Here is a 214,400-nt window from a genome sequence, read left to right on the forward strand (position 1 = left end):
CAAGTGGACGGGTTCCCGGCACGATTGGAAGAGCGCCATGACTCAGTTCGCACTGCTTTACCCAGAACGATTCAACATTGGAGTCTGAATCTCAACCCGCCTCACACACTAAATTCCGGATACCTCCACTCAGGCGAAGACGAAGTACTTGCGCACCGTCTCCACCACTTCCCACGTCCCTTTCATGCCGGGTTCGATCACGAACACGTCGCCGGCTTTCAGGTGCACCGGCTCCTCGCCTTCCGGCGTGATGATGCAGTAGCCATCGAGGAAGTGGCAGTACTCCCATTTTTCGTAATTCACCTCGAACTTGCCCGGCGTGCAGATCCAGGTACCCATGATCTTGCCGCCGTCCTTCGAGACATACGCGTTGAGGTTCACGGTGTGCGGATCGCCGCCAATGCGCTTCCACTTGGTCGCGTCAACGACAGGCGTCGGGCAGGTTTTGCGCAGAACGGTGATGAAATCGGACATGTCGGCTCCAGACTGACGATCGTATGAAAGACCTGTCACGTTAGTTCGAAAGCTTTACCCGGGCTTGTATGCTTCCGACGCCGACTCGTCTATTTTCGACATTGGCTGGCGGGCCGCCTCACGTTGCAGTCGACGTGCTCGCATAGCGCCATTCGTTCACTGTCGAGATGCTGGGCTCGTACCCTCTACGCGTATGAACAGAAGCACGGCACATCGAAAACCACACAAACCATCTGCCCTGCTGCGTGGCTTGACGCCCGAGTTAGAGTTGCTGCGGCCAACGACGCAACACCCCTTCGTCGGGGCCGATCGACGTGCTCTTGTTCCAATCGCGATTCAATTGTTCGGCTGAGGGTCCGAGTAATGCCAAATGACCATTCCCCATGCCGTGCGTTGAGGTCCTGGCATAGGCGTTCCGGCCTCGACATAAACCGAATCTTTCACGGCAGGACTTTGCCAATAGCCGGCGCGCGGACAAGGCTCCCCGGGCAGGGCACGTAGCCTTGGTTGCGCAGCAGGCTTGGGGAGGTAGGTCTCCTCCTCTGCCGGGATGCTGCCGTCCCGATAACGCTTGTCTTCCCACAATAGCCGCCAGCGCACCACATGTTCGTCGTTGGTACCTTCCAACAGGTACTTGTGGGCGATACTGCCCTTGAGGAAGTAACTCGGACATCCAACCTTGCCAGCCGGAAACCATGGTTCCCAGATACCCTCGACAGGAATCTCCTGATCGCAGCAAACCTCGCCGCTTGCGGATTCGTTCTTGGGCGGACAGGGAGGAAGCGATGCGGGATAGGTACGACCGGGTGGCCAATATCGCCAAGCAGGAAGGGGCGCATCTTCGAACATGGATTCGTAGGTCCAGTGCTCAAAAACGCGGGTCCCGCCGTCCGCACGTGTTCCATATGCGAGCATCCCGGTAAAACCGAATCCGACCGTGCACTTGAGCGCGTAGCAAATCAATCTCTCGATCCACACTCCCTCCGCGAACCCAGTGGCATATACCGGGTCCGAAAAGTTGGTGTCCTTTAGTCCCAGTGAATGAAAAAACGGATCGTATTTACGACCGATTTCAAGCGCACTCCGCCCAAACAACAGGTCGCCACCTTGCTGGCTTCCTACAATCAGCGCGTCGTATGCTGCTCGCTTGTCAAGGCCTCGGCGCAATGCATCGATGCCCAGATCCATTTGCACCAGTGCCCCCAAGAAGTCATGTATGTAGGCTTCCTCAAGCTCCGCCTGATTGGGGCTCGGTGTATCCAGTTGTTGTGCGTACGCGCCGAGAAAGTCCCGATATAGTCCAACGGTGTATTCCAGAAACGTGAAGCTCGTCCATTTCTTGAGCAGATAAAACGCCTTTGCTCGCGCATCCTGTTCCTGCTCGGGGGTCATGGTCAAAATATTCAACATCATGGAACCTGTTCGTCCGTCGATTGTTTGCCCGCATCGGCTACCGCTCTCCGCGCGTAACCTTCCTGTCTGATCTTGGCCGATCGCTCCCGCTCGGCCAGCATGAGCGCTCGCGCGGTTGCTTGATCGGGTAGCTTAACGTCGGTCCAATGCGTCCGAAGTGCCTTGAGTTGCCCGTTCGCGAGCTGCGCTTCTATCCATTTTTTCACGGGCGCATTGAACGAGTGCTCAAAGTCCACGAAGAATTGAAGATCGCCTCCGACCAGCAAACGCATGGTGGCAACTTCTTTTTCGTTGTCCCATTGCTCGGCAATCCGCCCCTTCCACCCGACACTGCCAGCGACGCCACCGCTCCAGCGTCGAGTGATGCCAGCCGCCAAATCCTTCCGCTTGCCATCCGCCAGCAAACCCCTGTAGAACTTTCCGTTCTGCGGGCGTCGTATAATGGCCAACACCTCAGCTTCCCAAGCCCCGGCGCGTTAATCAGAGTCACTGTCTACGCGCATTCTCACGTCATAATTTCTCCCAGCTCCACGAAGAACCACTGTTCATGCGCGCTTCGCTGCGATGCCAGTTTTCACCCGGCGCCAACTGCAAGAAGCTGACGATATAGCCGCCGCTCCCTGATGACACTCCTCAGTTGAAGCATCGACAAAACTCGCATCGGTGGAGTCTGCGCACGCAAGGAATGCGGTACAGTTAGGTTCCAATCAGGGACCGAGCGATGAGAGAGATTCAGGCGAAAACGCGCAGCGTGCGCGAACTGCTGAGCGATACCAAATACGGCATCGACTATTACCAGCGTGAGTACAAGTGGCAGCCCAAGCAGATCGTCGAACTGGTCTCCGACCTCACCTCAGCATTCCTCGAAGAGTACCAACCACAGCACGAGCGCAAGGACGTAGCCTCTTACGGCCACTACTTCCTGGGCTCCATCGTCATCAGCCAGCCGGACGATAAAAAGCAGATCGTCGATGGTCAGCAGCGGCTGACCAGCCTCACGCTGCTGCTGATCTACCTACACAGCATCCAGAAAGACCGGACGGATGCAGTTTCGGTCGAGAAGATGATCTTCTCCGACGAGTACGGCGAGAAGTCTTTCAATCTCGATATTCCCGAACGCAACGAGTGCATGAACGCGCTGTTCGACGGCGAGCCATATGATTCCATCGATCAGGTCGAATCGATACGGAACCTGATCGGACGCTACAACGACATCGTTGACGCATTTCCCGACGAGATTGCTACCGGTAAGGCACTACCTTACTTCGTCGATTGGCTCCGTAACAAAACGCAATTGGTCGAGATCACGGCATACGCCGATGCTGACGCCTACACGATCTTCGAGACCATGAATGACCGAGGGCTGTCGCTATCGAATACGGACATGCTCAAGGGCTACCTGCTCGCAAGCATCACCGACACAGCAAAGCGCGCTGAGGCCAATAAGGAAATTAAGAACTGGTTGCTCGCCTTTGCCAAGCATGACAGCGACGGGGAAACTAAAGAAAGCGAAGCAGACTTCTTCAAGGCCTGGCTGCGAGCGAAGTATGCACAGGGCATCCGCGAACGAAAGAAAGGCGCAAAACCGGAAGACTTCGACCTGATCGGCACGGAATATCATCGCTGGGTTCGCGACCAGGACGATCTGATCGGCCTCAATACCAGTGACGATTTCAGCCGCTGGGTGCGTCAGGACCTCCGATTCTTCGCTCGCATCTACCTGAATGTGTTGGAAGCATCCACGACCTTGACGCCGGGACTGGAATCCATCCGTTTCAACGCTGACCACGGCTTTACTCAGCAATTTCAAGTCCTGCTTGCCCCACTGCTACCGACCGATGACGAAGTCACGGTGAAGGCAAAGCTCAAACTGACGGCAGACTACCTTGATTGCTGGCTCAATCGCCGGCTTTGGAATTTTAAATCGATTGACTACTCGACCCTGCAATACGCCACCTTCTTGCTGACCAAGGATCTGCGCAATTTGCCGTTAGAGGTGCTGCGCGACAAATTGATCACGAGATTGACCTTGGAAGAACTCGAACTGCCATTGGACGATCAACCTTACCTCAACAATTGGAATGCCAAGAGTCTGCATCGCCAGTTGGCTCGATTCACGCACTGGATAGAAGAGCAAAGCGGGCAGCCGGGGAGATACCATGAATACATCGTTCGCTCGGGCAAGAATGCCCACGAGATCGAACACCTGTGGGCCAACCATTTCGAGCGTCACACCGATGAATTCACCCATGCCCAAGACTTTTCCGCACATCGCAACAAGGTCGGAGGACTCGTGCTGCTGCCGAAGAAGATCAATGCGAGCCTGAATGACAAGCCGTATAGCGACAAGCTAGAGCATTACCGGAGCGAGAACCTACTCGCCAGATCGCTACACCCCTTGTGCTACGTTCACAACCCAGGATTCGTAAGGCTGAAGGCGGAGACCGGTTTGCCGTTCAATCCGTTCAACGAATTCAAGAAGGCAGACTTCGACAAGCGCTTCAGCCTCTACAAGGGGATTGCAGAACGGCTGTGGTCAACCAACCGATTGAAGGAGGGAGCCTGATAACGATCGAGACACCGCTCGATCATCAAGCCATGCCAGTTTCGATGCCAGCGGCCAAAACGCCCCACTTGCCATCCCCACCGAAACCCCTGTAGAATCGCAGGCTCTGCGGGCGTCGTATAATGGCCATTACCTCAGCTTCCCAAGCTGATGACGTGGGTTCGATTCCCATCGCCCGCTCCACTTTCCGGCTGCCCTGCAGCCTGCGCATGAGCCGCCTCTTCCCTCGTCGAAGGCGGCTTTTTTGTACCATGCGCTGAATCGCCCGGCAGCACTGCTGCGCAACGGGCTCTCGCCCGAACCGAGCCTTTCTCTGTACCGATGATGCACGACGATCCGAACGAAGCCGGCCTGCCGCCGCACGACGACGCCATTCCCGACGAAGCCGACCAAGGCGCCGACGAAGCCAACCCGCTGCATCGCCACCGCATCCGCAGCTTCGTGACGCGCGCCGGCCGCGTATCGACCGGCCAGCGCCGCGCGATCGACGAGTTCGGCCCGCGCTTCGTCGTCCCGTATGCGCCGGCGCTGCCCGACTGGAACGCGATCTTCGGCCGCACTGCACCGCGCATCCTCGAGATCGGTTTCGGGATGGGCGCATCGACCGCGGAAATCGCCGCGCACCGCCCGGGCGACGATTTCCTCGGCGTCGAGGTGCACGAGCCGGGCGTCGGTGCGCTGCTGAAGCTGATCGGCGAGCAGGATCTGACGAACATCCGCATCATCCAGCACGACGCGGTCGAGGTGCTCGAGCACATGATCGCGCCGGAAAGCCTCGACGGCGTGCACATCTTCTTCCCCGATCCGTGGCACAAGGCGCGTCACCACAAGCGCCGGCTGATCCAGCCGCCGCTCGTCGCGCATCTCGCGTCGCGCCTGAGGCCCGGCGCGTACCTGCACTGCGCGACCGACTGGCAGAACTACGCGGAGCAGATGCTGGAAGTGCTCGGCGCGGAACCGGCGCTCGAGAACACGGCCGCCGACTACGCACCGCGCCCTGACTACCGCCCGGTGACGAAGTTCGAACGGCGCGGGCTGCGGCTCGGCCACGGCGTGTGGGACCTGGTGTTCCGCAAGCGCGCAGGCTGAACGCCCCGCCCCGCGCAAAATAAAAAAGCCCGACCGGCATCTCGCGCCGGTCGGGCTTTTTTATCGAAGGCGCACCGGCCTTCGCATTCGCCTCACGACCAGTTCAGCCACCCGCTGTAACCGACCAGCAGCACGAACAGCCCGAATGCGATCCGGTACCACGCGAACACCGTGAAATCGTGCGTCGCGACGTAGCGCAGCAGCCAGCGCACGCACACGAACGCGCTGACGAATGCCGACACGAGCCCGAGCGCGAACAGCCCGAGCGAATCGACGGTGAACGCCTGCCAGTCCTTCACGGTTTCATAGAGCGTCGCGCCGAAGATGATCGGAATCGCGAGAAAGAACGAGAATTCGGTGGCCACGCGGCGGTCGAGGCCGAACAGCATCCCGCCGATGATCGTCGAGCCCGAGCGCGACATGCCGGGCACCAGCGCGAAGCACTGCGCGAGTCCGACCTTGAATGCGTCGAGCGGCGTCAGCGCATCGACCGACATCACGCGCGGCGGCTGGCCGCGTTCGCGCTGCCGCGCCTCGGCCCACAGGATGATCGCGCCGCCGACGACGAGCGCGAACGCGACGGGCACCGGCGCGAACAGCACGGCCTTGATCTTCTTCTCGAACAGGAGGCCGAGCGCGATCGCGGGAATCGTCGCGATCACGACGTTCAGCGTGAAGCGCCGCGCGTCGGGCCGGCTCGGCAGTCCGGACACGACGGACACGATCCGCTGCCGGTATTCCCAGCAGACGGCGAGGATCGCGCCGAACTGGATCACGACGTCGAATGTCTTCGCGTGCGAATCGTTGAAATTCAGGAAGCTGCCCGCGACGATCAGGTGACCGGTGCTCGACACCGGCAGGAATTCCGTCAGCCCCTCGACGACGCCGAGGATCAATGCCTTGCAGATCAGGATCCAGTCCATCCGTGGCCCAACTCCGAAATGGTCGAAAGAAAAGGCCACTCTTGCGCGCGCGGCCCGCCCGGCCGTGCGCGCCCCGTCGTCACTTTTCGACGATCGCCACGCGTATGCCGTTTGTAAGGATCGTAATTGTACCGGGTTCGTAGTTCACCCCGGCAAATTGCAATTGTTCCGGCTTGAACGTGTAGATCGGGTAGTTGGTCAGCAACTGCGTCGCGAGCAGCCCGGCGGCCGCGCCAACCTGCTGCGCGTACATCTGCGCGTCGCCGTCGAGCACGAGGCTGTCGACGGCCGGCGCCCTCAGCACCACCGAGCGGCTCGGCGCGTCATACGCGAGCTGGCCCGACACGGTGAACTTGCCGCTGACGGGCGCGCGCAGGAACGGGCTCGCGAAATTCGCGTCGAGCTGCACGGCGATGCGGTTCTGGTCGGGCAGCAGGTTGACGGCCGGGTTCGCGAGCGACACGTCGACGACCTGCGCGACCGTCTTCTGGTAAGGAAACTTGCGCGCGACGGCCTTCTGCACGTCGCCGCGCGAGAACGTGTAGTGATCGGGGATGAACGGGAACGTCGACGCGCACGCGGCAAGCGATACGCACACGCCGACGGCGCCGATGGCGGCAGCGAGAAAACGGCGCCGGCCGGGCGCGCGAGGGACGGTCATGCTGAACTCTCTCCTGGATGCGCCGGCCGCGTCGCGGCCTCGAGGCGCGTAAGCCACGCGAGCGCGTCGTCGCGCGACGCGCCGCACATGTCGGCGGACGGCTGCAGCCCGGAGCAGCACGCGGGGCGCTCGGGCCGGCCGAAGATCATGCAGCGCAGGTCGTCGCCGAGCTGCACGCAGCGCCCGCCGGCCGGCTTGCCGTCGGGCATGCCCGGAATCGGGCTGGAAATCGACGGCGCGATGCAGCACGCGCCGCAGCCCTCGCGGCACGCGTGCGGCGGCGGGACTTCGGCGGGCGCCGGGCGGACAGGCATTTCGACGGACACTCGGCTCTCTCGACGAACAACGAAAAACGAACAACGAAAAACGGTGCGGCAACCGGACGCGGTATCCGGCAGCCCTACCCCGCATTGTGCCATCGCCGGCTGCGACGTTATTACACAATGCAGGCCGCGCGCGCGTTCATATACTCGAAAGCATCTAAAAAGCGCGAGACCGTCATGCATTCTGGTTCTGCCGACACGATGTTCCGTCCCGATTTGCTCACGAAATACGGCGCGAACGGGCCGCGCTATACGTCGTACCCCACCGCGCTGCAATTCCGCGACGACTTCGATCCGGCCGACTACGTGCGCGCGGCCGGCGACCCCGGCGCGTCGTCAAGCGACCTGTCGCTGTACTTCCACATCCCGTTCTGCAACACCGCGTGCTTCTACTGCGGCTGCAACAAGATCGCGACCAACAACCGCCGCCGCGCGCGACCGTATCTCGACCAGCTCAAGCGCGAAATGGCGCTGCAGGCCGCGCTGTTCGATCCGTCCCGCCCCGTCACGCAGCTGCACTGGGGCGGCGGTACGCCGACCTTCCTGTCCGACGACGAAACGGCCGAGCTGATGGCCGCCACGCGCGAGCATTTCGCGCTCGCGGCGGACGCCGACGCCGAGTTCTCGATCGAGATCGATCCGCGCACGGTCACGCCCGCGACGCTCGTCCACCTGCGCACGATCGGCTTCAATCGGCTGAGCCTCGGCGTGCAGGATTTCGACCCGGCCGTGCAGCAGGCGATCAACCGCGTCCAGCCGCGCGCGATGACGGCCGACCTGCTCGCCGCCGCGCGGGCGACGGGCTTCCATTCGGTGAGCGTCGACCTGATCTACGGGCTGCCGCACCAGACGGTCGCGGTGTTCGCACGCACGCTGGAGACGATCATCGAGCTCGCGCCCGATCGCCTGTCGGTGTTCGGCTACGCGCACATGCCGCACCTGTTCAAGATGCAGCGGCAGATCGACGATGCAACGCTGCCGCCGCCGGAGACGCGCATCGCGCTGCTCGGCCTCGCGATCGACATGCTGACGTCGGCCGGCTACGTGTACATCGGGATGGACCACTTCGCGCGGCCGTCAGACGAACTGGTGCGCGCGCAGCGCAACGGCACGCTGCAGCGCAATTTCCAGGGCTACAGCACGCGCGCGGATACCGACCTGATCGGCTTCGGCGTGTCGTCGATCGGCAAGGTCGGCGACGTCTACGCGCAGAACGCGAAGGATCTGCCCGCGTACGGCACCGCGCTCGACGCGGGCCGGCTGCCGATCGCGCGCGGCGTACGGCTCACTCCGGACGACCGGCTGCGCCGCGACGTGATCACGCAGCTGATGTGCAATCTCGAACTGCCGTTCTCGCATGTCGAGGCCGCGCACGGCATCCGCTTCGCCGATCATTTCGCGCGCGAGCTCGACGCGCTGCGCCCGTTCGAGCGCGACGGGCTGCTGACGATCGCGCGCGACCGGCTGACGATCCACCCGGCCGGCCGGATGGTCGTGCGCAACATCGCGATGGCGTTCGACGCGTATCTCGGCCAGACGCCGCGGCAGCGCTACTCGCGCACGGTTTAGGGCCGTTCGCGCGGGCCATGGGGCGGGCGCCGGCCCGGCCAGTTTGATAGAGTGTGAGGCTTACATCCGCTTCGCCAGCCCCCAAGATGCGCACCACCAAAGCGACCCACGCGGTCGAACGCCTGAAGACCCGCTCCGGCAACCCGCAATTCGCGGCCGTCGCGATGGCGGGCGGCCTGTTCTATCTCGTCGACCGCTCGGGCGGCACCGCCGAAAAGCGCTGCGAGCCGCTGCCGCTCGACGAATTCGTCAAGTTCGTCGACGAATTTGGCCCCAAAAAGCCGCGCAAGGCGAGCAAGCTCGACCTCGCATTCGAGGCGCAGATCAAGAAGAGCAAGGGGTAAAGGTCTGTTGCAGGCCGCCTGAAGGCTTCGCGGCCGTGCCGTTTGGTACAATCACGAAGTTTCTCTATCCCCGCTGATGGCCGACCAGGCTGCGTGACCACACCATGAATATCGAAAACGCGCGTTTCAACATGATCGAACAGCAGATCCGTCCGTGGGACGTGCTGGATCTGGATGTCCTGGGCCTGCTGTCGATCGTCAAGCGTGAGAACTACGTTCCGGCCCAATACCGCGATCTCGCGTTCGCCGATCTCGAACTGCCGCTGCCGGGCGGCGCCAGCAAGATGCTGTTCCCGCGCGTCGAAGCGCGCGTGCTGCAGGAGCTGGCGGTCAAGAAGCATGAGAACGTGCTCGTGATCGGCGCGGGCTCGGGTTACCTGGCCGCGCTGTTCGCGCATCGCGCGCAGCACGTGACGGCCGTCGAGATCGATCCGGCGATCGCGAAGTTCGCGGCAGACAACCTGCGCAACGACGGCGTGACCAACGCCGAAGTGGTGCTTGGCGACGGTTCGCGCGGCTGGGCCGCGAAGGCGCCGTACGACGTGATCTGCGTCGCGGGCGGCCTGCCGGTCGTGCCGCAGGACATGCTCGAACAGCTGAAGATCGGCGGCCGCCTGTCGGCGTTCGTCGGCGGCCGTCCGGTGATGAAGGCGCAGATCATCACGCGCATCGACGACAAGCAGTACCGCGTCGCCGACGTGTTCGAAACCTACATCGACCACCTCGTCAACGCGATCGAGCCGTCGCGCTTCAAGTTCTGAGCGGCGGAGCCTCCATGCAGATCCTGACGCCCGCGATGCTCGCGGAATGGCTCGGCGACACGGCGCGCCCCGCGCCGGTCGTGCTCGACGTGCGCGAGCCGTGGGAAATCGCGACCGCGCAGATCGCCGGCAGCGTGTCGATTCCGATGCAGCAGATTCCCGCGCGCAGCGAGGAGCTCGACGACGATGCGGAAATCGTCTGCGTGTGCCATCACGGAATGCGCAGCGCGCAGGTCGCGATGTTCCTCGAATCGCGCGGCTTCACGAAGCTGTACAACCTGCAAGGCGGAATCGACGCGTGGTCGCGCGACGTCGACCCGTCCGTGCCGCGCTACTGACCGATCCTTCCGGCCGCGCATCGCGCGCCGCCGCGCCGCCGCGCCGCCCGGCACCCTGCCGCCGGCCGCACCGATCCGCCGAACGGGCGCGCACCGCGCGCCCGTTTCTCATTCCCCTTCCGTTCCGGCATTTCCCCGCGCCGCGACGCCGCGACACCTTCGTGCACCATTTGCGCCCGCGCGCCTGCACCGCAACGGACCGCGCATGCTGCACGACGCGTCATCCGCACCGCGTCGATGCCCGCCGATGGCCCGCACAGGCACGCCGGGCGTGCATCGGCGCGACTGGCACATGCCTTGCGTTACACGATGGCCGGCGCCGCCACGGCGCACGCGCATCCAACACGACAAAGGGGATCTCGATGAAACGTCGCAGTCTGTTGAAGTTCGGTTCGATGGCCGGCGCGCTCGCGCTGGCGGGCAAGAGCCCGTTCGCGCACGCAGCCGACGCGGGCACCGGTCCGATCAAGGTCGGCATCCTGCATTCGCTGTCGGGCACGATGGCGATCTCGGAGACGTCGCTGAAGGACACCGCGCTGATGACGATCGCCGACATCAACAAGAGCGGCGGCGTGCTGGGCCGCAAGCTCGAACCGGTGGTGGTCGATCCCGCGTCGAACTGGCCGCTGTTCGCGGAGAAGGCGCGCCAGCTGCTGACGCAGGACAAGGTCGCGTGCGTATTCGGCTGCTGGACGTCGGTGTCCCGCAAATCCGTGCTGCCGGTATTTGAAGAGTTGAACGGGCTGCTCTACTACCCGGTGCAGTATGAAGGCGAGGAAATGTCGCGCAACGTGTTCTACACGGGCGCCGCGCCGAACCAGCAGGCCATTCCGGCCGTCGAGTACCTGATGAGCGCGGAAGGCGGCGGCGCGAAGCGCTTCTTCCTGCTCGGCACCGACTACGTGTATCCGCGCACGACCAACAAGATCCTGCGCGCGTTCCTGAAATCGAAAGGCGTGAAGGACGCCGACATTCAGGAGGTCTACACGCCGTTCGGCCACAGCGATTACCAGACCATCGTCGCGAACATCAAGACCTTCTCGCAAGGCGGCAAGACGACCGTGGTCTCGACGATCAACGGCGATTCCAACGTGCCGTTCTACAAGGAACTGGGCAACCAGGGGATCAAGGCGACCGACGTACCGGTCGTCGCATTCTCGGTCGGCGAGGAGGAGCTGCGCGGGATCGACACGAAGCCGCTCGTCGGCCACCTCGCCGCGTGGAACTACTTCATGTCGGTGAAGAACCCGACCAACACGAAGTTCAAGGACCAGTTCGCCGCCTGGGTGAAGGCGAACAACCTGCCGGGCGGCGCGAAGCGCGTGACCAACGATCCGATGGAAGCGACCTACGTCGGCATCCACATGTGGAAGCAGGCCGTCGAGAAGGCGAAGAGCACCGACGTCGACAAGGTGCGCGTCGCGATGATCGGCCAGACGGTCGCCGCGCCGTCGGGCTTCACGCTGGCGATGGACGGCAACCACCACCTGCACAAGCCGGTGATGATCGGCGAGATCCGCGGCGACGGGCAGTTCAACGTCGTGTGGAAGACGAAGACGGCCGTGCGCGCGCAGCCGTGGAGCCCGTTCATCGCGGGCAACCAGAACAAGCCGGACGTCGTCAGCTCGATTCCGGCGTTCCTGCGCCGGCAGCGCGCGGCGCTGGCGTGACGCCGGGCGGCGCGTCGCGCCTCGCGCGCGACGTGCCGCTCGCCTGCCCGCCGTCGATGCGCCGGCCGCGCTTGCCGTGACGAACCGCGCGCGCCGGCGCAGCGCCGCTCCGACTCCCCTCGCCCGACAGGACTTCCCGATGCCTACACGCTTTCGCCGAGCCGCCCGCGCGATCGCGGCATGCGCCGCCCTCGCGGGCCTGCTGCCGCACGCCGCGTTCGCGCTGACGGCGGCCGACACCGCCGCGCTCGCCGGCGACGACTTCGACGCGAAGACGGCCGCGATCGAGCGGCTCGCCACCGATACCGATCCGCGCGCGGTAACGATCCTCAACGCGCTGTCGACCGGCGATGCGCTCGCGACCGGCGACGGCCGGCTGCTGATCCAGTCCGGCGACACCGCGCACGACGCGCTCACGCAGGCCGCGACGCCGGCCGGCGACGCGCAGCCGGTGATGCTGAACAACCTGCTGCGCACGAAGATCGCCGGCGCGCTGTCGGGCCTCGCGCTCGCGTCGCCCGACGTCGCCGCGCGGCGTGATGCGATCGACGCGCTGCTGAAGTCGCCCGACCCCGCGCTCAAGCCGATGATCGACCGCGCCCGCGCGAAGGAAACCGATCCGGCATTGAAACGTCGCCTCGACGCATTGTGGGCGATCGCCGCGCTGCACGACGCCGATCCGGCGAAGCGCCTCGAAGCCGTGCAGGTGGTGGCCGCGCGCCAGGATCTCGACATGATCGAACAACTGCGTCCGCTCGTCGCGAAGAACGCGGACGGCAGCTACGCGGAACCCGACGCGCGCGTGCGCGAGGCCGCGCAGCAAGGGCTCGATACGTTGCACGCGCTGCAGCGCCGCGGCGAAATTGTCGGCACGGTGTTCGCCGGCCTGTCGCTCGGCAGCGTGCTGCTGCTCGCCGCGCTCGGCCTCGCGATCACGTACGGGCTGATCGGCGTGATCAACATGGCGCACGGCGAATTCCTGATGATCGGTGCGTACGCAACCTATGTCGTGCAGACGCTGATCCAGCGCTACGCGCCCGGCGCATTCGACTGGTATCCGCTCGTCGCGGTGCCGGTGTCGTTCGCGGCGGCCGCGCTCGTCGGCATCGTGCTCGAACGGCTGGTGCTGCGGCACCTGTACGGCCGCCCGCTCGAGACGCTGCTCGCGACGTTCGGCGTGAGCCTGATCCTGATCCAGGCGACGCGCATGCTGTTCGGCGCGCAGAACGTCCAGGTCGTGAACCCGTCGTGGATGAGCGGCGGCGTGACCGTGATGCAGAACCTGATCCTGCCGTTCAACCGGCTCGCCATCCTCGCGTTCGCGCTCGCGGTGGTGTTCGTCGCGTGGGCCGTGCTGACGAAGACGCGGCTCGGCCTGTTCGTGCGCGCGGTCACGCAGAACCGGCGGATGGCCGCCTGCGTCGGCGTGAAAACCGCGCGTGTCGACGCGTATGCGTTCGCGTTCGGCGCGGGCATCGCGGGCCTCGGCGGCTGCGCGCTGTCGCAGATCGGCAACGTGGGCCCCGATCTCGGCCAGAACTACATCATCGATTCCTTCATGGCAGTCGTGCTCGGCGGCGTCGGCCAGATCGCCGGCACCGTGCTCGGCGGCTTCGGGCTCGGCCTCGTCAGCAAGGCCATCGAGCCGTTCTGGGGCGCCGTGCTCGCGAAGATCGCGGTGCTCGTGATGATCGTGCTGTTCATCCAGAAACGCCCGCAGGGCATGTTCGCCCCGAAGGGCCGCAGCGCGGAGGCTTGACGTGACTTCATTCACCGATTCGATATCGAACCCGGTCGCCGATACGCCGAAGCCCGCCGCCGGCACGCGCGCGGACGGCTTCGCGCTCGGCCTGCCGCCCCGCCCCGCGCTGCTGTCGCGCCGCGCATGGCTCGCGCTCGTCGCGCTGTGCGTGGCGATCGGCATCGGCGTGCCGCTCGCCGCGCTCGTCGCGCCGGAAGCCAGCGCGTTCCATCTGTCCGCGTACGCGATGACGCTCGCCGGCAAGCTGATGTGCTACGCGATCGCCGCGCTCGCGCTCGATCTCGTATGGGGCTACTGCGGGATCCTGAGCCTCGGCCATGGATTGTTCTTCGCGCTGGGCGGCTATGCGATCGGCATGTACCTGATGCGCGAGATCGGCCGCGACGGCAAGTATGGCAGCGACCTGCCCGACTTCATGGTGTTTCTCGACTGGCATCAGTTGCCGTGGTACTGGAGCGGCACGCAGCATCTGGCGTGGGCGCTCGCGCTGGTCGTGCTCGTGCCGGCCGTGCTCGCATGGGTGTTCGGCTTCTTCACGTTCCGCTCGCGCGTGAAAGGCGTGTACCTGTCGATCATCACGCAGGCGCTGACGTTCGCCGCGATGCTGCTGTTCTTTCGCAACGAGACGGGCTTCGGCGGCAACAACGGCTTCACCGACTTCAAGCGCATCGCCGGCTTCGCGATCACGTCGCCGGGCACGCGCACCGTGCTGTTGCTGCTGACCTTCGCGACGCTCGTGCTCGCGTTCATCGTCGCGCGTGCGGTCGTCACGAGCAAGCTCGGGCGCGTGGTGACCGCGGTGCGCGACGGCGAGACGCGGCTGATGTTCCTCGGCTACAGCCCGCTCGCGTACAAGCTGTTCGTGTGGACGCTGTCGGCCGTGCTGTGCGGCATCGCAGGCGCCTTGTACGTGCCGCAGGTCGGCATCATCAATCCCGGCGAGATGTCGCCCGGCAACTCGATCGAAATGGCGATCTGGGTCGCGGTGGGCGGGCGCGGCACGCTGATCGGGCCGATCGTCGGCGCGTTCGCGGTGAACGGCGCGAAGAGTTTCTTCACCGCGTACTTCGCCGAATACTGGCTGTTCTTTCTCGGCCTGATCTTCGTGCTCGTGCCGCTCTTGCTGCCGCGCGGGATCATGGGCCTCGTCGACACGCTGCTCGCGAAGGGGAAACGCGCATGAACGGCACGGCTCTCTATCAGTTCACGCCGCCGCCCGACGACGAGCTGCTCGCCGTCAGCGGCAGCGCGTCGATGGGGCGCGTCGTGCCGCCCGGCATCGACACGTCGCACGGCACGATCCTCTATCTCGAGGATATCGAGGTGAGCTTCGACGGTTTTCGCGCGCTGAAGAAGTTGTCGCTCGCGATCGACGCGGGCGAGCTGCGCTGCGTGATCGGCCCGAACGGCGCGGGCAAGACGACGATGATGGACGTGATCACCGGCAAGACGCGGCCCGATGCGGGCAAGGTGTTTCTCGGCCAGACGATCGACCTCGCGCGGATGAACGAACCCGAGATCGCGCGTGCGGGCATCGGCCGCAAGTTCCAGAAGCCGACCGTGTTCGAACAGCATCCGGTGTGGGAAAACCTCGAACTCGCGATGCAGACCGACAAGGGCTGGCTCGCGTCGCTGCGCGCGCGGCTCGACCGCACCGCGCAGGCGAAGATCGAGGAGACGCTCGCGCTGATCGGCCTCGAAAGCGATGCGTATCGCGCGGCCGGCGAACTGTCGCACGGGCAGAAGCAGCGGCTCGAAATCGGCATGCTGCTGATGCAGCGTCCCGCGCTGCTGCTGCTCGACGAGCCGGCAGCCGGGATGACCGACCACGAGACGATGGAGCTCGCCGAGCTGCTGAACACGCTGCGCGGCACCTGCTCGATGATGGTCGTCGAGCACGACATGGAATTCGTCGCGGCGCTCGCGGGCGACACGGGGCGCGTGACGGTGATGGCCGAAGGCGCGGTGCTCGCGCACGGCACGCTCGATCAGGTCAAGCGCGACGAAGCGGTGATCGAGTCTTACCTCGGACGATGATGCGATGCTGAAAATCGAAGCGCTGAACCAGTACTACGGCGGCAGCCATATCCTGCGCAACGTGAACCTCGTCGCCGACGACGGCAAGCTTACCGTGCTGCTCGGCCGCAACGGCGTCGGCAAGAGCACGCTGCTGCGCTGCCTGATGGGCGTCGTCGCCGCGAAAAGCGGCAGCGTGTCGTGGCGCGGCGCCGCGCTCGGCGCGTTGCCGCCGTATGCGCGTGTGGCGGCCGGGCTCGCTTACGTGCCGCAGGGCCGCGACATCTTTCCGCGGCTCACCGTCGAGGAAAACCTGCTCGTCGGCGCGGCGAGCCGCAAGGCGCCGTCGAAAGTGCCCGATCGTATCTACGAACTGTTTCCGGTGCTGAAGGACATGCGCGCACGGCGCGGCGGCGACCTGTCGGGCGGCCAGCAGCAGCAGCTCGCGATCGGCCGCGCGCTGATGAGCGAGCCGCAGTTGCTGATCCTCGACGAGCCGACCGAAGGCATCCAGCCGTCGATCATCCAGGACATCGGGCGCACGCTGCGCCAGCTCGTCGACGAATCGAGGATGACCGTGCTGCTCGTCGAACAGTATTACGATTTCGCGCGCTCGATCGCGGACCATTACTGGGTGATGAGCCGCGGCGAGATCGTCGCGGGCGGCGATGCGCGGGACATGGAGACGAATGGCGTGCGCGAACTGATCGCGGTGTAGTGAAGGCTTGGACGAATGCCGAGAGGCGACAAGAATTTCATTAAAATGGTCTTCTTCAACGCTCGCTGAAACCGAGCATTTCAGTGAAAGTCTTAGCCTCTCCACGTCCAATAGATGTCCGCCCCCGACTCCCACGCCCCGCTGTCCCGCCCCGCCGTCGCCAAGTCGTGGCGCGGCCGTCTCGAACTCGGCTTCGAGCGGGACGGTGCGCGCACGACGCTCGCGCACCGCCTGCACGACGGCCCGCTGCGCGTGCAGCGGCCGCTGTACCCGGAAGGCGACGCGATCTGCCATGCGGTGATCGTGCACCCACCAGGCGGCGTCGCGGGCGGCGACCGGCTCGACATCGACATCGCGCTCGGCGACGGCACGCACGCGGTGCTGACGACGCCCGGCGCGACCAAGTGGTACAAGTCGAACGGCCTCGATGCGACGCAGCGCATCGGCATCGCGGTCGGCGCGCACGCGAAGCTCGACTGGCTACCGCAGAACAACCTGTTCTTCGACGCGGCGCACGCCGCGCTCGATTTCACGGTGACGCTCGGCGCAGGCGCGAGCGCGATCGGCTGGGACGCGACGCAGCTCGGCCGGCAGGCGGCCGGCGAAACCTGGTCGGCAGGACGCATCGCGTCGACGTCGGCGCTCGTCGATGCCGACGGCCGGCCGCTGTGGACCGAGCGCGCGCTGCTCGATGCACGCGACCCGCTGCGCGGCGCGCCGCAGGGCCTCGCCGGCTTTCCCGCCTACGGCACGCTGTGGGCGGCCGGCGCCGCGTGCGACGCCGCGCTCGCCGAAACGCTCGCCGCCAGGATGCCGTTCGACGATACGCTGCGCGCAGGCGCCACTTGTGTAACGCCCGGCGTCGTGCTGGTGCGCGCGCTGGCGACGTCGATGGAAGCGCTGCAGCGCCACTTCACCGACTGCTGGCTGCAGTTGCGGCCGATCGTGCACGGCGTCGACGCGCGGCCGCTGCGTCTCTGGCAAACCTGAACGCGCACGCATCGCGCACCGTTTCCGCGCAATGGCGCGACACGCGGCGCACACTCTTCGCGCATCGCGCACCACGAAAGAGCATGACGGCGCGCGGGATGCACATGGCACGCCCCTTGCTGCTTACATAAGCGATACACGACGCACGCCAAACAGCGCGGTGCTACGATGATCCGCGCGCCTGCCCGGTCGCGTGCGCACCGATAAAAATTACGTTTTCCTGAACGCCTGCCTTCATGAAACTGACTCCCCGCGAAAAGGACAAGCTGCTGATCTTCACGGCGGCGCTGCTCGCCGAACGCCGCCGTGCGCGCGGCCTGAAGCTCAACTATCCGGAGGCGGTGGCCTTCATCACCGCGGCGCTGATGGAAGCCGCGCGCGACGGCAAGACGGTCGCCGAAGTCATGCATTACGGCACGACGCTGCTCACGCGCGACGACGTGATGGACGGCGTGCCGGAAATGATTCCCGACATCCAGGTCGAAGCGACCTTCCCCGACGGCACGAAGCTCGTGACCGTCCATCATCCGATTCCGTGACCAAGGTGGTACCGCGCATGATCCCCGGCGAAATCCTCACCGACGACGGCGAACACGAACTGAACGCGGGCCGTGCGACGCTGACGCTCGCTGTCGCGAACACCGGCGACCGCCCGGTGCAGGTCGGCTCGCACTACCACTTCTTCGAAGTCAACGACGCGCTGTCGTTCGATCGCGCGGCCGCGCGCGGCTTCCGGCTCAACATTGCGGCCGGCACGGCCGTGCGCTTCGAGCCGGGCCAGACGCGCACCGTCGAGCTCGTCGCCCTCGCGGGCGAGCGCGCCGTCTACGGTTTTCAGGGCAAGGTGATGGGGCCGCTGTAAGCCGCGCCCCGCTCTTCAGGAACAGCACATGACACTACGCTTGAGCCGCCGCGCGTACGCGGAAATGTTCGGGCCGACGACGGGCGACCGCGTCCGGCTCGCCGATACCGAACTGCTGATCGAGATCGAACGCGACTTCACGACCTACGGCGAGGAAGTGAAATTCGGCGGCGGGAAGGTGATCCGCGACGGCATGGGCCAGTCGCAGCGCGTGGCCGCCGACGTGCCCGATACCGTCATCACGAACGCCGTGATACTCGATCACTGGGGCATCGTGAAGGCCGACATCGCGATCAAGCACGGCCGCATCGCCGCGATCGGCAAGGCCGGCAACCCCGACATCCAGCCGGGCGTGACGATCGCGATCGGCGCGGCCACCGAAGTGATCGCCGGCGAAGGGCTGATCGTGACGGCAGGCGGCATCGACACGCACATTCACTTCATCAGCCCGCAGCAGATCGACGAGGCGCTCGCGTCGGGCGTCACGACGATGCTCGGCGGCGGCACGGGGCCGGCCACCGGCACCAACGCGACGACCTGCACGCCGGGCCCGTGGCACATGGAGCGGATGCTGCAGGCGGCCGACGGCTGGCCGATCAACCTCGGCTTTCTCGGCAAGGGCAACGCGAGCCTGCCGCAGCCGCTCGTCGAGCAGATCGCGGCCGGCGCGATCGGGCTGAAGCTGCATGAAGACTGGGGCACGACACCCGCCGCGATCGACAACTGCCTGTCGGTCGCCGACGACACCGACACGCAGGTCGCTATCCACACCGACACGCTGAACGAAGCCGGCTTCGTCGAATCGACGGTCGCCGCGTTCAAGGGCCGCACGATCCATACGTACCACACCGAAGGCGCGGGCGGCGGCCACGCGCCCGACATCCTGAAGGTGTGCGGCGAGATGAACGTGCTGCCGTCGTCGACCAATCCGACGCGCCCGTACACGATCAACACGCTCGACGAGCATCTCGACATGCTGATGGTGTGCCATCACCTCGATCCGTCGATCGCCGAGGATCTCGCGTTCGCCGAATCGCGCATTCGCCGCGAGACGATCGCGGCCGAGGACATCCTGCACGATCTCGGCGCGCTGTCGATGCTGTCGTCCGATTCGCAGGCGATGGGCCGCGTCGGCGAAGTGATCATCCGCACGTGGCAGACCGCGCACAAGATGAAGGTGCAGCGCGGCGCGCTGCCGGAGGACACCGCGCGCAACGACAACTTCCGCGCGAAGCGCTACGTCGCGAAGTACACGATCAACCCCGCGCTCACGCACGGGATCGCGCACGAAGTCGGCTCGATCGAGCCCGGCAAGTGGGCCGACCTCGTGCTGTGGGAACCGGCGTTCTTCGGGATCAAGCCGTCGATGATCCTGAAGGGCGGGATGATCGCGCTCGCGCAGATGGGCGACCCGAACGCGTCGATCCCGACGCCGCAGCCGGTTCATTACCGCGAAATGTTCGCGACGCGCGGCGGCGCGCTCGCGCGCACGTCGCTGACCTTCGTGTCGCAGATGGCCGCCGACGCCGGCATCGCGGAGCGCTACGGCCTCGCGAAGCGGATCGTGCCGGTGCGCAACTGCCGCAACGTGACGAAGGCCGACATGATCCACAACGCATGGCGCCCGTCGATCAGCGTCGATCCGGAAACCTACGACGTGATCGCCGACGGCCAGTTGCTCACCTGCGAACCGGCGACGGTGCTGCCGATGGCGCAGCGCTATTTCCTGTTCTGATTCGGAATCCCCAGTTTCATGCGCACCCTCGACAAACGCATTGCCCCGAACGTGAAACTCGCCGCGTCGCTCGTCGCGCGCGCGCCGACGCTCACGCTCGCCTATGACGCCCGCTGCAAGAGCCGCCTCGCGGCGACGCTCGACACCGGCGAGGACGTCGCGGTCCTGCTGCCGCGCGGCACCGTGCTGCGCGACGGCGACGTGCTCGTCGCCGACGACGGCGCGCTCGTGCGCATCGCCGCTGCCGCCGAAACCGTGCTGCTCGTACGCGCGGCCGACCCGCTCACGCTGATGCGTGCCGCCTACCATCTCGGCAACCGTCACACGCCGGTCGAGATCGGCGACGGCTACCTGAAGCTCGAGGCCGATCCGGTGCTCGCGGACATGCTGCGCCGGCTCGGCACGCAGGTCGAGGAAACGCACGCACCGTTCCAGCCGGAAGCCGGCGCGTACGGCGGCGGCCACAAGCACGGACACGACGCGACGTTCGCCGAGGACTACGCGCTCGCGCAGCAGGTGTTCGGCGAACACCACGGGCATTCGCACGATCACGATCACGATCACGATCACGGCCATCAGCATGGTCCCGGCTGCACGCATGGCCACCACGGTCATGACCACCACTGAACTCGTCGCGCTGCTGCACCTCGCGTCGCCCGCACTACCGATCGGCGCGTACAGCTATTCGCAGGGCCTTGAAGCCGCGCTCGACGCGAACCTGATCCGCGACGCCGATTCCGCGCGCGACTGGATCGCGAGCGGCCTGACCGACGTGCTCGCGCACGGCGAATTGCCGTTCCTCGCGCACCAGCTCGCCCGCTGGCAGGCGCACGACACGCACGCGCTCGCCGCCGAAAACGCGTGGTTCGTCGCGAGCCGGGAATCGGCCGAACTGCGCCGCGAAACCGAACAGATGGGCTGGTCGCTCGCGCAGCTGTGCGTGTCGCTCGAATGGGGCGACGCCGCACGCCGCGCGACGCTCGCGTCGATCGCGCCGATCGCGCTGCCGACCGCGTTCGCGTACGCGGCCGCCGCACACGACGCGAGCGCCGACGCGACGCTCGCCGCGTATGCATTCGGCTGGGTCGAGAACCAGACGTCCGCCGCGCTGAAGGCCGTGCCGCTCGGCCAGCTCGCCGGGCAACGCATCATCGTCGCGCTGCGCGGCGCGATCGACGCGGCCGTGCGCCGCGCGCTCGCGACGCCGCCCGACGCCGTCAACACGTTCGCGCCGCAGCTCGGCATCCTGTCCGCGCGGCACGAAACCCAGTACTCGCGGTTGTTCCGCTCCTGAACCTCTTCGCCCGACCATGAACGCACCTGCTCCCTCCTCCGCCCGCCGCACGAAGAAACTGCCGCCGCTGCGCGTCGGCATAGGCGGCCCCGTCGGCTCCGGCAAGACCACGCTGCTCGAAATGCTGTGCAAGGCGATGCGCGACAAGTACGACCTCGTCGCGATCACGAACGACATCTATACGAAGGAAGACCAGCGGCTGCTGACGGTGGCCGGCGCGCTGCCCGAGGAACGCATCATGGGTGTCGAGACGGGCGGCTGCCCGCACACGGCGATCCGCGAGGATGCGTCGATCAACCTCGAAGCGGTCGACCGGATGCTCGCGCGCTTTCCCGATGCCGACATCGTGTTCATCGAGTCCGGCGGCGACAATCTCGCGGCGACCTTCAGCCCCGAGCTGTCGGACCTGACGATCTACGTGATCGACGTGGCCGGCGGCGAGAAGATTCCGCGCAAGGGCGGCCCCGGCATCACGAAGTCCGACCTGCTCGTGATCAACAAGACCGACCTCGCGCCGCTGGTCGGCGCGAACCTCGACGTGATGGCGTCCGACACGAAGAAAATGCGCGGCGAGCGGCCTTACGTGATGACGAACCTGAAGGCGCTCGACGGCGTCGCGGACGTGATCGCGTTCATCGAGAAGAAGGGCTTGCTGACGGTGTGAGCGGCATGGCGGCGGCTCGCGTCGCCGCCATGCGTGCGCGGGCGGCCTTGCGCCGCCCTTCGTCTATTCGTCTTCGGAAGCGGCGCCCGGCAGCGCACGCGTGTCGGCCTCGACAGGCGGCAGCAGCGCGGCGAGCACGTCGACCGTGCGCGCGGTCGCACCGCGGTGACGCGCCGCGAACGCCGCGCCGGCCGCGCCCATCGCGATGCGCCGCGCCTTGTCGGCGAACAGCGCGTCGAGCACGTGCGCGAGATCGAGCGGATCCGCGACCTGCATCGCCGCACCGGCCGCGACCGCATCGGCGGTCGCCTGCGTGAAGTTGAACACGTGCGGCCCGATCAGCACCGGCACGCCGACCGCGCACGCCTCGATCAGGTTCTGCCCGCCGAGCGGCAGCAGGCTGCCGCCGATGAACGCGATGTCGGCCGCCGCGTAGTACGCGCCGAGCTCGCCCATCGAATCGCCGAGCAGCACCGTCACGTCGCCGGCCAACGGTTCGGCGGCCGGCCGGCCGGCCGCGAGCGCGGCCGCATCGGCCGCCCAGACGGAGCGCCGCACGCACTTGAGCCCGCTGCGCACGACGAGCGCCTCGACTTCGGCGAAGCGCTGCGGATGACGCGGCACGAGCACCAGCAACGCGCCGGGCGTGCGCATTTCCGCGAACGCCTGCAGCACCAGCGCTTCCTCGTTCTCGCGCGTGCTGGCCGCGACCCACACCGGCCGCGCGCCGATCGCGTCGCGCCACGCATGGCCGCGTGCCGCGAGCTCCGGCGGCGTCGTCATGTCGAACTTCAGGTTGCCGAGCACGGTCACGTTGCGGGCGCCGAGCGACGTGAGCCGCTCCGCATCGGCCGGGCTCTGCGCGAGCACGCGCGAGAAGCCGCCGAACACGTCGCGCGTCGCCGCGCCGAACTTCGCCGCGCGCCGGAACGAACGCGCGGACATCCGCGCATTGGTCAGCACGAGCGGCACGTCCGCGCGGCGGCACTCGTCGATCAGCGTCGGCCACACCTCGGTTTCCATCACGAGGCCGAGCGTCGGCCGCCATGCGCGCAGGAAGCGCCGCACCGCGCCCGGCATGTCGTACGGCAGGTAGCAGCGCAGCACGCGATCGCCGAAGATCTGTTCGCCCGTCGCGCGGCCGCTCGGCGTCATGTGCGTGAGCAGGATGCGCGCATCGGGGCGCGCGCGCATCAGCGCATCGATCAGCGGCTGCGCGGCGCGCGTCTCGCCGACCGACACCGCATGCACCCAGATCAGCGGCGCGCGGTCGTCCGGCGAGCGGCCCGCGACCTGGCCGAAGCGCTCGCCGATATGCTCGCGATAACCGCGCTCCTTGCGCGAACGCACATAAAGCCGGATGACCGCGGCCGGCGCGACGAGCCACCACAGCGCACGATAGATCGCCCTCAGCATGCGGCCGCCCGGGCGTTGCGTCGAAACAGGGGCGCGCTCAAACCAGCGCCCTGCCCGTCAGGCGTTCGAGAATGCCGAGCGGCGCGCACTCGCGGCGCACCATCGCATCGACCGGCAGGAAGAAAGTCTGCTCGAGCATGAACTGGCCGGACATCACAGCGTGCGAAGTCTGATCGGAAAAACATATCCACACGCTGCCCGGCGGAAACGGCATCGTCTGCTGTGGACACTTCTTCTGGTAGTCGAGATCGGCCTTCATCCCGTCGTGCAGGTTCAGCATCAGGTGGTCGTATGCGCTGCGCGGCGATTTCGTCACGTGCAGCAGGTTCAGCAGCCACGCCGAGCCCGGCAACTGCGGCCGGATCTTCGGCAGGAAACGCTTCGCGACGTCCTCGAACGGCTCGCCGACGCGCCACACGCGCGGCGTGCCGGCCGGGTTCACGTTCGTGAACACGCGCAGGATGCGCTCGCCGTAGTTCGGCCGCGACGGGAACGCATCGACGTGCAGCCGGCTGTCGTCCTTGCGCCACGACGTCTGGCGCGTTTCGACCTGCATCAGCCGCAGGCTCGTCGGCGCGACGCGCAGCTTGCCGCGATATTCGGGGAACAGGCCGTCGACGAGCGTGCCGGCCTGCTGCTGGAAGCGCGCGACGAGCGCGCGCACGGCCGACTGCGTGACGCTGTCGCCCAGCACGCCGGCAAGCGCGCCGCCGTTCGGCGCGAGGCTGATGTTCTTGCGTTTCGGATCGGCGAGCGCCGGATCGAGCAACGCTTCCTCGCCACCTTCGATCGCGAAGCGCAGGTGCGGGAAATACAGCACCTTGCCTTCCTCGACCGCCGCCAGCAACTGCTCGCGCGGCGTCGACAGGTTGTGTCCGCTCCAGTCGGCGGACGGGACTTCGATGATCTGGGATTCGCTCATGATCGGTTCGCGTGTGGACAGCATTACAGGAGACCGAAGCCCGCGAGCGCCGACTTCACCTGCGCGATCGACGGGGGCTGCCCCGCCGTGCCGAGATTGACGACGTTCGGCGACCAGTAGCCGCCGGTCCGCCAGGCCGTCGCGAAATTGTACAGTTCGACCGTCGGACGCTTCAGCGCGGCCGCGATGTGAACCAGACCTGTATCAACCCCGACCGTTGCGGCCGCGCCGTCGATCAGCCCGACCACGGCCGGCAGAGACAGCTTCGGCGGCACGATCGCCGCCGCGCCGAATTCCTTCGCGAGCCGCTCGCTGGTCGCGCGTTCCGCGTCGTTGCCCCACGGCAGCACGAGCGACGCGCCGCGCCGCACGAGCGCCTGGCCGAGCTCGATCCACGCGGCGTCCGGCCACTGCTTGTCGGCGCGCGACGTCGCGTGAACGAACACGACGTACGGCACCGGCAGGTTCAGGCCGAGCGCGGCCACCGCGAGCGCCGCCGCGCGCGTGTCGAGGCCGAATTCGACCGGATCGGCCGGCGTCGGCGCCGGATCGTCCAGCGCGGCCGCGACGAGCTGCCGCGAGCGCTCGACCACGTGCGTGCGCGGCGCGATCGGCACGCGCTTGCGGTAGAAGAAGCGCACCGGCCATTCGTAGCCGGCGCCGTCGGTGCGGTTGCCGAGCCCGACGAGCGGGCCGCGCGCCCAGCTCGCGACCCATGCCGTCTTGATGAGGCCCTGGCAGTCGATCACGAGGTCGTACTGCTCGGCCGCGAGGCGCCGGCGGAACGCACGGATCTCGCGCCACGTCGCGCCCGAGAACGGCCTCTTGCGCCAGCGGCGCAGCGAGAACGGCAGCACGTTGCGCACGCCGTCGACGAGCCGCACGAGGTCGACGAAGCTTTCCTCGACGAGCCAGTCGATCTGCGCATCGGGGTGGCGGCGCCGGATATCGGCGATCACCGGCATGTTGTGCACGACGTCGCCCAGCGACGACACGCGCACGATCAGGATCTTTTGCACGCTGAAAAAACGCCGGCTGGCAGCCGGCGACGGACATAAAGGGGGGATTTTATCGCGGCCGGACGACCGGACAGACAAAAAGCGGCCGCGCGCCCGGGGCGCGCGCCGCTTTTCGGGATGAACACGGCCGATGAACGGCCGTCGTACGGGCGGCCCGCCGGCCGCCGGCGCTCAGAACGGCAGCTTGACGTCCGGCTTCGCGGCCGTCAGCACGCGGCGGAAGTCTTCCTGGATACGCTTGAGCCCTTCCTGCGTCTCGGCTTCGAAACGCATCACGACGACCGGCGTCGTGTTCGACGAACGCGCGAGGCCGAAGCCGTCCGGGTATTCGACACGCAGGCCGTCGATCGTCACGACTTCCTCGGCGCCCTCGAACTTCGCTTCTTTCTGCAGCTTGTCGATCAGGCGGAAATTCTCGCCTTCGTCGAGCCAGAGCTGCAGTTCGGGCGTGCTCATCGCGTCCGGCAGGCTGTTGAGCAGCGCGCTCGGATCGGCCGTCTTCGCGAGAATCTCGAGCAGGCGCGCGCCGGTGTACAGGCCGTCGTCGAAGCCGTACCAGCGATCCTTGAAGAACACGTGGCCGCTCATTTCGCCGGCGAGCGGCGCGCCCGTCTCGCGCAGCTTCGCCTTGACCAGCGAGTGGCCCGTCTTCCACATCAGCGGCTCGCCGCCCTTCGACTTCACCCACTGCGCGAGATGGCGCGTGCACTTCACGTCGTAGATGATCTGGGCGCCCGGGTTGCGCGACAGCACTTCTTCGGCGAACAGCATCAGCTGGCGGTCCGGATAGATGATCTGGCCGTCCTTCGTGACGACGCCCAGGCGGTCGCCGTCGCCGTCGAACGCGAAGCCGAGTTCCGCATCGGTGTCCTTCAGCGCCTGGATCACGTCCTGCAGGTTTTCCGGGTGGGCGGGATCGGGGTGGTGGTTCGGGAACGTGCCGTCGATGTCGGTGAAGCGCTCGACGAGTTCGCAGCCGAGCGCCTTGAACAGGCGCGTCGCGAGCGGGCCCGCGACGCCGTTGCCGGCGTCGACGACCAGCTTCAGCGGCCGCGCGAGCTTCACGTCGCCGACGATGCGCGCGATGTATTGATCGGCGACGTCGATTTCCTCATACGTGCCGCTGCCCGTCTCGAACCGCTCGTCGACGATGCGGCGGTACAGCGCCTGAATCTGCTCGCCGTAGATCGCGGCGCCGCGCAGCACCATCTTGAAACCGTTGTAGTCGGGCGGGTTGTGGCTGCCCGTGACGACGATGCACGAATCGACGCGGCGCTCGCCGCCCTTCAGCGCGAGCGGCACGTTCGCCGCGAAATAGCCGACCGGCGTCGGCACCATGCCGACGTCGACGACGTCGACACCCGCAGCACGCAGGCCGTCGGCCAGCGCGCCGACGAGTTCCGGCCCGGACAGGCGGCCGTCGCGCGCGACGACGACCGCATCGCCGCCCTGCGCACGCACTTCGCTGCCGAATGCGCGGCCGATCCCGCGCGCCGTGTCGACGTCGAGCGTCTTGCCGACCACGCCACGGATGTCATATGCCTTGAAGATGGATTGGGAGATCATCGATTCTCTTCTCTCTCAGTTGCGTGCATGGAAAATTGTCTGGCTTGGCTGGCCGCCTCTCGCCGGTGCCGCGCATGATACATGCGGCCCCGCAAAACAAGGAATGGAACGGCTGGCGCGGTCGCGATCCCACTTATAATCGCGGGTTTCGATGACGCGCATATCGCCCATTTTAATGCCTGGCCGTCCCGCCGCCGCCCACCCGCCGCTTCCGGCCGCCCTGCCAGCGCGCCGCCGCTGCCGCGCATGCTGAAGCGCTTCGGCAACCCGGACGTCGCGAAAGCCGTCGCGAACCTCGTCTGGCTGGGGCTCGAACGGCTTACACAGATCGGCGTCGCGATCGCGATCAGCGGCCTGCTGGCCCGTTATTTCGGGCCAGATGTGTTCGGCAAATGGCAGTATGCGAATACGCTGCTCCTGGTACTGGCGCCGCTCACCTGGGTGTGCGGCGCGGAAATCCTCGTCCCGACCATCGTCCAGCGCCCGCCCGCCCAGCTCGGCGCGGTGCTCGGCAGCGCGTTCGTGCTGCGCATCGCCGTGTCGGTCGCCGCGCTCGCCGCGACCTGGATCGCGATCGCCGCGGGCGCCTTCGACCCGCTGGTCGGCGCGATGCTCGCGGGCCTCGCGGTCACGATGGTGTTCCGCGAGCCGTTCGTCGGCGTGATCAACGCGTGGCTGCAGAGCATGACCTACAGCAAGCCGCAGCTCGTCGCCAGCATGGTCACCGCGCTCGCCAAGGCGCTGCTCGTATGGCTGCTGGTGCGCGCGGCCGCCGGCCCCGCCCGCTTCGCGTGGCTGTGGGCGCTGGAAGCCGCCGCGATCGGCTTCGCGCTGCTGCTGTACTACCGGCATCGTAACGGCGGCGCGCTCGGCTGGACGTTCGACAGGCCGCTGTTCCGGCACTTTGCGACGGCCGGCACCGTGTTCTGGCTCGGCCTCATCTGCATGTATCTGTTCCTGAAGCTCGACCGCCTGATGCTCGAGCGCCATGTGTCGTTCGCCGATCTCGGCCGCTACTCGGCCGCGCAGCAGCTCAACGAGAACTGGATCACGCTCGCGCTGATGCTCGCGCAGACCATCGCGCCCGCCTTCGTCTACCGCGTGCAGGACGTCGCGCGGCTGCGCCGCAACATCGTCCGGTTGATCGCGATGACGGCCGGCCTGATGACGGCCGGCGCGCTCGTGCTCGACGCCGCCGCCCCGCTGATCGTCGGCAAGGTGTTCGGCCGCGGCTACGAGGCGTCGGTCGACATCTTCCGCTGGGCCGTGTGGCTGTCCGTGCCGGCCGGCATCGAGGCGATAGGCAATCTTATCGTTCTCAAATATCAAGCAAAATTCGTGTTGCTCACGAAATGGCTGCTCGCGCTGGCGATCGCCGCGCTCGTGAACCTGTTCGCGATCCCGCGGCTCGGCCTGTACGGCGCGCTCGTCGGGCTGGCCGCCGGCTACCTGGCTGCTGCCGCCGTCAACTTTTATTACATCCGTTTCAAGCTGCGAACATGACGCCCTCCGATAGCCCGCCCCCGCTCGACGACGTGGCCGTGCTGATGCCGGCCTACAACGGGCACGACGACGTCGTCCGGACCCTCGCGTCGTTTCGCGAGGATGCGCGCGTGCACGTGCTGATCGTCGACGACGGCAGCACGCCGCCGATCGTCGCGCCCGACCTGCCGGGCCTCGCGATCGACGTGCTGCGCATGCCGCAAAACGGCGGCATCGAACGCGCGCTGGCGGCCGGCATCGACGCGCTCGCCGCGCGCGGCTTCCGCTACGCGGCCCGCATCGACGCGGGCGATCTCGCCGCGCCGCGGCGCCTCGCGAAAGAGCGCGCGTATCTCGGCGCCCACCCGCGCGTCGCCTGCGTCGGCATGTGGACGCAGGTCGTGTCGCGCGCCGGCGAGCCGCGCTTCATGCTCACGCCGCCCGCCGATCCGCGCACGCTGCGCCGCACGCGCTTCCTGCGCTCGCCGCTCGTGCATCCGTCGGTCATGTTGCGCATCGACGCCGTGCGCGAAGTGGGCAACTATCGGGCCAAGTACCGCGCGGCCGAGGATCTCGATCTTTTTTTACGCTTAATGCAACGCTACGATTGCGCGAACCTGCCGGAACTCGGCCTGTACTACGAGCTTAACGAGGGCGGGATCAGCGCGACCAAGCGCCGGCGCCAACTGGTGTCGACGCTCACGCTGCTGCTGCGCCACTTCAACGCGCTGAACCCGTACGACTGGGCCGGCCTCGCCAAGAACCTGCTGCACTTCGTGACGCCGTACCGTACGCTGCAGCGCATCAAGCAGACGCTGTTCGCCGCGCGGCCGTCCGCCTGACGCGCATCCGGCCCGTTCGGCAATTTCGACGCTTTATTTTTTCTTTTTTTCATGTCCGCCACCTCTCCGCTGCGCATCGCGCTCGTCTGCAACACGGCCTGGGCGATCCATACGTATCGCCACGGGCTGATCCGTGCGCTCGTCGCGCGCGGCGCCGAGGTCATCGTGATCGCGCCGCACGACCGCACGGTGCCGTTGCTCGAACAGATGGGCTGCCGCTACGTCGCGCTCGCGGTCGCGTCGAAAGGCACGAGCCCGCGCGAGGATCTCGGCACGCTCGCCGCGCTCGCGCGCCACTACCGCGCGCTGCGGCCCGACCTCGTGTTCCATTACACGATCAAGCCGAACATCTACGGCTCGGTGGCCGCATGGCTCGCGCGCGTGCCGTCGATCGCGGTGACGACGGGCCTCGGCTACGTGTTCATCCAGAAGAGCCGCGCGGCGAGCATCGCGAAGCGCCTGTACCGGTTCGCGTTCCGCTTTCCGCGCGAGGTGTGGTTCCTGAACCGTGACGATCTCGCCACTTTCACCGACGAGCGCTTGCTCGCGCATCCCGAGCGCGCGCGGCTGCTGCACGGCGAAGGCGTCGATCTCGACCAGTTCTCGCCCGTGCCGCTGCCGGGCGGCGACGCGCCCGTCTTCATCCTGATCGGCCGGCTGCTGTGGGACAAGGGCGTGCGTGAATACGTGGAAGCCGCGCGTGTCGTGCGCGAGCGCTTTCCGAACGCGCGCTTCCAGTTGCTCGGGCCGCTCGGCGTCGACAATCCAAGCGCGATCGGTCGCGCGGACGTCGACGCGTGGGTCGGCGAAGGCATCGTCGAGTATCTCGGCGAAGCGCACGACGTGCGCCCGCACATCGCGGCGGCCGACTGTGTCGTGCTGCCGTCGTACCGCGAAGGCGTGCCGCGCACGCTGATGGAGGCATCGGCGATGGGCCGACCGATCGTCGCGACCGACGTGCCGGGCTGCCGCGACGTCGTCGCCGACGGCGAAACGGGGTTCCTGTGCCGCGTGCGCGACAGCGGAAGCCTCGCGGAACAATTGATTCGCATGATCGCGCTCGGGCCGCAAGGCCGCGCGGCGATGGGCGCACGCGGCCGACACAAGGTCGCGGCGGAATTCGACGAACAGCAGGTCGTCGAACGCTACAGGGAGACCATCCATTCGTTGACGGGATTCACACTCTGAAGGAGCGCATCAACAATGTCCGCTAAAGGCACCATCCTCGTTACCGGCGGCGCGGGCTATATCGGCTCGCATACGGCCGTCGAGCTGCTCGACAACGGCTACGACGTCGTGATCGTCGACAACCTCGTGAACAGCAAGGCTGAATCGGTGCGACGCATCGAGCGGATCACGGGCAAGACGCCCGCGTTCCACCAGGTCGACGTGTGCGACGAAGCCGCGCTCGCGAAGGTGTTCGACGCGCACCCGATCACCGGCACGATTCATTTCGCGGCGCTCAAGGCCGTCGGCGAATCGGTCGCGAAGCCGCTCGAGTACTACCAGAACAACATCGGCGGCCTGCTCGCCGTGCTCAAGGTCATGCGCGAGCGCAACGTCCGGCAGTTCGTGTTCAGCTCGTCGGCGACCGTGTACGGCGTGCCCGAGCGCTCGCCGATCGACGAATCGTTCCCGCTGTCCGCGACGAACCCGTACGGCCAGTCGAAGCTGATCGCCGAGCAGATCCTGCGTGATCTCGAGGTGTCCGATCCGTCGTGGCGCATCGCCACGCTGCGCTACTTCAACCCGGTCGGCGCGCACGCGAGCGGGCTGATCGGCGAGGATCCGGCCGGCATCCCGAACAACCTGATGCCGTACGTCGCGCAGGTCGCGGTCGGCAAGCTGGAAAAGCTGCGCGTGTTCGGCTCCGACTACCCGACGCCGGACGGCACCGGTGTGCGCGACTACATCCACGTCGTCGATCTCGCGAAGGGGCACATCGCCGCGCTCGATGCGCTGGCCACGCGCGACGCGAGCTTCGTCGTGAACCTCGGCACCGGTCAGGGCTACAGCGTGCTGGAAGTCGTACGTGCGTTCGAGAAGGCGTCGGGCCGCCCGGTGCCGTACGAACTCGTCGCGCGCCGCCCGGGCGACATCGCCGAGTGCTATGCGAACCCGCAGGCCGCGGCCGACATCATCGGCTGGCGTGCGACGCTCGGCATCGAGGAAATGTGCGCCGACCACTGGCGATGGCAGGAGGGGAACCCGCGCGGTTTTGTATAATCCGCTGTCCATTTTTCGAGCGATCCCATGCTCAGCTTCGCGTCCGGCTTTATCGTCTCCTTGCTCGTCACGCTGTTCATCGTGCGCTACGCGCACCTTCACGAGAAATTCTCGATCGACAGCGACCTGGCCGGCGTGCAGAAATTCCACGTGCGGCCCGTGCCGCGAGTGGGGGGCATCGGGATCCTCGCCGGGGTCGTGATTGCCGCACTTGTCGTGTCGCGACGCTACCCGACGATCGCCGGCAGCATTCTCGGGATCGTCGCCTGCGGGTTGCCGGCGTTCCTGTCCGGCCTCGTCGAGGACCTGACCAAGCGCGTGTCGCCCCGCGCGCGGCTGCTGTGCACGATGGGCGCGGCCGCGCTGGCGTTCTGGCTGCTCGGTATCGCGGTCAAGCGCATCAGCGTGCCGCCGCTCGATTTTCTGCTCGGCTACGTGGCCATCTCGGCGTTCATCACCGTGCTGGCGGTCGCGGCGCTCGCGAACGCGATCAACATCATCGACGGCTTCAACGGGCTCGCGTCGATGGTCAGCTTCATGATGTTCGCGTCGCTCGCGTATGTCGCGTTCCACGTCAACGACCCGGTCGTGATGTCCGCGTCGATCATCATGATGGGCGCCGTGCTCGGCTTCTTCCTGTGGAATTTCCCGGCCGGGCTGATCTTTCTCGGCGACGGCGGCGCGTATTTCATCGGCTTCATGCTCGCGGAGCTCGCGATCATGCTCGTGATGCGCAACCGCGAGGTGTCCGCGTGGTATCCGGTGCTGCTGTTCATGTATCCGATCTTCGAGACCTGCTTCTCGATCTACCGGAAGAAGTTCATCCGCGGGATGTCGCCGGGGATTCCGGACGGCGTGCATCTGCATATGCTCGTGTACAAACGGCTGATGCGGTGGGCCGTGGGGACGAAGCATGCGCACGATCTGACGCGGCGGAATTCGCTTACCTCACCTTATCTGTGGCTGCTGTGCCTCGTCGCGGTGATTCCGGCGACGCTGTTCTGGCGGCATACCGTGCATCTGTTCGTTTTTGTCGTGGTGTTCGCGCTGACTTATGTGTGGCTTTATCTCAGTATCGTCAGGTTCAGGGCGCCGCGGTGGATGGTGGTGAGGAAGACGCGGCAAGGCCGCTGAACGGTCGAACCACCGAGCCGCTCACGGCCAGACATGAAAAAGCGCCTCGCGGGGCGCTTTTCTTTTGGGGGAAACGGCTGCTGCGCCGGCGCGAGCGCAGCTATCAGCGGTTCGACGCGACCCGCACGCTCTTCAGTGCCGGCACGGCGGCTGTCTGGTACTCGGGCACCCAGCGTCGCAGATCGCGCCGCACTTCGTCGTCGGACAGCACGCGGTGCTGCATCAGCCACGGCAGCAGCGCGTCGAGGAAATTGTCGGGCACTTCACGTGCTCGCGCGATCCGCAATTTCGGGTGCGGCGTGCGCGTCGTCGCCTCGTCGTCCGCGAGCAGTTCCTCGTAGAGCTTCTCGCCCGGCCGCAGCCCGGTGAACTCAATGCGGATCTGTTCTTCCGAGAACCCGTACAGGCGAATCAGGTCGCACGCGAGATCGACGATCTTCACCGGTTCGCCCATGTCGAGAATGAAAATCTCGCCGCCACGCCCCATGCTCGACGCCTGCAGCACAAGCTGCGACGCTTCCGGAATCGTCATGAAGAAACGCGTGATCTCCGGGTGCGTGACCGTCACCGGGCCGCCCTTCGCGATCTGCTGCTGGAACTTCGGGATCACACTGCCCGCGCTACCGAGCACGTTGCCGAAGCGTACCGTCTCGAACTGCGTGCGCCCGCTCGTCTGCTGCAACGCCTGGCACGCCATTTCGGCCAGGCGCTTGCTCGCGCCCATCACGTTGGTCGGATTAACGGCCTTGTCGGTCGAGATCAGCACGAAGTGACGCACGTCATGGCGAATCGCCGCGCGCGCCACGCGGTAAGTGCCGAGCACGTTGTTGCGCAGCGCCTGCCACGCGTTGTGCTCCTCCATCAGCGGCACGTGCTTGTAGGCGGCCGCGTGGAACACGATGTGCGGTGCGTGGCGCGACATCACCTGGTCGAGCAGCAGGGAATCCTTGGCATCGCCGATAATCGGCACCACGGGCAGATCGGGGAAGCGCTCGCGCAATTCCTCGGTCAGCCGGTACATCGCGTATTCGGACAGATCGAACGCGACCAGTTGGGCAGGCGCGAAGCGCAGGATCTGCCGGCACAGCTCGGAACCGATCGAGCCGCCCGCGCCCGTCACCATCACGACGCGTCCACGCAGCAGCGCCTCGACGTGCGGCGTATCGATAGTCACGGCGTCGCGACCGAGCAGATCCTCGAGATCGATGTTCCGTACCTGCGACAGGAAGCCCTGCCCCGGCATCAGCGCGGTCAGGGACGGCAGCACCATCGCCTTCACGCCGGCGCGCACGCACAGCGTCGCGACGCGACGCTGGGTCTCGACCGACGCCGACGGAATCGCGATGATCGCGTATTCGACCTTCATCGCCTCGGTCCAGTGCTTGAGGTCGTTGAACGAGCCCAGCACCTTGTAGCCGTAGATTTCGCGGCCCTGCTTCGTGACGTCGTCGTCGAGCAGGCCAACCAGACGCCATTCGCCGGAGCGCGACAGCTCACGTGCGAGGCTCGCGCCGGCCGTGCCGGCGCCGAGCACCAGCACCGGCTTGCCCTTTCCGACGAGTCCGCCGTACAGGTAGTACTCCTTCGTCGCTCGATAGAGCGCACGTGCCCCGCCCATCGCCAGGAACAGCATCAGCGGCGACACAAGCAGCACCGAGCGCGGGATGATCGGCTGCGGCTGGAACATCACGGCGCCGATCATCACGATCACGCCCCCGCCGACCACTGCCTTCGCGATGCGCATCAGATCGGGCAGGCTCGCGAACACCCACAGCCCGCGATACAGGCCGAACCCGCGGAACATCAATGCGTAGACCGGCAACACCCATGTCAGCGCCATCAACGCGCCGCCCATGAAATCGGACGGAACGCTACCGTTGAATCGGACAAGATAGGCGAATAACCATGCGGCAACAACCGCCGTCAGGTCGAACAGGAAAGCACTCAGGGACAGCCAAGATGCTCTGGATCGCAACATCGGCGGGAAACCTCAAGAATTGTTTTCGGCGGCCGCTTGAAACCGGTGCCAGCGCATGTCGATCAACCATCCGAACCATGCCAGGACGCCATACCAAGCGAGGAACGACAGCCATTGCTGCAGTTCGGGGCGGCCCTTTGCCCACACGGCCAGAATTATGCCTGCGAGCATGATGAGGTACCAATAAAGAGCGGTCCGACCATGGCTGACGCCCGACCGAACCATCCTCTGATAATAATGCTCGCGGTGCGCCTGCCAAAACTTTTCTCCGCGTAACAAGCGTCTCAAAAGTGTTACAGATGCGTCGGCAATAAAGGGCGCGAATACCATTGCAGGGAACCAGATCGGCCAGACATCGGTACGCCAACCCCAGTATCCGAGTGCACCGGCCAGAAAGCCGAGCGGAATCGAGCCCGCATCACCGAGGAACAGTCTCGCGGGGTGGAAATTGAGCAGAAGAAAGCCGAGCGCTGCGCCGGCGACCGCTGCGCCGGCGACTATGAGATCTGAAGCCGGAGCATACACATCGCCAAGCCCCGCGACCGCGTATCCGCCAAAGCCGAACAGTGCCATGCCGCCCGCGAGGCCGTCGGCACCATCCATGAAGTTGTACAAGTTCGTCAGCCAGACCATTGCGAAGCCCACGCCGGCGAGCAGCCACCAAGGCACATCGGCCGGGAATACGACGATCAGTGCGACGACCGCCGCCAAGTGTGCCGAGAAGCGGACACGGGCCGGTAGCCCGCGCCGATCGTCGATCTGCGAAATCGCAGCCAGCCCCGCAGCGGCGAGCGCGATCAGCCACAGGCGGGGCGCCAGCGTGAGCAGCGCAATGACGCAGACGGGCACGATGCCCCACCCACCGACGCGCGGTATCGGCAACGTATGGAGCGAACGATCGTTCGGAATGTCTGTGGCAAGACGCCAAGCTAACCCGGTGGCGAGCAGTACGCGGAGAATAGCCGCCGAGGCGAACGCGGCGGCCAGGGCGACTGCGACCGTGGTGAGCCAGGTGGGATTCGCGAGAAGCATGTGACTTTTATTTTCGTGTATCGCGCGAACGATACCATGTGGCGGTCGCTTCGAGGCCTTGACGGGTCGTATAGGGCGGATGCCAACCCAACACGCGCTGAATCCGACCCGTGTCAAGTTGCAGACTTCCGGTCAGACGATCGACGGCCGCGCTGCGGCCGGTCAGTCTGCCCGCCACGCGCAACAGGGTCGGCGGAACCGTCAGCAGCCACGCCGGCTTGCCGAGTGCGTCGCCGACGAGGCGCAGCAGGCCCGCGACCGTGGGCGCGTCGTCATCGGCGACATGAAAGCATTCACCGGCCGCGCGCGGGTCGACTGCGCAACGCAGCAGAGCGTCGGCGAGATTGTCGACGTAGATGATGCTGCGGCGCGCTGAAACCGCGCCGAGCGGCAACGGCATCCCGCGCGCGACCGCGTCCATCATCCGCAGGAAGTTGGCGCGGACGGCCGGGCCATAGACGAGCGGTGGGCGAACGACGACGACATCGAGCCCCGCCGACGCGCCGAACCGCGCGAGTTGCTGCTCCGCTCGGAGCTTCGAGCGGCCGTATGCATCCTGCGGCGCGGGTTCGAATGCTTCCGACAGCGGCACCCCACCGTCGCACTCCCCAACCGCCTTGATGCTGCTCGCGAACACGATGCGACGCACACCATGATGGCGCGCGGCCTCGGCGAGACGCAGCGTGCCGTCCACGTTGGTAGCGTCGAACGCGGCGTCGGGATCGGGCGATTCGTCGCGCATCACGTGTACGCGCGCGGCGAGATGGATGACGCAATCGGCGGCAAGGTCGGTTGGCCAGCCTGCATCGAGGCCGCCGAAATCGGCGGTGTCGCATACCCATTCACGCACACCCTCGATGCAACCACCCGGGCGCCGCACCAGCGCGGTAATCGTATGACCGGCCTCCAACGCGAGGCGACAGACTGCGCGGCCGACGAAGCCGTTCGCGCCCGTAACGACGAGATGAGTCACCAGAGCCTCCAGCCGAAGCGGTTGTAGAACTTGAAGGCCGATACCGCGAACATGCGGATGTGCGCAAAGCCCTTACGGGACGCGCCACCACCGTGATGGACCACGCGCACCGATGGGACATACGCGACGCGGGCGACGTCATGCGTGCGCAGGCTCAAGTCATAGTCCTCGAAGTACAGGAAATAGCGCGGATCGAAGCCGCCGAGCTTCTTCAGAACCTCAGTGCGGAACAGCATGAAGCAGCCGCTGACGATGGGAGGATCCTCGACGATATCGTGATCGTTGATCACATCACGCATCTCGTAGCGCGCGAGACGCTTCACGAACCGAGCCTTCCAACTCGCCGGAAAAAAACCTCTGACCAGCAGATCGAATATTGCCGGAGGGCGTCTGCATAGATACTGGATGCCACCTTTCTCATCAGAAATATTCGGCGTCAACAGCCCGACGTCTGGACGACTACACATAAAGCTCCACGCTTGCACGAGCGAGTCCTCGTCAAGATCGATATCCGGATTCAGAATCAGGTGATGCTCGCTGTTTGCCGTCGCGATCGACAGGTTATGTCCGCGGCCGTAACCGACGTTCCCGTGGCCACTCAACGACGAACACTCGAATCCCACCATATTCAACCTGGCCATGTCCTCCCAGATATCGGCCGTGCCGCCGTTGTCCACCACGCAGATTACGGCGTGAAAGTTCGGATCACGTCGACGCATCGCACACACTGCGTCGCGCAAGCTCTGGAGCGTCTTGAAAAAGCGCTCGACGTCTGGCCGATAGACGACGATCGATACGGTCAGCGGGGCTCTCGAAGTACTCATCTCAAGTCAAATATTATCGAAGTGAACATGACGCCCAGTGTTCGCATCGTAAGGCAAACATTGCGAGGGAGCCATTTACCATGTCACCGTCGATGTGGGCATATAATCTGGCCGACATCGTGGCACGACATGCGACATTGGCAAGAACGTTCTGACATCCACGATGTCGCCCGGGTCGGCTCATACCCGATTGGCGGTGGATGGATCATGCGGGTCCGCGCCACTCATTCGGTGTTGCAGCCAAGCCGCCATCCATTGCATCTCATACTCACAGCATGTTCATTCTTTTCGGCTCACCTCGATCGGGAACGACTCTGTTCAAGGAATCGCTCAATCTGCATAGCGAGATCTTCATCCCGAACCAAACCACGCTCATCAGTCCAATCGCGCACGTCATCGGTTGCATCAGCGACTGGTCCGTGGCCCGTCCTCTGATCAGCAAGATCATCAAGTCGACGGACGACTTCTCCGAGGTTCTCGAGCCCTATATTTCCCCTGCGGAGATCGATGACGCACTGCTTGAAGCCGAACCGACCCTGGCAGGCGTGCTCACAGCAATCTATGGCCGCATTGCATCCAATGCGGGGAAACGGCTGAGTGGAGACAAAACCCCCGACGATCTTCTTTCGATCCGGAAGCTCGAACAGGTCGGACTCCTGGACTCTGACATCAGGTTTCTCCATATCGTCCGCGACGTGCGGGGCACGATGCTGTCCCTCAAAAACGTCACGTGGGCTCCGTCAGGCATCGAGGAATACTTCCCTCGCTTGTGGAATTACACAAATCTGCACCTGCACCATGCCATGCGCGAGCGCGCGAATTACCTGCTCGTGCGCTACGAGGACCTCGTCTCGAACCCACAGGATGTCCTGGCGCGCTCTACCGCATTTCTCGGCCTACCGTTCGAAGAGGCCATGCTGGACAACTCGAAGCGCGCGCCGGTACTGCGCCATGATCAGAGTCACCTCAACTTGTCGCGGCCGTTCCTGAACGACCGTGCAACGGCATGGCAGACGAGCCTGCCACCGGACATCATCGCCCACTGTTGCACTACCGCGGCAGAAGGGCTGAAAGCGTTCGGATACATCTGAGTACGCAGCAGTCCGCTCCAACTCTGGCATGAGAACGGACGAGCAGCCATGCGTGCGCAACTTCGATCGTCCTGCTCTCTTTGGTGTCGCGATAGGTCAGCCTGTCACAGCCGCGCGAAATGCATCGGCATTTCGTGCGTCGACAGCATATTCGTAGAATGCCGACCGAGTCGGAAATGCCGGTAAGACGGTCTGCAGAAAACACAGCATTTCCGTCATCCCCTTGTTCTGCAGGAAGCGCCTGAATGCATCAAGATCGCTCCCGTCCAATCGCGCCGAGAACATTCTCGGCCCCGACATCGCAAGTGCCTGCGCAATGACAGCCGCGATCTCGACCCGAACCTTGCTCAAGTCTTCCTTGATCGTGTTCCTTTCGTGCACGCGATACACGATATGCTTCACGTCCCGGTCGATATACACACTGTCGTAGGCGAACGCGTACATCAAGAAATCGAGATCATGGCAGTAGCGAAGGGGCTGGAATCCGCCTGCGGATTGCCAAAGCGCTCGACTGAATACCATGTTCGACGTAGTCGCGACAAAATTCTCGTTCAACAATGCCAGTTGCGGCAACCCGGTATCGCTCAGAAATCCGTATGCACGCGCCAGCCAGTCGATCGCGACGCCAGTGTGCTGTTCGACGCCGTTGTCGTCCATAATGCCGGCACGCCCCGCGATCAACCCTAGGCCGGGGCGCTCCTGAATCAGTTCGCGGCAACGCGCGAGCTTCCCCAACGCAAACACGTCATCCGAATTGAGCACCGCGACATAGTCGCCGCGAGCGAGACCAATCGCACGATTGATCGTATTATGAGCTCCCGCATTCTCCTGTCGATAGGCACTCGCATACGGAACATTAGCAAGAAGCCGCGACGCAACGTCAAATCCGTCGTCGGACGAACCATCATCGATCAATATGATTTCATCAGCAGGAGAGGACTGCGACAACACACTCTGCAACGCACCTTCGATATACCGCGCATGGTTATATAAAGGGATAACGACGGAAATGGTGGCGTTCGCCCGTGCAACGGACGCAGGCGCAGACGACTTGCGGAATTTAAAGATTGACATATTCAAGACCGGGCGATGATTTCATCCAGAAAACACTCAAACACGAGTTCATTGGATATCGGTATCAAAGAACGGGAAGTAGCGCGACCGATACCGCAGATCCCGCGTCCGCTCCTTGATGAACCGCGCCGGATTTCCGGCAACGATCGTGTATGGCTCGACATCACGTGTCACAACCGACCCCGCTCCCACCACCGCGCCTTCACCGATACGAACGCCGGGGCTGATGATTGCGCGAGCACCGATCCAAACGTGATCCTCAATGACAACCGGCTTGCACAAGCATACGAAATCCGGATTCTGCGGATCGTGCGTCAACGTCTGGATCAACGTATAGTGCGAAATATTCACGTTGTTTCCGATCGTCAACGGAACGCGGCCATCCAGATAGGTATATCGGTTTATGACGGTATTATCCCCAATCGAGATGTGATATCCCGTAACAAAGCACCCCATCGCAATACTTGAATCACGACCGATCTTCACCTGACAAAATCTGCCAAGAAACCAATGCCTTACTCGATAAGGCATGTAATTCATGAACAAGTGATTGCCTAGGTAGAAACAAACCGCAGGTTTGAAGCGCCACCTGACGAAGCGGTAAAACGACTTGAGTGAACTCACCATATCCGCCTCTTCCGTTATCGGTTGTGCGCCCTGACCACATCTTCGATGATCGATTCGTAGCGCGTCACGATATCGGCAAAGTTGTAGCTCGCGTAGATCTTGTCGCGCCCGCGAGCCCCTCTTTCGCGCCACTGTGCAGCGTTCGATGCCATTTGGTCCATCGCATCCGCGAGGACGGATCCAATCTTGTATTCCCTCGGTGCGTAGGCAAGCTCGTCGAGCAACTTCGAGTTCAGATTCGGCGTATCGCCATATTCGTTCGGGATCAGGATCCCGATATCGTCACCGTCGATGACTTCAGCGGATGCACCTGTGTCGGTGAGGATCATCGGCTTGCGATAGAACATGGCCTCGTTCATCGCGATGCTCCAGCCCTCGATGAACGACGGAAGGAGGAACGCGTCCGTAACGCGATGTACGTCTTCGACATCCGGGAAATATCCCGGCATCAGAATATGCTGCTCCAGACCATGCTCGACCAGATAGTGGCGAAGCGCATCGACGTGAGGCGGATAGATCACGTTGCCAACGCAGAGAATCTTGACGTCGCGTCTGCGCGCCAGCAAATGGCGCATCGCATCCGCCATCACGTAGTGCCCCTTGTGCAGATTGTACGAAGCGACATTCGCGAACACGTAGTCGGAATCTGACAAGCCAAGCTGGGCGCGCGTCAGCTTCGGAGGCTGCTTTTCCCTCGCTTCGTGTTCGGACAGGATAAGGCCGTTCGGCACTGTCACTACCTTGCTGTCGGACACGCCGAGATTCGTCACAGCAAAGCGGGTCGCGTTCTTGGAAACCGAAACGTAGCGATCGACATAGCGATCATTGTCGGCGAACGCTCGTGACTGTTCGTCCGAAAAGAACGCATAGACATTGTGGATGAACGTGATATTCGGAATCCCGAGGCGATCAAACAGCGGATAACCGGTATTTGAGAAGTGAGACATCGAAATATCGACGCTCAACTCAGTCAGCAGTTTCTCGTAAGCCGCGAGCGTGTTCGCTGCGGGCAATCCGACCACCCGCAGGCCGGCATTGCGTGCGACGGTACCAAGGTGTCCGACTTTGCCCGGGGTAACGATGGTGACATCGAAACGGGCCCGATCGAACGCAATCGCAGAATCGAGCACGACCTTCTCGAGACCGCCCTTGTCGAACGACGCCAATTCGATTACAACACCGAGCTTCCCGTCGGTACGGGGACGACTTTGCGGCGGTGCTTTACGGAACAATGAGAACAGAGAACGCAGCATGGCGAGGATCAATATGAGTGGAACGGTCAGTGGATGTCGAATGCACCAGGGCGCAAGTCTCTCTCGCCATCGAGCACGTTGATCGATGCGAGCAGAGCAGACATCCTGGCTGCAACGGTCTCCACCGAGTATTCTGCAACCGCAGCCGCGAACCCTGCATCGGCGACGCGCTGCCACAATTGAGGATCTTCGAGCAGTTTGACGATCGCCGCGGCGATATCTTCGGCACTGTCACCTTCCAGCACCTGTTCGCCTGCAACGAGACCCATCCCTTCGCTCGCAATCTTGCTCAGCACGCTCGGCACGCCATGCAACAGACTTGAAACCACCTTGCCCTTGATACCGGCACCGAATCTAAGGGGCGCAACTGATACGCGAGCCACGTCGAGCACGTCGCCCAGATTCTCCACGAATCCGATAACCTTCACACCCGTCGCTGGATTGTCGAGCGAGCGTACGTAATCGGTCACGCCACTGCCGACGATACGCAACTCCGCGCTAGGCTGGCTCCGCCTCACGATCGGCCAAATCTCGTCGACCAGGAATTGCACTGCATCGATATTCGGTCGATGCGCGAATCCGCCAACAAAGACGACGCCGGACCGCTCATCGAACGTACGTCCCGAGCGGGTCGGCATCCGCGGGATCGGAATGCGATGGACGTTTGCTTGTGGGGCCAGCTCTTTCAATACATCGTATTCGAGACGACTCACCACGATGGTCGCATCGGCTTCGCGCACGGTCTGAATTTCCGTGCGCCGCAGCATCAATGCCTCTTCCAGTGCTTCGGGAGAGCGGTCGTGGATCGCTGCGCGCTCTTCACGGAGGTAATGGAGATCCACCGTGCCAAATACCAGCTTGACATGCGGCGCGCCCCGACGAAGTGGTTCGACCAGATGACGAGCAACGATGATGCGTTGTGCGACGACTACGCGCGCGTCGGCAACCTCTTCCATGAACAACTGGTTCAGCGATGCGAGATCGCTCGCACACTGAACGCGCACGCCCCAACGCCGCAGCGCGTCCATATAGGCGACAGGAGGCGACTGTTCGAATGCAGCAATGAAGCTCACGTCATAGCCGAACTCGCGGAAAATCCGCATGTACCAGTAGACGTCAACCGATCCAGAATCCTGATCGGGCTTTGGCACGAATGCGTCGACGATCACGACCTTCGGCCGCTGCGGAGATGCAAGCACATCGCCAAATGGGCGTTCGACACGGAACAGCGTGTCGTGATGCTGCCGCAGGCGCCAACGCTGATACGCATCATCCCAATTGTCATCATTCTTCGGCCGGCTCGCTTGCGCCGCATCCGAGATGACGAAACGGGCGAACGGCTGCAAGTAGGTTTTCTCTCCGCGTGCAAATAGGTCGAGCGCCAATGCAACGAAACCGGTTGTGAGGACCGGCATCTCTTCCTCGAAACGCGATGTACGCTGCCAGGCAACGTTTCGAATAGCGATGAATCCGGGGCTCGCCGCCTTGATCTCAGTCACATTCTGGATATCGACGTTATCGCTGTTGACGCCCGCATGCGCGGCAAGGAGACGCGCACCAGCATCGATTACGCCGCCAGCGGCGTGCACCGTTCCGTTCCTTTCCAAGATGATCGCTGAGACCGCCGATGCGTCTGCGAAGCGTTCGAACGCTTCATCGATCGCCGCCAGCCATCCCGGACGCGCCAGCAATACGTCCGACATCAGGACGACGAATTCACTCGCGGACAAATCACCGACATGCTTGGCCAGTTCGGATATCGACTGGGCCGCATGACGATCGTCGATGACACGGACACCGCTCTCCGTCACCAGCTTTGCATCGATCTCGCCAACCACGTATATCTGGTACGCGACGGATGTCGTATGGTGGCTCAGGGCCGCAAGGCATTCGCGGATCGCCGTGCCGCCTTGCGATTGCAGCACGACGATCGTCGCTCGCGGCGCCGACGCTTGCTCGAATGGCCGGAGCGGCAACGACGACAACCCATCGACCTCGGCGATCGATGTGGGCAGCCCTGCCGTCGCTGCGGGACGCGAAGCCGGCGTCGCGCTCGCACCCTGCTGATTTGCGCGGATACGGCGGGCGGCATAACGAAGCGGTTTCGTCACGCGCCAGGAAGTGGAATTCGTGATCTGCTTCAACTGCCGCCGAAGACTCTCGTTCTCGGTCAACAATGCAACCATCGACGGATCGTTCTCGCGCCTGCCGTCGCTGTCCTGAGCCTGTGTGCCGAGCACGCCCTCCGCATGCTTCAACTGGTCGGTCAACTCGTCGACCCGAGCAGCGAGAACAGTCGACGTGTTGTTCTGCACGTCGAGAGATTCAAGCACCTTGCGCGAAGTCGTCATCGCTTCGTCGCGACGTTCGGCCGCCTCGGTAAGCGCGGAAACCGTCCGAGTCAACCGATCGACTTCGGCTTTCAGGCTGCCAATATCAGCATTGTTCGCGATGATGACGTCGTTCAAGCGCACGGTCTCGACCGTCAACTTGCCGATCTCTTCATCACGCCGGAGAACTTCGTCGGTCAGCCGCACTACCTCGGCCGTCAGACGGCCGATTTCATCGCCGCGTGCCATGGTTTCCGTCGTCAGGCGAACAATTTCGGCCGCCTGGGCACCGATATGCGCGTTGCGTGCCTGATCGTAACGTGTGAACGACACACCACCATCGAGCAGATTGTCGTCCATTTCCGGTATCGGTCCGTCGGACGCAATCGCAATGAAGTACACGGGATCGAGAACTCCCGCCGTCTCGCGATACTCGCCCACCTCGCGTTCGGACCAGCAGGCGACGCGACGTTCACCGCTGCGCCCCTCCTTTTGGAGCAGCGATCCGGCAAGCGGCTTCTGTTCATAAAGGACGAAATTCTGAAACCCGCTCTTGAGCCACTGGACGAACTCCTCACGATCGAGCTCGCGTACGTGGTATTCATTAGGCGGCGACCCGGGCGGCGAATAGATCGGACGGTTCGGCGTCGATATGATCATGATTCCGCCCGGCTTCAGCACCCGACGCGCCTCGCGCATGAACGCCTCATGCTCGCGAAAATGCTCGAGCGTCTCGTAGGAGTTGAGGATGTCGACCGACGCGTCGGCAAGAGGAATCTGCGTGGCGCTACCCCACTCGAACCGGAGATTCGGTACGTCACCATAGCGGCCCTTCGCATTTTCGACTGCTTGCGGATCGACATCGACACCGATCACGGAGCGCGCTGACTGCGCGAGCAAAGCAGAGCCATAGCCTTCCCCCGAGGCGATATCGAGCACGTCCTTGCCTGCACAGATCGCCGTCGAGAAAAGATATCGATGGTAATGCTCGTACTGAATCGGCCCCGCAACGCCCGGAAGATATCGTTCACCCGTGAACGAGTGATCATCTTCCGACGCTTTGAATCGAAAAATTCGCTCTTGCTTGGTCATTTGAGAAATCCCGCTCTGCAAACTTGCAAAAATCTTGTAAGTAATCTCGCCGAACACGTGACGACAACTTCATGCCGGGAGATTTTGCTCATGCCTGTGGATCAAATCCGTTCCGCGCTACATCTCACCGGACAGTCCGGCGTACACCATCGGAACGCCCACGAGCGTGTGTCTCACGCGGGATGCGTGCACGCGAAGGGGTAACGCGTCGTGGATCCAGTGATGCTGAACGTGATCGTATTGCGTGCCCTCCGCAATCGCGACGTTGATCGAGAAAGCGCCCACCGGCAGTACCGGCATGATGAAGGTGAACTCCGCGCATAGCGCGTCGCCGGCGTCGCATGATACGGGGCGTTCAGCGAAGGTTGCGAACGTGTTGTCTCCCGCCAGTTCCTGACCTCGCTCGTTCTTCAGGTAGAAACCGACGATCGGAGAAAGCAACGGCTCGTCGATTTCAATTGTCACGCGCAGCGTAATCGTTTCGCCGCCGACGACCCATTCGAGCCTGCGCGCCTGATCGTCGAAGAATCCAACGTCGACGATTCGTGCGCCCCCTTCACCAAAAGCCTGCGACTGATGGTTGAACGCCAGCACCTGTATGTCGTTGCGAAACGAGGAGGCGTTGAAGCGTTCGCGACGGAAATCGACTCCGCTGTCGTGACGCTCCACCTCCACTGGCACCGACGTAGATGCTGCTTCGGTCGTGCTGTAGCGCGCCTCCAGATACGCCGCGCACACGTCCGCTGGTTTTCCCTGCGCAATAATCCGCCCGCTGTCGATCCAGATGACGCGCGAGCAAAGCTTTCTGATCGTCGACGTATCGTGACTGACGAACAGGATGGTCCCGCGCTGCTTGAATTCGTGCAGGAAACGAAAGCACTTTTGATTGAAGAATGCGTCGCCAACCGCCAGTGCCTCGTCGATGACCAGGATGTCGGCATCGACGTGTGCGATGACCGCGAACGCGAGGCGAACAAACATGCCGCTCGAGTAGGTCTTGACGGGCTGATCGATAAACTCGCCGATATCCGCGAAATTGACGATTGACTCGTAGCGATCGTCGATCTGCTGACGGGATAGCCCGTACAGTTGCGCATTCAGATAGATGTTCTCACGCCCCGTGTACTCGACGTCGAAGCCGGAGCCGAGTTCGAGCAACGCGGCAACCTTGCCACGTACGGCGATATCACCACTGGTCGGGGCCAGCGTGCCACAGACGATCTGAAGCAAGGTGCTCTTGCCCGACCCGTTCCGCCCCACGATGCCGACGGTTTCTCCTGCCGCGACGGAAAAATTCACGTCATGAAGGGCCCAAAATACGTTCGACTGCGCTTCCGCTTGCCGATGCGTCGCTTGTCGCGTCGCGGAGCCTTGCGCAAGTCGCGCAATAGCACCCAGCACTCCTCTCTTCAACCGGTCGCCGGGTCGCTCGTAGGACTCAAAACCCTTGCTGATGCCGTGAGATTCGATCGCGATATTGTCAGACATATGAATTCATTCTTCGCATCCCGTCCGGACACGATGCCAACCTATGGATCACGATCAAAGGATCGGTCCCGTGATACGCCATCAGTCGCGGATGGTAAACGACGAATCGTACCACGACGCGTCATTTCACAATATGGAAAGCGGGCGTCAATGGCTTGGGTAAGGCACTCCTCCAACCCAAAATTCCGTTCAGATTCGGCTCGCGGCCTACAATGCCAACAATCGGCACCGATCCGCGCCGCCGCCCACGCGGCCGGGATTGCTTTCGAGATTTACACTTCGACACACGCCGCAACGGACGCGACGTTGGTCCGCCGATGAACCACTATGCGATAATTCGCATGCACCATAATGGCCTCAGGGCCGAGCAAAGCACTGGATTGAAGGTGCTGCACCGGCCTGACGCCCGCCTGCAGTCATCGAATCGCGGCTGCACGGATCCGCTTTCCCGCCGGCTCCCTGTGCCGTACCACCCCCGCTGACCTTGTCGTCGAACTTATGCAAAGCTTTAGTCTTTCGCCGCGATCTCTCGCCGCTTCACTGGTGAAAAATCGCCGCCTGATGCTCGATCTCGCGCGCCGCGACGCCGTGGGACGTTACAAGGGATCCTTTCTAGGCATCTTCTGGTCGCTGCTCACCCCACTCATGATGCTGAGCGTCTATACGTTCGTCTTCAGCGAAGTGTTCAAGTCACGCTGGAACGACGCGTCGCACGCGGCATCAAAAGGCGAATTCGCCGTGGTGCTGTTCGCCGGAATGATCGTGTTCAATCTGTTTTCCGAATGCGTAAACAGGGCCCCGGGGCAAATTCTCTCCCACTCCAACTTCGTCAAGAAGATTGTCTTTCCGCTCGAGATCCTGCCTTGCGTGACGTTGATATCGGCACTGTTTCACCTTAGCGTGAGCGTCTGCATCCTGCTGGTGGCCGAATGGATCGTCGTCGGTAGCGTGCCGTTGACTGCGTTTCTGTTCCCCATCGTGCTCGCACCGCTCTGCGTATTCATCATGGGCGTGAGTTGGATTCTGTCCGCCACCGGCGTCTATCTCCGCGACATAGGACAAACCGTGGGGATCGTCATCACCGCGATGATGTTCCTTTCCCCCGTGTTCTTTCCCGTGTCTTCGCTCCCAGAACAGTTTCGCGGCTTCGTCTATCTGAATCCGATGACCTACCCCATCGAACAGGGCCGCGACGTTCTCATTTGGGGACACATGATCGACTGGGATAGATGGTCCATCTATTCGATCATGGCCATCGCCGTTGCATGGATCGGCTTCGCATGGTTCCAGAAGACGCGCCGGGGTTTTGCCGATGTCATCTGATGTTGTCATCCGCGCCGAGTCGCTCGCGAAAGGATTCGAGTCCTATCGCAAACCGTCCGACCGCCTGAAACGCAGTGTCCTCAGCTTGCTGAGCGGGCTTGCGCCGATCCCAACCTTGCGCGAATCGCTGCGCCAACGTGCACGGGATTGCGCCCGGATGTTCTGGGCCCTCAAAGATGTTGATTTCGAGATTACGCGCGGAGAAACGGTTGGCATCATTGGCCGAAACGGCTCCGGCAAGAGTACATTACTGCAAATCATCTGCGGGACACTTGCCCCTACGAGCGGCACGGTGGAAACCCGGGGGCGCATTGCAGCGCTGCTCGAACTGGGTTCCGGGTTCGATGCCGAATACTCCGGCCGGGAGAATATCTACATCAATGGTCAGTTGCACGGCCTGACGCGCGAACAAATCGATTCGCGCGTCGACGAGATCATTGCATTCGCCGATATCGGTCATTTCATCGATCAACCCGTCAAGACTTATTCAAGCGGCATGTTCGTCCGCCTCGCGTTCGCGGTCATCGCACACGTCGATGCCGACATCCTGGTCATCGACGAGGCGCTGGCTGTGGGCGACGCATTCTTTACGCAAAAATGCATGCGCTTCCTGCGGCGTTTTCAACAGACCGGGACGGTTTTATTCGTCAGCCACGATTCATCCGCCATCCGTAGCCTGTGCGACCGGGTCATCTGGCTGGATCGAGGTGTGATGCGCGAGTCGGGAAGTGCGAAAACCGTCTGCATGAACTACTTCGAGGCGTTTTATCGGAAACGCGGTGATGACGGCGTGTCGCGCGCTGAATCGGACGCCAAGAAATTCAACGTGACGGCCTCAGGCAACGAGCCGCGAGCAGATCAGCGAAGCGAATTTCCGCGCACCACGATCGAGACGCTGCCGGCACTACCGAGCATCGACCTGGATCCGCATGACCTTCCTGCGCAACGTGACTCGATACTGATTGAATCCACGACCCTCACCAACACGAAAGGCAGCCCCGTTACTTGGGTCACGGGCGGCGAACGTGTTTCGCTTCGAATTCGCGTCCGCCGGACCGAATCCAGCACGCCGCACATTGCATTCTTCGTCAAGGACCGACTCGGGCAACCGCTGTTTGGTGATGACAGCGTATTGGCGGTGCGGGAAGCCGGCTCGCCGTCTCCGGACGGAAACCACGTCGTTGCAGAGTTTCGCTTTGACATGCCGATTCTTCCGCCTGGTGACTATGCGTTCACCGTGCTGGCAGCAGCACCTTTCGACAACCGGATTCGTGTGCTCGACTGCGTTCACGATGCCATCATAGTGAAATCGGAATCCGCCCGTGTCGCTACCGGGCTCGTTGGAGTCCCTATGAATCGTATCGAACTCTTTGTTCGCGAAACCGCGTAACGCGCATCAGTCCGTTTGAGAACGCGATCACCCCACACCGACTGGGCCCCGATTTACTACCTATATGACTTCCGGCCAACACCGCGCCTCACACGATTCGACAGAACACGATGCCCTCTCTCGTGACGACGTCGAGGGCAGCGCATTGGCGCGGCGCATTATCGAACTCGAACGTGAACTCGCGGGCTTGCGCAAGGAAAATATCCTGCGCGCAAATGCGGAAGCCGATCGAATCCGGCTCGAGGATGAACTGCGAAGCATCCGCGCGTCGCTATCATGGCGTTTGACATCGCCACTTCGACAAGTGACCTCTGCGATCCGCATGGCCGGCGTCGTCGCGGCAACGATCCGACGGCAAGCAGTTGTCCGCGGTAGCCTGCCGAGTGCGCTCGTGCACTATGCGACCATGCTCAAGCGAGAAGGTCTCCAGGGAATCCTTGCTCGATCCCGACGCCTCCGGGATGGCGTAGGATTCGCCGATGCCCCCCCGCCCGACGCGGTCTATCACGAATGGATCAACAGGTTCGATCGATTCGGCGACGCGGAACGTGCGGCCGCCGAGAGCGCGCTGCAATCATTCGAACATCGACCGCTCATTTCGATCGTTGTCCCGACGTACAACAGCAATCCGTTGCACCTCGAAGCAATGATCCATTCCGTGCAGGAGCAGGTCTATCCATTCTGGGAACTCTGTATCGCGGACGATGCATCGTCGGACGAGACTACGCGCGAAATCCTGACACGCTATCAGTCGCAGGATTCTCGAATCCGGCTGGTGTTTCGTCCCGAGAATGGCCATATCTCCGAAGCCAGCAATAGCGCCCTTTCGCTGGCTACCGGTGAATTCGTCGCCCTGTTGGATCACGACGACATCCTCCCACCTCACGCGCTGTTTGTCGTTGCGCAATACATCAATCGCTACCCTCGCGCGCGCATGCTCTACAGCGACGAGGACAAGCTGAACGAGCATGGGCAACGGACGGCCCCGTACTTCAAGTGCGACTGGAATCCTGCGTTGTTCCGTACGCAGAATCTGTTCTCGCACCTTGGCGTTATCGAAACCGCGCTAGCAAGGCAAGCGGGTGGCTTTCGGCTCGGGTTCGAAGGAAGCCAAGACTATGATCTCGCGCTTCGGTGCGTAGAGATTGCCGGCGATGACAGCGTCGTTCATATACCACATGTACTCTATCACTGGCGCATCACGGCCAGCAGCACGGCAGGAACGAGTCACGCCAAGCCGTATGCGTCAACGGCAGCACAGCGGGCCATCGAAGGTCATCTCGCGCGCTCCGGCATCGCCGCAACCGTGGAACAACCTTTCGGCGAGTTGCCGGTTTTCCGAGTGAGGTATGCGATACCCTCCCCTGCCCCCAAAGTATCCATCATCATCCCGACGCGAGACGGCATCGCATTGCTCCGCCAGTGCGTTGAGAGCATTGTCGGACGCACGGTATACCCGAACTACGAGATCATCGTCGTCGACAACGGCAGTAGCGAAGAGGCGTCACTCGCCTATTTCGCGGAGATATCGCTTCGCCCGAACGTCAGGATCATCAGGGACGACTCGCCGTTCAATTTTTCTGCGCTGAACAATACAGCCGCAGCAGCAGCGACCGGCAGTTTCCTATGCCTGCTGAACAACGATACCGAAGTCATCTCGCCTGACTGGCTCGATGAAATGGTCGGCATCGCGTCGCAACCCGGCATCGGCGCAGTCGGTGCGGCCCTGTGGTACCCGGATAATTCACTTCAGCATGGCGGTGTGCTGCTGGGACTAGGCGGTATCGCGGGCCATATGCACCACATGCTCAAGCGGGGCAATTTCGGCTACTTCAACCGCGCCGTATCCGTGCAGAACATGTCTGCAGTCACGGCAGCATGCCTACTTGTCAGCAAACGGATATATGACGAAGTGCACGGCCTCGACGAATCATTTGCCGTCGCCTTCAATGATGTGGACTTCTGCTTGCGGGTGCGGGACGCAGGTTACCGAAACGTCTGGACGCCGTTCGCCGAGTTGTACCACTACGAATCGGCAACACGCGGTTCCGACATGGCTGCAGACAAGTACGAGCGCTTCGTAGGTGAGGTGCGTCGAATGGAAGAGCGATGGGGTACCGCACTGAACTGCGACCCGGCATACAACCCGAATCTCTCCCTCGCCGTGGACGTATTACCGTTCACGCTGGCCAATCCTCCACGCATCGGAACGCTTGAGTAAGTCGAAGCCTGCTTGCGTGAAGCGCGTGCGACATGATGGAGCAGGCCGCTGCTGCGCCCTTTCCGCCTCCGGTACAAAAAGCAAACGGCTACCTCGGGAACGACAACATCGACAATGTTGTCGCCGAACACCGTCGATTCAGCCGTTTTAAATTCGATGCTCGATTTTGGTCAGTTTCATATCCATCGACTGACCAACCTTTTCCATGCAGATGCTGGTAGGGATGATACCCCTTGCCGTTGCGACAAGAAGACCCAGTTGTTATAGATTGCGTATGCGCGCTCCATACCAAGATCGCCATGGGCCGCCAACATCTCCGACTTGCCGATGATGCTGCAGTACCGTGCGACAATATCCTGCCCGTAGTCGGTAAAAGCCAATATTCCTTCCGCCCTGGTGGGATCGAGATGAAACTCGGGCTCCTGCAAATGAATAATTGTCCCATTCTCGATTATGGCCCGAGGTTCACTTTTAGCAAGATGCCATTTAACTGGTATAGTCGAAACATGATACCCACCAGGCTTCAAAATGCGTCTAATCTCGGCAAATGCCAATTCTGGGGAGGGGACGTGTTCCAGGACATCTTCAGTGATGACGAGATCAAATGAGCCGTCGTCGAACGATGTCGCCTGGATATCCTCGCACAGCACTCCATTACGATACTCTCCTGAAGCAGCACCATCGATGTATTCACTGGCAACGAGACGCTCTCCAAGGGGCGCCAGAGATTCGGCGACAGCACCTGAAGTGCTTGCTATATAGATCGTTCCGCGGAACTTTCTCGCAAATTTTTTCAACGATGCACGAGAATCATCACTTAACCACAAATCAAGAATCGACTTCGCAAGATGCCGATTTCTTGCGGATGATCCACAGTGTTCGCAGAGGAATGAATTACGCTTGCAGGGAAAATCGACCGGCTCGTACGATTTAAAAATAGCTTGCGATCCGCAGACGTGGCAATATCCGCGGACAATTTGCGTCGGCTCCATACTCATCTCTCTCAGGTAGACGGTTTGGGTAGACTTCTATCGTCATAGCCGTGGCAAATTTGAGGTATCACTGACTGAAGGCCGGCGCCACGATCTTACAATATATTACATATGATTATAATCATGCAAGGAAGTGGGGTTAATACCTATCTCCAGCCACTACCCGATCCATCAATTTGTAATTATCTCGCCTCTAACTGCCCCGCTTTGAAACCGATCTGGCACCCCTCCTAAATTTTCATCGAGCGCTATCGGAATAAGGTCCGAGTCGTCCGCGCAAACCATCTCGGATTCCGCGCCATACCATCGCGAGATGCTCACCACGTCGCTCCGGAAAAAAACAGTAGATCAGGACCCGAAATGGTAACTTCACAAGCTCCGTCGATTTCCATTTCAATGGCATCGATGTACGCTTCATCAATGCGATTACATTTCGAAACTGATAATAGTGGCGGATAGGCCCGTGCATAGGATAACGACGTCCCAATACTTGAACAGGCTCGCCTCCGAGTTCGTGACTCATCCGCAACCACGGAATCCCCCAGACCTGATAGCCGCGCTGCTTGGCGCGAACGCACCATTCGAGATCGACGAAATCGATGAATAGCGACTCGTCCATTGCGCCAACGACCTTCCAGCATTCAAGGTTGATGCAGGATCCGGACGAAATAAGGAAGTCAACGTCGATGGGTACGTCTCCGACCGGTGGTATACGTTGAAGCCTTCCCCATCCAAACCGGACAAAGGGTGCCACACCGCGCAGACGGCGATCCTCATAAGCCGGACCGACCAGCGCAACGCGGCTCCCCGCCTCGCGGGCCCGCACGATTAGTTGCGGCAGATCTGTCAGCAAGGACCGGGGCGGCTCACTGTCCTGATCAAACAGCAACGCGACATCACAGCCTGTCCGAATCAGCGCATCGACACCCTGATTGAACGCCATCGCAATTCCAGCGTTCCACCCGTTGGAAATGTATTCAATCGAGTCGGCCAGCCCGAGAGCGCGGCGATCAAGCACTTCCGGCGTATTGTCGACCACCACGCAATGCATCGACTCGGCCAGCCGGTTGGCGCGCGCAACACACGCAGCGTCTGGATGAAAGAAAACGATAACGGCTCCGGTGTTCGGCGATCGATTTTGTGTATTGCTCATAAGATTGCTACGCCTACGGTACCAGCATCGCGCGACGCGGTCATGTTCTCCATCCTGTGATTGCAATGCACTTTGACATGACCACTTCGCAATCGATGAAGCCGGCCCGCTTCGGCAACACGAAAATCCGCCACGCCCCAGCCGGCCATCGCGTCACGTTCGCCCGTAGTTATCCTCGAAGCGGACGATATCGTCTTCGCCCAAATATTCGCCACTCTGAACTTCGATCATGACCAAGTCGACTACCCCGGGATTCTCCAGCCGGTGCTTGTGGCCGGCTGGGATGTAAGTGGACTCGTTGGTCGACACGAAAAACGCTTCATCACCATTGACGACCTTCGCCATCCCGGACACCACGATCCAGTGCTCGCTACGATGATGATGCATTTGAAGGCTGAGGCTTGCGCCAGACTTCACGACAATGCGCTTGATCTTGAATCGAGGCCCCTCTTCAAGCACTGTGTACGTTCCCCACGGGCGATGCACCGTTCGATGAACCTTGTACGCCTCGTGACCAGTCGCTTTGAGCTCCGCATAGATCTGCTTCACGTCCTGCGCGCGACTGCGCGTTGCAATCAGCAACGCGTCCGGCGTATCGATCACGATCAGGTTCTCGACGCCGACCGCACCAATCAAACGCTCGGAACTCTGAAGATAACTGTTTCTGACATCGATAAGCAGGGCTTCGCCCTCTACGCGATTGCCATACTCATCCGGAGTCGCGAGATCACCCAGTGCCGTCCACGATCCGACGTCACTCCAGCCGATGGAACACGGTACCACCGACCCCTGCCGGCACTTCTCCATCACTGCATAATCCACGGAAACATCAGGAACAGCACCGAAACTATTCGGGTCGAGACGAATCTGCGCCGCGCCACCCGCACTCGTCGACGACGGTGACGCATTGATACATGCTTTCACGGAATCGAGGATGTCGGGGCAATGCTCGGCAAGCTCTCGCAGCATCGTTCCCGCCGTAAAACAAAACATCCCGGAATTCCACAGAAACCGCCCAGACTCGAGATACTGCTGCGCATGGGCCAGATCGGGCTTCTCGATGAAACGCACGATGTCGGTTCCATCTGCCTCGATATATCCATACGCGGTTTCCGGGCTGTCGGGCTGTATCCCGAACGTGACGACCCGCCCGCCCTTGGCCAGCACCGATGCCGTCTCGACTGCGTTCGCAAACGCGGATGTGTCGTTGATCAGATGATCCGCCGCGAGCACGAGCATCACGACCTGCTCACCCTGTGCTGCGGCCGCATACACGGTTGCCGCAGCGATCGCGGCAGCCGTGTTTCGGCCAAAAGGCTCGAGAATGAACGAGGTGGCCAATCCGGTCGCATTGACTTCCCGATACTCATCCTCGGTCTTGAAGAAAAGGTCGCGATTGGTGACCGTGAGCACTTCATCGACGCCCGGCAGCCCGGCCGCCCGCAGGAAGGCCTTTTGCAACAGGCTTTCGCCGTCGGCAAGCCGAATGAACGGTTTGGGATGCGATTCACGAGACACGGGCCACAGTCTTGACCCGGCACCACCGCAAAGAATAATCGGCAACAAGCTCACATGTTCCTCGTATTGCATGACGATCAACGCGCTTCGGTCGACATACGACGCCGCGGATATCAGTCGCATCCGCCCACTTCGACACGAAGCGCACTACACGCGCATGCGACCACTCACATTACAGAAACGATCATGTCTTCTGCATACCAGCCAGGCAAAGCCCCAGAGATTCACGCCAGTGTGGCAGAGTCACACCAAAAACCTGCGCCAGCTTGGCATTGGACAGCCTCGAATTCGATGGCCGCTTCGCCGGCGTCGGATAGTCGGCAGCGGGAATCGGCAATACGATCGGCCGCTTCGGAAGATTTGCCAGTTCGAAAATCGCCGACGCGAATCCATACCAAGACGTGTCGCCGCCAGCTGTCAAATGGTAAGTTCCGGAACGTGCATCCCACCATTCGGACGCATCCGCGGCACCGCGCATCTGGGCAATCACGTGCGACGTCGCCGTCGCGATGGCGTGACTCCAGGTCGGTGCACCCATTTGATCCGCAACGACTTTCAATTCGGGGCGATCGGCGCCCAAACGAAGCATCGTCAGCAGAAAATTATGTCCACGCACACCATATACCCAACTGGTGCGCAAAATGAGATGCCGGCATCCAGACGAGGTGATCGCCACTTCGCCTTCAAGCTTGGTCACCCCGTAGACATTTTGCGGATTCGGGAGGTCGGTCTCGCGGTACTCGCCCGACTTCACGCCGTCGAACACATAATCAGTCGAGTAGTGAATGAGTGCCGCGCCGCTACGCGCAGCCTCTTCGGCCAGTACACGCGGTACATCGGCATTCAGGCGACGCGCCGCATCGACGTCCATCTCGGCCTTGTCGACGGCCGTATAGGCGGCCGGATTCACGATGATCGACGGCTTCAGCTCGCGTACGACGCTGCGCACCCGATCGAGATCGGACAGGTCGAGCATCGAGCGGTCGCATGCCACCACGCGGCCGAGGCCTTGCAGTGAGCGCAGCAGTTCGAACCCGACTTGGCCATTCACACCCGTCACGAGGATCGCCGGTTCAGGAGTCACACCCACCTCACGCATAAACTTCAGCTTCGCTTAAACGCTTGCCGGCCGCATCCTTCGCCGCCAGGAGCGGCTCGAAATCGATCGGCCACTCGATCCCGATCTCCGGGTCGTTCCACACGATGCTGCGCTCGTGTTCCGGGAACCAGTAATCGGTCGTCTTGTAGAGAAACTGAGCGGCTTCCGACAGCACGACGAAACCGTGCGCGAAACCGGGCGGCACCCATAGTTGCCGGTGGTTGTCGTTCGACAGCACCACACCCACCCACTTGCCGAAGTTCGGCGAATCCTTGCGAATATCGACGGCGACATCGAACACTTCGCCCTCGACCACGCGAACGAGTTTGCCCTGCGCGTGCTGGATCTGATAATGCAACCCACGCAGCACGCCCTTCGACGAACGCGAGTGATTGTCCTGCACGAATTCGATGCCGGGTTCGACCTGTTCGGCAAACTCCTTCCCGTTGAAGCTTTCGTAGAAGAATCCGCGTGCGTCGCCGAACACCTTCGGCTCGATGATCTTGACTTCCGGCAGCGCCGTCGCCGTTACTTGGATGGCCATGCGACTTGATCCGTGAGAATGTTCTTGAGGTACTGTCCGTATGCGTTCTTCGCGAGCGGCTGTGCCAGTTTCAGTACTTGCTCCGCGTCGATCCAGTTACGGCGATAGGCGATTTCTTCAGGACAAGCAACCACGAGGCCTTGGCGCCTCTGCAGCGTCGCGATGAAGCTGGCCGCCTCGATCAGCGAATCGTGCGTGCCGGTATCGAGCCACGCATAGCCGCGCCCCATGATTTCGACGTTCAGCGCGCCGCTGGCGAGATACTGCGAATTGACATCAGTAATTTCCAACTCGCCGCGCGGCGACGGCTTGATGTCGGCCGCGATGTCGCACACGCGGTTATCGTAGAAGTACAGGCCCGTCACCGCGTAATTCGAACGCGGCTTCGCGGGCTTCTCCTCGATCGACAACGCCCGGAACGACTTGTCGAATTCGACGACGCCGTAACGTTCCGGATCATGCACGTGATACGCGAACACGGTCGCGCCGGCTTCCTGCGCATGCGCGCGCTCGAGCTGCTTCGCGAGATCGTGGCCGTAGAAGATGTTGTCACCAAGGATCAACGCCGACGGATCATTGCCGACGAACTCCCTGCCGATGATGAATGCCTGCGCCAAGCCATCGGGAGACGGCTGCACCGCGTACTGAATATTCATACCCCACTGGCTACCGTCGCCAAGCATCGACTCGAAGCGCGGCGTGTCCTGCGGCGTCGAGATGATCAACACGTCGCGAATGCCCGCGATCATCAGCGTCGACAAGGGGTAGTAGATCATCGGCTTGTCGTACACCGGCAGCAGCTGCTTCGAGACGACGTGCGTGATCGGGTACAGCCGCGTACCTGAACCGCCAGCAAGGATGATGCCTTTACGTGCCATCGCGTGTCTCCTCAAGCGCGCTTCGCGTAGTTGGTCTCGACCCACTTGCGGTACTCGCCCGACGCGACTTCGTCGGCCCACACCTGGTTATCGAGATACCAGTCGACGGTCTTCGCGAGGCCGGTCTCGAACGTCTCCGCCGGCTTCCAGCCAAGCTCGCGTTCGAGCTTGCGCGCATCGATCGCGTAGCGGCGATCGTGACCGGGCCGGTCGGTCACATAGGTGATCTGGTCACGATACGACCCTGCTGCCTTCGGGCGCGCCTTGTCGAGCAGGTCGCACAGCGTATGCACGACTTCGAGATTCTTCTTCTCGTTCCAGCCGCCGACGTTGTACGTCTCGCCCGGCACGCCGCGCGCGAGCACCTCACGGATCGCGCTGCAGTGGTCGCCGACATACAGCCAGTCGCGCACGTTCTGACCGTCGCCATACACCGGCAGCGGCTTGCCCGCGAGAGCATTCGCGATCATGAGCGGAATCAGCTTTTCGGGGAACTGGTACGGACCGTAGTTGTTCGAACAGTTCGTCGTCAGCGTCGGCAGGCCATACGTATGATGGTACGCACGCACCAGGTGGTCCGAACCGGCCTTCGTCGCGGAATACGGGCTGTTCGGTGCGTACGGCGTCGTCTCGGAGAATTGCGGGTCGGTCGCGGACAGCGAGCCGAACACCTCGTCAGTCGACACGTGCAGGAAGCGGAACGCGGCCTTGTCGGCGTCGTTCAGGCCATTCCAGTATTGGCGGGCCGCCTCCAGCAGCGTGAATGTGCCTACGACGTTGGTCTGCACGAAGTCAGCCGGGCCGTGAATCGAGCGGTCGACATGGCTCTCGGCGGCAAAGTGCAGCACCGCGCGCGGCTTGTGCTCCATGAATAGCGCGTCGAGCGCCGCGCGATCGCAGATGTCGACACGTGCAAAAACATGCTTCGGATTGCCATCCAGCGATTGCAGCGTCCGCAGATTACCCGCATATGTCAACTTGTCGACGTTGAGCACAGCCTCGTCAGAGTCACGGAGCCAGTCGAGTACGAAATTGGCACCGATAAAACCCGCGCCGCCCGTAACCAGAATCATGAGGTTCCCTCGTTGGTGGTGTGTGGCGCACGCTCTAGGCGCCGCCGCATCAAATTCGAAGCAAGTGGCGACGGTCGCCACGTGAAACCGGGAATTTTAACCGGTCGGCATGGTCGCCAAAGTCATGAAATGCTAATTTTGTTCGGGAAGACGACAATTATAGGGAGCCGCGCGCTGCAAAATCCATACCGCTAACAACTTGATACAGCGCTCCGCTCCATGCTAGGCCTGATATTCCATGCCGCAACATGACCTAAATGGAGATGGATTTTCGTGCGGCACCTCATCAGGCAGATTATTTTCCCTCCCTACTCGAAACCCATCCCGTTCATCGTCTCATGACCTCTCCCCCCATCGCCATCGGCGACATCCAAGGCTGCCATTCCGCTTTCCAGTCGCTGCTCGCCAAGCTCTCAGCCCCCGCCGACACCCCGCTCTGGATCGCCGGCGACGTCGTCAACCGCGGCCCGGACTCCCTCGCCGCGCTACGCGCGGTCGTCGACCTCGGCCCGCGCGCGACCGTGGTACTCGGCAACCACGACCTCCACCTGCTCGCGGTTTCCGCCGGCCTGCGCACCGAACGCCCCGGCGACACGATCGGCGAGATCCTCGACGCGCCCGACGCCGAAGCCCTGCTCGACTGGGTCCGCCACCGCCCGTTCGTGCATGTCGAAGACGAAAAGCTGCTCGTCCATGCGGGTGTGCTGCCGCAATGGGACGCCACGCTCGCACTCGAACTCGCCGACGAGCTCCAGCGCGCACTCCGCGCCCCCGACTGGCGCGACACGCTGCAAGGCCTGTACGGCAACGAACCCAACCAATGGAACCCGAACCTGAAAAAACGTGACCGGATGCGCGTCGCATTCAACGCGTTCACGCGCCTACGCTTCTGCACGCCCGATGGCGAGATGGAATTCAAGGCGAACGGCGGTCCCGACAGCGCACCGCCCGGCTACCTGCCGTGGTTCGACGTGCCGGGGCGCCGCACCGCGGACGTGACGGTCGTGTTCGGCCACTGGGCCGCGCTCGGCCTGATGCTGCGCGACAACGTCGTCGCGCTCGATTCGGGCTGCGTATGGGGAAACCAGTTGTCGGCCGTACGGCTGACGGCCGATCCGGCGCAGCGCACGGTCACGCAGGTGCAGTGCGAAGCGTGCCGCTCGCCGGGCGGCGAGTAACCGCACGCTGATTCGCCCGACCCGGCCGGGCCGGGCAGCGCGTCAGCCCTCGCGCCCCGGCACGGGCGCGTCCGCTGCCGCCTCGCCCGCCGCACCGGCGCCGAGCTCGGTCGCCGGATACGCGTGCTTCTGCAGCTCGGCGAGCGACTCGGCCGTCGGCTTGCCGACCTTCTCCTGCATCGCCGCCAGCGCGGCCGCGATCGCATCGCGCGCCGCCGCGGACGTCGCGCGGCGATCGCCGCCCGGCGCGATCGGTTCGCACACGTACAAATGCGCGACGAGCGGGCCGCCGCGCAGCACCATGTCGAGCGACTTGCCGAGTGACAAATCGCCCGTGTAGGCCGGCGCGACTGACTGCCGCCCGTGCGCGTCCTCGTACATCAGGCAGATCGGCTGCACCGCGCAGCCGGCCGACACCGCGGCCTGGAACAGGTTCGCATGGAACGGCAGCAGATCCTGGCCGTCGGACGTCGTCCCTTCCGGAAACACGCACATCACGCCGCCGTTGCGCAGGCGTTCGGCCATCTCGTGCATGATCCGCATCGCCTCGGTGCGCTTCTCGCGCTGCAGGAACACGGTGTCGAGCTTCTCGGCGAGCCAGCCGACGACCGGCCACTGCCGCACCTCGGCCTTCGACACGAACGGCGTCGGCCGCCACGCGTTGATCGCGTAGATGTCGAGCCACGACACGTGGTTGCCCACGACGAGCGCGCTCGCGTCGAGCCGCGCGCCGTCGTTGTGGACGACGAGGCGCATCCCGCAGATGCGCAGCATCTTGAGCGACCAGCGGCGCGTCAACTCGGCGCGGTGCGCGGGCGTGACGTGCGAAAAACGCAGCGCGACGATCACCATGCCGCGCAACAGGTGAAAGACGAGACGCAGCTTGCGAAAGGCGATCATGGCGAAGGTCCGGCGTGGTTCAGTGGCGCTCGAACGCGACCTGCCCGCCCACGAGCGTCGCGCGCACGGTGGCCGGCAGTTCGTAGCCGAGGAACGGCGAGTTGTGGCCCTGGCTCTTCAGCGCACGCGGCTCGACGCGCCAGTGCGCGCGCGGGTCGAACACGCACAGGTCCGCCGCGCCGCCTTCGGCAAGGCGCCCCGCCGGCAGTTGCAGCACGTCGGCCGGCGCGGCCGTGATGCGGCGCAGTGCCTGCGCGAGCGGCGTGCGCGTCTCGTCTGCCCATTTCAGCGTGAGCGACAGCAGCAGCTCGAGCCCCGTCGCGCCCGGCGTCGCTTCGGCGAACGGCAGCAGCTTCTCGTCGTCGTCGACCGGCGTGTGATCGGAGCAGATCGCGTCGATCGTGCCGTCGGCAAGCGCCGCGCGGATCGCTTCGCGGTCGCGCTCGCCGCGCAGCGGCGGATCGAGCCGGAACTGCGAATCGAAGTAGCCGATGTCGACGTCGATCAGGTGGACGTGGTTCACGCCGACGTCGCAGGTCACGGGCAGCCCTTCGGCCTTCGCCGCGCGCACGAGCGCGAGGCCGGCCGCCGACGACAGCCGCGCGAGGTGCACGCGCGCGCCCGTGACACGCATCAGCTCGAAAATGGTGTGCAGCGCGATCGTCTCGGCCGCGACCGGCACGCCGGACAGCCCGAGCCGCGACGCGAGCGCGCCGCTCGCGGCCACGCCGCCGCGGCCGATGAACGCGTCGAGCGGCCGCAGCCACGTCGTGTAGCCATAGGTGCTCGCGTATTGCAGCGCGCGCAGCAGCACCTGCGTGTCGCGCACCGGCACGTTCGCATGCGTGAAGCCGACGCAGCCGGATTCGGTCAGCGCGACCATCTCGGTGATCACTTCGCCCTTGAGGCCGACGGTCAGCGCGCCGAGCGGATGCACGTTCGCCTGCCGCAGGTTGCGCGCGCGGAACTTGAGCATCTCGACGAGGCCCGGCTCGTCGAGCACCGGGTCGGTGTCCGGCGGGCACACGAGCGTCGTGACGCCGCCCGCGACGGCCGCGGCCATCTCGGACGCGAGCGTCGCCTTGTGTTCGTAGCCGGGCTCGCGCAGTCGCGCGCACAGGTCGACGAGGCCGGGCGCGACGATCAGGCCCGATGCGTCGATCGTCTTGTCCGCGTTGAAACCGGCCGGCGCGCCGCCAAGCGCGGCGATCTTGCCGTCCGCGACGAATACGTCGGCCTGCCGTTCGGTGCCGGCGACCGGGTCGATCAGCGTGCCGCCTTTGATATGAATCTTCATGCGCTGTCTGTGAATGCGTTGATTGCGTTGAATGCCTGAATGAGGACGCGCGAAAGCGGGCTCAGTCGCTGTTGCCGGCGACGATGCCCATCACCGCCATCCGCACGGCGATGCCGAACGTGACCTGGTTGAGGATCACCGACTGCGGACCGTCGGCGACCTGCGAATCGATCTCGACGCCGCGGTTCATCGGCCCCGGGTGCATCACGATCGCGTCGGGCGCGGCGAGCGCGAGGCGCTCGGGCGTCAGGCCCCACGTCTTGAAGTACTCCTGCGCGGACGGCAGCAGCGCGCCGCTCATCCGTTCGTTCTGCAGGCGCAGCATGATGATCACGTCGACGCCCTTCAGCCCTTCGTCGAGGTTGTGGAACACCTTCACGCCCATCTGTTCGAGGCCGCCCGGCAGCAGCGTGCGCGGGCCGATCGCGCGCACTTCGGGCACGCCGAGCGTGGTGAGTGCGTGGATGTCGGAGCGCGCGACGCGCGAATGCAGGATGTCGCCGACGATCGCCACGCGCAGCTTCGTGAAGTCGCGCTTGTAGTGGCGGATCGTGTACATGTCGAGCAGGCCTTGCGTCGGATGCGCGTGGCGGCCGTCGCCGGCGTTGATCACGTGCACGTGCGGCGCGCAGTGCTCGGCGATCAGGTACGGCGCGCCGCTCGACGCGTGGCGTACGACGAACAGGTCGGCATGCATCGCCGACAGGTTGTTGATCGTGTCGAGCAGCGATTCGCCCTTGCTCGTGGACGACGCGTTGATGTTCAGGTTCAGCACGTCGGCCGACAGGCGCGTCGCGGCGATCTCGAAGGTCGTGCGGGTGCGCGTCGAGTTCTCGAAGAACAGGTTGAATACGGACTTGCCGCGCAAGAGCGGCACCTTCTTCACTTCACGATCCGTCACGCTGACGAACTGCTCGGCCGTATCGAGGATGTGATTGACGATCGAGCGCGGCAGGCCTTCGATCGACAGCAGATGCTTCAGCTCGCCGTTTTTCGTGAGCTGCGGGTTGCCCTTCAGGAAACCGTAGCGAAACCGGTCGGGGCTCGCGGTCGCCGCGGGATTGCCGGTGCGGCCAGTGGTGTCGGTGGTCATGATGTGCGTGATTCCAACTATGCAAACGGGCCGCGGTGCAAACCAGCGGCCCGGGATACGGTTCGCGTGTGGTTCAGGCGCCGTGCGACTCGACGCGCAGCGTGAACCGCGCGTCGTCGCGCGCGAGCACGAGCGTCGCGCCGGCCGGCACGTCGAGCGTGCCGCCCGCGAAGCGTGCGGCGACCGGCAGCTCGCGGCCGCCGCGATCGGCGAGCACCGCGAGCTCGACCGCGGCCGGACGGCCGTAGTCGAACAGCTCGTTGAGCGCCGCGCGCACGGTGCGCCCGGTGTACAGCACGTCGTCGACGAGCACGATGCGCGCGCCGTCGATCTCGAACGGCAGCGACGTCGGGCTGGCCTGGCTGTGCAGCCCCTTCTTCGCGTAGTCGTCGCGGTGCAGCGCGACGTTGACGACGCCGAACGCCGGTGCGCCGAGATCGCGCGCGAGGCGCTCGGCGAGCCACGCGCCGCCGCTGTGAATGCCGGCGAGCCGCGGGCCGCCCGGTTCGGCGAACGCCGTGCCGTACGCGGCGCGGATCTGGTCGAGCAGGACGCGGTAAAGCGCCTCGGCGTCAATGATGCTCATGGTCGGACAATTGATCGAGATACTGTTGAAGAATGACGCGCGCGGCCTCGGCATCTAGCATGTCGGTGCGGGCGCGGCCGCGCACGTTGCGCTCGCGCATCCCGGCCTCGGCCTCGACCGACGAATAGCGCTCGTCGATCCACGTGACGGGCAGCCCGAAGCGGCCGTTCAACTGGTTGCCGAAGCGCTTCGCCTGCAGCGTCATGTCGTGCGGCGTGCCGTCCGGATGCATCGGCAGGCCCACGACGAGCGCGTCCGGCCGCCATTCGGCCAGCAGGTCGCCGACCGCCTTGAAGCGGTGTTCGCGGTTCAGGTTCTGGATCACGACGAGCGCACGCGCCGAGCGCGTCAGCGCGTTGCCGATCGCGACGCCGATCCGTTTTTCGCCGTAGTCGAACGCCAGGAGCGTCGCATCGCGCGCGCTCGCGCCACTCATGCGTGCCCTGCTTCGCCGGACAGCATCGACGAGCTCACGCCGAGCAGGCCGAGCGCGGCTTCGAAGCGCTCCTCGGCCGGCGTGTCGAACACGATGCGCGGATCGGCGGCGACCGTCAGCCAGCCGTTGCGGGAAATTTCTTCCTCGAGCTGCCCGGCGCCCCAGCCTGCATGGCCGAGCGTCAGCAGGAAGCGTTTCGGGCCGGTGCCCGTTGCGACCGCCTCGAGCACGTCCTTCGACGTCGTCATCTCGAGCCCGCCGTCGACGGACATCGACGAGTTGTAGCTCGCGCCCTCGACCGGCTCGTGCAGCACGAATCCGCGCTCGGTCTGGACCGGGCCGCCGAAATACACGGGAATGTGCAGCAACGGCTCGATGTCGAGCTTCAGGTCGATGCGGTTGAACAGCGACTCGAGGTCGATGTCGGTAGGACGATTGATGACGAGGCCGAGCGCACCGCGCTCGCTGTGATCGCAAAGATAGACCACCGTTCCCGAGAACGTCGGATCGGCCATGTTCGGCATGGCGATCAGGAACTGGTTGGTGAGATTGATGCGATCGGAAGGCTTTGACATGGTTTGAATTTTAGCAAAGACGCCGCGACCTGACCGGGCCGCGATCAACAAGCAACGCCGCGCCGCGCTGGCAACGGCGCGCGCGGATCACACGGCACTCTAACACGCGCGCGGGCGCTGTCGGCAGCGTGTTGCAGGCCCGCCCGGCGAGGCCCGCCGTCGCGTGTCCGTCCCCTTGTTCGTCAGCTCCGGCCGAGCGCCGCGCCGAGCGCTTCGGACGCCGCCGTGAGATCCGGCGGCGCGACGCCGGCCGCGATCTTCAGGAGCGCCGCGCGCAGCATGTCGGACGCATGGCGGTGCGCATCGAGGCCGCCGTCGGCGAGCGGCACGCCGTGCGCCGCACGGCGCCACACCAGGCCGAGCGTATCGGCCAGCAGCGCCGCGTGGCCGAGCCCGAGCGCGCACGCGGCCGTGCCGACCCGATAGGCGGCGCCGGACGCGTGCCATGCGGCGCCGGCGTCGGCCGTGGCCGGATTGGCCGCCAGATCGGCCATCGACGCATCGGCGGTCTGCAGGAAATCCTCGTACGCATGCGCATTGACGGTCACGACGCCGAGCGCACGAGTGGGGGCGGCGGCGACCGCATCGTGCTCGGCCCGCGCGGCATCGGCCTCCCACAGTGCCTCGGATGCGGGCGTGCCGGCGACGTGCCAGTCGACCGTCAACCCGTAGTCGTGCAGCACGTCGACGAGCGCGACATCCTCGGCCGCGGCGCCGAACAGCGCGAAATCGCGCCATAGCAGCGCCACCGTCTCGCGCACCAGGTCGGGCGGCGCGCTGCGCCGGCCCTGCGCGTGTTCGCCGAGCAGCAGGTTGGTCCGCGCGAGAAACCGCTTGAGCTCGGGCGCGCCGCTTGCCCGCAGCGCGCGCATGCACGCGGCCGCGAGCCGCCAGAAGTCGTACGGTGCGTCGTCGGTGAGCGCGGCGAGCAGCGCGTCGAGTTCGTCGAGCGCCGCGCCCGGCGTACCGTGTTCGGCACGCAGCACGCCGAGCAGCGCCTGCTCGTAGCGGGCGCGAATCCGGGGTGCGACGGTATCGGGCAGCGCGCGCAGCGTGGCGGGCGGCACCGCGCGGCCGACCAGCGCCAGTGCATCGAGCGGCACGCTTGCGCGCAGGTCGGCAGCGCTTTGCGCGCGCAACGCCCGGAAATGCTCGAAGAGAACGGGCGAGCACGCAAGTTCGCGCAGATTGTGGCGCCCGACGGCCGCACGAAAATCGCGCAGCGCCGCATGCCAGCCGGCCGACGTCGGCTCGGTGGCAACGAGCGGCACGGCCGCCGACAGTTGGCCGGCGAAGCGCGCGGCCGGCAGCCAGCCGGCTTCCGCCAGTACGGCAGCGGCAGCGGCAAGCGGCGCCGCGGCGGCGTCGCGCCGCTCGAACGCGTCGGCGGCCGCCGCCAGCCACGCGTCGGCCGCGCGCACGGCGCCGCCGCGCGGGTTGGGTAATGCGTCAGGGTGGGGAACGTTCGCCGGATCGGACGTCATGGGCACGCGCGCCTGTCATCGTCAAGTCGCTCGCGCGTGCCCCGGCGCGAGCGCCGGGCCGGTGCGAGGCCTGAGCGGAGTGCTCGTGGGCCAGCGGTCCGGTCAGATCTGGACCATCTCGAAGTCTTCCTTGCGGGCGCCGCATTCAGGGCACGTCCAGTTGATCGGGACGTCTTCCCAGCGCGTGCCCGGGGCAATGCCCTCTTCCGGCAGCCCGGCTTCTTCGTCGTAAATCCAGCCACAAATCAGGCACATCCAGCTCTTGTATTCCATCTTAAGCCGCGTCGGGGAAAAGTCGGTAAATTCGGGAGCCATGATGGTACCGTGTCGGGGCCGGACTGCCTAGCAATCGCGCTGGAGGACGGCAACTACGTTGCGCCGCGCTAAAAAATCCGTCGTACCGGCCGGATTCCACCGCATAATGGCTGAAAAGTGCGGCCTGCCGGGCAACACGGGGCCGAACAAAGCCCATTCGCCTCGCCGTCCGCATGTCCGTCGCTTGTCCGTTTTTCTCTTGCCCCATTTTTACATGTCCAGCAACGCCCCTCCGATCGTCCTCACCTTCGGCCTGTCCGATCCCACCGGCGGCTCCGGCCTCCAAGCCGATCTGATGACCTTGGCGAGCATGGGCTGTCACGGCGTGTCCGTCCTGACCGGCTATACCGTGCGCGACTCGGCCGCCTGCGACGAGGTGACTGGCCTCGACCCCGACGTCGTCGCCGCGCAGGCGCGCATGCTGCTCGAAGACATGCCGGTTGCCGCGTTCAAGATCGGCGCGGCCACGCGCGCGGAAGTCGTCAGTGCGATCGCCGAAGTCGTGGCCGACTACGACGGTGTGCCGCTCGTGCTCGCGCCCGATTTCACGCTGGACGACGAACACGTGCTCGCGGCCGACGACCTGCGCGAATCGATCGCCGATCTGCTGGCGCCGCAAACCACGCTGCTGGTCGCCGACCACGCGACGCTGATCGCGCTCGCGCAGCCGGACGGCGATGCCGAGGCGCCGAATCTCGACGCGGCCGTGTCGCATCTGCTGTCGCAGGGCTGCGAATACATCCTGTCGTCGGAAACGGGTTCGCACCGGCTCGTCAACACGCTGTACGGCGAGGAAGGCCAGCTTCGCGAAGACATGTGGGATCGCTCGCCGCATCGTCTGATGGGCATCACCGATACGCTCGGCGCAGCCATCGCGGCGTTGCTCGCGAACGGCCAGGAGCCGCCCGAAGCGGTGCGCGAGGCGCAGGAATATCTGTACCAGGCCGTGCGCGACGCGTTCCGGCCCGGCATGGGTGCGTACCTGCCCGACCGGTTCTTCTGGGCGCGCAGCAACGACGAGTCGGACACGCCGCCGGCCGTGAAGGCCGATTCGGCGCCGAGGACGTCGCATCGGCATTGAGCGGCGACGCGGCCGGCCGATCCCGCCGCCGCGAACGGCGCGCCGAATTCCACGTGCAAATAAAAAAAGACCCACATCGCTGCGGGTCTTTTCTTTTGGCTGGAACGCGCATCGCTGCGCGCTCCGGACACCGTCGACCGAAGTCGATTACATGTCCATGCCCATGCCGCCCATGCCGCCCGGCATGCCGCCCGGCATCGGTGCGTCTTCCTTCGGCAGTTCCGCGACAGCAGCGTCCGTCGTCAGCAGCAGGCCCGCGACCGAAGCAGCGTTCTGCAGCGCGGTGCGCGTGACCTTGGTCGGGTCGACGACGCCGGCTTCAACCATGTCGACGTACTCGCCCGTTGCTGCGTTGTAGCCGTAGTTGCCCTTGCCTGCAGCAACTGCCGCCACCACGACGCTGGCTTCTTCGCCGCCGTTCGTGACGATCTGGCGCAGCGGCTCTTCCATCGCGCGCAGCACGATCTTGATGCCGGCGTTCTGGTCGGCGTTCGCGCCGGTCAGGCCTGCGATCGCGGTGCGTGCGCGGATCAGCGCAACGCCGCCGCCTGCCACGATGCCTTCTTCCACAGCTGCGCGCGTAGCGTGCAGTGCGTCTTCGACACGTGCCTTCTTTTCCTTCATTTCGACTTCGGTCGCAGCACCGACCTTGATCACTGCCACGCCGCCTGCCAGCTTGGCCACGCGCTCTTGCAGCTTCTCACGGTCGTAGTCCGACGTCGCTTCTTCGATCTGCGCGCGCACTTGCTTCACGCGTGCTTCGATGCTTGCAGCTTCGCCTGCGCCGTCGATGATCGTCGTGTTTTCCTTGCCCACTTCGATGCGCTTCGCCTGGCCCAGTTCTGCCAGCGTTGCCTTCTCGAGCGTCAGGCCGGTTTCTTCCGCGATGACTTGACCGCCGGTCAGGATCGCGATGTCTTCCAGCATCGCCTTGCGACGATCGCCGAAGCCCGGCGCCTTGACCGCAACGGTCTTCAGGATGCCGCGGATGTTGTTGACGACCAGCGTGGCCAGTGCCTCGCCTTCGACGTCTTCTGCGATGATCAGCAGCGGACGGCCAGCCTTCGCGACTTGCTCGAGCACCGGCAGCAGATCACGGATGTTCGACACCTTCTTGTCGTGCAGCAGCACGAACGGGTTGTCGAGGACGGCGACTTGCTTGTCCGGGTTGTTGATGAAGTACGGCGACAGGTAGCCGCGGTCGAATTGCATGCCTTCGACGACGTCCAGCTCGTCGGCGAGCGACTTGCCGTCTTCGACGGTGATGACGCCTTCCTTGCCGACCTTGTCCATCGCTTCAGCGATGCGATCGCCGATCGACGAATCGCTGTTCGCCGAGATCGAGCCGACCTGGGCGATTTCCTTGTTGGTCGTGCACGGCTTGCTGATCTTCTTCAGCTCTTCGACAGCCGCTGCGACTGCCTTGTCGATGCCGCGCTTCAGGTCCATCGGGTTCATGCCCGATGCGACGTACTTCATGCCTTCGCGGACGATCGATTGCGCGAGGACGGTTGCCGTCGTCGTGCCGTCGCCTGCGTTGTCGCTGGTCTTGGAAGCGACTTCCTTGACCATCTGCGCGCCCATGTTCTGGAGCTTGTCCTTCAGCTCGATTTCCTTCGCGACCGACACACCGTCCTTGGTGACCGTCGGGCCGCCGAAGCTGCGCTCGAGCACGACGTTGCGGCCCTTCGGACCCAGCGTGACCTTGACTGCGTTGGCGAGAATGTTCACGCCTTCGACCATCTTCGAACGGGCGGAATCGCCGAATACGACGTCTTTAGCTGCCATCTTCTAACTCCTTGAATTCTTGGGAATATGTACCGTCGGACGACGCTTACTTGGCGTTGACCACGGCCATGATGTCTTCTTCGCGCATGACCAGCAGTTCGTTGCCGTCGACCTTCACGGTCTGGCCTGCGTACTTGCCGAACAGAACACGATCGCCGACCTTCACGTCGAGCGCGATCGGGGCGCCCTTGTCGTCGCGCTTGCCCGGGCCGACGGCCAGGACTTCGCCCTGATCCGGCTTTTCAGCAGCGGCGTCGGGGATCACGATGCCCGAGGCGGTCTTGGTTTCCTGATCCAGGCGCTTGACGATCACGCGATCGTGCAAAGGACGAAGGTTCATATTCACTCCTCTCTTGACTGAGATTGAAGAACGCTTAGGGAACTGCCCGGCTCATCGCCCGGCAGAGAATTGTTAGCACTCTCGTGCAGCGAGTGCTAATTATATGGACGGGTTTTGACAAATTCAAGAAGGGAAACCGGAGGAATTTTCGAGGCGGCGACGCGGCGGGAAAACGGCTGAAAACAATGAAAAACCCTTTCAAAACAAAGCCATGACGATCGAAACCGACCCGAAGGGCGGGCTCGCGAGGCCCGCGAATCCCATCCAGCCCCGTTTGGACACCGGGTAAGCCCGGAGTTCCCGAGGCCGCCGACATCGCATCGAAAAAAACGTGCGGGCGCCCATTTCATCCGCCGCGGCGCGGTCGTTCGCCGGCGTCGCCGGGCCGATCCTCACGCGTCGGCGCAATCCGCGCCCGACAGCGGCCGGAAGGTCCGGCCGTCCGTTTCGACGGTCGCGCCCAGCCGCCGCGCGAGCCCCTTCGCGCCTTCGCGCATCACGACGTCGTGATTCCATCGGAACAGCGGTCGCGCGAGCGGCTCGAGCCAGTTCATCCAGCGCAGGTGCGTACGGATGTGCCAGTCGTAGCGCACGACGGTGCGCGCGCCGTCGGCGGCGAACGACCAGCGGCCGTCGCCCTCGATCGCGCCGCTCGCATGGCCTTCCAGCGCATGCGGCCGCTCGACGCGACGCACCCGCATGTCGAAGGTCAGCCGGTACGGCAGCGCGCCCTTCCACGTATACCGGTGCAGCGCGCCGACGCCGCGCGCGTCGCCCGGTTCGAGCTCGACGGTGCGCACGGCACCCTTCCACCAGTCGGGCCAGCGGTCGACCTGGTAGATCGCGTCCCAGACCGCCGCGAGCGGCGCGTCCACCCGCCAGGTCGTCGAGAACCGGTACTCCGCCATGCAGCCTCCGGCATTGCGCGTCAGGGACGCGGATCGGCGCGCCGTCAGGGCGCGAAGAAACGCTCGGGAAACGCGACGTCGATCTCCACGTCGTCGAGCGTCACGGTTTCGAGCGGCACATCGTCGTCGCCGGCGTAGCTGACCACCTTCAGCGGAAAACCGTCGTCGGTGTCGAGCCACAACCGGTAGCGATGCACGCCGTCGATCGCATGCGCGGGCGCGCCCGTGACCAGCACGCGCAGCGCGCGCCGGCCGCCGATGGTTTCCTCGCCTTCGGTCACCGTCGCGCCGCCCTGCTGCAGCGCATGCACGCTGCGCAGCAGTTCGCCGACGTCCGAACGGTCGACCCGGTGGCCGCTGCGGTCGCGCACGAGCGGATTGGACGGCGACAGCGTCAGCGCGGGCGGCGCGTGCGTGCCGAACGGGCGCAGCCGCACCTTGCCGTCGCCGGGATCGTACGCGAGCACCGCGCCGCGATGCGGCGACACGAAATCCATCCGGACGAAGCCCGGTTTCAGGTACGCGTAACGGATTTCGGTGTGCTCGCCGTCGCGCGCCGACGAGCGGATCGTCGCCCGGTACGAGCGGACGTGGTCGAAATGAGTCTGCGCGACGGTCACGGGATCGGCGGTCATGCTCACTCCTATCAGGCTCGCGGCCAGCAACGCGGCGATCACGGCGCCGCCTCGACGTCGAGCACGCCTTCCATCCCGCGCTCGCGATGGCTGCTGAAAAACAGCAGCCGGTGCGTGCAATAGTAGGCGAATCGACCCGGCTGCTGCGGCGTGAAACGGAACGTCCTCGGCGTCGTGCCGAGTTCGGTATGCACTGCGATGCCCGCCTGCGGCGGCGCGTCGATCTCGAAGCTGTGCGGCACCACGCCGGGCTCGGCCGACACGGTCAGCTCCACCGGCAAGTTCGCGCGGACGATCACGTGATTCGGCCGGAAAAAATAGCTGCCGCCGACGATCGTCACACGCTGTACGCCGTCGGCATCGACCGGTACGCGCACGGGCGCATTTCCCTGCGCTCGCGCAAGCATCGTGCCCGCGAGGCACGCCGCCAGCACGAGCTCCTTCATCATCGCCGTCTTCATCGCCTGCTCCCCGCGGGCGCCGTGCGTCATCCCTTCCACGCATCGGCCGGCCCGCCCAGCGCTGCGCATGCGTCGATCGCCAGCTCGCGCAGACGCCGTTCGTCGCCACGGCCGGACAGCGCATAACCCATGCCGCGATCCGACCAGAAATACGTGTAGCGGCCGTCCGCCGACAGCGCCTGCGGCGCGAGGCGCCCCGCATCGTAGGCGGTCATGTACAGCGTCACGCGCGCGCCGTCCGCGCGCTGGTACATCAGCTGTGCGGCCGGCCCCGCGTCGCCGGGCAGCAACCGGCCGCCCAGCAGCGCGTAACCATATTCGTCGAGCGACGGTGCGCGCACCGGCCGGCCGATGCGCGCCGACAGCCATGCGGCGAGACGCGCGGGATCGGCCGCACCGACTTCCACCGGATGCTCGCGGTCGGCCGCGTACACCGCGTACGCGGCATCGGCGCGCGCGGCGAACGCCGGTTCGCGGCCGAATGCCGCCCAGGCCGCATGCAGCGCGACACCGATCAGCAGCCCGGCCGCCAGCCCCGCGCACGCGTGCGCGGCGGCGCGCCAGCGCGACGCGCGGCGCTGCACGAACAATGCGGGCGCGGCGCCCGGCAACGGAAACAACGCCTTCAGCGCATCGCGCTGCGCACGGTAATGCGCGAATCGTTCGGCTTCCTGTGGATCGGACTGCAGGCGCTCGAGCATCTCGCGCCGCTCGTGCCCGGACAGTTCGCCATCCAGCAACGCGGACAGCAGTTGCGCCGACGCGTCGTCGTCCTGCCGGTTCGAAGGCTTGCGCGGATCGTCCATCATGGCTTCCCGATCACCCGTAACGTGGCCGTGCCGTGCGCCGCCGGCGCGTCGGTCAGCAACGCGCGCATCTGCGCGCGCGCCCGCGCGAGCCGCGACATCACCGTACCCACCGGCACGCCGAGCACCTGCGCGGCATCGCGATAGCTCAGCTCCTCGAGCGCGACCAGCAGCAGCACCTCGCGCTGCTCGACCGGCAGCCGGTACAGCGCGCGCTGCACGTCGCGCAGCTCCAGCCCGCCGACTTCGCCAACGGGCGCGGCCATCGTCTGCCACGGCGCCGTCGCGTCGTCCACGGCGATCTCTTGCCGCGCGCGCAACTGGTCGATGAAGCGGTGCCGCAGCAGCGTCAGCAGCCACGCGCGCAGGTTGCCGCCGTCGCGCGGCGGCCGGTTCAGCGCACGCTCGAGCGTGTCCTGCACGAGATCGTCGGCCCACGCGCGCTCGCCCGTCAGCGCACGCGCATAGCGCGTGAGGTGCGGCAGCCACACCAGCAGGTCCGATTCATAGCTCATCGGGGCGCCTCGCGCGTCGCCGCGCGGTCACGGCCGCGCGACGTGCCACATGCCGCCGATCCCGTCGCCGCCGGCGTCGCCAGCCTTGCGGTCCATCTTCCAGCGATACAGCGGACGGCCGCGGTACGCCCATTGCTTAGTGCCGTCGTCGCGGGCGACGACGCTCAGCGCACCCGACGGCTTGTCGTATGCGTCGGCGAGCGCGGGCGGCCAGTTGGCCGCGCACGCGCCGTCGCACATGCTCTTGCCCGGCGCATCGCGGTCGAACACGTACAGCGTCATGTGCGCTTCGTCGACGAGTTTCCCGTCGCCGGCCTGGGGCGGTTCCGCGGCCGCCGGCCGCACGATCGCCGCCGTCAGCGCGGCAGCGAAGAGCATCCGTTTCATTCCCGTTCTCCTTGGCGTCGTGTCGCGACACGATGCGGCCAGACGGGACGATCGGCTTCGTCGCGATCATTATCCCGCCGGCCGGCGGTGCCGGAACTCGGTATGTAAACGGACGGCGACGGCCTGTTATTCCATACGGCGCCGCGACCGGCAGCCGCGATCGTTCATGTGACGAAAGAACGCGGGAAGCCCGAAATGACAACGCGGCATGACATCGCTGTCATGCCGCGTTGGGCGACCCGTACTGCATCGCCGGTATTGCACGGCCCGTATTGCGCGACCGTCTCGCCCGACGGCCGATGCGGCGCCGTCGGGCGGTTTCGGCCGGTTACCTCGGCAATGCGCCGGTCAGCGACTGGAGCAGCGTCGTCACCGGTGCGAGCGGGTTGTTCGGCGAGCTGTTGCCCGAATGCGGCGTCACCGACAGACTCGGCGCGGAACCGAGCGCCGTACCCACCGACGTGCCGACCGCATTGACGACCGTCGCGGTCGAATTGGCCCCCACCGTCAGCAGCGAACCGACCGCGCCGGCCGTGCCGCCGGCCGCGTTCGCGCCCGAGCCGAGCAGGCTGCCGCCTGCCGCTGCCGTCGAACCGGCCGCGCCCGACAGCGCGCCGGCCGCCTGGCCGAGCGCCGCCGGACCGGACGCGAGTGCGCCCGTCACCGAACCGAGCGCACCGGTCAGGGCGCCCGCCGGGTTGCCGCCGCCCGTCAGGCCGCTCACGAGGCTCGTGATCGGCGCGATCGGGTTGTTGCCGGCAGCGCCGGACAGCGTGCCGACCACCTGGTTCACGACGCCTTGCACCGGCGCGAGCGGGTTGGCGCCGCCGAGGTTGCCGAGGGCGCCCGTCACCGAGTTCAGCGCGCCCGTCAGTGCGCCGGCCGGATTGCCGCTGCCGAGCGCGCCCACGACCTGGTTCACGACACCCTGCACCGGCGCCAGCGGGTTCGTGCCGCCCAGCGCGCCGAGCGCGCCCGCTGCCGAGCCGACCGCGTTGCCGAGTGCGCCGGTGGCCGTCCCGACCGCGTTGCTCAGCGTGCCGGCCGGATTGCTGCCGCCGAGTGTGCCCACGACCTGGTTCACGACGCCTTGCACCGGCGCCAGCGGGTTCGCGCCGCCGAGGTTGCCGAGCGCGCCCGTCACCGAGCCGAGGGCGCCGGTCAGCGCGCCGGCGGGATTGCCACCCGGCAATGCGTTCTGCAGACCGTTGACGAGGTTCGTGATCGGCGTGATCGGGCTGCCGCCGCCTGCACCCGACAGCGTGCCGACGACCTGGTTCACGACGCCCTGCACCGGCGCCAGCGGGTTCGCACCGCTGAGCGCGCCCGTCACGGCGTTCAGCGCGTTCGTCAGCGCACCGGCAGGATCACCGCTGCCGAGCGTGCCGGCGAGTTGCGTGACGGCGCCTTGCACCGGCGCGAGCGGGCTCCCTGCGCCGCCGACGTTGCCGAGCGTGCCGTTGATCGTGTTGACCGCGTTGCTCAATGCGCCGGCCGGGTTGCCGCTGCCTAGCGTGCCGGTGACCTGGTTCACGACGTTCTGGATCGGGGTAATCGGGTTCGCGCCGCCGCCGAGGTTGCCCAGTGTGCCGGTTACGGTGCCGAGGGCGCCGGTCAATGCGCCTGCAGGGTTGCCGCCGCCAACGCCGCCCAGTGCGCCCGTCACCGTGCCCAGGGCGCCGGTCAATGCGCTGGCCGGGTTGCCGCCGCCGATGCCGCCGAGTGCGCCCGTCACCGTACCCACGGCACCGCTCAGCGCACCTGCCGGGTTACCGCCACCGAGCGCGCCCGTCACCTGATTCACCACGCCCTGCACCGGCGCCAGCGGATTCGTGCCGCCGCCGACACCGCCCAGCGCACCCGTTGCCGTGCCGAGCGCGTTGCTCAGCGTGCCGGTTGCCGTGTTCAGCGCGCCGGTCAGTGCGCCGGCCGGGTTGCCGCCACCGATGCCGCCGAGTGCGCCCGTCACCGTACCCACGGCACCGCTCAGCGCACCTGCCGGGTTACCGCCACCGAGCGCGCCCGTCACCTGATTCACCACACCCTGCACCGGCGCCAGCGGATTCGTGCCGCCGCCGACATTACCCAGTGCCCCCGTCACCGCCCCCACGGCGCCCGACAGCACTTGCCCCGGCTCGCCGAGCGACGTCTGGATCGTGCCCGACCCACCCGCCGTCACGGTGACCGAACCGAGCGGCGACGTCCCCGTCGCGCCCAAGCCGACCGACACGCTGTTCGTCGGCGGATTGACGATCACTTGCGGGATCGGCAGCGCATCGAGCGCCGCGGCCATCGCAGACCCCGAAGCCAGCACCCCGACCACCGTCGCGACCGACAACGCCACACCCGTCAATTTAAAATTCTGTCCCATCGTTATTTTCCCCATCTCGGTTGGCACTACGTTGACAAAGCATGGGGACGGATTGCACGAAGCGTGCCAATACAAAAACCGGATGGATTTGTCTGCATATTGACCGGCAATAACGCTTTTTTTAATTGATTTCCGACGAATTCACGCGTCGCGACGCCACAATAGTCTGACGAAAAGCGCCATCGGAGCGGGGATGTAACGTAACGTTTGCGAGCCTCGTGGTGACGTGTACCGGTACATTCCGCCAATGCCGGAACACGCGCCGGCAATGCAGCCCAATACCGTGACGACGGGCCGCCCATTACGCATTTCGGCAATATGAAAATGCATTGATCAATCGCGAATTTGCTGATTTTCTTTTGTCGCGAAATTTTCTTTCTTGTCGATTACGCAGATCATTTCCAATTGCGCGGATTTCGACGAGCCGGACAGCAGAACGAAAAACTGTGAAGCAAGCGCATGCCCGCCGGCGCGTGCCGGCGACCGAAACCGCATCCGCGCGCCGCAGGTTCAGCCGAAGCGGGCGGGCCGATACGGATGAGGATCGATATAGGTCGGCGCGCCCGTCATCATCTCGGCGAGCAGGCGGCCGGTCGCGGGCCCGAGCGTGAGCCCGTGATGGCAATGGCCGAACGCGAACCACAAATGACGGTGACGCGGCGCCGGCCCGATCACCGGACGCATGTCGGGCGTGCATGGCCGCATCCCGAGCCACGGTTCCGGATCGAGCCGCTCGCCGATGCCGAACGCGTCGCGCGCCAGCGGTTCGGCGCGCGCGAGTTGCACGCCGGTCGGCCGCGCATCGCGCGGCGCGATCTCGACGCCTGTCGTGAGCCGCAGGCGGCCACCCTCCATCGGCGCGACGACGAATCCGGCCTCGGTATCGCACACGGGCACGTTCAGCGGCGTGCGCGTCGGCCGGTAATGCATGTGATAGCCGCGCTTGGCGCGCAGCGGAATCCGGTAGCCGAGCGGCGCGAACACATGATCGGACCACGGCCCGAGCGCGACCACGGCAGAGCGTGCCGAGATCGGCCCGTGTTCGGACCGGACCTGCCAGCCGCCATCCATCTGCACGAGCGTCGTCGCGTCGCCGCACACGAACGTGCCGCCGTCGCGCTCGAACAGCCGCGCATACGCCTTGGTCAGCCCGCCCGGGCTCGATACGGTCTTCGGGTCCTGCCAGTGGAACGCGCCGCAGAATGCATCGCCGATGCCGGGCTCGCGCGCCCGCAGCGCATGCGCATCGAGCACGGTCATCCGCAGCCCGTGCTCGGCCGCCACGCGCTGCTGCGCGCGCGCTTGCTCGTCGAACAGCGCGGGTGAACGGAACGCCTCGATCCACCCGCCGTCGCGCACGAGCGGCTGCGCGTCGGTACGCGCGAGGAGCGCCTCGTGCTCGACGACGCTCGCCGCGACAAGCGGCAGCAGGTCGCGCGCGGCGGCCGCGAGCCGCCGCGGCGACGATTCGCGCCAGAAGCGCGCGAGCCAGCCCGCGTACGCCGGCAGTGCGCGGTAGTCCCAATAGAGATCGACCGAGCGGTTGCGCGCATAGCGCAGCAGCGTGCCGAGCTGGCGCGGAAACGCATACGGCACGACCGACGAGCGCTCGATCAGCCCCGCATTGCCGTGGCTGGTTTCCTCGCCGGGCGCGCGCCGGTCGACGAGCGCGACGCGCAGCCCGCGATCCTGCAGATGCAGCGCCGACGACACGCCGACGATGCCGGCCCCCAGAACGATGACGTCGAAATCCATGGTTCCCCGTACTGCGTCGAGATGGGATGCGCGGTGCGCCGGCCCCGCGGCCGGCGCGCGGCGGCGCTTACTTCGCGATGATGTCGCGCTTGAAGTACTTCTGCGACAGCGCGCTCAGCGTGCCGTCCTTTTTCAGCGCATCGAGCGCGCCGACGATCTTCGCCTGCAGCGCCTTGTCGTTCTTGCGCATCCCGAAGCCCGTGCCTTCGCCGAGCGTCGCCGGATCCTTCAGCGGCTCGCCGACGATCTGGTAGTCGCGGCCGGCCGGCTTGTCGAGGAACCCGTCCTGCGCGGTCTGCGCTTCCTGCACGGCCGCGTCGAGACGCCCCGCGACGAGATCGGCATAGATCTGGTCCTGCTCCTGGTAGGACACGACCGCCACGCCCGCATTGGCCCAGTGCGCCTTCAGGAAATCCTCCTGCGACGAGCCCTGCAGCACGCCGACGTGCTTGCCGCGCAGGCTCGCGACGTCGGGCTTCAGCGGCGCACCGCGCTTCGCGACCATCACGATCGGCACCACGTAGATCGCCGGCGTGAAGTCGATGCTTTGCTTGCGCTTCGCGGTGATGTTCATCGCCGAGTTGATCGCGTCGAACTTGCGCGCCTGCAGCGCCGGGATCAGCCCGTCGAACGCATTCTCGACCCATACGCACTTCATGTTCAGCTTCGCGCACACCGCGTTGCCGACGTCGACGTCGAACCCCTGCAGTTGACCGGCCGGCGTCTTGCTCTCGAACGGCGGATAGGCGGCTTCGATCCCGAAGCGCAACGTGGTTTGTTCCGCATGGGCCGTGACGGCCGCGCACGCGAGCGCCGCAGCGGCGCAGAGGGAAAGCTTCCAGTTCATGACGGTCTTCCGTTCCGGATTGAGGCGATGAAGATCGGTCGCCCGACGCCCTCGGTGGGCGGCGGGTCGGCATTCGAGTGCAGGCCGCCGCCGCATGGCGACGTGGCGGGTCCTACATGCGAAATATAGACTCAAAGTCTACTATAGACTATAGGGGATACGAGGATGCAGCCTCGGTCCTCGATGTCAAAATTTCCTTAGATCACCCAAAACACCGTTGTTTTCATGGCATTTTTCGTGACATCGACTCCGACACAACATCTCAAAAATAAAAATCCTCACGGTTTTGTTTGTCTATAATGGACTTTTAGTCCATAAATAACCCCGCCGAACACCGTCTTTCGAGACTTTCTGTCCAGCCCGAACCGGAGATGCCCCATGACGCAAACCGTCCCCACCCTGCCGCTGACCGTCGACGAAGCCGCGGTGCGCGCGGCGCTGCCGTCGCTCGACGTGCTCGGCACGCTGCGCCGGATGTTCGCGTCGCTGGCCGCGGCGCGCGCGGTGCAGCCGCCGCAGACGCTCACGCTGTTTCCCGACCGGGCCGGCGACTTCATCACGTATCTCGGCGCGCTCGCCGACGAGCAGGTGTTCGGCGCGAAGCTGTCGCCGTATGTCGTGACAGGCGGCAAACCTGTCGTCACCGCATGGACCGCGCTGATGTCGATGCAGACCGGCCAGCCGCTGATGTGGTGCGACGCGGGGCTGCTGACCGTCGAGCGCACGGCCGGCACGACGGCGCTCGCGGTCGACTGTCTCGCGCCGCGCGACGCGCGTCATCTGGCGATCGTCGGCGCGGGCGCGGTCGGCCTCGCGCACCTGCGGCACACGGCGGCGCTACGCGACTGGGACACGATCCGCGTGTACTCGCCCGCGCTGGCCGGCGACGCGGCGCTGCAGGCGAGCCTGACCGCGCTCGACGCACGCGCACGCGCGGCGGCGAGCGTCGAGGCCTGCGTGCGCGACGCGGACGTGGTGATGCTGTGCACGTCGTCGGGCACGCCCGTGCTCGGCGACGGCATGCTCACGCGTCCCGCGCTCGTCACGTCGATCAGCACGAACGTCGCGCGCGCGCACGAAATCCCGCCCGCGTGGCTGCCTGACATGGACGTCTACTGCGACTACCGGCACACGACGCCCGCGAGCGCGGGCGAGATGCAGATCGCCGCGGCCGAGCACGGCTGGGATGCCGGCCGGATCGTCGGCGACCTGCCCGCGCTCGTCGCCGGCACCTGCGCGGCGCCGTCGCGCACGCGTCACGCGCTGTTCCGCTCGATCGGCCTGGGCCTCGAGGACATCGCGATCGCGCACGCGCTGTACACGCATCTGACGCACGCATGAGCGGCACGCGCGCACGGGGCCGATACAATGGCGCAACCGCCGCGGCGGCCGCGCGCGGGCGCACGGGCATGCCGGCCGGCGGTGGCCCGGCCCGCCGGCCCGACACGCTGCCCCGCTCCCGCCCACCCGAGATCGCGACACCGATGCGCAAGAAGAAATCTCCCGTCAAAGACCTGCTGCTCACCCGCTATGCGCCGATCGCCGACGGTATCGCCGCGCTGTTCTTCCCGTACGCGGAAGTCGTGATCCACGACCTGCACGACCAGACCGTGCTGTATCTCGCGAACAACCTTTCGAAGCGCGAGGTCGGCGACGATTCCGCGCTCGAGGAAATCGATCATTCGGCGCGCGAGCGCGTGATCGGCCCGTACGAGAAGCTGAACTGGGACGGCCGGCGGATGCGCTGCGTGAGCAACGTGCTGTTCGACGACGAAGGCCGGCCGGCCGGGATGATGTGCATCAACTTCAACATCGCGGTGTTCGACGAGGTGCGCGCGACGCTCGACCTGTTCATCAAGGGCGCGGGCGTCGTCGCGCAGCCCGACGAACTGTTCCGCGACGACTGGCAGGAGCGCATCAACACGTTCCTGCACGGCTGGCTGCGCGAGCGGCAGGTCGGGCTGAACGGGCTCACGCGCGAGCACCGGCGCGAACTCGTCGAGGCGCTGTACGCGGAAGGCGCGTTCCGCGGCAAGAGCGCGGCGAACTACGTCGCGAACGTGCTCGGGATGGGGCGCGCGACGGTCTACAAGCATCTGAAGCACCTGAAGGAAACGCAGGGCGACGCCTGAGCGGGATGCGGCGGGCGCGATGACGCGCAGGCCCCGGTCATCGGTACCGGGCCGCCGATTCTGGCGCCCAGGCTTCGCGATGCGCGGGTGCGGTCTCGGTTCCGCACGGGCCCGCCGCGGAAGCGCGGAAGCATAAAGTGATATAGTCACAGTTACATTTCTTTGCCGCCCCGAACCGCCCATGACGACCGCTCCCGCCCCGACTGCCCGCCCGACCCTGACCGTCGAAATCTGGTCCGATCTGATCTGCCCGTGGTGCTGGATCGGCAAGCGCCGCTTCGACGAGGCGCTGGCCGCGTTCGCGCACGCCGAGCGCGTCGACGTCGTGCCGCGCGCGTACCGGCTGATGCCCGGCCAGCCCGTCGAGCCGGTCGAGGCGATGCTGGCAGGCAAATACCGGATGGCGCCCGCGCAGGTCGACCAGATGCTGCGCCAGGTGACCGATGCGGCCGCGAGCGTCGGGCTGCGCTACGACCTGCCCGGCACGCTGGTCGGCGACACGCTCGACGGCCACCGGCTCGTGAAGCTCGCGCAGGCGTCGGGCCGCGCGCACGCGCTGACCGAGCGGTTCTATCGCGCGTATTTCTGCGAGCACGGCTCGCTGTTCGATCATGCCGCGCTGACCGAATTCGCGGTCGAAGCCGGGCTCGAGCGCCCGGCCGTCGAAGCGGTGCTGCGCAGCGACGCCTACCGCGACGAAGTCGAAGCCGACATCGCGCGCGCCGAACAGATCGGCGGGCGCGGCGTGCCGCTGTTCGTGTTCGGCGGCCGCTACGCGGTGTCCGGCGCGCAGCCGGCCGACGCGTTCGCGCAGGCGCTCGACCAGGCATGGCGCGACGGCGTCGTCGAACTCGGCGGCAGCGACGCGGCCGCCTGCGGCCCCGACGGCTGCGAACTGCCGGCCCGGTCGTAACGCGCAACCCGCGGCACGCGCGCCACTACGCTTCGCTGCTGCCACAAACCGGCAGGAAGCCCGCGCCGATGACGTCTACAATGCCTCCTTTCAAATAACTATCAGAGAGAAGGCTGAGCGCCCATGACCCACGGTATCCACGGCGAGAAGCGCTGGTATGCGCTGATCGTGCTCTGCCTCGGCGTGCTGATGATCGTGCTCGACAGCACGATCGTGAACGTTGCGTTGCCGTCGATCAGCACCGACCTCCACTTCACCGAAACGGCCCTCGTGTGGGTCGTCAACGCGTACCTGCTGACGTTCGGCGGCTGCCTGCTGCTCGGTGGCCGGCTCGGCGACCTGTACGGCCAGCGGCGCATGTTCCTCGCGGGCCTCGTCGTGTTCACGCTCGCGTCGCTCGCCTGCGGCCTCGCGCAATCGCAGGCGATGCTGATCGCCGCGCGCGCGGTGCAGGGGCTCGGCGGCGCGGTCGTGTCGGCCGTCTCGCTGTCGCTGATCATGAATCTCTTCACCGAGCCCGGCGAGCGCGCACGTGCGATGGGCGTCTACGGCTTCGTGTGCGCGGGCGGCGGCAGCATCGGCGTGCTGCTCGGCGGGCTGCTGACGAGCTCGCTGTCGTGGCACTGGATCTTCCTCGTCAACCTGCCGATCGGCGTCGCGGTCTATGCGATGTGCGTCGCGCTGCTGCCGCGCACGCGTGCGCCGGCCGGCACGGCCCGGCTCGACGTCGCCGGCGCGATCACGGTGACCGCGTCGCTGATGCTGGCCGTCTACGGGATCGTCGGCGGCAACGAGGCCGGCTGGCTGTCGACGCAGACCGTCGCGCTGATCGGCGCGGCCGTCGTGCTGCTCGCGCTGTTCATCGCGATCGAGTCGCGCGCCGCGCATCCGCTGATGCCGCTCACGCTGTTCGCCGCGCGCAACGTCGCGCTCGCGAACGCGATCGCCGTGCTGTGGGCGGCCGCGATGTTCGCGTGGTTCTTCCTGTCCGCGCTGTACATGCAGCGCGTGCTCGGCTACGGGCCGCTGCAGGTCGGCCTCGCGTTCCTGCCGGCGAACCTGATCATGGCCGCGTTCTCGCTCGGGCTGTCGGCGCGCATCGTGATGCGCTTCGGGATCCGCGGCCCGATCGCCGCCGGCCTGCTGATCGCGGCATGCGGCCTCGCGCTGTTCTCGCGCGCGCCGGTCGACGGCGGATTCGTGTGGCACGTGCTGCCCGGCATGGCGCTGCTCGGCATCGGTGCAGGCGTCGCGTTCAATCCGGTGCTGCTCGCCGCGATGAACGACGTCGATCCGGCCGATTCCGGGCTCGCGTCGGGCATCGTCAACACCGCGTTCATGATGGGCGGCGCGCTCGGGCTCGCGGTCCTCGCGAGTCTCGCGGAGGCCCGCACCGGCGCACTGGCGGCGGCGCAAGCGGCGCCGCTCGACGCGCTGAACGGCGGCTACCATGCGGCCTTCGCGTTCGGCGCGGCGTTTGCGGCCGTGGCCGCGCTGACCGGCTTCGCGCTGCGCATCCGGCCGCCGCGCGCGGTCGAAGGCGCCGGGCCCGCGATGCACTGACCGTCGACGAACGGGCCGGGAACCGGCATCGGATCGGGGCGCGCATCGTCGCGCCTTTTTCGTGCGTGCCGGCCACGCGGCGTACGCGCCCGGTTCGCCGCCGCTTTCGGGCCAGATCATCGTCGTCGGCCGCGCCCGCCCGAACGCGCGTTTCACGTCCCGCCGGCCGCCTGCCGGGCGGGCCTTCGCGGCCGATTTTTAACGCAGTCGTCCATTGACGCGTCACTTTTGCGACAATGGCGGACTTTGACGCGCACGCCACGGGCCGCGCGCCGCCGCCGAACGCCGCATAACCGCCTGCTTCCGATGTCGCTTCCCCATATCGATCTGCTGTACTCGCTGTCCGGCCTGTTCGTCGGCATTCTCGTCGGCCTGACGGGCGTCGGCGGCGGTTCGTTGATGACGCCGATTCTCGTGCTGCTGTTCGGCGTCCACCCTGCGACGGCGGTCGGCACCGACCTGCTGTACGCGGCCGCGACCAAGGCCACCGGCACGCTCGTCCACGGCCTGAAAGGCTCGGTCGACTGGCGCATCACGGGCCGGCTCGCGGCGGGCAGCGTGCCGGCCGCGGCGCTCACGCTGTGGTGGCTGCACACGCACGGGATGAACACGCCGGGCACCGCGCGGATGATCCAGCTCGTGCTCGGCGTGGCGCTGCTGCTGACGTCGCTCGCGCTGATCTTCCGCCCTCAGCTCACCGCATTCGCCGCGCGCAACCCGCTCGCGCCGAGCCCCGCGCGCACGCTGTGGTCGACCGTGCTGACGGGCGCCGTGCTCGGCGTGCTCGTGTCGATGACGTCGGTCGGCGCCGGCGCGATCGGCGTGACCGTGCTCCTGCTGCTGTATCCGCTGCTCGCGACGACCCGCATCGTCGGTTCCGACATCGCGCACGCGGTGCCGCTCACGCTGGTCGCGGGGATGGGCCACTGGCTGCTCGGCTCGGTCGACTGGTCGATGCTGCTGTCGCTGCTGCTCGGTTCGCTGCCCGGCATCGTGATCGGCAGCCTGCTGTCGGCACGCGCGCCCGAGCGGCTGCTGCGCAACCTGCTCGCGTCGACCCTGGTCGCGGTCGGCGTGCGGCTCGTGCTCGCGTAAGCGGGCGCCGCTCCTGACGAACAACGCCGTCCCGGTGCTGCGTGCGCACCTGCAGCTTCAGCACGCGTTGCAGCGCAGTACGGTTCGCGAGGATGCCGTCGTAGAAGTTGGCGAGATCGCCCTTCAGCGCGGTCCGCGACGCGTCGTTCAGGCAGATCATGTGGCCCGACGGGTCGTTCTCGATCGTCAGGTTCTGCGCGTTGAACGCGGTGCGACCGATTCCAGACGACGCGCAGAAAAAAGCCGGACGGCTGTCCGGCTTGCAGGAGGCGGCGCGTCGGCCGCGGTCAGAGCGGCACGTCGATCGTGCCCACGCCGGTCGTGATCGCGTTCGCGCCCGGCGCGGTCGAGATCGGCGGCAGGTTCGCGCTCGACAGCGCGGGCGCGGCGCCCGGCGTGCCGCCGCGCGGTACCGTGCGCACCACCTGCGACGGCGGCAGCGGCGCGCCGTTCTTCAGATGCTTCCACATCAGGTTCAGCGCCTGCACGTTGTAGTAGTGAACCGGCACGAAACGCGTATCGAAGCCCGGAACCGACAGGAATGCGTCGAAGTGCTGGCCGTTCGTCACTTCGTAGAACACCAGCCGGCTGCGCCCGGCTTCGCTGATCCCGTTCTGCGCGACGTACGCGCGCGACGCGTGGTTCACCGGCACGAGCGCGTCACCGCGGCCCTGCACGATGATCGCCGGCTTGCCGTGCAGGTTCGCGTTCACGCGCACCGCGTCGACGTTCGCGGGCATCCCGAGCATTCCGTTCGTCCATAGCTGGCGCAGGCACAGCGCGCCCGCGAAGCTCGCATCGGGCGTCGCGAGCCGGTGGTCGACGCCCGCGCCGTCGTTGAACACGAGATTGATGCCGGCCGTCGGCGGCACGCCGTTGCCGGCGCCGAACACGGCCGGCATCGGCGATGCGGCGGGCGCCGCGACCGCGCCCGTCGCGTTCGTCGTCGCGAAGCTGAAGTTGCACAGGTTGTCGGTGACGCGCGAGCGCGTGTATGCGTTCGCATAGGTGACCGCGATCGCGGGAATCGCCTGCGAATCCCACATCGACGCCTGCAGCAGGTCGGAATCGGCCAGATAGCCGGCCGCGTGGAGCTGCGCGAGCGCGTCGGCCGCCTGGCTCTGCGTGTCGGCGCCCGACACCAGCCCGGCCGCGGCGAGCGTCGCGCAGCGCTGCGTGCGGATCGACTGCGTGGTCGCGGCCGGCAGCGCGCTCAGGTACGGCGCGCCGGCGAGCGACGCCGATGCGGCCGCGCACGGCTCCAGCAGGTTCGCGAGCGTCGCGTAATCGGCCAGCGGCCGGCCGAACGACGGCACCGGCTGGCCGCCCGCGCGGACCACCGCGTTCGGCGCCATCCGCACGTTGACCTGCGGCTCGCCGACCACGACCGCGGTGATCCAGCCGCGGTTGTCCTGCTCGGCCGCCGCGAGCGACGCGCCGCCGCCGTTGCTGACCGACGCGGCGATCGTCGTGATGTCGCCCGCGCGATAGCGCACGCCGCGACGCGAGCCGTCGATCAGCGGCCCGAACTGCTCGTTGAGCGCCCAGTACGCGAATTCGACCGACTGCAGCGTCACGCGCCCCCAATCCTGCTCGGGATTCTGTTGCGAATGCGCGTGCTTGAACGCATAGCGGTTCGGGAAGCGGTTGTTGAACGCGGCGAGATCGCCGCTCGTCACGTTCGCGGTGAACAGGCTCGCGGTGCCGGCCAGCACCGCGTTGGCGAGCGTGCCGTCGATCAGCGTGACGGTGTCGGAGCCGAGCTCGTGCGCGCCGTTGCCGCCGCCCTTGTCGTTGTAGGCCACCGCGCAGCCGCGCTTGAGCGCCCACTCGCCGGCCGCGGAAATCGCGCCGTACACGCCGCGCGAGCCGGATGACGTCGCGGTGACGATGCACGGCTGCGCGGGATCGAAGCGGGCGGGCACCTGCACGAGCAGCGTGACGTTTTTGGTGCCGCTGCCGTCGTCGGCATACGCAAGGTATTCGGTGCCGGGAATCTTGCCTTCGCCGAGCGTATCGTTGCCGTCGAGGTCGACATTCGGCCCCCAGAAGCGGCCGTAGCCGCCGTTCGCGCTCATGTCGACGAGCGCGCGGTAGTTCGACCAGATGGCGAGGCGCCGTAATTCGGCGCTCGTCGGCCGCGCCGGATTCGCGAAGCCGGGCGCGCTCGCCGCGGCGAGCCCCGTCTTGCCGAGGCCGGCCGTCAGCAGGTCGTCGCTCGCGCCGTCGTAGGCCGTCGTGCGCACGCTGCCGGACACGAAGCCGGGCAACCGGTTGCGCTCGGCCGACTCGTCGCCGTTGCAGGCGCCGAGCATCGCGACCGCGGCAAGCGCCGCTCCCCACACCACCCGCCTGCCCCACCCGAGCTTCGTCATCGCCGCCCCCTCGATATCGTTATCGGTCCGCCGCCGCGCCGCGCGCGGCTTTCGGCCTCTGAAGCGCAAACGGGCCCCGGCATGCCGGGGCCCGCTGGAAACGGGCGCACGCGGCGCTCGCGCGCCGCCGCCCGGCGTTACTGCTGCTGAACCGTCAGCTTGTTCGAGACCGACGTCACACCCTTCACGCTCTTGGCTGCCTCTTCCGCCTTGTCGATCTGTGCCTGGTCGGGCACCGTGCCCTCCAGCGAGATCGCGCCGCCCTTCGAACGCACGACGATGTTCGCCACGTCGATGCCGCCCGCCTTCGTAATGGCCTTGCGCACCGCGTAGCCGAGCTTGCGGTTCGCCTTCTTCGCGGTCTTCGCGGCGGCCTTCGGCGCGCTCGCTGCGGCCGCCGGCGCTTCCGTCGCCGCTGCGTCGCTCGACTGCGCATACACGCTGCCCGACAGACAGGCCGCCACGGCGGCGACACCCAACGCTCTCAACACGATCGACTTCATGCTATCTCCTTATCACTTCGGAACGGCCGTGCACAGTACGGCCGGATACCCCCAAAAACAGCCGGCCCGCGCGCGAACGGGCGGGACAGCCGGTGTTTTCCACGGCGATACGAGAGAGGCGGCACGGGCCGGCGGCCGGCGCACGCGAGAAGCGGGCCAGCCGGGCCGGACAGCCGCCGGCCGGACGCGCCCGGTCTCATGACGTGCCGGGTCGCGCGCGATTCGGGCGCGGCTGCGTCGCACAATGTAATCCAGCGCCCGCCGAAGCGCAAAGCTTTTGACGCGACGGCCGCCGCCGCTGTCGCCGGACAGCCGCGCGGGCCCACCCGACTCGCGCATGCGCGGCGAAACCGGGTACCATCGCCGCGAGCATCCATGTCGTCCGGTGACGACCGTCACCGATGCGTCACGCCAGCGTCATCCACCCACCCCATGAAGCCTGCCAGCCCTCGCCCGCCGCGCCGCATCCTCGCCCGCTTCGTCGCCGTCTCGTGGCGCGACCTAGCGCTGTCGATCGGCCCGACCGTGCTGCTCGCCGGCGCGGCCGTCTGGCTCGCGGTCAAGCTGATCCAGCCGGCGCCGCCGTCCACGCTCGTGATCTCGGCCGGGCCGCCCGGCAGCACGTACTGGAACGCCGCGCAGAAATACAAGACGATCCTCGCGAAAAACGGCGTCACGCTCGACGTCCAATCGTCCGAAGGTTCCGCGCAGAACCTCGCGCGGCTGTCGAACCCGAACGCGCCGGTCGACGTCGGTTTCGTGCAGAGCGGCATCGGCCCGAAGGAGCGCGACGAGCATCTCGTGTCGCTCGGCAGCATCGGCTACGTGCCGCTCGCGATCATGTACCGCGGCCCGATCGTCGCGCGGCTGTCCGACTTCAAGGGCAAGCGGCTCGCGCTCGGCGCGGAAGGCAGCGGCGCGCGAGAGTTGAGCCTCGCGCTGCTGAAGATGAACGGCATCGTGCCGGGCGGCTCGACCGAGCTGCTGCCGACCGCCGGCGAGGACGCCGCGACCGCGCTGCTCGACGGCAAGATCGACGCGGCCTTCCTGTCCGGCGACTCGACGCAGATCCCGGTGATGGCGAAGCTGTTCCGCGCGCCGGGCGTGCACGTGTATTCGTTCACGCAGGCCGAGGCGTATGCGCGGCGCTTTCCGTACCTGACGGCGATCACGCTGCCGATGGGCGTCTACGATCTCGGCCGCAACCTGCCGCCTGCCGACATCCACACCGTCGCGCCGACGATCGAACTCGTCGCGCGCGACTCGCTGCACCCCGCGCTGTCCGACCTGCTGATCGAGGCCGCGCGCGAAGTGCACGGGCACGCGACGATCCTGCAGCACGCAGGCGAATTTCCGTCGTCCGTCACGCGCGGCTTCCCGCTGTCCGACGACGCCGCCCGCTACTACAAGTCGGGCAAGAGCTTCCTGTACCGGCGGCTGCCGTTCTGGGTCGCGAGCCTCGTCGACCGGCTGCTGGTGGTGGTCGTGCCGCTGATCGTCGTGCTGATTCCGGGGCTGCGGCTCGTGCCGTCGCTGTACGGCTGGCGCGTGCGCTCGCGCATCTACCGCTGGTACGGCGCGCTGATCGCGCTCGAGCGCCGCGCGCTCGGCGAACACACGGCCGAGGAGCGCGTCCAGCTGCTCGACGAGCTCGACGACATCGAGGAAGCCGTGAACCGGATGAAGATGCCGCTCGCGTACGCCGGGCAGTTCTACGTGCTGCGCGAGCACATCGGCTTCGTGCGCGAACGGCTCACCGCGCAGGAGCCGGACACGCCGGCGGGCCCGCCCGCCGCCGGCAGCCCGCCGGCACGCACGGCAAGCGCGCCGCAGCCGGCCGGCGACGCCCCCCGGGCGACTCCCGGTTCCGCATGAGCGGACGATCCGCGATCATTGCTGCATGCGCGCGCCGCCGCGTAACATGGAGGCCGCCGTCAGGCGCCGCACGCCCCACCTTCTGGAGAACGACATGACAACCGGCCTCGATACCGCCCAACCCGCCTGGTTCTTCGACTTCGTGTCGCCGTTCTCGTATCTGCTGCTCGAGCAGCACGACAAATGGCCGGACGTGCCGTTCGACCCCGTGGCCGTGTCGCTCGCCGACCTCCAGCGCCACTGGGGCCAGCGTCCGAGCGCCGACGTGCCGGCCAAGCGCGTGTTCACGTACCGTCACGCGCTGTTTCGCGCGGAACAGCTCGGCATCCGCTTCAAGATGCCGCCCGCGCACCCGTTCGATTCGGACAAGGTGCTGCGCCTCGCGATCGCGCTGCGCGCCGATATCGCGACGGTGCTGGAAATGTTCCGCTTCATCTGGCGCGAAGGCAACGATCCGTCGACGCCGGAAGGCTTCGCGGCGCTGTGCGAACGCGTCGGCGTCGGCCACGGCGACGAGCTGATCGAGTTCGAGGAAACCGCCGCGCAACTGACCCGCAACACGGCCGACGCGATCGCGCTCGGCGTGTTCGGCGTGCCGACCTTCTGGATGAACCAGCAACTGTTCTGGGGCGAGGACGCGCTGCCGATGGTGCTGTACTGCGCGCGCACGCCGAACTGGCTCGAATCGGGCGAGGTCAAGCGGATCAGCACGCTGCCGAAGGGCCGCGCGTGATGGCGTGCGTGATGGCCGGTATCACGCACGGCAACGCGCGGCTGCGGTAAGGTAACGGGCTGTTTTCATATGAAAACGGCCCCTTGGCGTCCCCCGCATCCCCCACCAATGGAAGACGACGACCGTACCGCCTCGCTCGACATCTGGCTCGTGCGCGTGTTGCGCACGCTGCTGCTCGAGCGCAGCGTCACGCAGGCCGCGCTGCGGCTGAACCAGACCCAGCCCGCGATCAGCACCGCGCTGCGCAAGCTGCGCGAGACGCTGAACGATCCGATCCTCGTGCGCGGCAAATCCGGCATGGTGCCGACCGAATACGGCGCGTCGCTGCTCGAAGCCGCGTCGCGCGCGCTGCGCGAGGTCGATTTCATCGCGACGCCGCACGGCGAGTTCGATCCGTCGTCCGCGCGGCGCACGTTCCGCGTCGCCGCGCCCGACTACCTGAACGATTTCTTCATGCCGACGCTGATCGAGCGCTTTCGCGACGCGGCGCCGCATGCCCGTCTGGAAATCGATTCGCTGAACCCCGCGCTCGACCACGCGGCCGCGCTCGAGTCGGGCGCGCTCGATCTCGTGATCGGCAACTGGCCGAAGCCCGACCCGCAGTTCGCGCGCCAGGACCTGTTCTCCGACACGATCGTGTGCCTGATGCGCGACGCGCATCCGCTCGCCCGCGAGCCGCTCACGCGCGAAGCGTATGCGTCGGCCGCCCACGTCGCGCCCACCCCGTACACCGGCGACAAGCGCAATGCGATCGAGATCGGCCTGGCACGCGCGCGCCTCGCGCGGCGCGTCGTGACGACGCTGCCGTACTTCGGGATCGTGCCGCAGGTGCTGCTGCAGTCGGACCTGATCTTCACGACGACGCGCCGCTTCGCGACGCACTATGCGCAACTGCTGCCGCTCGTCGTCGTCGCGCCGCCCGTGCCGTTCCCGCGCATCAAGAGCTACCTGCTCACGCACCCGCAGCCCGACCGGCCGACCGACATCGCGTGGCTGTGCGCGCTGATGCAGAGCGTGTCCGACGAGCTGACGGTCGCCCGCACGCGCAAGCGCTGACGCGCGGCCGAAGCGCAGCGCGACGGGTCAGGCAGCGCGGCCGCTCAAGCCGTGCAGAAGGTTTCCTGCAGATGGGTCCAGCGTACGGCGCCCGCCGCGTCGCGCGCGAACACGGCGGTCGCGCGGCGCGCGGGCAACTCGCCCGCCGCCGCGTGCTGCGCTTCGCGATAGGTGAGCACCGCGTGCGACGCGTCCGCCGCGAGCACGCGGATCTCCGACAGCGCGATGCGCAGCCCCGGCTTCGCGCCGGCCAGCTTCGCGAACAGCGCGCGCATGCCGACGTGGTCGACCATGCGGCCGTCGGTCAGGACGATCGTGAAGTCGGCGGAAAACGCGGCGAGCAGCGCATCGAGCGCCGCCGGCGCGGTATCGACGCCGGACAGCCAGCGCTCGATGGCGACGAGGCTCGCATCGAGCGCGTCGAGATAGACGGAATGATCGGACATGGGCGCGTGCACGGTAAAGTGAGCGCGGCCCGCTGCCGCGCGTTGCCGTGCAGTGTAGGCAAAAACGCGCGGCCGTGCGCCGACCGCGCGGCATGACCGTTTTATCGCTGTTTTACCGCTGTCTTACCGCGCGCAGGACACGTCGCCGCGTGCGCGCCCGGCCGCGGCCGCCTTCGCATCGGCCACCGGCATGCCCGAGCGGGCCTGCAGCAGCTCCGCGCAGACGGCCACCGCGATCGCGCCCGGCGCCTTGTCGACGATGCCGGCGACGCCGATCGGGCACACCATCTCGACGAGCCGCGCCGGATCGACGCCGCGCGCGGCGAGCCGGCGCTCGAACCTCACGCGCTTGGTGCGCGAGCCGATCATCCCGAAGTATGCGTAGTCGCGCCGCCGCATGATCCGCGCGGCGAGCGAGAAGTCGAGCGCGTGGTTGTGCGTCATCACGAGGAAATACGCGCCGGGCGGCGCCGCGTCGACGACGGCCTCCGGCGTGTCGGTCGGCTCCGGCTGCACGTTCGGCGGGCACTCGTCCGGGAACAGCTCCTCGCGCGTGTCGACCCACTGCACGACGCACGGCAATGCGCCGAGCAGCGTGACGAGCGCATGGCCGACGTGGCCCGCGCCGAACAGCACGACGTGCATCGGCGGCGGCGCACCGGTCGCGCGGTTGCGCCGGCCGGTGCCCGGCGCGAACGGCTGCAACGGCGAAGGCGCGCTGCCGCACGCGCCTTCGCACCCCACGACGGGCGCATCGGACGCGGCACGCGGCGAACGAGCGGGGCCGTTCATGCCGGCCTCCGACGGGTCGCCCGAACGAAGCCGATCGCCCCGTCGGAGCCGACGCACGAAGCGAGCGGGCAGACGCCGTTCACGTCAGCCTGCCCGCGCGGCGTTCGCCGCCCGCACCGCCTGCACCGCGCGCAGGATCGACTCGCCGGTGGCCGGCGCGTCGAGCGGCGGGTTCACGCGATAGTCGCCGACCGCGGCGATCGCATCGCGCACCGCGAAGAACACCGAGAACGGCAGCAGCAGCGGCGGCTCGCCGACGGCCTTCGAGCGGTGGATGCTGTTCTCGACGTTGCGGTTCTGGAACAGCCGCACGTTGAACTCGGGCGGCGTGTCGTTCACGGTCGGAATCTTGTAGGTGGACGGCGCGTGCGTCATCAGCTTGCCGCCCTTGTTCCACCACAGCTCCTCGGTCGTCAGCCAGCCCATCCCCTGGATGAACGCGCCTTCGACCTGGCCGATGTCGAGCGCCGGGTTCAGCGACGCGCCCACGTCGTGCAGCGCATCGACGCGCAGCGTGCGCATCTCGCCCGTCAGCGTGTCGATCACGACTTCCGACACCGCCGCGCCGTACGAGTAGTAGTAGAACGGCCGGCCCTGCAGCTTCGATTGATCCCAGTGCAGCTTCGGCGTCGCGTAGAAGCCGTCGGACCACAGCTGCACGCGGGCGAGGTATGCCTTCGCGACCACTTCGCCGAACGGCACGCCATGGCCGCCGACCCACACGACGTCGTTGCCGAACGTCACGTCGGCCGCCTCGACCTTGCCGTCGCCGAACTGCTTCGCCGCGAACACCGCGAGCCGCTCGCGCAACTGGCGCGCCGCGTCCTGCGCGGCCTTGCCGTTCAGGTCCGAGCCCGTCGACGCGGCCGTCGCGGACGTGTTCGCGACCTTGCTCGTGTCGGTCGCCGTCACGCGGACCCGGCCGAAGCGGATGCCGAGCTCGTGCGCGACCACCTGCGCGACCTTCGTGTTGAGCCCCTGCCCCATCTCCGTGCCGCCGTGGTTCACGAGCACCGAGCCGTCGGTGTAGATGTGCACGAGCGCGCCGGCCTGGTTGAAGTGCGTGACGTTGAACGCGATGCCGAACTTCACCGGCGTGAGCGCGATGCCCTTCTTCAGCACCGTGTTGCGTGCGTTGAATGCACGCACGCCCGCGCGCCGCGCGCGGTAGTCGCTCGTCGCCTCGAGTTCGCCGAGCAGCTCCTGCAGCACGTTGTCCTCGATCGTCTGCCCGTACGGCGTCACGTTGCGTTCGGTCTTGCCGTACAGGTTCGCGTAGCGCACGTCGAGCGGATCGCGGCCGAGCGAACGCGCGATGTCGTCGAGGATGTATTCGATCGCGAACGCGCCCTGCGGGCCGCCGAAGCCGCGGAACGCGGTGTTCGACTGCGTGTTGGTCCTGCCGCAGTAGCCGGCGATGTCGACGTCGCCGAGCCAGTACGCGTTGTCGAAATGGCACACCGCGCGCGTCATCACCGGGCCGGACAGGTCGGCCGAGAAGCCGCAGCGCGACGTCATGTCGAGCGCCACGCCGTCGATGCGGCCGTCGTCGTCGTAGCCGACGTCGAAGCGGTAATGGAAGTCGTGCCGCTTGCCGGTGATCATCATGTCGTCGTCGCGGTCCGGACGCAGCTTCACCGGGCACAGCAGCTTCCATGCGGCGAGCGCCGCGCAGCATGCGAACAGGCCCGACTGCGATTCCTTGCCGCCGAACCCGCCGCCCATCCGGCGGCATTCGACCAGCACGTTGTGCGACGCGACACCGAGCACGTGCGCGACGAGGTGCTGCATCTCGCTCGGGTGCTGCGTCGAGCAGTACACGTGCATGCCGTCGTCGTCCTTCGGCACCGCGTATGCGATCTGTCCTTCGAGGTAGAACTGCTCCTGCCCGCCGAGCAGCATCTCGCCCGACTCGCGGTGCGGCGCGGCGGCGAGCCGCGCGGCCGCGTCGCCGCGCGCGAGCTTCAGCGGCGGGATCACGTAGGATTCGGCCGCGCGCGCTTCCTGCGCGGTCAGGATCGCGGGCAGCTCCTCGTACTCGACCTGCGCGCGGCGCGCGGCAAGCCGCGCGGTTTCATGCGACGTCGCGACGACGATGAACATCGGCTGGCCGACGAACTGCACGACGCCCTTCGCGAGCACCGGATCGTCGTGGATGATCGGGCCGCAATCGTTGACGCCCGGGATGTCGTCGGCCGTGAATACCGCGACCACGCCCGGCGTCGCACGCACCGCGTCGAAGTTCATCGACACGATCTTCGCGTGCGGCTTCGCCGACAACCCGAGCGCCGCGTGCAGCGTGCCCGCGACGACCGGAATGTCGTCGGTGTAGGTGGCGCGCCCGCTCACGTGCAGGTGGGCCGATTCGTGAGCGCGCGAGACGTGCACCTGCGCGGCGTCGGCCTGCGGGTCGAGGGTGCTCAGGAACGGTTCTGCTTGCTGGTTCATGTTCGGTGTTCTCCGTCGTCAGACGCGCGCCGCGTCGTCGGCCACTTCGGCGCCTACTTCGGCGGCCACTTCGCGCACGTTCAGCGCCTGCGGCGGCAACGGGTCGTGCGCACGCGTCTCCAGCCAGAAGCGATAGATCAGGTTCTTCGCGGTATCGAGGCGATACGCGCTCGTCGCGCGCATGTCGGACAGCGGCTGGTAGTCGCGCTCGAGCGCCTGCATCGCCGCCTGCGCGGTGGCTTCGTGCCACTGCGCGCCGTCGAGCACGGCTTCCGTGTGGGTCGCGCGCTTCGGCGTCGCGGCCATCCCGCCGAACGCGATGCGCGGCTCGCGGATCGTGTCGCCGTCCGCGATGAACGCGAACGCCGCGCACACGGCCGAGATGTCCGAGTCGAAGCGCTTCGACAGTTTGTACGTGCGGAACCGCAGCTTGTCGCGCGCGCCGGTGCGGGTCGGCACCTTCAGGCCGACGACGAATTCGTGCGGCGCCATGTCCTTCTGCTGGTAGCCCGTGTAGAGCGCCTCGAGCGGCAGCTCGCGCACCGTGTCGCCGCCGCGCAGCACGACGCGCGCGCCGAGCGCGATCAGGCCCGGCATCGAATCGCCGATCGGCGAGCCGTTCGCGACGTTGCCGCCCATCGTGCCCGCGTTGCGGATCGGCAGCGACGCGAAGCGCTTCCACATCTCCGTCAGCTCCGGATACGTGCCGGCCAGCGCCGCATAGGCCTTCTCGACCGTCACGCCCGCGCCGATCCCGATCCAGTCGTCGCCGTGAACGATCTGCTGCAGCTCGGCGATCTGGCCGACGTAGATCAGGTCGTCGAGGCGGCGCATCTGCTTGGTCACCCACAGGCCGATGTCGGTGCTGCCGGCGAGAATGCGCGCATCGGGACGCTCGGCCTTCAGCGCGGCCAGCGCGTCGAGCGTGCGCGGCGCCGCGAAGCGCGCGCCGTCGATCGTCGTGTAGTCGAACGTGTCGTCGCGCCTGAGCGACGCGAGCGTGCGGGCCAGCGCGGCCGTGTCGACGGGCGCGGCGGGCGCCGGTGCGCCTTCGCCGGCCGCGCCTTCGCCGGCCGCATCGAACATCCGCACCGCCGCATCGACGATCGGGCGATACCCGGTACAGCGGCACAGGTTGCCGGTCAGCGCATCGGCGATCTCGGTGCGCGTCGGCACGTCCTTCGCCTTCGCGCATGCACTGCCGCAGCCTTCGTGGCCATGCTTCTCGTACAGCGCCCACATCGACATCACGAAGCCCGGCGTGCAGAACCCGCATTGCGAACCGTGGCAATCGACCATCGCCTGCTGCACCGGATGCAGCGTGCCGTCCGGCCGACGCAGGTCCTCGACCGTGAGCAGCGCCTTGCCGTCGAGCGTCGGCAGGAACTGGATGCATGCGTTGACGGCCTTGAACTCGACCGCGCCGGCGTCGGTCAGCTCGCCGACGACGACCGTGCACGCGCCGCAGTCGCCTTCCGCGCAGCCTTCCTTGGTACCGGTGCAATGCGCATCCTCGCGCAGATATTGCAGCACGGTGCGGGTCACGTCCGCGCCGCTGACTTCGCGGATCGCGTGACGATGGTAGAAGCGAATCGGCTCACTCATGTCTCGGCGTTTCTTCAAATTGGGGGCAAGGCGGCCTGCGCGGAGCGCTCGACCGACGTTTTTCCGACAGTTTGCACGCTATCACCGTCAAATTCCGCAACCCATAGCCCATCACGCATGCGGCTCATATAACTGCCGCGATATGCGCGCACGGCGGGCCCGGGCCCTTGCCGCGCGGGGCGCTTCGCCCGCTCCCGGCCGCCGACCATCGCCCTGTTCCTGAATAGGGGCGCAGTTAACTAAACGGTACCTGCGGGAAAACCGGTTCCATGGGAAAATCCCGATTCCCTTTCCCGCCGTTTTCCGTTCGTTTCGTCATTCGTTCCGACCCCATGTCATCCGATTCCGCCACACCGCCGCGCAGCGGGTTCGCGCTCACGCTGCAAATCGTGTCCGTCGTCTGCTTCACGTTCATCTGCTACCTGACCATCGGCCTGCCGCTCGCGGTGCTGCCGGGCTTCGTCCACGACGAGCTCGGCTTTTCCGCGATCGTCGCGGGCGGCGCGATCAGCGTCCAGTACTTCGCGACGCTCGCGTCGCGGCCGCTCGCCGGGCGCCTCGCCGATACGCTCGGGCCGAAGCAGACGGTGCTGCGCGGGCTGGTCGGCTGCGGCGTGTCGGGCGTGCTGCTGCTCGTCGCGCTGCTGCTCGCGCACTGGCCGGTCGCGAGCCTGGTGCTGCTGGTCGCGAGCCGGCTCGTGCTCGGCGTCGGCGAAAGCCTGTGCGGTACCGGCGCGATCCTGTGGGGCATCGGGCGGGTCGGCGTCGCGCACAACGCGAAGGTGATCTCGTGGAACGGCATCGCGACCTACGGCGCGCTCGCGCTCGGCGCGCCGGTCGGCGTCGCGATCGCGCATACGCTGAATCCGGCGCTGATCGGCGTGATCGTGATCGCGCTCGCCGCGCTCGGCTTCTACCTCGCCCGCCTGATCGCGCCGGTGCCGCTCGTGCACGGCGAACGGATGTCGTATGCGAGCGTGTTCACGCGCGTGCTGCCGCACGGCCTCGGCCTCGCGCTCGGCTCGGCCGGCTTCGGCTCGATCGCGACCTTCGTCACGCTGTACTACGCGGCGCGCCACTGGCCGAACGCCGCGCTGTCGCTGACCGTGTTCGGCACGCTGTTCATCGGCGCGCGCCTGCTGTTCGCGAACACGATCAAGACGTACGGCGGCTTCCGCGTCGCGATCGTGTCGTTTGCGTTCGAATGCGCGGGCCTCGTGCTGCTGTGGCTCGCGCCGGTGCCGCACGTCGCGCTGGTCGGCGCGGCGCTGACGGGCTTCGGCTTCGCGCTGATCTTCCCGGCGCTCGGCGTCGAGGCCGTCGCGCTCGTGCCGGCCGCGAGCCGCGGCGCGGCGCTGTCCGCGTATTCGGTGTTCCTCGACCTGTCTCTCGGCATCACCGGCCCGCTCGCCGGCTATGTCGCGGGCGCGTTCGGCTATCCGCAGGTGTTCCTGTTCGCGGCGGTGGCCGCCGCGGCAGGCGTCGCGCTGTCGATGATGCTGTACCAGCGGCAGGCGCGGGTGGCGGGGAGCGGTGCGGCGGCGTGAGCGTGTCGTGCGCGATGCGGTTCAACGCGGCTCAACGCAGCAACACGTTGAAGTCCCGCAATACGTGAACGGCGTGGGGGTGGCGCCGAAACGGAACGGCGTTCTTGAGCGAGAGTTTGGGTCCGGCACGATCGAAGAGCACGAGTGCCTCCGACGTATTGAGATGCCGGGACATGCATAGAAAGCCGTCGACCCGGCGGTGATGTCGGTGGACGGCAAGCGACCGTTGCTGCGGAAATGTCGTACGGCGCGATGGTCGACAACGCACCATCGCCGCCCAGGTTTTTTAACGGCAACCCATGCAGGACGGCCACGGTCAGCGGCGCGCCATCGAACGACAGGACATGGCGGTCAAGTTCGGTCGTCACGAGCGGAAAGCCGCCCAGCACGAGATCGGCGACTTCGTCGTGCAGCACCGTTTCGGCGAACGCGCAATGCAGATCGAAACCGAAGTAGCTGGTGCCGTACCGCCGCCGCTTGCGCGGATCGTCGAAGCGGTTGCGCCCGACTTGCCGAAATACGGCTCGCCCGTAGCGAATCGCGAGATGCGCACGAGCGCCGGCGGCGCCACCTCTCGCGTCACCAGTGTCGCGCTCGCGAAATGTTCCCCCGGCGCCGTCAGCAAACGGGCCGCCTAGCGCTCGGCGAACGCCGTGGCGGCGCGCTCGACTTCGTCCACCTTCCCGCGCGACAGCGCGACGAGCGGCGTAACGTTGCCCAGCGACGCCTTCGCCGTCGTGAAGAACTGCCATTTGCTCCATCCCGGCAAATCGCCCAGACATTGCGTCACCCTGCCCAACGTCTTCCGATCGATATCTCCCGTCAGGTAGAAGGCCGGATAGTACTGTGCGGCGCCGACATCGACCGTGAAGATCCGACCGGACGCCACGGCCTTGCTGAGCGCCTGCCGCGTCATGCCGAGGCCGGCCCATGTCTGCGCGGCAGGCAGCAGCTTGCCGTCGGCGACCAGCATGCGCCGTTCCGCCTGCACTTGCCGCTCCAGATCGGCGGCGACGCCCGCCGCCCGCTTCTTCCCGCCGGTCGGCTTCCTGTCGCGCGTCGCGGCAGCGGCGATGCCGAACGTGATCGTGCCGGCGAGATCGATGACCTGCGCGATGCCGGCCTTGAACAGGTGCCCCAATTGCTCGTCGGACAGGCTGAGCAGCGCCCGCGCGCGATCGGGGCCGAGCATGGTCGCGGCGCCGACAGCGCTGCGCAGCGCTTCCTCCGCCTCGACATCAAGAACGACGGCCGTCCCTTCCAGCGTATGCGCCCGCGCAATCATCATCACCTCCCGTCACGACCGGAATGATCGAACGTAGCCCCGAATCGAAACCAAGTCAACCATGTCAACCAAATCGACCGTTCGCCGGTTTCCGTGAACGCGGGTTCACGCAGCGGCGAACTTCATCAGGCCGTCCGCAGAAACAACCGCCGCGTGAGGTCGAACGCGACGAGATTGCCGGCCACCACGAGCAGCAGCCCGATCACCGCGAGCAGCGACCACTGGTAGCCCTCGAACACCGTCGACACGGCCAGCGCGACGATCGGGAACAGCACCGTGCAGTACGCGGCGCGCTCCGGCCCGATGCGGCCGACGAGCGTGAGGTATGCGGTGAAGCCGATCACCGAGCCCGGCACGGCCAGGTACACGAGGGCGCCGAGATAGCGCGGGCTCATGTCGAGCGTGAACGGCATTCCGGCCGCGGCGCTGCCGACGGTCAGGATCGCCGCGCCGATCAGCATCGCCCAACCGTTGGTCGCGAGCGGGTGCAGCCCCATCGACTGCATCCGGCTCGACAGCAGGTTGCCCGCCGAGAAGCACATCGTGCCGGCGAACGCGATCGCGAGCCCCGCCCAGGTCGCGTGGTCGTCGAGATGGCCGGCCATCTGCTGCCAGAACAGGCACGCGATGCCGGTCAGCCCGAGCAGCGCGCCGGCGATCGCCGACGGCCGCAGCGGGCGGCCCATGAACAGCCGGCCGTTGATCGAGTTCAGCAGCGGCGCGGTCGAGAAGATCACCGCGACGAGCCCGCTCGGCACGACCTGCTCCGCGTAGTAGAAGCACAGGAAATTCAGGCAGAACAGCGCGAAGCCTTGCGCGACGAGAAAGCGCCACGCTTCGCGCGGCGGGCGCACCGGGCGGCGCATCACGCGCAGCAGCGCGAACAGCACGGCGGCCGCGAGCCAGAAGCGCCACGCGATCGACACGGGCGGCGGCACCGAGCCGAGCTGCCATTTGATCGCGATCCAGGTGGTGCCCCAGATCAGCACGGTGACGAAATAAAGCGACAGGTTCATGGCGGCAATCCGGACAATCGGGTGAATCGGGATCCCGACTATGCCGCCGCACGACGCGTGCCGATTGTCCGGAATTGCGGTCTTTTTCGGCGCGCCGCACGCGGCGCCGCGCGCCCGCTTATACTCGGCGCATCATGAGTCTCTCCCTCTGCGCCCCGCCCATCGACCGCGCCGCCGCCCTGGCCGGCGGCGATCTGCCGTTCGGCCTGCAGTCGGTGTGCCGCACGCTCGCCGACGCGAACGCGACGCTCGAGCGCTTCGCGTGGCTCGGCGACCATCTCGCGATCGCCGAATGGACGCGAATCACCGACGAAAGCGAGACGGTCTACGAGCAGCCCGGCCACCACACGCTGTCGTGCTACCTCGACGGCGGCTACCGGACCGAGCGCCAGCGCGTGCCGCGCTACGGCGCGCCGAGCCTGCTGTGTGCGTTGCCGGGCGATCACGAATCACGCTGGTGGGTGCGCGGCGAAATGCATTTCGTCCACTTGTATTTCCTGCCCGAGCACTTCACGCAGCGCGCGATCCGCGAGCTCGATCGCGAGCCACGCGAGCTGAAGCTCGCCGATCGTACCTATTTCGAGGATGCGCGCGTCGCCGCGCTGCTGCGCTCGCTCGCGCTGGACGGCTGGGACGATGCCGACGAGCGGCTGCGCGTGAACGAGACCGCGCACGAAGTACTGAGCCTGCTGCTGCGCGGGCAGAGCACGATGCGCACCGACACGTCGTTCCGCGGCGGGCTCGCGCCGGCCGTGCGCCGCCGCGTGCGCGACTACATCGACACGTACCTGACGCAGCCGCTGACGCTCGGCGAACTCGCGGAGGTCGCCGCGCTGTCCGAATATCACTTCTCGCGGATGTTCCGGCTGTCGTTCGGCCGCGCGCCGCACGCGTGGGTGGCCGAGCAACGGCTCGCCCGGGCCCGCGAGCTGCTGCGCACGACCGCGCTGCCGCTCGCGCAGATCGCGGCCGACTGCGGCTACGCGAACGCCGGCCACTTCAGCCATCGCTTTCGCGACGCGCACGGCACGACGCCGAATACGTACCGGCGCGCGATGCAGCGCCGCTGAGCGCGGCCCGTGCCGCGCCTCCCGGCTTACGCGCCGCGCCGCGACAGTTCCTGTTCGAGCGCCGCGACGCCGGCCGGCAGGTCGACCGGCACCTTCAGGTCGACCATCGTGCGGCCGAACGCATGCAGCGTGCGGAACAGGTTGTGTTCGCGGCACTGCTCGCCCATCTGGCCGATCCGCACGATCGGCAACCCGAACGAACCGGAGATCTCGACCTGGTACTGCTTCGAGATATGGCCGCACACCATCCCGGGCGTGAGCCCTTCCGGCGTCTCGATCCCGACCACCGAATTGAGCCGGCAGTCCTTCGGCGCATACAGCTTGAGCCCCATCGATTCGACGCCCGCCTGCAGCGCCAGCGAGCAGCGCAGGTGGCGCGCGAAGCGGCTCTCGAGCGTCTCCGCGCACACGAGCCGCAGCGCCTCGTGCAGCGCGAGCACGCCCGACACGGGCGCCGTGTAGTGATAGCCGGCGTTGTGCCAGAAGTTCTCCGCGAGCGCCATGTCGAGGCACCAGTGCGCATTCGGCTCGGGACGGTGCTTCATGCGTTCCCACGCGGCGTCGGAGAACGCGATCAGCGACACGCCCGGAATCGACGACAGCCCCTTCTGGCCGCCGGTGATCACCGCGTCGATGCCCCACGCGTCCATCTCGAGCGGCATCGTCGACAGCGTGCATACCGCATCGACGACGACCAGCGCGCCGGCCGCCTTCGCGAGCGCGGCGATGTCGCGCAGGTCGCGATTCCACACGGTGTTCGACGTCTCGCCCTGCACGATCGTGACGATCTCGGGCCGCTCGCGCGCGATCGCGTCGGCGATCTCGTCGAGGCTCGCGACCGCGCGGTCGGCCACTTCGAGCGTCGCGACGTCGGCGCCGACGCGCGTGGCCATCTCGGCCATCCGCGCGCTGAAGAACCCGTTGCGGATCGACAGCACGCGCGTGCCGCGCCACGCGAGGTTCGAGATCGCCATTTCCATCGCGGCCGAGCCGGGGCCCGCGACGCCGAGCACCCATTTCGTGCGGGTCTGGAACACGTAGCGCGCCATCTCCTTCACCTGCTCGATGATCTTCGCCATCGTCGCGCCGAGGTGATTGATCACGATCGTGTTCGCCTTGGCGACGGCGGCCGGGATCGGGACCGGGCCGGCCCCCATCATCAGCAGCGGTTCTTCGGGCAGGATCGCGTCGAGCGGCACGACGACGGGACAGGGAATCGGCGAATGATCGATGGACATGGCTGGAAAAAGTGAGGAAAGGAAGTGCGCGAACGCCCGCGGGACGGCGCCCGTATGCACGGCGCCCGTATGCACGGCGCCCGTAAGCACGGCGCCCGCACGCGCCCGTTGCACGCGCCCGTTGCACGCGCAGCGAACTGAACGATCATTCCGTGTTCCGCCGCCTTGCGCAAGAGGCACCCCCGTTCGGACAGCACGACGGTGGCCCGGTCGCCGGACCGGACCAGCCGGCCGCGCACCGCTCGCGCGACGGCCGTCCGGATTGAAAAGGGGCGTGCGAGCCGGTCGAGAAACGGTTCCATTCGCGTTCCGCGGGCGCGATTTTCTCCGCCAATATCGAGACTATTCGTCGAAACTGACAGTTCAGCCCCCCATTGGTGGACCGTACGAATACACCGGTTACCTGATACAAATCGCGGAGCGAATTCGATACACAAAATCCGAACGTGGAAAAAACATCCATTACGGTTGCATGTATTGGGGAACGACTCCGAAAGGCGCTGCTACGGCGTGCTCACATTTCACACAACCCGTTGATTGAATGGGAAATATTCTCCAAACCGACGAATCCACCAATACCGCGCTGGTTTTACCCCGTACGCCCTTGCTGCACCGCAGCGTTAAACCATTACTCGCGATTTCGATTTTACGCAACCCGCCCGTTTTCGCAGGTTGACGGATATCGGTTCTTTATTGAACAATCGTCTGCGGAATCGAAATTCCATTTTCGATACGAGGGAGCGCTAGGGGCCGCGCGATGCGCTTTCGGCGTTGCGCGGCGATAAATCACAACCAAAATCAATCAACCGGGCCAGAAATACGCAAGCCATGAACCAGATTCAGACCATGCGTGTATTCGTCTGCGTCGCCGAGCAGCAAAGCTTCCGGCGCGCGGCGCACCATCTCGGCGTGTCCAATGCGCTCGTCACGCGTTCCATCGCGATGCTCGAGGGCCACCTGAACACCCGGCTGATCCATCGCACCACGCGCAACCTGTCGCTCACCGAGGCCGGCGTGCGCTACCTCGACGGTTGCCGCGCGCTGCTCGAGGAATTCGATCACCTCGAATCGTCCGTCGCGCATGCCGTGCGCGAACCGGCCGGCACGCTGCGCGTCGTCGCGTCGGGGCTGCTGTCGCCGCTCGCGCTGACGCCGCTCGTCAGCAGCTTCCGGCACCGCTATCCCGAGCTCCGGGTGCAGCTGACCGTCGCCGAAGGGCCGCTCGACGTGCTCGATTCGGGCTACGACGTCGGCATCGTCACGGGCACCCGGCTCGACGGCAACCCGGCGCTGATCGGCCACACCCTTGCGCCGAACCCGTTCGTCGCGTGCGCTGCGCCCGCCTATCTCGACCGCCGCGGCGAGCCGCGCGTGCCCGACGACCTGCCGGGCCACGACTGGGTCACGCTCGCGCCGCACCAGCACGCGCCGACGTGGCAACTGGTCGGCCACGACGGCGTCGTCCATTCGGTCACGGTACGCCCGGCCTGCACGGTCAACCAGCTCGCGCTCGTCCAGGCGGCGGCGGTGGCCGGCGCCGGCATCGCGGTGCTGCCCGAGCCGTGCGTGGCCGACGCGCTCAACCACGGCACGCTCGTGCGGCTGATGGCCGGCTACCGGATCGACGATCCCGACGCGCAGTTGTCGCTCGTCTATCCGAACCGCCAGTACGTGCCGGCCCGCACGCGCAGCTTCGTCGAGCACGCGCTCGAGCACTTCGGCGCGCCGTCCGGCCGCGAGCGGACCGACTACGGCTTCCTGCGGCCGGTGCGTGGCCCCGACCGCTCCGACATCGTCACGGGCCTGCAGTAAACTGCGCGCGTCAGCCCTCGGAGGTGCAGCGTGCGCGTGATCCTGTTCAGCAGCCGGCAGTACGACGACGATTCGTTTACCGCCGCCAACCGGCAGTTCGGCTATCGGCTGCACTTCCAGCCGTCGCACCTCGACGCGGAAACCGCGATCCTCGCGCACGGCTATGACGTCGTCTGCCCGTTCGTCAACGACACCGTCGACGCGGCCGTGCTCGAACGGCTCGCCGACGGCGGCACGCGGCTGATCGCGCTGCGCTCGGCAGGCTTCAACCATGTCGACCTGGCCGCCGCCGAACGGCTCGGCGTCACGGTCGTGCGCGTGCCCGCGTATTCGCCGCACGCGGTCGCCGAGCACGCGGTCGCGCTGATCCTCGCGCTCAACCGCCGCCTGCCGCGCGCCGTCGCCCGCACCCGCGAAGGCGACTTCTCGCTGAACGGGCTGCTCGGCTTCGACCTGCACGGCAAGACCGTCGGCGTGATCGGCACCGGCATCATCGGCAGCGTGTTCGCGAAGATCATGATGGGCTTCGGGATGCACGTGCTCGCCCACTCGGTGCCGCCGTACAACGACGAACTGATCGCGTTCGGCGCGCGCTACGTCGAGCTCGACGAGCTGCTGCATCGCGCCGACATCGTCAGCCTGCATTGCCCGCTGCTGCCGTCGACCCACCACCTGATCAACGAACGGACGCTCGCGCGGATGAAGCATGGCGCGATGCTGATCAACACCGGGCGCGGCGGGCTCGTCGATGCGCAGGCGCTGGTCGACGCGCTCAAGAGCGGCCAGCTCGGTCATCTCGGGCTCGACGTGTACGAGGAGGAAAGCGGGCTCTTCTTCGAGGATCACTCCGACCTGCCGCTGCAGGACGACGTGCTCGCGCGCCTGCTGACGTTCCCGAACGTGATCGTCACGTCGCACCAGGCGTTCTTCACGCGCGAGGCGCTGGCCGAAATCGCGCACACGACGCTGCTGAACATCGAGGCGTGGCATGCGGGCGCGCCGCGGAACGTCGTGACGGCAAACCGCTGAAAAACCACGAAAAACGGCACGTTTGACGGTCGGCAGCGCATTCGCAATCGTTTGCTTGTGCCGGTTGCCGCACACCGCACTCGCCATCATCCACAATTCCGCGCATTGTTTCAGGTGACGTAACGATTCCCGCGCGCGCCGTCTGCTATCGTTGCGTCGACGTCACCCCTGCCTTTGCCGCTCATGCGTTTCGACGATTCCGACATCGCCGCCGTCTACCGTGCCATCTTCGAACGGCGCGACATGCGCCATTTCACGCCGGCGCCCGTCGATCCGGCCGTGCTCGCGCGCCTGCTGCGCGCGGCGCACCACGCACCCAGCGTCGGCTTCATGCAGCCGTGGCGCTTCATCCGCATCACCGATCCCGCATTGCGCACGTCGATCCACGCACTGGTCGAGGCCGAGCGCCGCGCGACCGCCGACGCGCTCGGCGAACGCCAGGACGAATTCATGCGGCTGAAGGTCGAAGGCGTGCGCGAATGCGGCGAGCTGCTGGTCGTCGCGCTCGCCGACGGCCGCGAGCGCCACGTGTTCGGCCGCCGCACGCTGCCGGAGATGGACCTGGCGTCCGCCGCGTGCGCGATCCAGAACATGTGGCTCGCGGCGCGCGCGGAAGGGCTCGGGATGGGCTGGGTGTCGTTGTTCGACGTCGATGCGCTGCGCACGCTGCTGCGGATGCCCGACGGCGCGAAGCCGATCGCCGTGTTGTGCGTCGGGCACGTCGATGCGTTCTATGCGAAGCCGATGCTGGAACAAGAACGCTGGGCCGCGCGGATGCCGATCGAAGCCTGCCTGTTCGAGAACGGCTGGGACGATCCGGCGGCGACCGACGGGGCCGGATCGGCTGCGTCGTCAATAGAGACTGAAATGAAAGAAACGTCGGACACGATGCCCGGTGGATTGTCCGAACCCATCGCCTGATCCACGGTCCGGCAACCGCCGTCGCTCGCGACCGAATCGCCGCAAATCCCACAATATGAACTTCCCGCTTCCCGCCCCGTCGCACGCCGGCAACATCCATTTTGACCCCAAACATAAGGGTTTTCACTGAAGTAGAATCGTGGCTGACGTTCGCGTCACCGACCGCCCGCCCCGCGTCTCCCGCGCTTGGGCTCGAGCGGCCTCTTTTCCCGAGCCTACCGCGATGCCCCTGCCTCTTTTCGCCCTTGCCGTCGCCGCATTTGGAATCGGTACCACCGAATTCGTGATCATGGGGCTGCTGCCCAATGTCGCGCGCGATCTCGGCGTGTCGATCCCGGCCGCCGGGATGCTCGTGTCCGGCTACGCGCTCGGCGTGACGATCGGCGCGCCGATCCTCGCGATCGTCACCGCGAAGATGCCGCGCAAGCGCGCGCTGATGGGCCTGATCGGCCTGTTCATCGCCGGCAACCTGTTTTGCGCGATCGCGCCCGGCTATGCGGTGCTGATGGCCGCGCGCGTCGTCACCGCGTTCTGCCACGGTGCATTCTTCGGCATCGGCTCGGTGGTCGCGAGCAACCTCGTCGCGCCGAACCGCCGCGCGCAGGCGATCGCGCTGATGTTCACCGGCCTCACGCTCGCGAACGTGCTCGGCGTGCCGCTCGGCACCGCGCTCGGCCAGGCGTTCGGCTGGCGCGCGACGTTCTGGGCCGTCACCGGCATCGGCATCGCCGCGGCCGCCGCGCTCGCGGTGTGCCTGCCGAAGCACCTCGCGATGCCCGACACCAGCATCACGCGCGAATTCAGCGTGCTGAAGCACCCGCAGGTGCTGATGGTGCTCGGCATCAGCGTGCTCGCGTCCGCGAGCCTGTTCAGCGTGTTCACGTACATCACGCCGATCCTCGAGGACGTGACGGGCTTCTCGCCGCATCAGGTGACCTACGTGCTGCTGCTGTTCGGCCTCGGCCTGACGGTCGGCGGCACGCTCGGCGGCAAGCTCGCCGACTGGCGCCGGATGCCGTCGCTGATCGCGACGCTCGCGCTGATCGGCATCGTCCTCGCGCTGTTCGCGGGCACGATGCATCTGCCGTTCGCCGCGCTCGCGACGATTTTCGTGTGGGGCATCCTCGCGTTCGCGATCGTGCCGCCGCTGCAGATCATGATCGTCGATCGCGCCAGCGACGCGCCGAACCTCGCGTCGACGCTGAACCAGGGCGCGTTCAACCTCGGCAACGCGACCGGCGCGTGGCTCGGCGGGATGGCGATCGGCTCGGGCGTATCGCTCGTGAACCTGCCGTGGGTCGGCGTCGCGATGGCCGTCGCGGCGCTCGCGCTCACGCTGTGGTCGGCGGCGCTCGAACGCCGGCCCGTGGTCGTGCCGACCGAGTACGTATGACGCAACCCTGCGGTAATCGTTGCGTGCGCAACGCCATTCAAACGTGACAGCCTTCATGGACCTTTGAAGGGCCGCGGTGTAGCATCCCGGCCGATGAAAGCCATTCTCAATCGCGATTTCCTCGCGCTGATCCTGAGCGTCGCGGTCGTCGGCCTCGGCACCGGCGCCACGCTGCCGCTCACCGCGCTCGCGCTGACCGAAGCCGGACACGGCACCAACGTCGTCGGCATGCTGACGGCCGCGCAGGCCCTCGGCGGCCTTGCGATCGTGCCGTTCGTCACCGCGCTCGCGCGGCACATCGGTGCGCGTCGCGCGATCGTCGTGTCGGTCGTGCTGCTCGCGGCCGCCACCGCGCTGATGCAGTTCACGTCGAACCTGATCCTGTGGGGCGTGCTGCGCGTGCTGTGCGGCGCCGCGCTGATGCTGCTGTTCACGATCGGCGAAGCATGGGTCAACCAGCTCGCCGACGATTCGACGCGCGGCCGCGTCGTCGCGATCTATGCGACCAATTTCACGCTGTTCCAGATGGCCGGCCCCGTGCTCGTCAGCCAGATCGCCGGCGCGACGCGCATTCGCTTCGCGCTGTGCGGCGCGCTGTTCCTGCTCGCGCTGCCGACGCTCGCGACGATCCGCCGCGCGCCGCTCGCCGGCGACGACGCGCATCACGAAGCGCACGGCCGCTGGCTCGACGTGCTGCCGCGCATGCCCGCGCTGATCATCGGCACCGGCTTCTTCGCGCTGTTCGACACGCTCGCGCTGTCGCTGCTGCCGCTCTACGCGATGGATCACGGCGTCGCGAGCGCGACCGCCGTGCTGCTCGCGTCGATCATGCTGTTCGGCGATACCGCGATGCAGTTCCCGATCGGCTGGCTCGCGGACAAGCTCGGCCGCGAACGCGTACACCTCGGCGCGGGCTGGATCGTGCTGGGCGGCCTGCCGCTGCTGCCGTTCGTCATCGCCAATCCGTGGCTGTGCTGGCCGCTGCTGTTCGTGCTCGGCGCGGCCGCCGGCAGCATCTATACGCTGTCGCTCGTCGCGTGCGGCGAACGTTTCCGCGGCGCCGCGCTCGTCACCGCGAGCTCGCTCGTGTCGGCGTCGTGGAGCGCCGCGAGCTTCGGCGGGCCGCTGGTTGCCGGCGCGTTGATGGAGCAGTTGGGCAGCCATGCGCTGGTCGGCGTGCTGGTCGCCTGTGTCGCCGCGTTCGTCGGGGCCGCGTTGTGGGAACGACGCGCCGCGGTGCAACGCGCGATCTGATGCAGATTGGCGTTGGCGTTGGCGTTGGCGTTGGCGTTGGCGTTGGCGTTGGCGTTGGCGCGCGGCATCATGCACCGGTACGCATCGGCCCGCTCGCGCCCACTCTCCGGTAAACGGAAACGGCCCGCGCAATGCGGGCCGCCCTGTCCTTCCATACTACGCGTGACCTGCGCGTGACGTTCCGCGCTGCAATCCGTCACGCGCTCCGCGCCGGCAAGATCTTGCCCGCACACGTGCCGAAGCCGACGCGATAGCCGTCGCCCTGGCACCAGCCGGCGAGCGTCAGCTCGTCGCCGTCCTCGATGAACGTACGGCTGCCGCCGCCCGTCAGCGCGAGCGGCTCCTTGCCGTTCCACGTCAGTTCGAGCAGGCTGCCGAACGAATCCTTCGTCGGCCCGCTGATCGTGCCCGAGCCCATCAGGTCGCCCACGCGCGTGTTGCAGCCGGCAACCGTGTGATGCGCGAGCTGCTGCGCCATCGTCCAGTACATGTGCCTGAAGTTCGTCCGGCAGATCGACGTCGCGTCGGTCGCCCCTTCCGCGCGCAGCGTCACTTCGAGCGCGATGTCGAACGCGTGCTTGCCCGCATGCCGCAGATACGCGAGCGGCGGCGGCGACTGCTCGGGCTGCGCGACGCGAAACGGTTCAAGCGCATCGAGCGTGACGATCCACGGCGAGATCGTCGTCGCGAAGCCCTTCGAATTGAACGGGCCGAGCGGCACGTACTCCCACTGCTGGATGTCGCGCGCGCTCCAGTCGTTCAGCAGCACCATCCCGAAGATATGCGCTTCCGCGTCCTCGCACGCGATCGGCTCGCCGAGCGCGTTGCCGCGGCCGACGATGAAGCCCGTCTCCAGTTCGATATCGAGCTTGCGGCACGCGCCGAACACCGGACGCTCCTGGTCGGGCAGCTTCAGCTGCCCGTTCGGGCGCCGCACCGGCGTGCCGCTCACGACCACCGACGACGCGCGGCCGTTGTAGCCGATCGGCATCTCCGACCAGTTCGGCAGCAGCGCATTCTTCGGATCGCGAAACATCGAGCCGACGTTGGTCGCGTGCTCCTTCGACGAATAGAAATCGGTGTAGCCGGGAATCTCGACCGGCAGATGCAGCGTCGCGTCGCGCTGCGGCACCAGCACCTTCGCGCGCAGCGCCGCGTCGTCGCGCAGCCGTGCGTTGTCGCGCGAGAACAGGTCGGACAGTTGCACGCGCACGCTGCGCCATGCATCGCGGCCGAGCGCGATGAAATCGTTCAGCGTCGGCTGCTCGAACGCGCGATCGCGCCTCTCGAAAAAATCCTCGGGGCTCGACAGCGGCAACGTCAGCAGCCCGGCTCGCTTCAGTTCGGCCAGGTCGACGATCTGGTCGCCAAGCGCGACGCCCGCGCGGCGCGCCGTCTGCTTCGCATCGCTGAAGATTCCGAACGGTAGGTTCTGGATCGGGAAATCGCAGGCGGGATCGTTCGCGGTATCGACCCAGCTCTTGCGAGCCGGGTCGAGCGTCGCGCGCCAGTCTTGGGTATCGCTCACTTTTGCTCCGGATTGAAGTGTTTCTTGATGCCTTGCCAGCATTCGAAGTAATCGGCCTGCAGCTGTGCGGTATCGAGCGCGTAGCGCGTCGGCCGGATCAGCGTGCGGGTTTCGAACATGAACGCCATCGTCGCATCGACCTTGTGCGGCTTCGTCGTGTCGCTCGCGGACGCCTTCTCGAACGTGTCCGCGTCGGGCCCGTGGCCCGACATGCAGTTGTGCAGGCTCGCGCCGCCCGGCACGAAGCCTTCGGCCTTCGCGTCGTACGCACCGTGCACGAGCCCCATGAACTCGCTCGCGACGTTGCGGTGGAACCACGGCGGGCGGAACGTATCCTCGGCCGCGAGCCAGCGCGGCGGGAAGATCACGAAGTCGATCGTATCGACGCCCGGCGTGTCGCTCTGCGCCTGCAGCACGAGGAAGATCGACGGATCGGGATGGTCGAAGCTGATCGAGCCGATCGTGTTGAACAGGCGCAGATCGTATTTGTACGGCGCGTAGTTGCCGTGCCACGCGACGACGTCGAGCGGCGAATGGCCGATGTCCGCGCGCCACAGGCGCCCGTTCAGTTTCGCGATCAGCTCGAACGCGCCTTCGCGGTCTTCGTACGCGGCCTGCGGCGTCAGGAAGTCGCGCGGGTTCGCGAGCCCGTTCGAGCCGATCGGGCCGAGATCCGGCAGCCGCAGCAGCGCGCCGAAGTTCTCGCAGATGTAGCCGCGCGCGTCGCCGTCCGGCAGCGCGACCGAAAAACGCACGCCGCGCGGGATCACCGCGATCTCGAACGGCTCGACGTCGAGCCGGCCCAATTCCGTCGCGATGAACAGGCGCCCCTGCTGCGGCACGATCAGCAGTTCACCGTCCGCGCTGTAGAAGAAGCGGTCCTGCATCGACCGGTTCGCCGCATACAGATGGATCGCGCAGCCGTTCATCGCGGCGGCCGAACCGTTGCCGGCCATCGTCACGAGGCCGTCGACGAAATCGGTCGGCTCGACCGGCATCGGCAGCGGATCCCAGCGCAACTGGTTCGGCGGCGTCGGCGGCACGTCGGCCGAATCGCCGAACTCCGACACGAGCCGCTGCGCGCCCGCATACGGCTCGAACGGCCGGTGCACGGCGGCGGGGCGAATCCGGTACAGCCACGAGCGGCGGTTGTGGCCGCGCGGCGCGGTGAACGCGGTGCCCGACAACTGCTCCGCGTACAGCCCGTACGGCGCGCGCTGCGGCGAGTTGCGGCCGTGCGGCAGCGCGCCGGGCAGCGCCTCGGTCGCGAACTCGTTCGCGAAACCGCTCAGGTAGCCGGCGGTCGCCGGTTTCGACAGGTCAAGCGTCATCGTTTCCTTTCTCCATCAATTCAGGGCGGCGTTCGGCGCCTGCGCGCCGCCGCGCCGCGTCACACCGGCCAGGCCCAGCACGAATAGCGCCGAGCACAGCACGGGCACCGCGGCCGCGCGAAACAGCGCGCCGTTGGTCCAGTTCAGCGCAATCAGTTGCCCGCCGACGAGCGGCCCGAGCACCGAGCCGATCCGGCCGATGCCGAGGCTCCAGCCGATGCCCGTCGAGCGCAGCGACGTCGGGTAATACTGGCCCGCGAGCGCGTTCACGGCCGGCTGTCCGCCGACCACGCAGAACCCGCCCGCGAACACGACGACCAGCAGCCACGGCAACGCATGCGCGACCGAACCGATCAGCCCCACCGACACGGCCGCGCACGCGAAGCACGCGAACAGCACGCGCACGAAGCCGTAACGTTCGATGAACCAGCCGAGCGACAGCGTGCCGATCACGCCGCCCGTCTGCAGCACCGTGCCGACGATCACCGCCGTGCCCGGCGAATAACCGGCGTCGCGCATCACGGTCGGCAGCCAGTTCGACAGGAAGTACAGGTCGATCAGGTTCATGAAGCTGATGGCCCACAGCAGCAGCGTGACGGGCAGGCGGCCATGGCGGAACAGCTCGGCGACCGGCGCGCCGCTCGCCGCGCGTTCGCGCACGACGAGCCGCGTGTTCGCATCGATGCCGGCGGCCGGCGCGAAGCGCGCGAGCCAGTCGCGCGCCTGCGCGACGCGCCCTTTCAGCACCAGGAACTGCAGCGACTCCGGCAGCCGCGCGACCATCGCGATCGTCAGCACGAGCGGCACCGCGCCGCCGACGAAGAACACCGAGCGCCAGCCGAGCGCCGGAATCAGCGCCGCGCTGATGAAGCCGCCGAGCGCCGCGCCGAGCGTGAAGCCGCACGACACGATCATCATCCGCTTCACGCGATGCGCGGCCGGGCTGAATTCGCCGACCAGCGCCATCGCGTTCGGCATGATGCAGCCGAGGCCCAGGCCCGTGACGAAGCGCAGCGCCATCAGCACGGGGATCGAGCTCGCGAACGGCGTCGCGAGCATCGTCACCGAGAAGAACAGCGTCGAGCCGATCAGCACCGGACGCCGGCCGATCCGGTCGGCCAGCACCGACAGCCCGAGCGCGCCGAGCAGCATCCCGAACAGGCTCGCGCTGAACACCGGCCCGAGCGCCTGCTTCGGCACGCCCCATTCGGCGATCACGCTCGGCGCGACGTAGCCCATCGCCTGCGCATCGAAACCGTCGATCACGAGGCACAGCCCGCACAGCGCGAGAAGCATCCAGTGAAAACCCGGGCGATGGGTCTCGTCGATCACGCGCTCGACTTCGAGCACGCGCGTATCGGCCGGCGCCGCGCTCATTGCGCCACCTCGGCGGACGGATGCACGGGCGGCGTCACGCCCTGGCGCGCGAGCGCCATCGCTTCGCGCAGCACGTCGGCGTCGCCGACCTGGTTCGCGAGCAGCAGGATCAGCTTCGCGTTGACGAGCTGGCTGTCGGCGTCCGACAGGTCGCGATGCATGTCGATCAGCGCTTCGTAGAACGCGTCGGGGTCGGCCAGGCGCGGGCGGGTATCGAGTGAGGGCATGACGGTGTCTCCGGTGTCTTTATCGTAGTCAGCGTGCGCAGGTCGCGCGCGCCAGTGCGTCGGCGATCGCCTGACGCTCGAGCGTGCGCGTGCGTGCGCACACGTGCTGGTCGGGACGCAGCAGGTAGAACGTGCCGGGCTGCGCGTCGTAGCGCTGCGCGGCGAGGCCGTCGACGTCCTCCACGACGTCGACGCCGGCTGCCGGCCGCGCGTGCCCGGCCGGCACGACGAGCACCGGCCGCACCGTCGGCGCGAGACCGCTGACGGCCTGCGCGAGCGCTGCCGCGTCGCCCGGCAATCCGAACAGCACGCCGGTGAAGCCGCCACGCAGATGCTGCAGCAGCCAGCCCGACGCACCATGCGCACGTACCGGCGCATCGGCCGCCGCCGCGCCTGGGCGCATCGCGCATGCGAATGCGTCGCCGCCGCCGTCCGGCGTGTTCAGCGGCGAATCGGCCAGCACGGCCGGTACCGACAGGCGCCCGCTGTTCACCAGCCTGCGCGCGAATTCGCAGTCGCGCGCGAGCTTCAGCGTCGCATCGCGGAACACGCGCGACACCGCGCTCTTCGGCGTGATGAAATCGGTCGAGCGCGTCGAGTGGCGGATGTTCTCGTCCGCCGCGAACTCGCGCTCGCTCGCATAGGTGTCGAGCAGGCGGTCGTGCGCGTGGCCGTCGAGCACCAGCTTCAGCTTCCACGCGAGATTGTCCGCGTCCTGCACGCCGCTGTTCGCGCCGCGCGCGCCGAACGGCGACACGCCGTGCGCGGAATCGCCGGCGAACAGCACGCGGCCGTGCCGGAACGTGTCCATCCGCTGGCAGCGGAACGTATAGACGCTCACCCACTCGAGCTCGAACTCGACGTCCGGCCCGAGCAGCGCGCGCACGCGCGGGATCACGCGCTCCGGCTGCTTCTCGGCGACGGGATCGGCATCCCAGCCGAGCTGGAAGTCGATGCGCCACACGTTGTCGGGCTGGCGGTGCAGCAGCACCGACTGGTTGCGATGAAACGGCGGATCGAACCAGAACCAGCGCTCGGTCGGAAACTCCGCCTTCATCTTCACATCGGCGATCAGGAAGCGATCCTTGAACGTACGGCCGCGGCTCTCCAGGCCCATCATCGTGCGCATCGAGCTGCGCGAGCCGTCGGCCGCGATCACGTACTGCGCGTGCAGCGTCGCGACGCCGTCCGGCGTCTCGACCGTCAGCACCGCGTGTTCGGCCGACTGCGCGACGCCCGTCACCTTGTGCTTCCAGCGGATGTCGATGTTCGGCAGCTCGAACGCGCGATCGGCCAGATAGCCTTCGACGTAGTACTGCTGCAGGTTGATGAACGCGGGGCGCGCATGCCCTTCCTCGGGCAGCAGGTCGAACGCGTACAGTTGCTCGTCCTGCAGGAACACCTTGCCGACGTGCCAGCTCACGCCCTTGTCGACGAAGCGCTCGCCGCAGCCGAGCCGGTCGAAGATCTCGAGCGTGCGCTTCGCGAAGCAGATCGCGCGCGAGCCGGTCGACAGCGTGTCGTCGTCGTCGAGCAGCACGACCGGCACGCCCTGCTGCGCGAGGTCGATCGCGGCCGCGAGGCCCACCGGCCCCGCGCCGACGACGATCACCGGGTGGACGGCCGCGTCGTGCGCGCGGGCGCGGTACTCGAACTTCAGCGTCTGGTAATCGATGCTCATGGTCGCCATCCGCTCCTCAATCCCGCCGCGCGCGCACCGCCGCGCCCGTCGTCGCGTCCGTCTCCTGCCGGCGCGTGTGCCCGCCTGTCCTGTCAACCGCCACGTCTCGCTCCTTGCTTCCTGTTGATTCGTGAACGGCGCCGTTTCGCGGCGCCTGCCTGCCGCATTTCTTGATCGGCGACAAATCTTTGGATTTACGAATAGTAAAACCAATTACGAATAGTGAAAACAACGTAAACCCTAATCGTTCGCTCGGAGACGGGATAACCATATGAGCGAAACGCCGAGCCGAGCGCGGCGCGCGCTGCTAATATCAAGACAACGAGGCGGCCCTTTCGGCCGCCATTTTTCCTTTTCACGCCGATGATTCCGCCTACCATCCCCGAGCTGGTCGCCCGTGCCGGGCAACTGCCGTATCTGCGGGAACACCTCGCGCTTGCCGAAGGCGGCACCGCGTGCGCGAATCTGCCCGAGCGCACGCTCGCCAGTGCGTACGAGCCGATCTACGACGTGACGATGCCCGGCGCGCCGCAATCGACGTCGTTCGCCGACGCGATCGAGCGCTACGGCGACGAGCTCGGCTTCCAGGCCGTCACGCTGGTCACGGGCGCGCAGCACGATCCGGTCGACGCGGCCGTCGACGACCAGACGCTCGTCGCGATCGACCGCCTGTCGCGCGCGCTGCACGCGATCAATTTCTTCGGTGCGCAGCGTCACGGTCTGCTGTTCCTGCGCGTGCACGAGCGGCTGCTCAAGAGCGTGAAGTACGACCACGGCAAGCATTTCTCGTCGGTGCTGCAGCGCTTCGGGCTGCCGCCCGAGCGGATCGTGATCGAGCTGCCGGCGGTCGCGGTCGCCCACAAGACGTTCCTCGGCTACCTGACGCGCAGCTACCAGCATCACGGCTTCAAGGTCGCGGACAAGCTGCCCGACCCGGGCCGCATCCTCGCGGTCGAATCGGACATGGCGCGCCCCGACTACATCAAGATGGATGCGGGCATCGCGCTGCGCGACGGGATGGTCAAGGCGCTCGTCGCCTATGCGCAGCGCGTGCGGATTCCGCTGATCTTCGACGGTGTGGTCGACGAGACGCAGTGCGAGCTGCTGCGCCAGCACGACGTGCGGTTCATGCAGGGGCCGGTGTTCGCGAAGGTCGTGACGGCCTGAGCGGCGCGGCGGAAGGTGCGCGCCGCGCGCGGGGCGTGGCACACCGAATGACGGCGTGTCGTGCCGCTTCGGGAATCGGGTTTCAGGTCTCAGGTTTCAGGTTTCAGGTTTCAGCACGCGGCGTCGCTCGACGCCGGCCGGTTTCCTGTTCGTTACGCGCAAAGGTCGAACCTGCTTGCGCGCGAAATCCACACCGGCGCGTCGGTGTGAACCGGCCGCCTATTCTTATTCTCTTCCACCGTCGTCGTACTTCGGCAGATCGTCGTCGATCTCGATGCCCGGGAAACGATTTCCGTACCAGACATGCCACGCCGGACGCAGCCGCGACGGCTCGTCGAGCGTCGCGTAATTGATCTCGACCGTCCGCGGCGCCACGGAGCGCCGGTATTCGAGCTGCGCGCCGCAGCGGCCGCAGAAACGCCGCTCGCCCCACGCGCTCGACGCATAGACGGTCGGTTCGCCCTGCAGGTATTCGAATGCGTCGATCGGCACCGATGCCGATGCGACGACCGCCGCGCCCGTCGTACGCTGGCAGAGCCGGCAGTGGCAGAAGCCGGCATCGGCCGGCAGGCCGGCGATCCGGTAGCGAATCGCGCCGCATGCGCATCCGCCTTCCATCGTTTCGGGGTGCGGCATCGCGAACCTCGTGATCGTCAGGACACAGGCGAACGATGATGAGCGCGGTTCGCCCGTCGCACAATACGCAACCGCGCCGCCCCTTCCGCTTCCGCACCCGCGATCAACGAACCCGTTGCCGGGCGACGGCGACCTGCGCGCACGCTCGTTGCTCAGACCGTCTGCCCGAGCCGTTGCGCGAGCGCCTTCAGCTTCGGCCCGACTTGCGTGCGGAACACGCCCTCGTCCATCGACGATGCGGGTCCGCTGCAGCTCAGGATCAGCCAGCGACCCTCGCGCGGCTCGCGAAACGGCACGGCTGCCGCATTCACGTCCGTGTGCCACGCGCGGAACGAATAGCAGCAACCGCTCGCCGAGAACTCGGCCACCGCGTGCTGCGCGGCGGTGACGAGCGCATCGGCATCGGCCGCGCCGCCGGCCGCGCGGTGCAGCTCGGCATAGAGCGCACCGCGCACGTCCTCCGGCTGCACGGCCAGGTACGCGCGCCCCATCGAGCTCGTCAGCATCGACAGCCGCGAACCGGGCGCGAGCCCGAGCGTCAGCGCGGTCTCGCTGCGGATCGTCTCCAGATAGATCATGTCGAGCCCGTCGCGGCAGCCGAGCGACACGGCCGCGCCAATCTCGCGCGCGAGCGCCTGCATGTGCGGCCGCGCGAGATCGATCGTCCCTGAGCCCGACAGCAACGCGTAGCCGAGCGACAGCACGCCGGCGTCCAGCGCATACTTGCCGAGCGTCTCGTCGTAGCGCAGATAGCCGAGCACGGTCAGCGTATAGGCGAGCCGGTTCACCGTCGCCTTCGGCAGGCCGGTGCGTTCAGCGAAATCGCGATTGCCCAGCATCGTCTCGCCGGGCCGAAAGGCGCGCAGCAGGTCGAGCCCGCGTGCGAGCGCGACGACGAACTTGCGCTCGTCGATCGTGGTGTCGTCGATGGTTGAAAGCGTCATCCGGTGCTACACTGAGTTCAATTTGCAAAACATTGTTCCGCACAGCGGAACCATAGTCAAGCGAACTTTGGCATGGGGCCGGCTGGAAGACCGGACCAACAGGAGATGAGACGATGAGTGCTGCAACTTTTCATTGGGACGATCCGCTGCTGCTCGACCAGCAACTGACCGAGGACGAGCGGATGGTGCGCGACGCCGCGCAGGCCTACGCACAGGACAAGCTCGCGCCGCGCGTCACCGAAGCGTTCCGCCACGAACGCACCGACGCGGCCATCTTTCGCGAGATGGGCGAACTCGGCCTGCTCGGCCCGACGATTCCCGAGGAATATGGCGGCCCCGGCCTCAACTACGTGAGCTACGGGCTGATCGCGCGCGAAGTCGAGCGCGTCGATTCGGGCTACCGGTCGATGATGTCTGTGCAGTCGTCGCTCGTGATGGTGCCGATCTTCGAATTCGGCTCCGACGCGCAGAAGCGGAAATACCTGCCGAAGCTCGCGACCGGCGAATGGATCGGCTGCTTCGGGCTGACCGAGCCGAACCACGGCTCCGACCCGGGCAGCATGGTCACGCGCGCGAAGAAGGTGCCGGGCGGCTACGCGCTGTCCGGCGCGAAGATGTGGATCACCAACTCGCCGATCGCCGACGTGTTCGTCGTGTGGGCGAAACTGGAAGAAAACGGCAAGGACGCGATCCGCGGCTTCATCCTCGAGAAGGGCTGGAAGGGCCTGTCGGCGCCGGCGATCCACGGCAAGGTCGGGCTGCGCGCGTCGATCACCGGCGAGATCGTGCTCGACGAGGTGTTCGTGCCCGAAGAGAACCTGATGCCGAACGTGAGCGGCCTGCGCGGCCCGTTCACCTGCCTGAACTCGGCGCGCTACGGGATCGCGTGGGGCGCGCTCGGCGCCGCCGAGTCGTGCTGGCACACCGCACGCCAGTACGTGCTCGACCGCCAGCAGTTCGGCCGGCCGCTCGCCGCGAACCAGTTGATCCAGAAGAAGCTCGCCGACATGCAGACCGAAATCACGCTCGGCCTGCAAGGCGTGCTGCGCCTCGGCCGGATGAAGGACGAAGGCACGGCCGCCGTCGAGATCACGTCGATCATGAAGCGCAACTCGTGCGGCAAGGCGCTCGACATCGCGCGGCTCGCGCGCGACATGCTCGGCGGCAACGGCATCTCCGACGAATTCGGCGTCGCACGCCATCTCGTGAATCTCGAAGTGGTGAACACGTACGAAGGCACGCACGACATCCACGCGCTGATCCTCGGCCGTGCGCAGACGGGCATCCAGGCGTTCTTCTGATGATTCGGCCATGACGCACGCGGCGGCGGCGATGCCGCGCCCGCGAGCGCCGCCACGTAAAAGGCCCGCCCGGCATCGCTGCCGGACGGGCCTTTGTCATCGCAGCCGCGGGCAGGGGCTGCGTCGATGCTTACTTGTTCGGCTGCGGCGTCAGGCGCAGATACGGACGCACCGCGTTGAAGCCCTTCGGGAAGCGCTTCTTCAATTCTTCCGGATCCTGCAGCGACGGCACGATCACGACGTCGTCGCCGTCCTTCCAGTTGCCGGGCGTCGCGACCTTGTAATTGTCGGTCAACTGCAGCGAATCGATCACGCGCAGCACTTCGTCGAAATTGCGCCCCGTGCTGGCCGGATAGGTGATCGTGAGCCGCACCTTCTTGTTCGGGTCGATCACGAACAGCGAACGCACCGTCAGCGTTTCGTTCGCATTCGGGTGAATCATGTCGTACAGCTGCGACACCTTGCGGTCCGCGTCGGCGATGATCGGGAAGCCCACGACCGTCGACTGCGTCTCGTTGATGTCGTTGATCCAGCCCTTGTGCGATTCGACGCCGTCGACCGACAGCGCGATCACCTTCACGTTGCGTTTCTCGAATTCGCCCTTCAGCTTCGAGGTCAGCCCGAGTTCGGTCGTGCACACCGGCGTGTAGTCGGCCGGATGCGAGAACAGGACACCCCAGCTGTTGCCGAGCCACTCGTGAAACTTGATGGTGCCCAGGCTCGATTCCTGCTCGAAATCCGGTGCGATGTCGCCAAGACGCAGACTCATGATGTTCCCTCCTCGAACGATGCTGGTTGAAACCGCGCGCCGGACAGCGCGGGGCAGTCCATCAGCTTACGGGAAGCAATGGGCCGTGCGAACGATTATTCCGTTTGATATTCATACTTTTTTGTCATTTTTGCCCGGCGTCGTGGGAGAACGGACGGCAGCGGGGAAACTTTTCAATCCCTTTGCCGCTCTGTTCATCATTACAAGTCGTTTACCATGCAGTCTTGCGCTGCCGCCGTGCGTCTTCCCGGCTCGCCAGCAGGCACGGGTTTCGCTACGATGTGAACCTGCAGCATGACAGCACGAAGGGAGTTGCAATGTCGGAAATCAACAAGGAGAAACTGATGTCGGATATCAAAACCGTTCTCTCGGACGCCGAAGACCTGCTCAAGCAAGCTGCGAGCAGCACGGGCGACCGTGCGGCCGAGCTGCGCGAGAAAGCCATGTCGCGCCTGAAGCAGGCCAAGGAAAAGGCAGCCGACGTCCAGGTCGTGGTGGTCGAGAAAGGCAAGAAGGCCGCGCGCGCGACCGACGACTACGTGCACGAGCATCCGTGGACGTCGATCGGCGTGGCTGCCGGCGTTGGCGTGCTGATCGGCCTGCTGATCAACCGCAAGTAACGCGCTTTGCGCCGTTTCGTCCCGCGGGCCGCATGATGACGCGGCGCGCGGGCGTCGAAGCCGGCCGGCCTGCGCCGGCGGCTTTGTCCTAGCTGCTCACTGTACGCGCAAGCACCGCATCCATGACGACAGACACCCCCTCGCAGCCGTCCGGTCAAGGACCGCTGCGCCGCCTCGTCGGCTCGGCCATCGGCCTCCTGCAAACGCGCCTCGAACTGGTGGGCATCGAGCTTGCCGAGGAGAAGGAGCGCCTGATGGGCGTGCTGTTCCTCGGCCTCGCCGCGATGATGCTCGCGACGATGGCACTCATCAGCCTGACCGTGCTGATCGCGATCGCGTTCTGGGATACCTACCGCTGGCAGTCGCTCGCCGCGATCACCGCGCTGTATGCCGTTGGCGGCATCGTATGCGGGCTGAAGGCGCGCTCGGGCCTGCGGGGCGCGCCAACCGTGTTCGAGGCGACGCTCGCCGAACTCGAGAAAGACCGCGACCTGTTCCGCGGCAAGCCGTGAACGCCCTCGCGCTCATCCCTTCCACCTACTTCGCCGACGCGCCATGAGCCAGAACATCACGGGCAATCCATCCCGCTCCCATTCGTCGCGATCGAACTGGAGCGCGTCGCAGCACCGCGCGCTGCGCAAGGAACTGCTGATCCTGCGATCCGAAGTCGAGCGGCTCGAACTCGCGGAAGCCGCCGCCGAAATGCGCCAGGCCGTCACGCGCTTCAGCTGGCTCAAGGTGTTCATCCCCGGGCTGTCGACCGGCAAGTTCGGCCAGTCGGCCAGGAACCTGAACGCAAGCCTCGGCCACCTCGTCAACCAGTATCCGATGCTGAGTTCCCTCGCATCGCTCGTGCTCGCGAAACCCGTTCGCTCGCTGCTACGCGCAAGCGCGGGCCCCGCGTTGAAGTGGGGCACGCTCGGCTTCGCCGCATGGGAGGTCTACCGGATCTGGAAGCAGTCCCGCGACGAGCGCGGGCTCGACGCACGCGACGACTGACCGCGGGGCCTCCCGCGCGCACGGCCATGCGCCGCCGCGCGTTCGTTGCGCGCGTTCGTTGCGAACTCAGCGCACACCCCAGCAGGCAGCGCCTGGTTCGTCGGCGCCCCCACTTCCCGCATTGCCTTTCGTCCCGTCCGAGCGCAGCGTGAACATGCCGCATGCATCGTCGCGCATCGGCCCCGTGTCGAGCGGCGTCGCTACCAGTTCATAGCTCACCGGCGACTCGTCGCCGTCCGGCCGCCCGAGCGTCAATCGATACACGGCCGGCCCGTCCGGCGGCGCCTGCGCGAGCGCGTCCGGCAATGCCGCCGGCGGCGCACCGTCGAGCGTTTCGAGATACTGGGCCGCACGGTATAGCGCGGACACCGCCGACGCGCGGTGAACCCGCACGACATGCTCGCGATACGACGGGATACCCCACCCGGCCAGCACCGCGACGATCGCGAGCACGATCATCAGTTCGATCAGCGTGACCCCCGCCGCTCGAACCCTGAACAGGCGGCCGTTCATCGAAGCACCGCCGCGACACGACGCCAGCGCAGCACGACGATATGGCCGTCCCGCATCGCAACCTGGTGCTGCAACCATACGGCACTCGACGCGTGCGCGCCGACACCGCGCGCGGTCACAAGATAAGCGCGGTCGCGTGCCTGCCCTGCCGGACGCCGCCACGCCTCGATCAGGCATCGCGGCGGCTGCTCGGCCATCGGCCATTCGGCGAATGGCGTGAACGCTTCGGCAGCCGCCAGCGGCGGCATGCGTCGCCATGCGTCGGGCTCCGCATGCGATTCGCTTTCGTACACATACGGCGCCGAGCCGCGCAGCAATCGCGCGGTACACGCGGCAAGCGCGGCATCGGCCGCGTGGAATGCAATCAGCCGATCGGACAATGCGCGTGTGCGGCGCGACTCCGTCAGCGCGGCGTCGAACCATGTACCCGTCAGTGCCGCGACCGCTGCGCCGATGGCGATCACCGCAGGCAACGCAAGGCCCGCATCGCGCCGCCACGCACGGCGACCGGGCCGGAAACGCATGTTCGGCTCGCGCGGAGTCGCCGCTGGAACGCGAGCACGTACGGCGTGCTGCCGATCGCCGCCGCTCGCGACGCTGCGCTCGTGCGCGTGGCCAGCCTCGCCGCGTCGCAAGATGCCATCCCGCGCGTATCGCGATGCTCCGCTCATCGCGCCACCTCGCTTGCTCGAATGGCATCATGCGACGCAGCGTCGGCGGCGAGCGCGACGTTGCGCAACGCGACGATGCGATCGAGTGTCAAACGGGCGCGGCCGTCCGACGCCACGGCAACGCGGCCGTCGCAGTCGACCTGACGCGCCGGTTCGCGCATCGGCTCGCCGCGCGCCCTGACGCAGAGATGCACGGCCACGACCTCGCGCCAGTCGTCGGCACGCATCGCGTCGGCGTCGACGAACCGCATGGCGCCGCGACGCAAATAACGGATGCGCAACTGATCGATCCCCGCCACGACGGGCTGCGGCGTGCCCGGACGGCCACTTCCTTCGCAATACAGTTCGGGCTCGCCCGTCGACGGGCTGACATGCGCATCGAAGCGATTCTCCATCGGCGCCGGCTCGCCCGGCTCGCCGACACCCTGCCCGAGGCAATCCGACGCCTGGCCGCTCACCGTCGTCCACGTGGACACGGCATCGCCGACATACCGGACCAGCAACGCGTCCGACGCCGAACGCGCGGGCTCGCAGCGCACCTGTGCGCCGCTACCGCGCACGCGTGCCGTCGAACAGCCGAACACCGGCGGCAACGGCGATGCCGCTTCGGCATCGAGCGGCCGGAAACCCGCCATCTGGATCTGCTGACCGATCAGCATCAGCGCGGCCGCCGCCGCGTCGCGCATCCTGAACCCGTCTTCCGCGCGACGCTGCGCAATGCGCTGCGCGTGGTACAGCGCACCGGCCGCCGCGAGCACGAGCAGCCCGACGGTCATCGCAATCAGCACTTCGAGCAGCGTATGGCCACACGTACGGCGATCAGCGCTCATCGCGTGCCCTCTCCCGAAACGGTATCCGGACACACGATCGCGGCTGCGCTGACGACGCCCCTGCCGCATCGCAGCGCGGCGACGCGCCCCCGTTGCCGCCCCGCCAGCCGACGACCGCGTAGCGGACGCCGCCCGGCCCGCCGTCGAGCGTCATCGCGCCACCGGGCAACGACGTCGCCGCCGACGCCGCGAGGCCGTCGTCGACCGCCGCGGCGGCATGCAGACGCTCGATCCGTGCATCGGCCAGCCACAGCGCGCGCTCGCGCCAGATCGTCGCGCGCTGCGTACGCGCCATCGCGAGCTGGCTGCCGGCGACCGCCAACATTACGGTGGCGAGCAGCGCGATGGCGAGCGTCGCCTCGAGCAACGACGTCCCGCGCATGGCATGGCGCATGGCGATCATGCCGCGTCGCAGCGACCGGCGACCATCCGCGCGCGGCCGCCGGCCGCGATGCGCACGCAACGCGATGCGCGCGCGTCGTCGGCATCGGACACGCCGCGCCTCGGACGCAACTCGAAACGCCGGATCCCGCCGATCGACTGGCCGACCGGCGGTGCGAACGCGAGCTCATGCGCGGCGCCCACGACGGCCACTTCCGCATCGCGCGGATAGCGTCGCAGCACACGCGAGTACCCGTCGACCTGCCCGCTGACGATCCAGTCGCACGACCATTCGGCCGGATCGCACCGCTCTCCGGCACGCAGGCAGGCGCCGTCGCGCCCGGCGCGGCACAGCGTGACGCGCGTACCGAGGCGCGTTGCCTCGGTACGCGCAAACGACAGCGCACCGAGCAGCGCGCGCGAGCGGGCATCCACGCGTTCACGCATGCGCCACTGGTCGAACGTGGGCACCGCATAGAGCGCCAGCCCCGCCGCCAGCGACAGGGCGACCATCAGCTCGACGAGCGTGAATCCGCCCGATCGTTGCACCACATTCTTCAAGGATTGAGCGCCCGGTTCCATCGCAATCGTCCTCCGCCACGGTGATGCGACGACTGTAGCGGCGCGTGCGGACGCACGCCATTGGCCGAACGGCCGACTGGCGACATGCGATCGCGACCGACACAATCGGCGCGAATCGAACCAACGGAGCAGACGATGAACGAACGCAGCGCGTCAGCGCTTACGCGGGGTCTTGGCGGGAGAGGCGCGACGGAACTCTTCGATCACGTCGGCAAATTCGGAGACATCCTCGAACTGGCGATACACCGATGCGAAGCGCACATAGGCAATCGTATCGAGGCCGCGCAACTCGTTCATCACGAGCTCGCCCAGCTTCTCGCTACGCACTTCACGCTCGCCAGTCGCGAGCAGTTGATATTCGATGCGGGCGACCGCCGCATCGATCGCGTCGGCGGCAACCGGCCGCTTGCGCAGCGCGAGTTGCATGCTGGCGACGATCTTGCGACGGTCGAATTCCGTGCGGCTGCCGTCCTTCTTCACGACGAACGGCAGCGACAACTCGACCCGCTCGTACGTCGTGAAGCGCTTGTCGCAAGCCGAGCAGCGACGGCGCCGCCGAATCGCGGCGCCATCTTCGGACACGCGCGAGTCGACGACCTGCGTGTCGTCATGCCGGCAGAACGGGCAGCGCATCGGCGATCAGCGATAGACCGGGAAACGCTTGGTCAGCTCGGCGACCTGCGCGCGCACGCGCTCGATCGTCGCCGCATCTTCCGGGTTCTCCAGCACGTCGGCGATCAGGTTGCCGACCTGCTCGGCTTCCGCCGGCCCGAAGCCGCGCGTCGTCATCGCCGGCGAGCCGAGACGGATGCCGCTCGTCACGAACGGCTTTTCCGGGTCGTTCGGGATCGCGTTCTTGTTCACCGTGATGTGCGCCGCGCCGAGTGCCGCTTCCGCTGCCTTGCCGGTGATGTTCTTCGCACGCAGGTCCACCAGCATCACGTGGCTTTCCGTGCGGCCCGACACGATCCGCAGCCCGCGCTTGACCAGCGTTTCGGCCAGCACGCGTGCGTTCTCGACCACCTTCTGCTGATATGCCTTGAACTCCGGCGACAGCGCTTCCTTGAACGCCACGGCCTTCGCCGCGATCACATGCATCAGCGGGCCGCCCTGGATCCCCGGGAAGATCGCGGAGTTGATCGGCTTCTCGTACTCGGCCTTCATCAGGATCACGCCGCCGCGCGGGCCGCGCAGGCTCTTGTGCGTCGTCGTCGTCACGAAATCCGCGTGCGGCACCGGGTTCGGGTACACGCCCGCCGCGATCAGGCCAGCGTAGTGCGCCATGTCGACCATCAGGTACGCACCGACCGACTTCGCGATCTTCGCCAGACGCTCGAAATCGATCTTCAGCGCGAACGCCGACGCACCCGCGACGATCAGCTTCGGCTTGTGTTCGTTCGCCAGCTTCTCGGCCGCGTCGTAGTCGATGTCTTCGTTTTCGTTCAGGCCGTAGCTCACCACGTTGAACCACTTGCCCGACATGTTCACCGGCGAGCCGTGCGTCAGGTGGCCGCCATGCGCGAGGCTCATGCCCATGATCGTGTCGCCCGGCTTGAGCATCGCGAAGAACACGCCCTGGTTCGCCTGCGAACCCGAGTTAGGCTGCACGTTCGCGGCTTCCGCGCCAAACAGCTGCTTCACACGGTCGATCGCCAATTGCTCGACCACGTCGACGTACTCGCAACCGCCGTAGTAGCGCTTGCCCGGATACCCTTCCGCGTACTTGTTCGTGAGCTGCGAGCCCTGCGCGGCCATCACGGCCGGGCTCGTGTAGTTTTCCGACGCGATCAGCTCGATGTGATCTTCCTGGCGGCGGTTTTCCTGCTCGATCGCTGCGAAGATTTCGGGATCGACGTTCGCGATGGTGCTTTGGGCTCTGTCAAACATACGGTTTCCGTTAAGTGTGTACAGGTTGACCGGAGTGGCCGAGTACGGTGCGCCGCTGGCGAGACCAGCTCGACGTGGCGGAAGAATCCGTATGACGCGAGGCAGGACAGCCACCGGCGATGCACGCGACGGCGCACAACGGCTGCCCAGGCGAACGGCAAAAACGGCGCCCCGCGCTTCACGGTGGGATGCTCCACCTTGAACCCGAAGGGTTCTATCGCCAGTCACGCAGGGGTGATGAGCGCATTAGTGTATTGGATGCGTCATGAATAGGCAACCGCGCGGCAGGGCGCCCGAATCAATTGGGGCCGGACTCTACGCGCCCGTGCCGACACGCTTTGCCGCCTTGCCGCGGTGCGGCATTCTCAGTAGGCTTGCGGGATTCCACCCGCTATTCCGTTACCGACCAGGAGCAGCAATGATCGTGTTCGTCACAGGCGCGTCCGCCGGCTTCGGCGCCGCCATCTCCCGTGCCTTCGTCAAGGGCGGCCATCGCGTCGTCGCGACCGCACGCCGCAAGGACCGTCTCGACGCGCTCGCCGCCGAACTCGGCGACGCCCTGCTGCCGCTCGAGCTCGACGTGCGCGACCGCGCCGCCGTCGAGGCCGTGCCGGCCGCCCTTCCCGCCGAATTCGCGGCGCTCGACGTACTCGTCAACAATGCCGGCCTCGCACTCGGCGTCGAGCCGGCCCAGAAGGCGAGCCTCGACGAGTGGCAGACCATGATCGACACGAATTGCTCGGGCCTCGTGGCCGTCACGCACGCATTGCTGCCCGGCATGATCGCGCGCGGTCGCGGCCATATCTTCAACCTGGGCTCGGTGGCCGGCACCTATCCGTATCCGGGCGGGAACGTTTACGGCGCGACCAAGGCGTTCGTCAGACAATTCAGCCTGAACCTGCGCACCGACCTGATCGGCACGCCGTTGCGCGTCACCGACATCGAGCCGGGCCTGTGCGGCGGCACGGAGTTCTCGAACGTCCGCTTCCGCGGCGACGATGCAAAGGCGGCGAACGTCTACCAGAACGTCCAGCCGCTCACCGCCGAGGACATCGCAGACACGATCTACTGGATTGCGACGCGCCCCGCGCACGTCAACATCAACACGATCGAAATGATGCCGGTCGCGCAAGCCCCGGCCGGCCTCACCGTCCATCGCGGCTGACACGTCGCCCGCAGCCGCGGGCCCGCCTCCGGCCGGCCCGCGGTGTGCCATGACGGTGTGCCACGACGCACTACATTCCGTTACGAATCGGTTACGAATCCGGTCTTTGCCTTCCGGTAGAATGCGCGCCATGACTCAGCCCACCCGCTCCCCGGAAGCGCCGTCCGGCTTTACCTGGCCGGTGCGCGTGTACTACGAGGATACCGACGCAGGCGGCATCGTCTTCTATGCCAACTACCTGAAGTTCTTCGAACGCGCCCGAACCGAGTGGCTCCGCGCCTGCGGCGTCGACCAGCGTCGGCTCGCCGACGATACCGGTGCGATCTTCATCGTGCGCAACACGTCGCTCGACTACCGCGCGCCGGCGCGACTCGACGACACGTTGACGATCACGAGCCGGCCTGGACGCATCGGCCGCGCGTCGGTGGAATTCACGCAGGAAGCCTGGTGTGGCGACACGCTGCTCGTGGTCGGGCACATCCGCCTCGGCTGCGTCGACCGTCACGGCATCCGGCCCGCGGCCATCCCGCCGGCCGTGCTCGACGCGCTGCAACGCGGGCCCGTCATCGACGCCGGGCAGACTGGTTTGTCAACGAAGCTCGCATGAGCGCCGTTTAGACACAGCCTATGAACTTGCCGTTCTGATTCGATACTAAGCAAGGTTCGGCGTCAGGCATGGCCGGCGCGCCGCGCCGCACGCACGCCGGACGCCCTTGCCGGGCACCCCCGAAGGGACGTTACTCAAACCTCTATGAATACTGTTCAAGACCTGTCGATCATTTCCCTCGTCCTCAACGCGAGCGTGCTGGCCCAGGCCGTGATGGGGCTGCTGCTGCTGCTGTCGCTGATGTCGTGGACCTTCATCTTCCGCAAATGGTTTGCCATCCGCCGCGCGCGCGCGCAGACCGAACGCTTCGAAAAGGACTTCTGGTCGGGCGGCGACCTGCAGGCGCTGTATCAGAGCGCAGCCAACAACCGCCATACGATCGGCGCACTCGAGCGGATCTTCGAATCGGGGATGCGCGAATTCCTGAAGGGAAAGGAAAAGCGCCTGAGCGACCCGGGCCTCGTGCTCGACGGTGCGCGCCGCGCGATGCGCGCGTCGTTCCAGCGTGAAATGGACGTGCTCGAGGCGAACCTCGCGTTCCTCGCGTCGGTCGGCTCGGTCAGCCCGTACATCGGTCTGTTCGGCACGGTCTGGGGGATCATGAACTCGTTCCGCGGCCTCGCGAACGTGCAGCAGGCCACGCTCGCGAACGTCGCGCCGGGCATCGCCGAGGCGCTCGTCGCCACCGCGATCGGCCTGTTCGCCGCGATTCCGGCGGTGGTCGCGTACAACCGCTACGCGCACGACATCGATCGCCTCGCGATCCGCTTCGAGACCTTCATCGAAGAGTTCTCGAACATCCTGCAGCGTCAGGCCCAGTAAGGAGCGCGCCATGGCAGGAAGCCCCATCCGATCCAGCATGCGCGGCGGCCGCTCGCGCCGCGCAATGGCCGACATCAACGTCGTGCCGTACATCGACGTGATGCTGGTGCTGCTCGTGATCTTCATGGTCACAGCACCGCTCGTCGCCCCGTCGATCATCAACCTGCCCACCGTCGGCAATGCCGCGCCGCAAGAGCAGACGCCGCCCGTCGTCGTCAACATCAAGGCCGACCGCACGATGAGCGTCAAGTACAAGGGCGACTCGGGCGCGACCCAGGAAGACACGATGACGAAGGCCGAGCTCGACAGCTTCATCTCGGCCCGGCAGGCCGATCACCCTGACCAGCCGGTCGTGATCGCAGCCGACAAGACCGTGCAGTACGATGCCGTCATGACCGTGATGTCCGATCTGAAGGCGCGCGGCGTCAAGCGCGTCGGCCTCCTCGTCAAATCGCAATGAACCGGCAGCAATCCACGCGCAGATCCGCGTACCCGCTCCAGCCTCCCCGCGAGCGCGGGACGTGGCGCGCGTTCGCGCTCGCCGCGCTGATGCACGTGCTGCTCGCGCTGTTCCTCTATCACGGCGTGCAGTGGCAGAACAGCACGCCGGCCGGCGCCGAGGCCGAGCTGTGGACCGAAGTGCCCGACGTCCCCGCGCCGCGGCCGGTGGTCACGCCCGCGCCGCCCGCGAAGGTCGCGCCGCCCCCTGCCCCGGTGCGCGACGAACAGGCCGACATCGCGCTGCAGCAGAAGAAGCGTCAGCAGGAAGCGGCCGCGCGGGAAGCGTTGCTCGAGCAGCAGCGCCGCGCCCAGCAACTGAAGGCCCAGCAGGAAGAGGAAGCCCGGCGTGCGCAGCTCGCCGCGCAGCAGGCCGCCGCCCTCGCCGCCCAGAAGGCCGCGGAACGCGACAAACAGAAGCAGGCCGAGAAGCTCAGGCAACAGCAGCTCGCCGAGCAGCAGAAACTCGAACAACAGAAGCTCCAGCAGCAAAAGCAGGCGCAACTCGAAGCGCAGCAGGCGGCGAAGGCGAAGGCCGACGCGGCCGCGAAGGCCAAGGCGAAGGCCGAAGCCGCGGCGCGCGCGAAGGCCAATGCGGCGGCGAACGCGAAGCTCGACCGCGAGCGCAGCGCGCGCCTCGCGCAACTGCAAGGCCTGTCCGGCGCCGGCGAAGGCGGCGGCGACGGCCTGGCGAAAAGCGGCACCGGCACGGGCTCCGGCGGCAATGCCGCGACGCCCGGCTATGCCGACAAGGTGCGCCGCCGCGTCAAGCCGAACATCGTTTGGGGCGGCGAGCGGGCAGGCCTGACCACCGTCGTCAAGATTCGGTGCACGCCGTCCGGTGACGTATTGAGCGCATCGGTCTCCCGCTCGAGCGGGAATTCGGGGTGGGATCAAGCCGTGGTGAATGCGATCCACGCGTCGGTCCCGTTGCCGCCCGATTCTAACGGCCGTACCCCGTCCGACATTACGATTACCTTCAAGGCGGCGGAGTGAAACGAAATGCGCTTACACTCCGGGCGTCGCTGTCGGATGGGAACGAATCGGGTATTTTTACTGTCTCTGCGGTTGCGCAGCGATCCAAGCCATACGGGAAGCAAGAAGCATGAGTTTGATGACAAAGCTAGGTTTCAGGGCACTCGTGGCCTCGTGTCTGATTACGGCGGGCAGCGCCGCTAACGCCCAGGTCAACGTGCTGATCACCGGTGTCGGGTCGACCCAGTTCCCCATCGCCACCGCGAATTTCACGAACGAGGCGAACCTGCCGCAGCAGGTCACGTCGATCGTGCGCGCCGACCTCGCCCGCAGCGGCAAGTTCACCAACATCGACGCAGGCAGCACGCCCGTGCCCGAGACCGCCTCGGTCGATCTCGGCGCATGGAAGGCAAAGGGCGCGAACGCGTTCGTCGCCGGCAGCGTGAACCGCGACGCGAACGGCCAGTACAAGGTCAACTTCATCCTGTACGACACCGTGAAGCAGCAAAGCCTTGGCGGCCTGTCGCTGACGGCCACCGACACCACGCTGCGCACGGCCGGCCACAAGATCGCCGACTACATCTACCAGAAGCTGCTCGGCGTGCGCGGCGTGTTCGCCACGCGCCTGTCGTACGTGATCAAGACCGGTAATCGCTACCAGCTGCAGATTTCGGATTCGGACGGCCAGAACGCGCGCATCGCGCTGTCGAGCACCGAACCGATCATCTCGCCGGCGTGGTCGCCGAGCGGCACGAAGGTCGCGTACGTATCGTTCGAGCGCAAGAAGCCGATCGTCTACATCCACGACCTGCCGACCGGCCGCCGCTACATGGTGTCCGACCAGAAGGGCAACAACAGCGCGCCGGCGTGGTCGCCGGACAGCAACACGCTCGCCGTCGCGCTGTCGCTGACGGGCAATACGCAAATCTATACGGTCAACGCGAACGGGGGCGGCCTGCGCCGTCTCACGCAGAGCAGTTCGATCGATACCGAGCCGTTCTACTCGCCGGACGGCCGCTGGATCTACTTCACGAGCGATCGGGGCGGTGCGCCGCAGATCTACCGGATGCCCGCCCAGGGTGAAAGCGCCGGTGCCGCGCAGCGCGTGACCTTCACCGGCAGCTACAACACCAGCCCGCGCGTGAGCCCAGACGGCAAGCTGCTCGCTTACATCTCCCGCACGGGTGGGGGCTTCAAGCTGTACGTTCAGGATCTGCAGACTGGCGCGGCGAACGCCATCACGAATACCAATCGCGACGAATCGCCGAGCTTCGCGGCAAACGGCCAGTACCTTCTGTACGCTACCCAGTCGGGTGGCCGCAACGTTCTGGCCGCCGTGCCTTCCGACGGCAGCGCGCCGCCGCAGATCCTGTCCGTCCAGGGCGGCTCCGTTCGCGAGCCGTCGTGGGGGCCCTTCATGCAATGACCACAAGGAGAGTAACCATGATGTCGAATAAAGCTCGTCTGGCCCTGGCCGTGATGATGATCAGCGCGCTCGCCGCGTGCAAGTCGGGTGTGAAGCTCGACGACAAGGCGAACAACGCGGGCGCAGTCAGCACGCAGCCGAGCGCCGACAACGTCGCGCAAGTGAACGTCGATCCGCTGAACGACCCGAACAGCCCGCTCGCGAAGCGCAGCATCTACTTCGACTTCGACAGCTATTCGGTGAAGGACGAGTACCAGCCGCTGATGCAGCAGCACGCGCAGTACCTGAAGAGCCACCCGCAGCGTCACGTGCTGATCCAGGGCAACACCGACGAACGCGGCACGAGCGAGTACAACCTCGCGCTGGGCCAGAAGCGTGCGGAAGCCGTCCGCCGTGCGATGGCCCTGCTCGGCGTGAACGACTCGCAAATGGAAGCCGTGAGCCTCGGCAAGGAAAAGCCGCAGGCAACGGGTCACGACGAAGCATCGTGGGCGCAGAACCGTCGCGCCGACCTCGTCTACCAACAGTAAGTAACGGAAGAATCGCCGTATGACGCACCGTTCAACCTGGCTGCGCGTTGCCGCAGCATTCTGCGTCGCGGGCGCGGCGTGGTCGGCCGCGCCGGCGCACGCCGGCATGTTCGACGACAACGAGGCGCGCCGCGCCGTGCTCGATCTGCGCAGCAAGAGCGACAACCTGTCGAGCCAGTTGTCGGCCGCTCAGCGTACGATCCTCGATCAATCCGGCCGTATCGACCAGCTGAACCAGCAGGTCGCGACGCTGCGCGGCGAGAACGAGGATCTGACGAACCGGCTGACGACGCTCGAGCGGCAGCAGAAGGAGTACTACCAGGATCTCGACACGCGGCTCAAGAAGTTCGAGCCACAGCAGGCGACGATCGATGGTGTCGAAGGCACCGTGCAGCCGGGTGAAACGGATGCGCTCAGCGCGGCGCAGCAGCAGTTCCGCAACGGCAACTTCAAGGCGGCGGCGGCTTCGTTCCGCGCGTTCATCGCGAAGTATCCGCAGAGCCCCTATCAGCCGACCGCGCAGTACTGGTACGGCAACGCGCAATACGCGCTGCGCGACTACCGTGGTTCGACCGCGACGTGGCAAGGGATCGTCAGCAAGTTCCCGCAGCACCCGCGCGCGGCCGACGCCCTCGTGGCGATCGGCACGAACCAGCTCGAACAAGGCCAGAAGGCGGCCGCGAAGAAGACGTTCGAGCAGGTCGTGTCGCAGTACGCCGGCTCGAACGCGGCGCAGACGGCGCAGGGCAAGCTCGAAACGATCAAATAATTATCGTGGCGCGTTGTTGACAGCCCTGCAACCCGTCGCTATAATCTTTTGCTCTTTAGGTCGTTGCCCAGGTTATTGAAGCAACGAACCGACAGATTTCAAGAACGTGGGGTGGTAACTCAGTTGGTTAGAGTATCTGACTTTTAATCAGAGAGTCGAGGGTTCGAGTCCCTCCCACCCTACCAACTATCTTCGATAGTGCAAAAAAGCCTCCCTCGCGGAGGCTTTTTTGCGTCTGTCGCCTGGCCGTTCGAGCCTGAATGCATCGACGATGCTCGTCCACACTCAATCGCGCGCGACCTGATCCCGGCCGATCACCGCACGCTCACGTCGCGCAGCACCGCACCATATCCCGCATACAGATTGCCGTCGGGCAGCAACCGCAACTGCGCGAGTTGCCGATGCACGACCGGCAGGTTATGGAACGGCATCCGCGTGAACAGATGATGTTCGATATGGAAATGAATCGCATGCGGGCCGAACAGGAACGTCTGCCACGAACGCCGGACGATCGTGCGTGCGTTGCGGCTCTGGTCCGCGCCGGCCGGCAGCCCCGCATGCTCGAAGATCGCGCGCACCTGCCCGGCGAACGGCAACAGCGTGACGGACGGCACGATCCACAACGCGACGTACAGCAGCGGATGTCCGGCCAGCGCGAGCGCGCCGAACAGCGCGCCGTTGCCGACCAGCATCGACGCGATCTCCCACGCCGCATACGCCCGCGATTTTTCGACCTTCGGCAACGCATGCGCGAACGCGCCGCGCGCGAGCTTCACGACGCTCGTCACGTAGCCGATCCCGCATGCGTACGCGAGCAGGCGGACGATCAGCCGCGAGCGCGTCACCGGATAGTCGTGCACGCCGAACAGCAGCGCGACGGGGTCGTCCGCCTGCATCGGCGCGCGATGGTGCTTCAGATGGCCGGCCCGATACGTGCGCAGCGACAGCCATAGCGGGCCGGCGGCGAGCAGTTGCCCGAGCACGTCGTTGACGTGCCGGTTGCGCGCGAGCAGCCCGTGCGCCCCTTCGTGCATCATGACCGCGAGCGCGAGCTGGCTGCGCGCGATCACGATCGCCGCGCACGCGTAGGCAAGCGGATGCGCAAACGCGATCGCCGCGGCGAACGCGGCGGCGATCATCAGCCAGTCACCCGCGAGCGCCACGCCGACACGCGCCGTGCTCACGCGAAACAGCACTGGATCGGGCACGAACCGCGCGAGCCCGGCGTTCGATCCGACGCGGTGAACGTGCGTCTCCGTCACGCAAGCCTCCTGCGCAGCGAACGCCGCTCCACCCATCGCGCGCCGACCGCCGCGAGCACGACCCCACCCAGCACGTCGGCGACCGTATGCTGCTTGAGCGTCAGCGTCGACGCGCAGATCAGCAGCCCGATCGCCGTCGCGACGATCCGGCGCCGGTCCGCCAGCATCCGGCACGCCAGACACGTCACCGCGACATGCAGGCTCGGGAAGCCGTTGGCCGCAAGATCGAGCTGCCACATGCGCGCAAGACGCCGACGCACGAACGCATTGCCGATCTCCGCGATGTCGGGCCGCGGCACGGCTTCCGGAAACAGCAGGAAGCAGATCACACCGAGCACGAACGCGATCAGCACGGCCTCCCTGAACGCGGCGAATGCGGACGGCCGCGCATACGCGGCGAGCGCAACCACGAACGGAAAGAACGCGACATAGACGAACCACGACCACGCGATGAATGGAATCCGCGCATCGATCGCCGTGGCCAGCACGTAGCGCGGCGTGACGCCGCGCTCAAGCAGAAAGAAGATCGCGAGACCCGCGACCATGCCGAATGTCGCGGCCAGCATCTGCCGGACATCGGGCCGGCGATCGTCATGCAGCATTCGCGTATTCATCGCGGCGTCGGCGCCTCGCATCGGGTTTGCGCATCGGCCGCTCGCGCATGCGGACACAGCACGAGGAGGTGCGATGTCCACGCGTCGAGACGCGCACGCGCATGCTCGCGGCCCGCGAACGTCCCCGCCGGCGTACCGGGATCGCGCATCAGCGCGATCGACGCCTGCGCTACCTCGCGCCGGAATGCCGCCGCATCGCCACGCCATGTGACGACACGGTGCACGAGCCGCAGCCGTGCCGCGCGCGCGGCGTTGCTCGCCTGTTCGGGTTGATCGGTCTGTACGAGCAGGATCGGGCGGCGATACACATGCGCGATCGACAGCGCGGCCATGCCGGGCGCCGACACGATCAGCGGCGCATGCGCGGCGCGCGTCGGCCAGCCGGCGTCGACGCCGGTCCAGCCGTCGTGCCCGGCGTAGCCCTCGCCCACCCGGTGTGCGGCGAGCCCCGCGTCGCGCATGCCGGCCGACAGCGCATCGGCGAGCGCGACGTCGCGAAAGTGCGGATTCAGATAAACGGCCGCGGCGGCGGGGTCAGGCGCCGGCAGGTCGGCGACGATCGGCACCGGCGTCGGCAGCCGGCGATGCCGGTGCGAGCGCTGCACATCGTCGGCGAAGCCGTACGCGAAATCATGCTCGATGCGGCCCAGCGCCGAATCGATCTGCCAGTCGACGATTCGCGCGAACGCACGCGCCAGCACGCGCGGCAGCCGTGCATCGAAATTCGCGGTCAACGCGCGGCGCAGGCTGCCGCCATACACGTGGACGACGCGACGCCGCCAGCCCGGCACCGCGCCCATGAACAGCAGCGCCGGATGAAACGAGTCATTGATCACGAGATCCGCATCGCGCACGATCGCGCGCAGCCGCGCGATGTCGCGCAACATGCGGGTCGGCCTGAACACGTAGTGCGCGACATTGCGATCGGTCGCGTCGCGCAGCATGTCCTGCCGCTCGTCGAACTGCACCGCGTAGTGCCGCGACAGCACGTCCGCGTCGATGCCGAACGCGGCGAGAAACGCCCGCCCTGCGTCGGACGTCGTCAGCACGTCGACCTGCGCGCCGGCCGCGCGCAACGCATGCACGAGCAGTTGCGCGCGCATCAGATGGCCGCGCGCGTCGGCCGTCGCGAGATAGACGATGCGCGGCATCATGGGCGCGGACGAAGCGACTGGATCCAGCCGGCTGCAACCATCGCCAGCGCGCCCGTCACGCCGAAACCGCCTTCGATCGCGCGGATCTCGTCCAGCAACGCGGCGAGCGACGCGGCCTCGGCCGGCTCGACGAGGCGACGCAGCGTATCGGCGCACAGCCGCACGTGGCGCGTCTCGTCGGCAAGCACGCGCGACAGCAGCGGATACAGCGGATGCGCGTCGCCGATCGTCGCGCAGTGGCGCGCGAGCACGCGCATCGCCATCTGTTCCGCGCACAGGCCGGTCGCATACGCGGGCACGAGTACGCCTTGCGCGAAATGCGGCGCGTAGCGCTGCGCGAGCCGGCGCCATCGCATGATCTTGCGGCGGCTCAGCCAGTCGGGTTCATGCGGCCCGGTCGACGCGTCGACGCCGCGCTCGCGCAGCGCGTCGGCAAATGCGGCCGCGTGGCGGCGCTCGTCCGCGAGATGCTGCTCGATGCGCGGCGCGAGCCAGTCCGGCGGCTGTCCGGTCCAGTCCTCGTGCAACGCGCACTCGGTCGCTTCTTCGCCGATCAGGTACATGCGCAGCATCCAGCGCTCGCCATGCGTGCTGCGATGCAGCTGCCGGATCGCCGCCCGCTTGATGCGATCGACGAGATACGCACGCACCCACGCCGGGCCACGCGGTACCGGCGTATCGAGACAATCGAAGCGCTCGCCGTACGCGGCCCGCGACGACGCGGGCAATTCGTTTGCCGCGGTCATGCCGGCTCGCTGCGTGCCGATGAAGATTTCGTCGCGGCAGCGGCTGAGGCAGCCGGATCGCGACGCCAGCCGAGGATCAGGCCGACGAAGCTTTCCTGCAGGAACGCATGCGCGGAGGCCGCCGCGCCCGCGAACGCTTCCTCGCGGCCATTCACGCGCAGATAGCCGTTGCCGTCGCGCGCGCCGAACTCGATGCGGTCGTTCTTCCGAAAGCCGCGTTCGCGCACGTCCTTCACGAGTGCGCTGCCGTCGAGGCCGAACAGGAACAGCTCGCGCTGCGCGACCCACACCGGAATGTGATTGCTCAGCGCATCGAAGCGGATCGACCACGTGCCGGACGCGAGCGCGCGATCGACGTCGGCATCGCCCGGTGCGTTCGACGTGAAGCTCGCGCGCGCGACCGCCTTCGTCAGGCCGCCGACACCGAGCGCGATCGTGATGTCGTCCGCGGACGGCTGCTTCGGATCGGTCGCACTCACCTTCACGAGATGACGCGCCAGCCGCGATGCGAGCGTCGGATGCGCGAACAGCGCAAGCGTTTCGTCCGGTGTGAGCACGTCGCGCTCGCGATCGCCCTCCTTCACGCGCACGCGATACGGATCGATCCGCACGTCGGTGAACTTGCCGCGCACGGGCGCATGGACGTACACGTCACGATCCCATTTCCGGCCGTCGCGACGCAGCAGAACGTGCACGCTCAACGGCACACGCCGCCCGTCGGCATCGACGCCCGTGCCTTGTAGCAGCACGTCGCCGAGCACGTCCTTCGTGCGGCGGCCCGCCTCGCTCGAGAAAACGATCGTGTGCGCATCGGTATCGATGCTCGCGTGAACGTCGGGCGCATCGAGCGCGACTCGATTGCAGTCCGACGCGGCGGCATTCGTGAACGGGCAGCCGCTTTGCGACGTGAAGTGAAAAATCCCGCGCCCCGCCCGATCGACCGGTGCGGCATCGGCGCCGACGCTGGCGGCAAACAGGGCGAGACAGGCAACGCGGGTGGCGAGTGAGGGCATGGTCGTCGTCGGAAGGGAATCAGGATATCGAAGTGTCGTGGCCGCGCCGCGAGGCGTGGCGCCATTTCAATCAATGACGGTGATAAGACAGTGCGTCGAGATCGCGCCGGGCCGATGCGCGTCCCGTGAGCCCGAAACCGCGCGCGAGCGCGCCGAGCGTATCGACGGCGGATGCGGCGACCGTGACGCCGACGGCCGCCAGATAGCGAACCGCGCCCAGTCGCGGCAACTGCTGGCGATCCAGCGCGCGCAGGCTGTAGCCGAGCCGCATCGCCATCACGCAGAACGGGCCGAGCGGGCCGCTGCGGCCGAGCCACTGCCATTGACGCGGCAGGTACGCGTTCACGAGATGCGGCGTCAGCCCGACGCTGTCCTCGCCGCGCATCCAGCGCAGCTTCAGCGATTCGCGACGTGTGTCCGGCAGCCGATGCTCGGTATGCGCGGCCGGTGCGAATTCGACGGCCACGCCAGCCGCCTGCATCCGCAGCCCCATCACCTGGCAATGCGCGCGATAGACGCCGTCGAGCGGCTCGTAACGGAATTGCGCGAACACGTCGCGTCGGAACGCGACGTTGTTGGCGTAGAAATTGCGCGTCGCGCCATCGCGTAGCGGGCTCGGGAAATACATGAAATCGATCGACGTCAGCGCGATGCCGAGCACGTTGGGCGCGTAGCTGGTCCGCCCCGCCACCGCGACGGGCGCGTCGCCCGCGTCGCGTGCGAACGGTGCAAGCAGATGTTCGAGCCAGTCGTCGGCCGGCCGGCAGTCGGCATCGCCGAATACGACGATGTCGCAGCGATTGGCATCGACGCGATCGAAGCCGTCGTTCTTTGCATCGTAGTAGCCGGTGCTCGCACCGATCTCGACGAAGTCGATTGGGCGGCCGGCCACCGCGGCGATTTCCGCGCACGCGTCGGCGGGCAGGCCGTCGTGCGTGATGATCCATTGCGCAAGGGCGGCCGGCGGCACGGTCTGTTTCGACAGCGCCGCCACGAGGCGTTTCAGGCTGTCGACGGCCTGCGCGAGGCCCGCGCCGCCGCGCAGGTTGTTCGTCTCCAGCACAAGCGCGGCGTGCGCGGCCACGGAACGGGCGGCCAAGCGCGCCCGCGCAGCGGTATCAGTGAAGTTCGGCATCCGGAATATCTCCATCGTCATGCGTGACGGCATGGACGAAACGAAAAGACAGCGGGGCCGCGGCGCGCCGGCGAATGCGGGCGCCGCGAGCGTCGTCGCGCAACGGGCGGCCTCGGCGGGCGCGCCCGCTGCGCCTGCCGTCACTCGTGGATCGACGGTGCGGAATCGGCGTCGGTATAGCGCGGCTTCGCGTTCTGCAAGTCGCGCGTGTTCTTCTGCACGGCCACCGAGCCGAACAGCGCGAGCACGAACGACATCGCGTAGAAGCCCTTCTCGCTCAGTTGCAGCGTCGCGTTGAAGAGGCCGACGATCAGCAGCGCGATCGACAGCAGCAGCGCGATCCAGCTGAGGCCGTAGTAGATGCCGGTGACGGGAATGCCTTCCGCGCGGTCGCGCACGCTCTTCTGCAGCGAGATCGCCGCATAGAGGCCGAACACCAGCACGGTGAAGTAGTAACCCTTCTCGTTGAGCTGCATGCCGGCGTTCCAGAGCCCGATCAGGAATGCCGCGAAACCGGCGAGCAGCGCGGCCCACGACGCGGCCACGAATGCGAACGACGGTTGCTGGATGGTGGTCTGGTTCATTGCTTTGCCCTCTCTTTCTTGTTGTTCGAAATCGTTGTCGTTGAACTGCGTTTTGCGCATGGTAGCAGCTTTGGCGCGCGGCATCGCGGCCGCGGCGCCGAGCGATTCGACCGTCCACGATTGCGCCGGCGGCTGCAGCACGGCCTGGCCCGGCGGGCCGAGCCGCGCACCGGCACGCGAGCATGAATACGTCGTACGCGCCGGGAAACAGCACGAAATCGCCGACAGAGCGTTGCAGCGTGCGTGCGTCGGCGACACGCAGCTGGCAGGTTCCGGCCGGCGCCAGATGGAACGCCGCTTCGCCGGGCGGCAGCGGGCCGTGCGGCATCGCGAACGGGGCCGTCGAGCAAGCAGTGCATGTCGAGCTCGACATGGCTGCGCCCCGGCGACAACAGTCGACCCCATGCATCCACGAAACGACTGCGCTGAAAATCCACACTCCCGCCTATCGAAACCCTCATCGAGAGCGATCAGAATAGCCTTGCATCGCCCGAGATCGCGGCAGCCGCCGCGCTCGTCACTCTTCTCGAAAAAGGACGCATCATGCTGAACTGGAACGAATACCGGAAGGAGCTCTCGACGCGTATCGGCGACATCGCCAAGCTGTCGCCCGACACGCTGGCCGGCTACCAGGCGCTGTCCGGCGCCGGGGCCAAAACCGGCCATCTCGACGCGAAAACGCGCGAGCTGATCGCGCTCGCGGTGGCCGTCACGACGCGCTGCGACGGCTGCATCGCCGTGCACACGGCCGAAGCGGCCAAGCATGGCGCGACCCGGGAGGAAGTGGCGGAAGCGCTCGGCGTCGCGATTGCGTTGAATGCCGGCGCGGCGCTCGTCTATTCGGCGCGTGTGATGGACGCGCTCGGCGACTGAGCCGACGCGGTGCGGCACTGCCGTCGTGCCGCACCGCAGCGTCGAACGGCTGCGTTGCGTCACGCCGGCAGTGCGGCCGCACGGTGGTCCATCGCGCGTATGCGGCCGCCATGTATGACGATTGCCGGTGACGCCCCTCGATGCGGCAACGCCGCTCAGTCGGCTACCATGCGCGAACGATACATCGTGAAGGAGCGCTCCATGTGCCGCTGGCTCGCCTATACGGGTAATCCGATCCATCTGGAAACCGTGTTGTTCCGCGCGAAGCATTCGCTGATCGACCAGAGCCTGCATTCGGAGCTGGGCGCCACGACCACCAACGGCGACGGCTTCGGCATCGGCTGGTACGGGCATCCCGACGAACTCCCGTTCCGCTATCGCTCCGTGCATCCCGCATGGAACGATCGCAACCTGCGCGAAGCCGCGCGTGCGATCCGCTCGCGGATGTTCATCGCGCACATTCGCGCGGCGACCGACACGCCCGTGCAGGAAACGAACTGCCATCCGTTCCGCCACGGCCGCTGGCTGTTCGCGCACAACGGGCTGATCCGCGACTTCCACAAGTTGCGCCGCGACCTGACGATGAAGGTCGATCCCGCGCTGTTCCCGACGCTCGAAGGCTCGACCGACTCCGAGCTGATGTTCCGCCTCGCGCTCACGTACGGTCTCGAGCAGGCGCCGCTGCCGGCGCTCGAACGGATGGTCGGCGTGGTCGAGGAAACCGCCGCGCGGCATCGCGTCACCGACCCGCTGAACATGACGATCTGCGCGACCGACGGCGAACGGATCGTCGCGGTGCGCTATTCGAGCGAACGGCAATCGCGCTCGCTGTTCCACAGCACGTCGTTCAAGCATCTGCACGAGCTGTATCCACATAACCCGCGCATCGCCGAAGCCGGCGACGACGCGTTCATGGTCGTGTCGGAACCGCTCGTCGACCTGCGCGGCGCGTGGGAGGAAGTGCCGGAGGGGATGGCGATCGTCGCGCACGGCGCCGACGTGCAGCAGCGGCCGTTCGGGCCGCGGCACAAGTGACATGCCGCAGTTCTGACGAATCGAGCGCGTCCAGGTGGCGAGTACTTCGGTGCGATACGGCCGTTTCGCCGATCCGGTTGCGCCGGGCCGACGCCCGGTACTGCCAGATCAATCGAAAGCGATACGAATCGTCGCTCGACGAATACAATCGGGCAAACGCCTCGGATAATTCCCCAATTCGATAATGAGCGACGGAGTCGCATGGCGAAAGCGGATGCTGCGCGCTAGCACAGTTTTCGCTGAATAAAAAAATCCATGCCCTTGCGATTCATCCCGACCGGGAACCACGGCAATAATCGACACACGGTCGAGAACCCTGTCGGCGACACGCATTCATTTCGAATTATTACGGCGGATCGGCAATCATTACCGTGCGGGCGATGCTCGCACGCCGTCACGCCGACTGAAGGCGAACGTCTATTCCTGATTAAAATATTCAAGTTACCAATTTTGAAAAGCACCGCTACAATTCGCCGACGGATGAATCCGCTTCACAATTAAAGTACGAGGCCGTTACCGGCACATCGAATCCGAGATGGCTCCAGATCTCCCCCGTTCTCCCCCTGTCACGCTCACGCGCGATCCATCCGTGCTTTCCAGCATGAAGCAGGACCATGCCTTCGTGGTATGGCTCACCGGTATCTCCGGCGCCGGCAAATCGACCCTCTCGAACCTGCTGAAGCAGCAACTCGATGCGCGCGGTCTGCGGACTTTTCTGCTGGACGGCGATCGGCTTCGCGAAGGATTGAATCAGGACCTCGGATTTAGCGACGCAGACCGCCACGAGAACATCCGTCGGACAGCCGAGGTCGCGCGCCTGATGGTGGATGCCGGGCTCGTCGTCATCGTTGCCCAGATCTCGCCGTTTCGCGAGGCACGCGCCAAAGCGCGCGCACGTTTTCCGCAGGGCATGTTCTTCGAAGTCTTCGTCGACGTCGCGCTGGACGTGGCGGAAGCGCGCGACCCCAAAGGGCTCTACGCGCGGGCAAGGCAAGGGACCCTTCGGCAGTTCACCGGCATCGAATCGATCTACGAGCAGCCGGTATCGCCCGACGTGCATGTGCGCACGGGCGAGGCAGGTCCGCTGGAATGCGTGCACGCGATCATGCGGAAATTGCCGTTGAACGGCTGATGCCCATCGTCGAACGTCGTCCGCCGCCCGTCGCGCATCGCCCTCACCGCGAGCACCGTGCCATCGTCGGCCACCGCGGCGCGATCTGACTGAAAACCAGCCGACCGACATCCCGCTCGGCACGACGCACCGTCCGGCGAACCCCGGCAAGATTCCGCTCGAACCGATCGAAGTGCAGTCGGGCACGCATCTCGGCGAGGACGACACCGCCCGCCTCGACGGCACCTACGGCCGCGCGGCGCGGCAAGCGACTCGACGCCCGCCGCGCGCCACGACAGGCCGTCCTCAAACGGGCCGCACGCATCCACGTCCCGCCCGTTTTTCACTACGTCAAGCAATGTCAGCCCGGTTGCCGGCCGCTCGCCGGTCAGGTTATAAAAGCGCACCCATTCCGGTGCATGCGCCGCCCTTTTACCCTTGACTTCGGAGAACGCATGATCGATCTCGCCACCGCCCAGCAATTCCTGATGACCCGTGGCCTCGACTTCGGCCTCAACCTCCTCGCCGCGATCGTCCTATGGTTCGTCGGCCGCTGGGCCATCCGCATCGGCACGCGCCTGCTCGGCAAGGTCGTGCGCCGCAGCGGCAAGGTCGACCCGACACTCACCGACTACCTGACCTCCGTCGTCGGCGTGTTGCTGACGATCCTGCTGATCCTCGCGATCCTGCAGATCTTCGGCGTACAGACGACCTCGTTCGCCGCGCTGCTCGCCGGCCTCGGCCTCGCGATCGGCACGGCCTGGGGCGGCCTGCTCGCGCATTTCGCCGCCGGCGTGTTCATGCAGGTGCTGCGCCCGTTCAAGATCGGCGACGTGATCAGCGCGGGCGGCGTCACGGGCACGGTGAAGGAGCTCGGCCTGTTCGGCACGACGATCATCACCGCCGACAACATCGTGACGATCGTCGGCAACAACAAGATCTTCTCGGACAACATCGCGAACTACAGCGCGACGCCGCACCGCCGCGTCGACCTGACCGCGAAGATCGCGAACAGCGTCGATGCGGCCGATGCGATCAACCGCCTGAAGACGCAGATCCAGCTGGTGCCGAACGTGCTGAAAGTGCCGGCACCGGACGTCGGCGTGCTGCAGTTCACGCCGGAGGGCCCGCTGCTGTTCGTGCGCCCGTCGACTCAACCGGAGAACTACTGGCAGGTGTACTGCGACACCAACCGCGTGATCCTCGAGACGTTCCGCGAAGCCGGCTATCCGACGCCCGAAACGCCGGTCTCGCAACGCAACGCGTGACGGCAGCAGCCGAACCGCACGGCGAACCGCGCGGACGAAAAAAAAGCGTGGCCGCCGCCACGCTTTTTTATTGCGTCGAAGCGCGTCGCGTCAGCGCCCGCCCGCCTTCGGCGCCCCGTTCGAGCGCCGCCCGCGCACGAGCTTCCACACCGCGCCGAGCGCGACCGGCACGATCGCCGCGCCGATCCCGACCAGCACGATCACGTTCAGGTACTGGCGGACGAACGGGATGTTGCCGAAGAAATAGCCGAGCAGCACGAGCAGCAGCACCCACACCAGCGCGCCGATCACGTTGAACAACTGAAAGCGCGCGACGCTCATCGACGACGCCCCCGCGACGAACGGCGCGAACGTGCGCACGACCGGAATGAAGCGCGCGAGCACGATCGTCTTGCCGCCGTGCTTGTCGTAGAAGGAGTGGGTCTTCTGCAGCGCGGCGCGATCGAGGAAGCGCTCGAGCACCGGGATATGCGTATTGAACACCTTCGGGCCGACCCAGCGGCCGATCAGGTAGTTCACGGTGTTGCCGGTAATCGCCGCGACGAGCAGCAGCACGATCAGCAGGCCGACGTTCATTTCACCCGTCGCCGCGAACGCGCCGCCGATGAACAGCAGCGAATCGCCGGGCAGGAACGGGAAGACGACGAGCCCCGTCTCGCAGAACACGATCAGGAACAGGACGAGATAGACCCACGCGCCGTACTGCCGGATGAAATCGCCGAGGAAGGCGTCGATATGCAGGACAAGGTTGACGAAATGAAGCAGCGTATCCAAATGCGATTCCTCGAAGGCGATGGGGCCGGAACGGCCGGAACCGGCCAGACATGGCCGAGGCGGCCGCCAGCCAAGGCGGCGCGTGCAAACGGGGTGATGATACCGAAACTACCTTAAGGGTCCGTGAAAAAACGTAACGGCCGGTCGCGCCGGCACGCGTTCGCCGCCTCGCTATAATTCGGCCATGTCCGATATCACCGAAACGGCCGCGGGCGCCGCGCCCGCCCCCGCCGCGCGCCCGCTGCGCGCGATCCAGCCCCTGCCCGACCAGCTGATCAGCCAGATCGCCGCCGGCGAGGTCGTCGAACGCCCGGCGTCGGTCGTCAAGGAGCTGCTCGAGAACGCGATGGACGCTGGCGCGACGACGCTGCGCATCGTGCTGGAGGAAGGCGGCGTCAAGCGCATCTCGATCACCGACGACGGCTGCGGCATTCCGCCGGACGAACTGGCGCTCGCGTTGATGCGTCACGCGACCAGCAAGATCCGCTCGCTCGAGGAGCTCGAGGCGGTCGCGACGCTGGGTTTTCGCGGCGAAGCGCTCGCATCGATCGCATCGGTCGCCGAGATGTCGATCACGAGCCGCACGGCCGATGCCGCGCACGCGATGAAGATCGACGCGCAGACGGGCGTGCTGTCGCCCGCCGCCGGCTCGATCGGCACGACGATCGAGGTGCGCGAGCTGTACTTCAACACGCCCGCGCGGCGCAAGTTCCTGAAGAGCGAGCAGACCGAATTCGGCCACTGCCTCGAAATGATCCGCCGCGCGGCGCTCGCGCGGCCGGACGTCGCGATCTCGGTGCTGCACAACGGCAAGGCCGTCGAGCACTGGAACGCGACCGAGCCCGCGCAGCGCGTCGCGAAGATCCTCGGCGACGGCTTCGCGACCGCGCACCTGCCGCTCGACGAGCGGGCGGGCCCGCTCGCCGTGTACGGTTGCGCCGGCCTGCCGACCGCGAGCCGCGGGCGCGCCGACCAGCAGTATTTCTTCGTGAACGGCCGTTTCGTGCGCGACAAACTGCTGACGCACGCGGTGCGGGCGGCCTACGAGGACGTGCTGCACGGCGACCGCTACCCGTCGTACGTGCTGTTCCTCGACCTGCCGCCCGAAGCCGTCGACGTGAACGTGCATCCGTCGAAGATCGAGGTGAGGTTCCGCGATTCGCGCTCGATCCACCAGTACGTGTTCCATGCGGTGCAGCGTGCGCTTGCCCGCCATGCGGGCGCGTCGCCGGAAACCACCGCGGGCGGCCATGCCGCGCAACTCTCCCCGGCGCCACGCGGGCCGGCGTCGTTCGTCGACACGCCGCTCGGCCAAAGCCAGGGCCACGCGGCAGGCGGCAGCGGCTTCTCGTCGCCGTCGTCTTCATCGTCGGCGGGCAATACCTGGATGCGCCAGGCGCGGATGACGCAGGGCACGCTGCCCGTCGCGCAGCCGCTCGCGCTCTACGACGCGCTGTTCGGCCGCAAGGACATTGGCGCGGGCACGCCGGACGGCACGACGCTCGTCGCCCGCGATACGGCCGACGCGCCGGTCGCGCCGCTGCCGGGCTTCGCCGCGGCGCCGCTCGCCGCCGGCGCGCACGACGAGCAGCCGCTCGGCTTCGCGCTCGGCCAGATCCACGGCATCTACGTGCTCGCGCAGAATGCGTACGGCCTCGTGATCGTCGACATGCACGCGGCGCACGAGCGAATCCTGTACGAGCAGTTCAAGAACGCGCTCGCCGATCGCTCGGTCGCCGTGCAGTCGCTGCTGCTGCCGATCTCGATGACGGCCACGCCGGTCGAAATCGGCACGGTCGAGGAAGAGCGCGACACGCTCGAATCGCTCGGCTTCGACCTCGCGGTGCTATCGCCGACGACGCTCGCGATCCGGGCGGTGCCGGCGCTGCTGAAGGATGCCGACCTGCAATCGCTCGCGCGCGCGGTGCTCGCCGACCTGCACGCGTTCGGCGGCTCGCGTGTGCTCACCGAGCGCCAGCACGAGCTGCTCGGCACGCTCGCGTGCCATCACGCGGTGCGCGCGAACCGGCGCCTGACGCTCGACGAGATGAACGCGCTGCTGCGCCAGATGGAGGCGACCGAGCGCGCGGACCAGTGCAATCACGGCCGGCCGACCTGGTACCAGCTCACGCTGAACGATCTCGACCGTCTCTTCATGCGCGGGCAATGAGCGCTTCCTCGCAGCCCACTCCGACGACGATCGCCTGCCTGCTCGGCCCCACCGCCTCGGGCAAGACCGCCGCGGCGCTGGCGCTCGCCGCGCGCCGCCCGATCGAGATTGTCAGCGTCGATTCGGCGCTCGTCTACCGCGACATGGATATCGGCACCGCGAAACCGTCGCGCGACGAGCGCGCGAGCGTGCCGCATCACCTGATCGACATCATCGACCCGGCCGATGCGTATTCGGCCGCGGAATTCCGCACGGACACGCTGCGGCTGATCCGCGAGATCGTCGCGCGCGGCCGCACGCCGTTGCTCGCCGGCGGCACGATGCTGTACTACAAGGCGTTGACGCAAGGGCTCAACGACCTGCCCGGTGCCGACCCGGAGATCCGCGCGACACTCGACGCCGACGCCGCGCGCGACGGCTGGCCCGCGCTGCACGCGCGGCTCGCGCAGGTCGATCCCGACACGGCCGCGCGGCTCGCGCCGAACGATTCGCAGCGGATCCAGCGGGCGCTCGAAGTCTTCATGCTGAGCGGGCAGCCGATGTCGGCGCTGCTCGCCGCGCCGCGCCGCACGGATGATGCGGCCGCCGCGTACCGCTTCGTGCCGGTCGCGCTCGAGCCGTCGGATCGCGCGATGCTGCACGCACGGATCGCGCAGCGCTTCGACGCGATGCTCGATGCGGGTTTCATCGACGAAGTCGAGCGGCTGCGGCGCCGCGACGATCTCCATCCCGATCTGCCGTCGATGCGTTGCGTCGGCTATCGGCAGGCGTGGGAATTCCTCGACGGCGATACCGACTACCGGACGATGCGCGACAAGGGCATCTTCGCGACACGTCAGCTGTGCAAGCGCCAGATCACGTGGCTGCGCGCGATGCCGGAACGGATCGTCGTAGACTGCATCGCGCCGGATTCGACGGCTCGCGCGCTCGATGCGCTCGAACGCGTGCTCGACGGCCGCACGCCGCGCTGACCGCTCAATCCGCCCGACGCGCCGCCAGGCGCGCGCGGGCGCCGTCGACGATCCATGCGATGCCGCGCTCGAACGCTTCGTCGCCGCCGCGCTCGCGCAGCACGGCCCAGCCTTTCGCGAACAACGGATAGTCGGCCGCGTCCGGCAGTGACGCATCGGCGTCCGCGTCCGGCGCCGCCTGCTCTTCCAGCACCCATCCGACCACGAAGCGGCCGATCGCGACCATCACGTCGACCGCTTCGTCCGGCGTGAACCCCGCGTCGCCGAGCAGCGCGATCTTGCGTTCGATCGAGCTGAAATGCAGCGCGCGCGGCCGCGTGCCGGCGTGCAGGCGCGCCCCGTCGCGATAAGCCAGCAGCGCACGGCGGAAACTGCGCGCATTCTCCGCGAGCCACGCGTCCCACACGTCGCCCGGCTTCGGCAGCGACGCGCCGTGGCGCTCGAGCATGATCGCCTCGGCCATCGCGTCGAGCAGCTCGGCCTTGTTCCTGAAATGCCAGTACAGCGTCGGCGATTGCACGCCGAGCCGTTCGGCGAGCCGCCGCGTCGACAGCGCGTCGATGCCCACTTCGTTCAGCAGTTCGAGCGCCGCGCGCAATACCGTGTCGCGCGTCAGCCGCGCGCCTGTGTCCTTCATCTCTATCACCGATAGGGAAACTGTGGAATAATCCTCACTCTATCATCGATAGAGTAATGCACTTGAATCCGTCCCTGATTGCCATTCTTGCCACGGTCCTGCTCGACGCGATCGGCGTCGGCATCGTGATGCCGATTCTGCCCGGGCTACTGCGCGCGCTCGCCGGCGCGGGCAGCACCGACACCCACTACGGCATTCTGCTGGCGCTGTACGCGTTCGCGCAGTTCCTGTGCACGCCGCTGCTCGGCGCGCTGAGCGACCGTCTCGGCCGCCGGCCAGTGCTGCTCGCGTCGCTCGCGGGCGCCGCGCTCGACTATCTGCTGATGGCGCTCGCGCCCACGCTCGCGTGGCTTTACGTCGGGCGGCTGATCGCCGGCATCACCGGCGCGAACGTCGCGGTCGCGACCGCGTACGTGACCGACGTGACGGCCGAACCCGACCGCGCACGGCGCTTCGGCCAGCTCGGCGCGATGATGGGCATCGGCTTCATCGCCGGCCCGCTGATCGGCGGGCTGCTCGGCGCGCTGCACCTGCGTGCGCCGTTCGTCGCGGCCGCGTTGCTCAACGCGCTGAATCTCGTGCTCGTGTGGCGTGCGTTGCCGGAATCGCGGCCGCGCGCGGCCCGGGAAGGCCGGACGGCCGGCACGCTCAACCCGTTCGCGAGCCTGCGCCGGCTGAGCGGCGCGCCCGCGCTCGCGCCGCTGGTCGGCATCTACGTGATCGTGGCACTCGTGTCGCAGGCGCCCGCGACGCTGTGGATCCTGTACGGCCAGGAGCATTTCGGCTGGTCGACGCCGGTCGCCGGACTGTCGCTCGCCGGCTACGGCGCATGCCACGCGCTCGCGCAGGCGTTCGCGATCGGGCCGCTGATCGCGCGGCTCGGCGAGCGGCGCGCGCTCGCACTGGGGCTGGCAGGCGATGCGCTCGGGCTTGTGGTCATCGCGTTCGCCACGGCCTCATGGGTGCCGTTTGCACTGCTGCCGCTGTTCGCGGCCGGCGGCATGACGCTGCCGGCGTTGCAGGCGATGCTCGCGCGGCAGGTGGACGATACGCGCCAGGGCGAACTGCAAGGCACGCTGGCGAGCGTGGCGAGCCTGATCGGCGTCGCGGGGCCGCTGGTCGTTACCGCGACCTATGCGGCGACGCGCGCGACGTGGCCGGGGCTCGTGTGGGCTGGCGCCGCGCTGCTGTACCTGCTCGTGCCGCCGCTGCTGGCCGGTGCGCGCCCGGCGAATGCGCCGCGAGCGTCCGCTTGAGCGTCGGCGGGCGCCGGCCATACTGAGGCTCGAGCGGCCGAAAAAAAGCCGCCCGGATCGATCCCGGGCGGCTTTCCTTGCTGCATCTGCTGCGGCAATGCGTCAGACCACGACCGTCTGCGCCTCGCCTTCGCGGGTCGCACGCACGGTGCCGATCTTCCACACCTGTTCGCCGGCGGCGGTCAGGTCGGCAATCGCTGCGTCGGCATCGGCCGCCGAGACGATCACGGCCATGCCGATCCCGCAGTTGAACACGCGGTGCATTTCCGCATCGGCGACGCCGCCGTGCTCCTGCAGCCACTTGAACAGCGGCGGCAGCGGCCATGCCTTCTGGTCGAGCTCCGCGGTGAGGCCTTCGCGCAGCACGCGCGGAATGTTCTCGACGAGGCCGCCGCCGGTGATGTGCGCCATGCCCTTCACCGTCAGCTTCTGCATCAGCGCGAGCAGCGGCTTCACGTAGATGCGCGTCGGCGCCATCAGCGCGTCGGCGAGCGAGCGGCCGTGGAAATCGGCGGACAGATCCGGGTTCGCGCGCTCGATGATCTTGCGCACGAGCGAGAAGCCGTTCGAGTGAATGCCGCTCGATGCGAGGCCGAGCACGACGTCGCCTTCGGCGATCGTGCTGCCGTCGATGATCTTGCTCTTCTCGACCGCGCCGACCGCGAAGCCGGCCAGGTCGTATTCGCCGTCCGGGTACATGCCCGGCATTTCGGCCGTTTCACCGCCGATCAGCGCGCAGCCCGACAGTTCGCAGCCCTGCGCGATGCCCTTGACGACGGTGGCGGCCGTGTCGACGTCCAGCTTGCCGCACGCGAAGTAGTCGAGGAAGAACAGCGGCTCGGCGCCCTGCACGAGGATGTCGTTCACGCTCATCGCGACGAGATCCTGGCCGACGGTGTCGTGCTTGTTCAGATGAAAGGCCAGCTTGAGCTTGGTGCCCACGCCGTCGGTGCCCGACACGAGCACGGGCTCCTTGTACTTCTTCGGCACTTCGAACAGCGCGCCGAACCCGCCGATGCCGCCGAGCACGCCGTCGCGCAGGGTTTTCTTCGCAAAAGGCTTGATCTTGTCGATGAGCGCGTCGCCGGCGTCGATGTCGACACCTGCGTCGCGATAGGACAGACCCTGAGCGTCGGGAGCGGATTTCGGAGGATTCATGGGGGAATGCGAGAAGGTCGGTAAAATGCGATTTTACCCGAAGCCGGCCCGTTGGCCGGAATTCCGAGCACCGAATCGTCAGGGATTGCATCTTGGTCAACACGTCCCCGTTTTCATCGCCGGGCGAAGCGCGCCGAAGCCCGCGCCGCGCCGCCGTGCGTACGGTCGCGCGTGAAGCCGGCCGAGGCGCCTTCCCGCGCGCGCGCCCGGCGTACGGCACGCGTTTTTTCAACCGATCCGCACTGTGACTGCTGTGTCCCGTCAACTGACGCTCGATCTCGGCACGCCGCCGCCCGCCACGTTCGACAACTTCATCATGAGCGACGAGAACGACGAGCTCGTCACGCGCCTGCAGAAGCTCGATCTCGCGCTCGCGGCCGGCCCCGTGCCGGACCGGTCGTTCTATATCTGGGGCGAGCCCGGCAGCGGCCGCACCCACCTGCTGCAGGCGCTCGTGAGCGATGCGTCGTACGGCTATGCGCGCTACCTGAGCCCGCAGAGCCCGCTCGGCGCGTTCACGTTCGACCCGCGCATCGGCATCTACGCGATCGACGACTGCGACCGGATGAGCGACACGCAGCAGGTCGCGCTGTTCAACCTGTTCAACGAAGTGCGCGCGCACCCGTCGAGCGCGTTCGTCGCGGCGGGCCCGGCGGCGCCGCTCGCGCTCGACGTGCGCGAGGATCTGCGCACGCGCCTCGGCTGGGGGCTCGTGTTCCACCTGTCGCCGCCGTCCGACGCCGGCAAGATCGCCGTGCTCAAGCTCGCGGCGAAGGAGCGCGGGATCGCGCTCACCGACGACATCGCCGCGTACCTGCTGACCCATTTCCGGCGCGACATGCCGAGCCTGATGGCCTTGCTCGACGCGCTCGACCGCTTCTCGCTCGAGCAGAAACGCGCGGTCACGCTGCCGCTGCTGCGCCGGATGCTCGCGCGTCCCGGCGACGACATCACACCACCGGGCACGGGCCCGAACCGCTTCGAGTAAAATGCGCTTCCATGACTAATCTGGCACTCTTTGACCTCGATCACACGCTGATCCCCACCGATAGCGACCACGAATGGGGTCGCTTCATGGTGAAGCTCGGCATCGTCGACGCGGAAAGCTTCTCGCGTCAGAACGACCAGTTCTTCGCCGACTACAAGGCCGGCAAGCTCGACATCCACGCGTACCTGTGCGCGATGCTCACGCCGCTCGCGAAGTATTCGCGCGCGCAACTGGCCGAATGGCACGAGCAGTACATGCACGAGGTGATCCGCCCCGCGATGACGCCCGCCGCGCTCGAACTCGTGCGCAAGCACGTCGATGCCGGCGACCTGTGCTGCGTCGTGACGGCCACCAACGAATTCATCACGCGTCCGATCGCGACCGCGTTCGGCGTCGACACGCTGATCGCGTGCGAGGTCGAAACGACCGACGGGCATCCCGACTCGCCGTACACGGGCCGGCCGACCGGCACGCCGAGCTATCGCGAAGGCAAGATCGTGCGCACCGAAGCATGGCTCGCATCGCTCGGAAAGCACTGGGACGACTTCGAACATAGCTACTTCTACAGCGACTCGCACAACGACATCCCGCTGCTCGAGAAAGTCACCGACCCGATCGCGACCAACCCTGACGACACGCTGCGTGCGCATGCAAGCACCCGCGGCTGGCGTATCCTCGATCTCTTCTGAACGTCGTGATCAAAAAATTCATCCGCAAGCTGCTCGGCCAGGACGAAACCGAGCAAACGCCTCCCGCCGCGGCCCCGGCCGACGAAGCGGCCCCAGCCGCCCCGCGCGCCCCGAAGGGCGCCCGCGGCGGCGCGAAGAAACCGCGCAGCAACCATGAGCCGACCGTCGTGCCGGCCAGCGTGCACGGCATCAACCCGGCGCTGATCTCGAAGAACGCGGTGCGCGTGACCGACACGCTGCAGCAGGCGGGCTTTCGTGCATTCATCGTCGGCGGCGCGGTGCGCGACCTGCTGCTCGGCATCGCGCCGAAGGACTTCGACGTCGCGACCGACGCGACGCCGACCGAGGTGCAGCGCCTGTTCCGCCGCGCGCGCCTGATCGGCCGCCGCTTCCAGATCGTGCACGTGCAGTTCGGCCAGGAGCTGATCGAGGTGTCGACGTTCCGCGCGCTGGTCGACGCGCCGCCCGAGGCGGCCGCGGCTGCGGCCGAGCCGCCGAGGCGCCTGAAGCGCGACGAACTCGATCGCCGCACGCACGCGGTCGACGCGAGCGGCCGCGTACTGCGCGACAACGTGTGGGGCGAGCAGCACGAGGACGCCGCGCGCCGCGACTTCACGATCAACGCGATGTACTACGACCCGTCGACGCAGACGGTGCTCGACTACCACGACGGGATGGCCGACGTACGCGCCCGCCTGTTGCGGATGATCGGCGATCCGGCCACGCGCTTTCGCGAGGATCCGGTGCGGATGCTGCGCGTCGTGCGCTTCGCGGCGAAGCTCGATTTCGAGATCGAGCCGCATACGCGCGAGCCGATCCACGCGCTCGCCGACCTGATCAACAACGTGCCGGCCGCACGCCTGTTCGACGAAATGCTGAAGCTGCTGCTGTCGGGCCACGCACTCGCGTGCCTGAAGAAGCTGCGCAAGGAAGGCCTGCATCACGGGCTGCTGCCGCTGCTCGACGTCGTGCTCGAACAGCCGCAGGGCGAGAAGTTCATCACGCTCGCGCTGAACAACACCGACGCGCGCGTGCGCGCCGGCAAGCCGGTGTCGCCGGGCTTCCTGTTCGCGACGCTGCTGTGGCACGACATGCGCCAGCGCTTCGAGCAATACACGGCCGAGGGCGAAATCCCGGTGCCGGCGCTGCATCGCGCGATGGACGACGTGCTCGACATGCAGACCGAGAAACTCGCGATCCACAAGCGCTACTCGGCCGACATGCGCGAGATCTGGGGCCTGCAACTGCGCCTCGAGAAACGCTCGGGCCGCAGCGCGATGCGGCTGCTGGAACACCAAAGGTTTAGAGCGGGGTATGATTTCCTCCTGTTACGCTGCGAATCCGGCGAGCTCGATGCGGAAGTCGGACAGTGGTGGACGGATTTCATCGAAGGCGACGCGGCCGCTCGCGAGGCATTGCTCACGCAGGGCGGCTCGAAGGAAAAATCGCCCCGCAAGCGGCGGCGCCGCGGCGGTGCGCGAAACCGCAAGCCGGGTGAAGGTGCCGCCGAGCAGGCGCCGGATACCGCGGGCGGGTCCGACGACTGACGCGCCCGCCGGCGAACGACGTAGGAAGTGATGCCATGACGGTTGCATATATCGGACTGGGGGCGAATCTCGGCGATGCGCGCCAGACCTTGAAGGACGCGGTGGTGTGCCTCGCGCAGCAGCGCACCATCTCGATCCTCGGCAAATCGAGCCTGTATCGCACGGCGCCGTTCGAAGCGGGCGGCGACGACTACTACAACTGCGTCGTCAAGCTCGACACGACGCTGTCGGCCCGCGAGCTGCTCGCGCTTTGCCAGAAGATCGAACATCACTTCGGCCGCGAGCGTCCGTATCGCAATGCGCCGCGCACGCTCGACCTCGACATCCTGCTGTTCGGCGCCGATTCGATCGACGAACCCGACCTGATCGTCCCCCACCCGCGCCTTACCGACCGCGCGTTCGCGCTCGTGCCGCTCGTCGAGATCGAGCCGGCGCTCGACATCCCCGCGCGCGGCCGTGCCGACGCCTTTCTCGCCGCCGTCGCCGATCAGCGCGTCGAAAAGGTGCAGACCTGCCAGTGCCCGATGCAGAAGGCGCTCGCGGCCGGCGCAGACGCCGACAAGACCCGCTGCCGATGAACTCGACTCCGCTGACCGTCACCGCGCCCGACCTGCGCGCCCCGCACCGCTATCTCGTGATCGAAGGCCCGATCGGCGTCGGCAAGACGACGCTCGCGCGCCTGCTCGGCGAGCGCTGGTCGATGCAGGCGCTGCTCGAGCGCCCGCAGGACAACCCGTTCCTCGAACGCTTCTACCGCGACACCGCGCGCTACGCGCTGCCCGTCCAGTTGTCGTTCGCGCTGCAGCGCGCGCAGCAGGCGCGCGAGCTGATCGGCGCGCTCGACACCGGCCGCCCGGTCATCGCCGATTTCATGCCGCAGAAGAACGACATCTTCGCGCGGCTGAACCTGCCGGAAGACGAATGGCAACTGTATCGCTCGGTCGCCACGCACGTCGACGTGCCGCAGGCGCCGTCGCCCGACCTCGTCGTCTATCTGCAGGCCAGCCCCGAAGTGCTGTTCTCGCGCATTCAGAAGCGCGGGCTGCCGATGGAGCTGCAGATCAGCGATGCGTACCTGCGCTCGCTCGTCGACGCGTACAACGAATTCTTCTACCACTACGACCGCACGCCGGTGCTGACGGTCGCAGCCGAGCACCTGAACCCGCTGGATTCCCCCGAAGACCTTGCCCTGCTGGTCGAGCGCATCGAGACGATGCGCGGCCGCAAGGAATTCTTCGTCAAGGGCGAGACGACGCGCTGACGCGTCCCCGCCTGTCGTTCTTCCCCACCGACCCGGATTTCCCATGACCTATCTCCAGGAATCGAGCCGGCCTGCCGTGACCGTACCCAAGCTGCAGGCAATGCGCGATGCCGGCGAGAAGATCGCGATGCTGACCTGCTACGACGCGAGCTTTTCCGCGCTGCTCGATCGCGCCGGCACCGACGTGCTGCTGATCGGCGATTCGCTCGGCAACGTGCTGCAGGGCCACACGACCACGCTGCCCGTGTCGCTCGACGACATCGCGTACCACACCGCCTGTGTCGCGCGGGCTCAACCGCGCGCGCTGGTCGTCGCCGATCTGCCGTTCGGCACGTACGGAACGCCGGCCGACGCGTTCGCGAACGCGGTCAAGCTGATGCGCGCGGGCGCGCAGATGGTGAAGCTCGAAGGCGGCGAATGGCTCGCCGATACGATCCGCTTCCTCGTCGAACGCTCGGTGCCCGTGTGCGCGCACCTCGGCCTCACGCCGCAATCGGTGCATGCGTTCGGCGGCTTCAAGGTCCAGGGCAAGACCGAAGCCGGCGCCGCGCAACTGCTGCGCGACGCGCGCGCGATCGAGGATGCCGGCGCGCAGCTCGTCGTGCTCGAAGCCGTGCCGACGCTCGTCGCGGCCGAAGTCACGCACATGCTGAAGATTCCGACGATCGGCATCGGCGCGGGCGTCGACTGCTCGGGGCAGGTGCTCGTGCTGCACGACATGCTCGGCGTGTTCCCCGGCAAGCGGCCGCGTTTCGTGAAGGATTTCATGCAGGGGCAGCCGAACATTCAGACGGCCGTCGAAGCGTACGTACGCGCCGTGAAGGACGGCACGTTCCCGGGCCCGGAGCATTCGTTCTGATTTCGGACGAGATGGCGGCTCGATGCGAAGGCAAAGGCCGCCACCTGCTCGACGACACCCGTCGTTCGATTTGGCAGCACTGCATTTTCAAACACGTCCTATATCCGTAGGCCTTCGTTGCGGAGACCATTGCGCTTCCATCATTCCATGGAGGCGAAATGTCCCACGTATACGAACGCGCAGCCCACTTGGCCGGCGAACCACTACAAGGCGATGGTGAGTGCGTTGCGCTCGTGAAGGTCCATACCAAAGTGGGCGCGACCTCCGGGTGGCGACCGGAAAAGACGGTAAAGGGCGATTCGACCATTCGTCCGGGCACGGTCATCGCGACTTTCGAGAACGAGCGTTATCCGAACAAATCGTACGGCAACCATGCGGCGTTCTATCTGAGTCAGGATTCGAAAGGCATCTACGTCATCGAACAATGGCGCAGTCTGTCGAAAATCCGGAAACGGCACATCCGGTTCCAGGGCAAGGACAGAAACGGTCGCTATATCGATCCGAGCAACAACGCCGATGCGTTCTCGGTGGTGCGATGACGATGGCACTCGCCCGTTTTCCAGCCCATGCGGCGCTCGCCGCGTTGCTGACAGCTAGTTGCATCTCGTCGGCGTACGCCACTTTGGCGCCTGTTCAGTGTCCGGCCCGCCTGGCGGTTTCACAGACGGTCACAGGTCCCGCGCCCGACGGCTGGCGCCCTTACGATTCACAGAAGGCACATCCGCTGATCGGCGTGTCGTTTTGGTCCGGGCCGCCCGATCAACTCGCCATGCTCGCCCCATCGAGCGGCGTCAAACGGCGCGATATGCTCGTCAACACGTGGCCACTCGCGGCAGCCGAAACCGATTACTGGGTGAGTTGCGAGTATTTCGACACGGCCGCGATCATTGCCCGTCCGCTGGGCACTGCCGCGCGAACCTGCACGGTCCGCTACGACGCGAAGCGGACGCCGCCGAAGATGATCGACTGGCACTGCGGGTGAGGGTGCAGCGGAAGGTGAAGACAATGTCGACGCCCGCTCGAGAACATCTATCACGCGTCGTACACATCGCAATTCCATACGCGTCCCATATTCGCATGGCAATCAAGAGACGATGAATTGCATTCAAGGGCAAGGACAAAACTGGCCGTTACATCGATCCAAGCAACAATGCCGATGCATTTTCGGTGGTGAAATGATGATGTTCATCCGCCAAACGCCGTACCGGCTGCTCACCATTACCGCGTTCGCATTCAGTTCGCTCATCGTCTTACCCGTATTCGCCGCCACTGCAGATTGCCCCGCACGCCTTGCCGTCACCCAGCAGCTCGACGGTCAACCACCCGATGGCTGGAAAAACTTCGACACGCGACGCACCTATCCGCTTGCCGGCGTCACCTTCTGGTCGGGGCCGCCGGACCGGATAATGTCATTGCTGCCGAATCGCTCGCGCACCGAGCCCAAAAGCGATATTTATACTTGGTTGCTGGCTGAAGATCGCGAAGACTACTGGATCTCGTGCAACTACAGCAATACAAGCGTCGTGATCGCACGGCCACTCGGCAAATATGCGCAAACTTGCGTTGTGCGCTACGAACGAGGACGCCCCATCGTACAAACCTGGCAATGTACGCCACGAAAGTAATCCGCTCAGGCCGATGCGCAGTCGCGAATCAGCCGCGCCGTCATCGGCCCGCGTAACGCATTGCAGATCATCAACGCGTCTGCGTTCAGCACATCGTCGAGCGTCAGCGCGCGCTCCGTTGCGTTTAGCGCCGGATCGTCCAGCAGCACGCCGCGCATCACGCCCGGCAGCACGCCGCTCGCGAGCGGCGGCGTCACCCATTGCCCGTCGAGCTTCACGAACAGGTTCGAGCGCCCGCCTTCCGTCACCTCGCCGCGCTCGTTGACGAACAGCATGTCGAATCCGCCGAGTGCTTCGGCCGCCTGCCACGCGCGGTCGTATTCGGCACGGCGCGTGGTCTTGTGCAGCAGCAGCGCGTCGCTCGCGCAGGTCGGCGCAAAGCCGTGCTCGGACGCGAGCATCACGCTAACCGGCCCGGTGGGCAGCGCCTTCAGCGGTGCGGCCGTGATGTCGAACGCGCCGTCCTTCGCGAGCGCGAGCTTCATCCGGTATGGACTGTCACCGTCGAGCGCCGCGCAGCGTGCATCGATCTCGCGATGCAACGTGTCGGCGTCGAAGCGGAAGCCGAACGCATCGGCACTGCGCTGCAGCCGCGCGAGATGGCGCTCCAGATGCCGGATGCCGCCCGCGCGCGTCGCGGCGGTCGTTTCGAACAACTGGAAGCCGGGGTCGGCATCGGTCAGGAATCGCGCTTTCAATTCGCACTCCGCATATTCGTCGGCCGCGACGCTGTCGAGCACGATGCCCGCGCCCACGCCCATCGTGCCGCGCCGCCGGCCGGTCGCGGCGATGCCCGTGCCGTCCGCGTCATTATCGACGCCAGCCGCATCGAGCGTCAGCGTCCGGATCGCGACCGACAGGCAGAAATCGCCGCAGGACGCCGCACGGCCCGGCGACGCACCGGCCCCATCAACCTGTCGCGCGGCGCCGTGGCTCGCCGACGGAACGTCTTGCGCGACGTCCTCCACGGCGCCGTCCCGCGGCGCATCGAGCCACCCGATCGCGCCCGTATAGAGCCCGCGCGGCGTCGACTCGATCGCGTCGATCAATTCCATCGTCTTGTACTTCGGCGCACCGGTGATCGACCCGCACGGAAACAGCGCGCGCAGCATCTGCGCGAACGTCGTGCCGTCGCGCCAGCCGGCTTCGACCGTCGACGTCATCTGCCACACCGACGCATACGGCTCGACGGAGAACAGCGCCGGCACCTTGACGCTGCCCGTGCGCGCGATCCGCGACACGTCGTTGCGCAGCAGGTCGACGATCATCACGTTTTCCGCTCGGTTCTTCGGATCGCTCGCGAGGAACGCGGCGGCCGCCGCATCGTCGCGCGGATCGGCCGAACGCGGCGCGGTGCCCTTCATCGGCCGCGCGCGCAGCACGTCGCCCTGCTTCTCGACGAACAGCTCGGGCGAGCACGACACGACCCACGCGCCGCCGGGCAGCGCGATCAGCGCGCCGTACCGCACAGGCTGGCGCGCGCGCAGCCGCCGGTACAGCGCGAGCGGCGTGCCGAACACGTCGAAATTCAGCCGGTACGTGTAGTTGACCTGATACGAATCGCCTGCGCGCAGCGCGTCCTGCACCGCGCCGATCGCCGCGTCGAACGCGTCGCGCGACACGCTCTTCGCGACGTGCGCGACACCGGCGATCGACGGCGGGCCGCCGCCATCCTGCTGTGCGAGCCACGCGTCGACTTCGTCGCGCGACAGCCGCTCGCAGTGCGCATACAGCAAAAAGCGCAGCGGGGCATCGCCCGGCTGCGCCTTTTGCAGGTTGCGTCCGAATTCGTAATCGCCGACGACGACCGCATGCAGCCCGTCGCGCAGATCCCGCGCGAGCGCCGCATCGATGGCGTCGAGCTGCGCCGGGTGCGTGCACACGCGTTCGCGCACGAAGCCCGAATACAAACGACTCGACCGCGCGGACGCGGTCGAGTCGCAATCGTCCAAGAGCGCGAACGACGCGCTCTCGTTGCCTTCAGTCATGCCCGTTACTCGAAGAAGCTCTTCACCCGGTCGAACCAGCTCTTGCTCTGCGGGCTGTGACGCGCGCCGCCTTCGGCCAGCGACTTCTCGAACTGCTTGAGCAGGTCGCGCTGCTGGTCGGTCAGCTTCACGGGCGTCTCGACCTGCACGTGCACGTACAGATCGCCCGCGATGCTCGAACGCAGCCCCTTGATGCCCTTGCCGCGCAGGCGGAACGTCTTGCCCGACTGCGTGCCTTCCGGCACCGGGAACGACGCACGGCCGGCCAGCGTCGGCACCTCGATCTCGCCGCCGAGTGCGGCGGTCGTGAACGGAATCGGCATCTGGCAATGGAGATCGTCGCCGTCGCGCTCGAACACCGAGTGCGGCTTGATGTGGATCTCGACGTACAGGTCGCCCGGCGGCCCGCCGTTGATGCCCGGCTCGCCGTTGCCGGCCGAGCGGATCCGCATCCCGTCGTCGATCCCGGCCGGAATCTTCACTTCGAGCGTCTTGGTTTCCTTCACCTTGCCCGACCCGTGGCAATGCGCGCACGGCTCGGGGATGTAGGTGCCGGTGCCATGACACTTCGGGCAGGTCTGCTGGATGCTGAAGAAGCCCTGCGACATGCGCACCGTGCCCTGGCCGTGACAGGTCGGGCAGGTTTCCGGCTTCGTGCCGGGCTTCGCACCCGAGCCGTGGCAGACTTCGCACGACACCCAGCTCGGCACGCGGATCTGCGTGTCGTAGCCGTGCGCGGCCTGCTCGAGCGTGATTTCCATGCTGTAGCGCAGGTCGGCGCCGCGATACACCTGCGGGCCGCCGCGGCCGCCGCGCGCGGCACCGCCCGCGGCCTGGCCGAAGATGTCGCCGAAGATGTCGCCGAACGCATCCGCGAAGCCGCCGAAGCCCTGCGCGCCCGCACCGCCCATGTTCGGATCGACGCCCGCGTGGCCGTACTGGTCATACGCGGCCCGCTTCTGGCCATCCGACAGCATTTCATAGGCTTCCTTCGCCTCCTTGAAATGCTCTTCCGCATCCTTGCTGTCCGGATTGCGGTCAGGGTGATACTTCATCGCAAGCTTGCGATATGCCTTCTTGATTTCGTCGTCGCTCGCATTCTTCGCGACGCCCAGAACCTCGTAGTAATCCCGTTTCGCCATATCGATTCACTGTGCCGCCACGCATCGCGCACGCGGCGGCTCCTTTCGCCCGCAGTAAAGTCTCTCGACTCGTCTGGCGCTGCACCGTCCGCGGACGGCTCGCGCAGCACCCGCCAAAAAACAAATGTGCCCGGAGGGCCGCAAGGCCCGCCAGGCGTGGAGTCGATCCGGCCATCCGGAAGGAAAGACAGACCGCTTTTCAGCCGCTGGTCAGTCGCGCCGCGCGCGTTTTTGCGCGCGCGGCATGCGGTGCCATTGCAACCTGGCTTAGTCCTTCTTCACTTCCTTGAACTCGGCGTCGACGACGTCGTCGGCAGCCTGTTGCGCACCGCCCGCGTGGGCCGCGCCTTCCGCCGCACCGGCCGCGCCGGCCGCACCAGCCTGCTGGGCCTGCATGTCGGCATACATCTTCTCGCCGAGCTTCTGCGAGACCTTGCCGAGCTCCTCGACCTTCGCGTCGATCGCGGCCTTGTCGGCCGACGTGTCCTTCAGCACGTCCTCGAGCGACTTCAGCGCCGCTTCGATCGCTTCCTTCTCGCCCGCATCCAGCTTGTCGCCGTACTCGGTCAGCGCCTTCTTCGTGCTGTGAACCAGCGCGTCGCCCTGGTTGCGCGAATCGGCCAGCTCGCGCAGCTTGTGGTCTTCCGCTGCGTTCGCTTCCGCGTCCTTGATCATCTGATCGATTTCAGCCTCGGACAGGCCCGAGTTCGCCTTGATCGTGATCTTGTTTTCCTTGCCGGTCGCCTTGTCCTTCGCGCCGACGTGCAGGATGCCGTTCGCGTCGATGTCGAAGGTCACTTCGATCTGCGGCACGCCGCGCGGGGCCGGCGGAATGCCTTCGAGGTTGAACTCGCCGAGCAGCTTGTTGCCCGCCGCCATTTCGCGTTCGCCCTGGAACACCTTGATCGTTACGGCCGACTGGTTGTCGTCCGCCGTCGAATACACCTGGGCGTGCTTCGTCGGGATCGTCGTGTTCTTGTTGATCATCTTCGTCATCACGCCGCCGAGCGTCTCGATACCGAGCGACAGCGGGGTCACGTCGAGCAGCAGCACGTCCTTGCGGTCGCCCGACAGCACCTGGCCCTGGATCGCCGCGCCAACCGCGACGGCTTCGTCCGGGTTCACGTCACGGCGCGGGTCCTTGCCGAAGAACTCCTTCACCTTCTCCTGCACCTTCGGCATGCGGGTCTGGCCGCCGACCAGGATCACGTCGTCGATGTCCGACACCTTGACGCCTGCGTCCTTGATCGCGATGCGGCACGGTTCGATCGTGCGCTCGACGAGGTCTTCCACCAGCGCTTCCAGCTTCGCGCGGGTGATCTTCAGGTTCAAGTGCTTCGGGCCCGACGCGTCCGCCGTGATGTACGGCAGGTTGATTTCGGTCTGCTGGCTCGACGACAGCTCGATCTTCGCCTTTTCGGCGGCTTCCTTCAGGCGCTGCAGCGCGAGCACGTCCTTCGACAGGTCGACGCCCTGCTCCTTCTTGAACTCGCCGATGATGTAATCGATGATGCGCTGATCGAAGTCTTCGCCGCCGAGGAACGTGTCGCCGTTGGTCGACAGCACTTCGAACTGCATTTCGCCGTCGACGTCCGCGATCTCGATGATCGACACGTCGAACGTGCCGCCGCCGAGGTCATACACGGCGATCTTGCGGTCGCCCTTCTCGGCCTTGTCGAGACCGAACGCGAGCGCGGCCGCGGTCGGCTCGTTGATGATCCGCTTGACTTCGAGGCCCGCGATGCGGCCGGCGTCCTTGGTCGCCTGGCGCTGGCTGTCGTTGAAGTACGCCGGCACCGTGATCACGGCTTCCGTGACCGGCTCGCCGAGGTAGTCTTCGGCCGTCTTCTTCATCTTGCGCAGCACTTCGGCCGACACCTGCGGCGGCGCGAGCTTTTCGCCGTGCGCTTCGACCCATGCGTCGCCGTTGTCGGCCTTGATGATCGCATACGGCATCAGGCCGATGTCCTTCTGGACTTCCTTCTCTTCGAAGCGGCGGCCGATCAGGCGCTTCACCGCGAACAGCGTGTTCTTCGGGTTGGTCACCGACTGGCGCTTGGCCGGCGCGCCGACGAGCACTTCGTTGTCGTCCATGTACGCGATGATCGACGGCGTGGTGCGAGCGCCTTCCGAGTTCTCGATGACCTTGACCTGGTTGCCTTCCATGATGGCGACGCACGAGTTCGTGGTGCCGAGGTCAATACCGATGATCTTTCCCATTTTTTCCTAATCTCCAGAAATGCTTGTTTGCTGCGCGAAACGCCGCGTTTTTGGGCGGTTTCGCACGCCAGAATTCAACTCTGTTCCCGAAATGCGTCCGCCCGATCCGTTTTCAAGACCCGACGAGCGATGCGGATATTAAATTTTTTCAATCGCCGCCGGCCAGCGGATCGTGTGGGCCGGTGCCCTCGCGGGACGGGGCACCGGCCGCCGCGGCACCGGCCGCCGCGCCGATCTTCGCGCGTGCCGCCGCAACCGCTGCCTGGAACTGCGCGAGACCATGCCAGCCCGTCGCGCGGCCCAGCCGCTTGCCGCGGTGGAAGAAGAACCACGTCGGCACGCCGTGCAGCCCGAAGCGGCGCCCCAGCTGATGGTGCTCGTACACGTTGCAATGGAACCACTTCAGGCCCAGCGCGCGGATCGCGTCGGGCTGGGCGAGCATCGCCTTCTTCGCGATCTCGCAGTTGAAGCAGTCGACGCCCCAGAAGAACACCACGGCCAGCGCATCGCCCGCGCCGTCGACGGCCGCGTCGAACGTGCCGGCGTCGAGCGCCTGCATGTCGAACGCGTCGAACGCGGCCGGATCGACGCCGGCGGGCACCATGTCGGCCGCCTTACTTCGGCTGCGCGACGGTGACGAGCGCCGGGCGCAGCACGCGGTCGGCGATCATGTAGCCCTTTTGCAGCACCGTGACGACGGTGTTCGGCTCCTGCTCGGCCGGCACCATCGAAATGGCCTGGTGCTGGTGCGGATCGAACTTCTCGCCGACCGGATTGATCGCGACGACGCGGCCCTTCTCGAGCGCGCTCGTCAACTGGCGCAGCGTGAGCTCGACGCCCTCGCGCACCTTCGCGATGTCGCCGGAGGTATCGTTGACGGCCGCTTCCAGGCTGTCCAGCACGGGCAGCAGGTGCTCCGCGAAGCTCTCGATCGCGAACTTGTGCGCTTTCGACACGTCGTCCTGCGCGCGGCGGCGCACGTTCTCGGTTTCGGCCTTCGCCCGCAGGAAGCTTTCCTGGAGCTCGGCGACCTTGGCTTGAGCCTCCGCGAGCGCCGCGTCGGCGGCTTCGGCGGCGGGTGCGGCGCCTTGCTCCGCCTGCTTCTCGCTGCCGATGTCTTCGGCCGATTGGGTAGCCGGGTTCTCTTGCGTGTTTTCCATGTCGCTGAAAGTCGATTAGAGGTTGAAGCCAAATCGGCAACCGCCGGACGTATACCCGGCGGCACCGCACATTACTGGTGCAAATAAGGGCGAAAACTGCGGTTTCAAGAGGGTTATTCGCCGGCATTCTCCAATGCCGCGAAACAACCGCGCGTCTGCAGGTGCAGGCGCCGCATCGTCCGCCGCGTCGGGCGAAACGGCCTGTAACAACGCTTACCCGGCAAGTACTAGCTGCACACAGGCCGGCTGCACTACACTCCACTCAAGCGTCGGAAAAGCGTGTTTACCCTAGCTGACCGCCGCGTGACCTTCCACCTGGCGCCGTTTTCACCCTTGTTCTCGAGGGGAGTACCGTGAAACTGACCTTTGCGATATCGGTGGTCGCGCTGGTACTCATTGCCGGCACCACCACCATCTGCCTGTCGGGGGCCGTCACCGACCGCACGACCGAATACGGCAGCGCGCGGGCGACGTTCGACCAGATGTTCAGCTCCCACCAGAAAATCTGTCGATGATGCGCCTGTCGCGCTTCGTCGGCCGGCCGTGCAATTCGGCCGCCGGCTCGCGATACGTCCGGCGCCGCTCCAGTTCGGCGAGCCGCGCGGCTCGCCCCGCAGCCGTTTCCTCGTAGAGCGTCTGCGCGACGCTCGCGGGCCCGCGCACGTCGCACACGCCCAGCACGGCAATGTGCCAGACGATGCCGTCGATCGCAATCTCGACCTCGTCGCCCACCCGTACGTCCTTCGCCGGCTTGACCGCCGCGCCGCCGATCTTCACGTGCCCCTTGTCGACCGCATCGGTCGCGAGCGAGCGCGTCTTGAAGAATCGGGCTGCCCACAGCCATTTGTCGATGCGCAGCTTCGCGCCCGGCTCCGTGGAAATCCTGTAGTTCATGCAAGCCTCCGCCGGGCCGCCGTGTGAAGGCTGACCGCCGCCCCAGGGAACGGCGAACAACGCGCGCGTGGGAATCGTTTCATCTCAATTGACCGGTTCGGGCTGCGCGGCCTTGACGGGCCAGCCCTGCAGATTTTCCGCGACGATCTCGCCGAGCGCGCCGATCCATGCGGAGGCACCGTTCAGGCACGGAATGCGGTGAAAGGTCTTGCCGCCGCCGGCGAGAAACTCGTCGCGCACTTCCATGCCGATTTCCTCGATCGTCTCGAGGCAATCGGCCGTGAAGCCGGGACAGAACACGTCGGCCCGCCGCACGCCGGCCTCGCCGAATTCGCGCAGGGTCGGCGCGGTATACGGCTGGAGCCATTCGGCCTTGCCGAAGCGCGACTGGAACGTGACGCGGCATTCGGTGGCCGACAGCCCGAGCGCGGCCATCAGCAACGCGCCCGTCTGCTGGCACTGGTCGTGATAGGGATCGCCGAGGTCGAGCGTGCGCTTCGGCACGCCGTGGAAACTCAGCACCAGCTTGTCGCCGGCCGCGAAATCGGGCCGGCCGTGCTGCGCCCAGTATTGGCGCACCTGCTCGGCCAGCGCGTGGATATAGGCCGGATGGTCGGCGTAGTGCCGCACCGTGCGCACTTCCGGCTGATTGCGCATGCGCGCGAGCGCGCCGAACGCGGCATCGAACGCGGTGGCGGTTGTCGACGCCGAGTATTGCGGATACATCGGCATCAGCAGCACGCGCTCGACGCCCGCGCGCTTGAACTGCGCGAGCGCGTGCGAAATGTTCGGACTGCCGTAGCGCATCGCGTAGTCGACCATCACGTGATAGCCGTTCGACGCGAGCAGGTGCCGCACGCTGTCGGTCTGGCGCTCGGTGTAGACACGCAGCGGCGAGCCCTCGGGCATCCAGACGGCCGCGTATTTCTTCGCGGACGCGCGGCCGCGCAGCGGCAGGATCAGCGTGCGCAGCAGCACCTGCCAGACGGCCTGCGGAATTTCGACGACCCGCGGATCCGACAGGAATTCGGCCAGGTAGCGCCGCACCGCGCGCGGGGTGGGCGCGTCGGGCGTGCCGAGATTGATCAGCAGCACACCGATGCGATGGGCAGCCGCGACGCTCGATGGCGGCTCAAGATCGAAACGCATGGGCAGGAACGTGCTCGGGGCACGCAGTCGGACGGCCCTCAATTATAGCGGGCCGCAGCGCTCGGGTCGGCTGGCCGTTCGGCCGACTGGCGGCGCGCGCGACGCCGCGGCACGATGGCGGGACGGCGTCGGAGCGGCGGCTACTGCTGGCTCAGCGTGAGCGACAGCAGGCGCGCGGTGATGTCGACGATCGGTATCACGCGGTTGTACGCCATGCGGGTCGGGCCGATCACGCCGAGCGTGCCGACGATCTTGCCGTTCACCTCGTAAGGGGCGGTCACGACGCTCATTTCCTCGATCGGCACGAGCGTCGATTCGCCGCCGATGAAGATCTGCACGCCCTGGGCGTGGCTCGACACGTCGAGCAGTTGCAGGAGGCCCGTCTTTTGGTCGAATACGTCGAACAGCTTGCGCAGCCGCGCCATGTCGGACGACAGGTCCGCCACCTCGAGCAGGTTGCGCTCGCCGGAAATCAGCACGGTGTCCTCGGTGTCGGGCACCTCGGTGCTGGCCGTCACGGCCGCGTGCATCAGCGTCGTCATGTCGCCGCGCAACTGGTCGATCTCGTCGCGCAGGCGGCGGCGCACCTCGTCGAACGACAGGCCGGCGAAATGTGCGTTGATGTAGTTGGATGCCTCGGTCAGCTGCGACGGCGAATAGTCGCGCGGCGTCGCGAGCATGCGGTTCTGCACGTCGCCCTCGGGCGTGACGATGATCAGCAGGATGCGCTTGTCGGACAGGCGCATGAATTCGATCTGCTTGAACACGTGGCTGCGACGCGGCGTCAGCACGACGCCCGCGAACTGCGACAGGTTCGACAGCACGCTCGCGGCGGCCGCCACCACCCGCTGCTGCGGCTCGCCGGCCTGCAGCGTGTTCTGCACCTGACGCGCGACGGCCTCCGCGTCGATCGGCGCCTCGACCGTCAGCATCGTGTCGACGAACAGCCGGTAGCCGCGCGGCGTCGGCACGCGGCCGGCCGACGTGTGCGGGCTCGACACGAGGCCGAGCTCCTCCAGGTCGGACATCACGTTGCGGATCGTCGCCGGGCTCAATTCGAGCCCGGAGTAACGGGACAACGTGCGCGATCCGACTGGCTGACCGTCGGCGATATACCGTTCGATCAGGGTTTTCAGGAGGGTTCGTGCGCGAGGATCTAGCATGGTGGAAAATTTTAGCGCAACCGCGCAAGCACGGCGAGTGGCGTCGGCCACCATTGCGCGGGCCGGCCCGATCCGGCCCCGTCGGCGCACGGGCGGTTCTTTTCGTCAACGAGCTATGGTGTAATGCCGGCATGAAAACCGGTAATCAGTTCAACACTGTCGCGCTCGTCGGCCGGAGCAACACGCCCGGCATCGCCGAGCCGCTCGCCACGCTGGCGGACAGCATTGCCACGCTCGGCTTCGAGGTCGTGTTCGAAGGCGATACCGCGCGGGAAATCGGCATCGCCGGCTACCCGGCGCTCACCCCGGCCGAAATCGGGGCACGAGCGGACGTGGCAATCGTGCTCGGCGGCGACGGCACGATGCTCGGCATCGGCCGCCAGCTTGCGCCGTACCGGACACCGCTGATCGGGATCAACCACGGGCGGCTCGGCTTCATCACCGACATCGCGGCCTCCGACATGCAGGCGCTCGTGCCCGTGATGCTGGCCGGCAAATTCGAGCGCGAGGAGCGCTCGCTGCTCGAGGCGCGGATCGTACGCGACGGCGAACCGATCTACCACGCGCTCGCGTTCAACGACGTCGTCGTGAACCGCAGCGGCTTCTCCGGGATGGTCGAGCTGCGTGCGTCGGTCGACGGCCGCTACATGTACAACCAGCGCTCGGACGGCCTGATCGTCGCGACGCCCACCGGCTCGACCGCGTATGCGCTGTCGTCGGCCGGCCCGATCCTCCATCCGCAGCTGGCGGGCATCGTGCTCGTGCCGATCGCGCCGCACGCGCTGTCGAACCGGCCGATCGTGCTGCCCGACGATTCGAAGATCGCGATCCAGATCGTCGGCGGCCGCGACGTCAACGTGAACTTCGACATGCAGTCGTTCACGTCGCTTGAGCTGAACGACACGATCGAGGTGCGCCGCTCGAAGCACACGGTGCCGTTCCTGCACCCGATCGGCTACAGCTACTACACGACGCTGCGCAAGAAGCTGCACTGGAACGAACACGCATCGAACGAAGACGACAAGGCGTCCTGACGCCGCTCCGCCCGACACCATGCTCCGCCACCTCTCGATCCGCGACTTCGTCATCGTCGCCGCGCTCGATCTCGAATTCGACAGCGGCTTTTCCGTCTTTTCAGGCGAAACCGGGGCCGGCAAGTCGATCCTGATCGACGCCCTCGCCCTCGCGCTCGGCGAACGCGCCGACGCGAGCGTCGTGCGCACCGGCTGCGGCCGCGCCGACATCACGGCCGAGTTCACGCCGCACGACCGTGTCGCGCGCTGGCTCGACGACCACGCGTTCGACGCCGAGGACACCGTGATGCTGCGCCGCGTGATCGACGCGAACGGCCGGTCGCGTGCGTTCATCAACGGCACCAGCGCGACGCTCGCCCAACTGCGCGAACTCGGCGAGATGCTCGTCGACATCCACGGCCAGCACGCGCACCAGTTGCTGATGCGGCCCGACGCGCAGCGCGAGCTGTTCGACACGCACGCGGGGCTCGTCGCCGATGCCGCGAACGTCGCGCGCGCGTGGCGCGTGTGGCGCGACGCGACGCAGGCGATCGACGCCGCGAAGGCGCACGAGCGCGAATTGCAACTCGAGCGCGAAAAGCTCGCGTGGCAGCTCGCCGAACTCGACAAGCTCGCGCCGCAAGCCGGCGAATGGGACGAAGTCAGCAACGAACACAAGCGCCTGTCGCATTCGGCGAACCTGATCGAAGGCGTGCGCGGCGCGCTCAACGCGCTGTCCGAGTCCGACGACGCGATGCTCGCGCAGCTCGGCGCGATCGTGTCGAAGCTGCGCAGCCTGGCCGACTACGACACCGCGCTCGGCGATGCGCTGGCATCGCTGGAGCCGGCCGAGATCCAGTTGCAGGAAGCCGTGTATTCGCTGTCGCACTATGCCCAGCGCGTCGATCTCGACCCGGAGCGGCTCGCGCAGGTCGAAACGCGGCTCGACGCGCTGCACTCGACCGCCCGCAAGTTCCGGCTGCCGCCCGACACGCTGCACGAGGAGCATGCGGCGCGCCGCGCGCAACTCGCCGCGCTCGACGCCGCCGCCGATCTCGGCGCGCTCGAAGCCGCGCAGGCCAAGGCGCGGGAAGCCTATCTCGCCGATGCGAAACGCCTGTCGAAGGCGCGCGCGCAGGCCGCGAAGGCGCTCGGCACGGCCGTCACGGCCGGCATGCAGGAACTGTCGATGGCAGGCGGCAGCTTCGAAGTCGCGCTCGTGCCGCTCGCCGACGGCGGCCCGCACGGGCTCGAGCAGGTCGAATTCCGCGTGGCCGGGCACGCGGGCGTGCCGCTGCGGCCGCTCGCGAAGGTCGCGTCGGGCGGCGAGCTCGCACGGATCAGCCTCGCGCTCGCGGTCATCGCCAGCGCCGCGAGCCCGACGCCGACGCTGATCTTCGACGAAGTCGATACGGGAATCGGCGGCGGCGTCGCCGAAGTGGTCGGCCGCCTGCTGCACCAGCTCGGGCGCGACCGCCAGGTGCTGTGCGTGACCCACCTGCCGCAGGTCGCCGCGCGCGGCGACCATCATTTCCAGGTGGCGAAGGGCGCCGACGAGCGCGGTGGCACGGTATCGACCGTTGTCGCGCTCGACCGCGCCAGCCGGATCGAGGAAGTCGCGCGGATGCTCGGCGGGCTCGAAATCACCGCGACCACACGCAAGCACGCGAAGGAAATGCTGGCGGCCTGACGCCGGCTCCACGTTGGTCCGGATGCGGAAAGACCGGCGCATGCGCCGGTCTTTTTTGTTACGGCAGGCCAGCCGCTCGATCGCGGCCGGCCTGCGCCGCCGATCGTACGCCGGATTCGAACGGGCGACTCAAACGCCCGTTTCGACCGCCCCGAACACGCGCGCCCACAGCGCCGTCACGGCCGCCCGCTCGTCGGCCACGAGGGCCGGATCGACGCGCGCCTTCTCCATCCCGTCGAGCCGCAGCTTGTGCTGCAGCTTGCGGTACTTGCGATACGCCGCGCCGACGCGCTCGGCCTCGTCCGCGCCCATCAGCCCGAAGCGCGCGACCTCGCGCAGCAGCGCGATATTGCCGGTATTGCGGATCAACTCGGCGTCGCTCGACGCGTGCAGCAGCACCCAGTACTGGACGATGAACTCGATGTCGACCATCCCGCCGCGATCGTGCTTCAGGTCGAACAGCCCGGTCTGGTTCGGGTGGCCGGCAAACACCTTGCCGCGCATGTCGACGATCTCCTTCGCGAGGATCGCCCCGTCGCGCGGCGTCGTCAGCACCTGCTGGCGGATCGCCTCGAAAGCCGCGCCGATCCGCGCGTCGCCCGCGCTGTAGCGGGCGCGCGTCAGCGCCTGGTGCTCCCACACCCACGCGGTGTTCGCGGCGTCGCCCTCGCGCAGTTGATAGCGGCGGAATGCGTCGAGATCGGTGACGAGCAACCCGGCCTCGCCGTTCGGCCGCAGCCGCAGGTCGATGTCGAACAGCGCGCCCGCGCCGGTCGCCGTCGTGAGCCACGTGATCAGGCGCCGCGTGAAGGTCGTGTAGACGTCCGCCGAACGCTCGTCCGGATCGTCGTACAGGAAGATCAGGTCGAGATCGGACGCATAGCCGAGCTCCTTGCCGCCCAGCTTGCCGTACGCGATCACCGCGAACATCGGCACGTCGCGATGGCGCTTCGCGAGCTGCGACCAGACGACTTCGATCGTCACGTCGAGCACCGCGTCGGCCAGCTCGGACAGCCGGTCGCTCACGTGCTCGACCGACAGTTGCCCGGCCAGGTCGATCAGCAGGATCCGGAACACCTCCGCGTGCTGCGCATGGCGCAGCAGGTCCATCTGCTGCTCGGGGCCGTCGGCCGCGGCGAGCCGCGCGCGCAGCGCCTCCTTGAACGCGGGCCAGTCGAACGGGCTCGCGATCGCCTCGTCGTCGAGCAGCTCGTCGAGCAGCTGCGGGTGGCGGATCAGGTAGCCGCCGCCCCAGCGCGTCGCGCCGAGCACCGACAGCACGCGGTCGAGCGCGGCCGGGTATTCGGTCAGCAGCGCGAGATAGACGCCGCGCCGGCTGACCGTCTCGAGCAGATCGAACAGGCGCACGATCGTCTCGTCGCGGCGCGCGGCGTCGATCGTCGGCGCGGCGTCGAGCGCGCGCTGCGCGACGCTGTCGAAGCGCTGCCGGCTCTTTTCCGGCAGCCCGGTATAGCGCGACGATTGCCAGATCGCGCGCAGCCGCGCGAGCACGGCGGCCGGATCGGCGAAGCCCAGGCCGTCGAGGCGCGCGACCAGCGCGTCGTCCTCGCCGTCGTCGGCCAGCGCGCCGCTCCAGATCCACGCGGCGGCCGTGTCGTCGCCGGCCGTGCATGGGCCGCCGCCCTTCACCTTGTCCGCGAAGATCTGGTCGAACTGCGCCTCGACGAAGTTCCGGTGCTCGTCCAGCACCGTCATCAGCGCCGCGTAGTCGGCAAACCCGAGCGACGCGGCCAGCGCCGCGCGCTCGTCGGGCTCGACCGGCATCGCGTGCGTCTGCGCGTCGTTGCGGTATTGCAGCCGGTGCTCGAGCGTGCGCAGGAAACGGTAGGCGTCGGTCAGGCGCGCGCATACGTCGTCGCCGATCAGCCCGCGCGCCTGCGCATGCCGCAGCACCGCGAGCGTCGGCCGCACGCGGAACTCCGCATCCTGGCCGCCGCGGATCAACTGGAACACCTGCGCGCTGAACTCGATCTCGCGGATCCCGCCGCGCCCGAGCTTGATGTCGTCGGCCTTGTCGGGCCGCATCGACGCCCGCCGCGCGGCTTCTTGCCGGATCTGCTGGTGCAGCGAACGGATCGCGCCGATCACGCCGAAATCAAGGTAGCGGCGATACACGAACGGCTTGACGATCGACTCGAGCTGCGCCGCGAGCCGCCGCGCCGCGTCGCTGTCGCCTTCCGACACGAGCCGCCCCTTGATCCACGCATAGCGCTCCCACTCGCGCCCCTGCACGTAAAAATATTCCTCGAGCATGCCGATGCTGCAGACGAGCGGCCCCGAATCGCCGTTCGGGCGCAGCCGCATGTCGACGCGAAACACGTAGCCGTCGGCCGTGACCTCGGACAGCACGCCGATCAAGCGCCGGCCGAGCCGCGTGAAGTATTCCTGCGTGGACAGCGGCGAACGCGTGCCGCCCGTCGTCTCGCCGTCGTCCTCGTAGACGAAGATCAGGTCGATGTCCGACGACACGTTCAGCTCGCGGCCGCCGAGCTTGCCCATCCCGACCACGCCGAGCACGACGCGCTGGCCGTCGGCGCCGCGCGGCTCGCCGTACAGCGCCTCGAGTTCGGCCGACAGCAGCGCGAGCGAACGCTGCACGGCCACTTCGGCGAGATCGGTCATCGCGCCCGTCACTTCGGCGACGTCCGCCAGCCCGCGCAGGTCGCGCTCCGCGACCGCGCCGAACGCCTCGGCCCGCAGTTGCCGCAGCGCGCGCTTCAGTTGCTCCTCGTCCGGCGCGGACGTGCCGGCCGGCGTCGCGAGCAGCTCGGTGAGGCGCGCGTCGAGCCGCGCGCGGCCGAGCGGCGCGGCCGCCCACGCGGCGATCTGCGCGGCCAGCGCGGGCCGGGCGGCCGCCGCGCGGGCAAGGTATCGGGAATAGGACGTGCTGAGCAGGGCGGAAGCGTCGGTCATCGAGAAGCGGGCCTGGCGGAAAGACCGGCGGGCAGCGGGCCGGCACGTGCGCGCCCCGCTGCCGACCGGCCCGAATGGACTCGGCGCGGCCGCGCCGGACGCGCGTGCGCCCGTCGCGACGCCGCGCGCCGGAAAGCCCGTGCCGTACGGCCCCCAACGGCCGCCGACACGAACCCGTGTGATACATTTCAACGTCAGTCTGCAAAACTACCATATCGCCGCCCGTCCGCCGCATGTCCGACCGTCAGGAATCCGCCGTAGCAGCGCCCGAAGCGGGACCTCCGAAGCACGATCATCCGGTCCTGCGTCGCGTGTTCAGGGTGACGCTGGCAGTCGGGATCGGCACCTACTTCGTCGCGTCCGGCGCGTTCCTCGGGCTGCGCTACGTGCTGCTGCCGCGCATCGACGAATACCGCCCGCGCATCGAGCGCGCCGTGTCCGACAAGCTCCACGCGCAGCTTTCGATCGGCAAGCTTTCCCCGAACTGGTCCGGCATGCAGCCGGGCGTCGAACTCACGAACCTGACGATCCGCGGCCGCGACGGCAAGGTCGCGCTATCGGTGCCGCACGCGACGGCCGCGCTGTCGTGGATGTCGCTGCTGCGGCTGTCGCCCGCGCTGTCGAGCCTGATCGTCGACCAGCCCGACCTCGTCGTCGCGCGTGCGGCCGACGGCTCGCTGAGCGTCGCGGGCGTCGGCGTGGCCACCACCCACGGCGGCAACGACACGTTCGGCACGTGGCTGCTGAAACAGGAGGCGATCGTGCTGCGCGGCGGCACGCTGCGCTGGCGCGACGCGCAGCACGATGCACCGGAGCTCGTGCTGTCGGGCATCCGGCTCGCGGTGCTCAACGACGGCCGCGTGCACAAGGCCGCGCTGCAGGCGCCCGCGAACGGCACGCTGCTGCTCGGCCCGCTCGATTTTCGCGCGCGCTTCAAGCACAAGCCGCTCGCGCCGATCGGCAAGCCGTCGAACTGGACCGGCGACGCGTACCTGTCGACCGGCCCGGTCGACCTGCAGACGCTCGCGCGCTACCTCGACATGCCGCTCACGATCCACGCGGGCCGGATCGACAACGCGATCTGGGCGACCTTCGGCGACGGCCACCTGCGCTCGGCGGGCGGCGATCTGCAAGGCGCCGACGTCGCGCTGCGCGTGCGCCCGACGCAGCCGCGGCTCGACGTGCCGACGGTCCGCTTCGGCTGGGACATGGCGCTCGATGCGGGCCAGGACTACACGCTGCACCTGACGCGCTTCAATGCGGAGCTCGGCCAGCCGCCGCTGCCGGACGGCACGCCGCTCGCCCGCTCGCTCGCGCTGTCGACGCTGACGGCACGCTACCGCGTGCCGACCGCGACCCAGGGACAACTGCTCAGCGTGGTCGGCGACCGCGTCGATCTCGGCATCCTCAGCGAATTCATCCGCGGGCTGCCGCTGCCGGCGCGCCTGCGCAACGAGCTGATCAAGATCGACCCGCGCGGGATGGTGTCGAACTATCACATCGAGGTCGAGCGCGCGAAACCCGCGCACGCCGATCTCGCCGACGAGGAGCGGCGCATGGGCGCCGCGCCGATCGTCCGCTACCGCTTCCTCGGCGATCTGCAAGGCATCAGCTTCGCCGCGCAGGAGCCGCCGCCCGGGCTCTCGCCGCGCGGTCACCCGCGCGCCGGCTGGCCGGGCGTCGAGAACCTGTGGGGCCGCGTCGATGCGAACGAGACCGGCGGCTCCGCGCATATCGACACGGTCAACGCGGCGGTCACCGTGCCCGGCGAATTCGACGAGCCGCGCCTGACGTTCGACCGGCTGCGCGGCAACGCCAAATGGACGATCACGCCCGCGCCCGGCGACAAGCACGCGCGCGTCGACGTGTCGCTGCCCGATCTGCTCGTGTCGAACCCCGATGCCGAAATCGCGGTGTCCGGCTCGTACACGAACCCCGGCCACGGCCGCGGCTCGCTCGACCTGCGCGCCGATTTCGCGCGCGCGTCGGTCGCGCGCATTCCGCGCTACCTGCCGACCGGGATGTCCGAGCACCTGCGCGACTATCTCGGCCATGCGCTGCAGGACGGCAAGGTGACCAAGGGCGCGTCGATCGTCGCACGCGGCCCGCTCGAGAAATTCCCGTTCGAACACGAGCCGGACGCCGGCGTGTTCCACATCGTCGCGCCGTTCACCGGCGGCCGCTTCGAGCCGACGCCGTACCCGCCGCGCAAGCTCGCGAACGGCACGCCGAGCGTCTGGCCGGCGCTCGACGGGATCGACGGCGTGTTCGAACTCGCGCAGAACAAGCTGCGTTTCGACATCGAGCGCGCGCGCTACAAGCGCGTCACGCTGACGAAGGTCGCGGGCCGCATCGACGATCTCGGCAATCCGTCGCACTCGCCGCTGATCATCGACGGCCATGCGCAGGGCCCGCTAGCCGACCTGATCGACTACGCGGACAACAGCTCGCTCGGCACGATGAGCGGCCACATCGGCCAGCGGATCGATGCGCAGGGGCCCGCGTCGCTCGCGCTCAAGATCACGATTCCGCAGCACGTCCCCCATCCGCACACGCACGTCGAAGGCGCGCTCGCGTTCGGCGGAAACACGCTGTCGACGAGCGGCGTGCCGCCGCTGTCGGCCCTGCGCGGCAGCGTCCGCTTCACCGAGGCCGGCGCGTCGCTGCACGGCCTGTCGGGGCGCTTCCTCGGCGGCCCGGTGCGCGCGAACGGCACATTCCGGTCGCACGGCCCGTACGCGGTGGACGTCGACGGCCGGCTCGCGCTCGACGCCGCGCGCGGCCTGAACCTGCACGGCGCGGCCGCCGCGCTGCTCGAACACGTGGTCGGCGACGCACCGTACCAGGTCGCCGTGCGCGGCGCGCCGGGCCGCCTGCCCGACGTCAGCGCGCAATCCGACCTGACGGGCGTCGCGCTGAACTTCCCGGCGCCGTTCGCGAAACCGGCCGGCACGCCGATGCCGTTCCGCTTCACGCTCCAGCCGGCGCCGCAGGCGGACGGCAAACGCCTCGAACACGCCGACCTGACGCTCGGCCCGGTGTCCGCGACCTACCTGCTCGACGCGACGCGCGGCCAGCCGCTGCGCGCGGTGCGCGGCGCGATGGGCATCCACCGGATGCCCGACATGCCGCAGGACGGCGTGAGCGCGGCCGTCGACGTCGCCGAGCTGGACGCCGACGCGTGGCTCGCGCTCGCCCACACGCTGCGGCCCGACACGCCGCGCGCGCCCGCGCCGCCGGCCGCGCCGCGCGTCGATTTCGCGAGCTTCGCGCCGAAGCGCTTCGCGTTCCATTTCGGCACGCTGAAGCTGCTCAAGCGCAACTGGGAGAACGTGATCGTCGGCGCGTCGCACGTCGACGATCTCTGGCAGGCGAACATCGCGTCGAACCAGGTGTCGGGCTACCTGTCGTGGGCGCCGGGCGGCGGCCACAACGGCGCGGGCGTGCTCAACGCGCGGCTCGCGAAGCTCGTCGTGCCGCAGAGTGCGCAGCACGATCTCGTCGGCCGCGCGATGAACCTGCCGACGCCGACCGACCGCCCGATGCCGTCGATCGACCTGATCGTCGACCAGGTCGTCGCGCGCGATCACGACATCGGCCGGCTCGTCGTGAACGCGCGCAACATCGACGAAGACGGCACGCCCGTGTGGCAGCTCGACAAGCTCGAACTGTCGAACCCGGCCGCGAAGCTCACGGCCACCGGCAACTGGCGCACGTCGCGCCGCGCGCTGGCCCGCGGCGCCGACGAAAACGACGCGCCGCGCCGCACCGTGTTCGACTTCAAGCTCGACATCGACAACGCGGGCGCGCTGCTCGACCGCGTCGGCCTGCCGCGCACGCTCGCGGACGGTCACGGCTCGGTCACGGGCAAGGTCGGCTGGCGCGGCGGCCCGACCGCGCTGGACTTCCCGTCGCTCGGCGGCCAGGTCGCGGTCGACCTCGAACACGGGAAGATCCTGAAGGTCGACCCGGGCGCGGCGAAACTGCTCGGCGTGCTGAGCCTGCAGAGCCTCGCGCGCTTCCTGACGCTGAACTTCCGCGACGTGGTCGGCAAGGGGCTGCCGTTCGACAAGATCACCGGTACCGGCCGGATTTCGAACGGGATCGCGCGCACCGACGACTTCTCGATGATGACGGGCCCCGCAAACGTCACCGTGCGCGGCGCGGTCGATCTCGGCACCGAGACGCAGGACCTGCATGCGCATGTCGCGCCGAAGATCAGCGCGGGCGCGGCCGCGATCGGGGCAGCCATCATCAACCCGCTGCTCGGCGTCGGCGTGCTGGCCGCGAACTACGCGCTGTCCGAAACGCTGTCGCACGCGTTCGCGCTCGACTACGCGATCACCGGCTCGTGGGCGCACCCGCACATCGAGCGGGTGCGGAGCGATCAGGGTAAGATGAATCACGGTCCGGCCGATGCATCGAGCCATTGAGCGCATATCGCGCCGCAGGGTGCCGGGCCGCACCCCATTTATGACGCAAGCGATTCCGCGATGACCGACCACGCCCGTTCCGCCACGCCCTTCCAGGTCGCCGCGCTGCAGATGGTGAGCGCGCCGGACGTCACCCGCAATCTCGCCGAAGCGCGGCGCCTGATCGCGGAGGCCGCCGGCGAAGGCGCGCAGCTCGTGCTGCTGCCCGAGTATTTCTGCTTCATGGGCCACCGCGACACCGACAAGCTCGCGCTCGCCGAACCGTACCGGGACGGCCCGATCCAGCAATTCCTCGCCGACGCCGCGCGCGACCACGGCATCTGGGTGATCGGCGGCACGCTGCCGCTGAAGGCGCCGCAGCCCGACCGCGTGCTGAACACGACGCTCGTGTTCGATCCGTCCGGCAACGAGACCGCGCGCTACGACAAGATCCACCTGTTCAACTTCGAGAAAGGCGACGAATCGTTCGACGAGGCGCGCACGATCCGCGCGGGCGACACGGTCGTCGCGTTCGACGCGCCGTTCGGGCGGGTCGGCCTGTCGGTCTGTTACGATCTGCGCTTTCCGGAGCTGTATCGCCGCATGGGCGACTGTGCGCTGATGGTCGTGCCGTCGGCGTTTACGTATACGACGGGCCGCGCGCACTGGGAAACGCTGCTGCGCGCGCGGGCCGTCGAGAATCAGTGCTACGTGCTCGCGGCCGCGCAGGGCGGCAAGCACGAGAACGGCCGGCGCACGTGGGGCCACAGCATGCTGATCGACCCGTGGGGCGAGATCGTCGCGGTGCGCGACGAGGGTGCGAGCGTCGTGCTCGGCACGCTCGATCCGCAACGCATCGCCGACGTACGCCAGAGCCTGCCCGCGTGGCGGCACCGCGTGCTGACCTGAATCCGCCGCACCGCTTGAAACGCCGCGCGGCCCACCCATCTGCCCGGCAGCACCCGACAACTTTTTTGAGAACTCCCGATATCCGCATGAACATCATCGAACCCGGCATCCGCAACCTCGCGCTGGCGAAGGACATCCTGCTCACGCCGTACGGCCTCGACGAAAGCCTGCTCACGCGCACGATCGCCGATATCTTCACGCATCGCGTCGATTACGCGGACCTGTATTTCCAGGCGACCCGCAGCGAGGCATGGAGCCTCGAGGAAGGCATCGTCAAATCGGGCAGCTTCAGCATCGACCAGGGCGTCGGCGTACGCGCGGTCGCGGGCGACCGCACCGCGTTCGCGTACTCGGACGATCTGTCGCCCGAAGCGATCGCGCAAGCCGCCGCCGCCACCAAGGCGATCGCGGCGGCCGGCGGCGGCCGCCAGAAGATCAAGGCAGCCACGTCGCTGACGGGCATCTCGGGCCGCGACCTGTACCTGCCGTCCGACCCGCTCGCGTCGCTCGACGCGACGGCCAAGGTCAAGCTGCTCGAACGCATCGAACAGATGGCGCGCGGGCGCGACCCGCGCGTCACGCAGGTGATGGCCGGCCTCGCCGGCGAATACGACGTCGTGCTCGTCGCGCGCAGCGACGGCGCGCTCGCGGCCGACATCCGCCCGCTCGTGCGCGTGTCGGTCACGGTGATCGCCGAGCAGAACGGCCGCCGCGAGATCGGCTCGGGCGGCGGCGGCGGCCGCTTCGACTACGGCTACTTCACGGACGAAGTCCTGTCGCGCTACGTCGACGACGCCGTGCACGCGGCGCTCGTCAACCTCGACGCCCGCCCCGCGCCGGCCGGCGCGATGACGGTCGTGCTCGGCCCGGGCTGGCCGGGCGTGCTGCTGCACGAGGCGATCGGCCATGGCCTCGAGGGCGACTTCAACCGCAAGGGCTCGTCCGCGTTCGCGGGACGGATCGGCGAACAGGTGGCCGCGAAGGGCGTGACCGTCGTCGACGACGGCACGCTGCCGAACCGCCGCGGCTCGCTGAACATCGACGACGAAGGCAATCCGACGCAGTGCACGACGCTGATCGAGGACGGCATCCTGAAGGGCTACATCCAGGACACGCTGAACGCGCGCCTGATGAAGATGCCGGTCACGGGCAACGCTCGGCGCGAGTCGTACGCGGCGCTGCCGATGCCGCGCATGACGAACACGTACATGCTCAACGGCGACAAGGATCCGCAGGAAATCATCGCGTCGGTGAAGAACGGCCTGTACGCGGTGAACTTCGGCGGCGGCCAGGTCGACATCACGAACGGCAAGTTCGTGTTCTCGGCGTCCGAGGCGTACATGATCGAGAACGGCAAGGTCACCTACCCGGTGAAGGGCGCGACGCTGATCGGCAGCGGCCCGGAATCGCTGAAGTACGTGAGCATGATCGGCAACGACATGTCGCTCGACACGGGCGTCGGCGTGTGCGGCAAGGAAGGCCAGAGCGTGCCGGTCGGCGTCGGCCAGCCGACCCTGCGGATCGACAAGATGACGGTCGGCGGTACGGCATAACCGCATCGCGGCGCAGACAATCCGCGCATTTTGATGAAAACGCGCGGATTGTCCGCATTTTCGAGCACCCCCGGTTGCCAGCCGCGCGGGGACCGGGTATAAATTCCGAATCAACTTTTTTGACGAGCCGAATTTCCGTCATGTCCGCCAAGTTTTACTTTTACTTTTTTTGGTATCTCAGACCGCTGGCGGATCGAGAGGGTTGATGGCGCGTGAAGCGCAACCGAAATTCCCGAAAAAACCGCCGGCGAACCCGGCGGTTTTTTTTCGCCCTTCGCCAGCCGGTCGCCGCCGCAGCGGCCCGCAGCCCCGACCGGCACCACTGAATTGCCTGAATTGATGAATCTGCCGCACGCGCACTGACCGAACGGCGCCCGGAACCAAGGAGAAACAGCATGCCCCCGCACAACACCGACGACGTCCGCATTCGCGAACTCAAGGAACTGACGCCGCCCGCCCACCTGATCCGCGAATTCGCGTGCTCCGAAGCCGCGTCCGAGCTGATCTACCACGCGCGCCAGTCGATGCACCGCATCCTGCACGGGATGGACGACCGGCTGATCGTCGTGATCGGGCCGTGCTCGATCCACGACACGAAGGCGGCGATCGAATACGCGGGCCGGCTCGTGAAGGAGCGCGAGCGCTTCAAGGGCGAACTGGAAATCGTGATGCGCGTGTACTTCGAGAAGCCGCGCACGACGGTCGGCTGGAAGGGGCTCATCAACGATCCGCATCTGGACAACAGCTTCAAGATCAACGAAGGGCTGCGTACCGCGCGCGAGCTGCTGCTGCAGATCAACGAAATGGGGCTGCCGGCCGCGACCGAATACCTCGACATGATCAGCCCGCAGTACATCGCCGACCTGATCTCGTGGGGCGCGATCGGCGCGCGCACGACCGAGTCGCAGGTGCACCGCGAGCTCGCATCGGGGCTGTCGTGCCCGGTCGGCTTCAAGAACGGCACCGACGGCAACGTGAAGATCGCGGTCGACGCGATCAAGGCCGCGTCGCAGCCGCACCATTTCCTGTCGGTGACGAAGGGCGGCCATTCGGCGATCGTGTCGACGGCCGGCAACGAGGACTGCCACGTGATCCTGCGCGGCGGCAAGACGCCGAACTACGACGCCGACAGCGTGAACGCCGCCTGCGCGGACATCGGCAAGGCCGGCCTCGCCGCGCGCCTGATGATCGACGCGAGCCACGCGAACAGCTCGAAGAAGCACGAGAACCAGATCCCCGTGTGCGCGGACATCGGCCGCCAGATCGCGGCCGGCGACGAGCGCATCGTCGGCGTGATGATCGAGTCGCACCTCGTCGAGGGCCGCCAGGACCTGAAGGAAGGCTGCGCGCTGACCTACGGCCAGAGCATCACCGACGCGTGCATCGCGTGGGACGACAGCGTGAAGGTGCTCGAAGGCCTCGCGGAATCGGTGAAGGCGCGGCGCGTCGCGCGCGGCAGCGGGAACTGAAGAAACGCCGCCAGGTTGATCGTATGGCCCCGCCTGGCGGCGAATTGGCCATACGGCCAGCCTGCGGTCGGCGTGTTGCTCTGCTAGACTAGCTAACATCATCTAGCTAACCAGAGGATCGATCATGTCGACCGTCAACATGCACGATGCCAAGTCGCGGCTTTCCAGCCTCGTGGAAGCGCTTGAATCGGGGCGCGAAACCGAAGTCGTGATCGCCCGCAATGGTCATCCGGTCGCCCGGATCGTTCCGTACACCGCGCCGAAGCGGATTGGCGCAGCCCGTCAGTTGCTTGCCGGACTGAACATTCCGACAAGCGTCGAGGCATTCAATGCCGGCGATGAATCGATCGCCGCCGACTTCGATGCCAGCTCGGACCATGGGCTTGCACCGTGAAACTGCTGCTCGATACGCACATCGCGCTCTGGGCGGCTGAAGGCGCACCGCAACTTTCGGCAGCCGCGGCCGCATTGATCGAACATCCCCAAAACACGCTGTACGTCAGCGCCGCGTCGATTTGGGAAATCGCGATCAAGTACCGCAAAGGCAATCTGGCCGTCCATCCGAGAGATGCGCGTTCGGCATTTCGGCTGGCAGGTTTTGCGGAGTTGCCGATCAGCAGCGATCACGCCGAGGCAGTCGCCGCGTTGCCGGATTTCCCGGACCATGCCGATCCGTTCGACCGCGTGATGGTCGCGCAGGCACTCCATGAAGGCATGCCGCTCCTCAGTGCCGATCCGAAGATGTGGCGCTACCACGCAACGCTGATGTTGCGCGCCTGAAGTCGCCCCAAGGCGCCGCAAGTAAAAAGCCCGGCTCGCGCCGGGCTTCGTCATTGCATCGTTGCATTGGCCGAAACCGGCCGCCGGACCCTCACTCGAGCGCGCCCGACCCGAAGATTTCCGTGTTCACGCGTTCCGGCGCGACGCCGAGCGCGACGAGCGCGTCGCGCTGCGCCTTCATGAACGCGACCGGCCCGCAGATGTAGTAATCGGCGTCCGGCGCCAGTGCGTACCGCTGCACGCGTTCCGGGGTGAGGCGCCCTTCCAGGTCGTGATCGACACCGGCACGATCGTTCGGACCGACCAGCTCGTACAGCACCGTGCGCTTGACGTTCGCATGCTCGCGCACCGCGTCGTTCAGCCAGTCGCGGAATGCGTGCACCGCGCCCGAACGGCATGCGTGGATGAAGCGCACGTCGCGCTTGCTGCCTTCGGCGATCAGCGTCGACGCCATCGACATCATCGGCGTGATGCCGACGCCGCCGGAGATCAGCACGACCGGCGTATCGGCCTCGCGCTTCAGCGAGAAGTCCCCCATCGGGGCGGTCGCCTCGACGATCGCGCCCTCTTCCACGCCGTCGTGCATCAGCGTCGACACCTTGCCGGCCGGGACCGCTTCCGGCTTGCCGGCCTCGCGCTTCACCGAGATGCGCAGCCACTTGCCGTGCGGCGCGTCGGACAGGCTGTACTGACGCGGCTGGTCGACGCCGAGATCGCCGACGAAGCGCTTCACCGTGATGTACTGGCCCGGCTCGAACGTCGGCGCTTCGCCGCCGTCGGCGGGCGTCAGGTAGAACGACGTGATCTCGTCGCTTTCACGCACCTTGCGCGCGACCTTGAACGGGCGGAAGCCGCTCCACGCGGCATTCGCGTACAGGTCGGCCTCGGCGCCCATCAGGATCTGCGCGAGCTGGCCGTACGCGACGCGCCACGCTTCGAGCGTGCCGGCATCGACCGCGTCGCCGAGCACTTCGACGATCGCCGCGAGCAGGTTCTCGCCGACGATCGGGTAATGCTCGGGACGGATGTTCAGACTCGCGTGCTTGTGCGAGATGCGCGACACCGCGCCGCCCAGCGCGCCCAGATTGTCGATGTTCGCCGCATACGCGTAGACGGCCTTCGCGAGCGTCTCGGGCTGGCTGCCGGTCTTCTGGTGCGTCTGGTTGAACAGGTTCTTCAGTTCCGGATGACGCGCGAACATGCGCTGGTAGAAGTGCTTCGTGATCGTCGCGCCGTGCTCGGCGAGGACGGGGGCGGTGGCCTTCACACGGGCCATCTGGTCGGCGGTGAGGTGGGTCATGTTCGTTCTCCGTTAAACATGCATATACGATACTTGTTTAAAAACGAACGCCCCTCGGGCAAATTGTCGCAGCGCGCGGCCAGCGTGATGGTTGGCTAGCGGACGCGCCCGCGCTCCCACAGCACGTCGGCGCCGCCGCCGGCGCGGTTCAGCACGCGCGCCAGCACGAACAGCAGGTCGGACAGCCGGTTCACGTACCGCCGCGGCGCATCATTGAGCGTGTCGCCGCGCCCGAGCGCGACGATCGAGCGCTCCGCGCGGCGGCACACGGTGCGGCACACGTGCGCGAGCGACGCCGCGCGCGAGCCGGCCGGGAGGATGAATTCCTTCAGCGGCGGCAGCGTCGCGTTGTAGTCGGCGAGCCACTGGTCGAGGCGCGCGAGATGCGTGTCGTCGAGCACCGTGTGGCCGGGAATGCACAGCTCGCCGCCGAGATCGAACAGGTCGTGCTGGATCGTGACGAGCGCCGTGCGCACGTCGTCCGGCAGCGCCTCGGCCAGCAGCACGCCGAGATGCGAGTTCAGTTCGTCGACGTCGCCGATCGCGGCGATCCGTGCGTCGTCCTTGCCGATGCGCCGCCCGTCGCCGAGGCCGGTGGTGCCGTCGTCGCCCGTGCGCGTCGCGATCTTGCTCAAGCGGTTGCCCATGCGAATGTCCTCTCGTGCGCGGCCGCCGCGCGGCCCGGTTGGCTGGAACGCGATTATCGCAGCCCGCGGCGCGAGGCGCAGCGGACGTTACGGCGTAGAATGAGCCGACAGTACGACAAGCAGTCAGGAGACATTCGTGAATCACCCTGCCCCGCCGGCCGCCACGCGCCGCCCGCTGCCCCCCGCCATGCTCGATGCGCTGCGCGCCGCCTTCGGCGAGCGCGTGTCGACCGCCGACGCGGTCCGCGCCCATCACGGCCGCGACGAATCCCCGTTCGACCCGCAACTGCCCGACGCCGTCGTGTTCGCGCGCAGCACCGACGACGTGCGCGAAGTCGTGTCGCTGTGCTCGCTCTACGGCGTGCCGCTGATCCCGTACGGCGCCGGTTCGTCGCTCGAAGGCCACCTGCTCGCGGTACGCGGCGGCGTGTCGCTCGACCTGTCGGAAATGAACCGCGTGCTGTCGATCAACGCCGAAGACCTGACCGTGACCGTCGAGCCGGGCATCACGCGCAAGGCGCTCAACGACGCGCTGCGCGACACCGGCCTGTTCTTCCCGATCGATCCGGGCGCCGACGCCAGCATCGGCGGGATGACCGCGACCCGCGCCTCCGGCACCAACGCCGTGCGCTACGGCACGATGCGCGAGAACGTGCTCGGCCTCACCGCGGTGCTCGCGGACGGCCGCGTGGTGAAAACCGGCTCGCGCGCGCGCAAGTCGTCGGCCGGCTACGACCTCACGCGGCTGTTCGTCGGGTCCGAAGGCACGCTCGGCGTGATCACCGAGATCACGCTGCGCCTGCACCCGCTGCCCGAGGCCGTGTCGGCCGCGATCTGCACGTTCCCGACCATGGGCGACGCGGTGCGCACGGTGATCGAGACGATCCAGATCGGCGTGCCGATCGCGCGCGTCGAATTCGTCGACGCGCTCGCGGTGCGCTCGATCAACCGTCACTCGAACCTGACGCTCGCCGAAGCGCCGACGCTGTTCTTCGAATTCCACGGCACCGAGGCAGGCGTGAAGGAACAGGCCGAACTCGTGCAGGCGCTCACCGGCCAGAACGCCGGCCAGGGCTTCGAATGGGCGACGCGCCCCGAGGATCGCACGCGGCTCTGGTCCGCGCGCCACAACGCGTATTTCGCGATGCTTCAACTGAAGCCCGGCTGCCGCGCGGTGACGACCGACGTATGCGTGCCGATCTCGCAGCTCGCCGCGTGCGTCGAGGAAACCGAGGTCGACCTGCGTGCGTCGTCGCTGCCCTGCCCGATCGTCGGCCACGTCGGCGACGGCAATTTCCACGTCGCGATCCTGATCGATCCCGACAAGCCGGAGGAGCTCGCCGAAGCCGAACACATCAACGACCGGATCGTCGAGCGTGCGCTGCGCCTGGGCGGCACCTGCACCGGCGAGCACGGCGTCGGGCTGCACAAGATGCGCTTCCTGCCGAAGGAGCACGGCGACAACGCAATCGACACGATGCGCGCGATCAAGCTCGCGCTCGATCCGCGCAATCTGATGAATCCGGGCAAGATTTTCACGTGCTGACACGGCGGCGCGAGCTCGCGCCCCACGCAGGAGACCCCATGAACGCTCCCGTCGAACTGTCGAGCGCCGCCCGCGCGCAGCGCCAGCGCGAAATCGTGCAGGCGCTGATGGCCGTGCTGCCGACCCACTGCCTGCTGTACCGCGACGAGGATACGGCGCCGTACGAATGCGACGGCCTGTCCGCCTACCGCCGGCTGCCGCTCGCGGTCGCGTTGCCGGAGACGGAGTCGCAGGTGCAGCGGATCGTGCAGATCTGCCGCCGCATGGAAGTGCCGATCGTGCCGCGCGGCGCCGGCACGAGCCTGTCGGGCGGCGCGCTGCCGATCGCGCTCGGCGTCGTGCTGTCGCTCGCGCGCTTCACGCGTATCGTCGAAGTCGACCCGTACGCGCGCACGGCGATCGTGCAGCCGGGCGTGCGCAATCTCGCGATCTCGGAAGCGGCCGCGCCGTACGGCCTGTATTACGCGCCCGATCCGTCGTCGCAGATCGCCTGCACGATCGGCGGCAACGTCGCGGAAAATTCCGGCGGCGTCCATTGCCTGAAATACGGGCTGACCGTGCACAACGTGATGCGCGTGCGCGCGGTGACGATCGACGGCGAGATCGTCGAATTCGGCTCGCTCGCGCTCGACATGCCGGGCCTCGACCTGCTCGCGGTGATGATCGGCAGCGAAGGGATGTTCGCGATCGTCACCGAGGTCACGGTGCGGCTGATCCCGAAGCCGCAGACCGCGCAGCTCGTGATGGCGAGCTTCGACGACGTGGTGAAAGGCGGCGAGGCAGTGGCTGCGATCATCGCGTCGGGCATCATCCCGGCCGGGCTCGAGATGATGGACAAGCCGGCCACGCAGGCCGTCGAGGCGTTCACGCACGCGGGCTACGACCTCGACGCGAAGGCGATCCTGCTGTGCGAATCGGACGGCACGCCGGAAGAAGTCGCCGAGGAAATCGTGCGGATGACGGCCGTGCTGCGCGAGCACGGCGCGACGCGCATCCAGGTGTCGCGCAACGAACAGGAGCGGCTGCGCTACTGGTCGGGCCGCAAGAACGCGTTCCCGGCCGCCGGCCGCATTTCCCCCGATTACTACTGCATGGACGGCACCGTGCCGCGCCGCGCGATCGGCCCGCTGCTCGCGCGCATCGAGCAGCTCGAGACGCGCTACGGGCTGCGCTGCATCAACGTGTTCCATGCCGGCGACGGCAACATGCATCCGCTGATCCTGTACAACGCGAACGATCCGGACGAACTGCACCGCGCCGAGCAGTTCGGCGCGGAAATCCTCGAATGCTGCGTGGAATTCGGCGGCAGCGTGACGGGCGAGCACGGTGTCGGCATCGAAAAACTCAATTCGATGTGCGTGCAGTTCTCGCCGCAGGAGCGCGACGCGTTCTTCGCGGTCAAGCGCGCGTTCGATCCGGCCGGGCTGCTGAACCCGGACAAGGGCATCCCCACCCGTGCGCGCTGCGCCGAATATGGCCGCCAGCACGTGCGCGGCGGGCTGCTGCCACACCCCGACCTGCCGCGCTTCTGAGCGGCGTGCGGGCCGCGGCGCGCATCGGCGGCCGCGGTACGGGGCTCTGCCGTACCCGCTCGGCGCGTTCGCGCGCCGGCGCCGGCGTGCCGCAACCGCGACGGGGCTTAGGGATAGTCGCGATGTGCAATCGCGCCACCCCGGTACAATCGACCGGACAACGAGACGAGAAAGCAACGGAACATGGAAGAGGACGACATCGTCGCCGGATGGGCCGAGCGCATCCGCGCCGCCAGTGCCGACGGCCGGCCGCTGCGGATTCGCGGCGGCGGCACCAAGGACTGGTACGGCCAGGCGCTCGAGGGCGAAATACTCGACACGCGTGCGTTTCAGGGCATCGTGTCGTACGACCCGGCCGAACTCGTCGTCACGGTCCGCGCCGGCACGCCGCTCGCGCAGCTTGAAACCGTCCTCGCCGAGTGCGGCCAGATGCTGCCGTTCGAGCCGCCGCATTTCGGCCGCGCGGCCACCGTCGGCGGCTGCGTCGCCGCCGGGCTCGCGGGCCCGCGCCGCGCCACCTGCGGCGCCCCGCGCGATTTCGTGCTCGGCGTCACGCTGATGAACGGCCGCGGCGACATGCTGCGCTTCGGCGGGCAGGTCGTGAAAAACGTCGCCGGCTACGACGTGTCGCGGCTGATGGCCGGCGCGCTCGGCACGCTCGGGCTGATGCTCGACCTGTCGATCAAGGTGCTGCCGATGCCCGTCGCCGAAGTCACGCTGAAGTTCGAGATGACCGCGACCGACGCGGTGCGCAAGCTCAACGAATGGGGCGGCCATCCGCTGCCCGTGAGCGCGAGCGCGTGGCGCAACGGCACGCTCGTGCTGCGCCTGTCGGGCGCGGAAGCCGCGGTGAAATCCGCGAAAACGCTGCTCGGCGGCGAGGTCGTCGACGCGGTCGAGGCCGAGCGCTTCTGGTCCGGCGTGCGCGAACACACCGATCCGTTCTTCAACGGCATCCCGCCCGGCTATGCGCTGTGGCGCCTGTCGCTGCCGTCGATCACCGAACCGATGCACCTGCCCGGCACCCAGTTGATGGAATGGGGCGGCGCGCAGCGCTGGTGGATCACCGACGCCGACGCGCAAACCGTGCGCATGAGCGCGAAGCAGGCCGGCGGCCATGCGACGCTGTTCCGCGCGGGCGACACCTACGACCGCAGCGCGGGCGTGTTCACGCCGCTGCCCGCGCCGATGATGAAGATCCACCGCGGGCTGAAGAGCGCGTTCGATCCCGCGCGCATCTTCAATCGCGGCCGGCTTTACCCTGAACTCTGAGGGCTGGATGCAAACGAACCTCGCCGATTTCATCCGCAACACGCCCGACGGCGACGAGGCCGACGCGATCCTGCGCAAGTGCGTGCACTGCGGGTTCTGCACCGCGACCTGCCCGACCTATCAACTGCTCGGCGACGAACGCGACGGCCCGCGCGGCCGCATCTACCTGATCAAGCAGATGGTCGAGGGCGCGGCCGTCACGCGCAGCACGCAACAGCATCTCGACCGCTGCCTCACGTGCCGCAGTTGCGAGACGACCTGCCCGTCCGGCGTTCAGTATGGCCGGCTCGTCGAGATCGGGCGCAAGCACGTCGAAGCGCAGGTGCAGCGCCCCGCGCAGCAGCGACTGATGCGCCGCGTGCTCGCGAGCGTCGTGCCGAACGCGGCGCTGTTCTCGCCGGTGATGCGGCTCGGCCAGCACGTGCGGCCGCTGCTGCCGAAGCGGCTGCGCGACAAGGTGCCGCCGCGCACGCGGCTGCTCGAATGGCCGCACCGCACGCATACGCGCAAGATGCTGATGCTCGGCGGCTGCGTGCAGCCGTCGATGCTGCCGAACATCAACATCGCGACCGCACGCGTGCTCGACGCGCTCGGCATCGAGACGGTCGTCGCGCCCGACGCGGGCTGCTGCGGCGCGATTCGCCTGCACCTGAACTATCACGACGAGGCGCTCAACGACGCGCGCCGCAACATCGATGCGTGGTGGCCGCACGTCGAACAGGGCGTCGAGGCGATCGTGATGAACGCGTCGGGCTGCGGCGCGACGGTGCTCGAATACGCGCACCTGCTGCGCGACGATCCGGCCTACGCGGAGAAGGCCCGGCGCATCGTGTCGCTGACCCGCGACATCTCCGACGTGCTGCTCGCGTTCGAGGCCGAACTCGCGACGATCGCGCGGCGCCGCGCGATCCATACGGTCGCCTATCACCCACCGTGCACGCTGCAGCACGGCCAGCAGTCGCGCGGCAAGGTCGAGCGCCTGCTGGAGACGCTCGGCATCGACGTGCGGCTGCCGGCCGACAGCCACCTGTGCTGTGGCTCGGCCGGCACCTACTCGCTGACGCAGCCGACGCTGTCGTACCGGTTGCGCAAGCAGAAGCTGCTGAAGCTGCAAGCGCTCGAGCCGCAGATGATCGTGTCCGGCAACATCGGCTGCATCGCGCATCTGCAAAGCGGCACGCAGGTGCCGGTCGCCCACTGGGTCCAGCTCGTCGAGCATCTGCTGTACGGTTAGGGCCTGTTCACGCGCGCGACGTGCCGGCGCGCGCCGTCCGTATAATGAGCGGATCGATGCGCGGCGCGTCGCCGCGCATCGGCTTCATACCCGCTTCCGTGCTGCCTCCGTGCCCGCTTTCGTGCCCGTCATGTCCGATCTCGCCACCCGTCTCGACTCCGTTCACCGCCGCATCGCCGACGCCGCCCGCGCGGCCGGCCGCGACCCCGCCACCGTCTCGCTGCTCGCCGTGTCGAAGACGTTTCCGGCCGACGACGTGCGCGCCGCGCATGCGGCCGGGCAGCGCGCGTTCGGCGAAAACTACGTGCAGGAGTCGATCGACAAGATCGACGCGCTCGCCGACCTGCGCGCGAGCCTCGAATGGCATTTCATCGGGCCGCTGCAATCGAACAAGACGCGCCCCGTCGCCGAGCGCTTCGACTGGGTCCATTCGGTCGACCGGCTGAAGATCGCCCAGCGCCTGTCGGAACAGCGCCCCGCCCACCTGCCGCCGCTCAACGTGTGCGTGCAGGTGAACATCAGCGGCGAGGCGTCGAAAAGCGGCGTCGCGCCGGCCGACGTGGCCGAGGTCGCGCGGGCGGTCGCCGCGCTGCCGTCGCTGCGGCTGCGCGGGCTGATGGCGATTCCCGAACCGGCCGGCGACACCGACGCGCAACGCGCGCCGCATCGCGCGCTGCGTGCGCTGTTCGACGCGTTGCGCGCCGACGGCCTGCCGCTCGACACGCTGTCGATGGGCATGTCCGCCGATCTCGAGGCGGCCGTGCTCGAAGGCGCGACGATCGTGCGCATCGGCACCGCGATCTTCGGCGCGCGCGATTACGCGCACTGAACGCCGCGCCCTTTTCCGCCTTTCCGTTCATTCACTCGCTCATTCCCGACATCATGAAAATCGCATTCATCGGCGGCGGCAACATGGCCGCGGCCCTGATCGGCGGCCTGATCAAGCGCGGCGTCGCCGCGGACGGCCTGTATGCCATCGACGTCAACGAAGAAGTCCGTGCGCGCGCGGCGCAGCAATTCGGCGTGCGCACCGGCGCGGCGATCGACGCGACGCTCGCCGATTACGACGCGATCGTGCTCGCGGTGAAGCCGCAGGTACTGCACGACGTCGCGCAGGCGCTCGCGCCGCACCTGAAATCGCAACTCGTGATCAGCATCGCGGCCGGCATCCGCGGCACGGATCTCGCCCGCTGGCTCGGCGGCTACGCGCGCGTCGTGCGCACGATGCCGAACACGCCCGCGCTGGTCGGCATGGGCGTGACGGGCCTGGCCGCGCTGCCGGGCGTCGACGCCGCGGGCCGCGAACTCGCGTCGAGCGTGCTCGGCGCGGTCGGCGAGATCGTATGGTTCGACGACGAATCGCAGCTCGACGCGGTCACCGCGATTTCGGGCAGCGGCCCCGCGTACGTGTTCTATTTCATCGAAGCGCTGCAGGAAGCCGCGCGCCGCCTCGGCATGAACGACGAGCAGGGCCGCGCGCTCGCGGTCGCGACGTTCACCGGCGCCGCGCAACTGGCCGCCCAGTCGGGCGAACCCGCGGGCGTGCTGCGTGAACGCGTGACGTCGAAGGGCGGCACGACGGCCGCCGCGCTCGCGGCGTTCGACGCGCAGGGCGTGAAGGAAGCGATCGTGCGCGGCGCACTCGCGGCCGAAGCGCGCGCGAAGGAAATGGGCGACGAGCTCGGCCGCGCGTAAGCGCGACAGCGGCGCCGGTTTTGCCGGCGCTGGACGTAAAAAAAGCGGCCCGACGGTCGCTTTTTTACGTCCAGCGTTGCGTGCAAAGACACGCGCAGCGTCGTTCAATGACCGGCCAGCGCGTACTGCACGGCAATGCCCGCGAACAGCACGCCGCCGAGCCAGTTGTTGTGGCGGAACGCCGCGAAGCACGGCATCCGTTCGCGATCCTTGATCAGCGTGTAGTGATACAGCGCGCAGCCGACCGCCGCCGCCCAGCCCGCCCAGTACGCGAGGCCGAAACCGAGCGTCACGCCGATCCACACGTAGATGCCGAGCGTCACCGCGTAACACAGCATGACTGCCGCGACGTCGAAGCGGCCGAACGTCAGCGCCGACGTGCGGATGCCGATCTTGATATCGTCGTCGCGATCGACCATCGCATATTCGGTGTCGTACGCGACCGACCAGAAGATGTTCGCGACCAGCATCACCCAGGCCAGCACCGGCACCGTGTCCTGCACGGCCGCGAACGCCATCGGGATGCCGAAGCCGAACGCGATGCCGAGATACGCCTGCGGAATCGCGAAGAAGCGCTTCATGAACGGATAGGAACCGGCGACGAACAGCGCGACGACCGATAACTCCTTCGTCAACGTATTGAGCGGCAGGATCAGCAGGAACGCAATGAACGACAGCCCGACCGCGATCGCGACGGCTTCCCACGCCCGGATCTTGCCCGACGTCAGCGGCCGGTTGGCCGTGCGCTTCACGTGGCGGTCGAAATCGCGGTCGGCGTAGTCGTTCATCGCGCAGCCGGCGGAGCGCATCAGCAGCGTGCCGAGCACGAAGATCACGAGCAGCGGCCAGCGCGGGCGGCCGTCCGATGCGATCCACAGCGCGTTGAGCGTCGGCCACAGCAGCAGCAGGCTGCCGATCGGCTTGTCCATCCGGACGAGCCGCAGATACAGGGGGAAGCGGGCAAGCATGGTGAAGCACCGGGAAGGGAATCCCGGCATTTTAGAGCCGAGCGGGGCTCCGCGTCATGTCGGCGCGACGCGCGGCCAGCGGCCGAGGCGGGCCGGCTGGCCGCCGAGGCCCGCCGCGCGTGGCCGCACGGTCGCACGCATCGATCCGGGGACAGATTCAAGACCGGCCGGCATCGGGCCGGCCTGAAGTCCGCGGCAGCGCGAAGCTTACGCGAGCAGCGACCGCAGCATCCACGCGGTCTTTTCATGCGTCTGCAGGCGCTGGGTCAGCAGGTCGGCGGTCGGCTCGTCGCTCGCCGCGTCGGCGATCGGGAAGATCTCGCGCGCGGTGCGCACGACCGCCTCGTGCCCTTCGACGAGCTGGCGGATCATGTCCTCGGCGGCCGGCACGCCCTTCGCTTCGGGCACCGACGACAGTTTCGCGAAATCGGCGAACGTGCCGGGCGCGACGACGCCCAGCGTGCGAATGCGCTCGGCAACGGAATCGACCGCGAGCCACAGTTCGTTGTACTGCTCCTCGAACATCAGGTGCAGCGTGTTGAACATCGGTCCGGTCACGTTCCAGTGGAAATTGTGGGTCTTCAGGTACAGCGTAAACGTATCGGCAAGCAGGCGCGACAGGCCGTCCGCGATGTTCTTGCGGTCCTTGTCGCTGATACCGATGTTGATTTGCGTGGCGTTGCCTTTCTTGGCCATCTTCGAGACTCCTCATTCGAAATGTTGAACCGGCGAAAATGCGTCGAGCAAGCCGCATGCCGCGTCGCGCGGCATCCGTTCGCGACTCGCCAGTTTAACGTCGCGAAGGCGTCGCCGCACTCAACCGCCGGCGATCGACATGAACGGCCCGAGCGCGTGCAGCGCCTGCGAGACCAGTTCCGCCGCCCCGCCGACGACGATCGTGAAGCCAACGGTGTAACGCGCCAGTTCGACCGGCGATCGCAGAATGGGCGACGCCGCGGCGCGCACGTTGAGCATCATCTGGGTCATGGTCGTCACTCCTTCGACAAGACATCGTTCAGAGAAGAAACGGCCGGTCGTTCGACCGGCCGCGTCACGTTACTGCGTGACTGCATCACCGCATCAGGATGCGGCCGGGTTCACGCGAGATCGAAGCGGTCGAGGTTCATCACCTTGTTCCAGGCGGCGACGAAGTCGCGCACGAACTTCTCCTTCGCATCCGCGCTGCCGTACACCTCGGCCAGCGCGCGCAACTGCGAGTGCGAGCCGAAGATCAGGTCGACGCGCGTGCCCGTCCACTTGACCGCGCCCGTCGCACGGTCGCGCCCCTCGAACACGTCGTTCGCGCCCGACACCGGCTTCCACTCCGTACCCATGTCGAGCAGGTTCGCGAAGAAGTCGTTCGTCAGCGTGCCCGGACGATCGGTGAACACGCCGTGCTTCGAGTCGCCGACGTTCGCGCCAAGCACGCGCAGGCCGCCGACCAGCACGGTCATCTCCGGCGCCGTCAACGTCAGCAACTGCGCCTTGTCGACCAGCAGCGCCTCGGCCGGCGTCTTGTACGCGTGCTTCAGGTAGTTGCGGAACCCGTCCGCTACCGGCTCGAGCACGGCCATCGCGTCGACGTCGGTTTCTTCCTGCGACGCATCCATCCGGCCCGGCGCGAACGGCACCGTGATCGCGACACCCGCGTTCTTCGCCGCCTGCTCGACGCCGGCCGCGCCGGCCAGCACGATCAGGTCGGCCAGCGACACCTTCTTGCCGTCCGTCTGCGCATCGTTGAACGCCTTCTGCACGCCTTCGAGCGTTTCGAGCACCGCCGCGAGCGCCGCCGGCTGGTTCACTTCCCAGTCCTTCTGCGGCGCGAGACGAATGCGCGCGCCGTTCGCGCCGCCGCGCTTGTCCGAGCCGCGGAACGTCGCCGCCGACGCCCATGCGGTCGACACGAGCTGCGACACCGACAGGCCGGTGGCCAGCACCTTCGCCTTCAGCGCGGCGACATCGGCGGCGTCGATCAGCGGGTGATCGACGGCCGGGATCGGGTCCTGCCACAGCAGGTGTTCCGCCGGCACGTCCGGGCCGAGATAGCGCGAGCGCGGGCCCATGTCGCGGTGCGTGAGCTTGAACCATGCGCGTGCGAACGCGTCGGCGAACTCGGCCGGGTTCTCGTAGAAGCGGCGCGAGATCTTTTCGTAGGCCGGGTCGAAACGCAGCGACAGGTCGGTCGTCAGCATCGTCGGGCGATGCTTCTTCGACGCGTCGTACGCATCGGGAATCACTTCGTCGGCATCCTTCGCGACCCACTGGTGCGCGCCGGCCGGGCTCTTCGTGAGCTCCCATTCGTAGCTGAACAGGTGCTTGAAGAAGTCGTTGCTCCACTGCGTCGGCGTCGACGTCCACGTGACTTCGAGGCCGCTCGTGATCGTGTCCTTGCCCTTGCCCGTGCCGAACGTGCTCTTCCAGCCAAGGCCCTGCTGCTCGATGCCCGCGGCTTCCGGCTCGGGGCCGACGTTCGACGCCGGGCCGGCGCCGTGCGTCTTGCCGAACGTGTGGCCGCCCGCGATCAGCGCGACCGTTTCCTCATCGTTCATCGCCATGCGCGCGAACGTCTCGCGGATGTCGTGCGCGGCGGCGACCGGGTCGGGGTTGCCGTCCGGGCCTTCCGGGTTCACGTAGATCAGGCCCATCTGCACCGCGGCGAGCGGGCTTTCGAGCTCGCGCTTGCCGGTGTAGCGGCTGTTCGGGCCGCCGCTCAGTTCCAGCCAGATCTTTTCCGAGCCCCAGTAGACGTCGTCCGGCTCCCACGTGTCGACGCGGCCGCCGGCATAGCCGAAGGTCTTGAAGCCCATCGATTCGAGCGCGACGTTGCCGGTCAGGATCAGCAGGTCGGCCCACGAGATGTTGCGGCCGTACTTCTGCTTGATCGGCCACAGCAGGCGGCGGGCCTTGTCGAGGCTGACGTTGTCCGGCCAGCTGTTGAGCGGCGCGAAGCGCTGCTGCCCGCCGCCGGCGCCGCCGCGGCCGTCGGCCGTGCGGTAGGTGCCGGCGCTGTGCCACGCCATGCGCACGAACAGGCCGCCGTAGTGGCCGAAGTCGGCCGGCCACCAGTCCTGCGAGGTCGTCATCAGCGCGTGCAGGTCCTGCTTCACCGCGGCGAGATCCAGCTTCTTGAACGCTTCTGCGTAGTCGAAATCCGGGTCCATCGGATCGGACAGCGCCGAATGCCGGTGCAGGACGTTCAGGTTCAGCTGATTCGGCCACCAGTCCTTGTTCGTCGTGCCGCTGCCTGCGGTGTGGTTGAACGGGCACTTCGATTCGTTCGACATGCTTTTTCTCCTTTACTTGCTCGTAGGCCCCCACGTGCCGGGCGCGGTTCGTGGAGCATTGCGGGGGGGGGTAAGAAACAGAACGGGCGGGTTCTCCTGTCGCGCTACCGGACGTCGTGCGCGGCCTTCCGCACGCGTTCCCGCTGTCGCGCGCCGCAGGCGGGGCGCTCGCGGAAGCGGCCGCCGGCTGCCGTCGTGTCAGTGAGGCGGGTGTTTTTTCCGGTATCGGACATGCGATGCTCCGTCATGGCTTGACGGCAGGTGAATCGGGGGAACACAGGACCGGCGCGGGGCGGCACTCATCCGCCATACACACGATCCGCCAGGTACGCGAATGCAATCGGACGCAGGCTGCGGACCGCCGCCCTGGCGCGATGCACGATTGTCCCGAGCGACGGGACGTTCCACTGCGCGTGCTGCAATACCGACCGCATGATGACATCCTCCTTTGACGCTTGCATTCAACGTGCATCCCGCACGTCGGCTCGATGCCGATCCATGGTGAGGATTCTATATAAATCTATCAATTATTTGAATTTAATAAATTTAATCTATTTGATAGGGAAAAATAAACGGGGTCGCACGACCCCGTTCATCACGCCGCCACACGCGCATGCAGAAGGCGCGTCAGTTCATCGTGGCCGGCATGTCGAGCTTCGCGACACCGGGCAGCTCGCACGCGGCAATCGCGTCGCTGATCGCGTCGATCGCCGGCATCCGCGTGAAGCTCTTGCGCCATACGAGCACGACGCGGCGGTCCGGCACCGGTTCGTTGAACGGCACGTACGACAACAGCTCGGCATCCGGGCCGTTCGCGCGCGGGCCGATCTCGGCGACCGACATCCGCGGCAGCACGGTGATGCCGACGCCGCTCGCGACCATGTGGCGGATCGTCTCGAGCGACGAGCCCTCGAAGGTCTTCTGGATGCCGTCGGCCGTCTGCGAGAAGCGCATCAGCTCCGGACACACGCCGAGCACGTGATCGCGGAAGCAGTGGCCGTTGCCGAGCAGCAGCATGGTTTCCTGCTTCAGGTCCTCGGCGTCGATTTCGTCGCGCTTCTCCCACGGATGGCCGGCCGGCAGCGCGACGACGAATGGCTCGTCGTACAGCGGGCGCACCATCAGGCCGGTTTCGGGGAACGGCAGCGCCATGATCGCGGCGTCGATCTCGCCCTGCTTCAGCAGTTCGAGCAGCTTCAGCGTGTAGTTCTCCTGCAGCATCAGCGGCATCTGCGGCACCCGCTGGATCATCTGCTTGACGAGCGTCGGCAGGAGGTACGGCCCGATCGTGTAGATCACGCCGAGGCGGAACGGGCCGACGAGCGGGTCCTTGCCCTGCTTCGCGATCTCCTTGATCGCGAAAGTCTGCTCGAGTACGCGCTGCGCCTGGGTGACGATCTGGTCGCCGATCGGCGTCACGCTCACTTCGCTCGCGCCGCGCTCGAAAATCTGCACGTTGAGCTCGTCTTCGAGCTTCTTGATCGCCACCGATAGCGTCGGCTGGCTCACGAAGCACGCTTCGGCCGCGCGGCCGAAATGCCGCTCGCGCGCGACTGCGACGATGTATTTCAATTCAGTCAGCGTCATTGTGGGTCAATCAGAGATATACAGGCGATAGGTTTAATTTATACACCTGTTGGCACCGGTTCGCCAAGTTTCTCTGCATCGCGGTGCGTCGATCGGTGGCGTTCGATCCGGCCCCGAGCCGGTGGATCAGGCCTTCAGGTACTGCTCGCGCGCGCCGAGCCAGCGCGCCAGATGCTGCGTGACGACCTCGGGATACGCGGCAATCAGCCGCGCCGCGGCCTCGCGCGCCGGCTCGATCAGCCAGCCGTCGGTCTCGAGGTTCGCGAAGCGCAGCATCGCCGCGCCCGACTGGCGCGCGCCGAGGAATTCACCGGGCCCGCGGATTTCGAGGTCGCGCCGCGCGATCTCGAAGCCGTCGGTCGTCTCGCGCATCGTCTTCAGCCGCTCGCGACCGGCGATCGACAGCGGCCCGGTGTACAGCAGCACGCACACCGACGCCGCGGTGCCGCGCCCGACACGGCCGCGCAACTGGTGCAGCTGCGCCAGGCCGAAGCGCTCCGCGTGCTCGATCACCATCAACGACGCGTTCGGCACGTCGACGCCGACCTCGATCACGGTCGTCGCGACCAGCAGCTGCACTTCGTTGCGCGTGAACGCGTCCATCACGGCCGCCTTGTCGGCCGGCGACAGCCGGCCATGCACGAGGCCGACCTTCAGTTCGGGGAGCGCGGCGGCGAGCGTCTCGTAGGTTTCGACGGCCGTCTGCAGTTGCAGCGTCTCGCTCTCCTCGATCAGCGGGCACACCCAGTACACCTGGCGCCCGGTCAGCGCGGCCTCGCGCACGCGGGCGATCACCTCGTCGCGCCGCGCGTCGCCGACGAGGCGCGTGAGCACGGGTGTGCGGCCGGGCGGCAGCTCGTCGATCGTCGACACCTCGAGGTCCGCGTAGTACGTCATCGCGAGCGTGCGCGGGATCGGCGTGGCCGACATCATCAACTGGTGCGGCTGAAAGTCGCGCGCGCCGTTGGCCGCATTCGCCGCCTTCGCGCGCAGCGCGAGACGCTGCTCGACGCCGAAACGGTGCTGCTCGTCGACGATCACGAGGCCGAGCCGCGCGAATTCGACCGTATCCTGGATGATCGCGTGCGTGCCGATCACGAGCTGCGCGGTGCCGAGCGCGGCCGCCTCGATCGCCGCGCGTTTCTCCTTCGCCTTCAGGCTACCCGCGAGCCACGCGACCTTCACGCCGAGCGGCTCGAGCCACGCGCGCAGCTTGCGCGCGTGCTGCTCCGCGAGGATTTCGGTGGGCGCCATCAGCGCGGCCTGGTAGCCGGCGTCGATCGCCTGCGTGGCGGCCAGCGCGGCGACGACCGTCTTGCCGCTGCCGACGTCGCCCTGCAGCAGGCGTTGCATCGGGTGCGCGAGCGTGAGGTCGTGCGCGATTTCGTCGACGACGCGCGCCTGCGCGCCGGTCAGCGTGAACGGCAGCGCCGCGTAGAAACGCGTCGTCAGCGCATCGGCATCGGCCGCGCCGCGGCGCGGCATCGCGGGCGCGGCGCGCGTGCGGCGCTCCTCGTGCGCCCGCTTGAGCGACAGTTGCTGCGCGAGCAGCTCCTCGAACTTGATGCGCGTCCACGCCGGATGCGAGCCGTCCATCAGCGCGGCTTCGTCGGAATCGACGCGCGGATGGTGCAGGATGCGCACCGCCTGCTCGAGCGTCGGCACGTCGAGCGGCTTCAGGTAATCGCGCTGGATCTCGGGCGGCAGCAGTTCGGGCAGCGGCGTGCGCTCGACCGCGTTCTCGATCGCCTTGCGCAAGTACGCCTGCGATACGCCGGCCGTGCTCGGGTAGACGGGCGTGAGCACCTGCGGCAGCGGCGCGTCGGCTTCGACGACGCGCACGGCCGGATGCACCATCTCCATCCCGAAAAAGCCGCCGCGCACGTCGCCGCGCACGCGCAGCCGCTGGCCGACGGCCATCTGCTTGACCTGCGACCCGTAGAAATTCAGGAAGCGCAGCACGAGCTGCTCGCCGTCGTCGTCCTGGATCTTCACGACCAGCTGGCGGCGCGGCCGGTAGGCGACCTCGTTGTCGAACACGACGCCTTCGGTCTGCGCGATGCCGCCCGGCAACAGCTCGCCGATCGGCGTGAGCGTGGTTTCATCCTCGTAGCGCATCGGCAGATGCAGCACGAGATCGATCGAACGCGTGAGGCCGAGCTTCGCGAGCTTGTCGGCGGTTTTCACCGGCTTGTCGGCGGCCGGCTTCTTCTTGCGCTTCGCGCCGGCCGCGCCTGCTTCGTCGCTCCCGGCGGCGGCGCCGTCGGCCTCGGGCGCGGCCGCCGCGGGCTGCGCGAGCCGGCCGTCGGCGCCGCGCTTCGGGCCAGCGCGGCGCGCGCCGGGGCCCGCTGCGGGCGGCGCTAACGAGCCGGCATCGTCCGCGTCGAACGGATCGGCGGAATCGGCAACGGCAGCGGGGGAACGGCGTGGTGACACGGGCATCGGATCGTCTGGGTGCTTCGCAAGGCAAGTACAATAGCGGCTTTCACGTCGTCCGAACGAACGACGCCGGCCAGGCCGCGCATCCCGTCATCATAGCGGCTCGCGCGCCCCGATTACGCGTTTCCGCCCTGCCGGCGACGCCCGCCGGCCGCTTCGAACCAGCCCGCATGTTCACGCTTTCCGATTTCGATTTCAATCTGCCGCCCGAGCTGATTGCACAAACCGCGCTGCCCGACCGCACCGCGAGCCGCCTGCTCGAGGTGGACGGCACCGTCGAGCCCGCCCGCCTCGTCGACCGCCATTTCACCGAGTTGCCGGCGTGCATCGCGCCCGGCGACCTGCTCGTGTTCAACGATACCAAGGTGCTGAAGGCGCGTTTCTTCGGCCAGAAGGCCAGCGGCGGCAGGATCGAGGTGCTGATCGAGCGCGTGACGGGCACGCACACGGCGCTCGCGCAGATCCGCGCGAGCAAGTCGCCGGGCGCCGGCACGACGCTGCGTCTGGCCGATGCGTTCGACGTGACGGTCGGTGAGCGCGTCGAGCCGTTCTTCACGCTGCACTTTCCCGCGCCGTGCCTCGACCTGATCGAGCAATACGGCCGCCTGCCGCTGCCGCCGTATATCGAGCACGATCCCGACGCGACCGACGAAACGCGCTACCAGACGGTCTACGCGAGCAACCCGGGCGCGGTCGCTGCTCCTACGGCCGGCCTGCATTTCGACCAGCCCCTGCTGGAGAAGCTCGACGCGATGGGCGTCGAGCGCGCGACGCTCACACTGCACGTCGGCGCCGGCACGTTCCAGCCGGTGCGCGTCGAGAACATCGCCGAGCACAAGATGCACAGCGAGTGGTACGACCTGCCGCAGTCGCTCGTCGACAAGATCGCCGCGACGCGTGCGCGCGGCGGCAACGTGATCGCGGTCGGCACGACGTCGATGCGCGCGCTCGAAGCCGCGGCGCGCTCGGCCGACGAAGCCGGCCGAGCGCTCGCGGCGACGCAGGCCGAGACCGACATCTTCATCACGCCCGGCTATCGTTTCCGCGTGGTCGACCGACTCGTCACGAATTTCCATCTGCCGAAATCGACGCTGCTGATGCTGGTGTCCGCGTTCGCGGGCGTCGAGACGATCCGCGCCGCGTACCGGCACGCGATCGAAGAACGCTACCGGTTCTTCAGCTACGGCGACGCGATGCTGCTCACGCGGCGCGACACGCCGGAGGCGCCGGGCGCGTAAGCGCGGCGTGCGCGATCACGCACCGGCCTGCGATTGCCAGCAGCCGTTGCGTGCCGCGCGGTCGCGCCGCGCGCTGTTACCCCGTTTTCCCGCCGTACGCGCTACGATGGCGCGCACCCGCTTTCCCCGCCGCCGGCTGCCCGGCGGCGTTTCCAACATGCGCCGAACTGTTCTTCGGTGGCAAGGAGAATGACGCGATGACCGAAGGTTCATCCCACGATACGCACGCTCATCCGAGCGCCCCCGTGCAGGACCGCCCCGCCAACGGGCTCGAATTCGAACTGCTGACGACCGACGGCCATGCGCGCCGCGGCCGCGTGAAGCTCAACCACGGCACGGTGGAGACGCCGATCTTCATGCCGGTCGGCACGTACGGCACCGTGAAGGCGATCCAGCCGCGCGAGCTGCACGAAATCAAGGCCCAGATCATCCTCGGCAACACGTTCCACCTGTGGCTGCGCCCGGGCCTCGACACGATCGACGCGCACGGCGGCCTGCACGGCTTCATGGGCTGGAACAAGCCGATCCTGACCGACTCCGGTGGCTTCCAGGTGTTCTCGCTCGGCGACCTGCGCAAGATCACCGAGGACGGCGTCACGTTCGCGTCGCCGATCAACGGCGACAAGCTGTTCCTGTCGCCGGAAGTGTCGATGCAGATCCAGAAGGTGCTGAACTCGGACATCGTGATGCAGTTCGACGAATGCACGCCGTACGCGACCAACGGTGTGCCGACGACGCACAAGGAAGCGGCCGACTCGATGCGCATGTCGCTGCGCTGGGCGAAGCGCTCGCTCGACGAATTCAACCGGCTCGGCAACCCTAACGCGCTGTTCGGGATCGTCCAGGGCGGGATGTTCGAGGATCTGCGCGACGAATCGCTCGCGGGCCTCTCGGAACTCGGCTTCCACGGCCTCGCGATCGGCGGGCTGTCGGTGGGCGAGCCGAAGGAAGACATGATGCGCGTGCTGCGGCACGTGGGTCCGAAGCTGCCGGCCAGCAAGCCGCACTACCTGATGGGCGTCGGCACGCCGGAGGATCTGGTCGACGGCGTCGCGAACGGCATCGACATGTTCGACTGCGTGATGCCGACCCGCAACGCGCGCAACGGCTGGCTGTTCACGCGCTTCGGCGACGTGAAGATCCGCAACGCGACGCACAAGAACTCGCTGAAGCCGCTCGATTCGACCTGCACCTGCTACACGTGCCAGAACTTCTCGCGCGGCTACCTGCATCACCTGCACCGGGTCGGCGAAATCCTCGGCGCGCAGCTCAACACGATCCACAACCTGCACTACTACCTGCAACTGATGAGCGAGATCCGCGAAGCGATCGAAACGCACACGTTCGACGCATTCCGGCAGCGCTTCGCGGAGGATCGGGCGAGAGGGGTCGACTGACGGGCCGACTGCCCGCATCACAGCCCGCCGCATAGGACGCGTACTAAATTTAGCGATCCCGATACCGGTCGCGACCGCCAAACATTACAATTGCCTTTCTAAGCAAGCCGCAATGGTATCGGATCATGCTTTAACAGCTTGATCCGAAAGCGCATTTGCCGCGCCGTTTGCGCATGGGGCCGGTGGTAGAATAACCGGCTTATTTTTCGATCTTCCCCTACGGAGAGACCAACGTGCCGTTCATTTCCAATGCCTTCGCGCAAGGTGCCGGTGGCGCCGAATCGAGCCTGATGAGCTTCCTGCCGCTCATCCTGATGTTCGCGGTGCTGTACTTCATCATGATCCGTCCGCAGATGAAGCGCCAGAAGGAACACCGCAACATGCTCGCGGCCATGGCGAAGGGCGACGAAGTCGTCACGAGCGGCGGCCTCGTCGGCAAGGTGACGAAGGTCACCGAAGGCTACATCGGCGTCGAAATCGCCGAAGGCACCGAAATCACCGTGCAGAAGGCTGCCGTCACGACCATTCTGCCGAAGGGCACGATCAAGTCGCTGTAAGGCCTTCACCGAGCGTCCGGCTCCCCGCGCCGTGCCCGCCTGAGAGAGCGGGCCGCCGCGGCGCCGGACGCGACGCTTTCACGCCAACCACCCGTTCGGCCCCCTCATGAATCGTTATCCACTCTGGAAATATGTCGTGATGGTCGTGGCGCTCGCCATCGGCCTTCTGTACACATTGCCCAACTTCTTCGGCGAAGCGCCGGCGGTGCAGGTGTCGAGCGGCAAGGCCACGGTCAAGCTCGACTCGACCACGCTGACCCAGGTCGAATCGGCGCTCGCGTCCGCGCAGATCAAGCCGGACGACATCACCTTCGAGAACACGGCGACCAGCGCGAACATCCGCGTGCGCCTGAAGGACACCGATACGCAGCTGCGCGTCAAGGACCTGCTGCAGAAATCGCTGAACACCGACCCGAACGATCCGCAGTACGTCGTCGCGCTGAACCTGCAGAGCGCGTCGCCGCGCTGGCTGACCGCGCTGCACGCGCTGCCGATGTATCTCGGCCTCGACCTGCGCGGCGGTGTGCACTTCCTGCTCCAGGTCGACATGACGGGCGCGCTCACGAAGAAGCTCGACTCCGACGCGTCCGATGCACGCGCGTTGCTGCGCGACAAGAACATCCGCGACGGCGGCGTGAGCCGCGTCGAGCAGTCCGTGGTCGTCAACTTCAGCGATGCGCAGACGGCGGAAGATGCCCGCAAGGTGCTCGCCGCGTCGATCACCGAGCTGCAATGGGCGACGCAGCCCGGCGGCGGCGGCACGCAGGTGGTCGGCACGTTCACGCCGGCCGTGCAGAAATCCGTCGAGGACGCCGCGCTCAAGCAGAACCTGACGACGCTGCACAACCGCGTCAACGAACTCGGCGTGTCCGAGCCGATCCTGCAACAGCAGGGCAGCGACCGCATCGTCGTCGAGCTGCCGGGCGTGCAGGACACCGCGAAGGCGAAGGACATCATCGGCCGCACCGCGACGCTCGAGGCGCGCCTTGCCGATCCGATCAACACGCACCCGAACCCGAACGACCCCGTGCCGCCGGGCGAGGAGCTGTTCACGCAGGGCAACCAGGCGCCCGTGCTGCTGAAGAAGGACGTGATCTTCACCGGCGACCGCATCATCGACGCATCGGCCGGCTTCGACGAACACCAGCGTCCGTCGGTCAACATCCGCCTCGATTCGGCGGGGGGCCGCGCGGTGCGCACGGTGTCGCGCGAGAACATCGGCAAGCCGATGGCGATGGTGCTGTTCGAGAAGGGCAAGGGCGAAGTGCTGACGGTCGCGACGATCCAGTCCGAACTCGGCGACCGCTTCCAGATCACGGGCCAGCCGACGCCGCAGGCCGCGGCCGATCTCGCGCTGCTGCTGCGCGCCGGTTCGCTCGCCGCGCCGATGGACATCATCGAGGAACGCACGATCGGCCCGAGCCTCGGCGCCGACAACATCAAGATGGGCATCCACTCGGTGATCTGGGGCTTCTGCGCGATCGCCGTGTTCATGATCGCGTACTACATGCTGTTCGGCGTGGTGTCGGTGATCGGCCTGTCGGTGAACCTGCTGCTGCTCGTCGCCGTGCTGTCGCTGATGCAGGCGACGCTGACGCTGCCAGGTATCGCGGCAATCGCGCTCGCGCTCGGCATGGCGATCGACTCGAACGTGCTGATCAACGAGCGCGTGCGTGAAGAACTGCGCGCCGGCCAGCCGCCGCAGCTCGCGATCCAGGCCGGCTACGCGCACGCGTGGGCGACGATTCTCGACTCGAACGTCACGACGCTGATCGCCGGCCTCGCGCTGCTCGCGTTCGGCTCGGGCCCGGTTCGCGCGTTCGCGATCGTGCACTGCCTCGGTATCCTGACGTCGATGTTCTCCGCGGTGTTCTTCTCGCGCGGGATCGTCAACCTCTGGTACGGCGGGCGCAAGAAGCTGAAGTCGCTCGCGATCGGCCAGGTGTGGAAGCCGGAAGGCGCGGCCGCCGCGTCGTTCACCGACGCGGACGAATCGACCGACACCGCGCGCGCCGCGAAGCTCGCCGCCCCGGCGAAGGGCAACGCGCCGCGCGCCGGCAAGCCGCAGTTGCGCAACCGCGCGCAGCAAGGCGTGTCGCCGAAGAAACCGGGCTCGACCCAATAAGGCCCCGGAGACGAAGCCATGGAATTTTTCCGCATCCGTAAAGACATTCCGTTCATGCGGCACGCGCTGGTGTTCAACGTGATCTCGCTGGTCACGTTCCTCGCCGCCGTGTTCTTCCTGTTCCACCGCGGGCTGCACCTGTCCGTCGAATTCACCGGCGGTACGGTGATCGAGGTGCAGTACCAGCAGGCCGCGGAGCTCGAACCCGTGCGCGCGACGCTCGGCAAGCTCGGCTATGCCGACGCGCAGGTGCAGAACTTCGGTACGTCGCGCAACGTGCTGATCCGCCTGCAGTTGAAGGAAGGCCTCACGTCCGCGCAGCAGAGCGACCAGGTGATGGGCGCGCTGAAGGCGCAGAGCCCGGACGTCACGCTGCAGCGCGTCGAGTTCGTCGGTCCGCAGGTCGGCCGCGAGCTCGCGACCGACGGTCTGCTCGCGCTCGCGTGCGTCGTGATCGGCATCGTGATCTACCTGTCGTTCCGCTTCGAATGGAAGTACGCGGTGGCCGGCATCATCGCCAACCTGCACGACGTCGTGATCATTCTCGGCTTCTTCGCGTACTTCCAGTGGGAGTTCTCGCTGGCGGTGCTCGCGGCGATCCTCGCGGTGCTCGGCTACTCGGTCAACGAGTCGGTCGTCATCTTCGACCGGATCCGCGAGACGTTCCGCCGCGAACGCAAGATGAGCGTGCAGGAAGTGATCAACCACGCGATCACGACCACGATGTCGCGTACGATCATCACACACACGTCGACGGAAATGATGGTGCTGTCGATGTTCTTCTTCGGCGGCCCGACGCTGCACTACTTCGCGCTCGCGCTGACGGTCGGCATCATGTTCGGCATCTACTCGTCGGTGTTCGTCGCGGGCTCGCTCGCGATGTGGCTCGGCATCAAGCGCGAAGACCTGATCAAGGAAAAGAAGACCGCGCACGATCCGGACGATCCGAACGCGGGCGCGCAGGTTTGAGCGCTGCGCGGTTTCGGCGGATATACGAAGGCCGGTCCTGTTGGACCGGCCTTTTTTCATGTGGGCGTCGCCGCCCTCTTCTCGCGACGCGACGGCACGGGCGGCGGGCTACGGTATCGTGCCGGCATGGCTCGTGCCGTCGCGTCGCGATGGGGACATGGCCCGCTATTTCAACGGTAAGTCAGACACCGCGTCGCGTAGTTGCGCGGCGCGTCTGTTGTTGAGTTCTGCAACACAGGCCAGACGCTGCATCTCAAGTGCATTGCCAATAGCACCTCCGCCCAATGAGGAGGCAAATGCGCATTGCGCTTTGCGGTATTTGATGAAAGCTTTCTTCGACGCGGCCAGCCTGACTTTTGCCAGATTGATGTATTTAGCATCCTCATCCCACTTGGCAAACGCCGCACGGACTTTTTCTTCGGCACGCTTTAGCTCGACCTCGCTTGCCTCCTGCTTCCGCTGCAAACACTCCCTTACGCCGGTTATTTCATACGAGCATTCGCCGCGCAGTTCGCGCTCGCTTTGAACTGGAGTATTCGGTGCGGCTATTGAGACGAGTGGAAAAAAAGTAGCTGCTACCAGGAGCACTATTCTGCGCATACCGCCGCCGTCCCTTTTTGCATCGCTTTCAACACATAACCGAGTTTCGTGGCGTAATTGATATCGCGACCTCCGTTATAGCGTTGTGCTATCAACGTTGTGGAGATCTGTCGCCAGCTTGTGATGACGCGTTGCACAGACGCTTTCTGATACTTCAACGTTTGCCCAGGTCGTAGAACGGCAGCGGTCGGATTGAACTTTCTCAGCGTATCTACTGTGCTTGCTTGCGCCTTTGCAATCTTGTCGAGGTTATCGCCTGGCTTAACGATGACCTCATAGATTTTGACATCGACGTTCGACACGCTGCGGTACTCATAATGAGCCGTTTTCATCAGCAAGTAACCGATCCCCGCACGAATGTTATGTGCCGGCATGCTTCGGACCGACCCCATCGTCAGTTGTCCCTTCCAGGCCGGTGGCAGAATCAAGTCGCCACCCTCGTTTCCCGACAGCAAGGATGACAGCCCTGGATCGCCAGGAACGCCGATGCGCATCGGCTTGATGTTCCATTCCGAGTTAGCCGCACCGGATTCGACCCATAACATTGCCTTGACAAGCTGCCAATCCAACGGCCTATACCCAGCTATCCCGGAAAGATGACGGTTGTACTCATCAACTGCCATCCGGATTTCGCAATCCCAGGAATCCCATTTGGCATCTCCGGCCGCCTTGTCAATGCCGTCCTGCCATTTCTCGAAACCTGTCTTCGCTGGTGCTTGAATCGCCATATCAGTCCTTTCCGGTCAATTGCCGGGTGGTGTGCGAGATATCCCGCAAGACTCTACAAAGCACGGGACAAAATCGCCATAAGACGTGACTGAATTTTGTAAGGCTCATTCCGAGCCAGGGGCAATCGCTGAAACATCACCAGCCGAAAAAGGCGGCGCATGGCGGCATGGTTGGCAGCACATAAAAACCACCGCCCGCCTCACCCAAGCCTCACCGGAACCCGAACCGCCGCCGCAGCACCACCAGCGCCACGAGGCTCAGCACGGCCGCGAACATCAGGTAGAAACTCGGCGCGGTCTTCATCCCGGTCGTCTTGATCAGCCACGCGATGATGAACGGCCCGAAGCCGCCGAAGATCGTCACCGCGACGTTGTACGCGAGCGACATCCCGGTCGTGCGCGTCTGCACCGGAAACACCTCGGACAACAGCCCCGGCAGCGCCGCGAAATAGCCGGTCATCAGGAATGCGAGCAGCACCTGCAGCGCGATCAGCGTGCCGAAACCCGGATGCGCGACCAGATACGCGAACGCCGGATAGATCAGCACGAGAATGCCGACGGCCGGCGCGATCATCACGCGCACGCGGCCATAGCGATCCGACCAGTGGCCGACGAGCGGCGCGAACGCCATCTGGATCACGCCGACGACGAGAATCGCGGCAAATGCGGCCGACGGCGCGAGGCCGAGCTGCTTCACGCCGTAGGTCGGCATGAACAGCACGAGATAGGTCGCGACGGTGCCCAGCACGACCACGCCCATCGCCGCGACGAGCCGCGCCTTGTGCGACGCGAACGTATCGCGCAGCGGGCTCGCGGTGCTTTCGGCCGCGAGGAATTCGGGCGTCTCGTCGACCTTCGCGCGGATGTAGTACGCGACCGGCCCGAGCAGCAGCCCGAAGAAGAACGGCACGCGCCAACCCCACGCAGCCATCTGGTCCGCCGTGAGCTGCGCGTTCAGCACGGTGCCGAAGCCGGCCGCGAGCAGCGTCGTGAGCCCCTGGCTCGCGACCTGCCAGCTCGCGAAGAAACCGCGCCGCCCGGGCACATGCTCGGCGAGGAACGCGGTCGCGCTGCCGAACTCGCCGCCCGCCGAGAAGCCCTGCATCAGCCGCGCGGCGACGAGGATCAGCGGCGCCGCGACGCCGATCGTCTGGTAAGTCGGCAGCACCGCGATCACGAGCGTACCGGCCATCATCAGCAGGATCGACAGCGTGAGCGCGGCCTTGCGGCCCGCGCGATCGGCGTATGCGCCGAGCACGATCGCGCCGAGCGGCCGCATGAAGAACGACACGCCGAACGTGCCGAGCGTGAGCAGCAGCGACACGGTGTCGTTGCCGGCCGGGAAGAACAGCTTCGAGATCGTCACCGCGAAAAAGCCGTAGACGACGAGATCGAACCACTCGAGCGCGTTGCCGATCGACGCGGCGACCACCGCGCGCCAGACGCGCGGCGACGAAGCCATGGAGCTGGACTGCGTGACGGCATGCATCGGCGATCTCCTTGTCGTTGTACGTTCTGTTCGATGTTCGAGGCGGCCGACGTCGCGCCGTCGGCCTGCCCGGCGCCGCATGGCCACATGCGACGTTCGGGCGATTATAGGCGCGCAAAAAAACCGCCGCGCCCCGGTAACGGGAGCGCGGCGGTTTGCCCGCGGGGGGCCGGCGCGATGGCCGGCCGCGTCGGGGCGTATTACTGCTGCTTGACGGCTTCGGCCGTGATCAGCAGCTTCGTCTTCATCTTGAAGCCGTACTGCTTGCCGTAGTCGAGGCCGAAATCGTCGCGGCTGAATTCGCCGACCGCGTCGACGCCGCACACTTCACGCTTGAGCATCGGGTGCGGCATGCACTTGAACGAATCGATCTTCAGCGTGAGCGGCTTCGTGACGCCATGCAGCGTCAGGTTGCCGACCACCGACACCGGCTTGTCGCCGTCGAACTTGATCGTGCCCTTGTAGTTCGCCTGCGGGAACTTCGCCACGTCGAAGAACTCGGCCGTCTGCAGGTGCTCGTCGAGCTTCGCGCTGCCCGTGTGGATCGACGCGATGTCGGTCGTCACGTCGACCGTGCCGGTCTTCGCCGCGCGATCGAGCGTCACGGTGCCGCTCGACTTGTCGAACTTGCCGCGCCAGACCGACAGGCCGCCGAAATGGTCGGCCTCGAAGCTCGGGTACGTGTGGCTCGGGTCGAACTGGTACGTTGCGCTTTCGGCGAAGGCCGAGAACGACAGCGAAGCGGCCAGCGCGCCGGCGGCGATGATCAGATGCTTTTTCAAACTTTTTCTCCTGGAAACGGCGCCGCGCCCTCGCGCGGCATTCAGTTGAGGCGGCAGCCTGCCGCTTACTTCGTGGCGACGAGATGGAACTTGATCTGTACTTCGTCCGCGACGATCGACGTGTCCTTCCACTCGCCGGTGCCGACGTTGAAGGTCGAACGCTTGATCGGCAGCACGCCGTCGAACGTCTGCGTCGCGCCGTTTTGCGCGACCGTGACAGGCACCGTGACGGTCTCGGCCTTGCCCTTGATCGTCAGCTTGCCGGTCACGTTGTACTTGTTGCCGCCGGCCGGCGCGATCGCCGACGACACGAAGGTCGCCTGCGGATAGGTCTTCGCGTCGAACCAGTCCTTGCCGGCGACCTGGTCGTTGTACATCTTGTCGCCGAGGTCGAAGCTCGCGACGTCGATCGTCATTTGCGCGCTGCCCTGCGCGGCTTTGGCCGGGTCGAACTTCACCTGCGCGGAAAATTTCTTGAACGCGCCTTCGGTCGGCACGTTCATCTGCTTCGACACGGCGGACACCTTGCTCTTCGCGAGATCGACGTCGGCATGCGCCGCGCCCGACGCGACAAGCGCCGCCGCGGCAAACGCGGTCAGCATGGAGCGGGAGAAAGACACTTTCATGGGATCCTTCATTTGGCAAAGGGAAGCATGCGCGACAGCAGGCCGTCGCGGTCCAACAACTGGTGCTTGAGCGCCGCGAGCACGTGCAGCGAAACGAGCGCAAGCAGAATGTAATTCAAAGTCACGTGCAGCGTCTTGAAGGTTTCCTTGAGCGCCGGATCGGGGTCGATCAGGCGCGGCAGCGGCACGATGCCGAGATAGACGACCGGGATGTTCGACGCCGAGCTGTACAGGTAGCCCGTCGCCGGGATCACGATCATCAGCACGTACAGCAGCATGTGCACGCCGTGCGACGCCGCGCGCTGCCACGCCGGCGTGTCGCCCGGCAGCGGCGGCGGCACGTGGGTCGCACGCCACAGGACGCGCAAGACGGCCAGCGCGAACACCGTCACGCCGATCCACTTGTGCCACGAGAAGTACTTCAGCTTGGTCGGCGTGAAGCCGGGGATGTCCGTCATCACCCAGCCGAGCGCGAAGCCGCAGACGATCAGCAGTGCGATCAGCCAGTGCAGCGCGATCGCGGTATGCGCGTAGCGTGCCGGCACGGCCGGCGGGGATTTCGATGCCATCGTGGGTTCCTCAGTTCAGCGAACGGCTGCGCCGGTAAATTCGTCCGACGCATGTCAAGGGCGCCATGCTACCGCAACCTTTTGACGCGCGCGGACTCTGAGGACAGGCGCGCCAGCCGGCTGACGGCTTCCCGTCATGTTACCGACCGGTCACGCAGCACACGATCCTTGACCCATCGAAAAAGCCCTTTTGGTAAGATTGGCGCGGGTTCCGGCCCCGTCGACGCGTCCCCGAGCCGCCGCAACACCGCCTTTTCCATGCAACGATACGACCTGATTGCCTGCCACGAATGCGACGCACTGTTGCATAAACCGCGTCTTCACGGTCGCGAGATCGCGCGCTGTCCGCGCTGCGACGCGCTGCTCTATCGCAACAGCACCACGCAGATCGAGCGCATCACCGCGCTCGCGGTCGCGGCACTCGTCACCTTCATCATCGCGCAGGCGTTCCCGATCCTGGAAATGGACCTGAACGGCACGCGCGTGCAGACGACGCTGATCGGCGCGATCGACACGCTGTGGCATCAGGACATGGCGGCCGTCGGCGTGATGGTGTTCTGCTCGACCGTGCTGTTCCCGCTCGTCGAGATGGCCGCGCTGCTTTACGTGCTGCTGCCGATCCGCCGCGGCGTCGTGCCGCCGGGCCTGAACCTCGTGCTGCGCACGATCCAGCTCGTGCGGCCGTGGGGGATGATCGAGGTGTTCATGCTCGGCATCGTGGTCACGATCGTGAAGATGGTGAGCCTCGCGCGCGTCGTGCCCGATGCGGCGCTGTTCGCGTTCGGCGCGCTCACGCTGATGACCGCCGTCGTGCTGATGTTCGACCCGCGTACGGTGTGGGACATCGCCGACGACCTGCGCGCCGGCCGCGCGCCCGGGCGGCCCGACGCCGCCGCGCCGCTGCCGGACGCGCCCCGCCGATGACGAGCCCCACGCCGACCGCCGCCCGCGAGGGTTATGCCAGCTGCCACGCATGCGGGCTCGTGCAGACGATCGACCAGCCGCACGCGCATTGCGCGCGCTGCAGCAGCGCGCTTCACGTGCGCACGCCGAACAGCATCATGCGCACGTGGGCGCTGCTGCTCGCGGCCGCGATCCTGTACATTCCGGCGAATCTGCTGCCGATCATGCGCACGTCGTCGATCGTCGGGTCGCAGCAGGACACGATCATGAGCGGCGTCATCTATTTCTGGACGTCCGGCGACTGGCCGCTCGCCGTCGTCGTGTTCGTCGCCAGCATTCTGGTGCCGATGCTCAAGCTCGGCGTGCTGACGATCCTCGTGACGAGTGCGCAGCGCCGCGCCGCCTGGCGGCCGCTGCAGCGCACGCGCCTGTACCGGATCGTCGAGCGCATCGGCCGCTGGTCGATGCTCGACATCTTCGTCGTGACGCTGACCGTCGCGCTCGTCCATTTCCGTTCGCTCGCCGTCATCACGGCCGGCCCCGGCGCGCTCGCGTTCGGCTCGGTCGTGATCCTGACGATGCTCGCGTCGATGCAGTTCGATCCCCGCCTGATCTGGGATCCAGTCGAAACCTCAGGGAATCACCATGAATAATCCACAAGGCCCGCAGCAAGACGCGCCCCGGCCGCCCGATCCGGCGATCTCGACGAAAAGCGGCTGGCTGCCGTCGCTCGTCTGGCTCGTGCCGCTGATCGCCGCGCTGATCGGCATCGGCCTCGTGATCAAGTCCGTGCGCGAGCGCGGCCCGGAAATCACGATCAGCTTCCACAGCGCCGAAGGGCTCGAGCCGGGCAAGACCCAGGTCAAGTACAAGGACGTCGAGATCGGCATGGTCAAGACGATCAAGCTGTCGAAGGACCTGTCGCGCGTGCTGGTCCAGGTGCAGCTCAAGAAGGAAGCCGAGGACTTCGCCGTCAAGGGCTCGCGCTTCTGGATCGTGCGGCCGCGCGTCGGCGCGACCGGCGTGTCGGGGCTCGGCACGCTGCTGTCCGGCGCATACATCGGCGTCGACGCCGGCCACGGCCAGGACACGCTGACCGACTTCACGGGCCTCGAGACGCCGCCCGCCGTCACGGGCGACCAGAAAGGCACGCAGTACGTGCTGCGCGGCGATTCGCTCGGCTCGGTCGACATCGGCTCGCCGGTCTACTACCGCCGCGTCCAGGTCGGCCAGGTGGTCGGCTTCTCGCTCGACAAGGACGGCACGGGCGTCACGTTCAACGTGTTCGTCAATGCGCCGTACGACCAGTACATCGGGATGAACACGCGGTGGTGGCAGGCGAGCGGCGTCGACTTGCGGCTCGATTCGAGCGGCCTGAAGCTGAACACGCAGTCGCTCGCGACGGTGATCCTCGGCGGCATCGCGTTCCAGACGCCGCCGAACCAGGGCACCGGCACGACCGCGCCGAACAACACGACGTTCCGTCTCGGCTCCGACGAAGGCGACGCGATGCGCGACCCGGACGGCCAGCCGCTGCAGGTCGTGATGAACTTCAACCAGTCGCTGCGCGGGCTCGCCGTCGGCGCGCCGGTCGACTTCCGCGGCATCGTGCTCGGCGAGGTGACGAACATCGGCATCGACTTCGATCCGAAGACGAAGAACTTCCTGATGCCGGTGACGATGAACGTGTATCCGGAACGCCTCGGCCGCCGCTTCCGCGAGACGATCGAGAGCAAGGGCGAACCGGCGCGCCGCGAGATCGTCGAGCGGCTCGTCCAGCACGGGCTGCGCGGCCAGCTGCGCACCGGCAACCTGCTGACGAGCCAGCTGTACGTCGCGCTCGACTTCTTCCCGAAGGCGCCGACCGCGAAGATCGACACGGCCCGCCAGCCGCTCGAGCTGCCGACCGTGCCGAATACGCTCGACGAGTTGCAGCTACAGGTCGCCGACATCGCGAAGAAGCTCGACAAGGTGCCGTTCGACCAGATCGGCGCGAACCTGAACAGCGCGCTCGCGAACGCCGACAAGCTGTTCAAGCAGCTCGACACGCAGGTCGCGCCGCAAGCGCGCGACACGCTGTCGGCCGCGAAGCAGACCTTCTCGACCGCCGAGGCGACGCTGCAGCAGGATTCGCCGCTGCAGTCCGACGTGCGCGGCGCGCTGAAGGAGCTCACGCGCACGCTGCAATCGCTGAACGCGCTCGCCGACTATCTGGAGCGCCACCCCGAATCGCTGCTCAAGGGCAAGCCAGGAGATAAACAATGACGACACGCGTGAACGGTTTCGCGAGCGGCGCGGCGGCAGTCTTCGCCGCACTCGCGCTCGCCGCGTGCAGCTCGCCGCCCGCGCGGTTCTACACGCTCAGCCCGGCCGACGCCGCGGCGCCGCTGCGCACCGCGCCGGCCAACCCGGCGTTCCTGATCGAGGTGCCGTCGGTCGGCGTGCCCGAGCAGGTCGCGAAGAGCCAGCTGGTCGTGCAGAAGAACGCCGCGCAGGTCGACGTGCTCGAGCAGGAACGCTGGGCGTCGCCGCCCGCCGACGAGATCCGCCGCGCGCTGTCGGACGATCTCGCCGCGCAGCTCGGCACGATCGACGTCGCGAATTCCGCGTATCCGGCCGGCGTGCCCGTATACCGGATCAGCGTGAACGTGCAGCGCTTCGAGTCGTGGCCGGGCAAGCGCGCCGCGCTCGACGCCGTGTGGAGCGTGCGCTCGCTCGCCACGCAGGCCGTGATGACCTGCCGCACGAGCGTCGCGGAACCGGTCGCCGACGGCTACGACGCGCTCGTCGCCGGCCACCGGCGCGCGCTCGACGTGATTGCGACGCAGGCCGCGGCCGGCGTGCGCGCGATGGCCGCCCGCGGCGCCGCGGCGGCCGCGC

The 214,400-nt window shown here is 66.7% G+C and carries 201 protein-coding genes, 2 tRNA genes, 2 pseudogenes and 1 riboswitch; of the genes and pseudogenes, 101 read left to right on the top strand and 104 right to left on the bottom strand.

The annotated features are described in order from the left end of the window. Positions 1-129: 129 nt before the first annotated feature. The 3 genes from LGM42_RS16420 to LGM42_RS16430 form a co-directional block, all read right to left on the bottom strand. Positions 130-474 (bottom strand): cupin domain-containing protein, encoded by a 345-nt coding sequence (locus tag LGM42_RS16420; protein WP_226232667.1) that lies wholly within the window; start codon positions 472-474, stop codon positions 130-132. A gap of 336 nt (positions 475-810) precedes the next feature. Beyond that, complete coding sequence (locus tag LGM42_RS16425; protein ID WP_226232668.1) at positions 811-1,887, bottom strand: Imm72 family immunity protein; 1,077 nt, start codon at positions 1,885-1,887, stop codon at positions 811-813. Beyond that, positions 1,884-2,336, bottom strand: coding sequence for a hypothetical protein (locus LGM42_RS16430; RefSeq protein WP_226232669.1), 453 nt, complete (start codon positions 2,334-2,336; stop codon positions 1,884-1,886). Before LGM42_RS16430 ends, LGM42_RS16425 begins: the two co-directional genes overlap by 4 nt. 272 nt (positions 2,337-2,608) lie before the next feature. On the opposite strand from LGM42_RS16430, the gene LGM42_RS16435 reads away from it, so the two are divergent. The 3 genes from LGM42_RS16435 (at position 2,609) to trmB (ending at position 5,542) form a co-directional block, all read left to right on the top strand. After that, entirely contained in the window at positions 2,609-4,453 is a 1,845-nt protein-coding gene (locus LGM42_RS16435; RefSeq protein ID WP_226232670.1) for a DUF262 domain-containing protein, read from the top strand. A 108-nt stretch (positions 4,454-4,561) separates the two neighbouring features. Next, positions 4,562-4,636: transfer RNA gene (locus LGM42_RS16440), tRNA-Gly, on the top strand. Between the two features lie 138 nt (positions 4,637-4,774). After that, positions 4,775-5,542, top strand: a complete 768-nt coding sequence (trmB, locus tag LGM42_RS16445) for a tRNA (guanosine(46)-N7)-methyltransferase TrmB (RefSeq protein WP_226232671.1) — start codon at positions 4,775-4,777, stop codon at positions 5,540-5,542. A gap of 92 nt (positions 5,543-5,634) precedes the next feature. Here trmB and LGM42_RS16450 read toward each other — a convergent pair whose 3' ends face one another. The 3 genes from LGM42_RS16450 to LGM42_RS16460 all read right to left on the bottom strand — a co-directional run bounded on the left by LGM42_RS16450 (position 5,635) and on the right by LGM42_RS16460 (position 7,440). Then, on the bottom strand, positions 5,635-6,465 hold the full coding sequence (locus LGM42_RS16450; protein WP_060965671.1) for an undecaprenyl-diphosphate phosphatase: 831 nt from the start codon (positions 6,463-6,465) through the stop codon (positions 5,635-5,637). A gap of 79 nt (positions 6,466-6,544) precedes the next feature. After that, entirely contained in the window at positions 6,545-7,126 is a 582-nt protein-coding gene (locus tag LGM42_RS16455) for a DUF1439 domain-containing protein (protein WP_226232672.1), read from the bottom strand. Continuing rightward, positions 7,123-7,440 carry a YkgJ family cysteine cluster protein gene (locus tag LGM42_RS16460; RefSeq protein ID WP_226232673.1) on the bottom strand — a complete coding sequence of 106 codons (318 nt, stop codon included), beginning with the start codon at positions 7,438-7,440 and terminating at the stop codon, positions 7,123-7,125. Before LGM42_RS16460 ends, LGM42_RS16455 begins: the two co-directional genes overlap by 4 nt. A 186-nt stretch (positions 7,441-7,626) precedes the next feature. Between LGM42_RS16460 and hemN the strand changes: the two genes are divergently transcribed. The 16 genes from hemN (at position 7,627) to ureG (ending at position 22,172) form a co-directional block, all read left to right on the top strand. Beyond that, positions 7,627-9,018 carry an oxygen-independent coproporphyrinogen III oxidase gene (gene hemN / locus LGM42_RS16465; protein ID WP_226232674.1) on the top strand — a complete coding sequence of 464 codons (1,392 nt, stop codon included), beginning with the start codon at positions 7,627-7,629 and terminating at the stop codon, positions 9,016-9,018. 86 nt (positions 9,019-9,104) lie between these two features. Next, entirely contained in the window at positions 9,105-9,362 is a 258-nt protein-coding gene (locus LGM42_RS16470) for a hypothetical protein (RefSeq protein WP_006488573.1), read from the top strand. Between the two features lie 104 nt (positions 9,363-9,466). Beyond that, a complete protein-coding gene (locus LGM42_RS16475) occupies positions 9,467-10,123 on the top strand; it encodes a protein-L-isoaspartate O-methyltransferase family protein (RefSeq protein WP_059574170.1) in 657 nt (218 codons plus the stop codon). Between the two features lie 14 nt (positions 10,124-10,137). Further along, positions 10,138-10,461 carry a rhodanese-like domain-containing protein gene (locus tag LGM42_RS16480; protein WP_089490748.1) on the top strand — a complete coding sequence of 108 codons (324 nt, stop codon included), beginning with the start codon at positions 10,138-10,140 and terminating at the stop codon, positions 10,459-10,461. Between the two features lie 362 nt (positions 10,462-10,823). Further along, complete coding sequence (gene urtA, locus LGM42_RS16485) at positions 10,824-12,131, top strand: urea ABC transporter substrate-binding protein (RefSeq protein ID WP_059574171.1); 1,308 nt, start codon at positions 10,824-10,826, stop codon at positions 12,129-12,131. Between the two features lie 139 nt (positions 12,132-12,270). Continuing rightward, entirely contained in the window at positions 12,271-13,890 is a 1,620-nt protein-coding gene (gene urtB / locus LGM42_RS16490; protein WP_226232675.1) for an urea ABC transporter permease subunit UrtB, read from the top strand. Position 13,891: 1 nt separating this feature from the next. After that, positions 13,892-15,076: an urea ABC transporter permease subunit UrtC gene (gene urtC, locus LGM42_RS16495; RefSeq protein WP_059574173.1), complete on the top strand. Its 1,185-nt coding sequence runs from the start codon at positions 13,892-13,894 to the stop codon at positions 15,074-15,076. Continuing rightward, positions 15,073-15,930: an urea ABC transporter ATP-binding protein UrtD gene (gene urtD / locus LGM42_RS16500; protein WP_226232676.1), complete on the top strand. Its 858-nt coding sequence runs from the start codon at positions 15,073-15,075 to the stop codon at positions 15,928-15,930. Before urtC ends, urtD begins: the two co-directional genes overlap by 4 nt. A 4-nt stretch (positions 15,931-15,934) precedes the next feature. Next, positions 15,935-16,627 carry an urea ABC transporter ATP-binding subunit UrtE gene (urtE, locus tag LGM42_RS16505; RefSeq protein WP_059574175.1) on the top strand — a complete coding sequence of 231 codons (693 nt, stop codon included), beginning with the start codon at positions 15,935-15,937 and terminating at the stop codon, positions 16,625-16,627. Positions 16,628-16,741: 114 nt separating this feature from the next. After that, positions 16,742-17,617 (top strand): urease accessory protein UreD, encoded by an 876-nt coding sequence (locus LGM42_RS16510; RefSeq protein WP_226232677.1) that lies wholly within the window; start codon positions 16,742-16,744, stop codon positions 17,615-17,617. Positions 17,618-17,853: 236 nt separating this feature from the next. Further along, positions 17,854-18,156 (top strand): urease subunit gamma, encoded by a 303-nt coding sequence (gene ureA, locus LGM42_RS16515; protein WP_006406310.1) that lies wholly within the window; start codon positions 17,854-17,856, stop codon positions 18,154-18,156. A gap of 17 nt (positions 18,157-18,173) precedes the next feature. Continuing rightward, positions 18,174-18,479: an urease subunit beta gene (locus tag LGM42_RS16520; protein ID WP_059641908.1), complete on the top strand. Its 306-nt coding sequence runs from the start codon at positions 18,174-18,176 to the stop codon at positions 18,477-18,479. Positions 18,480-18,507: 28 nt separating this feature from the next. Further along, a complete protein-coding gene (gene ureC, locus LGM42_RS16525) occupies positions 18,508-20,214 on the top strand; it encodes an urease subunit alpha (protein ID WP_006491061.1) in 1,707 nt (568 codons plus the stop codon). Positions 20,215-20,232: 18 nt separating this feature from the next. After that, positions 20,233-20,841: an urease accessory protein UreE gene (gene ureE, locus LGM42_RS16530; RefSeq protein ID WP_060312909.1), complete on the top strand. Its 609-nt coding sequence runs from the start codon at positions 20,233-20,235 to the stop codon at positions 20,839-20,841. Continuing rightward, positions 20,828-21,508, top strand: a complete 681-nt coding sequence (locus LGM42_RS16535; protein WP_060312904.1) for an urease accessory protein UreF — start codon at positions 20,828-20,830, stop codon at positions 21,506-21,508. Before ureE ends, LGM42_RS16535 begins: the two co-directional genes overlap by 14 nt. 16 nt (positions 21,509-21,524) lie before the next feature. Next, the gene (gene ureG / locus LGM42_RS16540) at positions 21,525-22,172 is read left to right on the top strand and encodes an urease accessory protein UreG (RefSeq protein ID WP_059574181.1); all 648 of its coding nucleotides are present in this window, start codon (positions 21,525-21,527) and stop codon (positions 22,170-22,172) included. Positions 22,173-22,235: 63 nt separating this feature from the next. Here the strand turns inward: ureG and waaA are convergent, their stop codons facing one another. The 4 genes from waaA to LGM42_RS16560 form a co-directional block, all read right to left on the bottom strand. Beyond that, positions 22,236-23,588 (bottom strand): lipid IV(A) 3-deoxy-D-manno-octulosonic acid transferase, encoded by a 1,353-nt coding sequence (gene waaA / locus LGM42_RS16545; RefSeq protein WP_226232678.1) that lies wholly within the window; start codon positions 23,586-23,588, stop codon positions 22,236-22,238. A gap of 37 nt (positions 23,589-23,625) precedes the next feature. Next, on the bottom strand, positions 23,626-24,510 hold the full coding sequence (locus LGM42_RS16550; RefSeq protein WP_226232679.1) for a Kdo hydroxylase family protein: 885 nt from the start codon (positions 24,508-24,510) through the stop codon (positions 23,626-23,628). Positions 24,511-24,533: 23 nt separating this feature from the next. After that, positions 24,534-25,529, bottom strand: a complete 996-nt coding sequence (waaC, locus tag LGM42_RS16555; RefSeq protein WP_059574183.1) for a lipopolysaccharide heptosyltransferase I — start codon at positions 25,527-25,529, stop codon at positions 24,534-24,536. A 171-nt stretch (positions 25,530-25,700) separates the two neighbouring features. Continuing rightward, on the bottom strand, positions 25,701-27,095 hold the full coding sequence (locus LGM42_RS16560; protein WP_059574184.1) for a phosphomannomutase/phosphoglucomutase: 1,395 nt from the start codon (positions 27,093-27,095) through the stop codon (positions 25,701-25,703). A gap of 246 nt (positions 27,096-27,341) precedes the next feature. Here LGM42_RS16560 and LGM42_RS16565 point away from each other — a divergent pair, with 246 nt between their 5' ends. From LGM42_RS16565 to LGM42_RS16585, 5 genes are read left to right on the top strand one after another with little or no spacing between them, the layout of a single operon-like run. Then, positions 27,342-28,598 (top strand): lipopolysaccharide biosynthesis protein, encoded by a 1,257-nt coding sequence (locus LGM42_RS16565; protein WP_059641920.1) that lies wholly within the window; start codon positions 27,342-27,344, stop codon positions 28,596-28,598. Further along, entirely contained in the window at positions 28,595-29,419 is an 825-nt protein-coding gene (locus tag LGM42_RS16570) for a glycosyltransferase (RefSeq protein ID WP_226232680.1), read from the top strand. The genes LGM42_RS16565 and LGM42_RS16570 overlap by 4 nt, the downstream gene beginning before the upstream one ends. A 51-nt stretch (positions 29,420-29,470) precedes the next feature. Next, a complete protein-coding gene (locus LGM42_RS16575; protein WP_059641926.1) occupies positions 29,471-30,607 on the top strand; it encodes a glycosyltransferase family 4 protein in 1,137 nt (378 codons plus the stop codon). A gap of 15 nt (positions 30,608-30,622) precedes the next feature. Next, positions 30,623-31,645, top strand: coding sequence for a UDP-glucose 4-epimerase GalE (gene galE, locus LGM42_RS16580; protein ID WP_060965658.1), 1,023 nt, complete (start codon positions 30,623-30,625; stop codon positions 31,643-31,645). Between the two features lie 27 nt (positions 31,646-31,672). Continuing rightward, entirely contained in the window at positions 31,673-32,779 is a 1,107-nt protein-coding gene (locus LGM42_RS16585) for an MraY family glycosyltransferase (protein ID WP_226224122.1), read from the top strand. A 103-nt stretch (positions 32,780-32,882) separates the two neighbouring features. Here the strand turns inward: LGM42_RS16585 and LGM42_RS16590 are convergent, their stop codons facing one another. The 4 genes from LGM42_RS16590 to LGM42_RS16605 are packed head-to-tail and all read right to left on the bottom strand — an operon-like array spanning position 32,883 to position 37,586. Then, positions 32,883-34,757 carry a polysaccharide biosynthesis protein gene (locus tag LGM42_RS16590; protein ID WP_060312883.1) on the bottom strand — a complete coding sequence of 625 codons (1,875 nt, stop codon included), beginning with the start codon at positions 34,755-34,757 and terminating at the stop codon, positions 32,883-32,885. A gap of 12 nt (positions 34,758-34,769) precedes the next feature. Beyond that, positions 34,770-35,789, bottom strand: a complete 1,020-nt coding sequence (locus LGM42_RS16595) for an MraY family glycosyltransferase (protein ID WP_060312880.1) — start codon at positions 35,787-35,789, stop codon at positions 34,770-34,772. A 7-nt stretch (positions 35,790-35,796) separates the two neighbouring features. After that, positions 35,797-36,762, bottom strand: a complete 966-nt coding sequence (locus LGM42_RS16600) for a UDP-glucose 4-epimerase family protein (protein WP_060312877.1) — start codon at positions 36,760-36,762, stop codon at positions 35,797-35,799. Then, the gene (locus tag LGM42_RS16605) at positions 36,759-37,586 is read right to left on the bottom strand and encodes a glycosyltransferase family 2 protein (RefSeq protein WP_060312875.1); all 828 of its coding nucleotides are present in this window, start codon (positions 37,584-37,586) and stop codon (positions 36,759-36,761) included. The genes LGM42_RS16600 and LGM42_RS16605 overlap by 4 nt, the downstream gene beginning before the upstream one ends. 275 nt (positions 37,587-37,861) lie before the next feature. Here LGM42_RS16605 and LGM42_RS16610 point away from each other — a divergent pair, with 275 nt between their 5' ends. Next, entirely contained in the window at positions 37,862-38,677 is an 816-nt protein-coding gene (locus LGM42_RS16610) for a sulfotransferase family protein (protein ID WP_060312872.1), read from the top strand. Between the two features lie 96 nt (positions 38,678-38,773). Here LGM42_RS16610 and LGM42_RS16615 read toward each other — a convergent pair whose 3' ends face one another. From LGM42_RS16615 to LGM42_RS16635, 5 genes are all read right to left on the bottom strand, one after another. Next, on the bottom strand, positions 38,774-39,751 hold the full coding sequence (locus tag LGM42_RS16615) for a glycosyltransferase family 2 protein (protein ID WP_060312869.1): 978 nt from the start codon (positions 39,749-39,751) through the stop codon (positions 38,774-38,776). A gap of 48 nt (positions 39,752-39,799) precedes the next feature. Next, positions 39,800-40,378 carry an acyltransferase gene (locus LGM42_RS16620; protein ID WP_060312866.1) on the bottom strand — a complete coding sequence of 193 codons (579 nt, stop codon included), beginning with the start codon at positions 40,376-40,378 and terminating at the stop codon, positions 39,800-39,802. Between the two features lie 14 nt (positions 40,379-40,392). Then, a complete protein-coding gene (locus LGM42_RS16625) occupies positions 40,393-41,631 on the bottom strand; it encodes a glycosyltransferase family 4 protein (RefSeq protein ID WP_060313565.1) in 1,239 nt (412 codons plus the stop codon). 26 nt (positions 41,632-41,657) lie between these two features. Next, positions 41,658-45,053, bottom strand: a complete 3,396-nt coding sequence (locus LGM42_RS16630) for a methyltransferase domain-containing protein (protein ID WP_060312862.1) — start codon at positions 45,051-45,053, stop codon at positions 41,658-41,660. 117 nt (positions 45,054-45,170) lie between these two features. Then, positions 45,171-46,541: an ABC transporter ATP-binding protein gene (locus tag LGM42_RS16635; RefSeq protein ID WP_060312860.1), complete on the bottom strand. Its 1,371-nt coding sequence runs from the start codon at positions 46,539-46,541 to the stop codon at positions 45,171-45,173. A gap of 498 nt (positions 46,542-47,039) precedes the next feature. Here LGM42_RS16635 and LGM42_RS16640 point away from each other — a divergent pair, with 498 nt between their 5' ends. From LGM42_RS16640 to LGM42_RS16650, 3 genes are all read left to right on the top strand, one after another. Then, positions 47,040-47,864, top strand: a complete 825-nt coding sequence (locus tag LGM42_RS16640) for an ABC transporter permease (RefSeq protein WP_060312858.1) — start codon at positions 47,040-47,042, stop codon at positions 47,862-47,864. Continuing rightward, positions 47,854-49,254: an ABC transporter ATP-binding protein gene (locus LGM42_RS16645; RefSeq protein ID WP_226232681.1), complete on the top strand. Its 1,401-nt coding sequence runs from the start codon at positions 47,854-47,856 to the stop codon at positions 49,252-49,254. Before LGM42_RS16640 ends, LGM42_RS16645 begins: the two co-directional genes overlap by 11 nt. A 322-nt stretch (positions 49,255-49,576) precedes the next feature. After that, positions 49,577-51,475 carry a glycosyltransferase family 2 protein gene (locus LGM42_RS16650; RefSeq protein ID WP_226232736.1) on the top strand — a complete coding sequence of 633 codons (1,899 nt, stop codon included), beginning with the start codon at positions 49,577-49,579 and terminating at the stop codon, positions 51,473-51,475. Positions 51,476-51,651: 176 nt separating this feature from the next. Here the strand turns inward: LGM42_RS16650 and LGM42_RS16655 are convergent, their stop codons facing one another. From LGM42_RS16655 to rfbB, 7 genes are all read right to left on the bottom strand, one after another. Further along, positions 51,652-52,467, bottom strand: coding sequence for a class I SAM-dependent methyltransferase (locus LGM42_RS16655; RefSeq protein WP_226232682.1), 816 nt, complete (start codon positions 52,465-52,467; stop codon positions 51,652-51,654). Positions 52,468-52,705: 238 nt separating this feature from the next. Further along, positions 52,706-53,620 carry a glycosyltransferase family 2 protein gene (locus LGM42_RS16660; protein ID WP_081083255.1) on the bottom strand — a complete coding sequence of 305 codons (915 nt, stop codon included), beginning with the start codon at positions 53,618-53,620 and terminating at the stop codon, positions 52,706-52,708. Positions 53,621-53,773: 153 nt separating this feature from the next. After that, on the bottom strand, positions 53,774-55,192 hold the full coding sequence (locus tag LGM42_RS16665) for a mannose-1-phosphate guanylyltransferase/mannose-6-phosphate isomerase (RefSeq protein ID WP_060313562.1): 1,419 nt from the start codon (positions 55,190-55,192) through the stop codon (positions 53,774-53,776). 130 nt (positions 55,193-55,322) lie between these two features. Then, positions 55,323-56,237: a dTDP-4-dehydrorhamnose reductase gene (gene rfbD, locus LGM42_RS16670; RefSeq protein ID WP_060312848.1), complete on the bottom strand. Its 915-nt coding sequence runs from the start codon at positions 56,235-56,237 to the stop codon at positions 55,323-55,325. Next, positions 56,230-56,781, bottom strand: coding sequence for a dTDP-4-dehydrorhamnose 3,5-epimerase (rfbC, locus tag LGM42_RS16675; protein WP_060312845.1), 552 nt, complete (start codon positions 56,779-56,781; stop codon positions 56,230-56,232). The genes rfbD and rfbC overlap by 8 nt, the downstream gene beginning before the upstream one ends. After that, on the bottom strand, positions 56,766-57,659 hold the full coding sequence (gene rfbA, locus LGM42_RS16680) for a glucose-1-phosphate thymidylyltransferase RfbA (protein ID WP_060312842.1): 894 nt from the start codon (positions 57,657-57,659) through the stop codon (positions 56,766-56,768). Before rfbA ends, rfbC begins: the two co-directional genes overlap by 16 nt. 11 nt (positions 57,660-57,670) lie before the next feature. Next, complete coding sequence (gene rfbB / locus LGM42_RS16685) at positions 57,671-58,732, bottom strand: dTDP-glucose 4,6-dehydratase (RefSeq protein ID WP_060312839.1); 1,062 nt, start codon at positions 58,730-58,732, stop codon at positions 57,671-57,673. 338 nt (positions 58,733-59,070) lie between these two features. On the opposite strand from rfbB, the gene LGM42_RS16690 reads away from it, so the two are divergent. After that, positions 59,071-59,910 carry a symmetrical bis(5'-nucleosyl)-tetraphosphatase gene (locus tag LGM42_RS16690; RefSeq protein WP_226232737.1) on the top strand — a complete coding sequence of 280 codons (840 nt, stop codon included), beginning with the start codon at positions 59,071-59,073 and terminating at the stop codon, positions 59,908-59,910. 42 nt (positions 59,911-59,952) lie between these two features. Here LGM42_RS16690 and LGM42_RS16695 read toward each other — a convergent pair whose 3' ends face one another. The 8 genes from LGM42_RS16695 to LGM42_RS16730 form a co-directional block, all read right to left on the bottom strand. Then, entirely contained in the window at positions 59,953-60,810 is an 858-nt protein-coding gene (locus LGM42_RS16695) for a lysophospholipid acyltransferase family protein (protein ID WP_226232683.1), read from the bottom strand. 19 nt (positions 60,811-60,829) lie between these two features. Further along, positions 60,830-62,107: a dihydroorotase gene (locus LGM42_RS16700; protein ID WP_060312829.1), complete on the bottom strand. Its 1,278-nt coding sequence runs from the start codon at positions 62,105-62,107 to the stop codon at positions 60,830-60,832. Positions 62,108-62,168: 61 nt separating this feature from the next. After that, entirely contained in the window at positions 62,169-63,200 is a 1,032-nt protein-coding gene (locus LGM42_RS16705; RefSeq protein ID WP_041492755.1) for an aspartate carbamoyltransferase catalytic subunit, read from the bottom strand. A gap of 73 nt (positions 63,201-63,273) precedes the next feature. Next, positions 63,274-63,786 carry a bifunctional pyr operon transcriptional regulator/uracil phosphoribosyltransferase PyrR gene (gene pyrR / locus LGM42_RS16710; RefSeq protein WP_226232684.1) on the bottom strand — a complete coding sequence of 171 codons (513 nt, stop codon included), beginning with the start codon at positions 63,784-63,786 and terminating at the stop codon, positions 63,274-63,276. Then, the gene (gene ruvX / locus LGM42_RS16715; RefSeq protein ID WP_226232685.1) at positions 63,773-64,222 is read right to left on the bottom strand and encodes a Holliday junction resolvase RuvX; all 450 of its coding nucleotides are present in this window, start codon (positions 64,220-64,222) and stop codon (positions 63,773-63,775) included. Before ruvX ends, pyrR begins: the two co-directional genes overlap by 14 nt. After that, the gene (locus LGM42_RS16720) at positions 64,219-64,797 is read right to left on the bottom strand and encodes a YqgE/AlgH family protein (protein WP_006491354.1); all 579 of its coding nucleotides are present in this window, start codon (positions 64,795-64,797) and stop codon (positions 64,219-64,221) included. Before LGM42_RS16720 ends, ruvX begins: the two co-directional genes overlap by 4 nt. Positions 64,798-64,979: 182 nt before the next feature. Continuing rightward, entirely contained in the window at positions 64,980-66,281 is a 1,302-nt protein-coding gene (locus tag LGM42_RS16725) for a hypothetical protein (protein ID WP_226232686.1), read from the bottom strand. A 102-nt stretch (positions 66,282-66,383) separates the two neighbouring features. Next, entirely contained in the window at positions 66,384-66,554 is a 171-nt protein-coding gene (locus tag LGM42_RS16730; protein WP_004186709.1) for a rubredoxin, read from the bottom strand. 256 nt (positions 66,555-66,810) lie between these two features. Between LGM42_RS16730 and LGM42_RS16735 the strand changes: the two genes are divergently transcribed. Then, complete coding sequence (locus LGM42_RS16735; RefSeq protein WP_059574212.1) at positions 66,811-67,677, top strand: hydroxymethylpyrimidine/phosphomethylpyrimidine kinase; 867 nt, start codon at positions 66,811-66,813, stop codon at positions 67,675-67,677. A gap of 147 nt (positions 67,678-67,824) precedes the next feature. Here the strand turns inward: LGM42_RS16735 and groL are convergent, their stop codons facing one another. The 11 genes from groL to LGM42_RS16790 form a co-directional block, all read right to left on the bottom strand. Next, the gene (groL, locus tag LGM42_RS16740; protein ID WP_006485462.1) at positions 67,825-69,465 is read right to left on the bottom strand and encodes a chaperonin GroEL; all 1,641 of its coding nucleotides are present in this window, start codon (positions 69,463-69,465) and stop codon (positions 67,825-67,827) included. 46 nt (positions 69,466-69,511) lie between these two features. Beyond that, entirely contained in the window at positions 69,512-69,805 is a 294-nt protein-coding gene (gene groES / locus LGM42_RS16745) for a co-chaperone GroES (RefSeq protein ID WP_011351136.1), read from the bottom strand. Positions 69,806-70,197: 392 nt separating this feature from the next. Then, a complete protein-coding gene (locus LGM42_RS16750; RefSeq protein WP_059574213.1) occupies positions 70,198-70,713 on the bottom strand; it encodes an SRPBCC family protein in 516 nt (171 codons plus the stop codon). Positions 70,714-70,757: 44 nt separating this feature from the next. Next, complete coding sequence (locus tag LGM42_RS16755) at positions 70,758-71,390, bottom strand: LolA family protein (RefSeq protein ID WP_226232687.1); 633 nt, start codon at positions 71,388-71,390, stop codon at positions 70,758-70,760. After that, the gene (locus tag LGM42_RS16760; protein ID WP_124658278.1) at positions 71,387-71,809 is read right to left on the bottom strand and encodes a quinol oxidase; all 423 of its coding nucleotides are present in this window, start codon (positions 71,807-71,809) and stop codon (positions 71,387-71,389) included. The genes LGM42_RS16755 and LGM42_RS16760 overlap by 4 nt, the downstream gene beginning before the upstream one ends. 26 nt (positions 71,810-71,835) lie before the next feature. Beyond that, on the bottom strand, positions 71,836-72,618 hold the full coding sequence (locus tag LGM42_RS16765) for an anti-sigma factor family protein (protein WP_226232688.1): 783 nt from the start codon (positions 72,616-72,618) through the stop codon (positions 71,836-71,838). Then, positions 72,615-73,130, bottom strand: a complete 516-nt coding sequence (locus tag LGM42_RS16770) for a sigma-70 family RNA polymerase sigma factor (RefSeq protein WP_226232689.1) — start codon at positions 73,128-73,130, stop codon at positions 72,615-72,617. The genes LGM42_RS16765 and LGM42_RS16770 overlap by 4 nt, the downstream gene beginning before the upstream one ends. 27 nt (positions 73,131-73,157) lie before the next feature. Continuing rightward, complete coding sequence (locus tag LGM42_RS16775; protein WP_099316113.1) at positions 73,158-73,517, bottom strand: hypothetical protein; 360 nt, start codon at positions 73,515-73,517, stop codon at positions 73,158-73,160. A gap of 328 nt (positions 73,518-73,845) precedes the next feature. Then, positions 73,846-75,888: a beta strand repeat-containing protein gene (locus LGM42_RS16780; protein ID WP_226232690.1), complete on the bottom strand. Its 2,043-nt coding sequence runs from the start codon at positions 75,886-75,888 to the stop codon at positions 73,846-73,848. Positions 75,889-76,398: 510 nt separating this feature from the next. After that, entirely contained in the window at positions 76,399-77,643 is a 1,245-nt protein-coding gene (locus tag LGM42_RS16785; protein ID WP_226232691.1) for an NAD(P)/FAD-dependent oxidoreductase, read from the bottom strand. A 67-nt stretch (positions 77,644-77,710) separates the two neighbouring features. Further along, the gene (locus LGM42_RS16790; RefSeq protein WP_059642012.1) at positions 77,711-78,490 is read right to left on the bottom strand and encodes an ABC transporter substrate-binding protein; all 780 of its coding nucleotides are present in this window, start codon (positions 78,488-78,490) and stop codon (positions 77,711-77,713) included. A 378-nt stretch (positions 78,491-78,868) separates the two neighbouring features. Here LGM42_RS16790 and LGM42_RS16795 point away from each other — a divergent pair, with 378 nt between their 5' ends. The 5 genes from LGM42_RS16795 to LGM42_RS16815 all read left to right on the top strand — a co-directional run bounded on the left by LGM42_RS16795 (position 78,869) and on the right by LGM42_RS16815 (position 84,193). Next, complete coding sequence (locus LGM42_RS16795) at positions 78,869-79,831, top strand: ornithine cyclodeaminase family protein (protein ID WP_226224157.1); 963 nt, start codon at positions 78,869-78,871, stop codon at positions 79,829-79,831. Beyond that, on the top strand, positions 79,828-80,622 hold the full coding sequence (locus LGM42_RS16800; RefSeq protein WP_081083254.1) for a transcriptional regulator: 795 nt from the start codon (positions 79,828-79,830) through the stop codon (positions 80,620-80,622). The genes LGM42_RS16795 and LGM42_RS16800 overlap by 4 nt, the downstream gene beginning before the upstream one ends. A gap of 181 nt (positions 80,623-80,803) precedes the next feature. Continuing rightward, positions 80,804-81,535 (top strand): DsbA family oxidoreductase, encoded by a 732-nt coding sequence (locus tag LGM42_RS16805; protein ID WP_226232692.1) that lies wholly within the window; start codon positions 80,804-80,806, stop codon positions 81,533-81,535. Positions 81,536-81,658: 123 nt separating this feature from the next. Beyond that, on the top strand, positions 81,659-83,098 hold the full coding sequence (locus tag LGM42_RS16810) for a DHA2 family efflux MFS transporter permease subunit (protein ID WP_060312794.1): 1,440 nt from the start codon (positions 81,659-81,661) through the stop codon (positions 83,096-83,098). Positions 83,099-83,404: 306 nt separating this feature from the next. Continuing rightward, the gene (locus LGM42_RS16815) at positions 83,405-84,193 is read left to right on the top strand and encodes a sulfite exporter TauE/SafE family protein (protein ID WP_059574336.1); all 789 of its coding nucleotides are present in this window, start codon (positions 83,405-83,407) and stop codon (positions 84,191-84,193) included. 287 nt (positions 84,194-84,480) lie between these two features. Here LGM42_RS16815 and LGM42_RS16820 read toward each other — a convergent pair whose 3' ends face one another. Next, positions 84,481-86,568 (bottom strand): D-(-)-3-hydroxybutyrate oligomer hydrolase, encoded by a 2,088-nt coding sequence (locus tag LGM42_RS16820; RefSeq protein ID WP_226232693.1) that lies wholly within the window; start codon positions 86,566-86,568, stop codon positions 84,481-84,483. Positions 86,569-86,705: 137 nt separating this feature from the next. Beyond that, the gene (locus LGM42_RS16825; protein WP_059574226.1) at positions 86,706-87,071 is read right to left on the bottom strand and encodes a BON domain-containing protein; all 366 of its coding nucleotides are present in this window, start codon (positions 87,069-87,071) and stop codon (positions 86,706-86,708) included. 432 nt (positions 87,072-87,503) lie between these two features. Here LGM42_RS16825 and LGM42_RS16830 point away from each other — a divergent pair, with 432 nt between their 5' ends. From LGM42_RS16830 to LGM42_RS16840, 3 genes are all read left to right on the top strand, one after another. Further along, positions 87,504-88,946, top strand: coding sequence for a TAXI family TRAP transporter solute-binding subunit (locus LGM42_RS16830; protein ID WP_089464573.1), 1,443 nt, complete (start codon positions 87,504-87,506; stop codon positions 88,944-88,946). A 94-nt stretch (positions 88,947-89,040) separates the two neighbouring features. Then, complete coding sequence (locus tag LGM42_RS16835) at positions 89,041-89,679, top strand: 2-hydroxychromene-2-carboxylate isomerase (RefSeq protein ID WP_059574337.1); 639 nt, start codon at positions 89,041-89,043, stop codon at positions 89,677-89,679. Positions 89,680-89,787: 108 nt separating this feature from the next. After that, entirely contained in the window at positions 89,788-90,735 is a 948-nt protein-coding gene (locus tag LGM42_RS16840) for a LysR family transcriptional regulator (RefSeq protein ID WP_059574228.1), read from the top strand. Positions 90,736-90,779: 44 nt separating this feature from the next. Here LGM42_RS16840 and LGM42_RS16845 read toward each other — a convergent pair whose 3' ends face one another. The 4 genes from LGM42_RS16845 to xdhA all read right to left on the bottom strand — a co-directional run bounded on the left by LGM42_RS16845 (position 90,780) and on the right by xdhA (position 96,026). Then, positions 90,780-91,181 (bottom strand): polyketide cyclase, encoded by a 402-nt coding sequence (locus tag LGM42_RS16845; protein ID WP_226232694.1) that lies wholly within the window; start codon positions 91,179-91,181, stop codon positions 90,780-90,782. 123 nt (positions 91,182-91,304) lie between these two features. Further along, entirely contained in the window at positions 91,305-91,973 is a 669-nt protein-coding gene (xdhC, locus tag LGM42_RS16850; protein WP_226232695.1) for a xanthine dehydrogenase accessory protein XdhC, read from the bottom strand. Positions 91,974-92,057: 84 nt separating this feature from the next. Then, positions 92,058-94,421, bottom strand: a complete 2,364-nt coding sequence (gene xdhB / locus LGM42_RS16855; protein WP_226232696.1) for a xanthine dehydrogenase molybdopterin binding subunit — start codon at positions 94,419-94,421, stop codon at positions 92,058-92,060. An 18-nt stretch (positions 94,422-94,439) separates the two neighbouring features. Beyond that, entirely contained in the window at positions 94,440-96,026 is a 1,587-nt protein-coding gene (gene xdhA, locus LGM42_RS16860) for a xanthine dehydrogenase small subunit (RefSeq protein WP_226232697.1), read from the bottom strand. A 332-nt stretch (positions 96,027-96,358) separates the two neighbouring features. On the opposite strand from xdhA, the gene LGM42_RS16865 reads away from it, so the two are divergent. Then, on the top strand, positions 96,359-97,573 hold the full coding sequence (locus LGM42_RS16865; RefSeq protein WP_059574233.1) for an MFS transporter: 1,215 nt from the start codon (positions 96,359-96,361) through the stop codon (positions 97,571-97,573). On the opposite strand, the gene LGM42_RS16870 is transcribed toward LGM42_RS16865, so the two are convergent. The 3 genes from LGM42_RS16870 to LGM42_RS16880 form a co-directional block, all read right to left on the bottom strand. Further along, on the bottom strand, positions 97,462-98,325 hold the full coding sequence (locus tag LGM42_RS16870) for an RES domain-containing protein (protein WP_226232698.1): 864 nt from the start codon (positions 98,323-98,325) through the stop codon (positions 97,462-97,464). The two genes, LGM42_RS16865 and LGM42_RS16870, sit on opposite strands and share 112 nt — an antisense overlap. After that, on the bottom strand, positions 98,208-98,861 hold the full coding sequence (locus LGM42_RS16875) for a hypothetical protein (protein WP_226232738.1): 654 nt from the start codon (positions 98,859-98,861) through the stop codon (positions 98,208-98,210). Before LGM42_RS16875 ends, LGM42_RS16870 begins: the two co-directional genes overlap by 118 nt. A gap of 122 nt (positions 98,862-98,983) precedes the next feature. Beyond that, positions 98,984-99,874, bottom strand: a complete 891-nt coding sequence (locus LGM42_RS16880; RefSeq protein ID WP_060312770.1) for a DMT family transporter — start codon at positions 99,872-99,874, stop codon at positions 98,984-98,986. Between the two features lie 134 nt (positions 99,875-100,008). Here LGM42_RS16880 and LGM42_RS16885 point away from each other — a divergent pair, with 134 nt between their 5' ends. Next, positions 100,009-100,944 carry an AraC family transcriptional regulator gene (locus tag LGM42_RS16885; protein WP_059574236.1) on the top strand — a complete coding sequence of 312 codons (936 nt, stop codon included), beginning with the start codon at positions 100,009-100,011 and terminating at the stop codon, positions 100,942-100,944. Positions 100,945-100,970: 26 nt separating this feature from the next. On the opposite strand, the gene LGM42_RS16890 is transcribed toward LGM42_RS16885, so the two are convergent. Beyond that, positions 100,971-102,182 carry a pyridoxal-phosphate-dependent aminotransferase family protein gene (locus LGM42_RS16890; RefSeq protein ID WP_059574237.1) on the bottom strand — a complete coding sequence of 404 codons (1,212 nt, stop codon included), beginning with the start codon at positions 102,180-102,182 and terminating at the stop codon, positions 100,971-100,973. Positions 102,183-103,010: 828 nt separating this feature from the next. Between LGM42_RS16890 and LGM42_RS16895 the strand changes: the two genes are divergently transcribed. The 5 genes from LGM42_RS16895 (at position 103,011) to LGM42_RS16915 (ending at position 108,591) form a co-directional block, all read left to right on the top strand. Then, positions 103,011-103,994: a LysR family transcriptional regulator gene (locus LGM42_RS16895; protein WP_104012405.1), complete on the top strand. Its 984-nt coding sequence runs from the start codon at positions 103,011-103,013 to the stop codon at positions 103,992-103,994. A 30-nt stretch (positions 103,995-104,024) separates the two neighbouring features. Beyond that, positions 104,025-105,023, top strand: a complete 999-nt coding sequence (locus LGM42_RS16900) for a 2-hydroxyacid dehydrogenase (RefSeq protein ID WP_060312764.1) — start codon at positions 104,025-104,027, stop codon at positions 105,021-105,023. A gap of 183 nt (positions 105,024-105,206) precedes the next feature. Beyond that, positions 105,207-105,944, top strand: coding sequence for a 5,6-dimethylbenzimidazole synthase (gene bluB, locus LGM42_RS16905; protein ID WP_226232699.1), 738 nt, complete (start codon positions 105,207-105,209; stop codon positions 105,942-105,944). Positions 105,945-106,167: 223 nt separating this feature from the next. Further along, positions 106,168-107,337 carry an MFS transporter gene (locus tag LGM42_RS16910; protein WP_060312758.1) on the top strand — a complete coding sequence of 390 codons (1,170 nt, stop codon included), beginning with the start codon at positions 106,168-106,170 and terminating at the stop codon, positions 107,335-107,337. Positions 107,338-107,430: 93 nt separating this feature from the next. Further along, a complete protein-coding gene (locus LGM42_RS16915) occupies positions 107,431-108,591 on the top strand; it encodes an MFS transporter (RefSeq protein ID WP_060312756.1) in 1,161 nt (386 codons plus the stop codon). 196 nt (positions 108,592-108,787) lie between these two features. Here LGM42_RS16915 and fahA read toward each other — a convergent pair whose 3' ends face one another. The 5 genes from fahA to LGM42_RS16940 are packed head-to-tail and all read right to left on the bottom strand — an operon-like array spanning position 108,788 to position 114,744. Next, positions 108,788-110,119 carry a fumarylacetoacetase gene (fahA, locus tag LGM42_RS16920; RefSeq protein ID WP_226232700.1) on the bottom strand — a complete coding sequence of 444 codons (1,332 nt, stop codon included), beginning with the start codon at positions 110,117-110,119 and terminating at the stop codon, positions 108,788-108,790. After that, positions 110,116-111,450 (bottom strand): homogentisate 1,2-dioxygenase, encoded by a 1,335-nt coding sequence (gene hmgA / locus LGM42_RS16925; protein WP_060312752.1) that lies wholly within the window; start codon positions 111,448-111,450, stop codon positions 110,116-110,118. The genes fahA and hmgA overlap by 4 nt, the downstream gene beginning before the upstream one ends. Before the next feature lie 15 nt (positions 111,451-111,465). Then, complete coding sequence (locus tag LGM42_RS16930; protein ID WP_226232701.1) at positions 111,466-112,827, bottom strand: MFS transporter; 1,362 nt, start codon at positions 112,825-112,827, stop codon at positions 111,466-111,468. Further along, positions 112,824-113,054: a DUF2783 domain-containing protein gene (locus LGM42_RS16935; RefSeq protein WP_060965622.1), complete on the bottom strand. Its 231-nt coding sequence runs from the start codon at positions 113,052-113,054 to the stop codon at positions 112,824-112,826. Before LGM42_RS16935 ends, LGM42_RS16930 begins: the two co-directional genes overlap by 4 nt. A gap of 28 nt (positions 113,055-113,082) precedes the next feature. Then, positions 113,083-114,744, bottom strand: coding sequence for an FAD-dependent oxidoreductase (locus LGM42_RS16940; protein ID WP_226232702.1), 1,662 nt, complete (start codon positions 114,742-114,744; stop codon positions 113,083-113,085). 354 nt (positions 114,745-115,098) lie between these two features. Here LGM42_RS16940 and LGM42_RS16945 point away from each other — a divergent pair, with 354 nt between their 5' ends. Continuing rightward, positions 115,099-115,902: an EAL domain-containing protein gene (locus LGM42_RS16945; RefSeq protein ID WP_059574247.1), complete on the top strand. Its 804-nt coding sequence runs from the start codon at positions 115,099-115,101 to the stop codon at positions 115,900-115,902. Positions 115,903-116,127: 225 nt separating this feature from the next. Here the strand turns inward: LGM42_RS16945 and LGM42_RS16950 are convergent, their stop codons facing one another. Both LGM42_RS16950 and LGM42_RS16955 read right to left on the bottom strand, forming a co-directional pair. Continuing rightward, a complete protein-coding gene (locus LGM42_RS16950; protein WP_226232703.1) occupies positions 116,128-116,538 on the bottom strand; it encodes a GFA family protein in 411 nt (136 codons plus the stop codon). 152 nt (positions 116,539-116,690) lie between these two features. Next, positions 116,691-117,482, bottom strand: a complete 792-nt coding sequence (locus tag LGM42_RS16955) for an IclR family transcriptional regulator (protein ID WP_060312746.1) — start codon at positions 117,480-117,482, stop codon at positions 116,691-116,693. Between the two features lie 113 nt (positions 117,483-117,595). On the opposite strand from LGM42_RS16955, the gene LGM42_RS16960 reads away from it, so the two are divergent. Further along, entirely contained in the window at positions 117,596-118,783 is a 1,188-nt protein-coding gene (locus LGM42_RS16960) for an acyl-CoA dehydrogenase (protein WP_060011435.1), read from the top strand. A 130-nt stretch (positions 118,784-118,913) separates the two neighbouring features. Here LGM42_RS16960 and LGM42_RS16965 read toward each other — a convergent pair whose 3' ends face one another. Further along, positions 118,914-119,552 carry a peroxiredoxin gene (locus tag LGM42_RS16965; RefSeq protein WP_006476788.1) on the bottom strand — a complete coding sequence of 213 codons (639 nt, stop codon included), beginning with the start codon at positions 119,550-119,552 and terminating at the stop codon, positions 118,914-118,916. 317 nt (positions 119,553-119,869) lie between these two features. Here LGM42_RS16965 and LGM42_RS16970 point away from each other — a divergent pair, with 317 nt between their 5' ends. The 3 genes from LGM42_RS16970 (at position 119,870) to LGM42_RS16980 (ending at position 121,171) form a co-directional block, all read left to right on the top strand. After that, positions 119,870-120,172 (top strand): DUF883 family protein, encoded by a 303-nt coding sequence (locus tag LGM42_RS16970; protein WP_006494044.1) that lies wholly within the window; start codon positions 119,870-119,872, stop codon positions 120,170-120,172. A gap of 122 nt (positions 120,173-120,294) precedes the next feature. Beyond that, positions 120,295-120,684 carry a phage holin family protein gene (locus LGM42_RS16975; RefSeq protein ID WP_059574251.1) on the top strand — a complete coding sequence of 130 codons (390 nt, stop codon included), beginning with the start codon at positions 120,295-120,297 and terminating at the stop codon, positions 120,682-120,684. A gap of 43 nt (positions 120,685-120,727) precedes the next feature. After that, entirely contained in the window at positions 120,728-121,171 is a 444-nt protein-coding gene (locus LGM42_RS16980) for a DUF3318 domain-containing protein (RefSeq protein ID WP_059574252.1), read from the top strand. A gap of 66 nt (positions 121,172-121,237) precedes the next feature. Here the strand turns inward: LGM42_RS16980 and LGM42_RS16985 are convergent, their stop codons facing one another. The 7 genes from LGM42_RS16985 to glyA form a co-directional block, all read right to left on the bottom strand. Next, positions 121,238-121,684, bottom strand: coding sequence for a type IV pilin protein (locus LGM42_RS16985; protein ID WP_226232704.1), 447 nt, complete (start codon positions 121,682-121,684; stop codon positions 121,238-121,240). Further along, a complete protein-coding gene (locus tag LGM42_RS16990) occupies positions 121,681-122,208 on the bottom strand; it encodes a hypothetical protein (protein WP_185716490.1) in 528 nt (175 codons plus the stop codon). Before LGM42_RS16990 ends, LGM42_RS16985 begins: the two co-directional genes overlap by 4 nt. Positions 122,209-122,351: 143 nt before the next feature. Beyond that, entirely contained in the window at positions 122,352-123,185 is an 834-nt protein-coding gene (locus LGM42_RS16995) for a PilW family protein (protein WP_226232705.1), read from the bottom strand. Then, positions 123,175-123,588, bottom strand: a complete 414-nt coding sequence (locus LGM42_RS17000) for a hypothetical protein (protein ID WP_124859726.1) — start codon at positions 123,586-123,588, stop codon at positions 123,175-123,177. Before LGM42_RS17000 ends, LGM42_RS16995 begins: the two co-directional genes overlap by 11 nt. Continuing rightward, positions 123,585-124,148: a GspH/FimT family pseudopilin gene (locus LGM42_RS17005; protein ID WP_226232706.1), complete on the bottom strand. Its 564-nt coding sequence runs from the start codon at positions 124,146-124,148 to the stop codon at positions 123,585-123,587. Before LGM42_RS17005 ends, LGM42_RS17000 begins: the two co-directional genes overlap by 4 nt. Positions 124,149-124,301: 153 nt before the next feature. After that, the gene (nrdR, locus tag LGM42_RS17010) at positions 124,302-124,781 is read right to left on the bottom strand and encodes a transcriptional regulator NrdR (RefSeq protein WP_050011738.1); all 480 of its coding nucleotides are present in this window, start codon (positions 124,779-124,781) and stop codon (positions 124,302-124,304) included. 6 nt (positions 124,782-124,787) lie between these two features. After that, complete coding sequence (gene glyA, locus LGM42_RS17015) at positions 124,788-126,035, bottom strand: serine hydroxymethyltransferase (protein WP_059574256.1); 1,248 nt, start codon at positions 126,033-126,035, stop codon at positions 124,788-124,790. A gap of 137 nt (positions 126,036-126,172) precedes the next feature. Further along, positions 126,173-126,273: riboswitch (ZMP/ZTP riboswitch) on the bottom strand. Positions 126,274-126,453: 180 nt separating this feature from the next. Between glyA and LGM42_RS17020 the strand changes: the two genes are divergently transcribed. The 9 genes from LGM42_RS17020 to LGM42_RS17060 all read left to right on the top strand — a co-directional run bounded on the left by LGM42_RS17020 (position 126,454) and on the right by LGM42_RS17060 (position 133,012). Next, a complete protein-coding gene (locus LGM42_RS17020) occupies positions 126,454-127,200 on the top strand; it encodes an SDR family NAD(P)-dependent oxidoreductase (protein WP_226232707.1) in 747 nt (248 codons plus the stop codon). Positions 127,201-127,321: 121 nt separating this feature from the next. Further along, positions 127,322-127,807: a tol-pal system-associated acyl-CoA thioesterase gene (gene ybgC, locus LGM42_RS17025; protein ID WP_059574258.1), complete on the top strand. Its 486-nt coding sequence runs from the start codon at positions 127,322-127,324 to the stop codon at positions 127,805-127,807. Positions 127,808-127,951: 144 nt separating this feature from the next. Then, entirely contained in the window at positions 127,952-128,629 is a 678-nt protein-coding gene (gene tolQ / locus LGM42_RS17030; RefSeq protein WP_059574259.1) for a protein TolQ, read from the top strand. A 10-nt stretch (positions 128,630-128,639) separates the two neighbouring features. Further along, on the top strand, positions 128,640-129,089 hold the full coding sequence (tolR, locus tag LGM42_RS17035; RefSeq protein ID WP_006484943.1) for a protein TolR: 450 nt from the start codon (positions 128,640-128,642) through the stop codon (positions 129,087-129,089). Next, entirely contained in the window at positions 129,086-130,123 is a 1,038-nt protein-coding gene (gene tolA, locus LGM42_RS17040; protein ID WP_226232708.1) for a cell envelope integrity protein TolA, read from the top strand. The genes tolR and tolA overlap by 4 nt, the downstream gene beginning before the upstream one ends. A 109-nt stretch (positions 130,124-130,232) precedes the next feature. After that, positions 130,233-131,528, top strand: coding sequence for a Tol-Pal system beta propeller repeat protein TolB (tolB, locus tag LGM42_RS17045; RefSeq protein ID WP_059574261.1), 1,296 nt, complete (start codon positions 130,233-130,235; stop codon positions 131,526-131,528). 17 nt (positions 131,529-131,545) lie between these two features. Continuing rightward, the gene (gene pal / locus LGM42_RS17050; protein WP_006484980.1) at positions 131,546-132,058 is read left to right on the top strand and encodes a peptidoglycan-associated lipoprotein Pal; all 513 of its coding nucleotides are present in this window, start codon (positions 131,546-131,548) and stop codon (positions 132,056-132,058) included. Positions 132,059-132,077: 19 nt separating this feature from the next. Beyond that, entirely contained in the window at positions 132,078-132,827 is a 750-nt protein-coding gene (ybgF, locus tag LGM42_RS17055) for a tol-pal system protein YbgF (RefSeq protein WP_006484965.1), read from the top strand. Positions 132,828-132,935: 108 nt separating this feature from the next. Continuing rightward, positions 132,936-133,012: transfer RNA gene (locus LGM42_RS17060), tRNA-Lys, on the top strand. A 129-nt stretch (positions 133,013-133,141) separates the two neighbouring features. Here the strand turns inward: LGM42_RS17060 and LGM42_RS17065 are convergent. From LGM42_RS17065 to LGM42_RS17100, 8 genes and pseudogenes are all read right to left on the bottom strand, one after another. Continuing rightward, positions 133,142-134,089, bottom strand: coding sequence for a fatty acid desaturase family protein (locus tag LGM42_RS17065; RefSeq protein ID WP_196485200.1), 948 nt, complete (start codon positions 134,087-134,089; stop codon positions 133,142-133,144). Then, positions 134,086-134,703 (bottom strand): phosphatase PAP2 family protein, encoded by a 618-nt coding sequence (locus LGM42_RS17070; RefSeq protein ID WP_226232709.1) that lies wholly within the window; start codon positions 134,701-134,703, stop codon positions 134,086-134,088. The genes LGM42_RS17065 and LGM42_RS17070 overlap by 4 nt, the downstream gene beginning before the upstream one ends. Next, on the bottom strand, positions 134,700-135,857 hold the full coding sequence (locus tag LGM42_RS17075; RefSeq protein ID WP_226232710.1) for a hypothetical protein: 1,158 nt from the start codon (positions 135,855-135,857) through the stop codon (positions 134,700-134,702). Before LGM42_RS17075 ends, LGM42_RS17070 begins: the two co-directional genes overlap by 4 nt. Continuing rightward, positions 135,854-136,603, bottom strand: a complete 750-nt coding sequence (locus LGM42_RS17080) for a ferritin-like domain-containing protein (RefSeq protein ID WP_226232711.1) — start codon at positions 136,601-136,603, stop codon at positions 135,854-135,856. Before LGM42_RS17080 ends, LGM42_RS17075 begins: the two co-directional genes overlap by 4 nt. Further along, positions 136,600-137,616 (bottom strand): hypothetical protein, encoded by a 1,017-nt coding sequence (locus LGM42_RS17085; RefSeq protein ID WP_226232712.1) that lies wholly within the window; start codon positions 137,614-137,616, stop codon positions 136,600-136,602. Before LGM42_RS17085 ends, LGM42_RS17080 begins: the two co-directional genes overlap by 4 nt. A 70-nt stretch (positions 137,617-137,686) precedes the next feature. Then, entirely contained in the window at positions 137,687-138,751 is a 1,065-nt protein-coding gene (locus LGM42_RS17090; protein WP_226232739.1) for a glycosyltransferase, read from the bottom strand. A 140-nt stretch (positions 138,752-138,891) separates the two neighbouring features. Next, positions 138,892-139,335, bottom strand: a complete 444-nt coding sequence (yiaA, locus tag LGM42_RS17095) for an inner membrane protein YiaA (RefSeq protein WP_059574344.1) — start codon at positions 139,333-139,335, stop codon at positions 138,892-138,894. Between the two features lie 124 nt (positions 139,336-139,459). After that, positions 139,460-139,748: pseudogene (locus LGM42_RS17100) on the bottom strand (AraC family transcriptional regulator); the annotation flags it as partial. A gap of 130 nt (positions 139,749-139,878) precedes the next feature. On the opposite strand from LGM42_RS17100, the gene LGM42_RS17105 reads away from it, so the two are divergent. From LGM42_RS17105 to LGM42_RS17125, 5 genes and pseudogenes are all read left to right on the top strand, one after another. Next, positions 139,879-140,208 (top strand): carboxymuconolactone decarboxylase family protein, encoded by a 330-nt coding sequence (locus LGM42_RS17105; RefSeq protein ID WP_059574266.1) that lies wholly within the window; start codon positions 139,879-139,881, stop codon positions 140,206-140,208. A gap of 201 nt (positions 140,209-140,409) precedes the next feature. Beyond that, positions 140,410-141,243, top strand: a complete 834-nt coding sequence (locus LGM42_RS17110; RefSeq protein WP_060965615.1) for a class II glutamine amidotransferase — start codon at positions 140,410-140,412, stop codon at positions 141,241-141,243. A gap of 601 nt (positions 141,244-141,844) precedes the next feature. Further along, complete coding sequence (gene cysC, locus LGM42_RS17115) at positions 141,845-142,375, top strand: adenylyl-sulfate kinase (protein ID WP_060011431.1); 531 nt, start codon at positions 141,845-141,847, stop codon at positions 142,373-142,375. A gap of 85 nt (positions 142,376-142,460) precedes the next feature. Continuing rightward, positions 142,461-142,796, top strand: a pseudogene (locus LGM42_RS33350) (mannose-1-phosphate guanylyltransferase/mannose-6-phosphate isomerase); the annotation flags it as partial. Positions 142,797-142,809: 13 nt separating this feature from the next. Continuing rightward, entirely contained in the window at positions 142,810-143,622 is an 813-nt protein-coding gene (locus tag LGM42_RS17125) for a mechanosensitive ion channel family protein (RefSeq protein WP_059574269.1), read from the top strand. Positions 143,623-143,712: 90 nt separating this feature from the next. On the opposite strand, the gene LGM42_RS17130 is transcribed toward LGM42_RS17125, so the two are convergent. Further along, positions 143,713-144,396: a DedA family protein gene (locus LGM42_RS17130; protein ID WP_059574270.1), complete on the bottom strand. Its 684-nt coding sequence runs from the start codon at positions 144,394-144,396 to the stop codon at positions 143,713-143,715. Between the two features lie 184 nt (positions 144,397-144,580). Here LGM42_RS17130 and mutL point away from each other — a divergent pair, with 184 nt between their 5' ends. Together mutL and miaA are read left to right on the top strand one after the other, a co-directional pair. Then, positions 144,581-146,566, top strand: a complete 1,986-nt coding sequence (gene mutL, locus LGM42_RS17135; protein ID WP_060312728.1) for a DNA mismatch repair endonuclease MutL — start codon at positions 144,581-144,583, stop codon at positions 146,564-146,566. Then, positions 146,563-147,537 (top strand): tRNA (adenosine(37)-N6)-dimethylallyltransferase MiaA, encoded by a 975-nt coding sequence (gene miaA / locus LGM42_RS17140; RefSeq protein WP_226232713.1) that lies wholly within the window; start codon positions 146,563-146,565, stop codon positions 147,535-147,537. Before mutL ends, miaA begins: the two co-directional genes overlap by 4 nt. Positions 147,538-147,541: 4 nt before the next feature. Here the strand turns inward: miaA and tetR are convergent, their stop codons facing one another. After that, positions 147,542-148,174, bottom strand: a complete 633-nt coding sequence (tetR, locus tag LGM42_RS17145) for a tetracycline resistance transcriptional repressor TetR (protein WP_060011424.1) — start codon at positions 148,172-148,174, stop codon at positions 147,542-147,544. 56 nt (positions 148,175-148,230) lie between these two features. On the opposite strand from tetR, the gene tet reads away from it, so the two are divergent. Next, positions 148,231-149,430, top strand: a complete 1,200-nt coding sequence (tet, locus tag LGM42_RS17150; protein WP_226232714.1) for a Tet(A)/Tet(B)/Tet(C) family tetracycline efflux MFS transporter — start codon at positions 148,231-148,233, stop codon at positions 149,428-149,430. 102 nt (positions 149,431-149,532) lie between these two features. Here tet and purM read toward each other — a convergent pair whose 3' ends face one another. Further along, positions 149,533-150,588 carry a phosphoribosylformylglycinamidine cyclo-ligase gene (gene purM / locus LGM42_RS17155; protein ID WP_059574275.1) on the bottom strand — a complete coding sequence of 352 codons (1,056 nt, stop codon included), beginning with the start codon at positions 150,586-150,588 and terminating at the stop codon, positions 149,533-149,535. A gap of 253 nt (positions 150,589-150,841) precedes the next feature. Here purM and hda point away from each other — a divergent pair, with 253 nt between their 5' ends. From hda to LGM42_RS17205, 10 genes are all read left to right on the top strand, one after another. Beyond that, complete coding sequence (gene hda, locus LGM42_RS17160) at positions 150,842-151,576, top strand: DnaA regulatory inactivator Hda (RefSeq protein ID WP_221622686.1); 735 nt, start codon at positions 150,842-150,844, stop codon at positions 151,574-151,576. Between the two features lie 11 nt (positions 151,577-151,587). After that, entirely contained in the window at positions 151,588-152,265 is a 678-nt protein-coding gene (locus LGM42_RS17165) for an HAD family hydrolase (protein ID WP_226232715.1), read from the top strand. Positions 152,266-152,270: 5 nt separating this feature from the next. After that, positions 152,271-153,812 carry a polynucleotide adenylyltransferase PcnB gene (gene pcnB / locus LGM42_RS17170; RefSeq protein WP_059642124.1) on the top strand — a complete coding sequence of 514 codons (1,542 nt, stop codon included), beginning with the start codon at positions 152,271-152,273 and terminating at the stop codon, positions 153,810-153,812. Positions 153,813-153,847: 35 nt separating this feature from the next. Next, positions 153,848-154,390 (top strand): 2-amino-4-hydroxy-6-hydroxymethyldihydropteridine diphosphokinase, encoded by a 543-nt coding sequence (gene folK, locus LGM42_RS17175; RefSeq protein ID WP_060312718.1) that lies wholly within the window; start codon positions 153,848-153,850, stop codon positions 154,388-154,390. Beyond that, positions 154,387-155,073 (top strand): deoxynucleoside kinase, encoded by a 687-nt coding sequence (locus tag LGM42_RS17180; protein ID WP_059642128.1) that lies wholly within the window; start codon positions 154,387-154,389, stop codon positions 155,071-155,073. The genes folK and LGM42_RS17180 overlap by 4 nt, the downstream gene beginning before the upstream one ends. A 43-nt stretch (positions 155,074-155,116) precedes the next feature. Beyond that, positions 155,117-155,932, top strand: coding sequence for a 3-methyl-2-oxobutanoate hydroxymethyltransferase (panB, locus tag LGM42_RS17185; protein ID WP_060312717.1), 816 nt, complete (start codon positions 155,117-155,119; stop codon positions 155,930-155,932). A 158-nt stretch (positions 155,933-156,090) separates the two neighbouring features. Continuing rightward, entirely contained in the window at positions 156,091-156,471 is a 381-nt protein-coding gene (locus tag LGM42_RS17190; protein WP_060312716.1) for a BPSL0067 family protein, read from the top strand. Beyond that, positions 156,468-156,914, top strand: coding sequence for an STY0301 family protein (locus LGM42_RS17195; protein ID WP_226232716.1), 447 nt, complete (start codon positions 156,468-156,470; stop codon positions 156,912-156,914). The genes LGM42_RS17190 and LGM42_RS17195 overlap by 4 nt, the downstream gene beginning before the upstream one ends. Before the next feature lie 152 nt (positions 156,915-157,066). Next, positions 157,067-157,111, top strand: a complete 45-nt coding sequence (locus LGM42_RS33230; RefSeq protein WP_230961907.1) for a hypothetical protein — start codon at positions 157,067-157,069, stop codon at positions 157,109-157,111. Then, a complete protein-coding gene (locus tag LGM42_RS17205; protein ID WP_226232717.1) occupies positions 157,108-157,557 on the top strand; it encodes an STY0301 family protein in 450 nt (149 codons plus the stop codon). The genes LGM42_RS33230 and LGM42_RS17205 overlap by 4 nt, the downstream gene beginning before the upstream one ends. Before the next feature lie 5 nt (positions 157,558-157,562). On the opposite strand, the gene LGM42_RS17210 is transcribed toward LGM42_RS17205, so the two are convergent. The 5 genes from LGM42_RS17210 to grpE all read right to left on the bottom strand — a co-directional run bounded on the left by LGM42_RS17210 (position 157,563) and on the right by grpE (position 164,067). Then, complete coding sequence (locus tag LGM42_RS17210) at positions 157,563-159,545, bottom strand: chorismate-binding protein (RefSeq protein WP_226232718.1); 1,983 nt, start codon at positions 159,543-159,545, stop codon at positions 157,563-157,565. A 5-nt stretch (positions 159,546-159,550) separates the two neighbouring features. Continuing rightward, positions 159,551-160,687 (bottom strand): molecular chaperone DnaJ, encoded by a 1,137-nt coding sequence (dnaJ, locus tag LGM42_RS17215; protein WP_006476837.1) that lies wholly within the window; start codon positions 160,685-160,687, stop codon positions 159,551-159,553. A gap of 267 nt (positions 160,688-160,954) precedes the next feature. After that, positions 160,955-162,907 carry a molecular chaperone DnaK gene (gene dnaK / locus LGM42_RS17220; RefSeq protein ID WP_059574284.1) on the bottom strand — a complete coding sequence of 651 codons (1,953 nt, stop codon included), beginning with the start codon at positions 162,905-162,907 and terminating at the stop codon, positions 160,955-160,957. A gap of 148 nt (positions 162,908-163,055) precedes the next feature. Beyond that, a complete protein-coding gene (locus LGM42_RS17225) occupies positions 163,056-163,511 on the bottom strand; it encodes a thioredoxin family protein (protein WP_226232719.1) in 456 nt (151 codons plus the stop codon). Between the two features lie 10 nt (positions 163,512-163,521). Beyond that, on the bottom strand, positions 163,522-164,067 hold the full coding sequence (gene grpE / locus LGM42_RS17230; RefSeq protein WP_059574286.1) for a nucleotide exchange factor GrpE: 546 nt from the start codon (positions 164,065-164,067) through the stop codon (positions 163,522-163,524). Between the two features lie 353 nt (positions 164,068-164,420). Here grpE and LGM42_RS17235 point away from each other — a divergent pair, with 353 nt between their 5' ends. Next, entirely contained in the window at positions 164,421-164,582 is a 162-nt protein-coding gene (locus LGM42_RS17235) for a hypothetical protein (RefSeq protein ID WP_006476841.1), read from the top strand. Here the strand turns inward: LGM42_RS17235 and LGM42_RS17240 are convergent. From LGM42_RS17240 to hrcA, 3 genes are all read right to left on the bottom strand, one after another. Continuing rightward, on the bottom strand, positions 164,554-164,961 hold the full coding sequence (locus LGM42_RS17240) for an RNA-binding S4 domain-containing protein (protein ID WP_059574287.1): 408 nt from the start codon (positions 164,959-164,961) through the stop codon (positions 164,554-164,556). The two genes, LGM42_RS17235 and LGM42_RS17240, sit on opposite strands and share 29 nt — an antisense overlap. An 84-nt stretch (positions 164,962-165,045) precedes the next feature. Then, positions 165,046-166,110, bottom strand: coding sequence for a ferrochelatase (gene hemH, locus LGM42_RS17245; protein ID WP_060312709.1), 1,065 nt, complete (start codon positions 166,108-166,110; stop codon positions 165,046-165,048). A 140-nt stretch (positions 166,111-166,250) separates the two neighbouring features. Continuing rightward, positions 166,251-167,273: a heat-inducible transcriptional repressor HrcA gene (gene hrcA, locus LGM42_RS17250; protein ID WP_059451324.1), complete on the bottom strand. Its 1,023-nt coding sequence runs from the start codon at positions 167,271-167,273 to the stop codon at positions 166,251-166,253. Positions 167,274-167,404: 131 nt separating this feature from the next. Between hrcA and LGM42_RS17255 the strand changes: the two genes are divergently transcribed. Together LGM42_RS17255 and recN are read left to right on the top strand one after the other, a co-directional pair. Continuing rightward, positions 167,405-168,307 carry an NAD kinase gene (locus LGM42_RS17255; RefSeq protein ID WP_006492558.1) on the top strand — a complete coding sequence of 301 codons (903 nt, stop codon included), beginning with the start codon at positions 167,405-167,407 and terminating at the stop codon, positions 168,305-168,307. A gap of 19 nt (positions 168,308-168,326) precedes the next feature. After that, positions 168,327-169,976: a DNA repair protein RecN gene (gene recN, locus LGM42_RS17260; RefSeq protein WP_226232720.1), complete on the top strand. Its 1,650-nt coding sequence runs from the start codon at positions 168,327-168,329 to the stop codon at positions 169,974-169,976. A gap of 129 nt (positions 169,977-170,105) precedes the next feature. On the opposite strand, the gene glnE is transcribed toward recN, so the two are convergent. Then, positions 170,106-172,910 carry a bifunctional [glutamate--ammonia ligase]-adenylyl-L-tyrosine phosphorylase/[glutamate--ammonia-ligase] adenylyltransferase gene (gene glnE / locus LGM42_RS17265; RefSeq protein ID WP_059574290.1) on the bottom strand — a complete coding sequence of 935 codons (2,805 nt, stop codon included), beginning with the start codon at positions 172,908-172,910 and terminating at the stop codon, positions 170,106-170,108. 233 nt (positions 172,911-173,143) lie between these two features. On the opposite strand from glnE, the gene LGM42_RS17270 reads away from it, so the two are divergent. The 6 genes from LGM42_RS17270 (at position 173,144) to LGM42_RS17295 (ending at position 182,033) form a co-directional block, all read left to right on the top strand. Continuing rightward, positions 173,144-177,343 (top strand): YhdP family protein, encoded by a 4,200-nt coding sequence (locus tag LGM42_RS17270; protein ID WP_059574291.1) that lies wholly within the window; start codon positions 173,144-173,146, stop codon positions 177,341-177,343. A 60-nt stretch (positions 177,344-177,403) separates the two neighbouring features. Continuing rightward, positions 177,404-178,231, top strand: coding sequence for a carbon-nitrogen hydrolase family protein (locus LGM42_RS17275; protein WP_226232721.1), 828 nt, complete (start codon positions 177,404-177,406; stop codon positions 178,229-178,231). 86 nt (positions 178,232-178,317) lie between these two features. Continuing rightward, a complete protein-coding gene (gene tldD / locus LGM42_RS17280) occupies positions 178,318-179,784 on the top strand; it encodes a metalloprotease TldD (RefSeq protein ID WP_059574293.1) in 1,467 nt (488 codons plus the stop codon). 395 nt (positions 179,785-180,179) lie between these two features. Beyond that, positions 180,180-181,253 carry a 3-deoxy-7-phosphoheptulonate synthase AroG gene (gene aroG, locus LGM42_RS17285; RefSeq protein ID WP_059642150.1) on the top strand — a complete coding sequence of 358 codons (1,074 nt, stop codon included), beginning with the start codon at positions 180,180-180,182 and terminating at the stop codon, positions 181,251-181,253. 124 nt (positions 181,254-181,377) lie between these two features. Continuing rightward, positions 181,378-181,647 carry a type II toxin-antitoxin system Phd/YefM family antitoxin gene (locus tag LGM42_RS17290; protein ID WP_060312700.1) on the top strand — a complete coding sequence of 90 codons (270 nt, stop codon included), beginning with the start codon at positions 181,378-181,380 and terminating at the stop codon, positions 181,645-181,647. Further along, on the top strand, positions 181,644-182,033 hold the full coding sequence (locus LGM42_RS17295) for a type II toxin-antitoxin system VapC family toxin (protein ID WP_226232722.1): 390 nt from the start codon (positions 181,644-181,646) through the stop codon (positions 182,031-182,033). The genes LGM42_RS17290 and LGM42_RS17295 overlap by 4 nt, the downstream gene beginning before the upstream one ends. A gap of 91 nt (positions 182,034-182,124) precedes the next feature. Here LGM42_RS17295 and hmpA read toward each other — a convergent pair whose 3' ends face one another. Together hmpA and LGM42_RS17305 are read right to left on the bottom strand one after the other, a co-directional pair. Further along, the gene (gene hmpA, locus LGM42_RS17300) at positions 182,125-183,333 is read right to left on the bottom strand and encodes an NO-inducible flavohemoprotein (protein ID WP_226232723.1); all 1,209 of its coding nucleotides are present in this window, start codon (positions 183,331-183,333) and stop codon (positions 182,125-182,127) included. 95 nt (positions 183,334-183,428) lie between these two features. Further along, positions 183,429-183,980 carry a cob(I)yrinic acid a,c-diamide adenosyltransferase gene (locus LGM42_RS17305; RefSeq protein WP_059642159.1) on the bottom strand — a complete coding sequence of 184 codons (552 nt, stop codon included), beginning with the start codon at positions 183,978-183,980 and terminating at the stop codon, positions 183,429-183,431. A gap of 136 nt (positions 183,981-184,116) precedes the next feature. On the opposite strand from LGM42_RS17305, the gene LGM42_RS17310 reads away from it, so the two are divergent. The 6 genes from LGM42_RS17310 to proC all read left to right on the top strand — a co-directional run bounded on the left by LGM42_RS17310 (position 184,117) and on the right by proC (position 191,259). Continuing rightward, on the top strand, positions 184,117-185,526 hold the full coding sequence (locus LGM42_RS17310) for an FAD-binding oxidoreductase (protein WP_226232724.1): 1,410 nt from the start codon (positions 184,117-184,119) through the stop codon (positions 185,524-185,526). Positions 185,527-185,564: 38 nt separating this feature from the next. Further along, a complete protein-coding gene (locus LGM42_RS17315) occupies positions 185,565-187,058 on the top strand; it encodes an FAD-linked oxidase C-terminal domain-containing protein (protein ID WP_226232725.1) in 1,494 nt (497 codons plus the stop codon). A gap of 183 nt (positions 187,059-187,241) precedes the next feature. Beyond that, entirely contained in the window at positions 187,242-188,330 is a 1,089-nt protein-coding gene (gene glcE / locus LGM42_RS17320) for a glycolate oxidase subunit GlcE (RefSeq protein ID WP_059574301.1), read from the top strand. Between the two features lie 7 nt (positions 188,331-188,337). Next, complete coding sequence (gene glcF / locus LGM42_RS17325; protein ID WP_060312689.1) at positions 188,338-189,564, top strand: glycolate oxidase subunit GlcF; 1,227 nt, start codon at positions 188,338-188,340, stop codon at positions 189,562-189,564. 130 nt (positions 189,565-189,694) lie between these two features. Beyond that, positions 189,695-190,393, top strand: a complete 699-nt coding sequence (locus LGM42_RS17330; RefSeq protein WP_226232726.1) for a YggS family pyridoxal phosphate-dependent enzyme — start codon at positions 189,695-189,697, stop codon at positions 190,391-190,393. 53 nt (positions 190,394-190,446) lie between these two features. Next, on the top strand, positions 190,447-191,259 hold the full coding sequence (gene proC / locus LGM42_RS17335) for a pyrroline-5-carboxylate reductase (protein WP_060312684.1): 813 nt from the start codon (positions 190,447-190,449) through the stop codon (positions 191,257-191,259). A 104-nt stretch (positions 191,260-191,363) separates the two neighbouring features. Here the strand turns inward: proC and ubiA are convergent, their stop codons facing one another. The 6 genes from ubiA to recG form a co-directional block, all read right to left on the bottom strand. Further along, positions 191,364-192,227: a 4-hydroxybenzoate octaprenyltransferase gene (ubiA, locus tag LGM42_RS17340; RefSeq protein WP_226232727.1), complete on the bottom strand. Its 864-nt coding sequence runs from the start codon at positions 192,225-192,227 to the stop codon at positions 191,364-191,366. Positions 192,228-192,434: 207 nt separating this feature from the next. Next, positions 192,435-192,923, bottom strand: a complete 489-nt coding sequence (gene dpsA / locus LGM42_RS17345) for a non-specific DNA-binding protein DpsA (RefSeq protein WP_059574306.1) — start codon at positions 192,921-192,923, stop codon at positions 192,435-192,437. Positions 192,924-193,043: 120 nt separating this feature from the next. Continuing rightward, on the bottom strand, positions 193,044-193,214 hold the full coding sequence (locus tag LGM42_RS17350; RefSeq protein WP_226232728.1) for a hypothetical protein: 171 nt from the start codon (positions 193,212-193,214) through the stop codon (positions 193,044-193,046). 110 nt (positions 193,215-193,324) lie between these two features. Beyond that, complete coding sequence (gene katG / locus LGM42_RS17355) at positions 193,325-195,511, bottom strand: catalase/peroxidase HPI (RefSeq protein WP_060312681.1); 2,187 nt, start codon at positions 195,509-195,511, stop codon at positions 193,325-193,327. Positions 195,512-196,138: 627 nt separating this feature from the next. Further along, entirely contained in the window at positions 196,139-197,098 is a 960-nt protein-coding gene (locus LGM42_RS17360; protein ID WP_006754461.1) for a LysR substrate-binding domain-containing protein, read from the bottom strand. A 126-nt stretch (positions 197,099-197,224) separates the two neighbouring features. Continuing rightward, positions 197,225-199,540 (bottom strand): ATP-dependent DNA helicase RecG, encoded by a 2,316-nt coding sequence (recG, locus tag LGM42_RS17365; RefSeq protein WP_226232729.1) that lies wholly within the window; start codon positions 199,538-199,540, stop codon positions 197,225-197,227. Between the two features lie 167 nt (positions 199,541-199,707). Between recG and queA the strand changes: the two genes are divergently transcribed. From queA to secF, 5 genes are all read left to right on the top strand, one after another. Further along, entirely contained in the window at positions 199,708-200,775 is a 1,068-nt protein-coding gene (gene queA, locus LGM42_RS17370; RefSeq protein ID WP_059581187.1) for a tRNA preQ1(34) S-adenosylmethionine ribosyltransferase-isomerase QueA, read from the top strand. 197 nt (positions 200,776-200,972) lie between these two features. Further along, positions 200,973-202,172: a tRNA guanosine(34) transglycosylase Tgt gene (gene tgt, locus LGM42_RS17375; RefSeq protein WP_226232730.1), complete on the top strand. Its 1,200-nt coding sequence runs from the start codon at positions 200,973-200,975 to the stop codon at positions 202,170-202,172. A 233-nt stretch (positions 202,173-202,405) separates the two neighbouring features. Then, entirely contained in the window at positions 202,406-202,729 is a 324-nt protein-coding gene (gene yajC, locus LGM42_RS17380) for a preprotein translocase subunit YajC (RefSeq protein ID WP_006476868.1), read from the top strand. 106 nt (positions 202,730-202,835) lie between these two features. Continuing rightward, the gene (secD, locus tag LGM42_RS17385) at positions 202,836-204,854 is read left to right on the top strand and encodes a protein translocase subunit SecD (RefSeq protein WP_059581177.1); all 2,019 of its coding nucleotides are present in this window, start codon (positions 202,836-202,838) and stop codon (positions 204,852-204,854) included. An 18-nt stretch (positions 204,855-204,872) separates the two neighbouring features. Beyond that, positions 204,873-205,823 carry a protein translocase subunit SecF gene (secF, locus tag LGM42_RS17390; protein WP_059581175.1) on the top strand — a complete coding sequence of 317 codons (951 nt, stop codon included), beginning with the start codon at positions 204,873-204,875 and terminating at the stop codon, positions 205,821-205,823. 165 nt (positions 205,824-205,988) lie between these two features. On the opposite strand, the gene LGM42_RS17395 is transcribed toward secF, so the two are convergent. The 6 genes from LGM42_RS17395 to LGM42_RS17420 all read right to left on the bottom strand — a co-directional run bounded on the left by LGM42_RS17395 (position 205,989) and on the right by LGM42_RS17420 (position 210,617). Then, positions 205,989-206,423: a lysozyme inhibitor LprI family protein gene (locus tag LGM42_RS17395; RefSeq protein WP_226232731.1), complete on the bottom strand. Its 435-nt coding sequence runs from the start codon at positions 206,421-206,423 to the stop codon at positions 205,989-205,991. Then, positions 206,411-207,151, bottom strand: coding sequence for a LysM peptidoglycan-binding domain-containing protein (locus tag LGM42_RS17400; protein WP_226232732.1), 741 nt, complete (start codon positions 207,149-207,151; stop codon positions 206,411-206,413). The genes LGM42_RS17395 and LGM42_RS17400 overlap by 13 nt, the downstream gene beginning before the upstream one ends. Positions 207,152-207,362: 211 nt before the next feature. Next, positions 207,363-208,640, bottom strand: coding sequence for an MFS transporter (locus LGM42_RS17405; protein WP_060312674.1), 1,278 nt, complete (start codon positions 208,638-208,640; stop codon positions 207,363-207,365). Positions 208,641-208,840: 200 nt separating this feature from the next. Further along, the gene (locus tag LGM42_RS17410) at positions 208,841-209,422 is read right to left on the bottom strand and encodes a YceI family protein (RefSeq protein ID WP_034187441.1); all 582 of its coding nucleotides are present in this window, start codon (positions 209,420-209,422) and stop codon (positions 208,841-208,843) included. A gap of 65 nt (positions 209,423-209,487) precedes the next feature. Beyond that, positions 209,488-210,048 carry a YceI family protein gene (locus LGM42_RS17415; RefSeq protein ID WP_006476874.1) on the bottom strand — a complete coding sequence of 187 codons (561 nt, stop codon included), beginning with the start codon at positions 210,046-210,048 and terminating at the stop codon, positions 209,488-209,490. A gap of 8 nt (positions 210,049-210,056) precedes the next feature. Next, on the bottom strand, positions 210,057-210,617 hold the full coding sequence (locus LGM42_RS17420; RefSeq protein WP_104012430.1) for a cytochrome b: 561 nt from the start codon (positions 210,615-210,617) through the stop codon (positions 210,057-210,059). 258 nt (positions 210,618-210,875) lie between these two features. Here LGM42_RS17420 and LGM42_RS17425 point away from each other — a divergent pair, with 258 nt between their 5' ends. The 4 genes from LGM42_RS17425 to LGM42_RS17440 all read left to right on the top strand — a co-directional run. After that, positions 210,876-211,541 carry a paraquat-inducible protein A gene (locus LGM42_RS17425; RefSeq protein WP_059581157.1) on the top strand — a complete coding sequence of 222 codons (666 nt, stop codon included), beginning with the start codon at positions 210,876-210,878 and terminating at the stop codon, positions 211,539-211,541. Continuing rightward, a complete protein-coding gene (locus LGM42_RS17430; RefSeq protein ID WP_226232733.1) occupies positions 211,538-212,173 on the top strand; it encodes a paraquat-inducible protein A in 636 nt (211 codons plus the stop codon). Before LGM42_RS17425 ends, LGM42_RS17430 begins: the two co-directional genes overlap by 4 nt. After that, positions 212,166-213,785, top strand: a complete 1,620-nt coding sequence (locus LGM42_RS17435) for an intermembrane transport protein PqiB (RefSeq protein ID WP_226232734.1) — start codon at positions 212,166-212,168, stop codon at positions 213,783-213,785. The genes LGM42_RS17430 and LGM42_RS17435 overlap by 8 nt, the downstream gene beginning before the upstream one ends. Beyond that, the coding region (locus LGM42_RS17440) for a membrane integrity-associated transporter subunit PqiC (RefSeq protein ID WP_226232735.1) at positions 213,782-214,400 on the top strand (619 nt) is incomplete at its 3' end. The genes LGM42_RS17435 and LGM42_RS17440, both read left to right, overlap by 4 nt.

This window comes from Burkholderia sp. AU39826 (assembly GCF_020419965.1).
Lineage (GTDB): Bacteria > Pseudomonadota > Gammaproteobacteria > Burkholderiales > Burkholderiaceae > Burkholderia > Burkholderia semiarida.

Coding starts and splice junctions, on each gene's coding strand:
- LGM42_RS16420 (WP_226232667.1), bottom strand. CDS start 474: ATGTCCGATTTCATCACCGTTCTGCGCAAAACCTGCCCGACGCCTGTC.
- LGM42_RS16425 (WP_226232668.1), bottom strand. CDS start 1,887: ATGATGTTGAATATTTTGACCATGACCCCCGAGCAGGAACAGGATGCG.
- LGM42_RS16435 (WP_226232670.1), top strand. CDS start 2,609: ATGAGAGAGATTCAGGCGAAAACGCGCAGCGTGCGCGAACTGCTGAGC.
- trmB (WP_226232671.1), top strand. CDS start 4,775: ATGATGCACGACGATCCGAACGAAGCCGGCCTGCCGCCGCACGACGAC.
- LGM42_RS16450 (WP_060965671.1), bottom strand. CDS start 6,465: ATGGACTGGATCCTGATCTGCAAGGCATTGATCCTCGGCGTCGTCGAG.
- LGM42_RS16455 (WP_226232672.1), bottom strand. CDS start 7,126: ATGACCGTCCCTCGCGCGCCCGGCCGGCGCCGTTTTCTCGCTGCCGCC.
- LGM42_RS16460 (WP_226232673.1), bottom strand. CDS start 7,440: ATGCCTGTCCGCCCGGCGCCCGCCGAAGTCCCGCCGCCGCACGCGTGC.
- hemN (WP_226232674.1), top strand. CDS start 7,627: ATGCATTCTGGTTCTGCCGACACGATGTTCCGTCCCGATTTGCTCACG.
- LGM42_RS16470 (WP_006488573.1), top strand. CDS start 9,105: ATGCGCACCACCAAAGCGACCCACGCGGTCGAACGCCTGAAGACCCGC.
- LGM42_RS16475 (WP_059574170.1), top strand. CDS start 9,467: ATGAATATCGAAAACGCGCGTTTCAACATGATCGAACAGCAGATCCGT.
- LGM42_RS16480 (WP_089490748.1), top strand. CDS start 10,138: ATGCAGATCCTGACGCCCGCGATGCTCGCGGAATGGCTCGGCGACACG.
- urtA (WP_059574171.1), top strand. CDS start 10,824: ATGAAACGTCGCAGTCTGTTGAAGTTCGGTTCGATGGCCGGCGCGCTC.
- urtB (WP_226232675.1), top strand. CDS start 12,271: ATGCCTACACGCTTTCGCCGAGCCGCCCGCGCGATCGCGGCATGCGCC.
- urtD (WP_226232676.1), top strand. CDS start 15,073: ATGAACGGCACGGCTCTCTATCAGTTCACGCCGCCGCCCGACGACGAG.
- urtE (WP_059574175.1), top strand. CDS start 15,935: ATGCTGAAAATCGAAGCGCTGAACCAGTACTACGGCGGCAGCCATATC.
- LGM42_RS16510 (WP_226232677.1), top strand. CDS start 16,742: ATGTCCGCCCCCGACTCCCACGCCCCGCTGTCCCGCCCCGCCGTCGCC.
- ureA (WP_006406310.1), top strand. CDS start 17,854: ATGAAACTGACTCCCCGCGAAAAGGACAAGCTGCTGATCTTCACGGCG.
- LGM42_RS16520 (WP_059641908.1), top strand. CDS start 18,174: ATGATCCCCGGCGAAATCCTCACCGACGACGGCGAACACGAACTGAAC.
- ureC (WP_006491061.1), top strand. CDS start 18,508: ATGACACTACGCTTGAGCCGCCGCGCGTACGCGGAAATGTTCGGGCCG.
- ureE (WP_060312909.1), top strand. CDS start 20,233: ATGCGCACCCTCGACAAACGCATTGCCCCGAACGTGAAACTCGCCGCG.
- LGM42_RS16535 (WP_060312904.1), top strand. CDS start 20,828: ATGACCACCACTGAACTCGTCGCGCTGCTGCACCTCGCGTCGCCCGCA.
- ureG (WP_059574181.1), top strand. CDS start 21,525: ATGAACGCACCTGCTCCCTCCTCCGCCCGCCGCACGAAGAAACTGCCG.
- waaA (WP_226232678.1), bottom strand. CDS start 23,588: ATGCTGAGGGCGATCTATCGTGCGCTGTGGTGGCTCGTCGCGCCGGCC.
- LGM42_RS16550 (WP_226232679.1), bottom strand. CDS start 24,510: ATGAGCGAATCCCAGATCATCGAAGTCCCGTCCGCCGACTGGAGCGGA.
- LGM42_RS16560 (WP_059574184.1), bottom strand. CDS start 27,095: ATGATCTCCCAATCCATCTTCAAGGCATATGACATCCGTGGCGTGGTC.
- LGM42_RS16565 (WP_059641920.1), top strand. CDS start 27,342: ATGCTGAAGCGCTTCGGCAACCCGGACGTCGCGAAAGCCGTCGCGAAC.
- LGM42_RS16570 (WP_226232680.1), top strand. CDS start 28,595: ATGACGCCCTCCGATAGCCCGCCCCCGCTCGACGACGTGGCCGTGCTG.
- LGM42_RS16575 (WP_059641926.1), top strand. CDS start 29,471: ATGTCCGCCACCTCTCCGCTGCGCATCGCGCTCGTCTGCAACACGGCC.
- galE (WP_060965658.1), top strand. CDS start 30,623: ATGTCCGCTAAAGGCACCATCCTCGTTACCGGCGGCGCGGGCTATATC.
- LGM42_RS16585 (WP_226224122.1), top strand. CDS start 31,673: ATGCTCAGCTTCGCGTCCGGCTTTATCGTCTCCTTGCTCGTCACGCTG.
- LGM42_RS16590 (WP_060312883.1), bottom strand. CDS start 34,757: ATGTTGCGATCCAGAGCATCTTGGCTGTCCCTGAGTGCTTTCCTGTTC.
- LGM42_RS16595 (WP_060312880.1), bottom strand. CDS start 35,789: ATGCTTCTCGCGAATCCCACCTGGCTCACCACGGTCGCAGTCGCCCTG.
- LGM42_RS16605 (WP_060312875.1), bottom strand. CDS start 37,586: ATGAGTACTTCGAGAGCCCCGCTGACCGTATCGATCGTCGTCTATCGG.
- LGM42_RS16610 (WP_060312872.1), top strand. CDS start 37,862: ATGTTCATTCTTTTCGGCTCACCTCGATCGGGAACGACTCTGTTCAAG.
- LGM42_RS16615 (WP_060312869.1), bottom strand. CDS start 39,751: ATGTCAATCTTTAAATTCCGCAAGTCGTCTGCGCCTGCGTCCGTTGCA.
- LGM42_RS16620 (WP_060312866.1), bottom strand. CDS start 40,378: ATGGTGAGTTCACTCAAGTCGTTTTACCGCTTCGTCAGGTGGCGCTTC.
- LGM42_RS16625 (WP_060313565.1), bottom strand. CDS start 41,631: ATGCTGCGTTCTCTGTTCTCATTGTTCCGTAAAGCACCGCCGCAAAGT.
- LGM42_RS16630 (WP_060312862.1), bottom strand. CDS start 45,053: ATGACCAAGCAAGAGCGAATTTTTCGATTCAAAGCGTCGGAAGATGAT.
- LGM42_RS16635 (WP_060312860.1), bottom strand. CDS start 46,541: ATGTCTGACAATATCGCGATCGAATCTCACGGCATCAGCAAGGGTTTT.
- LGM42_RS16640 (WP_060312858.1), top strand. CDS start 47,040: ATGCAAAGCTTTAGTCTTTCGCCGCGATCTCTCGCCGCTTCACTGGTG.
- LGM42_RS16645 (WP_226232681.1), top strand. CDS start 47,854: ATGTCATCTGATGTTGTCATCCGCGCCGAGTCGCTCGCGAAAGGATTC.
- LGM42_RS16650 (WP_226232736.1), top strand. CDS start 49,577: ATGGCCGGCGTCGTCGCGGCAACGATCCGACGGCAAGCAGTTGTCCGC.
- LGM42_RS16655 (WP_226232682.1), bottom strand. CDS start 52,467: ATGGAGCCGACGCAAATTGTCCGCGGATATTGCCACGTCTGCGGATCG.
- LGM42_RS16660 (WP_081083255.1), bottom strand. CDS start 53,620: ATGAGCAATACACAAAATCGATCGCCGAACACCGGAGCCGTTATCGTT.
- rfbD (WP_060312848.1), bottom strand. CDS start 56,237: ATGCGTGAGGTGGGTGTGACTCCTGAACCGGCGATCCTCGTGACGGGT.
- rfbC (WP_060312845.1), bottom strand. CDS start 56,781: ATGGCCATCCAAGTAACGGCGACGGCGCTGCCGGAAGTCAAGATCATC.
- rfbA (WP_060312842.1), bottom strand. CDS start 57,659: ATGGCACGTAAAGGCATCATCCTTGCTGGCGGTTCAGGTACGCGGCTG.
- rfbB (WP_060312839.1), bottom strand. CDS start 58,732: ATGATTCTGGTTACGGGCGGCGCGGGTTTTATCGGTGCCAATTTCGTA.
- LGM42_RS16690 (WP_226232737.1), top strand. CDS start 59,071: ATGACCTCTCCCCCCATCGCCATCGGCGACATCCAAGGCTGCCATTCC.
- LGM42_RS16695 (WP_226232683.1), bottom strand. CDS start 60,810: ATGATCGCCTTTCGCAAGCTGCGTCTCGTCTTTCACCTGTTGCGCGGC.
- LGM42_RS16700 (WP_060312829.1), bottom strand. CDS start 62,107: ATGAAGATTCATATCAAAGGCGGCACGCTGATCGACCCGGTCGCCGGC.
- LGM42_RS16705 (WP_041492755.1), bottom strand. CDS start 63,200: ATGACCACCGACACCACTGGCCGCACCGGCAATCCCGCGGCGACCGCG.
- pyrR (WP_226232684.1), bottom strand. CDS start 63,786: ATGAGCATCATTGACGCCGAGGCGCTTTACCGCGTCCTGCTCGACCAG.
- ruvX (WP_226232685.1), bottom strand. CDS start 64,222: ATGAGTGGCGCGAGCGCGCGCGATGCGACGCTCCTGGCGTTCGACTAC.
- LGM42_RS16720 (WP_006491354.1), bottom strand. CDS start 64,797: ATGTCAAAGCCTTCCGATCGCATCAATCTCACCAACCAGTTCCTGATC.
- LGM42_RS16725 (WP_226232686.1), bottom strand. CDS start 66,281: ATGACGTCCGATCCGGCGAACGTTCCCCACCCTGACGCATTACCCAAC.
- LGM42_RS16730 (WP_004186709.1), bottom strand. CDS start 66,554: ATGGAATACAAGAGCTGGATGTGCCTGATTTGTGGCTGGATTTACGAC.
- LGM42_RS16735 (WP_059574212.1), top strand. CDS start 66,811: ATGTCCAGCAACGCCCCTCCGATCGTCCTCACCTTCGGCCTGTCCGAT.
- groL (WP_006485462.1), bottom strand. CDS start 69,465: ATGGCAGCTAAAGACGTCGTATTCGGCGATTCCGCCCGTTCGAAGATG.
- groES (WP_011351136.1), bottom strand. CDS start 69,805: ATGAACCTTCGTCCTTTGCACGATCGCGTGATCGTCAAGCGCCTGGAT.
- LGM42_RS16750 (WP_059574213.1), bottom strand. CDS start 70,713: ATGGCGGAGTACCGGTTCTCGACGACCTGGCGGGTGGACGCGCCGCTC.
- LGM42_RS16760 (WP_124658278.1), bottom strand. CDS start 71,809: ATGAAGACGGCGATGATGAAGGAGCTCGTGCTGGCGGCGTGCCTCGCG.
- LGM42_RS16765 (WP_226232688.1), bottom strand. CDS start 72,618: ATGATGGACGATCCGCGCAAGCCTTCGAACCGGCAGGACGACGACGCG.
- LGM42_RS16770 (WP_226232689.1), bottom strand. CDS start 73,130: ATGAGCTATGAATCGGACCTGCTGGTGTGGCTGCCGCACCTCACGCGC.
- LGM42_RS16775 (WP_099316113.1), bottom strand. CDS start 73,517: ATGAAACGGATGCTCTTCGCTGCCGCGCTGACGGCGGCGATCGTGCGG.
- LGM42_RS16780 (WP_226232690.1), bottom strand. CDS start 75,888: ATGGGACAGAATTTTAAATTGACGGGTGTGGCGTTGTCGGTCGCGACG.
- LGM42_RS16785 (WP_226232691.1), bottom strand. CDS start 77,643: ATGGATTTCGACGTCATCGTTCTGGGGGCCGGCATCGTCGGCGTGTCG.
- LGM42_RS16790 (WP_059642012.1), bottom strand. CDS start 78,490: ATGAACTGGAAGCTTTCCCTCTGCGCCGCTGCGGCGCTCGCGTGCGCG.
- LGM42_RS16795 (WP_226224157.1), top strand. CDS start 78,869: ATGACGCAAACCGTCCCCACCCTGCCGCTGACCGTCGACGAAGCCGCG.
- LGM42_RS16800 (WP_081083254.1), top strand. CDS start 79,828: ATGAGCGGCACGCGCGCACGGGGCCGATACAATGGCGCAACCGCCGCG.
- LGM42_RS16805 (WP_226232692.1), top strand. CDS start 80,804: ATGACGACCGCTCCCGCCCCGACTGCCCGCCCGACCCTGACCGTCGAA.
- LGM42_RS16810 (WP_060312794.1), top strand. CDS start 81,659: ATGACCCACGGTATCCACGGCGAGAAGCGCTGGTATGCGCTGATCGTG.
- LGM42_RS16815 (WP_059574336.1), top strand. CDS start 83,405: ATGTCGCTTCCCCATATCGATCTGCTGTACTCGCTGTCCGGCCTGTTC.
- LGM42_RS16820 (WP_226232693.1), bottom strand. CDS start 86,568: ATGACGAAGCTCGGGTGGGGCAGGCGGGTGGTGTGGGGAGCGGCGCTT.
- LGM42_RS16825 (WP_059574226.1), bottom strand. CDS start 87,071: ATGAAGTCGATCGTGTTGAGAGCGTTGGGTGTCGCCGCCGTGGCGGCC.
- LGM42_RS16830 (WP_089464573.1), top strand. CDS start 87,504: ATGAAGCCTGCCAGCCCTCGCCCGCCGCGCCGCATCCTCGCCCGCTTC.
- LGM42_RS16835 (WP_059574337.1), top strand. CDS start 89,041: ATGACAACCGGCCTCGATACCGCCCAACCCGCCTGGTTCTTCGACTTC.
- LGM42_RS16840 (WP_059574228.1), top strand. CDS start 89,788: ATGGAAGACGACGACCGTACCGCCTCGCTCGACATCTGGCTCGTGCGC.
- LGM42_RS16845 (WP_226232694.1), bottom strand. CDS start 91,181: ATGTCCGATCATTCCGTCTATCTCGACGCGCTCGATGCGAGCCTCGTC.
- xdhC (WP_226232695.1), bottom strand. CDS start 91,973: ATGAACGGCCCCGCTCGTTCGCCGCGTGCCGCGTCCGATGCGCCCGTC.
- xdhB (WP_226232696.1), bottom strand. CDS start 94,421: ATGAACCAGCAAGCAGAACCGTTCCTGAGCACCCTCGACCCGCAGGCC.
- xdhA (WP_226232697.1), bottom strand. CDS start 96,026: ATGAGTGAGCCGATTCGCTTCTACCATCGTCACGCGATCCGCGAAGTC.
- LGM42_RS16865 (WP_059574233.1), top strand. CDS start 96,359: ATGTCATCCGATTCCGCCACACCGCCGCGCAGCGGGTTCGCGCTCACG.
- LGM42_RS16870 (WP_226232698.1), bottom strand. CDS start 98,325: ATGGCAGTTCTTCACGACGGCGAAGGCGTCGCTGGGCAACGTTACGCC.
- LGM42_RS16875 (WP_226232738.1), bottom strand. CDS start 98,861: ATGATGATTGCGCGGGCGCATACGCTGGAAGGGACGGCCGTCGTTCTT.
- LGM42_RS16880 (WP_060312770.1), bottom strand. CDS start 99,874: ATGAACCTGTCGCTTTATTTCGTCACCGTGCTGATCTGGGGCACCACC.
- LGM42_RS16885 (WP_059574236.1), top strand. CDS start 100,009: ATGAGTCTCTCCCTCTGCGCCCCGCCCATCGACCGCGCCGCCGCCCTG.
- LGM42_RS16890 (WP_059574237.1), bottom strand. CDS start 102,182: ATGTCCATCGATCATTCGCCGATTCCCTGTCCCGTCGTCGTGCCGCTC.
- LGM42_RS16895 (WP_104012405.1), top strand. CDS start 103,011: ATGAACCAGATTCAGACCATGCGTGTATTCGTCTGCGTCGCCGAGCAG.
- bluB (WP_226232699.1), top strand. CDS start 105,207: ATGCGTTTCGACGATTCCGACATCGCCGCCGTCTACCGTGCCATCTTC.
- LGM42_RS16910 (WP_060312758.1), top strand. CDS start 106,168: ATGCCCCTGCCTCTTTTCGCCCTTGCCGTCGCCGCATTTGGAATCGGT.
- LGM42_RS16915 (WP_060312756.1), top strand. CDS start 107,431: ATGAAAGCCATTCTCAATCGCGATTTCCTCGCGCTGATCCTGAGCGTC.
- hmgA (WP_060312752.1), bottom strand. CDS start 111,450: ATGACGCTTGACCTGTCGAAACCGGCGACCGCCGGCTACCTGAGCGGT.
- LGM42_RS16930 (WP_226232701.1), bottom strand. CDS start 112,827: ATGAGCGCGGCGCCGGCCGATACGCGCGTGCTCGAAGTCGAGCGCGTG.
- LGM42_RS16935 (WP_060965622.1), bottom strand. CDS start 113,054: ATGCCCTCACTCGATACCCGCCCGCGCCTGGCCGACCCCGACGCGTTC.
- LGM42_RS16940 (WP_226232702.1), bottom strand. CDS start 114,744: ATGGCGACCATGAGCATCGATTACCAGACGCTGAAGTTCGAGTACCGC.
- LGM42_RS16945 (WP_059574247.1), top strand. CDS start 115,099: ATGATTCCGCCTACCATCCCCGAGCTGGTCGCCCGTGCCGGGCAACTG.
- LGM42_RS16950 (WP_226232703.1), bottom strand. CDS start 116,538: ATGCCGCACCCCGAAACGATGGAAGGCGGATGCGCATGCGGCGCGATT.
- LGM42_RS16955 (WP_060312746.1), bottom strand. CDS start 117,482: ATGACGCTTTCAACCATCGACGACACCACGATCGACGAGCGCAAGTTC.
- LGM42_RS16960 (WP_060011435.1), top strand. CDS start 117,596: ATGAGTGCTGCAACTTTTCATTGGGACGATCCGCTGCTGCTCGACCAG.
- LGM42_RS16965 (WP_006476788.1), bottom strand. CDS start 119,552: ATGAGTCTGCGTCTTGGCGACATCGCACCGGATTTCGAGCAGGAATCG.
- LGM42_RS16970 (WP_006494044.1), top strand. CDS start 119,870: ATGTCGGAAATCAACAAGGAGAAACTGATGTCGGATATCAAAACCGTT.
- LGM42_RS16975 (WP_059574251.1), top strand. CDS start 120,295: ATGACGACAGACACCCCCTCGCAGCCGTCCGGTCAAGGACCGCTGCGC.
- LGM42_RS16980 (WP_059574252.1), top strand. CDS start 120,728: ATGAGCCAGAACATCACGGGCAATCCATCCCGCTCCCATTCGTCGCGA.
- LGM42_RS16985 (WP_226232704.1), bottom strand. CDS start 121,684: ATGAACGGCCGCCTGTTCAGGGTTCGAGCGGCGGGGGTCACGCTGATC.
- LGM42_RS16990 (WP_185716490.1), bottom strand. CDS start 122,208: ATGCGTTTCCGGCCCGGTCGCCGTGCGTGGCGGCGCGATGCGGGCCTT.
- LGM42_RS16995 (WP_226232705.1), bottom strand. CDS start 123,185: ATGAGCGCTGATCGCCGTACGTGTGGCCATACGCTGCTCGAAGTGCTG.
- LGM42_RS17000 (WP_124859726.1), bottom strand. CDS start 123,588: ATGATCGCCATGCGCCATGCCATGCGCGGGACGTCGTTGCTCGAGGCG.
- LGM42_RS17005 (WP_226232706.1), bottom strand. CDS start 124,148: ATGGAACCGGGCGCTCAATCCTTGAAGAATGTGGTGCAACGATCGGGC.
- nrdR (WP_050011738.1), bottom strand. CDS start 124,781: ATGCGCTGCCCGTTCTGCCGGCATGACGACACGCAGGTCGTCGACTCG.
- glyA (WP_059574256.1), bottom strand. CDS start 126,035: ATGTTTGACAGAGCCCAAAGCACCATCGCGAACGTCGATCCCGAAATC.
- LGM42_RS17020 (WP_226232707.1), top strand. CDS start 126,454: ATGATCGTGTTCGTCACAGGCGCGTCCGCCGGCTTCGGCGCCGCCATC.
- ybgC (WP_059574258.1), top strand. CDS start 127,322: ATGCGCGCCATGACTCAGCCCACCCGCTCCCCGGAAGCGCCGTCCGGC.
- tolQ (WP_059574259.1), top strand. CDS start 127,952: ATGAATACTGTTCAAGACCTGTCGATCATTTCCCTCGTCCTCAACGCG.
- tolR (WP_006484943.1), top strand. CDS start 128,640: ATGGCAGGAAGCCCCATCCGATCCAGCATGCGCGGCGGCCGCTCGCGC.
- tolA (WP_226232708.1), top strand. CDS start 129,086: ATGAACCGGCAGCAATCCACGCGCAGATCCGCGTACCCGCTCCAGCCT.
- tolB (WP_059574261.1), top strand. CDS start 130,233: ATGAGTTTGATGACAAAGCTAGGTTTCAGGGCACTCGTGGCCTCGTGT.
- pal (WP_006484980.1), top strand. CDS start 131,546: ATGATGTCGAATAAAGCTCGTCTGGCCCTGGCCGTGATGATGATCAGC.
- ybgF (WP_006484965.1), top strand. CDS start 132,078: ATGACGCACCGTTCAACCTGGCTGCGCGTTGCCGCAGCATTCTGCGTC.
- LGM42_RS17070 (WP_226232709.1), bottom strand. CDS start 134,703: ATGAATACGCGAATGCTGCATGACGATCGCCGGCCCGATGTCCGGCAG.
- LGM42_RS17075 (WP_226232710.1), bottom strand. CDS start 135,857: ATGATGCCGCGCATCGTCTATCTCGCGACGGCCGACGCGCGCGGCCAT.
- LGM42_RS17080 (WP_226232711.1), bottom strand. CDS start 136,603: ATGACCGCGGCAAACGAATTGCCCGCGTCGTCGCGGGCCGCGTACGGC.
- LGM42_RS17085 (WP_226232712.1), bottom strand. CDS start 137,616: ATGCCCTCACTCGCCACCCGCGTTGCCTGTCTCGCCCTGTTTGCCGCC.
- LGM42_RS17090 (WP_226232739.1), bottom strand. CDS start 138,751: ATGCCGAACTTCACTGATACCGCTGCGCGGGCGCGCTTGGCCGCCCGT.
- yiaA (WP_059574344.1), bottom strand. CDS start 139,335: ATGAACCAGACCACCATCCAGCAACCGTCGTTCGCATTCGTGGCCGCG.
- LGM42_RS17105 (WP_059574266.1), top strand. CDS start 139,879: ATGCTGAACTGGAACGAATACCGGAAGGAGCTCTCGACGCGTATCGGC.
- LGM42_RS17110 (WP_060965615.1), top strand. CDS start 140,410: ATGTGCCGCTGGCTCGCCTATACGGGTAATCCGATCCATCTGGAAACC.
- cysC (WP_060011431.1), top strand. CDS start 141,845: ATGAAGCAGGACCATGCCTTCGTGGTATGGCTCACCGGTATCTCCGGC.
- LGM42_RS17125 (WP_059574269.1), top strand. CDS start 142,810: ATGATCGATCTCGCCACCGCCCAGCAATTCCTGATGACCCGTGGCCTC.
- mutL (WP_060312728.1), top strand. CDS start 144,581: ATGTCCGATATCACCGAAACGGCCGCGGGCGCCGCGCCCGCCCCCGCC.
- miaA (WP_226232713.1), top strand. CDS start 146,563: ATGAGCGCTTCCTCGCAGCCCACTCCGACGACGATCGCCTGCCTGCTC.
- tetR (WP_060011424.1), bottom strand. CDS start 148,174: ATGAAGGACACAGGCGCGCGGCTGACGCGCGACACGGTATTGCGCGCG.
- tet (WP_226232714.1), top strand. CDS start 148,231: ATGCACTTGAATCCGTCCCTGATTGCCATTCTTGCCACGGTCCTGCTC.
- purM (WP_059574275.1), bottom strand. CDS start 150,588: ATGAATCCTCCGAAATCCGCTCCCGACGCTCAGGGTCTGTCCTATCGC.
- LGM42_RS17165 (WP_226232715.1), top strand. CDS start 151,588: ATGACTAATCTGGCACTCTTTGACCTCGATCACACGCTGATCCCCACC.
- folK (WP_060312718.1), top strand. CDS start 153,848: ATGACGGTTGCATATATCGGACTGGGGGCGAATCTCGGCGATGCGCGC.
- LGM42_RS17180 (WP_059642128.1), top strand. CDS start 154,387: ATGAACTCGACTCCGCTGACCGTCACCGCGCCCGACCTGCGCGCCCCG.
- panB (WP_060312717.1), top strand. CDS start 155,117: ATGACCTATCTCCAGGAATCGAGCCGGCCTGCCGTGACCGTACCCAAG.
- LGM42_RS17190 (WP_060312716.1), top strand. CDS start 156,091: ATGTCCCACGTATACGAACGCGCAGCCCACTTGGCCGGCGAACCACTA.
- LGM42_RS17195 (WP_226232716.1), top strand. CDS start 156,468: ATGACGATGGCACTCGCCCGTTTTCCAGCCCATGCGGCGCTCGCCGCG.
- LGM42_RS17205 (WP_226232717.1), top strand. CDS start 157,108: ATGATGATGTTCATCCGCCAAACGCCGTACCGGCTGCTCACCATTACC.
- LGM42_RS17210 (WP_226232718.1), bottom strand. CDS start 159,545: ATGACTGAAGGCAACGAGAGCGCGTCGTTCGCGCTCTTGGACGATTGC.
- dnaJ (WP_006476837.1), bottom strand. CDS start 160,687: ATGGCGAAACGGGATTACTACGAGGTTCTGGGCGTCGCGAAGAATGCG.
- dnaK (WP_059574284.1), bottom strand. CDS start 162,907: ATGGGAAAGATCATCGGTATTGACCTCGGCACCACGAACTCGTGCGTC.
- LGM42_RS17225 (WP_226232719.1), bottom strand. CDS start 163,511: ATGGTGCCCGCCGGCGTCGATCCGGCCGCGTTCGACGCGTTCGACATG.
- grpE (WP_059574286.1), bottom strand. CDS start 164,067: ATGGAAAACACGCAAGAGAACCCGGCTACCCAATCGGCCGAAGACATC.
- LGM42_RS17240 (WP_059574287.1), bottom strand. CDS start 164,961: ATGAACTACAGGATTTCCACGGAGCCGGGCGCGAAGCTGCGCATCGAC.
- hemH (WP_060312709.1), bottom strand. CDS start 166,110: ATGCGTTTCGATCTTGAGCCGCCATCGAGCGTCGCGGCTGCCCATCGC.
- hrcA (WP_059451324.1), bottom strand. CDS start 167,273: ATGCTAGATCCTCGCGCACGAACCCTCCTGAAAACCCTGATCGAACGG.
- LGM42_RS17255 (WP_006492558.1), top strand. CDS start 167,405: ATGAAAACCGGTAATCAGTTCAACACTGTCGCGCTCGTCGGCCGGAGC.
- recN (WP_226232720.1), top strand. CDS start 168,327: ATGCTCCGCCACCTCTCGATCCGCGACTTCGTCATCGTCGCCGCGCTC.
- glnE (WP_059574290.1), bottom strand. CDS start 172,910: ATGACCGACGCTTCCGCCCTGCTCAGCACGTCCTATTCCCGATACCTT.
- LGM42_RS17270 (WP_059574291.1), top strand. CDS start 173,144: ATGTCCGACCGTCAGGAATCCGCCGTAGCAGCGCCCGAAGCGGGACCT.
- LGM42_RS17275 (WP_226232721.1), top strand. CDS start 177,404: ATGACCGACCACGCCCGTTCCGCCACGCCCTTCCAGGTCGCCGCGCTG.
- tldD (WP_059574293.1), top strand. CDS start 178,318: ATGAACATCATCGAACCCGGCATCCGCAACCTCGCGCTGGCGAAGGAC.
- aroG (WP_059642150.1), top strand. CDS start 180,180: ATGCCCCCGCACAACACCGACGACGTCCGCATTCGCGAACTCAAGGAA.
- LGM42_RS17290 (WP_060312700.1), top strand. CDS start 181,378: ATGTCGACCGTCAACATGCACGATGCCAAGTCGCGGCTTTCCAGCCTC.
- hmpA (WP_226232723.1), bottom strand. CDS start 183,333: ATGACCCACCTCACCGCCGACCAGATGGCCCGTGTGAAGGCCACCGCC.
- LGM42_RS17305 (WP_059642159.1), bottom strand. CDS start 183,980: ATGGGCAACCGCTTGAGCAAGATCGCGACGCGCACGGGCGACGACGGC.
- LGM42_RS17315 (WP_226232725.1), top strand. CDS start 185,565: ATGAACGCTCCCGTCGAACTGTCGAGCGCCGCCCGCGCGCAGCGCCAG.
- glcE (WP_059574301.1), top strand. CDS start 187,242: ATGGAAGAGGACGACATCGTCGCCGGATGGGCCGAGCGCATCCGCGCC.
- glcF (WP_060312689.1), top strand. CDS start 188,338: ATGCAAACGAACCTCGCCGATTTCATCCGCAACACGCCCGACGGCGAC.
- LGM42_RS17330 (WP_226232726.1), top strand. CDS start 189,695: ATGTCCGATCTCGCCACCCGTCTCGACTCCGTTCACCGCCGCATCGCC.
- proC (WP_060312684.1), top strand. CDS start 190,447: ATGAAAATCGCATTCATCGGCGGCGGCAACATGGCCGCGGCCCTGATC.
- ubiA (WP_226232727.1), bottom strand. CDS start 192,227: ATGCTTGCCCGCTTCCCCCTGTATCTGCGGCTCGTCCGGATGGACAAG.
- dpsA (WP_059574306.1), bottom strand. CDS start 192,923: ATGGCCAAGAAAGGCAACGCCACGCAAATCAACATCGGTATCAGCGAC.
- LGM42_RS17350 (WP_226232728.1), bottom strand. CDS start 193,214: ATGACCCAGATGATGCTCAACGTGCGCGCCGCGGCGTCGCCCATTCTG.
- katG (WP_060312681.1), bottom strand. CDS start 195,511: ATGTCGAACGAATCGAAGTGCCCGTTCAACCACACCGCAGGCAGCGGC.
- LGM42_RS17360 (WP_006754461.1), bottom strand. CDS start 197,098: ATGACGCTGACTGAATTGAAATACATCGTCGCAGTCGCGCGCGAGCGG.
- recG (WP_226232729.1), bottom strand. CDS start 199,540: ATGCCCGTGTCACCACGCCGTTCCCCCGCTGCCGTTGCCGATTCCGCC.
- queA (WP_059581187.1), top strand. CDS start 199,708: ATGTTCACGCTTTCCGATTTCGATTTCAATCTGCCGCCCGAGCTGATT.
- tgt (WP_226232730.1), top strand. CDS start 200,973: ATGACCGAAGGTTCATCCCACGATACGCACGCTCATCCGAGCGCCCCC.
- secD (WP_059581177.1), top strand. CDS start 202,836: ATGAATCGTTATCCACTCTGGAAATATGTCGTGATGGTCGTGGCGCTC.
- secF (WP_059581175.1), top strand. CDS start 204,873: ATGGAATTTTTCCGCATCCGTAAAGACATTCCGTTCATGCGGCACGCG.
- LGM42_RS17395 (WP_226232731.1), bottom strand. CDS start 206,423: ATGCGCAGAATAGTGCTCCTGGTAGCAGCTACTTTTTTTCCACTCGTC.
- LGM42_RS17400 (WP_226232732.1), bottom strand. CDS start 207,151: ATGGCGATTCAAGCACCAGCGAAGACAGGTTTCGAGAAATGGCAGGAC.
- LGM42_RS17405 (WP_060312674.1), bottom strand. CDS start 208,640: ATGCATGCCGTCACGCAGTCCAGCTCCATGGCTTCGTCGCCGCGCGTC.
- LGM42_RS17415 (WP_006476874.1), bottom strand. CDS start 210,048: ATGAAAGTGTCTTTCTCCCGCTCCATGCTGACCGCGTTTGCCGCGGCG.
- LGM42_RS17420 (WP_104012430.1), bottom strand. CDS start 210,617: ATGGCATCGAAATCCCCGCCGGCCGTGCCGGCACGCTACGCGCATACC.
- LGM42_RS17425 (WP_059581157.1), top strand. CDS start 210,876: ATGCAACGATACGACCTGATTGCCTGCCACGAATGCGACGCACTGTTG.
- LGM42_RS17430 (WP_226232733.1), top strand. CDS start 211,538: ATGACGAGCCCCACGCCGACCGCCGCCCGCGAGGGTTATGCCAGCTGC.
- LGM42_RS17435 (WP_226232734.1), top strand. CDS start 212,166: ATGAATAATCCACAAGGCCCGCAGCAAGACGCGCCCCGGCCGCCCGAT.